Raw genomic sequence first — 227,536 nt, 5'->3', positions numbered from 1 at the left:
CTGCTGCCGTCGCGTTACGCCGACACGGAAGACTCGGTACTGTCGCCGCTGGCGGACACGGATCAGGAGCTGCACGACCTGTTCGAACTCGATAACGCCACCAATGCCCGCCTGCGCGCCCAGCATGGTGGTGCGGTCGGCATTACGACCGATGAACTGGTGTTTGGCGTGCCGCACTTCCGCATCATCAACGCCGCCTTTACTTACGCCCGCCCCGAAGGCAGCCGTTTCAATACGGGCGAACGGGGTGCATGGTATTGTGCGTTCGATGTGGCGACCGCCTTGGCCGAAGTGAGCTTCCATAAAGCCGTGGAATACGCCGAGATCAACCGCTATGACGACAGCGTGCAGTATCAGACCATGCTGGCCGATTTCACAGCCAGCTTCCACGATCTGCGCGGCCAATCGCGCTATCAGAACTGTTTGCAGCCGGATAGCTATATCGCTTCGCAGACGCTGGCCGAACGCCTGCTCGACAGCGGCGCGCTGGGCCTCATCTATCCCAGCGTACGCCATGCGGGTGGCACCAACCTCGCTTGCTTCCGGCCTGCGCTGGTGGGCAATGTTCGCAAAGGTGCCAGCTATCGGTTAACATGGCGGGGTAGTCCTGTCCCGAACATCGAAACACTGTGAGTCCAGCAAGCCATGCAAACCAAACCCGAAAAAGATATCGAACTGCGCAACAAGGTCAATCGCGAAACGGCACGTCTGCCATGGACCGAGCTGCTCAAGCATTTTGCACAGGGAAATGTGGTGTGGATCGCCGATACGCTCGATCTGGTCGATGTCGCCGTGCGCATCTCGCACGACGACAAAGCCAATATCAGCCGCTGGATGGAAGCAGGCCTGCTCGCCAAAGTCAATGATGAACAGGCCCAGCGCTGGCTGGAAACCAACGCCGAACTATGGGCCTGCGTGGTCAGCCCCTTCATACTGGTACAGCAGCAGAAAGCGGTACCGACCAGCGTCCACTAAGCGTTGCGGGCTGCCTGCGCCAGTTGCAGCGCCAGCCCGTTATGCCGCTCTATCAGCGCGGGCAGATCCAGTGTCGCCAGCTGCCCATCACGCACCACCACGCGGCCGTGGATGATGCTGTAGTCCACCGCCGGCGGCGTGCAGAACACCAGTGCCGCCACCGGATCGTGCAGCGCACCGGCCGTGGCGATGCCGTCCATACGGAATAGCACCAGATCGGCCGACATGCCCGGCTTGAGTGCACCGATATCATCCCGATTCAGCACCCGTGCGCCGCCCAGTGTGGCCAGTTCCAGCGCCTGCCGCGCCGTCATGGCGTCCGGACCGAAGCCCACGCGCTGCAGCAGCATGGCCTGGCGCACTTCGCCCAGCATATGGCCGGCATCATTGGAAGCACTGCCATCCACGCCCAGCCCCACGGCCACGCCACGGTCGAGCATCTTGCGGATCGGCGCTATGCCGGAAGCGAGCCGCATATTCGAACACGGACAGTGGGCGATGCCGGTGCCCGTGCGCGCAAACAGATAGATGCCGTCATCATCCAACTGGACACAGTGGGCATGCCACACGTCGTGCCCTACCCAGCCGCAATCTTCCGCATATTCGGCCGGCGTCATATTGAACTTCTCGCGGCTGTAGGCGATATCGTTGGCGTTTTCTGCCAGATGGGTGTGCAAGGACACGCCGTAGCTGCGCGCGAGCGCCGCCGCTTCCTTCATCAGATCACGCGAAACAGAAAACGGCGAACACGGCGCCACCACCACGCGCTGCATGGCATGGCGGCTGGCGTCGTGATACTGCTCGATCAGGCGCTGGCTATCCTTGAGGATGGCCGCTTCGTTCTCCACCACACGGTCGGGCGGCAGGCCACCTTGCGACTGGCCCACGCTCATGGCACCACGCGCGGCGTGAAAACGCATACCGATCTCGCTGGCCGCTTCGATACTGTCATCGAGCTTGCAGCCATTCGGATAGATGTACAGATGATCGCTGCTGGTGGTACAGCCGGACAGTATCAGCTCGGCCATCGCCGTCTGGGTCGACACGCTCACCATTTCCGGTGTCAGCCCTGCCCAGATGGGATACAGATTGGTCAGCCAGTTGAACAGTTCGCCGTTCTGCGCCGCCGGTATGGCGCGCGTCAGGCTCTGGTACATATGGTGGTGGGTGTTGATCAGGCCCGGTAGCACCACGTGAGCGCGGGCGTCGATCACTTCGTCCGCCGTCTGCGGCAGATCGGCGCTATAGCCCACCTGTTCGATCACGTGGTCGCGGATGAAGATGGCACCATCGGCCAGTTCGCGGCGCTGCTCGTCCATCGTGACCAGCACGCGCGCATTTTTTATCAGCAGGGTTTTACTCATGGTGTAGCGTAAAGGTAGTTGCAGCCCTGATCGGCCGGATCACGTCGCTGGATACGGTCGTACAGGCCCAGATTGCCGGCCATGGTGCGCTCCAGATCTTCCGGCAGCAACAGGCGTGCGCGGATCAGGTTTTCAGCAGCAGCGCGCACGGCGGCAGCAAAGTCTTGACGGGTCGGATAGCGTTCGGCCAGACTGGGACGCGGATCGCCAGCGACCAGTCGCTCAGCCTCGGTGCGCGCAAACGGCACAAAGCTGCCATCGAAACGCGACGTGGCCCAGCCAAAGCCGGTTTCAGGCGCACGCAGATTCCAGCCGGTGTGCGTACCCAGTGGCGCCTGTACCTCCACCAGTCGCACCCCGCCCTTGTCATTACCGTCGCCATCCGGCACTGGCACCAGCGTTTCATATGCGGCGTCCTGTATCGGCGGCACCGTATCGGCAATGCCGTTACGCTCATAGCGCCAGCCGAATGTCAGCCGTGGTTCGCGCAGATTCTGCTCGGGCGGTGTGATACCCAGCCCTTTCGGGAAAATGGCGCGGTAGTCGGCCACGCTGGTCAGCGTATGCTGGCTCAGGCTGGGATAGGCGTTGGCTGGCGGGGCCTTGTCCTGACTGGTCCATTCATCCAGCGCCAGCACCAGTGCGCGCATGGTGGTGTAATGGTCGCTGGTGGATACGCAGGCCGTGAACGGAGCACGCGTGCGCGAACGTCCCACATAGTGCTGCGCACCCATCAGGCCGAACAGGCGTACATTGTCTGGCGGCGCCACATCGAGCACGCCATCAGGCGTAGTGGCGATCAGCGAAGCCCCACGGTTCCAGAACTCGGTCGACGTATTGGCAATAAATAGCTTGGGCAAACGCCCCTGTCGGTCGCGCGCATTATCGAGCGTAGATGCCGTCTTGCCCGTCACGGGGTCACGCGTTGGTGCTGCCGTGAAGGGGAAAGCATCGGCTGGATAGTCATGCTCCTCCAGCATGGACGGGTGGCGGGTAGGCTGGACGAAACGGCTGTTAAAGCCGGCCGAACCACCGGCGCCGGGGACATGCAGATAAGCGCCATCGAACACCAGCTTGCCACCTTCGTCCACATTCAGGCCATCATGCAGCATGCGGCCTATCAGGCGGCCGGACTGGCTGATGCCGAACATCAGAATATTTTTTGGCACAGGCGCGCCTTCCAGCGGATGGTCGCGCAAATAGGACAGCAGATCGCGGATGCCGGCCATGCCGGCGCCCGCCACATACGGATCGCGTGCCATGTAGGTCAGCTCGTAAATCACGCCGGGCTGGAAGCCGCCGTCCAGCCGTATTCGCCCGGGGCCGCCCGCCTGCGCTGGTTCAACGAACTGCCAGCTACTGCGCGGCATGGGTCGGCGCAGCTCTTCCGGCCGGCGACGCTGGGTCAGCTGGGCATGGGGATCGTTAAGTGTGGCCGGTTCATAGGTCAGGCCACGCATGCCCGCATAGGTAGCGACATCGCTCACGGCATTGACAGTGAATTCATTATTCACCCTGCCCTGCACACCTTTCAGCACGGGCGGAACCAGCACCAGCGGGCGAGCTGCCGGTACGCCCGGTGCCACATCCCAGGTCCAGGCCGAAAACAGCAGGCTGAAACCGTGCCGCATCAGGAAACCATCGCCCGCATCTTCCGCCGTGGTGGGATCGTTATTGGCCGGGCTGCGGCCATTGATCTGCCCCAGCATGGCGATGCCGCCACGGTTATTGACGTCGTAAATCAACGTCGTCGGCTTGCCATGCACAGGACGCAACAGCACGAATTCGCTGGAAAAGCGCACGCGCCCGTCTTCGTCGCGCGACGCCCGTCCAAGATCAACGATACTGGCATTCGCGCGCTCGTGCGGGTTGAGCGCAAAATGGGCTACACCACGAATTTTTTCGTAAGCGCCAGCCTCGCCGTAACTGGTGCCGGCCGCAAACGGCACGCGTTCGCGGACTTCGATGCGCTCCACCGCAGCTTGCGCCAGTGCCGTGAAGCCGCCCAGCAAAGCCAGCGTCATGGCGCTGGCCACGCGGCTGAGCTTCAGCATACGTCCACCCACTGGCCCGCCGTCACGCTGGCGATCATGGCAGGCGTAATGCGCACAGCGCTATTGATGGAACCGGCCGCCGGCAGCACTTCATCATAATTATTGAGCGACTGGTCCAGATAGACGGGGATCTGCTGCGCCAGCCCGAACGGGCAGACGCCGCCGACGGGGTGGCCGGTAATATCGGCCACTTCGTCCGGCGCCAGCATCTTGCCCTTGCCGAAAGCGTCCTTGAATTTGCGGTTATCGATACGTGCCACGCCACTGGCCACCAGCAGTATGATCTTCCCTTCGCCTAGCCGGAACGCCAGTGTCTTGGCGATCCGGCCCGGTTCCACCCCGTGCGCTTCGGCAGCCAGTGCTACGGTGGCGGTACTCACATCGAGTTCGATGATGGGCATCTGCATGTCGCGAGCGACGAAAAAATCACGTACCGATTGCAAACTCATATAGCTAGTGTCCTCCTCCCAGGTAGGCCGCAATCACCTTGGGATCTGTTTTCAGGCTCTCCGCCGGGCCGTGGACGGAAATACTGCCATTCTCCAGCACATAGCCATAATCGGCAACGTTTAGTGCAGCAGCGGCAAACTGCTCCACCAGCAGCATGGTCACGCCTTCCGTCTTGAGCCGCTGAATGATGCGGAATACTTCTTCAACCAGTATCGGCGCCAGCCCCATCGACGGTTCATCGAGCAGAATGACTTCGGGATTGAGCATCACGGCACGCGCCATGGCCAGCATCTGCTGCTCGCCGCCGGACAACGTACCGGCTAGCTGGGTCTGACGCTCCTTCAGGCGCGGGAACAGGTCCAGCGCCTTGTCCAGATCGTGCTTGATATCGCCCTTGGGGCGGGCGCGAGTAAATCGCGGGAAAGCGCCGAGCAGCAGGTTGTCCAGCACCGTCATCGACGCGAACACACGCCGCCCTTCCGGCGAATGGGCCAGACCGGCACGGGCTATCCGGTGCGAATCCACGCCGGTAATGTCCTTGCCATCCAGCGTTACCTTGCCGCCCTTGGGCTTGAGCATGCCGGAAATGGCGCGCATGGTGGTGGTCTTGCCGGCCCCATTAGAACCGATCAACGTCACCAGCTTACCCTTGGGGACTTCCAGCGAAATACCGTGCAGAACCTCGACTTTGCCATAGGCGGCCTGCAGATTTGAAATCGAAAGCATGGGCTATCCTTATCTGTCTATTCAGTGCGCCGCCGGCGCTTTGGTACCGCCGTGTTCTTCACCGCTACCGCCAAGGTAGGCCTCGATCACCTTGGGATCGTTCTGCACAGCGTTAGGCACGCCTTCCGCGATCTTCTGGCCGAAGTCCAGCACCGTCACCGTATCGGACAGCGCCATCACCACGTCCATATGGTGTTCGATCAGGATGATGGTAATACCGTGGTCGCGGATCTTGCGGATGATGGCCATGAGCTCCTTGATATCAGGCGCCGTCAGACCGGCCGCCGGCTCATCGAGCAGCAGCAGACGCGGGCTCAGACCCAACGCACGGCCGATTTCGAGCAGGCGCTGCTTACCATATGGCAGATTGCGCGCTTCCTCGTTGGCCATGGCTGACAGGCCGACAAATTCGAGGATGCTGGCAGCGCGGTCACGCGCGGCTTTTTCCTCGGCCTTGTAACGGGGCGTCTGCAGCATCACATCCAGCACATTCGATTTGAAGGTGTTGTGCAGGCCGACCAGCACGTTCTCGGTAGCCGTCATTTCGCCGAATAGCTGCACGTTCTGGAAAGTCCGCGCCACGCCGCCCAGCGCAATCTCCGATGGCGTGCGGCCAGAAATCACGGCACCGGCAAAGCTCACCTTACCGTTGGTAGGCTTGTAGATCCCCGTCAGCACATTCATCATGGTGCTCTTGCCGGAACCGTTAGGTCCGATCAGGCCATGGACCGAGCCCTGGATCACGTTCAGGTTCACCTGATTCAGCGCTTTCAGACCGCCGAACTGCATCAGGATCTGGTCGACCTGCAGCAGCGTACTGCCGGCCGTGCCGCCCTGTGCACGGTCGAACGGCGCCACGCCGCTGGCCGCCACACCCTGCGCATGCTGCGCGCCGCGCCCCATCAGGTTCTGCAGGAAGCCAACGATACCGTCCTGCAGGTAGTACACCACGAACAGCGTCATCAGGCCGAAGATGGTCAGACGCCAGTCGACGATGTTCTCCAGCTTAAACGAGGTCGCTGCCATACCGATGGTGGCCACCAGCGGCACCAGCACGCCGCGCACCGTGCTGCGCTTTTTGGCCAGCATCAGTGCCGAACCGATCACGCCGAGTACCGCGGCAGCAACGGCAATCTGGCGGAACAGTTCAATGTCGGCCAGCAGGCTAGGCAGCATCACCACGATCAGCGCGCCGATCAACGAACCGGAACGGGTCTTGCGGCCGCCCATGATCACGGCCAGCAGGAACAATATGGTCAGCTCGAAGTTGTAGGTATTGGGCGAGATGTATTCTTCCGAATACGCATACAGACTGCCCGCCAGACCGGCGAAACCGGCACTGATGATGAAGGCATATACCTTGTAGCGATACACCGAAACGCCCATACAGTCGGACGCGATCGGGCTATCGCGCAGCGCTTCGAACGCGCGGCCCAGATTCGATTTGAGCACGCGGTGCACGATCACCAGCGCCAGTACCATCAGCACGGCCACCATGTAGTAGTAGCCCACTTCACTGAGCTTCTGACCAAGGATCACCGGCTTGGCGATCTTGATGCCCATCGGCCCTTCCGTCAGGAAGGTCATCTCGTTGATCAGAATCTGGATGATGGTGCCAAAGGCTAGCGTCACCATGGCCAGATACGGCCCTGTCACGCGCAGCGCCGGCAGCGCAAGGATGGCACCGAAGATGGCGGCACTGGCTATGCTGGCCGGGATCGCCACCCAGAACGGCGCACCCAGTTTGAACACCAGCACACCGGTGGCATACGAGCCGATGCCGAACAGGCCCGCATGGCCGAGCGACACCTGCCCCGTATAGCCGACCACGATATCGAGACCGAACAATAGTATCGCGTAGATCAGTATCGTTTCGAACAGATGGATATAGTAAGGATTAGGAATCAGCACCGGATACAGTGCCAGTACCACCAGTCCGAGTACGCTTGCTGCAAGTAGCTTCTTGTTCATGTAGACCTCAGACTTTCTTGATGGCGGCTTTGCCGAACAGGCCGGACGGTTTCACCGCCAGCACCAGCAACAGCAGCAGCAAGCCCGGCACTTCCTTGTAGCCGGTCGAGATGTAGTAACCCGTCATGGTCTCGGCGATGCCCAGTATCAGCCCGCCGCCGATGGCGCCAACGCCCGAAGTCAGGCCGCCGATAATCGCCACGGCAAACGCCTTCAGGCCCAGCGAAGCGCCCATGGTGGCCCCCGTCAGCGTCAGTGGCGCCACCAGCACGCCGGCAAACGCCGCCGTGGCCGAGGACAGCGCATACGAAAACGTAATCACCATGCCCGTGTTAATCCCCATCAGGCCGGCCGCATCGCGGTCGTTGGCCGTAGCCACGACAGCTTTGCCGTAGATGGACTTACGGTTGAACAGTTCGACGGCAGCCATGATGGCCAGCGCACCCACGATCACGGCGATCTGCATGGGCTGCACATTGGCGCCCAGGATTTCTATCGGCGCGGAACTGAGCGGCATGGGGAACGTCAGGTCATCCTTGCCCCAGATGTTCTCGGCTACGTTTTTGAAGATGATGGCCAGCGCAATGGTGGACATGATCCAGCCGAATTCCGATTTGATTTTGATGGCAGGCCGTACACCTATCCATTCGACGAACATGCCCTGCAGGCCGCCGAACACAATCACCAGCGGGATCATCAGCAGATAGCTCATGTAAGGGCCGCCGTGGATATTCCCCACCAGACTGAGGCCGACCAGAGCGCCCAGCATCAGCGATTCGCCCTGGCCGAAATTGAGAGTGCCGGAAGTGGCAAAGGTTAGCTGGTAGCCGAAAGCGATGACGGCATAAATCATGCCGAGCGCAATGCCACTGAACGCCAGTTGCAGCAGTATTTCCATAATGACCACCGATAGTCAGGATCGATAAGAAAATGGCCAGACTTGACGCATCAAGACTGGCCAGGAACCAGAATCGCAGGGCTTATTTACCGGCCGCTACGACTTTGCCATCCTTGACTTCACCGAACACGGTGATGTCAGCCGTGATGGCTTCGTGGTTATCTTTGCTATACGGCTTGTTGTAGGTGGTGACCACGCCGTCGATTTTTTCGTTCAGACTTTCCAGCGCGGCTTTGACTTTCGGGCCCTCGGTGGAACCGGCCTGCTTGATGGCAGCCGCCAGCAAATAGATCGAATCGTAGCCCTGCGCTGCCGACACAGGCGAAGGCATACGGTCGCCCGGCGGGTGATAGGCTTTTACGTAGGCATCGATGAAGGCTTTACGCTTGGGCGTATTCGGGTCCTGAATAAAGGTCTGCGGCATGCGGGTGCCGTTACCGTTCTTGCCGGCGTTGTCGATAAAGTTAGCCATCGACAGAGTCCAACTGCCGATCAGCGGCACTTTCCAGCCCAGCTTTTCCATGCCGTTGGCGATCTGCGCCAGTTCAGGGCCGATACCGTAGGTCAGCACCACTTCAGCGCCGGCCTGCTTGGCTTTCAGCAGTTGGGCCGTCATGTCGACGTCTTTCAGGTTGTACTTCTCGATCGCGACGGCTTTCATGCCTTTCTTGTCGAGCGCCTTTTCCAGATCTTCACGGCCTAGCTGGCCGTAGTTGGTGGAGTCGGCCAGTATCGCCACTTTTTTGAATTTGCGGTTGTCGACGGCTTCCTGCACGATCATGTGCGACTGGATGCTGTCATTGGCCGAGTTGCGGAAGATGTAGTTCTCCGGCTGGTCGGCAAACTGCTTGGTGATGATGGAGCCGGTGGCCACATTGTTCATCACTGGAATCTTGGCGTCCTGATAAAAACGCTGCGAAGCCAGCGCCACGCCGGTGTTAATGTAGCCGACGGTAGCGACGACACGTTCCTTGTTGATCAGCTCCTGCGCGATCTGCACGCCACGTTCGTTCTTGGCTTCGTCGTCGCGTTCGATCAACTGGATCTGGCGGCCCAGCACACCGCCCTTGGCATTGATTTCCGCCACAGCCAGCTTGACGCCGTCACGCATGGAGACACCCATGGGCGCAGAACCGCCCGTAAACGGACCTGCCACACCGATCTTGATGGGGTCGGCCGCCATGGCGCCAGCCGAGAAACCGAGTGCGATACCTGCTACGAGCATCTTCAACTTGAAAGTCATCTGCTATCTCCTGTTATACAACGTTTTTATAGTGTGAATTACGCTGAAACTACGCTGGAAATACGGCTGGACTACGCCCCATCGATGATGCATTGTAGGTGGCTTATCTTGTGTGAGCAACAGATACATGTGCGGCATCGCAGCAAGCTAAAACGCTTGCTGCGACTGGCCTCGTTGTAAGTTCGCTGTAAGGAAGTTTGCTTAGCAAACAGGGGCTTTACATGCCCGAAGTGCGGCGCTCGAACGCCCGCTGGGCAAAGCGCATCTGGGTTTCGTAGAGCGCTTCGTTACGCTCGAAACCCATGGAGCCATCGCGCAGGCCGATGGCCATGGCCATCACGGCATCCGGGTATTCCAGATCGGCCGCTTTCTCTATCCAGCGCCGCGCTACCAGTTCGTCGCGCTTGACGCCTTCGCCGCTCAGATACAGGTGCGCCAGCGCGAACATCGCGGCCGGCATCTGGTGATTCGCTGCGAAACTTAACCAGTGTGCGGCAGTCTTGGCATTCGCGGCTACGCCCATGCCGTTACGGTACATCATGCCCAGATAGTAGGCGGCCTGCGCATCGCCTGCCTTGGCGGCAGTGCTGAACAGCGCGTAGGCCTTGGGCAGATTCACCGGTACTTCAGCGCTGCCGCGCAGATACAGGCGCGCCTGATCGACCGGACCAGCGCTGGCGCCTGAGCCCATCAGCAAAGTCGATAACAGCGCCGCCAGCAGCGTGCGCACCGGTTTAGTGCAAAGCTTGATCATAGTGACAAATCTATCGCATACAAGGCCAGCCCTTTGCCGCCGCCATCGTCATTCTTTAACTGGGTGATGCCGCGCAGGCCAGCCTCCTCGGCCAGCTCCTGTAACTGCGGTGCCGAATGGAATACCACCGCAGCGCGCGTCTTCAGCGGTGCAAAGCGCCAACTACGCTGGGCACCGTCACGGCTACGGTTCAACTGACGCCGCTCGCGGATATAGCTGATCAGCACATCGCGGCTGGCATCCGGTGCAGCCAGTACGGTGCGGCTGCCATCCAGTGCGGGGAAAGCCCCGCCGCCACTGGCGCGGTAGTTATTGGTCGCCACCAGAAACGGCTGTTCTGCCAGCACGCCCGCGCCGCGATAACTGAGGCCAATGATGCGCTGCCCCACCGGCTTGCTGATATCAATCTGATAGCTGACATCGGCATCTGTGAGCATATCGAAGTTAAATCCGGGCACGGCGGGATTGACCAACTCCTGCACGGCAGTGCTGGCCGGGTCGATGCGGTTGAAACGCTCGGCCGATTTTTCCAGCCACGCCTTGAGTTCGGCGCCATTCACTCTAACCACATGCAACGCATTCGGGTACAGATACAGGTCGGCCACATTATTGAGCGCCAGACCACCTGCCAGCACATCGGTGTAATCGGCAGCGCCAGCCGCACCGACCTTGAACGGCGACGCCATGGATAGCACGGGCAAGCCGCCCCAGACCGGATGGCTGGCTTCCACATAGCGCTGTACATAAGCCGTCTGCGCCTGATTCACCACCTGTATGGCCGTGCTGTCGCCCACATCGGCGAAATAACTACTCATACGGAAGTCGCTATGCCCGACCGGCGACTGTACGTAGCGTATGGTCGCTTCATGCTCATGCCCCACCAACTGCGCCAGCGCGGCATCGGCCGGTACGTAACTGCGGTCCGGCTGGCGCGTCGAACGCACTTCCACCGTGGTGGCGTCGCGGTCCACCAGCCAGCGCTGGCCGTCGTAACGCAGCCACAGGCCGATCACGCCCAGATCTTTACCCCACAGATTAGCCATCACGGCAGGCACGCCATGCACGCGACCACGCACCTTGTCCACGCCCGGCAGATTGAAAGCAGGCAGCGTGCTGGCCGCCTGCGGGAAGCTCTGGTGCGCATGGCCCATCAGCAGCACATCCACCCCGGGCACCTGCGCCAGATAGTAGCCGGCATCTTCCATCCCTGCCGTGTAAGGCGCGCCATCGAGCCCACCATGGACCAGCGCGATCACCAGATCGGCGCCTTGCTCGCGCATCAGCGGGATGTATTGCAGTGCCGCTTCGCGCACGCCTTGCGCATACACTTTGCCTTCCAGCGCACGCTGGTCCCACTGCAGCACACCGGGCGGTGTAAAGCCGATGATGCCGATGCGTAGCGTACTGCGCACAGGCGCGCCATCGGGCCCCATGGCACTGATCTGGCGCTGCAAAATCCGGTAAGGCGGGAACAGCGGCGCATGCGTACGGCTGCTGTAGATATTCGCCAGCACCAGCGGGAAGGCCGGACCGGCGCAGCGGGCCGCGTCGCGGGCCACGCCATCCACCTCGAAATGGCTGGCCGTGACCTGATTCAGATAGGCCAGCCCATAGTTGAATTCGTGGTTGCCGATGCCGCCGCCGTCGTAGCCCAACTGGTTCATGGCCTTGTAGACGGCCAAGGTCTGGTTGCACGGCAGCGGCGCGACCAGCGCCTGATAATCAGCCAGCGCCGTGCCCTGGATCGCATCGCCATTATCGAGCAGCACATGGTTGGGGAATTCGCTGCGCGCCCGCGCAATCAGCGTCGCCGTGCGTTCCAGACCGATGGAAGGATCGGCCTTGAGCTTGTAGTAATCGTAACCCAGCAGATTGGCATGCAGGTCGGTCGTCTCGAGCACTGCCAGCGTAGCGCGGCTGCCGGCCGGTGGCGCAGCCTCACGCGGCAAGCTGACGCAAGCCGAGAGGCAAGTCGCCAGCAAAGCTGGCAACAGTGCAAGCCGGCCCCGCGCCCGCAATACAGGGCGGGCAGAGGCGGCACGAACGGAGGCAGGACGCATGGGTGAGCGGTTTCCAGAAATGTATTTATTTTTGACAACGACGCACTGCGCGAAATCATACGCAGTCAGCCTGCCGGCCACAAGTAACGCGCGGCCCAAAGGCGAGATATTACCTGTTTTGTGGCATAAATGGCAGCATTTCACGCTTAACCACCCCGTTTGGACTTGATCCTGCCACAAACACCGGCATCGTCAGGGCTAAAACTAGGCCAGATAGCTACAAGAGCATGGCCCGCCTAGGGTATAATCTAGGGTTTGATTTCAGCCTGAGAAAAGAAGAAAACATGGAAGCCGAACGCATCAACTCCCTCTCCGCCCTGCTCGCCGATCTGACCACGCGCGAAGCCGAACTTCGGAGGTATCTTTGACTTCGATAAGAAGTCGGAGAAACTCGAACAGGTAAACGAAGAGCTGGAAGATCCTACCGTCTGGAACGAGCCTAAGAAGGCTCAGGATCTGGGCAAGGAAAAGAAATCGCTGGAAGCAGTGGTATTCACCCTGACCAAAGCCCATACCGACCTGCAGGACATGGGCGATCTGTTCGCCATGGCCAAGGAAGAAGGCGACGACGACACGCTGGAAGCGCTGATCGTCGATGCGGAAGAAGTCCGCAAAGTCATCGAAGGCATGGAATTCCGCCGGATGTTCAACAATCCTATGGATCCGAACAACTGCTTCATCGACATCCAGGCCGGTGCCGGCGGCACCGAAGCACAGGACTGGGCGTCCATGCTGCTGCGCCAGTACCTGCGCTATGCAGAGCGCAAAGGCTTCAAAGTCGAAGTCATGGAACAGTCAGACGGCGAGGTTGCCGGCATCAAGACTGCCACCATCAAGGTGGAAGGTGATTACGCCTATGGCTTCCTGCGCACGGAAACCGGCGTGCACCGTCTGGTACGCAAGTCGCCATTCGATTCGTCCAACGGCCGCCACACTTCGTTCACGTCGCTGTTCGTGTATCCGGAAGTCGATGACTCGATCGATATCGAAGTCAATCCGGCCGATCTGCGTATCGATACCTACCGTGCGTCCGGCGCCGGTGGTCAGCACATTAACAAAACCGACTCCGCCGTACGTCTGACCCACGGTCCAACGGGCATCGTTGTACAGTGCCAGAATGACCGTTCGCAGCACCGCAACAAGGCCGAAGCGATGGAAATGCTGAAGGCGAAGCTGTACGAACTGGAACTGCGCAAACGCATGAGCGAGCAGCAGAAACTGGAAGACTCCAAGACCGATGTGGGCTGGGGCCACCAGATCCGTTCCTATGTGCTGGACCAGTCGCGCATCAAGGACCTGCGTACCAACTTCGAAACGGGTAACACCAAGGGCGTACTGGACGGCGATCTGGACGACTTCATTTCCGCTTCGCTGAAACAGGGCGTCTAATGCACAGCACTCCGGCCCGCGCCTTCATCTTCGATATGGATGGCACCCTAGTCGACAACATGGCTTACCACATGCAGTCGTGGCTGAGCTTCATGCAGCGTCAGGGCTTGAATCCCGAACCCGATGCGTTCTTCCGCGCGACGGCAGGACGCACCAGTCACGAGATTCTGGCCGCCTATCTGGGCGACCATCTGACGCGCGAGGACTATGCCCGCTTCGATGAGGAAAAGGAATCGCTGTACCGCGAACTGTATGCGCCCCATCTGGCACCGGCCGGCGGGCTGGAAGCCTTCATGGCCAGCGCCAGGCGTGCCGGTGTGCGCATGGCCGTGGCCACGGCTGCGCCGAAAGAAAACATCGACTTCACGCTGGACGGGCTGGATCTGCGCGCCGAATTCGCCGCCATTGCCGGTGCTGCCGATGTGGCACGCGGCAAACCGCATCCGGACGTATTCCTGCTGGCGGCCGAACGGGCCGGCACCCGCCCAGAACACAGCATCGTGTTCGAGGATGCACCGCTGGGCGTGGAAGCAGCGCGTCGCGCCGGCATGCGCGCCGTCGTACTGACCACCACACTGCCGGCCGAAGCGTTTGCCGGTTTCGATAACATCATCGCCATGGCGCGCGATTTCAGCGAACTCGATGTCGAATCGCTGTTTGCCAGCGCCGCCGTTTAACAATCACTACCTCAACAGAAGAAATGACCATGACTACGGATCATCACGAACACCCAGCGCATGACGAAAACAAGATCATCGCCGAGCGCCGCGCCAAGCTGGCCGCCATCCGCGAACAAGGCGTAGCCTTCCCTAACGACTTCAAGCCGGAACACAAGGCGGCCGATCTGCATGCGCAATTTGGCGAGAAGACCCGTGAAGAGCTGGAAGCCAACCCGATCAACGTGGTGCTGGCTGGCCGTATGATGCTCAAACGCGAAGCCGGCAAGAAAGCCGCTTTCGCCACGCTGCAGGATTCGTCGGGCGCACGCGCCGATGGCCGTATCCAGATCTATGTGACGCTGGACCTGACGGGCGAAGCCGCCATGGCCGCCCTGCACCACTACGATCTGGGCGACATTCTCGGTGTGACCGGTACCCTGTTCAAGACCAAGACCGATGAACTGACCATCAAGGTCAGCACCCTGCGTCTGATCACCAAGTCGCTGCGTCCGCTGCCGGACAAGTTCCACGGTCTGGCCGATCAGGAAACCAAATACCGTCAGCGCTATGTTGATCTGATCATGAACGAAGAGACGCGCCGTACGTTCAAAGCGCGTACCGCTGCCATCTCGTCGATGCGCCGTTTCATGGAAAAGAACGCCTTCATGGAAGTGGAAACGCCGATGCTGCACACCATCCCCGGTGGCGCTGCGGCCAAGCCTTTCATCACCCACCACAATGCGCTGGACATGCAGATGTTCCTGCGTATCGCGCCTGAGCTGTACCTGAAGCGCCTGGTGGTGGGCGGCTTCGACCGCGTGTTCGAGATCAACCGTAACTTCCGTAACGAAGGCGTGTCGATCCGTCACAATCCAGAATTCACCATGATGGAATTCTACGCGGCCTACACCGACTACAAGTGGATCATGGACTTCACGGAAGAGATCATCCGTCAGGCCGCCATCGATGCACACGGCACCGCCACCCTGACCTACGGCGGCCGCGAGTTGGATCTGGCCAAGCCTTTCCACCGCCTGACCATCGTCGAAGCCATCAACAAGTATGCGCCGGGCTACACCCCGGAACAGCTGACCGACATGGAATTCCTCACCAAGGAGCTGGCCAAGTTCGGCGTCAAGCCGTTCGCCACTTCCGGTCTGGGCGCGCTGCAACTGGCACTGTTCGAAGAAACCGCCGAAGCCCAGTTGTGGGAACCTACCTTCATCATCGACTATCCGGCCGAAGTATCGCCACTGGCCCGTGCTTCCGACACGCAGGCCGGCATCACCGAGCGCTTCGAGCTGTTCATGGTGGGCCGCGAAATCGCCAACGGCTTCTCCGAGCTGAACGACGCGGAAGACCAGTCGGCCCGCTTCCTGGCACAGGTAGCCGCCAAGGATGCCGGTGACGAAGAAGCCATGTTCTACGATGCCGACTACATCCGCGCGCTCGAATACGGCATGCCGCCAGCCGGTGGTTGCGGTATCGGTATCGACCGTCTGATGATGATCATTACCGATTCGCCTAACATCCGCGACGTGCTGCTGTTCCCGCACCTGCGCCGCGAAGAGTAAGCTAAACACTATGCATGCTGCGCATGCATAGCAAAAGGCCCGCTGATTCAGCGGGCCTTTTTTCATTGCGCTTGCCGTTACGGCTTACACCAGCATGCCACCCGAAGCTTCGATGCGCTGCGCATTGATCCAGCCGCTACGCTGATCCAGCAGGCTGGCCACGGCACCGCCGATATCATCGGCCTCGCCTACGCGGCCCAGCGCCGTCGCCGCTGCCACATGGGCGTTGATCTGCGGGTTGTCGCGCACTGCACCGCCGCCAAAGTCGGTCGCAATCGCGCCCGGCGCCAGCGTGTTGACGCGGATGCCACGCGGGCCCAGCTCCTTGGCCAGATAGCGCGTCAGCACTTCCACCCCGCCCTTCATGATGGCGTAGACGGCCTTGCCAGGGAAGGAGAAGCGCGCCAGACCACTGGACACATTCAGAATCTGGCCGCCATCGGCCAGCAGCGGCAGCAGGGTCTGGGTCAGGAAAAACACGCCTTTCAGGTGCACGTTGAGCATCTCGTCGAACTGCTGTTCGGTGGTGTCGGCAAACGCCACGTCGGCACCATTACCGGCGTTGTTGACCAGCGCATCGAACTGGCTGCGGCCAAACTGGGTCTGCAGCACGGCCGCGAAACGGCTGCGGAAGTCGGCAAAGCCGGCCACGACGCCACTGTCGAGCGCCAGAGCTGCGCCCTGGCGACCCAGTGCACGCACTTGCGCCAGCGTGGCCTCGGCCGCATCGGCCCGTTCCTTATAGGTGATCACCACGTCCCAGCCGGCACGCGCCAGATGGATGGCGGCCGAGCGGCCCAGCCCACGGCTGCCGCCCGTAATCAGGGCCAGACGGCCATTCGAGGCTGGGGTATTTGCTGCGGTGTTAGCGATGGTATTGCTCATGTCAGACTCCTATCTCGTTCATGCTCGCCACGTGGAGCAGATGAAATAGAGTGTAATTCCGTATAATGAATGGATAAATCAGCAGAATCTGACATCACTATTCGAAAAATGAAACCAATCCAGACGGAAGACTTGAGAATTTTTAGCTGGGTGGCCAGACTGGGTAGCTTAACCCGTACGGCCGACCGGCTCGACCTACCGCGCGCCACCATCTCGAATGCGATCCAGCGACTCGAAGAACAGCTAGGCGCGCGCCTGCTGCAAAGAACGACGCGGCGCGTACAGATCACCCGCGAAGGTGCCGATCTATTGGAACGTTGTGACCGTCTGCTGGAAGATCTGGATGACATCAGCGCCCTGTTCCGTCAGGGCGACCAGCTACGGGGTCGCATCCGGGCCGACATGCCGCTAGGTCTGGCGGCGCAGGTCAGCGCCCATCTGGCTAGCTTTCTGGCCGCGCATCCGCAACTGCAGGTAGACCTGTTCAGCACCGACCGCCGCGTCGACCTGCTGGGCGAAGGCTTCGATCTGGTGGTAAGGGTAGGCGCCGTGGTGGACCAGTCGCTGGTCGCGCGCCCATTGCCGCCACTGGAATTGATCAACGTGGCCAGTCCGGCCTATCTGGCACAGCATGGCACACCGGCCACGCTGGACGATCTGGCGCGGCACTGGCTGGTCAACTACCAGCCCAACCCGGCCAGCCAGCCGGCCGGATTCGAATACTACGACAGCGCCAGCGGCCAGACGCAATACCTCGCCATGGGCCACAAAGTCACCGTGAATAACAGCGTCGCGTATAGCGCGGCCTGCCGTGGCGGGCTAGGCATCGCCCAGCTGCCACAGTCGGCCGCGCAGGCCGACATACAGGCCGGCCTGCTGGCACAGGTGCTGTCCGACTATCTGCCTGCGCCCATGCCCAGCCACATCCTGTTCCCGCACCGGCGCAACATCCCCAAGCGGGTACGCGTGTTTGCGGACTGGCTGGGCGAACTGGTTCAGACCATGCGATAAAGCCGGCTTACTGGATCACGCGGTAGCAAGGCGTGTAATGTTTACCGGCCAGTTTCATGCGGTGCTGCACCACGAAGGAAGCCAGCAGCGCATCCATCGGTTCCATAATCTCCTTGTCGCCGTGGATTTCGAACACGCCGTGCTTTTCGACGGCACGTATGCCCTCTTCCTTCACATTACCGGCCACCACGCCGGAAAAGGCACGACGCAGATTGGCGGCCAGCAGGTGCACGGGCTGCTGCTTGTGCAAGCTCAGTTTGCGCATATTCTCGTGAGTCGGTGCGAACGGCCGCTGGAACTCGTGGTCGATCTTCAGGCCCCAGTTGAAATAATACGCATCGCTGCGCAGCTTGCGGTATTCGCGCACTTCCTTGATCCCGTTCTGCATTTCGCGCGCCACCAGTTCCGGATCATCGATGATGATCTTGTAGCGCTGCTGTGCCTCCGGCCCCAGCGTATCGTGGATGAACTGGTTAATCTGCACGAAGTATTCGCGCGAAGTTTCCGGTCCCGTGAAGATCAGCGGGAAAGGAATCTCGGCATTATCAGGGTGCAGCAGGATGCCGAGGATGTACAGGATTTCCTCGGCAGTGCCGGCACCGCCCGGGAATACCACGATGCCATGGCCCGTACGTACAAACGCTTCGAGGCGCTTCTCGATATCGGGCATGATCACCAGTTCGTTGACGATGGGGTTGGGCGATTCGGCCGCAATGATGCCCGGCTCGGTAATACCCAGATAGCGCCCGTTGGTAAAGCGCTGCTTGGCATGGCCTATGGTGGCGCCCTTCATCGGCCCCTTCATGGCGCCCGGGCCGCAGCCCGTACAGATATCCAGATCGCGCAAGCCCATCTGATAGCCCACTTCCTTGGAATAGGTATATTCGGCGCGGTTGATCGAGTGGCCGCCCCAGCACACCACCAGCTTCGGGTTGAGCAGAGGTTTCAGCACATCGGCATTGCGCAGGATATGGAACACCGCATCAGTAATGCCTTCCGTGCTCTCCACATCGAACTTGGGATTGTCGCTAATTTCGCTGCTGACGAAAACGATATCGCGCAGCACGGCAAACAGGTGCTCATGTATGCCCTTGATCATTTTGCCGTCGACGAAAGCGATGCCAGGCGCGCCCTTGATATCGAGCTTGATGCCGCGCTCGCGCTGCAGGATGCTGATATCGAACGATTCATAACGTTCCAGCAGTTCCTTGCCATCGTCGATGGTGCTGCCGCAATTGAGCACAGCGAGTGCGCAGCGGCGCAGAGTATTAAACAGGCCGCCCTGGCTGGTATCGAGCAGTTTGGCCACCTCCGCCTTGGACAGGACTTCCAGATGTCCTTCCGGCGAAATCAGGGTATCGACAACGTCATGTTCCATGATGCGTAAATCCTTATTCAATTTCGATGCACGGCACAGAGTGCCGCGCCCTCAATATACGACAAACCGCCGTCGTGCGGGGTCGAGATTGTGCATTCCTGTTATGGTTAATTTAATAGCACAAATGCCACAACTTTAGGAACTGTGCATCAAAATGCCCGTTGCCAGCGATTTGTAGATTAAAATGGCGCCCACTTGGCACCCCACGAGGGAGTCCGAGAGACTTTTTTCGATCATAAAAAATAGGAGAAGCCGCATGAGCGGTGCGACCATCACCAATACGGAAGCGAAGATTCCCGAGTTCAAACAGATCATGGGCCACCCTGCCCCGCTCTGGATGTTGTTCATGACCGAGTTCTGGGAGCGTTTTGCCTTCTACGGCATACGCTGGGCCCTGGTACTCTACGTCGTGGCCCAGTTCTACAGCGGCGACCCAACGGGCGAATCGGCTGCCAATCTGGTGTACGGCTCCTATCTGGCGCTGGTATATGCTGCAGCACTGTTCGGCGGCTACGTGGCAGACCGCGTGCTAGGCTACCAGCGCTCGATTCTGGTGGGCGCCTCGTTCATGGCGGCCGGCCTGTTCATGATAGCCTTGCCCGACCAGACCGTGTTCAAATTTGGTCTGGCCACCATCATCGTCGGTAACGGCATGTTCAAGCCGAATATCTCGACCATGGTAGGCAAGCTGTATAGCGCCGCCGACCCACGCCGCGATTCCGGCTTCACCATTTTCTACATGGGCATCAACTCGGGCGCGCTGGTCGCACCGGTGCTGACCGAGTGGCTGGCTTCGGCCGTCTTCGGCAACCACGGCATGCCTGCCTATAAAGTAGTGTTCCTGTCCGCAGGCGTCGGCATGCTGGTTAGTCTGGTATGGTTCTTCATCGGCCGCGCCCAGCTCAAAGGCATCGGTGCTCCGGACGAAAGCAACGCCGATCCCAAGCGCATGGTCTACGTGGTACTGGGCTCGCTGTGCGTGATTCCGCTGGTGTACCTGCTGCTGGCCGCTGGCGCCGCCAGTCTGCAGATCGTGCTGTCCGGCCTGTTCATCCTGCTGTCCGTGATGCTGCTGGTAGAAGGTATCCGCAACGGCAAAGTAGCGCGCGACAAAGTCATCGCCATGCTGCTGATCTTCTTCTTCAACATCATGTTCTGGATGTTCTTCGAACAGGCAGGTAGTTCGTTCACCTTCCTGGCCGACAAAATCGTTGACCGCGTGATGTTCAACTGGACCTTCCCGGTAGCCTGGTTCCAGACCGTGAACTCGCTGGCCATCATTACCTGCGCACCGATCATCGCTTTCATCTGGGTCGCCATGCGCAATGCCAATCCATCGATCCCGCGTAAATTTGGCCTTGGCCTGCTGTTCAACGGCGCCGCTTTCGGCCTGCTGATGTATGCGCTGTCGATGCTGGTAAACGTCGACAACAAGATCCCGTTCTGGACTCTGTTCATGGTCTACGTACTGCAATCGATCGGTGAGCTGTGCCTGTCGCCTATCGGCCTGTCGATGGTGACCAAGCTGGCACCTACCCGTCTGGTCGGCCTGGGCATGGGCGGCTGGTTCCTGTCCACCGGTATCGGCAACAACCTGTCGGGCATCTTCGCTTCCCACGTCAGTGGCGAAGCCGGCATGTCGGTCACCTCGGCGCTGAGCGGCTACACCTTCGGCTTCTACTCGCTGATGGCGGGCGGCGTGCTGCTGTTCCTGATCGCTCCGCTGATCCAGAAACTGATGCACGGCGTGAAGTAATCCAGCCAGCGCCGCGCACGCGGCGCCTAGCGCAACACGGCGCCTGATCCGCAAGGACAGGCGCCGTTTTCTATTTACACTGGACGGGATGGGCCAGCAGCCAGTCCTGCAGCCGCTGCGCCGCGTCAGCAGGCAGGTGCAGCCCCAGTTTGGAGCGGCGCCACAGGATGTCCTGCGCCGTGCGCGCCCATTCATAGCGGCGCAGATATTCCACTTCCGTCGCATACAGGCCGGGCAGAATTTCCTCGCCCATGTCGGCCAGCGTCGTCTTTTGTGCCAGCAGCGTATGCAGCCGTGTGCCGTAGGCGCGCGCGTAGCGCGCCACCAGCAGCGGCGCCAGCCAGGCATACTGGTTCTGCACCGTACGCACCCAGCTATCGAACTCCAGCACGGAACGGTTCTGCGGCTTGGCTCCAAACAGGTCGCCGCCGGGCAGGCAGGCGTCGTGGGTCCATGGGCCATGGCGGTTATCCAGCGCACGGGCCACCTGATCGACTGCATCTTCGGCCAGCTTGCGGTAGGTGGTGATCTTGCCGCCGAAAACACTCAGCAGCGGCGGGCCATCCTGATCCACTTCCAGCCGGTAGTCGCGCGTGACGGCCTTGGCATCGGCCCCATCTTCCACCAGCGGACGTACGCCGGAATAGCTGGACACCACATCGGCCGGTACGACGGGCCGGACAAAATACTCGCTGGCCAGTTGGCACAGATAGCGGATTTCTTCTTCACTGATGGCCACCTGATTGGCGTCACCATGGTAATCCAGGTCCGTCGTGCCTATCAGTGTGAATTCGTGCTCGTACGGAATGGCAAACACGATACGGCCATCACGGTGCTGGAATATATACGCATGTTCATGTTCGAAGATGCGCCGCACGATGATATGGCTGCCCTTAATCAGCCGCAGATGTCCGCCACCTTCTTTCGGCACGGCTGCATGCAGCACCTGAGCAGTCCATGGCCCGGCCGCATTCACCACATAGCGGGCGTTGACCCGCACATCGCCGCAACCCTGCTTGTGCAACTCGGCCTGCCAGCCGCCTGCCTGCCGCTGCAATCGGCTGCACAGGGTCTGGGTCAGAATGATGGCGCCCTTTTCTTCCGCATCCATGGCGTTCAGCACGACCAGCCGCGCATCATCCACCCAGCCATCGGAATAGATGTAACCGCAGCGGAATTCCGGCTTCAGTGGCTGGCCGGCCGGATGGCAGCGCAGATTGATGGCCGACGACGGCGGCAGCAGCTCGCGCTTGGCCAGCATGTCATACAGCTTGAGACCGGCCCGTATCATCCAGCTAGGCCGCAAACCGGCCGCATGGGGCATGACGAAGCGTAGCGGGCGCATGATGTGGGGCGCGGCGCGCAGCAGCACTTCGCGCTCGATCAGAGCTTTGCGCACCAGATTGAACTCGTAATACTCGAGATAGCGCAGGCCGCCGTGAATCAGCTTGGACGAGGCCGACGAAGTATGGGAAGCCAGATCGTCTTTTTCGCACAGCACCACCGACAGCCCGCGGCCGGCCGCATCGCGCGCGATGCCGACCCCATTGATGCCGCCACCGACTATCAGTAGATCGCAATCGAGAGTGTGCTGCGGTTCCGCCATGTCTTCCCCGGTGATACGTTTAAGCTCGAATAATGATACGTTACGACAATTCTTGGCGCCAGCATAGACTGCCTCCCTCTAATTTGCAAAAATCGCCAGTTTCCAATTCGGGAAACGCGCAACGCGATGGTCTATAATCGCGCCTACCGATGTCTCCAAGAGTGCCTGCCTTGACTACTTCCTCCATCGATTTTTCCAAGTGGCTGACCCGTCGCAATGCCATCCGTGGCTTCATCGCCATAGGCGTTGCCGGCCTGATCGCAGGCGGACTGCTAATCGCCTATCTGCTGCTGGTGGTGGCACCCAACCTGCCATCGCTCGATGCGGTGACCGACTACCGGCCCAAGATCCCGCTGCGCATCTACACGGCCGACAATGCCCTGATCGGTGAATTCGGCGAAGAACACCGCGATTTCATCCCCATCAAGGACATTCCCGAGATGATGAAAAAGTCCGTGCTCGCGATCGAAGACAAGCGCTTCTACGACCACAACGGCATCGACTGGGTGCGCGCGCTGGGCGCGGCCAAGGCTAATCTGGGTGGTGCCATGCGTCAGGGCGGCTCCACCATCACCATGCAGGTGGCGCGTAACTTCTTCCTCACGCGGGAAAAATTCTACGGCCGCAAACTCAATGAAGTGATGCTGTCCTTCAAAATTGAAGCGGCCCTGAGCAAGGACCAGATCCTCGAACTGTATATGAACCAGATCTATCTGGGTCAGCGCTCGTTCGGCTTCGGCAGCGCGGCCCAGACCTACTTCGGCAAATCGCTGAAAGACCTGAACATTGCCGAAATGGCCATGCTGGCCGGCCTGCCGCAGAATCCTGCGCGCCACAATCCTGCCGTCAACCCCAAGCGCGCCAAACAACGCCAGCAAGTCGTACTGCGCTCCATGCGCGACCTCAACTACATCACCGAAGAGCAATACCAAAAGGCACTGCATACCACGCTGCATGTGAGCCATCGTGGTCAGGAATTCGAAACCCACGCCGAATACGTGGCCGAACTCGCGCGTCAAGTAGTGTATGCCCAGTTCAAGGAAGACTCCTACACCAAGGGCATCAGCGTCTACACCACCATCCTCAAGGCGGACCAGATTGCCGCTTACGAATCAGTGCGCCGCAATGTGCTGAACTATGACCAGCGCCACGGCTACCGCGGACCGGAAGCCTTCATCAATCTGCCGGCCAATGCCGAGGAACGCGATGACGCCATCGAGGAAGCGCTGCAGCGCCGCCCGAGCAGCGACCGCCTGATTCCGGCCGTGGTGCTGGAAGCTAGTCCGAAGGCCGTCAAGGTGCAAAATCCGTCCGGCGACGAAATCACGGTTACCGGCGATGGCCTGCGTCTGGTGACCAATGCCCTCAGCGACAAAGCCAAGGACAGCGTACGCCTGCGTCCGGGCGCCGTGGTGCGCATCATGCAGGAAAAGAATAGCTGGAGCATCACCCAGGTGCCGCAAGTGGCGGCGGCGTTTGTGTCCATCGATTCGGTCACGGGCGGCTACCATGCCATGGTGGGCGGCTTCGATTACAACCTGCAGAAGTTCAACCACGTCACGCAGGCATGGCGCCAGCCCGGCTCCTCCATCAAGCCTTTCGTATATTCGGCGGCGCTGGAAAAAGGCTTTAACCCGTCCACCATCATCAACGATTCGCCGCTCGATCTGACAGGCGCCGAAACGGGCAACGAAGCCTGGAGCCCGAAAAACGACGACGGCAAGTTCGATGGCCCGATTACCATGCGTACTGCGCTGGCCGAATCCAAGAACGTGGCATCGGTGCGCATCCTGCGCTCGATCACCGTGCCATTCGCCCACCACTATCTGGGCAAATTCGGTTTCGATCTGGCCAAGCATCCCAAGAATCTGACGCTGGCACTGGGCACCGGCTCGGTTACGCCGGCCCAGCTGGTGGGCGCGTATTCCGTGTTCGCCAATGGCGGCTACACGGTCGAGCCGTATTTCATCGCCAAAATCGTCGATGGCAATGGCAAGGTCATCTCCGAAACCAAACCGCGCACCACGCTGCCCGACGAAGCCCGCGTGATCGATCCACGCAATGCCTATGTAGCCGATAGCCTGATGCGTCAGGTAACGCGCACCGGCACCGGTGCTGCCGTGGCCAAACTGGGTCGGCCTGATCTGGCCGGCAAAACCGGTACCTCGAGCGATGCCGTCGATGGCTGGTTCGCCGGTTATGGCGGCGGCATCGTGGCCGTGTCGTGGATGGGTTACGATGATTCCAAATCGCTGGGCGGCAAGGAGTTCGGCTCCAGCGTGGCACTGCCGATCTGGATAGACTACATGAAGGTGGCGCTGCAGAACCGTCCGCCGCAGGAACGTCCAACCCCGGCCGGCCTGACCCAGGTCAACGGCGAATGGCTGTATGATGAGTTCATGGGCGATGCGGCGCGCCACTCGCTCGATATGGAAGATTATGTGCCGCCCGGTGGCGAGAATGTAACGCCTACGCCACCGGCCACACCGCCCGCCAATCAGTAGTCGCCTGGCTAGGCTGCGCGCCTAGCCGCGCAGATAGCCGCGCATCATGCGCACGGCGCTGTCGGCAAACTGGTCGGGCGTGATGTCGGCCGCACGGTACTTCCAGCGCTTCACATACCAGTCCTGGAACATCGCCATGATGTGTGACGCCAGCAGCTCGGGGCTGCCCTGCGGCCGGTTTGGCAGTTCGCTGATGATGTGGGCGAACAGCGATTGCACATACAGTTCCGATTCCTTGGCCGTGGCACGCTGGGCTGTCTGCAGCACGCGCGAATCCATAAAGACGAAATAGAACCACGGCTGCAGTATCTCGGATACGAAGATCGAGGCCCGCACCAGCGCTTCGAGCCGGTCCAGCGGATCGCTCAGATCATCGAACATGCGCGGCACTTCATGGGTAGCATGGCGCACCACATCTTCTATCATTTCCGCCAGCTGGTCCTTGCTGCTGATGTAGCCATACAGCCCCCCCATGGACAGTCCAGTCTCACGACACAGGTCGCGCAGATTCATGGTGCGGAAGCCCACCTCATTGGCCAGCTTGAACGTGGCGCGGAAGATTTTCTCGATATTTTCCAGCGCCGGTTTGCGCCGCTTCACCGTAATCCGCTCGGCATGGTGGTCGAGCAGATAGGCCCAGATGTTGTCGCCGTCCAGCGGCGTCATGGCCTGAAATTGTTGCAGGTCGAAATGGGCTGGCAAGGTCGTCTCGCTGTCTCTCGCTGGATTGCTGTGGTTTTTTTGCGTTGATTATAGCGCAGCCTCACTGCTGTCATCAGCAGCTATGCAGATTGGCTCGCCAGGCCTAGATTGCGGTCTGCACGGTCATTGAGCTGGTGCTACATTTTCTTCACCGGCAGCGCCGCCGGACCATAAAAAAATCCACGGAGACCATCATGAGACAACGCATCTGCCAGCTCCTGGCATTCTGTCTGCTCGCCTGCAGCCTGATAAGCAGTCCCGCCCGCGCCGCCGGCTATACCCAGACCCGCTACCCCATCGTGCTGGTGCACGGCCTGTTCGGCTTCGACAATATCGGCCCGGTCGATTACTTCTACGGCATCGCCTCGGCGCTGCGCAGCGGCGGCGCGCAGGTCTACATCACCCAGGTTTCGGCCGCCAACAGCACCGAAGTACGGGGCGAACAGTTGCTCACGCAGGTACGCCAGATCCTCGCCGCCACGGGCGCCAGCAAAGTCAACCTGATTGGCCATAGCCATGGCGGCCCGACCTCGCGCTATGTGGCCTCGGTGCGGCCCGATCTGGTGGCCTCTGTCACCAGCATCGGCGGTGTCAACAAGGGTTCGCGCGTGGCCGATGTGCTGATCGGCGCCGTACCCGATGTGACCTATGGCGTCGCCAATGCCGTCTCCGGCTTCATCAGCTTCCTGTCCGGTAATCCCACCCTGCCGCAGAATGCGCGCGCTGCCGCCACCTCGCTGAGCACGGCCGGCACAATGGCATTCAACCAGCGCCACCCGCAAGGCGTGCCCGTCAGCGCCTGTGGCGAAGGCGATTATCAGGTCAACGGTGTGTACTACTTCTCGTGGAGTGGCACCCAGCCCTACACCAATCTGCTCGATGTGAGCGACCCCGTGCTGGCCCTGACGTCGCTGGCCTTTAACGGCGCCAAGAACGATGGTCTGGTCAGCAGCTGCTCCAGCCACCTGGGCCGGGTGATCCGCGATGACTATGCGCTCAACCATCTGGATGAAGTCAACCAGATGGTCGGCATCAGCAATCTGTTCGAGACCAATCCCGTCACCCTGTTCCGGCAGCAGGCCAACCGCCTGCAGGGCATGGGGCTGTAAGGATTGCCCATGAAATCCAAGGCAGGCAAGCTCGGGCTGCTATTGCTCGCGGCCCTGATCGGCACGGCCATCTACGCAGGCTGGCACCAGCCAGCCGCGCAGGCGTCACGCACGCCTGAAGCGACGCCCGACTACTTTGCCTTCGTGCCTTCCATGCTGGGGACACGGCCCGACGGCCAGCTTAGCCAGTCGGGGGAGGACCAGCTAGTGCTGACGCCCGAGCTGGTCTACCTGTTCGACTATTATCTGGCCGCGCTGGGCGAAAAGCCGCTGGACGCCATTCATAGCGAAATCCGCCACGAACTGGAGCGCCGCCTGCACGGCAAGGCCGTACAGCAAGCACAGCGCCTGCTCGATGTCTACATAGACTACAAAAGGGCGCTCGCCGGCGTGGAAGCGCAACTGGCCGCCAGCCAGACCAAGAGCGGCGATCCCATAAAAGCGGCACGCTTGCGGCTGCAGGCCTTACGCCAGACCCGTGCGGCCTATTTCAGTCCGGCCGAAAGCGCGGCCCTGTTCGGCGCCAGCGATGCCTATGACGAAGATGCCATCGCCCGCATGACTATCAGCAGCGACCGCAAACTGAGCGAGGCCGAAAAGCAGCAGCGCTGGCAGGTACTCGATGCGGCGCTCACGCCCGAGCAGCGCAATGAACGGGCCGCGCCCGCCCGTGTGCTGGCGCTGGAACAGGCCGTGGCGCAGGCACGCCAGCGCGGCGCTGACGACAACGAAATCTATCGTCTGCGGGCCAGCACATTTACGCCGGCCGCTGCCGACCGTCTGGCCGAACTGGATAAGGAGGAAGCCGACTGGCAGCGCCGCATCAGCAGCTATCAGGCACGCCGCCGTGCACTGCTCGATCGTACGGGCAGCACTGCTGACGCCTTGCAGCAGTTGCGCGATGCCAGTTTCAGCCCGGCAGAACAGCTCAGACTAAGCGCCTACGAACAATAGGCCAGCCGCGCTGCGGCATGGGCGGCGTCAGCTCAGGCCGAGCAGACCTGATTACGGCCGCTGCGCTTGGCTTCATACATGGCGCGGTCACCGGCTGCCATCAGCGCAGACAGTTCGTAACCGGCCGCCGCCGATGCCACCACGCCTATGCTGACCGTATAAGCCACGGCGGCCTCGTCGCATTGCACCGCCTCGTCCGCAATACGTGCGCGCAAGCGTTCGGCCAGCCGCAGCGCGGCAGCGGGATCGACGCCGTCCAGCACCAGCACGAATTCTTCGCCGCCGATGCGGGCCAGCACATCCATCGGCCGCAATTCCTGCCGTAGCAAACGGGTCAGGCAGCGCAGCACTTCATCGCCCGCAGCATGGCCGAAGCTGTCATTTATCTGCTTGAAATGGTCGACATCGATCATCAACACTGCCAGATCGCGGCGTGCCCGCTGCAAGCGCATGGCCAGCCGCCCACCCTGATCCTCCAGCCCGGCGCGATTCAGCGCGCCCGTCAGCGCATCGATGCTGGACAGGTGGCGCAGACGTTCCGCATAGCGCCACATCACCATCAGGATCAGGCCGAAGCTGGTACAGACCTGGCCCAGCGGCACGGTCAGCATGGTAATCCCCAGCACCGTCGAACTGGACAGGTCGATCGGCCCTTCCTGCATCAGCAAATGCATGCCGCGCACCACCAGCGCCGCGCCCAGCAGGCCGAAGCCCGTTACGGCGATCGGCACGCCGCGCTCGCTCGAATAGCGCCCCGCGGCATAGCCGCACATCCAGTTCAGCACCCCGAAATAAAAGCCGCTAAAAGCAATCCGGCCACGCACGCTCGGTTCGATCAGCGTGAAATAGCCGCTGACCAGCAGTGCAATCAGGGTAATCAGCACGATCTGGCCTGTGCTCAAAGTGTCGCCACAATGCACGCGCACGCCGCGCAGCACCAGCGCAATGCCCAGCGCGATCAGGCTGTAGCCCACCAGCGCGCACAGCAGCAGTGGCACGCCTTCCAGATTGGTCAGCGCCAGCCCGGCAGAAATTACCAGATTGCCGGTGGCCCACCAGCGCATTTCGGGCGGGCTGTCACGATAGCAGGCAGAGGCCACCAGCAGTGCTGTCGTCAGCACAGTGGTGCAAACCTGAACCAGTAACAGTGTCTCGAAGCTAAGCACGCCGGCTCCCGTCCTGATGATGATTCAATGTAACTCAGGGCATCCGCAGTGGCAACTGGAAGTGTTCTGGACAAACAAAAATAGCTGCCGAAGCAGCTATTTTTGTAACAGTTACTAGTAGGCTTGCTTTCAGCGGCCTTGCTGTTGGCGACGGCGGCGCGCAATGCCCCCCACCAGTGCCAGACCGGCCAGCATCATTGCATAGGTTTCTGGTTCAGGTACTGGCTGAGCCACATAGCCCTTGAACGGTTCCCAGCCCACTTCCACGGCCGAGCTGATCGACTTGGCAACAATGCTGCCTTCCAGGTGGCCCGTGCCCGTCAGATCTGCATTGTTGGCCAGTATCGAACCCCAGGTGAAGGTCGAAATCTGCACGCCGGTTGCGCCGTTCAGATTAAATAGCACATTGTTGCGCAGGGCTTCGAGCTGGCCATCCTGACCGCCGCCGAAAGTCACCGTCCCCGTGCCGGTGACGTTGATCAGCACGATAGCGTCTTTGGCCACGTTGCTCAGGGTCAGATTGGTCAGGTTATTGGTGTCCAGATTGAATACTTCCACGCCCGATTTGCCGTTACCCACCAGCGAAATACCGCCATTGGCGAATTTGACCGAGGTGCCGTTGCTGGCCTGTTTGCTCAGGGTGTTGGACAGCGCCGTCAGGCTGGTCTTGGTGGCGGCGAAGTCCGTCACCTTGCTGATGTCCTTCTGGGTCAGGTTGTGATATTTCGAGGAAGTATTGGTACCGCCATACACACCTTTGCCATTCAGGGCTTTGGTGTAGCTGGTGATAGGGCCATAGCCTACCGTGGTGTCCACCTTGGATTTAGGTGGCGCATAGATGTCGCCACCGCTCAGGCTCACGTTGCCGCCCACTACCAGGCTAGGGCCGGTGCTGCCGTAAGGAGCGCGGTAGCCGATGGAAGTGCCGGAGGCAGTGAAGTCGCCACCGACGGCCAGACGGCCTTCGATGTCCGTTACTTTGCTGACGTTGCCGTAAATATAAGCACTGTAGTTGCTGGCGGCGCCGAGGTCGAAACTCGGTACAGCGGCCTGGGCCGTACCGATTGCTGCGATGCTCAACACCAGTGGCAAAACACGTTTGATCAGATTTGAAGTGGTCATGGTATGTAATTGGTATACGTTGATTAAAAGGTAAGCAAAACGGGTAAAACCAGACTGCATGGGAAGAATTATATCCTTAAAACAATAGAAATAACCATCCTGACAATGAAAATTATTTTGTTTTAACTACCAGTTTCATACCAATTCACAAATCCAGCACGCTAGTTGGCGATGCGGTAAAGTAGCAAGCATTACAACCAGCCCCTCTGCCATGGCCTATCCCATCGAAAACAAGCTTGTCATTGGCATCGCTTCCAGCGCCCTGTTCGACCTCAGCGCGTCGCATAAAATATTTCTGGAAGAAGGTGAAGAAAGTTACCGAAAGTATCAGGAAGCCCAACACGACGTGGTACTGGACAAGGGCGTTGCCTTTCCTTTCATCCGTCGCTTCCTCAGTATTAACCAGCATTTCGCCGGCGAAGCACCGGTCGAAGTGGTGCTGCTGTCACGCAATTCACCGGAAACCGGGCTGCGCGTGATGAATTCCATCGCCCATTACGGGCTGGACATTTCGCGCGCCTGTTTTGTGACCGGCAATTCCCCCTACACCTATCTGCCCGCCTTCAATACCTCCTTATTCCTCACGGCGCACGAGGAAGATGTGCGCAATGCGCTGGCCGCCAATTTCCCGGCCGGACTGGTGCTGCCATCGCGCATTGAGGACGATGACAGCGACAACGAGTTACGCGTAGCCTTCGACTTTGACGGTGTGATTGCCGATGACGAATCCGAAACCGTATTCAAGCGCAATAACAATGTGGACGAGTTCCATGCCCACGAGCGCGAACGGGTCGCTGTGCCGCACCAGCCTGGCCCGCTGGCCGCTCTATTCCAGAAACTGTCGCACATGCAGCGTCTGGAAGAGCAAGCCCAACAGCGCGATCCGTCCTACCGCAAGATCCTGCGCATCGCCATCATCACGGCACGCAGCGCGCCCGCTCACGAACGCGTGGTGACGACACTGAAAAGCTGGGGTGTATCGGCCAATGAGACCTTTTTCCTGGGTGGGATGGAGAAAGCCCGCGTGCTGGGCATACTCAAGCCGCACATCTTCTTTGACGACCAGTTAAGCCATCTGAAGTCGGCAGGTGGCAACATCCCTATGGTGCATGTACCGTTTGGTGTGGCCAACCGGCCAACCCCGCCATAACGAGCTGGCGGGGCTTGGTCTATAATGCTGGCAGCGGCATCGCCACTCTGGCGATGCGCCTTAACAGTGAAGCTGCGTTGTGTCTCTGGTCTTAAAAAATTCCATCCCCAAACCCGGCAACCGTTACGCCCTGCCTGCACTGCATGGCTCGTCGGACGCCTACGCACTGGCGCAAACGGCGCTAGCACTCAAAGCCCAAGGCCAGATGCTGGCCGTGATCGTGGCCAGCGCCAGCGACGGCCAGCGACTACTCGCTGAAATTCCATGGTTCGGCGGCGATCAGTTGCGCTGCCATTTGCTGCCGGACTGGGAAACCCTGCCTTACGACGCGTTTTCGCCCCATCAGGATCTGGTGTCCGAACGTCTGGCGACGCTGCATGAAATCTCCAGCGGCCAGTGCGATGTGATGCTGGTGCCGGCCACCACGGCGCTGGTGCGCATGGCGCCGCCTTCCTTCCTCGCGGCCTACACCTTCTTCTTCAAGAAGGGCGAATCGCTGGACGAAGCGCGCCTGAAAACCCAGCTCACGCTGGCCGGCTACACCCACGTGACGCAGGTGATGTCGCCCGGCGAGTACTCGGTGCGCGGCGGCCTGATCGACCTGTTCCCCATGGGTTCGGCCCTGCCCTACCGGCTCGACCTGTTCGGCGACACCATAGAAACCATACGCACCTTCGATGCCGACACCCAGCGCTCGCTGTATCCGGTGCAGGAAGTGCGGCTGCTGCCGGGGCGCGAATTCCCCATGGACGAAGCGGCCCGCACCACCTTCCGCAGCCGCTGGCGCGAGCAGTTCGAAGGCGATCCTTCGCGCTCGGTGGTGTACAAGGACATCAGTTCCGGCATCGCTTCGGCCGGTATCGAATACTATCTGCCGCTATTCTTCGAGCAGACTGCCACCCTGTTCGACTATCTGCCGCAAGGCGCGACGCTGGCACTGGTGGGCGATATCAATGCCGCCATTCTGCGCTTCTGGACCGATACCAGCTCGCGCTACCGCTTCCTGAAGGCCGACCGCGAACGCCCCATCCTGCCACCCGAGTCGCTATTCCTGTCGGACGAACAGTTCTTCGTGCTGGCCAAGCCGTACGGCCGCCTCGTCATCAGCCGCGAGCCCGATGCGAGCGCCTCCGAACTGTCGGCCCCTGTGCCCAACATCGCCGTCAACCGCCACAGCGACGATCCGCTGACCAATCTGCGCGCTTACCTACTGCAGGCTGGCCGCCGCGTGATGATCTGCGCCGAGTCCAACGGCCGGCGCGAAACGCTGCAACAGTACTTCAACGAATACGATCTGGCACTGACGCCGGCCGAAGGCTACGAAGGCTTCATCACCTCCAGCGCCAAACTGATGCTGGGCGTCGCACCGCTGCACGCGGGCTTCGAGCTGTCCACGCCGGACGAGCACCTGATCTTCATCACCGAGACGGAACTGTATGCCGGCTCCGGTCGCCGCGTGGGCAAGAAAAAGCAGGAAGGCGTCACGCAGGTGGAATCCATGGTGCGCGATCTGTCCGAGCTGAAGATCGGCGATCCGGTAGTGCACATCAACCACGGCATCGGCCGCTACATGGGCCTGACCAGCATGGATCTGGGCGAAGGCGAAACCGAGTTCCTGCATCTGGAATATGCCAAGGACACCAAGCTGTATGTGCCGGTATCGCAGTTGCACGTGATCTCGCGCTATTCGGGCGCTTCGCCCGACGACGCGCCGCTGCACTCGCTCGGCTCCGGCCAGTGGGAGAAAGCCAAGCGCAAAGCGGCCGAACAGGTACGCGATACGGCGGCCGAGCTGCTTAATCTGTACGCGCGCCGCGCGCTGCGTCAGGGTCACGCTTTCGAATACTCGGCGCATGATTACGAGCGCTTTGCCGACAGCTTCGGCTTCGACGAAACGCCGGACCAGCAGGAAGCCATCAACAATGTGATGCGCGATATGACGTCCGGCAAACCGATGGACCGTCTGGTGTGCGGTGACGTCGGCTTTGGCAAGACGGAAGTGGCACTGCGCGCTGCCTTCATCGCTGTAATGGGCGGCAAGCAGGTGGCCATCCTCGCACCGACCACGCTGCTGGCCGAGCAGCATGCCCAGACCTTTGCCGACCGCTTTGCCGACTGGCCCGTGAAGATCGCGGAAATGTCGCGCTTCCGCACTGGCAAGGAAATCAGTCAGGCCATCAAGGGCATGGCTGACGGCACGCTCGATATCGTCATCGGCACCCACAAGCTGCTGTCGGACGATGTGAAATTTACCCGCCTTGGTCTGGTCATCATCGACGAGGAACACCGTTTCGGCGTACGCCAGAAGGAAGCCCTGAAGTCGCTACGCGCCGAAGTGGACGTGCTGACGCTGACGGCGACGCCGATACCGCGTACGCTGGGCATGGCGCTGGAAGGCCTGCGCGACTTTTCCGTGATCGCTACGGCACCACAGAAACGCCTCGCCATCAAGACCTTTGTACGCAGCGAAGGCGAATCGATTATCCGCGAAGCTTGCCTGCGCGAACTCAAGCGGGGCGGTCAGGTCTACTTCCTGCACAATGAAGTGGAGACCATCCAGAACCGTCTGGCCATGCTGACCGAACTGCTGCCTGAGGCGCGTATCGCCGTGGCGCACGGCCAGATGCACGAACGCGATCTGGAAAAAGTCATGCGCGACTTCGTGGCACAGCGCTACAACATCCTGCTGTGTACCACGATTATCGAAACCGGTATCGACGTCCCCACCGCCAACACCATCATCATGCACCGTGCCGACAAATTCGGTCTGGCGCAGCTGCACCAGTTGCGCGGCCGTGTGGGCCGTTCGCACCACCAGGCTTATGCCTATCTGCTGGTGAACGATGTGGGCGCGCTGAGCAAACAGTCGCAGCGCCGCCTAGACGCCATCCAGCAGATGGAAGAACTGGGCAGCGGCTTCTATCTGGCCATGCACGATCTGGAAATCCGTGGCGCGGGTGAAGTGCTGGGCGATAACCAGTCCGGCGAAATGACGGAAGTGGGCTTCCAGCTGTATTCGGACATGCTCAACGAAGCCGTGCGCGCGCTCAAGGCGGGCAAGGAGCCGGATCTGGCGGCGCCACTTTCCACCACCACCGAAATCAATCTGCACGTGCCTGCCCTGCTACCCGCAGACTTCTGCGGCGACGTGCACGAACGCCTGTCCATCTACAAGCGTATGGCCAACTGCAATGCCCAAGACAAAATCGACGACATGCAGGAAGAACTGATCGACCGCTTCGGCAAACTGCCCGATGCCGTCAAGGCCCTGATCGAAACCCACCGTCTGCGCATCGCTGCCAAGACTGTCGGCATTATCAAAATCGATGCCCACACCGAAGCAGCCAATCTGCAGTTCATGGCCAAGCCGCCCATCGACCCGATGCGCATCATTGAACTGATACAGAAGAACCGCCAGATCAAACTGAACGGACAGGACAAGCTGAAGATCACTGCGGCCATGCCGGATCTGACCACGCGTGTGGCCCAGATCAAGGGCGCCATCAAGCAGCTGACCAGCTAGTCCAAGGCACTCTCTCTTTTTATGAATACGGAAAACAATATGACGAATCTGGTGCTGCAGGGTCTGGGCGACTGCAAGGCGCAACTGCAACAGCTGGCAGCACTGGCTGACGTGACCGGCACGGCCAGCAGCCGCTGGCTCAGCGACACGGCGCTGCGCTGCGAAGGCGTGGCACTGGACGCTACGCAGCGCCAAAATCTGGCTGCGGCAGCACTGGCAGCCAAAGTCGATATCACTTACGACGCTGGCCAGCGCAAGATGAGCGACTTCAAACTGGTTGCGATGGACATGGATTCCACGCTGATCACCATCGAGTGCATCGACGAAATCGCCGACATGCAGGGCCTGAAGGCGGAAGTATCGGAGATCACCGAAGCGGCCATGCGCGGCGAACTGGATTTCTCGGCCAGCCTGAAACGCCGCGTGGCACTGCTCAAAGGTCTGGAAGCTTCGGCACTAGAACGCGTGTACGAAGAGCGTTTGCAATTGTCGCTGGGCGCGGAAGCCATGCTCAAGGCCGTGCAGCAGGCGGGCATGAAGACCCTGCTGGTATCGGGCGGCTTCACCTTCTTCACCGCGCGCCTGAAACAGCGTCTGGGACTGGACTACACCCACGCCAACGAACTGGAAATTATCGATGGCCGCCTGACCGGCAATGTCATTGGCGGCATCGTCGATGCGGAAGAGAAGAAACGTACGGTGGAACGTGTGTGCGCCGAACTGGGCATCAGCACCAGTCAGGCCATCGTCATGGGCGACGGCGCCAATGATCTGAAGATGATGAGCATTTCCGGCATGTCGGTAGCATTCCGCGCCAAGCCGGTGGTGCGCGAACAGGCCAGCGTAGCGCTCAACTTCGTCGGGCTGGACGGCATCCTGCCGTTGCTGGCCTGATCAGGCGCGGGCTGCGCTGCTAGCGCTGCGGGCGGCGCAACAATTCCAGCAAGCCGTCCGACGCATCTTCGATATAGTCGAGCACCAGATCGAAGCCACGCCCGCCGCCGTAGTAGGGATCGGGCACTTCCAGCGCGCCGCTACGGCTGGCGTGCTGCATGAACAGCCCCAGCTTGTGGCGGTGCTCGGGCGGACAAGCAGCTTCCAGCAAACTCAGATTGTGCTGATCCATCGCCAGCACATGATCGAACACTTCGAAATCGCTGGCCTTCACCTTGCGCGAACGCTGGCTCGATAGATCGTAGCCACGCTTGAGCGCAAATTCCATCGAACGGGGGTCCGGCTGTTCGCCCACATGGTAGCCATGGGTGCCAGCCGAATCGATCTCTATCCAGTCAGCCATGCCCGCTGCTTCTACGCGCTGGCGAAACACCCCTTCTGCCGTAGGCGAACGGCAGATATTCCCCATGCAGACAAACAGCACCGCTACTTTGCCAGTCATCGCCGCATCCTTCACAGCAAAACTTGCAGTGCCGCTACCAGTTGCGCGCATTCCTCGTCTGTGCCGATGGAGATGCGCAAGAACTGGTCGATACGGGCCTGCTTGAAGTGGCGTACGAGGATGGCGCGCTCGCGCAGCCCGGCTGCCAGCGTGGCCGCATCATGCGATGGATGGCGCGCAAAGATAAAGTTCGCCTTGGATGGCAGTACCTCGAAGCCCAGCGCCTGCATTTGCTGCGTCAGCCATGCACGGCTGGCGATGATGGCCGCCGAGGTCTGGCGCGTGTAAGCCACATCCTGTAGCGCCGCCAGGGCACCGGCCTGCGCCACTTGCCCCAGCGGATAGCAATTGAAGCTGTTCTTGACCCGTTCCAGTCCGGCGATCAGATCGGCATGGCCAAGCGCAAAGCCGACCCGCAGGCCGGCCAGCGAGCGCGATTTGGACAGCGTCTGGATCACCAGCAGGTTCTCGTAACGGTTCACCAGCGCAGCCGCGCTCTCGCCGCCAAAGTCCACATAGGCCTCGTCGATCACCACCACCTGATCGGGGTGGGCCTGCAGCAGCGCCTCGATCTGCGCCAGCGGCAGCGCAATACCAGTCGGTGCATTCGGGTTGGCGATGATGATGGCGCCGCACGGTTGCAGATGGTCGGCAATATCGATTTCGAATTGCGCGTTAAGCGGCACTTGCACATTGCGGATGCCGTACAGGCTGCAATACGTCGGATAGAAGCTGTAGCTGATATCGGGACTCAGCAGCGGCAGCTCGTGCTTGAGCAGCGCGTGGAAGGTATGGGCCAGCACTTCGTCCGAGCTATTCCCCACAAATACCTGCTCGCGGCGCAGGCCGAAGTGGGCGGCCAGCGTATCCTTGAGCGCAGCATTCGACGGGTCAGAATACTTGCGCAAGTGTTCGCCCGCTGCCGCCTGCATGGCAGCGATGGCCAGCGGCGAAGGGGGATACGGGTTTTCGTTGGTATTCAGCTTGATCAAGCCCGGCATCTGCACCTGTTCGCCCGGCGTATATGGCGTCAGCGCGTGTACGACATCGCTCCAGTAGCGGCTCATTGCAGCACCTCCAGCGCGTGTTCGATATCGGCAATCAGGTCGTGCACATCTTCCAGCCCCACATTGAAGCGCACCAGCTGGCCCTTGTTAGGCCAGTCCTTGCGCATGCTCTGTATGCGGTAAGGCATGACCAGACTGTTGGCACCGCCCCAGCTATAGCCGATCTTGAATAGTTGCAGCGCGTCGATGAAGCGATCAGTCTGGGCTTCCGTGTACTGTTCATCGAAGATCACGGAGAACAGGCCGCCGGCGCCCGTGAAGTCGCGCTTCCAGAATTCGTGGCCGGGGCAATCGGTAAAGGCCGGATGCAGCACTTTGGAGATTTCAGGACGCGCCTGCAGCCATGCAGCCAGCTTGCGTGCGGCCGCGTCATGCGCTTCGAAGCGCAGACGCATGGTAGGCAGACCGCGCGAAACGAGGAAGGCATCGTCCGCGCCTACGCCCATGCCGAGACGCATGTGGGCACCGGCGATCTTGTCGTGCAGCGCACGGTCGCGCGTGATGACAGCGCCCATCAGCACATCCGACCCGCCGGACTGGTATTTGGTCAGTGCCTGCATGATGATGTCCACACCCAGATCGAAGCCACGCAGCGCCAGCCCAGCCGACCACGTGTTATCCAGTGCCACCACCACACCGCGCTCATGCGCTGCCTTGCAGATCGCAGGCAGATCCGGCACTTCCATCGACACGGAGCCCGGTGCTTCGGTCCAGATCAGGCGAGTATTCGGTTGTATGAGTTCAGCGATACCGGCGCCGATCAGCGGATCGTAATAACGCGCCGTGATGCCGTAATCGGCCGACAGCCAGCGCCCCAGTTCGCGATTCGGGTTGTAGACGTTATCAGGCAGCAGCACATCGTCGCCACTGCGCAGCAACCCCAGATCGACCATCGCAATCGCCGCCAGACCGCTAGGCGCCAGCAGGCAGTAGTCGCCACCTTCGATTTCGGCCAGCCGTGCTTCCAGCGTGAAGGTGGTCGGCGTGCCATGCAGGCCGTAGGTATAGGCGTTCTTGTCCTTCCATTCGCCCGAGCGCATGGCTGCCACGTTCTTGAACAGCACGGTGGAAGCGTGATGGATCACGGCGGGAAAAGCGGCAAAGCCTTCCGGTGCACGGTAATCGGGATGCACGATGGCGGTCTGCTGGGATTTTTTAAGTGTCATGATGAGTAAGCTCGGACGAAAAAAAAGGCGGTCCATGTCTGGTCCGCCTTTATTATAGGTTTGATTCGCTTATTGCGCCTCGCCCCACAGGTCGTGCGCGTCGGACGTGGTGATCTTCACGTCGACAAACTGGCCCACTGCCAGCTTCTTGTGCGGCTCGTACGGTGGTTTGACGTACACCACGCCATCGATTTCCGGCGCGTCGGCGCTGGTACGGCCTACGCCACCGGTGCGGTTGATCTCGTCGATCAGCACGCGCACGGTCTTGCCGACTTTGGCTTTCAGGCGGTTACGCGAGATTTCTTCCTGCAGCAGCATGACGCGGCCACGGCGTTCTTCGCGCACTTCTTCCGGCACAGGGTTGGCCAGTTCGTTGGCCGTTGCGCCTTCCACTGGCGAGTAGGCGAAGCAGCCCAGGCGGTCGATCTGCGCTTCCTTGAGGAAGTCCAGCAGGTATTCGAATTCCGCTTCCGTCTCGCCGGGGAAGCCAGCGATGAAGGTCGAACGGATGGTCAGGTCCGGATTCATCTTGCGCCATGCCTGGATGCGGTCCAGATTCTTTTCGCCGCTGGCCGGACGCTTCATACGCTTCAGCACTTCCGGATGGGCGTGCTGCATAGGGATGTCGAGGTAAGGCAGAATGTGGCCGTCGCCCATCATCGGGATGATCTGGTCCACGTGCGGATACGGGTACACATAGTGCAGACGGATCCACGCGCCATACGATTTGGCCAGTTCGCCCAGCGCTTCGGTCAGCTGGGTCATGTGGGTCTTGATCGGACGGCCGTTCCAGAAGCCGGTGCGGAACTTCACATCCACGCCATAGGCCGAGGTATCCTGCGAAATCACCAGCAGTTCTTTCACGCCCGATTTGAACAGGTTTTCCGCTTCCAGCATCAGGTCCGCAATCGGACGCGAGACCAGATCGCCGCGCATGGACGGGATAATGCAGAAGCTGCAGCGGTGGTTGCAGCCTTCGGAAATTTTCAGGTAGGCGTAGTGCTTGGGCGTGAGCTTCACGCCCTGCGCCGGAATCAGATCAAGAAAAGGCTCGTGCGGCTTGGGCAGGTGGATGTGGACCGAGTCCATCACTTCCGCCAGCGCATGCGGGCCGGTCACGGCCAGCACTTTCGGGTGCACTTTCATGATGATGTCGTCGCCAGACGCATCCTTCTTCGCGCCCAGACAGCCCGTCACGATCACCTTGCCGTTTTCGGCCAGCGCTTCGCCGATCGCATCGAGCGATTCCTGCACGGCAGCGTCGATGAAACCGCAAGTGTTGACGATGACCAGATCGGCACCGTCGTAGGACTTGGCCGTTTCATAGCCTTCCGCGCGCAGCTGGGTCAGAATCTGTTCGGAGTCCACCAGCGCCTTGGGGCAGCCCAGCGAGACAAAACCGACTTTGGGCGCGGCGCCAGTGGTGCTGCCGGTATCGCTGGCAGGCTTGTTACGGGAGAGAGATTGCGATTGCATGGTAAGTATCGAAAGCAGGTGTCGAAAGCGGGCGTTGAAAACGCGTGAAAATGTCGAGCAATCGAGCATTATACCCCATTCTTCATAGTGCGCCGTGATAGGATGGCGCTCCGGCCGCCGCCTCAGAAACGCTGCGGCAACAAAGAATGGAGTGTAGATTTTGTGGCAACGCTAAAAGACGTCGCAGCCCTCGCGGGAGTGGGCATGTCCACCGCCTCGCGCGCCATCAGCGGCGCAGGCCCTGTCTCGGCTGAAGCCATGAAAAAAGTGCAGGCGGCCGTCGAGCAGCTGAACTTCCGCCCGTCTTCGATAGGACGCTCGCTGTCGAGCAAATCGCTGGGCATGATAGGCATTTACACGCCGTCCTTCTTCGGAGCCTACTACGGCACCATCCTGCAGCAGACCGATATCGAGCTGCGCGCCATCCGCCGCCATGTGGTGGTGGCTACCGGCTGCGGCGAAGGTGACCGGCGCGAAGAAACCATAGAAGCCGTCAATTTCCTGATAGACCGTGATTGCGACGGCATCGTGGTGCTGGCCCATGATCTGCGCGAAGAAGATATGCTGGCCCTGCAGAAGAAGCAGCCGCGCATCGCCTTCCTCAACCGGCGCAATCCCCATGCGCCAGAAACAGGCTTTTGCCCCGACCACTACCGCGGCGGCGAACTGGCGGCGCGGGCACTGGTCGAAGCGGGCCATCGCCAGCTCGCCGTCATCTCCGGCCCTGCCTCGGCGTTCGATAACGTCGAACGCATCAGCGGTTTCTATGCGGAGCTGGAACGGCACGGCATCACTCGCGCCTATGTGCAGCAGGTGGATGGGGACTTTTCGCGCGATAGCGGCTATGGCGCCGCTGCGCAGCTGCTGGATCAGGGGCAGAAATTCACTGGCCTGTTCTGCGCCAACGACGAGATGGCCGTGGGCGCCCTCGCCTGCCTGCACCAGCGCGGCATCAGCGTGCCGCAACAGGTCTCCGTCATCGGCTACGACGATGACTACACGGCCGAATATAGCGTGCCGCCACTGACCTCGGTGCACATCCCCATGCAGGAAGTCACCCGCAATGCCGTCCGCTGGCTGCTCAACCTGTGCTATGGCACGGGCCACGAAATCGTGCGCGAGTATCCCGTCACCGTCTCCATGCGCGCGACGTTGGCGCAACCAGCGTCATAGGTGTCCACTGCATAAAGGCAAGCAAAAATCATAGGCTCTTATCGCTTCGTCGAACCTTCTAGAAAATCCGTCAACAGATGCTCTGGCGGTCGCTGGTCTGCCAGCGCCTTGTCGTAGCGTAGTTCACTGGTCCACGCCATTCCTGTGATGAGCAATTCCGCCTTGCCGCGCTGAACCGCCAGTAAATCATAGGACTTGCCATCGACAGTAGCAATATAGTTCACGCTATTGCCGCCTGTTTGAACCACCTCTTTGGCACGCAGAACGCGACCATCAAGCTTGTGGTCGATTCCACTGATCTGTACCAGTGCCTCGTGGTTTTCCTTCGCTCCGAGGCGCGTGATCCATACCCGATAACCTTGCTCACCACTAAACGCCATCGTATAACGCGCCACTTCGGGACGTTTACCCTCCGCGTGCGCAACTGGAACCAGACCGCTAGCAAATAAGAAAAGTAATAGAAGCTTGCGCATAATTTCCTCTTCCGGCAGGTTGAACTATGGGATGACACACATGGCTATACGCCAGCTTTTTCAGACCGGCGACGTAAGCCTGTGGATGATTATCCGGCAAATATTTCCGTCTAGGAATGTGCGCGATCAAAGACGGATGCAGAACGTGAGCAAATTTATCTGCTCGCGTGAAATGTGGGCTGATGCTAAACGATTACAGGCGCTGTTCGCTGGCGGCATCGAACAGGGAAATGCGCTGGCTGCGGATGGAGAACGCCATGGCCTGCTCGCTTTCCACCGCCAGACCATCCTGCACGATGCCCGCCACCGGCGTGCCCTGCAGGTCCAGCCACACTACGCGGTGTGCGCCCATGGCTTCGATCAACGTGACCGTACCTGTGGCCGCACTGCTGGCACCATCGCGGTTGCCGATGTCGATATCTTCGGGGCGCACGCCGAGCACGCAAGCCTGCCCATCTACGGCTGCCTGCGCAAACGGATAGGCCGAGACGTCCAGCGTCAGGTGCTCATTGCGGAACACTACCTGGGTATCCTGCACCGACAGCTTGCCCTTGAACAGATTCATGCCGGGCGAGCCGAGGAAGGTGGCCACAAACAGATTGGCCGGACGGCTGTAGATATTGTCCGGCGTGTCGAACTGCTGCACCACGCCGCCCTTCATCACGGCCATGCGCTGCGCCAGCGTCATAGCCTCTACCTGATCGTGCGTCACATAGATCATGGTGGCGCCCAGCTGTTTGTGCAGCTGCTTGAGTTCACGCCGCAATTCCGTGCGCAGCTTGGCGTCCAGGTTCGACAGCGGTTCGTCAAACAGCATCACGTCGGCCTCGCGCACTATGGCGCGGCCTATCGCCACGCGCTGGCGCTGGCCACCGGACAGATTGGCCGGTTTGCGCTTCAGCAGCGGCCCCAGTTGCAGCATGTCGGAAGCGCGCGCCACGCGGCGCGCTATCTCCGCCTTGGGCGTGCCGCTGATGCGCAGGCCAAACGACATATTGGCTTCCACATCCATGGTCGGATACAGCGCGTAGGACTGGAACACCAGCGCAATGCCGCGGTCTTTGGGATCGGCCCAGGTCATATCCTTGCCGCCGATTTCGATCTGGCCGCCACTGGTATCGATCAGCCCTGCGATGCTGTGCAGCAGTGTCGATTTACCGCAGCCCGATGGCCCCAGCAGCACGACGAATTCACCAGCCTTCACATCCAGATTCAGGGATTCGATCACCGTGTTACCGCTCAGCGTAATTTTCAAATCCCGTATCGCTACATTCGACATGCTTTATCCTTTAACCGCGCCAGAGGCGATGCCGCGCACGAACCAGCGGCCAGAAATGAAATAGAGAGCCAGCGGCACCAGCGACGTCAGAATCGTGGCGGCCATGTTGACGTTGTACAGACGCTCGCCCGTGGTGGTGTTGATGATGTTATTCAGTTGTACCGTCATCGGCAGATGGTCGGTACCGGCAAACACCAGCCCTAACAGGAAGTCGTTCCAGATACCCGTAACCTGCATGATCACGGCCACCACAATCACCGGCGTGGACATCGGCAGCATCAGTTGCAGGAAGATGCGCCAGAAACCACCACCATCGATACGCGCTGCCTTGAACAGTTCCACCGGCAGCGCCGCATAGTAGTTACGGAACAGCAGCGTCATCACGGGCATGCCGAAGATGGTGTGTATCAGCACGATGCCGGGCAACGAGCTATACAGATTCAAGGTGGCCAGCATGCGCACCAGCGGGTACACCATCACCTGCACAGGTATAAATGCGCCCATCATCAGGATGGCAAACAGCAGCCCCGCACCACGCGGACGCCAGAACGACAGCGCATAGCCGTTCACGGCGCCGATGGCGATAGACAGTATGGTGCTCGGCACGACGATGGCGACAGAATTCCAGAAGCCGCCACGGATGCCGTCGCACTCCAGCCCCGTGCAGGCTGACTGCCACGCCTGCAGCCATGGCTCCAGCGTGGGATGCAGCGGCAGCGCGAACAGCGTCCCAAGACGGATTTCTTCCATCGGCTTGAGCGACGTTACCAGCATTACGTACAGCGGCAGCAGGAAGAACAGCGCCGCCACAATCAGGAAGCCATACACGCCCATGCGGGCTGGCGTCCAGCCCGGCGTGCGGCGCGGTGTCGAGACGGCGCTCATGCTGCACCGCCTTTGGCAGCACGGCGGCTACGCACAAAGTACAGCGGCGCGACGATGGCCAGCACGGTCGCCAGCAGCACGATAGAGGCGGCCGAAGCAAGGCCGATATTGGCCCGGCCAAACAGATAATCCATGATGAATTTGGCCGGCACTTCGCTGGCCGTCCCGGGGCCGCCCTGCGTCATGGCCACCACCGCATCGAACACTTTCACCACCATCACAAACAGCAGTACGAAAGCCGTCGACAGCGAGGCACCCAGCATGGGCAGCACGATACTCAGATACACGCGCCAGCGCGGTATGCCGTCGATACGGGAGGCCTTCCAGATTTCCTCGTCCACCCCGCGCAGGCCGGACAGCATCAGCGCCATCACCAGACCGGAGGCCTGCCATACGGTGGCGATCACGATGGTATAGATCGCCATGTCCTGATCCACAATCCAGTCGAAACGCGCTTCGGCAAAGCCCAGCTTGTGCAGCACTTCCTGTATGCCCAGCTCGGGATTGAGTATCCATTGCCAGATCAGGCCCGTGGCCACAAACGACATCGCATACGGATACAGGAAGACGGTACGCAACGCGCCTTCAGCCATCACCTTCTGGTCGATGAACACGGCCAGCAGAAAGCCAATGGCCAGACAGGCGATGATGAACAGCACGCCGTAGAGGGCGATATTCTGCAGCGACAGCAGCCAGCGCTCATTATTGAACAGGCGGATGTACTGGGCCGCGCCGACGAAATCACTATTGGGGAAGGTACGCGAACTGCTGACGGAAACGCGCGCCGTCCACAGCATGGTGCCCAGATACGCCAGCAGCACCGTAGCTGCCATCGGCAGCAGCGCAAGGTAAGCGGCCAGCGACACCCGCTGGCGTCTGCGCGCTACCCTGCCCGGCTGGTTAGCCTTGTTCATTCTGTCTCCTGAGGACGTGTTACGCCCATTTTATGCGGTTGGCCGAGCGGAACTCAATGCTTGCGCATTATTTGCTGCGCCGCGCTGCGAGGAACTGCTGCACTAACTGGGCACTGCGCTTGGGCGTGCGCTGCTGCGTGGTGTAGTCGACATGAACGATGCCGAAGCGGCGCTCGTAGCCGAAAGCCCATTCGAAGTTATCGAGCAGCGACCAGATGAAATAGCCGCGCACATCGACCCCGGCCTTGACTGCCTGATCGACGGCGGCCAGATGGCGGTTGAAGAAGCTGATGCGCTGGCTATCGTTGACCTCCCCGTCGACCACTTTATCGTCCGAAGCCATGCCGTTTTCCGTAATGTAGATGGGCGGCAGGTGCGGATAGTCGCGCTTGAAGCCAACCAGCAGATGGCGCAAGCCGTCGGGATAGACTTCCCAGCCCATCTGGGTGCGCTCCACATCGTCCAGCGGCACTTCCGTGTAGCCATGCTGGCCATCGCTGACCACATTGCTGCGGAAGTAGTAATTGATGCCGAGGTAATCGACTTTCGCGCCGATGATGGCCAGATCACCATCCTGCATGAGCGGCTGGGCGTCCGGCCACAGCTCCCACAGGGCTGCCGGATAGCGTTGCTTGAGCAGCGGGTCGAGTACCCACTGGTTGTTCTGCATTTCGAACAGCATGGCAGCGCGCTGGTCGGCTGCGCCATTGCCGGTGGTGGTGGCATGGCCCACATTGACCACGATGCCGGCCTGCGCTGCCGGATCGTTGGCACGCAGGTGCGCCATGGCCAGACCATGGCCCAGCAGCAGATGGTGCATGGCTTGCGTGGCCAGCTTCACGTCTTGCTTGCCCGGTGCATGGTGGCCATTGCCATAGCCCAGCCATGCCGAGCACCATGGTTCGTTCAGCGTCGCCCATGCATCGACCAGACCGGCCAGTTCGCGGCTGATCATGTCGGCATATTCGGCGAATCGGTAAGCGGTAGCGCGGTTGGTCCAGCCGCCCTGATCCTCCAGATGCTGGGGCAGATCCCAGTGGTACAGGGTGACGAAAGTTTTCATACCTTTGGCGCGCAGCGCCTGCAGCAGCTTGCGGTAGAAGGCGATGCCGGCCTGATTCGCCTGGCCGTCAGCCGTCATCACGCGCGGCCAGGCGATCGACAAACGGTAGGCATCCACCTTGAGCATGTCCAGCAGGGCCACATCCTCTTCCCAGCGGTGGTAATGGTCGCAGGCGACGGCCCCCGTATCACCGGCCAGCACTTTGCCGGGGGTGGCCGAGAATGTATCCCAGATCGAGGGCAGACGGCCGTCTGCGTGGATGGCCCCTTCGATCTGATAGGCTGCCGTGGCGGCACCCAGCAGGAAATTCTTCTGCCACAGCACCGAATCGGCGGGTGGCAACATACTCTGATCCAGCGCTACGGACACCACAGACACTCCCTATCAAATACTCAGACCACAATTTGGAATCGTTTCCACTTCAGGTAAGCGATAGTAATGCCTAAGAATTTCTTGTGTCAACGGAAATGTCGAGTTTTTGCAATACAGATACGAAAACGGCACGACCACACAGGTGGACATGCCGTTTTGTCGCGTGCACCGGCCCGAACGGACCGGCTATACGGTAGAAAACTTATTTCTTTTCGGTCGGAGCTGCACCGGGGGTGAACGGGAAAGTACCGAACAGGTTCTTGCTCTGGCTCTGCATCTGCTCCTGCATCTGCACGAACAGGCTCTTGCTCTGGTCGATGTAGTTGTTCATCATGCCCTGCATCATAGGGCCTTGCACGTTCATGAACTGGGTCCACATTTCCGGGCTGAAGGCTTTGCCATCGAGGCCGCCCACGGCACTACCCGTGAACTTGCGCTGGATGTCGGTGAAGGCTTGCACGTTCTTTTCCAGATACGAGCCCATCATGCCCTGCATGGCGTGGCCGTAGAAGCGGATGATCTGGGCCAGCACATCGGTCGAGAACATCGGCACGCCGCTGGCCTCTTCTTCCAGAATAATCTGCAGCAGGATGCTGCGGCTCAGGTCTTCATTGGTCTTGGCATCAACAACGGTAAATTGTTCATTGTCCAGCACCAGCTGTTTCACGTCCGTCAGCGTGATATAGGAACTGGTCTGCGTGTCATACAGACGGCGGTTCGGGTATTTTTTAATCAGACGGTCAGCATTTTTTTTCGTACTACTCATCACAAGTCCGTTTATTGCGCCGCAGCGCATACTCCATCAATTCGAAAAAAAGAAGCGAACCCTGGTCCGCTTTCCCAGTTACCTACACCTATTATAGAGGGGAAAAAGCATAAGTTGCACTAACCATCTTAACTATGGGTCTTATTGCAACGCAACGAAGTTGAGTTTTACTCATACTTCTGCCCCCGGCCTCGCACTTAATCAGCCTTGGCCTTGACGTAACGCCCCGGTGCCGCTTCGATGGGCTGATAGCGCGTATTGCCCACTTTTGCCTTGGCTTTGACGTCTTTACCGCCATGGGTAGCAAGGAAATCTGCCCACTGCGGCCACCAGCTACCCGGCACTTCGGTGGCGCCGGCCAGCCATTGCTCGGCATCCTGACGCTTGCTGCCGCGCGCCGGTGTGGCGTCATTGACCCAGTAGCTGCGCTTGTTTTTGGAGGCCGAATTGATCACACCAGCGATGTGGCCCGAAGCGCCAAGCACAAAGCGGTTGGCCCTGGCTTTGCCCGGATTAAGGATGTTGATCGACTCAAACGCCGAGGTCCACGGCACGATGTGGTCTTCGCGCGAGCCATAGATGAACACGGGTGCCTGTATGGCCGTCAGATCGACGGCCGCGCCGGCCACCTTGAGCTTGCCCGTCTTGAGTTTGTTTTCCAGATAGGTGTTACGCAGATACCAGCAGAACATCGGCCCCGGCAGATTGGTGCTGTCCGAGTTCCAGTACAGCAGATCGAACGCGGGCGGTTCATTACCCTTGAGGTAGTTGGACTGCACATAGTTCCACACCAGATCGTTCGGCCGCAGGCTGGAGAAGGTGCTGGCCAGATCGCGCCCCGGCATCAGGCCGCCGTCACGGAACTGCTGTTCGCGCAGCGCCACCTGGGTTTCATCGACGAACACGCTGAGCACACCCGTGTCGGCAAAGTCGAGGAAGGTGGTCAGCAGGGTCAGGCTGGCAGCCGGATGCTGGTCGCGCGCCGCCAGCACGGCCAGCGCCGTCGAGACCAGCGTACCGCCCACGCAGAAGCCCAACATGTTGAGCTGCTGCTGGCCGCTGATTTCCTGCGTGACTTTGATAGCTTCGATCACACCATCCTGCACATAGTCATCCCAGCTGGTGCCGGTCATGCTCTTGTCGGGATTGCGCCACGAAATCAGGAACACGGTATTGCCCTGCTCTACTGCGTAGCGCACCAGCGAATTTTCCGGCTGCAAGTCCAGAATGTAGAACTTGTTGATACACGGCGGCACCATCAGCAGCGGACGCTGGTGCACGGTAGGCGTCAGCGGCGCGTACTGGATCAGCTGGAACAGTTCGTTCTCGAACACCACGGCACCGGGCGTGGTGGCCAGATTGCGGCCCACTTCGAAGGCGTTCTCGTCGGACAGGGAAATATGGCCCTTGTTCATATCGGCCAGCATATTCGCCAGGCCTTTGGTCAGGCTCTCGCCCTTGGTTTCGATCAGCTTCTGCTGGGCTTCCGGATTGGTAGCGAGGAAGTTGGCAGGCGACATGGCGTCGATGATCTGCTGCACGGCGAAGCGGATTTTCTGCTTCTGCTGCGGCGTAGTCTCCACCGTATCCACCATGGCATTCAGGAATTTGGCATTGAGCAGGTATGATGCCGCATTAAAGGTCGACATGGGATTGCCCTGCCATGCGGGCGAAGTGAAGCGACGGTCCGATACGGATGGCGCCTTGCCGGCCAGCACATCCTGCCACAGCTGGCCGAAATCCTGCAGATACTGATTTTTCAGCGTTTCCATGGCTTCAGGCTTTACCGATGCACCGACCTCCTGCATCATGGCGGCCAGTGGATTGGCTTCCGTACTGGGGGCCAGATTAAACCAGGATTGCCATTGTCCGGGGTCGCTCATCTGCGACATCCATGCGTTGGCAATAGCTTGAGGGTCGGGCAAATTCATGGTTGATTCCCTAAAAATTAGTTAAAAATCTTTACCTGGATTGCGTATGCTGATTGTTGCTGTAGCCTGGATTTACGTGGTTGGCCTGATGGCATTGACCGAACCGACCGTGGTTGCGGGAATTGTAACGTTTTTGTTCTACTGCGTGTTGCCACTGAGCACCCTGATCTACATTTCGGGCACAGGCAAGCGCAAGGCCAGACGGCGCGCTGAAGAACAGGCAGCGCGCGAGGCGCGCCAGTCGGAAGTGACTACGGAAGCCGGAGCGCACAGCCCGGCGCAGGAACCCGCCCGAGACTAAGTCCGAACGGGCCTGTTTCATTTGATCCAAATCAACGAGCCTTGCCGGCCCGTGACGCCATCGCGGCGGTAGGAATAGAAGCGCGCGCCATCGCTGGCCGTGCACTCATTGCCGCCGTACACGGCTTGCACGCCGGCTGCACGCAGGCGCAGACGCGCCAGCGCATAGATATCGGCCAGATATTTATCGTCTTTGCCGGCCACGGGTAAGAATGCGGCCAGCGTGGCTTCCACATCGCCGCCGGCATGGGCCGCATGGCGCTGGAAGATTTCCCGCACTTCGCCTCCCACTTCGAAGCGGCTGGGCCCGATGGCCGGCCCCATCCACGCCGTGATGCCCAGCGCGCCTTGATCGCGCATGGCAGCCACCGTCTGTTCCAGCACGCCATCGGCCAGACCGCGCCAGCCCGCATGGGCCGCGCCCACCGTCTTGCCCAGCGCATCGCAGAACAGCACGGGCAGACAATCGGCCGTCATGATGATGCAGACTTTGCCGGGCGACGAGGAAATGCTGGCATCGGCCTGCGGCACCTGACCGGCAGCCACGGTAGCGATATCTACCACGGCCGTACCGTGCACCTGCTCGAGCCAGACCGGCTCGGATGGCAAGGCTGCACCGAGCAGCGCACGGTTGCGCGCCACCTGTGCAGCGTCGTCGCCCACATGGGTGCCCAGATTCAGCCCGCCCTGCCCTGCGCCATCGTCATACGGCGCTGAACTGACACCACCGAGACGGGTGGTAGACAGCACGCCTACCCGATTGGGCAGGCCCGGCCAGTCCGGCACCAGCCACTGCGTGCTACCCGTCATCAGACTTGTTCCGGCTCGGCGATGCCAGCCTTGGCGATCAGTTCGGCGAAGTCTTCTGCCAACGGCACCAGCCATTCGCACTGCTCGCCCGTGGCCGGATGCACCAGACCCAGCCGGCGTGCCTGCAGCGCCTGACGCGGGAACACGCTGGCCAGATGCTGCTTGCCGTACATGACGTCGCCCACCAGCGAGAAGCCGATCGACATCATGTGCACGCGGATCTGGTGGGTACGGCCCGTCTCCAGACGGCACTGCACCAGACTGACGGGACGGCGATCCAGCTCGCCCGAGGCCAGCACCTGATAATGGGTGATGGCCGGTTTGGCGGAGAAATTGGTGGAAATCGCCATCTTGATGCGGTCTTTCGGGTGACGGCCCATGGACGCGTCGATGGTGCCGTTCAGGCGCGGCGTACCCCACACCAGCGCAAAGTACTCGCGCTTGACGGTACGGGCGGCCAGCTGGCGCACCAGATCGGTCTGGGCCGGCAGGGTCTTGCCCACCACCATCAGACCGGAAGTGTCTTTGTCGAGACGGTGCACGATACCGGCACGGGGCACGCCCGCCAGCTGCGGGCAGTGATGCAGCAGGCCGTTGAGCAGCGTGCCGGACCAGTTGCCATTGCCCGGATGAACCACGAGACCGGCCGGTTTGTTAATCACGATCAGGTGTTCGTCTTCATAAACGATGTTCAGCGGAATCGGCTCCGGCTTAAAAGCCTCGTCTTCTGGCGCCGGTTGGGGCAGAATGACGATCTTCTCGTCGCCGTAGACGGTATCCTTGGTGCTTTTGGCCACTTTACCGTCGACCGTGACGTGGCCGTCGGTAATCCACATTTGCAGGCGGCCACGGGAGAATTGCGGCACCAGATGCGAAATGACCTTGTCCAGACGCTGACCACACACTTCCGAGCTGAGGTTCAGTTCTATCGGCGCCAGACCATCCTCGTCATCGCCGAATTCACTGTCGTGGTCGAGCAGCAGATCGGTGTCGGTTTCGGGGGTGGCGGAAGATTCGGCCAAATTCGGCTTTGGAGTTAATATCACGGTAATCCTATCGGCTATAATTAGCCTCGTAAAACTTTGGTTAAACAGCTTCTTGCAAAACTTATGCAAAAAAAATTATCAGTAGTTGCAGCAACGTTGGTTCTGCTTAGTTTGTCCGGTTGCGGTCTGTTCTCGGAGAAGGCTGACGAGACGAAAGGTTGGAGCGCTACGAAATTATACTCGGAGGCGAACGAAGAGCTGGAAGGTCAGCACTACGAACGTGCAATTCAGTTGTATGAGAAGCTGGAATCGAGCTATCCGTTCGGCACTTACGCCCAGCAGGCGCAAATGCAGATCGCTTATGCCTATTACAAATCGCAGGATCAGGCCCAGGCACTGGCAGCGGTCGAGCGCTTCATCAAGCTGCACCCGAATCACGCCAATGTCGATTATATGTACTATCTGCGCGGCCTGATCAACTTTAACGACCAGATCGGCTTCCTTAACTTCATTTACGAGCAGGATGCCACCGAACGCGATCCGAAAGCCACGCGCGAAGCGTTTGCCGCGTTCAAACAGCTGGTCGAAAAATTCCCGAACAGCAAGTATACGCCAGATGCGATCGACCGTATGCGTTATCTGGTCAATGCCATGGCTTCCTACGAAGTACACGTAGCGCGCTACTACTACCGCCGTGGCGCCTATCTGGCAGCAGCCAACCGCGCCATGGGCATCATGAACGATTACCGCGATTCGCCGGCTATCGAAGAAGCCCTGTTCATCATGATCCGCAGCTACGACAAGCTGGGCATGACGGAACTGCGCGACGATACTACCCGCGTTTTCAAGCTGAACTACCCCACCAGCAAGTTCCTGGATGAAGGCAAAAAAGCCGATCGCCAGTGGTGGCAGTTGTGGAATTGATCGGCTAAATAAGCCGGCAGCAGAGAAACCGGGATCACCATCCCGGTTTTTTTATGCGCTTGCGGGGCAGTTTGCGGCCGATTATGGGGCCGTTTTACATCTGCTTGCCGGCTTTACAAAGTTTTACTCGGCCACTTTGCGGCGGAAGATCCAGTTGGTCTCGGTCGAATCCTTGGCGTCAAACGCATAGCCGTCGAGGTCGAATTTCTTCAGCTTCAGCGGATCACGGATATTCTTGATGGCGGCATAGCGCGCCATCAGTCCTCGGGCCCGCTTGGCGTAGAAGGAAATGATTTTGTACTTGCCGCCCTTCCAGTCTTCGAACTGGGGCGTAATCACCGGCAGTGCCAGTTTTTTCGGCCGCACGGATTTGAAGTATTCGGTGGAAGCCAGATTGACCAGCGTGGTGGCGCCCTGCTCGGCCGCCGTGCGGTTGAGCGCTTCAGTAAGCGTATCACCCCAGAATGCGTACAAATCCTTGCCGCGCGGGTTGCTCAGGCTAGTACCCATTTCCAGCCGGTGGGCATGGATCAGGTCCAGCGGACGCAGCAGGCCATACAGGCCGGACAGGATGCGCACGTGGTTCTGCGTGTAGGCCAGTTGGGCCGGTTTCAGGCTGCGGGCGTCGAGGCCGGCATACACGTCACCATTGAAAGCCATCACCGCCTGACGGCCTTCGCTGGTATCGCGGCTCCAGCTCGCATAGCGTGCCACATTCAGGGCCGAGAGATTGTCGGACAGGTCCATCAGTTCACCAAGCTCCTGTGGTGCCAGTTCGCGCAGGCGCTCGATCAGCTCGGCGGAATGGTCGAGGAAGTCGGGCTCAGTATGCAGTTTGGTGGTCGGAGGCGTCTCCAGATCGAGACTTTTGGCAGGCGAAAGCACTATCAGCATAAAATTTCACATCAACATAAATACAAAACAGCAACATGATACCTGTTCCACAAAAAGCCATCCCGCGCATCGTCATCGACACCAATGTCTGCCTCGACCTGTTCGTGTTCCGCGACCCGCGCTGGGGTGCGCTGGTGGCCGCGCTCGAGAGTGGCGCCGTCGAAGCCGTGACGCGTTCCGACTGCCGCGACGAATACCACATCGTGCTGCGCTACCCTCACCTGCCGCTCGACGACAGCAACCGTCCCGCGGCGGCGGCCCGCTTCGACCAGCTCATCAAAGTGGTGGCGCCCGAGACGTCGCCGTTACTGCTGCCCGTCTGCAAAGACCGCGCCGACCAGAAGTTTCTCGAAATCGCGCGCGATGCCGGCGCCAGCGTGCTGATCACCAAAGACAAGGCACTGCTCAAGCTGGCCAAGCGCCTGAGCCGGGCCGGCATGTTCAAAGTGCTGGTGCCGGAAGCCTGGACACTGGAAGCCTGCGAGACGCTGAGCTAGAATCAAACACCGTCCATTATTCCCTAGCCCATGAGCCATCCTGCCGCCGCCCCGACCACGCCTGTTCTGAATAGCCGCCTGCCTGCCGTAGGCACCACCGTATTTAGCCGCATGTCGGCGCTGGCCGTGCAGGCCCAGGCCGTCAATCTGGGTCAGGGCTTCCCGGATTTTGCGTGCGAACGCAGCCTGATCCAGGCCGTCAACGACGCCATGCAGGCCGATTTCAACCAGTATCCGATGATGAGCGGCGCGCCCGTGCTGCGTCAGGCCATCGTGGCCAAGATCGCCAGCCTGTACGGCCATCAGTATGATGTGGAGCGCGAAATCACCGTGACAGCGGGCGCCACACAGGCACTGACCACGGCCATCCTGTGCTGCGTGCATCCGGGCGACGAAGTGATCGTCATCGAACCGACTTACGATAGCTATGTACCAGCCATTACCCTGTCCGGCGGCATACCCGTGCTGGTGCAGATGGAAACCGGCGCCGGCGGCTACAGCGTGCCATGGGACAAGGTGGCCGCCGCCGTCACGCCGCGCACGCGCCTGATCATCATCAACACCCCGCACAATCCGACCGGCAGCGTGCTGCGTGCCACTGACCTGCAGGCGCTGGCCGACATCGTGCGCGGCACCGACATCCTGCTGCTGTCGGACGAAGTGTACGAACACATGGTGTACGACGGTGCGCGCCACGAGTCCGTGTGCCGCTATCCGGAACTGGCCGCGCGTGCCTTCGTCGTTTCCAGCTTCGGCAAGACTTACCACGTGACGGGCTGGAAAGTGGGCTACGTGGCAGCACCGGCCAGCCTGATGACCGAATTCCGCAAAGTCCACCAGTACAATGTGTTCACTGTGAACACCCCCATGCAGCACGGCATAGCGGCCTATATGGCTGACCCCCAGCCCTATCTGGAGCTGCCAGCGTTCTACCAGCGCAAGCGCGATCTGTTCCGCGCCGGCCTGCAAGGCTCGCGCTTCGAGTTGCTGCCAGCCGACGGAACCTACTTCCAATGCGTGCGATACGATAGAATCTCCCAGCAAACCGAAGCGGAATTTGCCGAATGGCTGACCACGGAGATCAAGGTAGCGGCGATACCCGTCTCGGCGTTCTACCAGCAGGGCAAGGAATCCGGCATCGTGCGCTTCTGCTTTGCCAAAAAAGATGAAACACTGACTCTCGCCTTAGAGCGACTGCAAAAAATATAAATCGGGGACCAGGCATCATGAGCGAAACCATGGCGGCGGCCGCACCTTCAGTGCTGCGCCGGCTCAACCTATCCAATCAGCGGCTGGAAAAGCTGCTGCACAATCTGCGCAACGAACATCAGGCCGAGAGCGAGCTACGTGCGATCGCGCTGGAAGTGCTGCAGGCCGTCGACATCCAGCCCGATATCGCACTGGCCAGCATATTGCTGTGCCAGATCGCCGGCAGCTATGCCGTGCGCCACTGCATAGAAACCGCCATCGTCACCATCATCGCCGCCCGTGGCCTGCAGCTCGACGCCGGCCAGACCCAGACGCTGGCGGCGGCAGCCCTGACCATGAATGTGGGCATGCTGCGCCATAACGAGAGCTTCCAGCACAAGCAATCTTCGCTGAGCCATGAAGAAATGGCCGTAATCCGGCGCCATCCGGAAGAGAGCGTCAACCTGCTCAAGCATGCGGGCATCGATGACGACGAGTGGATTTCCTGCGTGCTGCTACACCATGAGAACGATGATGGCAGCGGCTATCCGGCCGGTGTCGCCAGCCCCGAGGTGACGCGCAATGCCAAGCTGCTCAGTCTGGCCGACCGCTATTGCGCCCAGGTGTCAGCCCGTAACTACCGCCGTTCCATCGTGCCCGATCAGGCGCTGCGCAATCTGCAACAGGACCGGCAAGCGCCCGTCGATCCGGAACTGCTGCAGTTGTTCCGGCTGGAGCTGGGCGACTATCCGCCCGGCACGCTGGTGCGTCTGCACAATGGTGAACTGGGTGTGGTCAGCGGTCGCCACGATGGCAGCGGCGGCCAGCCCATCTGCTGCCTGCGTGATGCCGACGGCAGTACCCTCACCCCGCCCGTACAGCGCAGCAGCAGCGCAGCGGACTATGCCATCAGTGCCGCACTGAGCGAGGATGAGGCCGGCCTGCGCTTCAGCATGAAGCAGATCTGGGGTGAACAGGCCAGCCTGTAAAGAACTAGCGCGACAAGGCGTCGAGTTTACGCTCAACAAAAGCTTGCAGCTCGGCTGACAGGCCGTTCGCTGCACGGGCGCGACGGTAAGCTTCGCGCGCTTCGGCCGGATGGTTGTCGGCTTGCAGCGATATGCCCAGCCCCATCCACCAGATGCCGTTTTGCGGCGTGAGCTGCAGCGCATTGCGGTAATGCTGGGCCGCTTCGGCGTGGCGCTGTTCGCGCTGCAGCACACCAGCCAGGAAAGCGTGGTATTCAGGATTGCTGCCGGCGTATGGCAATGTCGTCAGCAAGGTCTGCAGCGCCGGGCCGCCTTTTTCGAGTTGCAAGCGCGCCAATATCATGGCCAGCCCCGGCTGGCGCGGGTCTATGCCCAGTGCCAGCCGCAACTGGCGCACCGCCTCGTCATTACGCTTGTTCTCGAGCAGCAGGCTGATATAGGTCTGGCGTGCCGCTTCATTGCGCGGATCGATTTCCAGCGCCCGCTCGAAATCCGTCAGCGCGGCATTGATGCGGCCTTCCTGCAAAGCCACCAGCCCGCGCCGGTAAGTATTTTCGGCCATCAGCTTGGGGCTCAAATTGTGCGTGATGGTGCCCGCTTCGCCTGTTTCATCATTGCTGCGGGCCGTAGCGGCAAGCTTGCGTTCACTCTTGGCCGCCAAGGCTTTCGGTGCCGCCGTCACTTTGTCGGCTGGCACCACGGCCACGCTTGCCGCTTCCGCTGGCTTGGCCGGTGCTTCGGCGGCTTTCCTGTCCGCTTTAGCGGCAACAGCCGCCGGCGTGCTGGTGGCCGCCGCCCCCCCTACGGGCGTTAGTTCCAGCGGTGCAGCTGTGGCCACCGGCGCAGTCGCGCTCTGGCTGGCAGCTGGTGCTGAAACGATGGCTGCCGAGGTTGGGGCCGATGCGGGCGCCGGCGCTGCAGTCGCCACCACCCCGAGCGCATGGGCCGCACGCTGGCCCTGCCAGTAGTGCCAGCCATACCAGCCGCCTGCTGCCAGCACGACGACAGCCAGCGCTAGTGCGCCGAGCTGGTACTTGCCATGCCGGGCCGCCGGCACCTCGACGGCGTGCAACTGCTGCTGGCGCATGGCGCCATCAGCGCTGCCACCGCGCGCATCGAGGTCCTGTAACATCTTGTTTATCAAACTCATTTCATCAACGCCCAAGTCAGTCCGCCTGCGGCCGCAGCCACTACCAGCCCGGCCAGCCACCACACCCAGCGCTTATCGCGGGTCACAGTATCGCTGGCCGCCAGTCCTACATGGCGTTTCGTTACCTGCTGTTTACCTTCACCGTAACATACCATCAAAGCCTTGTTGGCCATAATGTTAATCAGCCGCGGTATGCCGCCGCTGGCCTTGAACAAGCTGCTGATGGCGCCTCGGCTGAACAAGCGGCTACCCGTATAGCCGGCCACACGCAGACGATGAGCCAGATAGTACTCCATGTCGTCGCGCGTCAAAGGCCCGAGATGATAGTGAAAAGTAATGCGCTGGGCCAGCTGGCGGATGGAATTGGCTTGCAGATGCTGGTTCAGCTCAGGCTGGCCGAACAGCACGATCTGCAGCAGCTTGCGCTTTTCCGTCTCCAGATTGGTCAGCAGGCGCAGCGCTTCCAGACTTTCCAGCGGTATGGCCTGGGCTTCATCGAGGCACAGCACCACCTGCTTGTCTTCGCGCGCCAGTTCCATCAGGCGCAAGGTCAGCGATTTCAGCAACTGGTGCTGGTCCACGTCGCGCTGCAGCGGCAATTCCAGTTCATCCGCCAGTGCCAGCATCAGCGTGCGCGGTTCCAGATACGGATTGGGAATATAGGCCGTGACAAAGCCCGCCCCCAGCGAGGCCATGAACTTGCGGCATAACAGCGTCTTGCCCGTGCCCACTTCCCCAGTAATCTTGATAAAGCCTTCACCACTGCGTGCCGCCACCAGCAGCGTGTTGAGCGCCTGCTGCGAATGGGGGCTGGTAAAGAAGAAGCTGGTGTCTGGCGTGATGCCAAATGGCATCTCGCTCAGACCGAAGTGAGCCTGATACATTTACTTGCGTCCCCCGTTGCGCGGCGCCAGTTGCTCAATACGGCGGCTGGCTTCGTCGAGGTCCTGCGCATAGCTGGCTGCGCCGTCAACGATGGTCGGCTTAATCAGCACCACCAGTTCGCGCTTGACCATGCTGCGTTCAGTATTGCGGAACAGGCCACCGACGAGCGGCACATCGCCGAGACCGGGCGCCTGGCTATTGTCAGACACGGCAGATTGGCGCATCAGCCCGCCGATGGCGACGATACGGCCATCCTGGCCACGCACCATGCTATCCATTTCCGAGGTGCTGGAAGCGGCCAGCGGCAGTTGCAGCGAACCCGCCGCCCCCAGATTGACGATCTTGTTGACGGTAGACACCTGGCTGACCGAAGGATGGACGTGCAGCATGATGTTGCCGTCTTCATCGATCTGCGGCGTCACATCGAGCACCACACCGGAAAAGAATGGCTGCAGCGTCACGTTAGGGCTGGTGGTATTGCCGCTCACATTAGAATTGGTGGTGGTGCTCACGCCCGTCACATAGAATTCGTCGGTACCGATTTTCAGCACGGCCTTCTGGTTATTCATGGTGGCGATACGCGGGCTGGACAGCACATGCACCGAACCTTGCGATTCAAGGAAGGAAATCATGGCGGCAAAATTACTGGTCTGGAACGCCATACCGAACAATGTACCGGCATTATTGGCCGCGTTCGACAGCGTGTAGCCGGCGCTGGCGCTGATCCCGGCCGTGCCGCCACTGGTCATCACTGGCGGCTGTCCACCGGCCGCTGGCAAAGGCGCCAGCGAGGTGCCCGGCGCAATCACGCCGCCCGAAACGCGATTGCTACCGCCGCCGCCAAAGGATGCAAAGCTGGCCCAGTTGACGCCGCTCTGGTAGCCACTATTGAGCTGCACTTCAAGAATTTTGGCTTCCAGTATCACCTGCCGCTCCACCGCCAGACGGGTGGCTTTCAGATACTGCTCGACTCCGCGCAGTTGCTCTGGCAACGCGCGTACCACCACCACGCCGGACTGCGGGCTGATGACGACGCTGCGTCCTTCGCCCGTGCCACCGACCAGGGCCACCAGTGCTTCCTTCAGATCAGTCCAGAAGTCCGTGGCGGAAGCAGTCTTGACGTTGCTGGCGTCTTCCAGCACGTATTGCTGGGTCTGGCCTGGCTGCTGCGGCTGGTTAGTCTGACCATTGCTGCCCAAGCCGGAATTCCCCCCCGCGCTACCCTGGCCTGCCGTCATCGAGCCCACCGTGTTGACCGAAGTCGAGGACACGCGCACATTGGAGGTACCTTTGCGCGTAGCGCTCAGGTAGTTGACCTGGAAAATACGCGTCTGCATGGTCAGCGGACGGATGTAGATACGCGTGCCTTCCACCTTGTAATCGTAGCCATACATTTCACGCACGGCGTCGAGCGCTTCGAACAGCGTGACGTCTTTCAGGTTGGCCGAAATCGTGCCCGTCACATCGGGATGCACCAGCATGTTGTAGCGCGTGCCTGCCACGATGGAATTGAAGAATTGCTGCACCGGCACCTGATTGAACGAGACATTAAACCGTTCTTCCATCACGGTACGGGCTTTCGGCAATTCTGCCGCCAGCGTGCTGGCCGCTGGCGGCAGCAGGGCCGCTTCCACTGCGGCCGGCGTGGCGGCCGGCGCATGTGCGGAAACTGCGGCAGCCTTGAGCTGCTGATCGATGCTGTTATACGCGTCGCGCGGCGCTTGCGTCTGGCAAGCCGCCAGCATTGCCGACGCGCCTAGCACGCCTGCCCAGTAGATCATTTTTTGCATGTAAAGCTCGTAGTTAGTCATCGTTTATTCCCGCTTGCCTGCAGGCCACCCGGAGTCTGGGGAAACAGGATCAGGGTTTCCCGCAGTTTGCCACGTCGCAGCACTACCGAATTATCATTGATACGTTCCACGAGCGCACCGGCAAATTTGCCACCCTGCGTCACCGTTACGCCATCGATCACCGCCAGCCGCCGGTTGTTGGGCGCTGCACCGATCAATATCGATTGCAGACGCGGCGCAGCTGGCGCGCCTTCCATTTCGCCCGCTTGCGCTGGGCCGGACACCAGCCCGGCAGGAGCGCGGGTCGGGTCCTGCAACTGCTGCGCACCTGCCAGCATAGGCAAGGCCAGTCCTACCACGCCTAGCAGGCGCTTCACAGTGCTATCCATTTCGAATCCAGACTCAAGGTGTACAGCGTCAGACTCAACCGCGCGGCGCCGTTGCCGCTCGCATCGAGCACGGCATCGCCCCAGAACAGTTGCTGCGGCATGGCTTCCAGCGCTTCCAGATAGGTGATCATATCCAGATAACTCCCCTGCAGCACCACCTGTACGCCATGGCGGTACAACAGTGGCGTGACGCTGCTGCGGGCATCACTGCCTTCGTTGGACAGGAACTGGCCATCGGCCGTGCCTTGCGGTGCCAGCGTCTTCAGCGACAGCAAACGCAGTTTGCCATGGCCATTGACCATCTGCTGCAGCAAGGGGCCCATGCGCTCAGGCGCGACCAGACCTTTTTGCGCGACACGCAATGTATCGCGCAGGGCCGCACTGTCAGCCTGCACGCTGGCCAGCTTGCGGCGCAACTCCTGATCTGGGTCACGCTTGGCGGCTGCAGCTAGCTGGGCCAGTTCCGCATCGATGGCACCGGTCTGCTGGCGTTGCTGCTCCAGCGTAGCGCGCAGCGTGGCATTCTGGCGGTACAGCGGTTCCAGTTCCAGCTGGTAGCCCAGATACACCAGCAGCAACACCACGCACAGCGTCCCCAGCAGCCGCTCGCGCAAGCTCAGCGCCATCAGCCAGGCATCGAATTTCTTCCAGTTGGCCATCATGGTTGCACCGCCTTGCTGCTGGCCACATCGGCCGTCGACTGCAGACTAAACTCGATAAACCGCGGCACTGCAGCACTGGCCGAGGCTTGCACAGCCCCCGCCGCCATGCTGGCAGCGGCGCTAGCGCTGGCACTACTGGCCGGCTCGTGCAGATCGAGCTGGGCGAATTTCTTACCGCGCAATACGGGCTCGCCCGACAGACCGGCCAGATACGGCGGCAGTAAGCCGGGCTTCAGCGCCCGCCCCTGCAGGCCTATGCTGTCGCCATTGGCGAGGATTTGCACTCCCGTCAGCCACAGGCCCTCGCTGGTACGGCGCGCCAGTGCGCGGAAATACGGCGAATAACCCTGCACGGCGCCGCTATGGCCCTGCTCGAGCAGGCCTGCCACTTTCTGCAGATTGGCCAGTGTGCTGCTGGCCTGATCGACTTCCTGCTGCAGCGTTTCACTCTTGCGCGGCGCCACAAAGGCGGCCGTTGCGGCCGTCTTGCTGGCCACGCGTGCATCCAGTTCGGCCTGCACCTTCTGCGCCAGCGCCATGGTTTCGCTGAGCTGGCTTTTTGCCAGCGCCGTGAACACGCCCAGCACCAGCAAGGTGGTCAGCACTACCCCCAGCACCACCGGCGTGGTGGCATAGTTCTTCTGCGGCTCGAAGGCAAGGTTGTATAGATTGATCTGCTGGCTCATGCCACCACCTCCGCCGTACGCAGTGCCGCACCGATGGCACGCAGATAGGCGGCCTGCTGGTCCAGCTGCTGCAGATCGGGCACATCGTCCAGATCGAGCACACTGGCCAGATCGAGCTGCTCCACGGGCAGGTACAGATTGGCGGCCAGATAGTTGCGCAGCTCGCCACTGCCGACCGGCGTGAGCACCAGCTTGGCGATGGTCACAAACGAGAATTGCCGCTCGAAGTGATCGAGCGAACGCTGCAGTTCCAGCGTGATACGGTCATGCAGATGCTGCAAACGGTCGACCTCCGTTTCAAGCAACTGGCCCAAGGTAATGTCCATGCGGCGTGCCAGATACAGCTCGCCATTGAAGCTCACCGTCAGCAAGCCGCCGTCGCTATCGAAGGACAGCATGGCTACGCCACGTCCTTCCGGTTCCAGCAGGGCCGAAATATTCCGCTGCGCCATTTCGTCGATATCGATGGCATCGAGTGCCACCTTGTTATCCCAGAAAATTTGCTGGTGTGGCGCCAGAATGCTGTTGCGCGCCACCACGGCATAGGCCTGCGAATTATGCATATTGCTGTTCTGCGGCGGCGGCAGCATGACCATATCGAGGGTCGCTTCTTCGAGCGGAAAATCGATCATATCCTTCACGCGCCAGCCCAGCGCGGCCTTCATTTCCGCCGCTGGTACATTCGGCGCTTCCACCAGCAGCAACTGGTAGGCGCCACTGCCAAGCAAGGTGGTGCAGTAGTAGTTGGCGGCATGCAGGTCGCGCGCCACACGAAACAGTATGGAGCCCGAGTAGCCGCTGGGCGCGGTATAGGTCTGGGCCAGCTGTACGCGCGGCTGGCTGCCGGTGCGCCGTTCGATGGCGACCGCCTGCACCCCGTCTGCCGTCAGCACCAGTGCCAGCCAGCCACTCTTGTTACCTGCTTTTCCGAATAAACGCATCCGAAGTTCTCAAATGATTAGGTGCTGCTTTCAATAATCGCCACACATCCTTGATTATATTCAAGTTTCATGGCCAGGTTGCCGCATTTTTAAGACTAGGTGCCAGTTTGATTACTTTCCATCACCAAGCGGAACAAAATGAGGCTGATTCAATACACTTCCCGCAAGAAAATCACCGGACTGCGGTAAACACCGAATGTCACGCGCCCTTGCGTCGTCGGCAGCCAGCTAGGCCCGTTGACTTTCAGATTCGCCCCGCTTTTGACGCTGTTGCTACCCGCTTTAAGGCTGGTGGTGGCGCTGCCGCTGCTTATGGTCAGCACGGCTGCGGCACCGCTGGCCAGCGTGGGACAGGACACCAGACCGCAACTGGAAAACTGCAAGGCACTGGCCAGTGTCAGACTGGTGCTGCTATCACTGGGATTGGCGCGCCACGAATAGCTGGCCACACCGCTGCGGCTGGTAACGCCGTAGTACTGGGCCGACAGTTGCAGCGGCACGGCTAACTGCGATGAGCCATAGGCGTTCGGCACCAGCAGCCGGCCCGCCACCACCGCCACGCCGCCCTCCTCGGCATTGCTGCGCAGCGAAGTCACGCCATCGCTGGTACTCCCGGTTTCGCTCGCGCGGATATACACCATGGTCGGCACCACCCAGTTCTTGGCATAGGGTGCGCTGGCCACAAACGGATTCGGTAGCGTGTAGACGGGATGGGGGCTGGCCGTGCCATCCGCAAAACTGGCCGCCGTGACGCTGTTGGCCGACAGTGCCGCACCGCTCGGACTCGCAGGCGGATTGGGCGTAGTGGTGGTGCCGGGTGCCGCGTAGGCGCTCAGCAGCACAGGCCGCGCCAGCGTACCGCGATAGTTCTTGGTCGTACCGTTCTGCACGTTCTGCGCCACCACTTGCAACTCAAATGGCTGGCCGGAATACGCCATGCCATCCACATTGGCCGGACAGCTCATGCCGTTCGGATCACACGCCATGGGCGCTTTCATCACTGTCTTGAAATGATCTGGAACAAATCGCCCGACATTGACTGCCTCGGCCTGTATATTGCCCGTGCCCAGATACCCCGCACTGAGCACCGGAGTCAGTTCCAGCACACCGACGTCGGCATAGGAGAACGCCGCGCCGCTGGCCACGCCGCCGCTAAACGCACCAAAACTGCCGCTGAATGTCAGCGCGTCCTCCGGATTAGCCCCGGGGTCGAGCATGTCGCTGAGGCGCGCGCCCGTATCATCCGTGGCAGCGCGCGCCAGCAGCGAAACCTGGATGGGGCTGGATTCCTTGCCAAAGTTCGGCGCCAGACCGCCGCGATACAACAGCGCCTGCACACTCATGGAAAAATTCGTCCCTGCGGCAATGAACTTGGGATCGGTGACGCTGGCCGGAGTGCGCGCCCCGTTGCTTGCGGGCGGCACCAGCAGCAGCCGCTCCGGGCGCTCTACAAAGGCGCCGCTCGTGCCGAGTCGCGCCGAAGCATCACTGACAAGAAATTCGACCCGGCCCACGTCGGCATACTGAAACAGGAAGTAATCCGTCGAGCTGGCCGTGCCGCCTTCGAACACCACATCATTGAGGCCGCTCCAGTAAGAGGAGTTGGCGGTCGGCAAAGCACCCGAACGCGAGCATAGCGGCAGCGTGACGGTACTGCCGCCATTGCGCGTAAAGGTCGCGCGCACGCCGGCGTCCTGCGCCGGGTCATAGCAGGCCAGCGCATATTTGAGCTTGATGGTGGTATCTTTGCTCGCCACCGCCGTCGGCACGTTCGAGATCAGATAGGTCAGATACAACGGTATCGTGTCATTGCCCAGATTCTGCTGGGCGTTAAAGTCTATCAGCTTGCAGCTCTGGTCGGGATCGCCGAACGGCAGACCGTTGAGGCAGGGACTATCGGTATAGCCATAGGTGGGCGCAATGGCTGCCGCCCCCACCGAAGTACTCACGGTGGAAGTATCGTTGCCATCGTAATAGTCGTACAGCGGCCCGCTGACGGTAGCACTATTCGTGATCAGGCCCGACGCCGCTGCGGCCGCCGTCACGCGCAGCGTAATTGGCGGCAGACTGGTACCAGCGGGCACGCTGGCAGCATACAGGCAAGTGACTGTCTGGCCCGCATTGCTGCAAGCCCAGCCGGTACCACTGGCACTCACAAAAATCAGCGAAGCGGGCAACACATCCACCACTTTAATGGGGCCACCCTCGGCCAGCGGCCCGTTGTTGACCACATTGATCAGGTAGTTGCTGGCCTGCGAGGGCTGCAGCGGTGTCTGCAACGTCATCGACACGCCATGGTCGGTGGCTGGCACATTCGGTGCCGCAATCACTTCAGCGTTCAGCAGCACCAGATCCTGCCCCGACTGATAGTCGCTGCGCGCCTGCGTCTGGCCTGCCTGTATCACGGGCGAGGCGACGCTATAGGCATCGAAGTCGATACCATAGGAAACCGCATCGTTATTGATGTTACTGGCCGAATTGAACTGGTTGCCGGAAGGGTTCAGGCTATCTTTGACTTCCACCCCGTTGTAACGCAGGATTTCGCCGCCGCCTGACAGCGTGGTATCGCCCTCCCACGTAATGTGGCCGATACGGCCCGTCAAGCTGCCGACCGGCGAAGGAATCTTGAAGTTTGCCAGCGTCAGCGTCTGGCTCGAATACTGCATGTACTGGAAGCCTTCGTAAATATTCAGCACCCGGAATGGCTCGCTGGAGTGCGAATAAATCACCAGCAACTGGAAGCCGCCGAGCACCGTCTGCACACTGCAATACGGGTTGCCCGTATTGATCGTCAAGCCGCCCACGGTGTAGGTGGCATTGCCCTTGGCCTTGACCTGGGCGGTCACATCCACTGCGCCGGCAAAGAAATCTAGCTGTATGGTGGGCGAAAAAAAACTGCGGTTGGCGGGGGCCGTGACGCTCGCACCATCGAAGCTCACCGTATAGTCGGGGGTGGAGCTGGAGCCGGCCCAGTACAACTGGGCATTGACTATGGTAGCGCCGGCCGGCACGCCGCTCAGCACCATATTCATGGTGCCATTGTTGACGCTGCAGGGGCCGCTGTTATTGTCCTTGGTACGCATGGTTTTCTGCGTCCCGGTGAAGCTCACATTGCCAGCAAAACTCTTGAACAGTTTGATCGGCGTATCAGCCAGCGCGCTACCCGCCAGTAACATGCCAAGCAGCAGTAGCGTGCGGTGCAGCCATTGGCCCAACATCGAAGTATGATTGGTGATCGGTTTCATGGCTCAGAACTGAACAGTGACCGTGCGCTGCACGTAATCTGGACTATTGCTAAACGCCACGCCGCTCGGACAGGCACCAGATTGCGGCATATTGCAGGCGGTGGCCGTGATCGTCACCAGATCCAGACTGGTGCCCATGCCCGGCGTGGAGACCACACTGCATAGCACCGTCACCGTCATGCCCGACAGCGAGCCACCCGGTACAAATGAGCGGCTGGCGACGCAACTGCCATTGATCTGCTTCTGGTACAGGCCGTACTCGATGCCAGCGCGCGCGGCCTCGTAGGCACGCGAGGACAGCAGGTCTATCGCCACCGTGGTCTGCTGCGAAGTGCTCAACACCATCGTCGCCACTGCCAGCGTGGTCAGCACCACCACCAGAAATAGCGCGGTCACGATGGAAAAGCCACGCTGGGCGCGGCGTATCAGGCTAGGCACTCTCATGGCGTATTATCCACGTGGACTTGGCGGCTCAGGCTGACATTCTCGCCATTCGGGGCCGTCAGGGTCAGCGTCATGCTCACCAGCGCCGCATTGGTATTGGCCAACACTGTGTAATCGAAAGCGCAGCCAGAGATTTTTCTAGCCAGCAGAGCCGGCGCGCCGTATGGTGGCGCGCCCAGACCGTTGGGGCCGAAAATCGCCGTACTGTAGTTGCGCGTCAGCGTGCCGCCGCCGCCCGCCGCCGGCGCGCAGACATAGGTCACCGTGCCTGTCACCACCTGGAAACGATTGGTCGGCGATGGCATGCTGGGCGTAGCCGTGGCGAACGGATTGCTGGCCAGCGTCACGCGCGTGCCGGACACGGATGCCACGCGCGCGATATTGCCCCCGGTGTAGGCATCGGCCGGCGCACTGCCGATATTGAACACCACGATGTAATCATTGGCCAGTATCTGCTGGCGTCCAGTCGGCGCGGCACCGGCAATATCGAAAGACAGGCTGGCCGTCGGACTGAAATCGAGCGGCAGCAGCGTCGCAGGTGGCGCATCGCTGATATCGATATAGCGGCCGCCCGTTTTCACGAGCAGAAATTGCAGCATCTTGCGGTCCGCCGAAACATAAACACTGTTCGGCAGCGCCAGACGCACGTCGCGCGCCAGCCGCCGCAAGGCGAGATCAGCGATATCGGAGAGTTCTGCCCGGGCCGCCGTATCCACATAGTTCTGTACCGGGCTGCGCAAGAATATCGCCACCATGCCGGCCAGTATCCCGGTAATCGCAATCACGATGATCAGCTCAACCAGCGTGAAACCGCGCATAGCGCTGCGCTTCATATCGACCTCGGCGCGTAGCGGGTGCGGTAGCCATCCAGCACCACCGTATCGCCGCCCGGATAACTGACCGCCACGGTAATGCGCAGCACATTCATATTGGCCGGTGTGGCATTGGCGCTAATCTGCGCGCCCGCCGGCCCCAGTGTGCTATCGGGATTGATCGTGACCGTGGCGCTATAACCATTCGGAAAACCATTCCCCGCCGCATCCGTCGAGTAGGCCTGCGGCGTACCGAAGGCCAGCACATAATCGTTGACATTGTCGTAGGGACGGCTGTTACCCGCTTCCGGCCCAACTCCCTCCGCCACGCTGCAATTGGCCGGGCTAATCGTGCTCGGGCTTTCAGCGGCCGGATCATTGCCGTCGCAATAGCTGAAGTGGGCCAGACGCACCTCTTCCATGAGCCCTTCGGCGATGGCCAGCGCCTGTTTGCGCAGCATCGGATCGGCACTATTGCGCGCACCGTTGCTCAGTGCCTGCAACACGCCGAGCACGGCGATACTGACGATGACGATGAACATCACCAGCTCGACCAGCCCGAAGCCGCGCACCGCCAACTGCCGTGTAGGATTAATAGACATAGCCGGTTTCCGCCGCTACCGTGACGTTATGGGTGCTGCCATCACCGGTCAGCGCGAGTACCAGGGTCGTGAAGGTCGATGTCAGTGTAGGCGGCGTGTTGGCCAGCAGGAAGGGTCTGCCGGTCGGGTCAAAATAGAAGCTGGTGCCGCCCGTCAGCGTGAGGCCGCCAGGCACACCGGCACAGGCCCGGTTCGCCGTATTGCCACACAGGCTTACCGTGCTCGCGCTGCCATCATTGGTACCGGCAGGCGCTATCGCGTAGACCAGATAGAACGGATCATAGGCCAGCACCACACCGCTGCCATTCACCCGCACATAGACATTGCGCCCTTGGGCGATGGCGATTTTCTGGCCGTAGCGCAGCATCGCCTTCAACCGTTCGTTGTAGGACGCGGCATCGAAACCTGTGCGCTCGAAGAAGCGCGGCACCGCCATACCACCCAGCACCGCCAGCACGATAATCACCATCACCAGCTCTACGAAGGTAAAGCCGCGCGCACGGGCAGCGGCGGGCAGCGCAGTCCACGGCTTCATCACGCCATCCCGCCCCGCAGGCCGATCAGCAGTCCGTGGTAGCGACCGCCATGGTGACAGTACCGTTGGATGGATCATAGGTCAGCTTGCAGTTCGCATGACCGGCATCAGGCGTGACTTCGCCTTTGTTCGCGTAACTGGTGGTGATGTAATCAGTGAGCGGTACGGCAACCACCATACCAGCCAGGTCAGGATAACCACTGGAGTTTACCGACACGCCATCGTAGCTGGCCGCGACGGAACCATTGGCCAGATAGCGGCCATGATACATATTGGCGGCACTCACGATAGCAGCCCGCGCGCCCTGCATTTTAGCGATACGGGCATCCGTACCCAGAGTCGCGAACTTGGGCACCGCCGTTGCTGCCAGAATGCCGAGAATGACGATGACCACGATCAGTTCAATCAGCGTGAAACCGCCTTGCTGCGCAGCGAAACTGCGACGTGCTGCTGGAATTTGCATGTGATTCTCCATACCTAACTATTAAAAACAACTTTTAGGACCGGGCCGGTGTTACGGCAGTGTCCGACAATTGGTTACTTCTATCAGCTCCACGCCAGTCGGTCTGACTGGCCTTTGCTTGGCATTGGCATTCTTTTCGGGCAAGCGCTGCAATTCTACTCTGAAACATATATTCCTAGCAGCACTATTTAAGCTAGTTTCTTGATTGTCTCTCACATACACGAGCTGCTGCTGCGTCGCATCGAAATACCAGCTACCGGGCGGCAAAGCCTGTGCCTGCGCGGCCTGCAGCACGCCGGCATAATGCGCCGGCGGATGTTCGAGCCATTCGACGGGGTTGGCACCGGCCAATGCGGCGATCTGATCTTCCGCACCGCGCGCCTGCAAAGCTAGCACTTTGCCACCAAGTGCCGTGCGTAAATTGATCTGTATCGCTTGTACCACAGCCTGTTCACCGGCCTGCTGATAGAAACCCATGCGCTGCAGGGCCACCGCCAGCACCAATGCGAACACAATCACGCTGATGGCGAACTCGAACAGACTGTAGCCGCGCTCGCGCATCAGTGCGGTATCGCCACTTTGCCCAGATCCCAGATCGGCACGAAGATACCCAGCGCGAGCACCAGTACCAGCACACCGAGGAAGGTAATCAGGATGGGTTCGATCTGCGCCGCCAGCGTCTTCAGCTCATAATCCACTTCGCGTTCATACATCTGGGCGATTTCCTCCATCAGCTCATCGAGCGAACCGGATTCCTCACCCACCGCTATCATCTGGATCACCACCGGGGTAAATACTTTGGCCGCCATGGCCGTGCGCAAGATGCTGTCGCCGCGTTCCACGCTATCACGCATGCGCTCCACGCGCTTGCTCAGATACGCGTTATCGACCGTCTGCGACACCACCGTCAACGCCTGTACGATAGGCACGCCGCTACGGCTGGACAGCGCGTAGCTGCGCGCAAAGCGGGCCAGCGTGGCTTTCAGGATGATCTTGCCCGCAATGGGAAATTTCAACTTCATACGATCCCATCGGTAGCGGCCAGCACGCGTGCGTATCCAGCCACGCACGCCGACCAGCCCCGCCACACTGAGGAATAACAGTTGCATCCAGTAGTCGACCGTAAACCGCGAACCGCCTATCAGCAGGCGCGTCATCAGCGGCAGCTCGGCATGGAAGCTCTCGAACACTTTGACGAACTGGGGGATCACGAAGATATTCACCACCACCACCGCCAGCAACATGGCGACGATCACGAAGATCGGGTAGCGCGTGGCGCTTTTCACACGCGCACGCATCTCGCGCTCGAATTCCATGTGGTCGAACAGGCGCAGGAACACTTCTTCCAGCCGGCCCGTCATTTCGCCCACGCGTACCATGGACAGATAGAATTCGCTAAACACCTTCGGATGGCGCCGCATCGCCACGGATAGCTCGCGGCCGGCGTCCAGCGATTCGCGCAAGTCCTTGATGACGGCGCCAAAACTGGGGTTGATGGCCGATTCCTGCAAGCCGGCCAGCCCGCGCATGATGGGCACGCCGGATTTGAGCAGCGTATAGATCTGGCGGCTGAACAGTTGCACATCCATCGAGGTCACAGAGCGCGCCCACAGCTTGCCCAGGCCGGCTATGCCCTCGCCCTTGGGCGTGGCCCCGCCACGCGTGAGCGTAATCTGCACGGGCGTGGCACCGGCGCTACTCAACTGGTTCGCCACGGCACCGCTGTCGACGCCTTCCATCACGCCTTGCAGCAACTCGCCGCGCGCATTCCGCGCCTTGTAGGAAAAATACGGCACCTCAATCCTCGCTCTGGTTGCTGACGCGCATGGCTTCCGCCACGGTGGTCTTCCCCTGGATCACCAGCGACACGGCATGCCGGCGCAACGTCTCGCCGCCCATCTGGGCCGCCGCCTTGGTCAGGAAATAGGCCGGATCAGGGTTGTTGGCCGCATCGGCCACTTCCCGAGTCATTTCCAGCAATTCATACACGCCGGTACGGCCACGGTAGCCCATGCCATTGCAGTGCGAGCAGCCCTTGCCATGGAAATAGCGCGCCATATCGACTTTATCGTTGAGTTCCATGCGCAGCCATTCACGCTCGGGCGCCGTCAGTTCATACGGCGTGGTGCAGCTTTCGCAGATCACCCGCACCAGCCGCTGGGCCAACACGGCCTGCAGCGAACTGCCCACCATATAGCGCGGCACGCCCATGTCCATCAGCCGCAGCGGCGTGCTGGCCGCATCGTTGGTGTGCAGCGTGGACAGCACTAAGTGACCCGTCATCGCCGCGCGCAGACCGATCTGGGCAGTTTCCTGATCGCGCATCTCACCTACCAGCACGATGTCGGGGTCCTGCCGCAGGGCTGAACGCAGCACGCGCGCAAAACTCAGTTCGATCTTGTCGTTGACCTGCACCTGATTAATCCCCGCCAGCCGGTATTCCACCGGATCTTCTACCGTGATCAGCTTTTTCTCGACCGAATTGAGCTCGGACAGCGCGCTATACAGCGTGGTGGTCTTGCCGCTACCGGTAGGCCCGGTCACCAGCACCAGCCCGTTGGGGCGCTGGACTATGGCGCGGAAGCGTTCCACCATGGCGCGCGGCATACCAATACTATCGAGACGCAAGTTAGTGCCACCTTGACTCAACAGACGCATCACCACCGATTCGCCGTACTGCGTGGGCATGGTGGAAATACGCACGTCGATACGCTGGTTTTTTACCCGCACAGCAAAGCGGCCATCCTGCGGCAAACGTTTTTCCGAAATATCCAGGTCGGACATCAGCTTCAGGCGCAGCGCCAGCGCCGGGGCAATACGGATATCGGCTTCCGTCTGCAGGTGCAACAGGCCGTCGATACGGAAGCGGATTTGCAGCCGGGCTTCCTGCGGCTCGATGTGGATGTCCGAGGCGCGCACCTGGGCCGCGTCGTCGAACACCGACTGCAGCAGCTTGACCACGGGCGCTTCTTCCAGATTGGCATTGGCGGCCGCCAGTGCGCCGAAGTCGACCGAGGCATCGCCGAGATCCTGCTCGAGCTCGCGTGCCAGATCGGAAATATCTTCCGTGCGGCGGTAGATGCGGTCGATCGCGGCCAGCACTTCCGTCTCGTTGACCACGGCCAGTTCCAGCGGCTGCTTGAGGATGCGGCTGATTTCGTCGTAGGCAAACAGGTCGGTCGGATCGGACATGCCGACCAGCAGCGAGCCGCGGCGGTCTTCCAGTACCAGCGTGCGGAAGCGGCGCGCCTGGGTTTCCGGCAGCAGCCGCACCACTTCGGGATTGACGTTGAAAAATTTCAGATTGAGGTAGGGAATGCTGAGCTGACGCGCCAGCGCACCGGCGATCTGTTCTTCGGTGACATAACCATTCTCGATGAACACGCGGCCCAGCTTGCGCCCGCTGCGCTGCTGTTCGGCCAGCGCTGCCGTCAGTTGCTCTTCCGTGAGCAGCTTTTGCTGCACCAGTATTTCACCCAGACGTACTTTCTCTGGTCTTGCCATTCCTGATCCTCACTCTCTGCACAGCTCATCAACGTGCGGCAATTCTAAGGCAGAAAGCGGGCCTTGAGCGGTTTTCAGTGCGCCCGAGTCACAAGATATCGCATTCCTGGCACGAATGCGCTACAGTGGCGGAGGTTTTCCCGTCCTAAGCACCCGGCCACCCACACATGACGCATCCCGCCCTGCGCTTCCAGCAAGTTGATATACGCTATGGCGCAACAGCCGTGCTGCAAGGCCTGAATCTGCAGGTCGAAGCGGGCGAATGTCTGGCGCTGGTGGGACTCAACGGGGCCGGCAAAACCAGCCTGATCAAATGCCTGCTGGACTTCATCCGGCCCGACGGTGGCCGCATCGAAATTTTCGGCCAGCCGCACGACCAGCCCGCCAGCCGCAGCGCGCTGGGCTTTCTACCGGAAAGCTTCATCCCGCCCTACTACCTCAAAGGTGCCGAATTCCTGCGCTATGTGCTCAGCCTGCAGGGTCTGGACTACCATGCGGAACAGGTGCACGCCATGCTGGCAGCGCTGGATCTGGCACCGGCCGCGCTGGAACAGACGGTGCGCCAGTATTCCAAAGGCATGACGCAGAAACTGGGACTGGCCGCCTGTTTGCTGGCGCCCAAGGCCCTGTATGTGCTGGACGAGCCCATGAGCGGCCTTGATCCGCGCGCCCATGCCCTGCTGCGCCAGCAACTGACGGCCTTGCGCGCGCGCGGCAGCTCGCTGTTCCTGACCTCGCACAACCTGGCCGATGTGGAAATGCTGTGCGACCGCCTGGCCATCCTGCACGCGGGCCAGATCCGCTTTATCGGCACGCCGGCCGAGTGCCGCGCCCAGTACGGCATGGCCACACTGGAACAGGCCTTCCTTGCCTGTATAGAATAGCGGCCACCATGTATCTCTCCCACTTCAGGCTGCGCGAAGCACCGTTCGGCATCACGCCGAATCCGGCCTTTTTCTATCCGGGCAATACCCGCGGCGATATCCTGCAAGCCTTGCTGTATGCCGTCTGCCATGGCGAAGGCATCATCAAGGTGACGGGCGAAGTGGGCGCCGGCAAGACCATGTTGTGCCGCATGCTCGAGAGCCAGCTACCCGCGCATATCGATGTGATCTATCTGGTCAATCCGAATCTTGATGCGGAACAGGTGCAATATGCGCTCGCCGCCGAGCTGGGGCTGGCCGGCCATGGCTTGCGGGTCGATGAAATTCAGCGCGCGCTGCATGCCGACCTGATCGAGCGCCATAGCCGCGGCCGTCAAGTCGTGCTGCTGGTGGAAGAGGCCCAGGCCATGCCGCTGGCCACGCTGGAAGCCATACGCCTGCTGACCAATCTGGAAACGGCGCACCGCAAGCTGCTGCAGATCGTGCTGTTCGGCCAGCCCGAGCTGGACCAGCATCTGGCCCTGAACAGCATGCGCCAACTGCGCGAACGCATCACCCACAGTTTCACCGTGCCGGCCCTGCCGGCCGAACTGCTCGATGAATTCCTCGCTTGCCGGCTGCAGGCGGCCGGACACGACGGCACGCCCCTGTTCAGCCCGCAGGCGCAGCGGCTCATCGCGCGCGCTTCAGAAGGCATCATCCGCCGCATCAATATTCTAGCCGACAAGGCCCTGCTGGCCGCCTATGCGGCCGATGCCAGCGTGGTGCAGGCACGCCACGCGCGCCAGGCCATACGCGAAGCGGGTTTCCAGCGCCATGCGCGCCAGCGCCCGTGGTGGCCCGCTGTTGCATGGGCAGGCGCCATCGTGCTGCTTATTTGGGCAATTTCAAGTGCTGTCCTTGCGGCCCGGGGCAATTTGTAAGATCATGCTGTCTATATTGCAAATATACAATATCCTGCACTCCTTCCGGGCCGGAAAGAAACAATGAAAAAACTCGCCACTCCCATCGTCCCCATGGTGTGCAGCGTGTTGCTGAGCGCATGCGCAAGCCATACCCTGGCGCCATCGCCCACCCACATCGCTGAAGCGCCCCGTGCTGCTGGTGCCATCCCCGAGCCGGTGCAGCAGAGCGCTGCCCTGCCGCCACCCGGTGCCACGGCCAAGGTCGAAACGTATAGCGTGACGGTGCACAAGGTGCCGGTGGAATCGCTGCTGTTCGCACTCGCGCGCGACGCTGGCCTGAATGTGGACATCCATCCCGGCATCGAAGGCGTAGTGACGCTGAATGCGCTGGACCAGACGCTGCCCCAACTGCTGAGCCGCATCCAGCGTCAGGTCGATATGCGCTACGAGATTCATGGCGACACCCTGACCGTGCTGCCCGACACACCCGAATGGCGCAACTACAAGGTGGACTACGTCAACATCGCGCGCAGCACCAGCAGCAGCGTGAATATCGCCACCCAGATTTCCACCACCGGCGGCGGCAGCGGCGCGTCCAATCCGGTCGCTGCCACCAGCGCGGCCAGCACCAGCAGCTCGAGTAGCGGCCAGAGCAGCACGCCCATCAGCAATAACAACAACGGTGCCAACGGCAACGGCAGCAATAACTCGACCACCGTCGTCAACAACCGTTCGGACAATAATTTCTGGTACAGCCTGGAAAAGAATATCCGCGACATGCTGCGCAGCTCGAATCTGGCGGACAGCAATCCCGACCCGCTGGCTGCGCTGAATCAGGCCGGCGCGAGCAATCCCGGCGCCCAGCCCGCAACGGCACCAGCCGCCAGCGGCTTTGATGCGGCCGCTTTTGGCGGCAACAAGGCCAGCAACAAGAACACCACTTCGGTCATCGTCAATGCCGAAGGTGGCCTGATCGCCGTGCGCGCAACGGCGCGCCAGCACGAGAAAATCCGCGAATTCCTTGACATCGTGCTCGGTGCCGCCAAGCGTCAGGTGCTGATCGAAGCCACCATCATCGAAGTGCGGCTGGGCGACCAGTACCAGCAGGGCATCAACTGGTCCTCGCTATCCAAGAGCGGCCTCAAGCTGACGCAGGGACAGGTGGGCACGGCTGCCCTGCCCAGCAATATCAACCCTGGCACCAGCCCCGGTGTGTTCGTGCTTAACTACACCAACCCGACTAGCCGGTTAGGGAATATCGCTTCCACCATCCAGCTACTGGAATCGTTCGGTAAAGTCAAAGTGCTGTCCAGCCCGAAAATTAGCGTGCTGAACAACCAGACTGCCTTGCTGAAAGTGGTGGACAACAACGTCTTCTTCTCCATCAAGGTCACACCGGCCGTGCTGGGCGTGAACGGCACGCCAACCTCGCCCGCCACCTACGAATCCAAGCTGGAAACCGTGCCCGTGGGCTTCGTCATGAGCGTGACGCCGCAGATTTCCGAGACCGATGAAGTCACGCTGAATGTGCGTCCTACCATCACACGCATCGTCGGCTATGTGCAAGACCCGAATCCGGCGCTGGGCACGGTCATCAGCAAAGTGCCTGTGATCCAGGCGCGCGAACTGGAATCGCTGATGAAAGTATCGAGCGGCCAGATCGCCGTGATGGGCGGCCTGATGCAGGATTCCGTCGACAATGCCAAGGACGGCATCCCCGGCTTGAGCAGCGTGCCCGTGCTGGGCAATCTGTTCTCCTACCGTAACGAGAACGCCAGCAAGACGGAGCTGGTCATCTTCATGCGCCCCGTGGTGGTGAAGGATGCCAGCGTCAATGGCGACTACAAGGATTACCGCTACATGCTGCCCGGTAGCGCGCCCGACACCGCAGCTTACGGCGAGGCCGCAGCACCCGCCGTGACCGCCAAGGGGAACTAGATCATGAGTCTATTGATGCAGGCGCTCAAGAAAGCCGAGCGCGCCCAGCAGAATTCCGCCGGCCATGAAGAACTGGACAAACCGTCGCAGGAATTCGACGAGATTCTGGCGCTCACACCGGAGCCCGCGCTGCCCGCCAGCATGAGCGCAGCCAGCACGCGGCAAGAACCGGAGCTGAGTCTGGAGCCGCTGGCCGGCCTCAGCCTGGAGCCGATGACGCCCGCGCCCCAAGCTGCCGCCACGGCTGCCAGCGAAGGCGCTGCAGCAGCAGGCGCCGCGCCGGCTGCTTTCGCCACCGCGCCAGCAGGCCCCGCCGGCACGCATAGTCTGGACTTTCCCGCTGGCGGCGCCAGCGCCGCTCCCACGCCGACGCCTGCGGCCGATGCAGGCCTGATGAGTACGGCAAGCGCCGCAGCAGCGGACTATGCCGGCTTAAACCTGGATAAGCCGGCGCCGACGGCAGCGCGCCCTCCGGCCGCCACGGCCGCCAAGCCCGCTGCAACGACCGCGTCGGATACGGCAGCAACAGCGCCAGCCGCCGCAGCGAAAACCGCAGCGGCAGGCAACGCTGCTGCCGCACGCGCCAGCCAACAGGCTGGCGCCAGCGCCCGTGAAGCCGCCGCCAGAACCGCACCGCGTGCGCCAGTCGACAGCCCGCGCAATGAAAAGGCCGACGCACCGCGCGGCGCAGCGCGTGCGCGCGCCCGTGCGGCTGCGGCCAGCAGCCCGGAACACAGCGGCATCGATCCTGAACGCCTGCGCCTGTTCGGACTGATCGGCCTGCTGGTGCTGATCATAGCCGGTTTCGGCTATTACTACTGGCAAGCTGTGATGGCGCCCGGTGCCGGTGCACGTCTGCCGCCCGTCCCCATGCCGCCGCCCGGCGCCACCGGTGCCACGCCAGCCCAGGTGGTCAGCGCACCCGCACGCAGCAGCGAAGCTGCGCCACCGGCAGAGGATGGCGCACTGCTGCCGTCCGCGCCGAAGAACAATGGCCAGCGCGACGAACTGGAACGCCGCCTGACCCAGGCCGAACAGCAACTGGCCGCCACCCAGCAAGCGCTGCAGGCCCAGCTCAATGCGCCGCAGCCTGCCAGCCTGCCGCCACTGGCCGCACCGGAAAGCAGCGATATCCGCGTCGCGCGCGGTCAGAAATCCGAACCGCTGGCCGCAGCACTGGGCGGCGCCTATCAGGCGCTGAACACGGGAGAGCTGGCCAGTGCGCGCCAGCAGTATGAAGCCGTGTTGCAGCAGGATGGCAACAACCGCGATGCCCTGCTGGCTCTGGCCAGCATCGCCAGCCGCGAGCAGCAGCCTGCGCAGGCGGCCAGCTACTATCTGCGTTTGCTGGAACTCGATCCGCGCGACGGTGCAGCGATTGCCGGCATGGTCGGCCTGCGGCAAGGTGATCCGGCCCAGAATGAAGTACGTCTGAAAGGCATCCTGGCCAGCAATCCGGAGGCCGCGCCCGTGCATTTCGCGCTGGGCAATCTGTACGCCCAGCAAAATCGCTGGCAGGAAGCCCAGCAAGCTTACTTCCGTGCCTACAGCGCTGCCCCCACCAATCCCGACTATGCCTACAATCTGGCAATCGGGCTGGACCGCTTAAATCAGGGCAAGCTGGCGCAGACTTACTACCAGCGCGCACTGGCCCTGGCGCAGAATACGGCGGCGGCCTTCGACCGCGCAGCGCTGGCCAAACGACTGCAGGAACTGGGCGCCAGCGCCCGCTAGAACGACACCATGGCTGAACAGGCAAAACTTCCACTAGGCAAACTGCTGATCCAGAAAGGGGTCATCAGCGAAGACCAGCTGCGCATTGCACTGATAGAACAGAAACGCAGCAACGAGCCGCTGGGCAAGCTGCTGATCACGCTCGGCTTCGTGACCGAAGCCACGGTGCGCATGGCGCTGTCGGAAAACCTCAATCAGCAGAGCGCCGACCTGACCAGTCTGGTGGTCGATGCGATCGCCCTCAAGCTGATCCCCAAGGAAGTGGCCAAGCGCTACCGCGTGTTCCCCATCGTCTACGAACGCGCGACCGACAATCTGATCCTGGCCATGTCCGACACCAGCAACATCGTCGCGCTGGACCAGATCAGCGCGATGCTGGTCAAGGGCATTACCATCAGCCCGCTGCTGGTGAATGAATCGGACATCAGCCGCGCCATCGACCAGTACTACGGTTTCGAACTGTCGATCGACGGCATCCTGCATGAAATCGAAACGGGCGAAGTCAATTACGCCAGTCTGGGCACTACTTCGGATGAGTACAGCCAGCCCATGGTACGCCTGATCGATGCGATTCTGGCCGACGCGGTGCAAAATGGCGCGTCCGACCTGCACTTCGAGCCCGAGCAATCCTTCCTGCGCATACGCTACCGTATCGACGGCATCCTGCGCCAGATCCGCAGCCTGCACAAATCCTACTGGCCGGCCATGGCCGTGCGCCTGAAAGTGATTTCGAATATGAACATCGCCGAGACGCGCGCGCCGCAAGATGGCCGCATCTCGATCAAATTCTCGGGCCGCCAGATCGACTTCCGCGCCTCGGCCCAACCCACCACGCACGGCGAAAACTTCGTACTGCGCGTGCTGGACCGGCAAAAAGGCATAGTCCCTCTCGATGGTCTGGGCCTCGGTGAAACGGAGCTGGACCTGCTGAAGCTGATGATCGCCCGTCCCGACGGCGTCATCCTCGTGACAGGCCCGACCGGCTCGGGCAAGACCACCACGCTGTACTCCATCCTCAACCATATCAATACGGAGAGCGTCAACATCATGACGCTGGAGGACCCGGTCGAGTATCCGATGAATATGATACGCCAGACCTCCGTCAACGAATCGGCCAAGATGGGCTTTGCCGAAGGCATACGTTCGATGATGCGGCAAGACCCCGACATCATTCTGGTGGGCGAGATCCGCGACAAGGAAACGGCGGAAATGGCGTTTGCCGCCGCCATGACGGGCCATCAGGTGTATTCCACCCTGCACACCAATTCCGCCGTGGGCTCGGTGTCGCGCCTGCTCGATATCGGCATCGTGCCCGACATCATGGCCGGCAACATCATCGGCATCGTCGCCCAGCGTCTGGTGCGCAAGCTGTGCACCGAATGCCGCGCACCGCACGAAGCGGACGAAGTGGAACGCCGCCTACTCGACCTGCCGGAAGGCGCCGGCCCGCAGACCCTGTACCACGCAGTGGGCTGCCCCCATTGCGCCCATCAGGGCTACAAGGGCCGTATCGCCATCATGGAACTGCTGAAAATGACGCCGGCCATCGACGAGCTGATCGCACGCCGCGCCTCCACGCGCGAACTGCGCAATGCGGCCAACGCGGCCGGCTTCCACAGCCTGATCGACGACGGCCTGCGCCGCGTACTGGACGGCATTACCACGCTGGAAGAAGTGGGCCGCGTGGTCGACCTGACCGAGCGCCTGAGCCGATGACCCAGTTCTACTACCGCGCCATGGATGCGTCCGGCCATATCCAGCCCGGCAATATGGACGCTGCCAACGAGCCTGATCTGGAACTGCGCCTGCACCGCATGGGGCTGGACCTGATTGATTGCCGCGCTTCGCGCACGCGGGTGGTGGCGCTCAAGCGCGTGATCACGCGCCACGACCTGATCAACTTCTGCTTCCACATGGAGCAACTGACGGGCGCCGGCGTACCCATACTGGAAGGCTTGAACGATCTGCGCGACAGCATAGACCATCCGCGCTTTCGCGAAATGATTACCGGACTGATCGAGAATATCGAAGGCGGCCAGCAACTGTCGGCCGCGCTGGCAGCCTATCCGGAAGTGTTTGACTTGACCTTCACCAGCCTGATCACGGCCGGCGAACAGAGCGGCAAGCTGGCGGAAGTGTTCAAAAACCTGTCGGAAAGCCTGAAGTGGCAGGACGAACTGGCTTCCCAGACCAAGAAGATCGTGATGTATCCGGCCGCCGTCGGCACTTTCGTGGTGGGTGTGACCTTTTTCCTGATGATCTATCTGGTGCCGCAGCTCACTTCCTTCGTCAAGAATATGGGCAACACCCTGCCGCTGCACACCAAGGCGCTGATCTGGCTGTCCAATGTGTTCATCAACTACTGGTATGTACTGATCGGCCTGCCGCTGGCAGCCTATTTCGGTGGCCGGGCCTGGCTGGCGCATAGCGAAGCGGCGCGCTTCCGCGCGGATGGTTTCAAGCTGCGCATCTGGCTGATCGGCCCCGTGCTGCACAAAATCATACTGGCCCGCTTCGCCACCTTTTTCGCCATGATGTATGCATCCGGGATTACCATACTCGAGTGCATCCACCTGTCCGAAGGCATAGTCGGCAACCGCGTAATCGCGGCCGGCCTGCGCCGCGCTGCGCAACTGATTTCGGAAGGCCATGGCATCACGGCCGCATTCCAGCAGACCGGCATCTTCCCGCCGCTGGTGATCCGCATGCTGAAGGTGGGCGAAGCCACGGGCGGGCTCGACGGCGCGCTGCGCAATGTCAGCTATTTCTACAACCGCGAGGTCAAGGAAATGATAGAAAAAGTACAGTCCATGATAGAACCGGCCATGACGGTGATACTGGGCGTACTGGTGGGCTGGATCATGCTGTCCGTGATGGGCCCGATTTACGACACGATCAGCAAGATCCGCACCTGAGGCTGACGTGCTATGAGCAAACATCTTTTCTACCTGAGCAGCGAACAACTGGCCGCCTACCAGTGGCAGGGCGGCCGTCTGAGCGGCGGCAGTGTGTTCAGCCACGATGCCGAAGGTGTGGAACGCTTCATGGACTACCTCGACAGCCAGCCGCTGATGCCGGCCCTGCTGCTGACCGATCTGGTCGAGGAAGACTTCCAGCGCATCAACGTACCGCATGTGGGCGGCATGGGCGGACGCAAGCTGCTGCAGCGCCGCCTGCAGCAGCAATACCGCGAAACGCCCTACCGCCACTACGAAATCCAGGGCCGCATGGCCGATGGCCGGCGCGACGATATGGTGCTGCTGGCCGCGCTGACCAATCCCGCCACCGTGCAACCATGGCTGGACGCGCTGGACCAGTTGCAGATGCCGCTGGCCGGGCTGTACTCGACCACCCTGCTCAGTACGGCACTAGTGCACAAACTGGGCCTGCGCGACGAACACCTGCTGCTGCTGACCCAGCAATCGGGCGGCTGGCGCCAGAGCTATTTCCAGAACGGCCAACTGAAGTTTTCGCGCCTGACAGCCGCCATCAATCGCGATGGCCAGCCCATCGATCTGGGCACGGAAACCGCCAAGACCCAGCAATTCCTCACCAGCGTGCGTCTGATGGGGCGCGGCAATGTGCTGCATGCAGTGGTGATCGCGCCCGTGGCCAGCACGCCGGTGCTGGAAGGCCAGTGCGAAGACGGGCCGGAGACCTCGTTCCGCTTTCTCTCGCTGCGCCACGTGGCCACCCGGCTGGGGCTGCGCAGCGACGAGTTGCAGGTCAATGAACTGGCAGCCCAGTTGGCCGACCCCATGCTGCTGACGCTGCTGGCCCGCCAGCACGGCATCCGCCAGTACCCGCTGGGCAGCGTGCGGCGCCACTTCAAGCTGTGGCGCATCCGCCGCGTGCTGTACTGGGGCAGCGCCGTACTCGGTACGGCCAGCCTGCTGTGGCTGGGCGCCAACCTGTGGCAGGCGCGTGACGCGCAGCAGCAGAGCGGCACGCTGATGGCCGAAGCGGCCAGCTACGACCAGCGCTACCGCAGCGTGATGGCGGCCATGCCGCCTAGCGTGACCAGCACGGCCAATATGCGCGCTGCCGTCAATGTGGAACGCATGCTGGGCACCCAGGCGCCCGCGCCGCTAGAGATGGCAGCCATGGTCAGTGCTGCACTGGAACAGACCCCGCAAATCCGTTTGCTGCAGCTGGACTGGAAAGCCATGCAGGGTGATGGCGCTGCGCCGAGTGCGCCCACCCAGGGCGATGGCCGCCAGGCCGCGCCGATTTCGTCGGCATTGCTGGGCATACCCACCAAGCCGGCCCAGAGCCTGCTGCTGGAAGCGGAAATTCTGGGCGACCAGGATGACTACCGCGCTGCTGTCGACAATATGAACCGCTTTGCCCAGCAACTGGCCAGCAACCCGCGCCTCACCGTGGCCATCGACAAGCCGCCGCTGGACACCCGTTCCTCCGTCAAGCTCAGCGCCAAAGCGGGGCCGGCCAGCGAAGATGCCCACGCGCGCTTCTCCCTGATACTGGTGTGGAAACCATGAGCAGCCTGCCCCACAGCACTAGCGGCCGCCGCGCCGCCGCCCGCCCCTTGCCCTTGCCTTACTGGCTGGCCGAGTTCGGCCGTATCCGCAGCGCCGTGCTGACGGCGCTGGCCTGTCTGGTGCTCAGCATGGGCGCCTTGCAGCTTAGCCACTGGCGCCTGAACAGCGCAGAAGACCGGCTGCAACTGGCCCAGCGCACGCGCGATGCGGCCTACACGCGCTATGCTCACGTGGACAATGAAAAACGTGATATCCGCAACTTCCAGCCACGCTATGTCGAGCTGCGCGCACGCGGCCTGATCGGGGCAGAAAAGCGGATCGAATGGGTGGACGCTATCCGCCTCGTACAGGAGCAGCGCCGCCTGCTGCCGCTCAGTTATGAAATCGAACCACAGCAGACGGTACAACTGGCCGGTGCGCTCGATCTGGGCGACTACCAGCTGCAAAGCAGCCGCATGCATCTGCACATGGATTTGCTGCACGAAATGGACTTATTCAACTTCCTCACCGACTTGCACCAGCGCGCCTTTTTTGCTGTGCAGAGCTGCAACATCAAGCGGCTGGCACGCGCGGTCGGCGCGCAAGGCGGCCCTACGCTGGGTGCCGATTGCACGCTGAACTGGGTCACACTGGGCACGCCAGCCAAGGTTGCTGCGGGCGCCGCCAGCGCGGCGTCCGTCCCGGCCAGCAAGGAGACGCCATGATGGTGCGCCTCACTGCGACGGGCTTGCACTTCTGCACGCCAATCTTGCGCCCATCCATGCGGTCGTCCATGCTGCTCGCTGCACTGATGGCCGCGCTCGTAGCCACAGCGCCCCCTGCAGACGCTCAAAATCTGGGCCGGCTGTTCGCCACGCCGGCCGAGCGCGATGCCATGGAAGCCCAGCGCGGTGCCGGCACGGCACCGGCTGCTGTCGCCATGCCGGCGCCCGGCGTCCAGCCCATGCCGGGCGACCCCAACCAGCCTATGGCGGGCAATCCCGCTACCGCGCCCGTCGCTGCTGCACCCACCACCCTGCTCATGGGCGGCAGCATGCGCAGCAGTACAGGCCGCAGCACCGTCTGGCTCAACAACGTGCCGCAGAATGATGGGCTCAACCGCTTCAGCAACACCGGCAAAGCCGATCTCAGCGTCACGCTGCCGTCGGGCCAGCGCATCGTCCTCAAGCCGGGCCAGCGCTACGATCTGTCGGCCGCCAGGGTGAAAGATGTCAATGAACCCTAAACCACAGCAGCGCCAGCGCGGCTTTACGCTGGTCGAGATCGCCATCGTGCTGCTCATCGTCGGCCTGCTGATAGGCGGCATGATCGCTCCCTTGAGTTCGCAGCTCGAACAGAAAAAAACTACCGACACCCGGCTGGCCATGGAAGAAGCGCGCGAAGCCCTGTTCGGTTTCGCGCTGCGCAATGGCTATCTGCCGTGTCCGGCCATTTCAACCACCAATGGTCTGGAAGACCGCACCGGCAGCGCCTGCAACAAACGCTACGGCCTGCTGCCCTGGGCCACGCTGGGCGTAGGCCGGCTGGATGGCTGGAACCGCATCCTCGGCTATAGCGTCACGCCGGCCTTCAGCGATAGCGTGGTGCTGTTCACGCTGAAAACCCCGCGCGATATCACCATCGCCACGCGCGATGCCAGCGGCCGTTTGCAGCCGCTGACGGAAAGCAATGACATACCGGCTGCGCTGATTTCCTTTGGCAAAAACGGCTATGGCGCGTTTAGCGACCAGAACACCCGCCTGAGCGATCTGGGTGCCGGCAATGATGATGAAAAGCTCAATCTGCAAAGCGGCATGGCGCTGATCAGCCGCGACCCTAGCGACGATCCGCGTGCCAGCGGCGGCACCTTCGACGACATCATCCTGTGGATTTCGCCGAATATCCTCTACAACCGTATGGTGGCGGCCCAGCGCCTGCCATGATGGCCATGCACGCCAGTTGCACCATCGCCCGCTATACGATACTGGAAGCCTTGCGCAACCGCTGGCTATGGCTGCTGCTGGGGTTGACGCTGGCCGCCATCGGTCTGAGCAGCCTGCTCGATGCCATGGCCCTTACGGAAAGCCGGCAGTTGCAGATCAGCCTGCTGTCCAGCCTGCTGCGTGTGGCCAGCGTGTTCCTGCTGACCACCTTTGTCATCAGCAGCATGGCCCGTGAAGCGGCCGATAAGGGCCAGCAATGGCTGCTCGCACACGCGTTTCCGCGCGCCACCTATCTGGCCGGCAAGCTACTCGGCTATGCCTTGCTGGCCTTGCTGCCCGTGCTGCTGTCCGGCCTGCTAGCAGCCTGTTATGCACCGGCATTGCAGGCGGGCGCCTGGGCGCTGGCCCTGCTGTGCGAATGCTGGATCATGCTGGCTTTCGCCGTGCTGTGCATGGTCGGCCTGCAGCAGGTACCGGCCGCGCTGGCTGCTTGCAGCGGTTTCTACCTGCTGGCGCGCAGCATAGGCACTCTGCAACTGCTGGCCCATGGCAGCCGCCCCGATGGCAGCCAGGGCAGCGCGGCCGGCCTGCTGTTCGATCTGCTGGGAACGCTGCTGCCCCATCTCGACCGCTATGCCCGCAGCGACTGGCTGGTCTATGGCGGCGCCAGCCTGCACGACCTCACTGCCATGCTGCTGCAGACTGCCTTGTTCCTCACCCTGCTGGTACTGGCCGCCCTGTACGACCTGTACCGCAAAGCCATCTAACTGCACTTCCGCCATGGCCACCCTGCCTGCCGCTACAGCCCGCCAACAACTCCGCACCGCTGCACCACGCTGGCTGACGCCGGCGCTGCTGCTGGCCTTGGCCCTTCAGATCCTGTGGCAAAGCCTGCAACCGGCGCCACGCGCGCAAGCGGCCGAACTGCCAGCCGTGCCGCCGCTCGCCTTGCTGCAACTGGCCAGCCTGGGCGAGCCGGTAGCGCTGGCCAAGGCCAGTATGCTGTACGTGCAGAGCCATGACGAACAGGCCGGCCTCAGCATTGCATTCCGTGCGCTCGACTATGTGCGCCTGCGCGACTGGCTCGCCACCATCCTCACACTCGACCCGCGCAGCCAGTATCCGCTGCTGGCCGCCAGCGAAGTGTATGCGGCCGTGAGCGACCCCGAACGGGCCAGACTGATGCTGGAGCTGGTCTACCAGCGCTACCGCGAAGACCCGCAGCGGCGCTGGCCCTGGCTGGCCCATGCCGCGCTGGTAGCGCGCCACCAGCTACATGATATGCCACTGGCACGGCGCTACGCTGCCGCCCTGCGCAGCCAGGCCGGTGCTGCCCAGCTGCCGGCCTGGGCGCGCGAGCTGGAAATCTTCATCGCCGAGGACATGCAGCAGAGCGACAGCGCACGCACGCTGATCGGCGCCCTGATCAGCAGCGGCCAGATCACCGATCCGCACGAACTGGCATTTCTGGCGCACCGGCTGGAACAGCTGGCGCCGGCGCAACACTAGCCGTTGGGCTTGCGGTAAGATAACGATATCTAGCAGAAAGGAATCCCATGCGCACCCTACCCCAACGTTCCCGCGGCTTTACGCTGGTTGAAATCGCCATCGTGCTGGTCATCATCGGCCTGCTGCTAGGCGGCGTACTGAAAGGCCAGAGCCTGATCGACAGCGCGCGCGTCAAGAACATCGTGCAGCAGGCCACTTCACTGACGGCGGCCGTGAACGCTTATCAGGACAAATTCCATGCGCTGCCCGGCGACGATGTACAGGGCACCACCCATGCGCCCGGCTCTACCGGCAATGGCAATGGCGATGGCCAGATCGATGAATACCAGCTCGCGCCCCAGCATCTGGCACTGGCCGGTTTCATCACGGGCTCCTTCAACGGCAGCACGGATTTCATGACCAGCGCCCAGGGCGGCGCCGTCTACATCTACAACGATGTGGTGGCTGGCCGTGGCGGCAATGGTGTGCGGCTCGACAACTTGCCGGACAGCTTTGCCGAGCAGGTCGACAGCAAACTCGATGACGGCAAGTACAACACCGGCTCGGTGCGCGCCAGCGGCCCCTACACCAACAATGGCAGCGTGATCCAGCGCACCGCCGTGTTCTTCTAGTTTCCATGTTCGCCCAGTTCGAAGGGACCCGCGCCATTCCGGCGCGGCACCAGTTCGATCTGACGGCACTCGATGCCTATCTGCGCCAGCACCTGCCCGGCTATCCGGCCGGCAGCCTGAGCGCCCTGCAGTTCAAGGGCGGTCTATCCAACCCCACTTACCAGCTCAGCATCGCCGGCCAGCATTTTGTGCTGCGCACCAAGCCGGCGCCGGCAGCCCAGCTGCTCCCCTCGGCCCATGCCATCGAACGCGAATTCCGCATCATGGATACACTGGGCCGGGCCGGCTTCCCCTGCCCGCGCCAGTTGCTGCTGTGTCTGGATGAGAGCGTGATCGGCCGCGCCTTCTACCTGATGGAATATATCCAGGGCCGTATCCTGTGGGACCCCAGCCTGCCCGGCATGACGCCGCCCGAGCGGGCCGCCATCTACGACGAAATGAACCGCGTGATCGCCCGGCTGCACAACCTCGACTACAGCGCGCTGGGGCTGGCCGATTACGGCAAACCGGGCAATTATTTTGCGCGCCAGATCGAACGCTGGAGCAAACAATATCTGGCCAGCCAGACCGGCACCATCGCCGCCATGCAGCAACTAATGGACTGGCTGCCGCGCCACATTCCGCCCGGTGAAGAGTGCGCCATCGTGCACGGCGACTACCGACTCGACAATCTGCTGTTCCACCCCAGCGAGCCGCGCATCGTGGCCGTGCTGGACTGGGAACTGTCCACGCTGGGCCACCCGCTGGCCGATTTTGCCTATCACTGCCTGAGCTGGCGGCTGGCGCCGGGCCAGTTCCGCGGCCTGGCCGGGCTCGATCTGGCCGCGCTGGGCATCCCGCAACTGCAGCACTGCATCACCCGCTATGCCGAACGCACGGGGCGCACGCTGCACGCGCACGATCTGGACTTCTATCTGGCCTTTAATCTGTTCCGGCTGGCCAGCATTCTGCAAGGCATCATGAAACGCCATGCCGACGGTACGGCCGCCAGCGCGCAAGCTCTGGCGGCGGGCAGCATGGCCGGCCCGATTGCCGAGCTGGGCTGGCGCTATGCCTGTGGTAGCGCCAGCTAGCCCTGCTACAAAATCCCTTTCTGAAACGCACGAGCTCGGCTACTATCCAAGGGCATTATGCTCAGATTGCCGTCCGGGGTTAGGCTTGCAAGAAACTCAATACCGTCACTCATACTCACTGCGTAGCCAGCTCACCGTGCTGGTGCTGCTCTGTCTGCTGCCGGCCGTACTGGCACTGGGGCTGCTGGCCATGCGCTACCAGCAGTACCAGCACAGCACGCTCAGCGAGCAGAGCCAGCAGAGTGCCCGCCTGCTGCAATCCACCATCGAAGGCGAAGTACAGCAAGCGCGCCAGTTGCTGACGGCACTGAGCATCCATCCTGCGCTACAGCAAGATGAGCTGGCGCCCATCCGTGCCCAGGCCGCCCGTTTGTTGTTGCCCGGCAGCCCCATCAGCCAGTTGCTGGTGCAGGACCGCTCGGGCCGGCCAGTACTGCGACTGGGTGCGCCGCTCGCGGCCGAGATCAGCCCGGAAGCTACGCTGCACCGCCTCGCGCCGCTGTTCGCCGGCGCTCCCCAGCGCGTGTCCGCCATCAACCTGCAGGGCCAGAATCTGCTGGCGGTCGATCTGGCCGTACCCGGCAGCGCAAGCCCGCGCTATGTGCTGAGCGCCATCTTCCATGCCGACTGGCTAGGCAAAACCCTGCGCGAACTGCAGCTCGCACCCGAACAGCATGTCAGCGTCTACGACGCCGACGGCAATCTGCTGGCCACTGGCGGCGCCGCGCGCCTGATCTGGAACCAGTCCAGCGAAGCCAGCCTGCGCAGCCTGCTGCACCAGCGCCAGACGGCCATCGCCACGGCAGAGACCAGCGCGCACAGCAGCTATCTGGTCGCCATCAACCATCCGCCGCAGGCGCTCACCAGCGTCGCGCTGGCCACGCCCCAGCACCTGCCAGCCCATGGGATGCTGGCCGATCTGGCCGCGCTGGGCACAGGCACGGCACTGGTGCTGCTGGCGGTGGCAGCACTGGCCGGCTGGTGCAGCATCCGGCTGTGGCGTAGCATGCTGGCCCTGCGCGACGCGGCGCAGGCACTGGCCGCCGGCCAGCCTTACACGCTGGACAGCATGGGTTTCCTCGAGGCGGGCCAGATCGCCCATGCCATCCAGTCGCTGCAGGGCAATCTGCGGCGCCATCAGGCCAGGCTGGAATCACAGGTGGCCGAACGCACGGCCCAGCTGGAGAAAAACCGTAGCCAGCTTGAAACCCTGTATGCCACCGCGCCTGTCGGCCTCAGCTATGTGGATGCAGAGCTGCGCTACGTGCGCCTGAACGAATTTCTGGCCGCGCTCAACCGCCAGCCCGTGGTGGCCCATCTGGGCCGCCATGTGGCCGACATGATCGCCGATGCCGACCTGCGGCGCGAAGTGCTGGCCGATTACCGCAGCGTGCTGGAAACCGGCCAGCCGGCCGTCAATCTGCCCCGCTCGGGCCATCCGGAAACGTCGCCCGACCAGCTGCGCCACTGGGTCATCAGCTACTACCCGCAATTCGGCAGCGATGGCCGCATCGTCGGCATCACCGGACTGATGCTGGACGTGACGGAACAGAAGCGCATCGAAGCGGAACTGCGCCAGTCGCGCCAGTTGCTGCGCTCGGTAGTCGACAATATGCCGGCCATGATCTTCCTTAAGCGCCTGCCTGACCTGCGCTATGAAATGTTCAACCGCTACGGTGCCCAGCTCTACGAACGGGCTGACAGCGACGAGCTGATAGGCTTGAGCGACGCTGATTTTGTCGGCGCGGCCGCGGCCGCGGAGTTTGCCGCCACCGACCGCCAGCTACTTGATGCGCCGGCCGACACCGTGGTGGAAATTGCCGAAGAACCCCTGCGCAATAGCGCCGGCCAGACGCGCTACCTGACCACCCGTAAAGTGGCGCTGCGCGACGAACGCGGCATTGCCACCCACGTGCTCGGCATTTCCATCGATATCACCGAACGCAAGCAGGCGCGCGAAGCGCTCACGGCCAGCCTGAACCAGTTGGCCGAACGCGAGCAGTTCATCCGTACCGTCACCGACAACCTGCCCGGCATGGTGGCCTACTGGGATACGGGCTTGCGCTGCCGCTTCGCCAACCATTACCTGCTCGACTGGCTGGGACGCAGCTCGTCCGAAGTGCTGGGTCGCTCCATGACCGACCTGCTCGGTGCCAGCCATGTAGCACGGCACAGCCGCTATCTGGATGCGGCCATGGCCGGCACGGCCCAGAGCTTCGGCGGCCAGGTCAGCAACATTGCGGGTGAAAAACAGCACATCTGGGTCAATTACTTCCCCGACCTGACCCCGACCGGACAGGTGCGCGGGCTGGTGGTGCTGGTGTCCGACGTGACGGCGCTGAAGGAATCCGAACTCGACCTGCAACGCCTCAACGAGGAACTGATCACGGCGCGCGACCGGGCCGAAGCGGCCAGCCATGCCAAGAGCGAATTCCTGGCCAATATGAGCCATGAAATTCGCACGCCCATGAATGCCATCATCGGCCTGGCCCGCCTGCTGGAAGAAGCCCAGCTGGCCCAGCGCGAACGCGGCTATCTGGACAAGATACAGCTGGCCACGCAATCGCTGCTGGGCCTGGTGAACGATGTGCTCGATTTTTCCCGCGTAGAAGCGGGCCAGCTCACGCTGGAGCAGACCCCGTTCCGGCTCGAACACCTGCTGGCCAGCATCAGCGTGCTGGTCAGCGGCAGTGCCTATGACAAGGGCATAGAACTGATCTACGACATCGACCCGCAACTGCCGCACACCGTGCTGGGCGACCCCATGCGTCTGCAGCAGATCCTGCTCAACCTGCTCAGCAATGCCATCAAATTTACCGAGCACGGCGAAGTGGTGCTGCAGATACGCCAGAGCCGCCAGCAGGAACAGCTGTGGCTGGAATTCCATGTGCGCGATACCGGCATAGGCATACCAACCGCCCAGCAAGCCCACATTTTCGACGCCTTCGTGCAGGCCGACAGCAGCACCAGCCGGCGCTTCGGCGGCACCGGGCTGGGGCTGGCCATCTGCCGCCAACTGGCCGGCCTGATGGGCGGCAGTATCAGCCTGCACAGCGAACCCGGCGTGGGCTCCGAATTCCAGTTCCGCTGCCCGCTGCAGGCACTCGAGGCGGCCATGCCGCCCGAGCCGGCGCAGCAAGCCTGGCGCGTGCTGCTGGTCGATCCGAATGCCACTGTGCGCGCCGTGTTGCAGCACTGCTGCCAGCAACTGGGCTGGCAGGCTGAGAGCGTGGCCAATCTGGACGCTGCGGCCGCCCGCATCGACGCTGGCAGCGGCACCGACGTGCTAATCCTCGGTGCTGCCCTGCTGGGCGAACTGCATGCCTGCCCAAAGTCCACGCTGCGCCACTGGCCGCCGCTGCTGCTGATGGCAGGTGAACAGTGTGCTGCCCAGCAGGCTGCACAGCAGGGCCGCCCGGCCATCGCCGGCCTGTTGCCGAAACCGGCTACACCGACCCAGCTACGCGAGCAGGTCGAACAAATCCTCGCACCGGCACCTGCCGCCCTGCCCAGCCTCGCGCTGGCCGCCCATGCCCCGCTACAAGGTCGGCTGCAAGGCATGCGCATCCTGCTGGTCGAAGACAACCAGATCAATCAGGAAGTGGCGCTCTACATCCTGCAGCATGCGGGCGCCCAGGTCGATACGGTGGACAATGGCCAGTTGGCACTGGACCTGCTGCGCGACGCGCCGCAGCGCTTCGATCTGGTGCTGATGGATATCCAGATGCCGGTGCTGAACGGCTACGATGCCACGCTGGCCATCCGCGCGCTGGGCGGACCGCTGGCCCAACTGCCTAAAGTGGCGATGACGGCCAACGTGATGGCAGACGACCGGCGCCGTGCCAGCGCTGCCGGCATGTCGGCCCATGTGGCCAAACCCATCGATGTGGAGCAGCTAATTGCCGTGCTGCTGCAACTGGCACCGAACGCCGTGCTCAGCCCGCCCGCCGGCGCCGCACGTGCAGCGCAGCCAGCGGACCAGCAGCCGGACTGGCTAGCCAGCATGCAGCAGGCCGGACTGGATGGCCGCGCCGCCCTGATCCGGCTGGACGGCGACAGCCAGCTGCTGTGGAACTTGCTGCAGCGCTTCAATGTCGAACATGCAGACAGCGCCAGCCAGCTCTTGCACCTGCTCCAACAGGAAGCAGGAGCTGCCGCTCTGGCCCAGCCGCTGCACCGCCTGCGCGGCGTGGCCGCCAATCTGGGTGCGGTCGACGTGGCGGCCTGCTGCGCAGCCGCCGAAGCTGCCGTGCAAGACAAGGCAGCGTGGCCGCGGCTGCCCGAATTACTGGCAGCGCTGGACGCGGCCTTGCAGCGCCTCGCCCACGCCAGCTCAGCGTTGTCCAGAACAAAGCCGGGGTTTTCTGCCTCCCAACCCTCGCTGGACATGGAACAGTTGAGACAAGCACTGGCGCAGTTGCAAACTTTACTTCAAAATAACAACATGAAAGCACTGGATGTGCTGGCACAACTACAGGAGCAGCTTGCTGCCGACACCCTGCCCGCAGGGCTGGCCGAAGCCATAGGCAAGCTCGACTTCAGTACCGCGTCGCGCCTACTTGACGAATTTTTGCAGCGAAAGGGCAGTGCATGAGCTGGACCAACCTGGCCTGGAACGGACGGATACTGGTAGTCGATGACGCCATGGAAAATATCCAGATCCTGCATCACGCCCTGCGTGACGAGCACGAAGTGCTGTTCGCCCTCGATGGTGCGCGCGCGCTGGAAATGGCCTATAGCCAGAAACCGGACCTGATCCTGCTCGATGCGGTGATGCCGGGCATGGATGGCTATCAGGTTTGTGCCGCCCTGCGCGCCAACCCTGCCCTGCAGGACATCCCGGTTATTTTCGTCACAGCGCTGACCCAGCCCGAAGATGAAACCCGCGCGCTGGAAGCAGGCGCGGTGGACTTCATCAGCAAGCCTTTCAACGTGGCCGTGGTGCGCGCGCGCGTACGCAGCCAGCTCACCATCAAGCGTCAGGCCGACGCGATGCGCGAACTGAGCCGCACCGACAGCCTGACCGGCGTAGCCAACCGGCGCAGCTTCAACCACACCATGGAAGCCGAATGGCGCCGCTGCGCACGCGCCGGCCTGCCACTGTCGGAGATCATGATCGATATCGACCACTTCAAGCTGTACAACGACCACTACGGCCATCAGGCCGGCGACCTGTGCCTGCAGCAAGTGGGCGCGGCCATGTCGGCCTGTGCCGCCCGGCCGCAGGACATGCTGGCGCGCTATGGCGGCGAGGAATTCGTGCTGCTATTGCCGCAGGAAGCGGCCGGTGGTGCCGCCGTGGTGGCCCAGCGCGTGCTCGACACCATACGCCGGCTCAAAATTCCCCATGCGGGCTCGCCCACCTCGCCGTATGTCACGGCCAGTCTGGGCGTGCACACCATGCTGCCGCCGTTCGAACACAGCGACAGCGATGCGCTGATCCGTCAGGCCGACCAGCAGATGTACCGCGCCAAGCAGAGCGGCCGCGACCGCGTCTGCGTGGCAACGCTAGCCTAGCTACCCCGTTCAGGCGTGTTCGGCAAACGCCGGCTGGGCGGCAAAGCGCTGCAGGTGGTGATCCACATCGCCCAGCGTCAGGTCTATCATGGTCAGGCGCTTGAACAGATGGGCTGCCGGCAACTCGTCCGTCACCCCCATGCCACCATGCAGTTGCACCGCCTGCTGACCGATGAACTTGGCCGCCTGGCCGATCCGTACCTTGGCAGCTGACACGGCGCGGCGCCGTTCGGCCGCATCGCTGCCATCCTGCCGTGCTGCGGCCAGCATGGCCATGGAACGGGCTTGCTCCAGATGGATGTACATATCGGCCATGCGGTGCTGCAAGGCCTGGAAGCTGCCGATGGCCGTGCCGAATTGCTTGCGGGTTTTCAGGTAGTCCAGCGTGGCCGCAAACAGTGCATCCATCGCGCCCACGGCCTCGGCGCACAGCAAAGTCACGCCGTAATCGGCCGCCTGCTCCAGCAGATCGGCAGCAACGCTGCCCTGTGCCAGCAATGCGGACGCCGGCAGGCGCACATCGCACAACTCTACCGTGGCAGCACGCTGGCCGTCGATGGTGCGATAGTCGCGCCGCTGCACGCCGGGCGCCGTGGCTGGCACCACGAACAGACAGATGCCGTCCGGTGCCGCAGCGTCGCGCGCCGATACGATCAGCGCACCGGCCTGGGCGCCGTGGATCACCACGCTCTTGGCGCCGTTCAGGCAATAGCCCTCGCCATCGCGCACGGCACTGGTACGAATATCGTACAGGTCGTGGCGGCTCTGCTGCTCGCCCAGCGCACAGGCCAGCTTGAGTTCGCCACTGGCCACCTGCTCGAGCAACGCGGCCTGATTGCCGGCCAGCTGCAGGAACTGCGCGCCCCAGACGGTGGCAAAATACGGCTCCACCACCAGCCCGCGGCCCAGTTCCTGCATCACCACCCACAGGTCGACGGCACCGCCGCTGAAGCCGCCCTGGGCTTCCGGTACGGGCAACGCCGTCATGCCGAGTTCCACCAGAGTTTGCCAGGCGCTGTCGCTGACACCGCTGGCACTATGGATGATCTGGCGCCGCGCCTCGTGGCTGTAATCCTTGGCTACCCAGCGGCGCAGGGCATCGGCAAATTGTTGCTGTTCTTCGCGCAATTGAAAGTCCATGGCTGCCCCTTACAGTCCCAGTATCATCTGGGTGATGATGTTTTTCTGAATTTCGTTAGACCCACCGTAAATCGAGGTCTTGCGGAAATTGAAGTAATAGCCGGCCAGCGGTGCGGCCGCGTCGTCGCCCGTCAGCGCATGCTCGCGCTTGCCTTCGAGGTAGTCGATATCGAAAGGCAGACCGGCAGGGCCCAGCGCTTCCAGCATCAGCTCGGTTAGCTGCTGCTGGATTTCCGAGCCGCGTATCTTGAGCAGCGAGGCTTCCGGTCCGGGCCGGTGGTCAGCCTTGGTAATCACGCGCAGCACCGTCATTTCCAGCGCCATCAGTTCGATTTCCAGACTAGCCACCTTGGCGCCAAACACGGGGTCCTGCAACAGCGGACGGCCACCCTTGCGCTGTTGCGTGGCGATCTTCTTCAGGAATAGCAGTTCGCGCTTGGAACGGCCCACGGCGGCAATGCCCGTGCGCTCGTGGCCCAGCAGGTATTTGGCATAGGTCCAGCCCTTGTTCTCCTGCCCGATCAGGTTCTCGACCGGCACTTTGACGTTGTCGAAGAACACTTCGTTCACTTCATGCTCTTCATCGAGCATGATGATGGGGCGCACCGTGATGCCGGGCGTCTTCATGTCGATGAGCAGGAAGGAAATGCCTTCCTGCTTGCGCACCGTGCCGTCCGTGCGCACCAGACAGAAGATCATGTCGGCATACTGGCCCAGCGTGGTCCAGGTCTTCTGGCCATTGACGATATAGTGATCGCCCACGCGCTCGGCCGTCGTTTTCAGCGATGCCAGATCGGAACCGGAGCCCGGTTCGGAATACCCCTGGCACCACCAGTCGTCGCAATTGAGGATGCGCGGCAGGTAATAGGCTTTCTGCGCGGCGTTACCGAAGGCCATGATGACGGGCGCCACCATGTTGACGCCGAACGGCAGGATGGGCGGCGTACCGGCACGCGCGCACTCTTCTTCCCAGATGTGGCGCTCGGTTGCGCTCCAGCCAGGACCGCCAAATTCCACCGGCCAGGCCGGTGCAGCCCAGCCCTGTTTGGCGCAGATGCGGTGCCAGCGCACATAGTCATCGCGCTCGAGGCGGCGGTGCATGCGCACTTTCTGCTGCAGGTCAGTAGGTAGATTGGCTTCGAGGAAGGCGCGTACCGTATCACGGAAGGCCAGATCCGTCTCCGTATAGTCGAGGTCCATGCTGTCTCCATTATTTTTGCCCGCGCCAAAAAGCACGGTCGTTCAGATTATTCTACCCGAAAATCTGGACGGCACCGTGGCATTTTCGTGGCGCCGCGTATGGCCGCGCGAGCCAATGGAGGATTACTCGACCTGTACGGCCAGATCGTGCACGCCGCTGGCCGGATTGCCCGCATAGTCGCGTGCACTGATGCGCAGGATGTAGGCACCCGGCGCCAGTGCGCCGATCTGCCACAGGCCGGGCTGGATCTGGCCCTGCACCAGCGTGTTGTGCAGCGCATAGGAGAAACGGGTTTCGGCCGCGCCATGCACGGTGATGCCGCTGCTGGGCGCATAGGCATACTGCACGGCTTCGCGGTTGCGCGGCAGGCGGTCGTAGGTCTGGGCGGCCGGCAGCGGCGCCATGCCTGCCAGCGGTTGGCCGCTGCTATCGAGTAGCTGGTAGCCCAGCTGATACAGCCCCAGCCGGCGCCGTGCCTGATTGCCATCCATCTGGTCGAACGCATCGACAATGATCTGCACCCCGCCCAGACTGCGCGGCAGCAACAGCCTGCCCTGCTGTTTCGCCGTCAGTGGCTGGCCCTGACTATCGGCCAGCGCGATGCGCTGGATCTGCGGCGCGATGGTGTCGCGCAAGCCCGAAAACGGCAGCGTCAGCGGATTGACGGCCTCGCCAGCCGGACGGTAATCAAGGTGAACATGGGCCATGCGATTGACGCTGCCCAGCACCTCTCCCACACCGAAACGGGTGCCGCGCCGCACGCGCAGCGCCACCGGCTTGCCCTGCTCGTCGCGCTGCAACTGGAAACGCGCATCACGCACCTTGTCCTTGGCATCGCGCCCTACGCGCATGTGGATGTAGTTGAATTCGCCCAGCGCCAGCCCCTCCGATAGATCGCCATAGGACCAGCTGGCGGCAGGGTTGCTGACTTTGGCCGCCATCACGGCCAGTACCGGCGTGCCGATCGCGGCCTGCACGTCCAGCCCGGAATGGAAATGGTGCCGGCTCTCGCCTTTGAAACTGCCGCGCACTTCGCCCATCAGGCCCACCACTTCATGCGGCTGATCCTGCGGTGCTACCGGCCACAGCGTACGCGCACCGGGCAGCGGCAGCGCCACGGGCGGCTCGGTACTGGTCGCCATGCTGGCTGCGGCAGCCACATGGTAGAGCCGGCGCGTGGCGCTATCACTCAGGTACAGGCTGCCATCGGCCGCCAGCGTCATGCCGCGCGGCGCATGCAGGCGCACGCCGCCATCCGCGCCATAACCGGGCTGGGCCGGATGATCGACGTCTTCCAGCGCCAGCACTTCGCCCTGAGGCGTGATCTGGGCGATACGGCCGTGGCTCTGGCTGGCCAGGTACAGAAAGCCGTCATGCGTGAGCGCCAGCGCCACCGGCGCACGCAGCAGCGAGACGCGCTCATCTTCGGGCGCGGCGGCAATGGTGCTGACCATGCCGTCCGGTCCCAGCCGGCGGATCGCATCATTGCCCGTATCGGCGATCAGCAGCGTGCCGTCCGGCGCCACTACCAGCCCCGTGGGCAGATCGAAGCGCGCTTCGCCAGCCGCGCCATCCACCATGCCATTGCGCTTGCCGCCAGCCAGCGTGCTGACCATGCCGTCCGGCGTAATCTTGCGGATGCGGTCGTTATACGTATCGCTCACATACACCACGCCGGCACGGTCCACCGCGATGCCCACGGGGCCGTTAAAGCGCGCTGCAGCGCCCTGCCCGTCCTGATCGCCAGCGATACCGTCGCCGGCCAGCGTAGTGACTACGCCTTGCGCATCGATTTTGCGGATCGCGTGATTGCCCGTATCGGCAACGTAGAGATTGCCAGCCGCATCGATGGCCAGCCCCGAAGGCGTATGCAGCGCAGCGGCCGCCCCGCTGCCATCGCTAAAGCCTTCCTTGCCGCCGGCCAGCAGCGTCACGGCGCCATCGCTGCCGATGCGTACCACGCGGTTGGCCTCGCCGCCTTCGGCCAGATACAGATTGCCGGCACTATCGCGTACCAGCCCGAAAGGATCGTCGAAGCTCTGGGCCGGTGCCAGTCCCGCATAAACGGCGACACGGGCGCGCCAGTGCGGTTCGGTTGCGCGGATTTTGCCGTGCACCGCGGCGGCATTGCCACCGGCAGGCGCGCTGGCCCGCTTCCACCCATACACACCAGCCCCGCCCAGCACCAGCACAACAGCGGCTACGGCGAGCCAGGTTAAACGCGAAATAGCCAACAGACACCGCCCAAAATTAACTTTAAAGCAGCATTCTAGTGCATCCATCGCCTCGAGTGGCGCGGCGAGTTGGGAAGCGTTCGAAACGACAGGGCAAAAAAAAACCCGCTACGGGAGCGGGCTGAATCTATTTCCTTGGAGGAGAATAGAGGAGACAGGTGAATGATGCTCTACGGCAGAATATATTTCCAATTTTTATTCATAATGCCTGAAATATATTTGGTGAATATCTGCTGATCTGCCGCCTACTTGCGTGGCAGATTTCTTTGCATCAAGTTACATTTTTGCCTATTTGACGCTGTCCACGGCGTAAGGCAGCACGCGCGACGCCATGCGCGTATCCGTCTTCAGCAGGCTGACTTCGTCCGCGAGGATGTGCACAGCTTCATTGAGCAGTACATCCTTGGCGGCCTTGGCGGCTTTTTCCGCGTCCAGCTCGGCCGCCAGTGTGCGCTCGTCGCCCTGCAGACCATCATCCGTACGCAAAGCGCCTTTGACGGCCGCCACTTTCGGTGCTGCTGCCGTCTTGCCGTTACCGGCTTTGGCGGCCGCTGCCTGCTTGGCCAGCTCCTTGGCGTCCGGTATCAGGATAGGATCGTCAGCGCCGGGCACGGGCGACAGCAGCCGCGCTTCGCGCAGCTTGGCGCGCGCATCCTGGGTTTCGCGCTCCTTGCGACGCGCCACTTCATTGAGCGAAATCAGGTTGTCCTTGCGCTGCTTTTTGACCAGCGCTATATCTTCCGACAGGTACTGGAAGTCCTTGTCCTTGGCCACGCGAGCCTCATGCTTCTTGTCCAGTATAGGCAGCATTTCCTTGAGGTCGCCCACAGGAATATAGACAGCCGGCTTGATGGCTACCCACGGCAGCGCATTGTCATAGCTCGATTCGCCGAAAGTATCAGAGTCGCCCATGGTCGGCAGCTTGATATCGGGCGTCACGCCGCGCAGCTGGGTGGTACCGCCATTGATACGGAAGAACTGGGCCACGGTCAGCTTGAGTTCACCATAATGCACTTTATCGTTGGGCGCAAAACGGTCGAGCGGGAAGATGGTCTGTACCGTGCCTTTGCCGAAGCTGGGCTCGCCGATGATCACGCCGCGGCCATAATCCTGAATTGCTGCCGCGAAAATCTCTGACGCCGAGGCCGAGCCGCGGTTGATCAGCACACCCATCGGACCATCCCAGGCCATGCCGGCATTGGTGTCGCTTTCCACTTCCACCTTGTTGTCGGCACTGCGCTGCTGCACCACCGGGCCTTTGTCGATGAACAGACCGGTCAGCTCGACGGCTTCGCTGAGCGAGCCGCCGCCGTTGTTGCGCAGGTCGATCAGCACATTGTCGACCTTCTCTTTCTTCAGCTCAACCAGCAGACGGGCCACATCGCGCGTGGCGCTCTTGTAGTCGGGGTCATTGCGGCGGCGCGCTTCGAAGTCCAGATAGAAGGTCGGCAGCGAAATCACGCCAACGCGGCGCTTGACGGCGCCGTCCTTCACCTCGTAGATGGATTTCTTGGCCGACTGTTCTTCCATGCTGATTTTCTTGCGTACCAGCGTCACCGTGGTGTGCTTGCCATCCACGCCAGCATCGGCCGGCAGGATGTCGAGCCGCACGGTCGAGTCTTTCGGGCCGCGGATCAGCGCTACCACGTCGTCGATGCGCCAGCCCAGCACTTCCGTCATGGGGCTCTTGTCATCCTTGGCCACGCCAAAGATGCGGTCGCCCACCTTGATCTTGCCGGACAGGCCGGCCGGGCTGCCGGGCACTACTTCGCGCACCACCGTGTACTCCTCGCGCGTCTGCAGCACGCAGCCTATGCCTTCCAGCGACAGCCGCATGGCGATATCGAAGTTCTCGGAAGCGCGCGGGCCCAGATAGTTGGTATGCGGCTCGATCGACATCGCATAGGCATTCATGAAGATCTGGAACACGTCCTCATTGGTCAGCTTGCGCGAACGGCTGATGTAATTCTCGTAGCGCTTGTCCAGCGTGTCACGGATGCTTTTGTCATCCTTGCCGGCCAGCTTCAGGCGCAGCCAGTCATTCTTGACACGCTTGCGCCACAGGTCCTTGAGCTCGGCATCGCTTTTTACCCAATCAGCCTTTTCGCGGTCGTACTGGTAGCTCTCATCGGTAGCGAAATCAAATTTAGTCTTCAGCAATTCGCGCGCGTAGCTGATGCGCTCGGTAAAACGTTGCTGATAAAGGTTGTAGATGGCAAATGGTACGCTGAGGTTTTCGCCCAGAATCGCATCATCGAGGCGGGTGCGCACGATGGTGTACTGGTCGATATCGGCCTGGCTGAAGAACAGCTTTTCCGAATCGAGCGACTTGAAGTAGCGGTCGAAGATTTTTTCCGACATGGCGTCGTCCAGCGGCATGGGCTTGTAGTGCAGCTTGCCCAGCACGCGCGAAGCCCACAGGGCAGCCTGGGTCTGGCCCGGCTGCGGCTTGATCACAGTATCGGCCGCGGCTTTCTCCGGCACGGCAGCGCCAACTTGCACGGACAGCGCCGCCAGCATGGCGACCAACAGCATTTGCTTCTTCATCGGCTTACTCCGGAACTAAATTTGCAATCTCATTAATCGGTTATGCGCAGTGCGGATAACTGCTATTCCATTCTACAGGATAGGGGGCAGCTCGGCTCTGCAAGATTGCAGTGTCCCCGTGCCAGCTTAAAGCTAGCTGAAAAGAAACACAGAACAGCCTATAATCGGCCCATGGGTGCATTTCTCAAGCGCAAGCAAGCAACTGGCCTGATCGTCTGTCTGGCGATCGTGCTGCAATTGCTCGTCCCGGCATGGGCCAGCGCGGCGCGCAACACCGCAGCCACGCCATGGGCCGCCGAAGTCTGCCGCAGCACGCCTGCCCCGGGCCAGACACCGGCCGCCACCCACAGCCTCAAACATTGCCTGTTCTGCAGCAGCAGCGCCGATACCTACGCCCCGCCAGTTGCGCTGGCCGGTCTGCCCGTCCTGCCCGCAGGCGCGGCCTTGTATGCCGGCGTAGCGCCCGCAGCACCAGCCTGCCACGCCCACTGGCATCTGGCCCAGCCACGTGCCCCGCCTGCCCTGTCCTGAAGTCCGTCAAGTGGCGGCTGCCTTGCGCAGCCCGCATTTCTTACGTTTTTACGGGATATTTATGCAACGCCGTACTGTTATCACTGCACTGGCCAGGGCCAGCGCAGCCGTTTTCACCACCACCATGCTGGCCGTGACGCCAGCCAGCGCCGCTGCGCCCAAGCTTAGCGGCATCGACATCACCGGCAGCAGCATAGGGCCGGACCTGCACCTGTCCTACACCAACGGCAAGCCTGCCTCGGTCAAGGACTTCCGCGGCAAGCTGGTGCTGCTGTTCTTCGGCTTCACCCAGTGCCCCGACGTCTGCCCTACTGCGCTGTCGCGCGCAGTCGAAATCAAACGTTTGCTGGGTGCCGATGGCCAGCGCCTGCAAGTGCTGTTTGCCACCGTCGATCCCGAGCGCGACACGGCGCCCCTGCTGGACGCGTATATGCGCGCCTTCGATCCCGGCTTTATCGCTGTACGCGGCGACAAGGCCCAGACGGCACGCACGGCCAGCGATTTCAAGATCTATTACAGCAAAGTCGCCAGCGGCAGTTCCTACACCATGGACCACACGGCCATCACCTATGTGTTCGATGAACACGGCGCCATCCGTCTGGCACTGCGACACGAACAGACAGCCGAACAGTGCGCAGCCGATCTGCGCACGCTGCTGCAACCGAAATCTCCCAGCAATTTTCTGAAAGGACTCTTCCAATGAAACGTCTGCTCAACCTGTTTTTACTCGCCGCCCTGCCCGCCATGGCCCAGGTCACTGTCAGCGAAGCGTGGGTGCGCGGCACCGTCGCCCAGCAAAAAGCCACGGGCGCATTCATGACGCTCAGCGCGGCCCAGGATAGCCGGCTGGTAGCAGCCAGTTCGCCCGTAGCCGGTACCGTGGAAGTGCATGAAATGAGCATGAGCAACGATGTGATGCGCATGCGCCAGCTCGACAGTCTGGCCCTGCCAGCCGGCAAGCCCGTCAAGCTGGTACCGGGCGGCTACCACCTGATGCTGATGCAACTGCAGCGCCCGCTGGCCGATGGTGACAAAGTGCCGCTCACGCTGGAAATCGAAGATGCCAAGCAGGTCCGCAGCAAGGTCACGGTGGAAGCCGTGGTGCGTCCGCTCGCAGGCGGCCACCAGCACTAGACCGGCTAGCGGAAACGCTCGGCATCCACCACGCTGGCGCGGCGCACGGATTCGCGGATCTGGGCGCCGTAGCGGGCTACGGTGGCACTGGTCAGCGCACCCAGCTCGGTGTTGACGATCAGCGCCGCCGCTTCCGGCGTGGACAGGATGGCATCGATGCGGCGTATGGTCGCCAGCCCCCATGGCGTGCGGGGGCAGGCAAAGCCCGTCACGACAAAATTCTCCGCGCCCTTCAGCGGCAGCACCTTCAGGCGTGCCAATGCGGCATCCTGGGTAATTGCATAGGCCAGCGTGATGTCGTATTCAATCAGATAATCGGCCCGTCCGAGCAAGATCATTTTCAAAGTGCCAGCGCCATAATTCGGGCTGGCCAGTTGCTCCACATTCAGGCGTCCGCCCGGCTGCCTGAGCACCTGATCGACGGCCGGACCATAGGCCCGCTGCTTGACGATGACGCCACGCAGATCAGGATTGTTCATCAGTTCGACGGGATCGACCTGCCCCTGCTCGTTCAGGCGCACCCGGTCCAGCGCTTCGGGCCGGAGGATCACCTGCGGTGGCGGGGAAAAGAACACATCGCGGAAATACGCCAGTTTTTCCCGCTCCGGCGTGCGCAGCGCGGCCGTATCGCACATGCTGGCCTGCTGCCCCAGCATATGCCAGATACGGGTGGGATTGGCGCGCACGAACTGGTGCTGGGCTTGCGTCCAGTGCGCCACCACATATTCGGTAATCCGGTCGGCAATACCGTCGCCGGGCTTGCCCTCGACCGGCACATTCACGGGCGCAAAGTACGAACTCAGCCAGATGACTGTGGGCTGGCCGGGCTCAGCAGCCTGCGCCTGCGCGCTGCCACAAGCCAGCCCGCCGGTCAGCACACTGGCCAGCAGCAAGACCATCCGGCAGAATTGGATAGGTATCTCCATGCAAGCAATGATAACTGATAAAGCCGCTTGTACTTCATCCGAAGTGGCGCGCCCGCTACGCTAGCAAATAGTCAAGCCGCTACAACAGGCCCGCATACACGGCCAGTTGCCACAGGCCCACACCCAGCAGCACATACAGCAGCGCGGACAGAGCGCCAACGCGCACATCGACTACCGACGGCAGGCCGCCAACCACGCAGCAGGCCACCACATAGCCGGCCATAGTCCAACTGCCGTAATGGCCGGCAGCATAGGCCGGCAGCAGCCAGTGGCGCGCCAGCAGCCAGCCCAGCGGAAACAGCGCCAGTGGTGCCAGTGCGACCGGCGCAGCGTTTGCCAGATGCAGGTTGCGGAAGCTGACCGCGCCCATGATCCAGCGCTGCCCCTGCCGGCGTGGCCACAGCGCCACCGCGATGGGACGCGCATGCAGCAGCAGGCCCACCAGCCAGTGGCAGGCTTCGTGCAGCACGGTGGCACAGAAACTCAGCAGCGCCAGCAGATACAGGCTGTGGCGCAGCCAGCGCAGCAGGGCCAGCCAGCCCAGCACCAGCAAGCCGGACGCCAAGACTGCAGGCGACAGCGTGCTCAGCTCAGGCATGGGCGCAGACGTTAGCCCAGTTCGGAATAGAAGCAGCGGCCACAGGCCTGACGGTAGCTTTCATTGCCGCCGATGCTGATCTGCTCGCCATCCTTGATGCGCTTGCCCTGCTCGTCCACGCGGATATTCATGGTGGCTTTCTTGCCGCAGGTGCAGATATTCTTGAGTTCTTCGATATCGTCGGCCAGTGCCAGCAGATAGGCCGAGCCGGGGAAAGGTTCACCACGAAAATCCGTGCGCAGGCCATAGGTGATCACGGGGATGCCGCGCACCTGCGCGAGCTGGTGCAACTGCTGCACTTGTGCCGTAGTCAGGAACTGGGCTTCGTCGATCAGCAGGCAGGCGATCTTCTGGTCTATGCGCTCGAGGAAATTGGTATCAGCGTCGAACACTTCCGTCTCACGCTGCGGGCCCAGGCGCGAAGTCACATAGCCCACGCCGTAGCGGTTATCGATGGCGGCCGTGAACAGACGCACGGTCTGGCCCTGTTCTTCGTAATTGTGTGCCACCTGTAGCATGGCGGTGGATTTACCTGCGTTCATCGCAGAGTAGCGGAAATAGAGTTTTGCCACTGCAGCCTTCTGTCGTTCGGGTTAGTGCGCCTATGCCGTGCGCTATCGGTCTGCACGGATTATAAACTGCGCCCCGCCGTCAAGCGCAAATATAGGGGTAGTTCAGCCGCTTATTCGCGCTACGCAGCAAGCTGTGCCAGTGTTAACATCTCGCTATCGGGAATTCCGTCCGGATCTCCCGACCCGGACAGACCCACTTTTTACTCGACTCTTACTCTGGCTCTCACACCATGGAACTGTTTATTATTCTGATCGGCGTATTGGCCATTGCAACGGTGTATTCGATAGGCGTGGCTGCGGCCAAGCCCGTGCAAGGCAGCGATTTCTATAAAGTCTCCAAAGATGGCCGCGTACTGGCCGCTGGCCGCCGCAAAATCCATGCAGTGCGCCCCAAAGTCACGCCGCATGGCTTGCAGGTCAAGCTACGCAATGGCAAGCGCACGGGCGAATTCCTGGTCCATCATCTGGTGGCCGAAGCCCATCTGCCCAACCCTGCCGGCCACAGCCATGTGCGCCACCGCGACGGCAATCCGCGTAACAACAAGGTCAGCAATCTGGTCTGGATCAAGGCCCCCGCGGTGGAAGCCGCGCCGCAAGAACTTACTCGCCCGGATGATAGCGCTTCTCGAGATGCGCTTCGACGTCCTTTCGAGATATCCATATCTCTTTAAATTCACCACGCGCATACATGCCGGCCTGATCGTTGAAATGCGGTGAGGCCGGATTACCGCTCTGGCCGCCGGCCAGCACGCTACGCGCGCGGATCTGCGGCCCGAACTCCACCACCGCCACAAAGCTGTTGCCGCGCTCGCCATAAATGCGCCGCGTCTTGCTCTTGCTGGTCATGCCGTAGGCGGCCAGCGAACCCCAGTTGGCCGAAGCAAACGGCACAGGCAAGCTGGGCTGGTTATCATCGAACTGCTGCACCAGATCGTCGGACAGGCGCTGGAAGCGGTTAATCTCGCCCCACGGCGTCTGCCACTGGCCGAAATCGGCCGTCAGCTTGGCGCTGGCCTGTTCCAGCGCTGCCAGCCGCTGGGCCGGCGTGAGCCGCTGTTCCACATAGTCAAGCAGCGGCATTTCCAGCGTGCGCGCACTGGCAGCATAGCTGTTGCTGAGTTCCTGCATCCAGAAGATGGCCAGCGAGGTCGGTACGGAATCGAGCGCATACCGCAGATTCCAGCTGCGCAGCGCGGCGATCTGCTGTGCCAGTGCCGCCTTCTGCGGCGCATCCTCGGCCAGCCCGTCGTAGGCCGCGAACAGCTGCGGCAGCAGCGGCTCGAAGGCCGGCAGCAGCGTATCGTAGGCGGCGGCAATCAGGCTATCGAGCGTGAAATCGCGCTGGTCCTGCAGCACGCGCAAGGCATGGATGCCGCGCGCATTTTCACCTTGCAGCGACATATAGGCCGGATAGTCGCTGGCCTTGGGACTGGCCGCACCGGCTGCCGTGTAAGGCCAGTTATTGGTGTTCTGGATCCAGCCCGTGCGCGGATTGAACAGCTGGATGGTCTCGCTGACCTTGTGCAAGCCCTGCCATTCCGTGGCCGGATTGCTGCCATCGACCGGATGCTTCCAGTCGAAACGCGGATCGCGGCGCGGTATGAAATTGCCGTGGAAATAGGCGATATTGCCATCCACGTCGGCGTACACGGTATTGTTGGAGGAATTGCTGCGCAACTCCATGGCGCGGTAGAACTCGCGGTAATTGCGCGCCTTGGTGCGGATATACGACTGGGTCAGGGCCTGGCGGGGCTGGTTCATCATGCGCACCGCCACCCATTTGCCATCGAGCGCGCGCACGATCGGGCCGTGATGGCTGTAATACACGCGCACCAGCTTGCTGGCCATGCCTTGCGGCGTTTTATATGGCAGGCGGATATCCACCGGCTTCAGGGCGCGCCACTGCTGGCCATAACGGTAGTAGAACTTGCCGTTCTGCGCGCGCACAGTTTCCAGATATTCGTCGATGGCATCGCCGCCGCCTGAAGTATGCATCCAGCCCAGCCTGTCGTTAAAACCCTGGTAGACAAAGAACTGGCCCCAGGTCACCGCACCATAGGCATGCAGGCCCTGCTCGCTGCTGACCTGCACTTCGGGGCGGAAATAGAACGAGGTGTGGGGATTGATCAGCAGCAGCGGATAGCCATTGCGCGTGAGCTGGGGCGCTATGGCAAAACCGTTGGAGCCGCCCGGCTCACGCTCGCCGGGCCGGTACAGCGCGGCCAGCGCCACCGGCTGCGATTTAGGCTCGGGCAGACGGGCGCCATCGCGGTACAGCGCTTCCAGCTGTTTCAGATCGACCGTTTCGATATCGCCGCCTATGCTGCCTTCGCTAAAGCTGAGCGCCATCCACGGTTCGAAATGGGTAATCAGGGCAGGCTTGACTTCCGGATGGGTGGCCAGATAGTAGTTCAGGCCATCGGCAAACGCCACCATCAGCTGCTTGAGCCAGGCGGGACTACGGCGGTATTCGGCCTTGAGCTGTTGCGGCGTGATGAACAGCTTCATGCGCAGATCACGGTACAGTTCTGCTTCGCCCTCCACTTCGGCCAGCCGTCCCATGGCATTGATGTAATTGCGTTCGACGCGCTTGAAATCGTCTTCGGCCTGTGCATACATCAGGCCGAACACGGCATCCGCATCCGTCTTGCCGTACACATGGGGAATGCCCCAGGTATCGCGCAAAATGGTCACGCGCTGCGCTGTTGCAGCCAGAGCAGCCGGCGCGCCAGCCAGCACATCGCCACATGCCGCAGCACACAGCAGAGAAACAAGCGTACGACCTAAGCCCATGCGGCCACTCCTGTAAAAACCGTTTAAACCATACCATGCCCAGCCGGCAGCGTAGCCGCTGGCCGGATCAGCTCGCGCCCATCAGCTCCGACAGCCGCTTCTGCAGCGCCGTAATTTCCTCGCGCAAGGCCGCATTCTTCTCGCGCAGCACGGCATTCTCGGCGCGCAGCTCGTCTACTTCCGTGGCCGGCCGGCCATAAGCGCCCTCGCCCGCTGCAGCAATGCCGTCGCGCCCTTCCTTGGGTTCTTTGGGCGGACGGGCCGCCGCACGCAGTTCGCGCACTTCCTTGGCGGCTTTCTGCAATTCCTTTTTGCCGCCAGCCACGGCCGCCAACTGCTCCGCTTCCGGCAGCGATGCCACCGTGGCTGCCGCATTGATGGAGATCGTGCCGGAGCGCACCGCCTCCACCAGTTCCGGCGTGGCCGTCTTCTGGATTTTTTCAATCTGACCTATGGTGGCGCTGCTCAGTCTGGCCGCACGGGCGATATCCTCGCGCGAGGTCAGCGGCATGGCCGCCACCCGCTTGCCCGCATCGCCTTCCGGCGGCGCGATGGCCGCATCTTCGGCCGCCGCCTGCGCCACCAGCTCGGCCGCACGGGCCGCCATGATCTCTTTTTTGCGCAGCGCCAGCACCCCGCGCTGGTAGTCGGAGATGCTGCGGCGCCCCAGATTGTTGTCGATCATCCACAGTTTGACATCTTCCAGATTGCGGAAACTGGTGTTTTCCGTGACCTTGAACGGGATGCCGTGCTGCTGGCAGATCTGGTAGCGGTTATGCCCGTCCACCAGCACGTCCTGCCACAGCACCAGCGCGTCGCGGCAGCCTTCCTGCAGGATGCTCTGCTCGAGTGCCGTAAATTCAGCCTGCGTGAGCGGTTCGATATAGCCGCGCAGGGTTTCGTTAATCTTGATTTGCATGTTCTGACTCCTGACTTCCTGACTCTGTGCGGCATGGAAGCGCCGCCGGACCGGGCGCCAACACGCGCCCGGACCGACCCGCATGCTACACCATCGTCCCGTCCCATGGGTTGCAATTGTAAAAACCTTGGCGCATCATGCTCGTTCCTCAATTAAGGTTCTACTATGGTTAATTACATCATTCACGTTTCGTATGCCCAGCCAGCCGCCGATACCCTCGAGCGCCTGACCGATGAACTGCGCAAATATCAAGTGGGCAGCGGCATCAAGGCCGAAGATGGCCGCGGCTATGTACTGCCAGCGGGTAACTACGTCTATCACGGCAAAGAAGCCATCAATGAAGTGCGTGACGCTATCTTCCGCATCGCCGATGAAATCCAGAGCGGCGGCGTCAAAATCCTCGTGACGGAAGTCGCCACGGCCTCGTGGACCGGCCTGGACGAACTGCCGGTGCTGCCTGAAGAAGCCAACCAGCAGCCTGCCTGAGACTTGAAATAAGCGAGCTTGCGCCCGGCCCGGTGCGGCCGGCGTGGCTTGCGCAACACACTGGAGCAGGAATGCAAAAAACTGCTCAGATGAAACTTTTGTTTACATTTGCGGCACTACTTGCAGGTAAAATAAGCCACAACGCCCTCGTTCCGGGGCTGCCTTATTGAGACCGCAACATGCCCAGAATCCGCATATTGTCGCTGTTTTGCCTGACGCTCTGCTGCGCAGCGCACAGCCTGGCCGCTCAACCTGCGGCAATACCCGCCCCGCCCCGTTACAGCCCGATACCCGTCGATGCCATCTATGCACCGGTGCAGCCCAACGGCACGGCCGACGATGCGCTGGCCAGCGGCAAAGTGGAACGTACCGTGTTTCCCATGGCGGCCAAGGCCAGCAAAGTCTGGCGCATCGCCTTCCTGTTCCCGCATGTCAAAGACCCCTACTGGGTGGCTTGCAGCTCGGCCCTGATCAGCGAAGCGCGCCGGCTCGGCGTTGCCATCGATATCCTGCCGGCCACCGGCTATGACGATCTGGCCGGCCAGCTGCAGTTGATGGATGAAGCGATCGCCGCCCATTACGATGCCATCGTCGTTTCGCCGATAGGCATGACGGCCAATAATGCCTCGATCGCCAAAGCGCGCGCCGCCGGCATTCCCGTATTCGAACTGGCCAATGATAGCCGCAGCGACGACCTGACTATCAAGATCACCACCTCGCTGCGTGAAATGGGGCGCCAGGCCACCCGCTGGGTGCTTGATGATGCGCGCAAGCGCGGCCTGAAGACGGTCAATCTGGCCCTGCTGCCCGGCCCGCTTGGCGCCGGCTGGGTCAAAGGCGAAGTCGATGGCACGCGCTATGCGGCCCAGGTGGCCGACCTCGAAGTCAACATCATCGATATCCGCTATGGCGATAGCGATGCCGGCGAGCAGGCCGAACTGGCCAGCCAGATGCTGGCCCGCTACGGCAACAAGATCGATTACCTGATAGGCTGCACCGGCTGCGCGCCGGCCGCCGTCGCCCCGCTGAAAGCGGCCGGACTGGCCGGCAAGATCAAACTGGTGGCGTTCGACCTGACCAACGAGATCGCTGAAGCCATACGTCTGGGCGATATTGCTGCCGCCGCCGATACGCGCGCCGTCAGCCAGGCCCGCGTAGCCATCAATGCCGCCGTGAATGTGCTGGAAAAACGCCAGACCCGTTTGCCCCATACGCTGCTGATCCAGCTCGGCATGGTCGACCAGCAGAACTTCAGTCGCTATCCGTTTGATAGCTCAATTGCGCCGGAAAACTACAAGCTGCAGCTCAAATACGATCCGAACAAGAGCTAGCTCGGCGGAAAATGCGAAATTTCGCGCAGAAAAACATTTAAAGTGTTTTTTTTGCGAAATTCGCATATACTTGCTCCATGGAATTAAATATTTCCTTTTGACTTATACCGGAGCAAGTCACAGCCATGACTACGCAGCTATCCCGCATCACCGCCGCCCAGCCTGCGGCCGCCACCTCTCTGGACCACAGCCTGTTTGATGCGCTGGCCGCCTGCCGCCCCGTCCTGCGGCTGGACCGCAAGGGCATGGTCGAGCTGATCAATGACGTCGCGCTGCAAGTGTTCGGCATCACCCAAGCGCAAGCGCTACAGCAGCATGTGGGCAGCCTGTTCGACCCCATCCATCACAGCGATTTCAACGCGCCCGAACTGTGGCAGCAACTGGCGCAAGGCCAGCGCTACGAAGACGAATTCCGTCACGCCTGCGCCGATGCGACAGAACACTGGCTGAAAGCCCTGTTCCTGCCCGTTGGCGAGCTGGGCACGGTAGTCATCATGACCGATATCACGGCCAGCCGCCGCAGCCAGCTCGACCTGAACGGCAAGAACACGGCGATCGAGCGAGCGCTGGCCGTGGTCGAATTCGACCTGCAGGGCAAGCTGCTACGCGCCAACGACAACTTCCTCAGCATCATGGGCTACACGGCCGACGAAGTACTGGGCCAGCACCATAGCCTGTTCTGCACGGCAGCCGATGCGGGCAGCAGCCAGTATCAGGAATTCTGGCGCCGCCTGACGGCCGGCGAATTCCTCGCCGGCGAATACCGCCGCGTCGACAAGCAGGGCAAGGATGTCTGGATACAGGCCAGCTACAACCCCATCCTCGATACGCTGGGCCAGCCCGTCAAAATCGTCAAATACGCCAGCGACATCAGTACCGCCAAGCGCCTGAGCAATGAGGCGGCAGGCCAGCTCACGGCCATCAACCGCTCGCAAGCCCAGATCGAATTCGATCTGTCCGGCAACATCCTCGATGCCAATGCCAATTTCCTGCGCTGCGTCGGCTACACGCTGGAACAGATCGTCGGCCGCCACCACAGCATGTTCTGCGATACCGCGCTGGTGCAGTCAGCCGAATACCGTCATTTCTGGGCCGATCTGGGCGAAGGCCAGTTCAAGAATGCGCGCTTCCGCCGCATCGGCAATCATGGCGCCACCATCTGGCTGCAGGCCAGCTACAACCCGATACTGGATTTGAACGGCAAGCCCTACAAGGTGGTCAAGTTCGCCACCGACATTACCCAGCAGGTGGCGCGCGAAGAAACCGTCAGCAACAAGGTCGAGCAGATCGGCAAGATCATGCACGCGCTAGCGGATGATATCGACCATATCGCCATGAGCGCCGAACAGTCGAGCGGCATCGCCCAGCACACCGAGCAGCAGGCGCGCGAAGGTCGCACACTGCTGGAAAAATCGCTTGCCTCCATCCATGAAATCCAGAAGTCCTCGCAGGAAGTGCACGATATGGTGGGCGCCATCAGCGATATCGCCAGCCAGACCAATCTGCTGGCTTTCAATGCGGCGGTAGAAGCGGCCCGTGCCGGCGAGCATGGCCTGGGCTTCTCCGTGGTGGCCGACGAAGTGCGCAAGCTGGCCGAAAAGTCGGCCCAGGTAGCGCATGGCATCTCGCGCCTGATCGATCAGAACGTGTTGCGCGTCAGCGAAGGCGGCCGCATCAGCGATCAGGTCAGCATGGCGCTGGACCAGATTCTGCAATCGGTACGCAACACCAGCGCGTCCATCAGCCAGATCGATAAAGCCACGGCCCATCAGGTCGATGCTGGTCGCCATGTCCAGACCCTGCTGGAAGAATTGCAGGCCTCCGCCACCCATCAGGCCTGATATGACCGCCCCTAGCGCAGCCCAGACCAGTACTCCGGCCAGCACCTATGCCATGCTGCAGCTGGGTAGCTGGCAGCTAGGCGTGGACGCTGCACTGGTGCAGCAGGCCCGCCCCTATGAAGTCCCGGGCGCGCTGGCGCAAGCCACGCCCGAGCTGGCCGGCAGCTTGACGCTGGAACAGCAACGCCTGCCCGCGCTCGATCTGGCCCACTGGCTGCCCGGCCTGCCGCACAGCAGCGCTGACGCCAGCACTGGCGGCTACCATCTGATACTGCAGCATCAGGGCATACGGCTGGCCTTGCGCGTCGACCAGCTGGGCGGCATGCGCGAGCTGCCGGCCGCGCTGCTGGCAGCCGCCCAGCCGCACAGCAGCACACCGCTACTGCGCAGCGTCACGCTGGACGATGGCGCCACCCTGCACCTGCTCGATGGCGCCAGTCTGGCCAGCCAGGCCCGCAGCGCCATTCAAGCGGCCCAGCTGGAACAGGATCACCAGCACCAGCCCGCCAGCGAAGAAGCACGTTTGCTGCCGCCCATGGGCGTGTTCGAACTGGCCGGCCAGCGCTATGCCCTGCCCGCCGAACTGATCCATGAAGTCACACCGTGCCCGCCCATGAGTACGGCCTTCCTGTGGGGCGGCCCCTTGCGCGGCGTGGTGGACTGGCGCGGCCAGCATGTGTATCTGCTGGCTCCAGCCCAGCTCGGTGCCAGCCAGAACGAGACGGCCATGCTGGCCGTGGTCGGCGACCAGCATGGTTATCTGGGCCTGCCCATAGACGCCGCCACCACGCTGCGCCGTTTCCGCCCGGACCAGCTCAGCGGCGCCGAAGATGGCGCGCTGTATGCAGGCCTGATTGTCGATGATCAAGCCAGCCCCATCCGCCTGCTCGATAGTACGGCCCTGCTGCAACTGATCCCGCGCACTGCCAAAACCAGCCAGCTACAGTGCACCGACAGCGTGCTGCAACGCTCGCGCGACGCCTATCTGGTGTGCAATACCGGCATCCGTCTGGCCGTCCCCATCCAGCTAGTGGAACAGGTGTGCGTGCTGCCGGCCGATTTTTCGCTGGCTGCTGACCAGGGCGAGAACGGCAGTGGTAGCATTACATGGCGGGGTCAGGCCTTGCCGCTGCATGCGCTGGGCCAGGCCCCGACCCGCATGCTGGTGATCCGCCATGAGGAAAAAGTTCTCGGCCTGCTGGTCGATGCAGTGGAAACCCTGCTGCCGGCCCTCACTGCCAGCCTGCCCCGTGCCATCCGCGTGGCCGGCAAGCCGTTCCGCGTGATCAGCACCCGCGACGCCAGCTATACCCTGTTTGAACCGGAGCAACTAGACTTCTTCAGCACCCATTAACCCACCGTGACAGTTCGCTCTCATGTTTAAAAAGATTACCGTCGATCAGGCCCAGATCGGAATGTATGTGCATAAAGTCTGCGGCACCTGGCTGGATAACCCGTTCTGGACTGCCTCGTTCGCGCTCAAGAGCGCCAGCGATCTCAAGAAGCTGCAAGGCAGTACGGCGCGCGAAGTCTGGATCGATACCACGCGCGGCCTCGATGTTGCGGCGGACGCCGCCGAAGCAGCGCCGCAAGCAGCGGCCAGCACGCCGACCGCCACTAGCCCGGCGCCCGGTGCACCCGTCGCCAGCGCCAGCGCTGCGATCAGCGTGCATGGCACGCCGCCCGAGTTCCGCTTCAAGGTGGAAGCGCCCACCAGCACCAGCGATGAACTGAAACGGGCCAAGCGCATCGTCAAGACTTCGCGCGAAGCGGTCGATGAAATGTTCAACGACGCGCGCATGGGCAAGCTGATCAGCACCGAAACGGCCGTCCAGCTAGCCGATGAAATCACTGCATCCGTGCTGCGCAATCCGGGCGCCCTGATCAGTCTGGTGCGGCTGAAGAAGATCGATGACTACACCTATATGCACTCGGTGGCCGTGTGCGCCATGATGGTGGCACTGGGGCGCCAGCTCAATCTGCCCGACCATGAAGTGCGCGACTGCGGTCTGGCCGGCCTGCTGCATGATGTGGGCAAGATGGCGATTCCCATCGAAATTCTCAACAAGCCGGGCCGCCTGACGGACAGCGAATACAGCACCATCCAGGGCCATCCGCGCGCCGGCTTCGAACTGCTGGCGCAAACCGGCAACGTGCCGGCGATTGCGCGCGATGTCTGCCTGCACCACCATGAGCGCATCGACGGCAAAGGCTATCCCGATGCCTTGCCCGGCGAGCAAATCAGCCTGCAGGCACGCATGGGCGCCATCTGCGATGTGTACGACGCGATTACTTCCAACCGCCCGTACAAGGAAGGCTGGTCGCCTGTGACTTCGCTGGCACGCATGACGGAATGGACCAAGGAAGGCCAGTTTGACGCCACCCTGTTCGCCGCTTTCGTGCGCTGCATAGGCATCTACCCGATAGGCACGCTGGTGCGGCTCAAGAGCGATAGACTGGCCGTGGTGCTGGACAACCGCAAATCGCTGCTCGCCCCCATCGTGCGGGTAATCTATTCGCTCAAGTCCATGGTTTACCTGCCGCCGGAAACGCTGGATCTGGCACTGCCGGGCATACCCGAAGCCATAGTCTCGAGCGAAGAAGAAGCGACCTGGGGCATCGTCGACTGCGGCCGCTTCATGGCCGATTAAATTCCGGCCGGCTGCATCAGACCGGCTGCGGATGGCGCTGCAGATACTGCTGGTGGATGGCTTCGAGCCGCTTCAGTTCGGCAATCGGAATTTCGAACACTTCATGCACGCGCAGCATCAGCTCGGCGCTGATGCCGGTGCGGCCATGGCGGATCTTGCTCAGGCTGGACGGCGCCAGCTGCAGCGCACGGCTCAGTTCGGCATCATTCTTTAGCTGTTGACGCAGCAGCACATGGTCCAGCAGCGTGTGTGGCCGGGCATCAGCCGCCAGGCCTAGATAACGTTGGGCATTCATACGGGGCTCCCGAGGTCGGCAAGTTCATGGGCCTGATAGGCGTGCTGGATGGCCAGCAAAGCATCCACGTCGGCCAGCAAAGCGGCCACGCAGAGTGGATCAAACTGGCTGCCGGAACCGTCGCGCATATACTCGATGGCGCGCTGCAGATCCCAGCCAGCTTTATAGGGGCGCACGGATGTGAGCGCGTCGAACACGTCGGCCACGGCCACGATGCGGCCATACAGCGGAATCGCATCGCCGGCCAGCCCGCGCGGATAGCCGCTGCCGTCATAGCGTTCGTGATGGCTGTGCGCGATGATGGCGCCCACCTGCAGCAGCGGCGACTCGCTACCGGCCAGTATGCTGGCACCGATTTCCGTATGGCGCCGCATGATCTCGATTTCCTCTTCGTTGAGCGGCCCCGGCTTGAGCAGGATGGCATCGGGGATGCCCACCTTACCGATATCGTGCATGGGTGCGGCATCGCGGATCAGATCGCACTTGGCTTCATTCAGGCCCAGATTTTCAGCCGTCAGACGCGCATAGGCCGCCATGCGCAGCAGATGGCCGCCCGTTTCCGGATCGCGGTATTCGGCCGCGCGCGACAGGCGGCAGATGGCTTCGTGTTCACGCGCCACCACATCGGCCGTGGCCTTGCGTACGGCGTGGGTCAGCCAGTCGGCCCGTTCGGCCAGCTGCAACTGGGCACGGCGCAAGGCCAGCAGATTGCCCACGCGGGCATTCAGTTCAGCATGGTTGACGGGCTTGGTCAGGAAATCATTGGCGCTCAGGCGCAAGGCTTCATGGCGTACGGCGATTTCCGTATCGGCCGTCACCATCACCACCGGCACTTCGTGCTTGCCGGGCAGCGCACGGAAGCGGCGCAGGAATTCCAGCCCGTCCAGCTCGGGCATCATGTAATCGACCAGCACCAGATCGGGCGTGTGCTGTTCGCACCACGCCAGCGCCGCCACCGGATCGGCCATGGGACGGGCCACCACGGTATCAAGCATGCTGAGCATGTGACAGAACAGTTCGAGATTGAGCTTGTTATCGTCGACGATCAAGATATTCATGGCAGTCCCCCTGTGCTGGCAGCGCTAAGGCAGTGGATGCTGCCCGGCTGTCCGACATTCCAAATAAACCGATAAAACCAATTATACCGAATTTCACACAAAAGTACATTTTATTGCTAGAATTGGTTTAAATTTGGCTAAGCGGGAATGTTACAAATGAAAAACACAAGTCGGGCCAGTGCGGTGTGCACCACCCAGCGCGCGGCCAGCATATTGGGGATTTCTGTCTCGTCCGTGCAGCGCCTGGTGGAAGCGGGTGCCATCGGTGCATGGAAGACGCGCGGCGGCCATCGTCGCCTGCCGCTGGCCGAAGTGCTGGCCTACAAAGCCCAGCCCGGCCACCAGTTGCTGGAGCCCGGACAGAGCGACCATTTGCGCATCCTGATGATAGAGGGCAACGCCGAGCGGCGCGAGCAGTTCCAGCGCCGCTACAGCCAGTGGCATTTGCCAGCCACGCTGGAATTCTCCAGCAATATCTATCAGGCCATGCTGGAACTGGCGCGCCAGCAGCCGGATCTGCTACTGGTCGATCTCGAAAGCAATGGCATCAATGGCTGCATCATGCTCAACACGCTGGTGGGCGATTCCAAGCTGTGGACCATGCACATCGTCATCCTGTCCGAATACGATGCGGCCACGCTGGCCGAGCGCGGCATACTGCCGCAAGGCACGGTGTTTTTCGGCCGCACCGTGAAGGCCGCAGAATTACGCGACTACCTGCAGGCGCGCTGCACCCAGCAGGTACGCAGCAGCGCACTGCAGGCGGCCGCCCCGCTGCCGCTGTCGGAAGCCGCAGCACCGTCCTGCAAACAGCAAGGGCATGCACCGCTTGCGCAGTCCATGCCCTTGTCTAACGGCGCAATGCCGGGTGTAGCCTGAGTTACTCGCGTTCCAGCGGGCAGGTGTTAAAGCCCAGAATCGTGTACAGCGGGCAGTAGCCCAGCGCGCCCGTCAGCAGTGGCACCACGCCGATATAACCCCACGCGCCGATATTGCCGCTCGCGGCCAGACCGATCAGCGCTACCCCAGCCACCACGCGCAAGGCGCGATCCAGCGAACCTTCATTCTTCTTCATTTTCAAGCTCCTGTAGTGATTATCGGTCTACCCATGTAGCCGAAGGTACAACACCCGGCAACTGCTGGCGCAACGCCCCCGGGCCCGGCCGCCGCACTTTGCTGGCATCTGCCCAGCAACGGCAGTTAAAAGTTGCAATATGCTAGCATCGTGTTGCTTGTCTTGGACATAATTTGCTAGTTTGCGCCACATACCGCGCTAGCTCTGCCCAGATCTGTCCGGTCAGCGTATATTCTTGCCTGAGCAAACAGAACAGGGTTAGAGGAATAGCTGGCATGGAAAGCATCACCGTGGTCTATCTGCAAGGTGAAAACCGTCGTTCATGTCCTGAACAAGGCGTCCTGTTAAGGGACTATACCTGCAGCGATGAAGCTTTACACGCTCCCGTACCGGAGGGCTACGCACTGGCATTCTTCCAGGATGGCAAGGACCGCTACCTGTTCAGCCGTCCGCACGGCTGGAAGAAAATCACCCGCAGCGAATCGCCCGAGCCGCGCATCCCCTGATACGGCCGCCAATCTGTTCCAGATCAAGCAGTGAATTCTTCGTATGCCTTGAGCGCGTGGGTGGCATACATCATCGACGGGCCGCCGCCCATGTAGACGGCCGTACCCAGCACCTCTTCCAGCTCGGCACGGGTGGTGCCCAGCTTGACCAGCGCCTGCACGTGGAAACCTATGCAGTCATCGCAACGGCAGGCAATGGCTATGCCCAGCGCCACCAGTTCGCGGGTTTTCTTGTCCAGCGCACCTTCCTTGGTACCGGCCGCAGCCAGCTGGCTGAAGGCCGTCATCAGGTCCGGCTGGGACTGGCGCAGGTCGCGCATCTTGCCCGATACTTGTTTGGTCAGATCTTTATATTCCGGCATGCCACTCATATATCCTCCGTTTTCAATTTACTGGAAGATATTATATCACAAAATATATTGAAGTGCGCAAATATCCTGTTTGCGGCCAGTCCCCTTGCTTCAGTCCGCGCTGGACAGACTGTTTTTGAGTTCAGCCATCTGCTGGCCCAGCGCGGCCAGATCCACCCCGCTCTTTTTCACTTCGGGAAACATCTGCCCTTCTTCTTCCTCCACGTGGTGGGCTATCTGTTCCGACAGCACCTTGATGCGGGCATCGTATAGTTCATCGCCGGGATCCAGTTCTTCGATCTGGGCAATCAGATCCTTGGCCGCGGCATGTTCCACCAGCGCTTCGTCCATCAGATCATCATCGTCTACCGGCCCACGTACGGCCGGATAAAAGATTTCCTCTTCCAGCCGAGTATGCAGGCGCAAAGCCGCACAAATTTGATCCGCCAGCCGTTTCTTGCTGACTTTGGAACGGTCGCTCAGCGCTTCGAAGTCGGCGAACAGCGTCGCCACCTGCTGGTGATCGGCCTTGAGCATGGCCAGTGCATCCTGAGTCTGGTTTTTCATAACACCTCCCAAAACGATTGATCGGAAGGCTGATATTAGTAGCGCCTGCAGCGCCTCACTGTGGGCGTCCCCACACAGCAGCGATGGCGCCGTCTATAATGCGCCCACCGTCCAATTCAAGTGACCTTACAAGCTCATGCAAACTTTTCCTCTGGCCGGCTGGATGCGGGTCGCCCTCGCGCTCGCCGCGCTCAGCACGCTGATCATCAAAAAAGTCTGGGACCTGTCCAGTCCTCTCAACGTTGCCATAGGCGTGATACTGGCGCTGATCTATGGGCTGGCCGCATGGCAGGGTGAAGTGCGCGGCTATAGCTGGGGCAACAAGGCCTTCGTCGGCAGCGCCTTCATCTGGATCGCCAGTCTGGTGATGATGCTGCTGCCTTGAGGGCAGCGCTTAGTTCACGCAGGCCCGCCAATGCTGGCACGGCCAGGCTGATATCACTGCGCCTGACCACGGCCGCCTCGTCGGGATTCATCCGTATCAGTGGCGCGCCCAGTTGTTCGCCCAAGCGCCGCACCGTCGGGATGGTCGTACCGGCACCCAGCTCCAGCACCACCGTGCGGCTGGTTCTGGCCAGCCAGCGTTCCAGCCGCGCCATCTGCTGTTCGACTGCCTCACCATCCCAACCGCCATCGCTGAACATCAGGATATTCGGCCGCGCCAGTCCCTGACACCCAGGACAGCACGGTAACGCTGAGCGCAGCTCGCAGCGAGCGTCGTCCACCACGGGATCGAAATGCTGCGCCGACCATGGCGCATGGCCACAGCCATCCAGACATTGCAGCGTGTGGATGGTGCCATGGCATTCGGCCACCTGGGCTGCGGCAAAACCGGCTTTCTGGAAATGGCCATCCACATTGCTGGTGAAGACAAAGCCGCCGCGCGGCATGTCTTGCGCAAGCGCACGCAGGATGGCAAAGCCTTCATGTGGCGTAGTACGGCGGTAAAGTTGCAGGCGATGGCCGTAGAAGCCCCACGCCAATTCTGGCCGTTCGCGAAACGCACGCGGGCTGGCGATCTCGTAGAAGCTAAGGCCATGTCGGCCCAGTGCCGGATAGGCGCGCCAGAAACCATGCTCGCCACGGAAATCGGGCAAGCCGGAATCGATGGACATTCCAGCACCTGCCGTAATGAGCAGGCTATCGGCCTGCAGCAGCAGTTCGGCCGCACCTGCGAAATCGCCAGCATCCGGCGCAGAAAATTTAGTCATCAGTATTCCGCTCTTTGTGCCTGAGAGTTGCTGCTATGGCAGTTATCCCCGCTTCATGGCATAATGCCGGGCTATGTTGCTCCGATGGTGAAATTGGTAGACACTGCAGACTTAAAATCTGCCGCCGCGAGGCGTGCCGGTTCGATTCCGGCTCGGAGCACCAAAGAACACACAAACTACGCCAAAGTTTGCCAACAAACCCCTAATAAATCAAGCTGTTAGGGGTTTTTTTACGCCTATACTGCCAAAGTTTGCCTATTGACAGCCACAACTTTTGCATCCATTCTTTTATCCATATCCTCATGGATGAAAAAAGGATGGATGCAAAATGCCCAAACTAGCCAAGCCCCTGACCGACATTCAAGTCAAGAACGCCAAGCCCAAGGAAAAGACCTACACCTTGGCCGATGGCGGCGGCATGTATCTTGAGGTGGCGCCTACCGGTTCACGCACATGGCGCATGGCGTATCGCCAGCCAAACGGGAAGAATACACGCCTCACATTCGGCGCCTACCCGCTGATGTCATTGGCGGAGGCTAGGTCTAAGCGTGACGAGGCGCGCAAGCTACGCAGCGAAGGAACCGACCCCGCGCAGGCCAAGCGCGAAGCCAAGCGGGCAATGAGCGATGCCGCCATTCACACCTTTGAACTAGTGGCGCGCCGCTGGCTGGAGAAGACGGCTACCGACCGCGCCGATAGCACCCAGCAGAAAAACGCATCTTGGCTGGAAAAGAACATCTTTCCTGAGATTGGGTCGCGGCCGATCTCGGAAATCACCCCACGTGATGTGCTGGCCGCACTGCAGAAGATCGAGGCGCGCGGCGCAATCGAGTCTGCACACAAGATCAAGCAGCTCTGCGGCCAAGTGTTCCGCTTTGCTATCGCCAGCGGTTTGGCCGAACGCGATGTGACTGCCGACCTGCGCGGCGCGCTGGCGTCGATACCTGCATCACACTATGCAGCGATAACGGAGCCGGCGGAGGTAGCTAAACTTCTTCGGTCGATCCACGCCTACTCTGGCGGCCCATATGCTGCAGCAGCTCTTAAGCTGTCGCCGCTAGTCTTCCAGCGCCCCGGCGAACTGCGCTCCATGGAGTGGTCCGAGTTAAACCTCGATGCCGCCGAGTGGCGCATCCCCGGCGCAAAGATGAAGATGAAGAACGACCATATTGTCCCGCTGTCCACTCAAGCGGTGGCTCTATTGCGCGAAATGGAGCAGTTGCGCGGACGCGGGCCCTACGTGTTCCCAAGTATTCGGACGGGCGAACGGTGCATGAGCGAGAACACCATCAATGCAGCTCTGCGCAGCATGGGCTATCCGAAAGAAGTGATGACAGCCCATGGCTTCCGAGCGATGGCGCGCACTATCCTAGACGAGGTTCTGGGTGAACGTGTGGACCTGATTGAACACCAGCTGGCGCACGCGGTGAAAGATCCCAACGGACGCGCCTACAACCGTACAGCCCACCTGCCAGCGCGGCGCCAGATGATGCAGCGATGGGCTGACTACTTGGAAAAGCTACGGACAGGCGCCGACGTAATCACCCTACACGGCAATGCCGCTTAAGTGCGATCAAGACATAACACAGGCTTAGATGCCCGGACATACACGCAACCAATTTCTGGAATCAACCGTGGAAAAAGACAAATTCTCATCCCTCTCGGAGCGCTGGGATAGGGCTATAAATGCCGAACTATCACCCGAGCGCATACGTGAGCTTGAGCTGGCACGTGGGCTCCTTGTACAAGACCTTGACACTGCCATCAGATCGCTCGCCTACGCTGACGCATATTGGAACGCCATGTTGAACATGGTGGGCTCGCTGCTAGAAGACCTGTCAGCAGAAAAGGACCATTCTTCTATAGCGCTCGGACTCCTGACTGAATTAAAACCAACCCTCGAGCGGGGAAAGCGTGTCCGTGACGGAGCGCTCAAAGGGAATAAGGCGAAATATGGCACAAAAGAGGATAAACAGAAAACGCGCGAGGAGTACCAAATTGAGGCAAACCGGATTGCGGATCAAAACCCTCGGATGTCATGGAACGCTATCTGTGAACGCGTAGGAGTCAAATTTAATGTCGGTGGAAAGACCATCTATAGAAAAACGACAAACCCTCGAAGAAAATAAAGTTGGACAGTCGCGGGGACTGTCCAACACAAAATGCCTAACCTTGGCATTGTCCCGCTGCTACATGGCGGAAGAATAGAAAGGTTAGGCAAACATGGAAAAGCACGTAGAAATACCATTGAGTAGGACTCTCCCGGCTGACGGTATGAGCCGCTGGAGTCAAATAGCGCCATTTGTGCCATTCTGCCGTGAGAGGTTTCGTCAACTTGTAAAAGCAGGAAGAGCGCCGCAGCCGGTTAAGCTATCCGAACGCTGCACCTGCTATAGCAACCGAGAGCTCCACAAGTTCTTTGCAGACCCATTAAATTACACGGCTCAAGCCAAGTAAGGGGTGCGCAAATGGCTAAACGGCAAAAGAAAAACGCCGGCAACAGGGCCGGCGCACATGTCGATCGTGCTGGCGGGCACGATGCGGTGAACAACAAAACTCAGCAGCAGTCTAGCACCGATGCTGCGGCCTTGCGCAACAAATCCACCTCGACCAATGCCCAGCTGGCAAAGCTCATGGCATTGCTTCGCCAAGGCCCTAAAACCACAATCGAACTGCGCCAGCACGTAATTATGATGCCGGCCGCCCGCGTCTTCGAACTGAAGAACAAACGCGCCCAGCTCATAACCACCGAATTGCTGCCCCTGTACGATGCGCAAGGCATCAAGCATTCCAATTGCGCCCGGTACCACCTTATCGAAACGCCGGCCGGCTCTGCACGTGGCAGCCTGACAGGAGGCCAAGTATGAGCCCCTGCCATGCCAGCGCCAGCAAGCCCAGCCGCATGCTCCGCCTCGCGCGAGAGAAATCGATAGGTAGCCGCGCCAAATACGAGCGTTACAGCGCGCAGAAAGCAATGTGGGAAGCAACGCACCCTGCCGCGACGAATAGCGAGTATGAGGCTGCTATGCGCGCCATTGCCAAGGCATGCGGGGTGTAGCATGGCACGAGCACGCAATATCAAACCCGGCCTCTACAAGAACGAGAATCTAGCCGAGTGCTCGGTTTGGGCCCGGTTCATTTTCCCCGGCTTGTGGATGCTGGCTGACCGAGAAGGCCGCCTTGAGGACCGCCCGAAGCGGATAAAGGGCGAGCTGCTTGCTTACGACAGCGTTGATGTAGATCCCCTTCTGGATGAATTGGCCAGTTTTGGCTTTATCGTTCGCTACGAAGTGGACGGCAATCGCTTTATTCAGATTCTGAAGTTCGCAGAGCATCAGGCGCCACACTCAACTGAAAAGGACAGCGTATTTCCAGATCAGGAAGGCTACGTCACAGTTCATGAGCGCAGCAAAAACGGTGGGATAACAGGGAAATCCAAGTGTGTTCGATATGGCGAGCCTGTGGATAACGTTAATCCACGGAACGAGCAAGTTAATCCACCAAACCATAACGCCCTGATTCCTGATTCACTGATTCCTGATTCACTGATTCCTGATTCACTGATTCCTGATTCACCTATAACTTCTATTACCCCTGACGGGGTAATTGTCGCCAGCGATGCTGACAACGAAAAGATGGCCGGCCCCAAAAAACCTGAATGCCCACACCAGCAGATTATCGCGCTCTATCACGAAATCTTGCCTCAGTGTCCAAGAGTCCGCGACTGGACACCTGCACGTGCGACTCAACTGCGCGCCCGATGGAACGAGAAGCCAGAGCGGCAAACACTCGCCTACTGGCGCAAGTTCTTCGAGTACGTGGCGACCTGTGATTTCCTTGTCGGCCGCGCTGGACAGCGCCCATTCTTTGCAGACTTGGAGTGGATGACGAAGGCTCAGAACTTCGCCAAGATCCGCGAGGAGCGGTACGAAGGAAGGGGTGCAGCATGAGCGTCAATGTAAAAACATGGCAAGAGCGAATGAGCGACTACTACGAACTAGCCGGCGCTAAACAAATTCGCAATACAGGCTATTTCAAGTCTGCAGAAATCTCTGCGCTGCGAACATATGCCGATCTAGCAGCAACGCGCATTGCTGAGCTAGAGGACGAGCTGCGGCAAAACGGCAAAAAAGATAGGGAGAGCGCAGCGTGAACAGCACAACCGTAACCCCTCAAGCCATCGAGGCCGAGCAAGCTGTGATCGGTGGCCTGCTGCGCGACAACGGCGCGGTGGACTGGATGGGCGATCTGCGCCCCGGCCACTTCTACCGGCACGACCACCGCACGATCTTCACCGAGATCCTGAAGCAGATTTCGTCCGGCATGGCATGTGATGTGATTTCCGTAGGCGTGGCACTGGAGAGCAGCGTTCCAGACGCACTACCCTACCTGAACGCCATGGCACAGAGCACTCCCTCTGCCGCCAACATCGGCCGCCATGCCGAGCTAGTCCGCGACCGGGCACTAATGCGGGCACTGCTGGGCGCCACGTCCGAATTGAGCGAACTCGCCTTGAGCCCCAATGGGCAGACTGGCGCCCAAGTTCTCGACGCGGCACAGGCCAAGCTGGCAGCGCTGGCCGAACGCCGCTCAATTCGCGAGCCAGTGCGAGCAAGCGTGGCGATGATCACCCACATCGAGGAAATTGATCGGCGGTACGAAAAGAAGACGTCCGGGATACCTACCGGCTTTAGCCAGATCGATGAATTGCTGTCCGGCGGCCCGAACCGCGGCGCACTCGTCATCCTTGGCGCCCGTCCATCGATGGGGAAAACCGCCCTCTCCCTGAACATTGCCTTGAATGTGGCTCGGGACTACTCCGTGCTATTTCTTTCGCAGGAAATGCAAAACGGCGAGCTCCTAGACCGGGCGATCTCGGCACTTGGGCGGGTCCCGCTGGGCAACGTCATCACCGGTCAACTGTCCGAACCGGAATGGCAGGGCTTTACGGCGGCCAATGCGAGGCTTCAGGAGCTGAATTTGCACTTGGATGATCAACCTGCCCTAACCCTGCTCGATGTGCGCTCCAAGGCCCGTCTAATCAAGCGCAAACACGGTTTAGATGTTGTGGCGCTCGACTATCTGCAGCTAATGGCCGGTGAAGGTCTAAACCGCAACCAGCAGCTGGAGGAAATCAGCCGTGGGCTAAAGGCACTGGCCAAGGAACTGAACATCGTCATTTTTGCCCTGTCGCAGCTGTCGCGAAACGCCGCCAACAAGAGCCGCCCGCAGCTATCCGATCTGCGCGACTGCGGCGCCATCGAGCAGGACGCCGACATCGTCATGTTCGTGCACCGCGACGAGGTGGACAATCCACAGACTCACCTCAAAGGCTTAGCTGACCTGTTTATCGCGAAGAACCGGCAAGGCCGAATCGATGACGTGCTGCTGAGCTACGAGGGCCAATACACCCAGTTCTCTGATGCCAAGGGCGCGCGGCCGGCACCTCAAGTGAAGCGCGAGCGCAGAGGCCTCGCGGCCGAGCTGTAGCCGTCCTTTTCCGGGTGCCCACATGCGCAGCGAGGCAATACATGACCTGCTCGGGAAGCTGGACGAGCTAGAAAGCAGCAGCTTGAACGAAGCACACAAGGAGGAATTTCGGCGCCTGATTTACCAAGTAGGCGCCGCGCATGGAATAGGAAAAATCGAACGGGAGGAACGTATCAGGACGGCGCGCGCCATGCTCGATGCCGGCGTGGACCGCGCCGCGATCCGTGATCGGATGATGGCTAGATTCCAGATCGGCGAGTCTCAAGCCTACCGAGACATATCCTCCGCCTTAGCAATAGTCCCAAAAGTGCCCGTACTTTGGGACTCCAAGACGATTAAATAGAGTCAAAGGAGCAAAGATGAAAAGCTATATCTACTTTGGACTGGAACACCATCAGAAGGCGCCGGAACTGTTCGGCGTGCTGACTACTTCGCCCGAATTGAACTGGGTCGGGCTCGATCACCTCGTAAGCGCTCTAGATGCTGGTGAATCGATCCAGATCCGCCCTGCCTCCAACGCCGAGCGTGTACGGGCAGACGCCACCATAGCGCTATACGAAGTTGGCGCCCTACTGGCCGGCAAGCTGGAAAGCCTGCTTGATGCGCCGGGCACTGAAAGCGAAAGCGCAGAGGGAGCCAAACAATGAGCCGACTGCTGGCCCGCCTCGAAGCCCTCGAACTCGCCATATCAGGGCAATTCCAGCCCTGCGTAGTAATCCGCTGGGTAGAACTAGATGGCCAGTGGCGCCAATGCGCTGATGTTGGCACCACCCAGCTGATGGCCGAGCCAGAAGAAAACCAAGAATCGTTCTCCGCGCGCGTGCTGGCCCAAATACCGCCCCCCCTACGCAAAGACACCTTAATTGTTTCCATTCGTCGCTTTAGCGACAACACCGATTAACCCCGCCAGAAGGTGATTTACATGACATTCGTACAGAAAGCGCCAGTCGCCGGCAATCCAATAGCATCACAGGACCCGAGCTACATTGAACAGATGCTTAAGGCCCAACGCGCGCAGCAACTTGCCAACGCCTTGATGGAACAGTCATCCCAACCCATCCAATACGACCAGCGCGGTCCGATCAGCTGGACGCAAGGTCTGGCCAAAATGCTGGAGGCCTACGGCAGCCGGAAGGCCGGCGAGAATGCGGACAAATTAACGGCGGGCGCAATGACCGCAGGGAACAAAGCGGTAGCCAGTAAGTTCTTCGGGTCAACGCCAGAAGCCGGGGATACGTCACTACCCCCAAGCACCCCAACCGTTCCTGACGCTGGCGCCGGCCGCGCGACTCCGGGCGGGCCGCAAATTTCAAGCGGCACGGACGCGGGCGCTCCAGTACCCAGCGCCCCGCCGAATCAACCATCACCGCAAGCTATCGGCGCAGTTCTTGCTAAATCTGTTGAGCCACAGCCTGTAGGGACGGAAAATAGACTCACGGCCGAAGGTCTGCTGCGCTTTGGCGGTAACAACGCTGGAGCATCGTCCGGCGGCAGCTTGGTCATGCCGGGCCTGACGCCACAGCAATCCTACGACGCCTACGTAACCGACCCTACGGCGTACATGACCGAATTTGTTAAACGCAGCGATAACCGAACTGATCTGGATAAATTGCTACTTCAAAATGGTGTTCAGCCGGGCTCCCAAGAGTGGACTTCGGCGCATCAAGAAGCTATTCGCAAGAATAACTATATTCCGCCCGTGGAAGTTAAGGCAGGTACGTTATCCCTTGATCCTACGACGCGCAAGCCTATCGCCTACAACCCCGGAAGCGAGGACGGCATTAATCTCGACTTTTCCAACCCACTGCGCCCCACGGCAGTGCCGGTTAATGGATACGCCGACCAACTGGGTAACATCGAAACGGCAAAGCGCCGTGCGATCAATTCGCAGACAATCGCCCCTACCGATAATCAGCCACGCACGGATGACGGACGAGTCACCAACGCGACGGTTGACGAGCTCATAAATCCCGGACGCCCCATCGGTGGGACGCGCCAGCCAGCAGTCTGGACCGGCGGCGCCCTATCGGATCAGCAACTGCAGCAGGCGCAACAGGCCGCAAGTGCCGGCAACCGCGACGCACAGGAAATGCTGGCAGCCTACTCGCGCTCACAGCGCGGGCAGCAGCCCCCTTCCCCGCCATCCACTCGCCCAGTTGGCGGATTGGCATTTGGCCAGCAACAGCTCGCCGAGGACAACGCGAAAACGTGGACTTCGCAAAAGCAGCGCGCCGCCCAAGTGCCAGGCACGCTATCGGTATTGAACACTATGGATCAGCTACTGGATGGCTTTACGCCCGGCGCAGGGGCCGACAACCTCGCCAAGTGGAAAAGCTTTGCATCGACCCATAGCATCCCGATTGACGTCAAGGCAACCGATGCTGCGCAGGAGTTCAACAAGTACGCAAATCAGCTCATTGCCCAGCAGCGGAGCGCCATGGGCGGCACGGCCACCGATGCGGCTCAGGCGGTCGCGCAGGCAGGCAGCGCAAACTGGGGGATAGGCAAAGACCCGAATCGGAACATTCTCCAATACCTCAAGGCCAACGAAATGGGGGTTGATAAGTTCACCAACGCCAAGGCTACTTACCTTTCCCAGCCCGGAAACGGCATGCATAACGCATCGGACTTTGACCGGCAGTGGAACAGCGTCTATGACCCGCGCATCATCATGTTCCAGAACATGGCGCCCGCCCAGAAGTCCCAATTCACGGCTGAGCTGGTGAAGAGCAACCAATACGACGAGTTCGAACGGAAATTGATTGCCTACAAAAATCTTCTGAAAAGGTACGGACAATGAGCGATTACCAAGACCCTGATGTACTGGCGCTGCAGCAAATCAAATCCCAGCTGCAGCCCGCGCCACCCGCTAACAAGCGTACGCCAGCCGCTACCCCCGCATCCAGCGGCGATACGGACCTCGACCAATTGCGGGCCATTCGTGCACAGGTCCGCTTGCCTGATGCCCAAAAGGCGCCCGCCCCGGGCCTCATGGCAACAACGGCCAGCCGCGGCTTTCTGGGCAACGCCGCCGACGCCGTTACAGCTGCAGCGCATCACGTGGGCAATGCCGCGCACGGCGCCGCCCAGTTCATCGAAAACGGTATTGGCGCCGGGGTACACTGGGCCGCACCCGGAACGGGCGTTGATCGATATCTGCAAAAAACGATCGCCAGCGATAATGCCTATCTGCGAAACCGTGAGGCCTCGTATCAAGCCAAGACGCCGGACAGCTTGGGGGCATATACGGGTGCCGCTATAGGCGAAGTCGCCCCTTGGATTGCCGGCGGTGCGGCACGCGCTGTAGGTGCCGTGGGCGACGTTGGCGCCGCAGCCGTCAGCAAGCTCGGCAAGCTGTGGGAGCCGCTTGGCGGTGGGCTGTCGCAGGCCGCTGGCCGTGGTGTAACTCAGGGCGCTGTAATCGGCGGGATATCGCCTGTGAGCGATGGCGGAGACTATTGGAAGCAGAAAGGTGCTCAAGCGGGTACCGGGGCCGCAATCGGCGGCGGCGCACCATTAGCTGGGAAGCTGGCTGTGGGCCTTATGAATCAAACCAAAGGCCTCGTGGCGCCGTGGACAAATCCGGAATCGTTGGTAGGCCCGCTGCTCGAAAAGGTGTCAGGCCTGCCCCCTGCACAGCTTGCTGACGCGCTCAACAACTACAAGACCATCGTTCCCGGATCGGTCCCCACGACTGCGCAGATTCTGAAGACGCCATCGGCTGTTCTGACCGAAAAGACGTTCGCCAATACTGGCGCGGGCAAGGTTGCCATGGCAGAACGGCAGGCCGCCAATAATGCCGCGCGCCTGAACTTGCTACAGCAACATGCTGGCGACCCAGCCGACCTGCAGGCCGCTATCGCTCACCGTTCGACGGAAGCAGCGCCTTTCCTCGATACCTTAAAGGCCGCGCCCCCTGTCGATGCAAGCCCGATTCTGAACCACCTCGACAGCATCACGAAGAGCAATCTGGGCACTGATCCGGTGATCCGAGGGGCCGTGGCAGACGCGCGCAACCTACTGAGCAATCACAGCACCGCCGGGCAAAATGGTGAAGCCTTAACCAGCCCTGATATACTCGATGGCATCCGCCAGAACATGCGTGGATACCTCGCCAAATACGCCAGCAATGGCGCCGTAAGTTCGCGACAGGAGGCCGCCCTTGGTCCGCTCAAAAATACGATTGTTGACACGATCGACACCGGAGTACCGGGCTATCGCGATTATCTGGCCTCGTATGCCGAAAATTCCGTTCCTATCAACACTATGGAGCAACTTCAAAAGTTCGCTACCGCTCTTGATAGTCGTGCTTCTGATTCGACTGGCAATTCACTACTTTCACTGACGCACGCGCGACAACTGGCCGCCCAGTTGGACCGCTCCAAGACCGGTATTTCACCAGAGGCATCTGCAGCAGTCGATAGCATCCTTGCTGATCTGCAGCGGGAATCTGTCAGCAACAGCGTGCGCGCCGGCAGCGGCAGCGATACCGCGCTCAATCTGCAGGCGCCAAGCTGGTTATCCGGACAAATTTACGGTAACTCTTTCGGTGGGACGCCCGGTCCGGTGGCGCGCGGCATTGGCGCCGGCATAGGATGGCTTGCGGGCCAGACCGTAGATCAAGGCTTGGCAGGCGCTGGCGCTGGTGCGATGGCAGCTTCGAAGATTTCTCAGTTTGGTTCTTCAAAGGTCAATGAAGCCCTTGCACGGGCTCTCATGGACCCCGAAGAAGCAGCAGCGATTGCTCAGCAGCGAATTGGTGGGCCAGCATCGCCCTATACGGCAAAGCTGGCAGAAGCCCTGCGCAAGGCGCCAATCCTCACGCCGTATGTGGACCAGCTCCAATTACCTGCTGGCCCTTAAACATGCAGCAATCGGGAGAATTGTTAATGCAGGAAGAAAACAATGACTGAAGCACGTAGAGGTGGTTGGAAGAAAGGCCAATCTGGCAATCCCAAAGGACGCCCTACAGGGGCGTCTGAGGTCGCACGTATGCGCGCATCGCTTGCCGACCATCTGCCCGAGATAATCAATCAGCTTGTCAGTAAAGCGAAGGGAGGCGACGTCCAAGCCGCTCGCATCTTGTTAGAGCGCGTTCTGCCGCCAGTGAAGGCTGTCGAAAGCACGGTACAGATCGACCTGCCACAGGGCGCCAGTTTGACGGCATCTGGAGAGGCCATCATGCAGGCGGTTGCAACTGGCGCCCTCGCGCCCAGCCAAGGCGCGGCGCTGCTCTCCGGACTAGGCAGTGTGGCTAAGCTCAAGGAGATCGACGAGCTGGAGGCCCGCATTGCGGCGCTGGAGCAGTCGAAGGATTAGGTTGTGCATCATTCGACTGCAGGGGCTAATTTTGCACGTTTCTTTAGCTCCTTCCAGTCCATATGCCGCACTATTTCGTTACTTGGCCCATCGAAAAATTCAAAGCATATTGCCGGCCCACCCTGATCCGATGAGAGTGATGTGAGTTCGCATGCCACTTCCATCCGCATCGTATTGGTCTCTGAGTCAACTACGTCAATTATGCCCTTCTCGCCTTTACTGATGTTCTCGATTACCCGCTTTGTTCGTGCGGTGAAACAGGGGATGTATGCAGCAAGATCAGGTGTAATAGGCATAGCAGTCCTTTGTGATTTTGGAGAACTTCATTCTAAAACGATTTACCTTCCCTCCCCCAAAAAAGCCGCTCGCGATACCGCATATTAAGCTGCTGGCTGGCGAGTATTTATTGACTCGTAGCGAGACGTAGTCTATTCTCAAAGCGTTCCCGAGAAAAAAGGAATACGGGTTTGGCGACTCGGAAAGCGTATGGCGGACAACCGCCCACCGGCGGTATTTTTTCGTCCGTTGCACTATTACGTCTCTATGAGCGGCAATGGTGGGGATACCTTCGGGTATGCCGGTTTCCGTATGCACCGGTTCGCCAACCCCAACATTTGCCGCTCACCCCGTTTGGCGACAGGATGCGCGGTTCTTCAACTGCATACTGGAGGCCACTATGGTCAAAGCCACTATCTCTCTCACCACGCCAGCTTTGGCATCATTCAGCACCGCATTACCGCCCAAGATTAACGCAGCTGCCCCGAGCGATCAGGTATCTATCAATTCGCGGACCGAGACAGCCAAGCCTCCCGTTTATACTCCTCTCGATTCGACCACTGGAGAGCCTCTGTGGGACGTTATCAACAGAAAGGGCCTACACCTCCTGCTCGGGGTGCCCCATTCATACGCGTGTCAGGTTATAGACGAACATCAAGCGAAAGAGAACGTGGACCCACAATGGCAAGGCGATATAAGCGTGCGCCGAGCAATTCGCGGTGCTGGCGTTCTGCACTGGAATATCACTACTCCACGCATCAATGGCCGGCTTTTAGTCTGGTGCGAGATTCACGGCCTGACACGAAGTGGCCTTACAGTAGCTGAACTATTTGGCACACTTCGTCCCGAATTGGCAGCCAAAATTGAAGACGCTGCATCGCGCTCCTTCGGCCAGCCGACTTCACTCCGCCCCGTCAAAGTTAGTATGGACGTTGGCTCAGTCGATCCTGATATTCTGCTTGAAGTATGCGCCCCCTCCGCATGCTTAGCGGATCTAGCAACGCAACTAGACTCACTTCAACGAATTGCCGAACGAATGATTAACGCTGAACGCGCGTCTGTAATCTGAGGCCCAGCATTCTAGGCTGCGTTGGCAGCCTCATTTGAACTCCCCATCCATCCCGTTAAGGAGAAGTGCATGGCAGCTAATACCTGCGCCACAAGTGAAGAAAGCATCGTCCGAGCGTTGATCGCCGCAATCGAGAAGGTTCAGCGCCTGCCGGTGGAAATCGACCTCTGGGACATAGGGATGATCGCCACGTACCTGAAACGCTCGCACGCTACGGTGCGCGATACCGTGGTCGTGCAGCCGAGTTTCCCTCGGCCGATCCGGCTGCCCGGGCGGATACGGGCGAATGCCTTGTACAAGGCCCGCGAAGTGATCGCGTGGGCTGAGAGCTATCAAACGAAGAGGTAACGCCCTGCCTTATTTCCACTTCGTTTTCGTCAAAGTGTCGAAAAGTGCAGTGAGAATTTGATAGATTTCCACCAATAAATAAAAGTTAAGATTCACCTTTCTACTAAAGAGGTGCGTTTTGACTCAACTTGTAATCACAAATGAAACTCAGGCGTTTGATGCACTTCAACTGGCTATCGAAAAACAATTTGATGGGCAGGTAATAGACTTAAAATTTGATGGCTGGCCGGTTCTTGAAATCAAACTGGAAGGTGAAGGCTATGACAGCACGATCACCTCGGACATGGCAAACGCTATCGTCGAAGTTCAACGTGCTGTAAATCGTACGTATGCAAGGGTAGTTAAACACTCTGCGCATGCCAGATCGCTAACGGATGGGGAGCGACAGGAACTTCAATTTAAGGCTAAAGTTAAGACAGGCAGCTCTATCATTGAAGTGAACTTAGGCGATTTCGCGGAAAAACTTGCTACTAGCATTTCAACATCTATGACTCCTGAAATGATGCTCACCACCGTACTTGGTACAGCCGCGTTGGGGGCTGGACTACTTGCCTACAAATCTTTCCTGAAACACCGATCTGATGATAAGCAGATCGAGCAGACAGAAAGATCAAAGTTAGCTATGAGACAAGAGGAAACAAGAAGGCTTCAAATCATGGCTGATGCCTTGTCACGAGTACCTCAACTTCAGCACGTCCAGGAGGACTTCGATATTGCGCGGAATGCGATTGTTGGTGCAACTGGGGACGCAGATAGTCTAACAGTCAATTCCCTACAGCTAGACGCTGCAACAACCCGCGTTATAGCAACAGCACGTAGAACCGAATCGCAAGAAGTTCAATTGAATGGCAGCTATTCCATAATTGCTACGGACCTCAGCAAACCTGACCTAATTAAATTACGAGTACAGGCCAGTTCCGACGGAAGAGAGTTCCAAGCTAGTTTCCAAGACAACAGTCTCGATCAGAGTCAAATCAAAATTCTGCAAGATGCTGAATGGACTAGAAGTCTTGTTTATTTGAGCATAAATGCTCGCATACTACGCGGTGAAGTCAGCGTAGCAACTGTAGTATCGGTGCAGGCTCAGCCCGTGAGCGCGGCGCGTGGAGAACCTACTTCTTAAGTCCTTGCGATTTTGATGGCCTACCTCGCAGGATGCCATGGAAACTGGCGTCCTCTCACTTTCAAGCGACCACAGATTTTAGGCATGCCGCATACGCATACTCATGCAAGAAAACTTTTTTGCATCCATGCTTGCATCCACTATTTTGAAAGCACCACAAAAATACTAGTATTTATGAGGCCTGCAAGCCACATTTCGATTCCGGCTCGGGCACCACCAACAACCACTAGGGCCGCTTTCACATTTCGCCCTACTGCGCAGGCCTCCCCTTGTTCCGCAATTCTAAGCCTGTTCCGCAAAAGCCAGTGTAGGGATGCGCGCAGCCTATGCCTACTTCATGACTGCGCCTCCTGCAGCAGCCAGTCGCGGAAGGTACGGATGCGCGGCAGGCCGGCACACTCGGCGCGATACACAACGTAGTATGCCAGCGGCGACGCGTAGCGGATCTTGCCGAACAGGCGCACCAGCCTTCCGGCCGCCAGATCGTCGCGTGCCATCACGCTGCGCGCCAGTGCAATGCCGTGCCCTTCCACGGCCGCCTGCAGCACGGCCGCCGAATTATTGATCTTCATGCCGCGCCGGCCATTAACCCCTTCAACGCCGGCCTTCTGCAGCCACGCCACCCAGCTGGGAAAACCGGCGTGGCCATCCATCGACAGATCATGAATCAGCGTCTCCTGCGCCAGATCGGCCGGCTTTTTCAGCCGTCCTGCAGAACGCAGCAATTCGGGTGAGCAGACAGGATACACCTCTTCTTCCATCAGCTTTTCCGCTATCAGTCCGGGCCAGCTTCCCAGCCCGTAGCGCACGCCGATGTCGATGCGCTGGGCGGCAAAATCCACCGCCTTGAGATTGGTATCGAGCCGCACGTCGGTATCCGGACAGGCCGTCTGGAAGCGGTCTATGCGTGGCAACAGCCACTTGGCGGCGAAGGCCGGACTGACAGTGACTGTCAGCACCCCGTTGAGCGACCCTTCCCTGAGCCGTTCCAGCCCCAGCGACAGGCGCTCGAAGCCGGCGCGAATTTCCGGCAAGGCGCGTTCCGCCGCCTCGCTGGGCACCAGCCTCGCCCGTCCGCCTGCAGCGCGATGGAACAGCGGCGCGCCCAGCCACTCTTCCAGCGTCCGCACCAGCTGGCCAACGGCTGCAGGGGTCACATTCAGCTCGGCCGCCGCCGCAGAAAAACTCTGATGGCGCGCACTGGCCTCGAACGCGCGCAAGGCATTGAGGTACACGGGAGTTTTCATGAATATAAAGTTTTTCTATCGATGAAAGACATTTTATCTGGTTTGTTATTTATCCGCAGCCAGCGCAAACTGCGTTCCATTAAAGGGTAGATGCACCACAGCGCGCAAGCTGGCTGCCGGTGCATGAAGTTTTTATTTATATGCCGCAAGGCTGGAACAGGGAGTCATGATGCGCAATCAATTCGAAGGCAAGAAGCTGCTGGTGGTAGGCGGGACCAGCGGCATGGGGTTTGAAACGGCACGCAATGTGCTGCAACAAGGAGGCAATGTGCTCATCGTTGGCCACCGCCCGGAAAAGACGGCCGAGGCGCGTGATACGCTGGCAGAATTCGGCCCCGTGCGAGCCTTGAGCGCCGATCTGACCAGCGAACTGGGACTGGCCCAACTTCTGCAGATCATGGATGACGAGCACACCGACATCGATCTGCTGGTCAACGCTGCTGGCGTATTCTCGCCCAAGCCTTTCCTGCAGCACGCCGAAGCCGATTACGACCGGTATATGAAGCTCAACAAGGCGACCTTCTTCATCACCCAGAAAGTGGCAAACAATCTGGTACTCAGCGCCAAACCGGGCGCCATCGTGAATATCGGTTCAATGTGGGCCAGACAGGCCATCGCCGCCACCCCGTCGTCCGCCTATTCGATGGCCAAGGCCGGCCTGCACTCGCTCACCCAGCATCTGGCCATGGAACTGGCGCCGCAACGGATCCGTGTGAATGCCGTTGCACCGGCCGTGGTGCAGACGCCTATCTATCAGGGCTTCATTCCCAAAGACGAAGTGGATAGCGCACTGCAGGGATTTAACAGCTTCCATCCGCTGGGCCGCATCGGCAAACCGCAGGATGTGGCAGAGGTCATCACCTTCCTGCTGTCGGACAAGGCGGACTGGGTCACGGGCGCCATCTGGGATGTCGATGGCGGCGTCATGGCCGGCCGTAACTGAACGGGCGGCAGGCAGGTGCCGATCAGGCTTCGGGCGGCCCCATACGGTGCTTATGCACGGCCACCGTCTGCGCACGGTAGATGCCGCTATGACCGGAGCACAGATAGGCCATCACGCAGGCCAGCGCCGCGTAGGGGCCTATCTGTGGCCCGAACAGTTCGATGGCCATGATGGTGCAGGCCAGCGGCGTATTCGCGGCGCCGGCAAACACCGCCACAAAGCCCAGTGCCGCCAGCATGCCGAACGGCAGTTGCAGCAGCGGCGCCAGCGCATTGCCCAGAGTGGCGCCGATGAAAAACAGCGGTGTCACTTCGCCGCCTTTGAAGCCGCTGCCCAGCGACGCGACGGTGAATGCCAGCTTGCCTGCACTGTCCCACCACGGCAGCGGATGCTGGAAGGCTTCCAGCATCACGGGTATGCCCAGGCCGATGTAGCGCTGCCCCAGTACGGCGACCGCCAGTGCCAGCAGCACGCCACCAGCCAGCGCGCGCACGGGAGCATAGGGCAGCAGACGTTTCAGCAGCGCCGTCAGCGCATGGGTGCTGCTGGCAAACAGCCAGGCCGTCAGGCCGAACGCCAGCCCTGCCAGCAACACGGCCAGCAAACTCCAGGCACTGATGGCCGGCAGTGCGCCCGCCGCGTAATGGCTATGCTGTATGCCCCAGGCCATGCATACCTGATCGGCCAGTATCGCCGCCAGCATGCAGGGAAAAATCGCGTCATAACGCAGCCGGCCTATAGCCAGCACTTCCAGCGCGAATATGGCGCCGGCCAGCGGCGTACCGAAGACGGAAGCAAAACCGGCGCTGATGCCCGCCATCAGCACGATACGGCGCTCCTCGTGCCTGAGCCGGAACAGATGGGTGAGCTGGTCCGCTAGCGAACCGCCCATCTGCACGGCCGTCCCTTCGCGGCCCACGGATGCGCCAAACAGATGGGAAATAACAGTCGCACCGAGCACCAGCGGCGCCATACGCAAGGGTACTACCTTGCGCGGATCATGGATCTCGTCGATCAGCAGATTATTGCCCGCTTCAACCTGCGTGCCCACTTTCAGATACACCCAGCTCACCAGCCAGCCGGCGATGGGCAACAGCCAGATCAGCCACGGATGGCTGTTGCGGGTGCTAGTGGCCTGCTCCAGCGCCCACAGGAACAGCGCCGATGCCGAGCCGCTGGCAACGGCAACCAGCGCGGCAATAAGCGTCCATTTCGCCAGATAAGGCAGAATGCGGAGGGCGGAGAGGGGCTGGTGCGAGGTCATGGACTTTGCATACTAGCAAAATCCCACCAGCAGGACAATTCCAACAGCCCTGCACGGGCCCGTGCTTCAGGCCAGCCGGGTGAGCGGGTCGGCGAGGATGTTGTCGACCTGACGCCGCGCCTCGTCGCACGCAGCATTGATGGCATCGAGCTCGCGTGGCCGGACGAACTGCAGGGTCACGCCTTCAAACACTTCCGGCCCGTCTGCCTCCACCCGCGCCAGATCGCAACTGGCCGTCCACTGCCCGTCCGTAGTGGGCAGTGCCGTCGGCAGGATATACCAGCCTTTGTAGAGTATTTTGTCCATGTCGCGCTCCATGCCAGTCAGGTCCAGCCTAGCATGAAGCGCTAGCGTGGCGCGCACGGCTGGTGCGCACGACAGCAGCGGCCCAGCTCAGTCTTCGCTATCGAACTTGCCCACGCGGCCGATAGGCTGTTCCATATTGGCGAGGAACCAGGTCAGCGAAGTCAGCACGGCGACATGGCGCTTGAGCTCCAGCGTATTCACCTTGTCCAGCGTATCGGCTGCCGTGTGGTGGTAGTTGAAGTAGAAGGACGAATCCACCAGCGGCTCGAACACCGGCACACCGGCACGTTCCAGCGGGCCCGTATCAGCCGCACCGGCGATATCGCGCCGCTCGAACACGCTGGCGCCGATAGGGCTCAACGCCTCGCGCAGTGGCGCGAAATACTTGACCATGGGCGCTGTAACGCTGCCGATCAGACCGAACGGACGGCCACCGCCGCTATCCGATTCGATCGCGGCGAAATGCTTGTCCAGCAGGTTCTTGTTGGCGTCGAAGTAAGCCTTGCCGCCACGGGTGCCATTTTCTTCATTGGCCCAGGCGATTACGCGTATGGTACGGCGCGGATGCAGATCAAGTTTGCGCAGCGTGTCGATCACGCCCATGGCGCCTGCCACGCCCGTGCCGTCGTCGTGCGCGCCGGTGCCCAGATCCCACGAATCGAGGTGGCCAGAAACGATCACCACTTCGTCCGCCTTGTCGCTGCCGGGCCAGTCGGCGATCACGTTGTAGCTATCGGCGTCCGGCAGGGTTTGCGGGGTCAGGGTCAGATGCATTTTTACGGAGCCGCGCTTGAGCAGGCGGTCCAGCAGCAGCACGTCTTCCGTGGTAATGGCCGCCGCCGGAATGCGCTTGCCTTCAGTCAGACCGGTGGCACCCGTGTGGGGAATACGGTACGTCGCACCGCCCACCGAACGCACCAGCGCTGCGGCAGCGCCCATCTCGGCCGCCATCTTCGGACCGGCATAGCGGAACCCGGCGCCTGGACCATAGGCCGCACCGGCATGGCCACGGTCGGCCAGTTCCTGATCGAACGGCACATCCAGCAGCACGATGGCGCCTTTCACTTGCGCGGCCTTGGCTTTCAGCTCGTCGAAACTGCGTACCACCAGCACAGGCGCCGTCAGGCCCTGTGCCGGCGTGGCACCGGAACCACCGAGCGCCGTCAGCACGATCTTCTGGGTGATGCCGGCCGGGCGGCCCGCATAGTCCACCAGTTCCGCCGTTTCGGCGCCACGCACCCAGTGCGGCACTTTGACCGGCTGCAGCGTCACTTTGGCGCCCAGCTTGCGCATGGCATCGGCCACCTGCTCCACGGCCGCCGCATAACCGGCCGAACCCGACAAACGCGGTCCCACCAGATCGGTCAGATCGGCCAAGCGCTCGTAAGCCCAGTCGCTCTCCATGGCGGTGGAACGGATGCGGCTCAACGTCGCCGCGTCATTCGGAGTGGCAGCGCTTACGGCACCAGCGGCGAACAGGCAGCTGGCAATGGCAGTCAGGGCAAACTTGGTAGCTTTCATGGTTTTCCAGATAGGGGCAGAGAAGGAAGCGTAGTGGAGCCAGAATTTGGCTTAAATGAAAAATGATCTAAACCATAACCGATCATGAGGTTCTTGTCATTAATGTTGATTTGTTATCGCCGCTGCACTACCATGATTCTTCAATCTGTTGAAGAAAGCGCCTATGCTCAAGGGGAAACTGTGCTCGGTACGTCATCTGCTCACGGCCGATCTGAACACCTTCATCGCACTGGTCAACGACCTGCCCTCGCGCGGCGACTATTTTTCCAGCCACTTCAAGTCCCCCGAAACCCTGCGCAAGGAGTTCGCCCAGAGCAGTTTCGTCACCGAGGACAGCGAACTATTCGTGATTGAAGACCAGCACCACCACATCATCGGTGTCATCACCCACTTCAAGAGCCGCACCCCGATCACGCGCGAAATCGGCTACCGCCTGTTCGACGCCACGCTGGCGGGCCAGGGCTATGTCAGCGAAGCCTGCCGCCTGCTGGTGGACTATCTGTTCAAGACGCAGACCTACCATCGGCTGGAACTGCTGATGGCACCCGAGAATCTGGCCTCGGTGCGCATAGCGCAGAAATGCGGCTTCCAGGCCGAAGGCATCATGCGCGAGAGCTTCTTCATCAACGGCCATTACCAGAGCGTGCAGCTATTTGCCCTGCTGCGGCCCGAATGGCAGGCCGCAAGGCGCTAATTGTTACAAGGCTTTACCAGCTCCCCGAGTTTGTAAGCAGGTGTATAAGACGTGGCGCTTTGGCAGCGCTGCTTTATAGTGAACTCACTGGCTCAGCGATCCTCCCGATCCGGCCTACGCAAGGGGAATACCATGTTGAACAAAAAATCGATGATGCTGGCTTTAGTCACCGCAGCGGCGGTCTCGTCGTCGGCCTATGCCGGCGAACGCGAGTTCAACACGCTGGCCGGCGCCGTGGTTGGTGCCGCGATCGGCAACAGCAGCGGCGGCCGCGATGGCGCCATCGTCGGTGGCCTGATCGGCGCTGCCGTGGGCAACAGCATCCGCAGCGACGACCGCTATTACGACCGTGGCCGCGGTGGCCGCTATGTCGAAACGCGCGTCTACACCCGCCCTGCCCCCGTCTACTACGAACCGGCGCCGGTCTACTATGCCCCGCCACCACGCGTGGTGTACGTGGAACCTGCCCGCCCTTACTACCGTGAAGTGCGCGAATACCGCGAATATCGCGACGAGCGCTGGGAACACCATCATCACCATGACCGCGGCCGCTGGTAACAGTAGATCGTAGTCCCCAAAACTAGCCCCGTGCCCGCCACACGGGGCTTTTTTCATTCCCCCCGCTAGCCAGCTTACACACACCAAGCGGGGAAATGGCATGACTATCATAACGCTGGAACTGGGCCACTACCGGCTGCAGGAACAGATAGGCAGGTCGGCATATGGCGTGATCTGGCGCGCCAGCGGGCCAGCCAACACACGCGATGTAGCACTCAAATTCATCAATCACGAGCAGATGGCGCAGGCCGAGCCCGCCCTGCGCGAGCGCTGGATTACCAGCGCCCAGAATGAAATCGGCTTTCTGCAGGCGCTAGAGCCGTGGGATGAGCGCCACATCGTCCGCCTGCTCGATAGTGGCTGGCATCAGGGCTTGCCGGTACTGGCGCTGGAACTGCTGGCCACGGATCTGGGCCGGCATATGCAAGCGCAGAAAACCTGTCAGCAGACCGTGCCGCTGCCCCGCTTGCTGAGCTGGGTCAGCCAGATCAATCAGGCGCTGGCCAAGGTGCACCAGTATGGCTGGCGCTATCTCGACCTGAAACCGGCCAATGTGCTGCTGGACTGGGGCCTGCAGACGGTCAAGCTGGCCGATTTCGGCACCAACCGCCATGGCCTGTACACCGAGCTGCATTCCTATGCCGGCACCGCCAACTGGCAGGCACCCGAGCAGTACTTCCCCCAGCCGGAAGGGAGCTACCAGAGCTCGGCCGCCAGCGACTATTTTTCGCTCGGCGCCATGCTGTATTTTCTGGTCACGGGCGGCACGCCGCTGCAATTCTGTGCAGCTTGCGGCAACGCCTATCGCAGCCACCAGAATGCCGGTGCCGGCCTGCTGCTGCGGGCCAGCGGCGGTATGCAGCCCGCCACCCTGCAGGAAGATGAAGCGGCGCGCTTCTGCGCCGCCCTGCCGGCCGGGGCGCGCGACAGTGCCCTGCTGTTGTTACGTAGCCTGCTGCATCCCGATCCTGCCCAGCGCCCGCGCCATGCTATCCAGATCAGCCGCATGCTGCATGCGATACAGGGCATGCAGCCCGAACGCAACTACCTCGATGTCACCGATCCCGTGCGCGGCATGCGCCGCCCCACTGCGGCCAACGGCTGGCAAACCATGCGGAGCGCATGATGCTGGCCCGCCTTGTCCGGTTTGCGCCACGCTACGGCGCACGCGCCTACCCACCGCAACGCAGCGCGCGCTCCGCCCCGCAGCGGTCTGCACTTCCCATGCGCACAGGGGCGACGATCTTTGCCGCGCTGCTGCTACCGGCGGCGCTGCTGGCGCTGCAGCTACTGGCAATACTGCGTGCCCCCGCCGCATGGCAGCCAGCCAGCATAGCGCTTCGTCTGGCCGCTGGCGACAGCATCGAGCTGGGCGCACGCGAACTGGCGGCCGCGCAGGCCGATCGACGCCATCTGCGTCTGTGGCGCGATGCGCAGCGCGGCTGGCTGGTGCAGAACCTGAGCAGCACCCACCGTCTGCTACTGCAGTCGGATGACACAGAACAGCACAGCGGCAGCAGCGTGCTAGCTGGTGGGCAGCGCTTCCAGCTAGGCACTGCGCTGTTCCGGGTCGATAGCCAGAACGGCGGCGCTCTGGAGTTCAGCGCGGCGGACCACCACTGGCGCTACGACGGTGCCGTGCTGTATCGCGATGGCCAGCGTCAGCCCGCTTGCCCGCAAAGCCACGGGCTGGCACGGCTGGCAGGCCACTGGAATGCCTACGTGCCGCACTGGCTGGCACTAGCCCGCCCGCTGACGCTGGGCGGCAACCTATATTGTGATAATCGCCTGGGCCTCGCTCAGGTCAGCACTGGCTCGGCACTGATCACGCGCGAGCATGGCCGCTACCAGCTTCACGCCGGCAACCCCGACGGCGCCCTCCTGCCCTTGCTGTTACTACCGCACCAGACCGACGGCCAAACGCCGGCGCAATCGCAGATGTACGCACAGGAGCAAGCGCAGGATATCCGCCGTCAGGAACTGCCCGTGCCCGACGCCGGCACGATGATCGTCGGTCGCACCCGCTTTGCCATCGCCATCCAGGACGACACGCTGACCTTGCGGCCTACCCAGCACGTGCAGCAGTATGCGACTCCTGGAATCGCCTTGCCGCAGGTCGTACAGTGGCAATGGCAGCAGCGCGAGCTAGGGCTGAGCAAGGCCACCGCGTCGGTGCGCACACTGGCCGTCGCACTCGGCATCTGTCTTGCCGGCGTAGTCTGTCTGTACGCGCTGCATGCCTACTGCACACCGCCATATGTACCGGGCCGTGCACCAACGGGCGCAATAAAAGCGCCACAAAAAAACAGTCCGCTGAAAAACGCGCTGACCAATGCTCTGACGCCGCTGCTGACAGTGGTTACCACCCTACTGCTAATGGCTTGCGCACTGGCGGCCATGCTAATGCAGCGCAGCGTGCAGGCACCGCCGGCAGCGCTGTCGCTGCTGCTGGCCAGCTGCGCGCTGCTGCTATGGCTCAGCCATCCGGCACGCCGCACCCTGCTCGGCATCTGCGCCTGCAGTCTGCTGGCACTGGGCTTGCTGTCCCAGCTCGAACTGGGGCTGGGCGCCAGCGAATCCGCTTGGCTACGCTATTACCAGAAAAGCAGTGCCCTGGTGGCGCTGGGCGCCGGTGCTACCGCCCTGTGCCAGTTATGGCTACAGCGCAGGCAGGCGCAGGGCCGCTATCTACCGCAGCGCCAGCTCGAATGGCTGCTGGCCGGCTTCGCTGCCGTGGCACTGGCGGGGCTGCTGCTGCAGGTAGTCTTCGGCGATGAAACCGGCGTATTCGATCTGCAACCAGTCGAACTGGCCAAGCTGGCTCTGACCGCGCTAACGGCGCATTGCCTTGCGCTGCGTTTCAGCTGGCACGAATCGGGCACCAGCCTGTCCGCGCGTAGCGGGCGCTGGCTGCACCTGATCGCGCCGGCCCTGCTGTTCCTGATGCTGCTAGGACTGGCACTGGTGCAGGTCGATGACTTTTCACCGCTGATACTGCTGCTGGTCTGGTGCAGTGCCATGGCTCTGGCCTATGCGCTGGCTGCACGGCGGCGCGGCCTGCTCGCCGGCGTCATTGCGCTAGGTCTGATGGCCGTGGCAGCCATCACCGCACTACGCCTGCTCGGCAGCGACGAACTGATACGCTGGGGCTTCTATGCCGACCGCTTCCTCGTCTGGCTGCACCCTGCCCTGCATCCCCATACCGGCCAACAGTTGCTGGCCGGCGCTCAGGCCATAGCCGACGGCGGCTGGTGGGGCAGCGATCAGCGTCTGGGTTTGCTGACGCTGGGCCAGCACGCCAGCGAGGTGCTGCGCGTGCCGGCCATACAGGATGATTTTGCCGCCTCCTTCTTCCTCAACCGGCACGGCCTGCTGGCAGGGCTGCTGCTGTGGTGCCTGCAGGCCGGCCTGCTCTACGCGCTGGTGCGCACGGCATGGCAGAACTACCAGATGGCCCAGAGCGCACGCCACTTCCGCCAGGCGTGGCTGGGGCGCTTCCGCTATTTCGCCCTGTGCGGTGCAGCCGCACTGGTACTGGGCCACTTCCTGCTTTCATGGGGCACCAATCTGGCCATCTTCCCCATCATGGGCCAGCCCATGAGTTTTCTCTCCGCCGGTGGCAGCCACCTGCTGTTTTTCCTCTGCCCCCTGCTAGCCTTCAGTGCCTTCAGTGCGCCATCCATGCAAGGAGTATGAATCATGCCAGTCTATGTACAACACGAGATATTGCGCCGCATCCCCGACGTCTTTAACGCCGAGGCTTTATGGCAGGCGCCCGGTTTATCGCTGTTTTCGCGCCGCCCACTGCTGCGCGATCTGCTCGAACGCAGCCCGCGCGAGCATCGCGGCCGCGCCGCTACGCGCTGCTTCAGCCACATCACGCTGGCGCTGCCGCAGGAAGAAGTCGATGACGATTACCACCTGAGCCGCGGTGCCCGCGCACGCGATCTGGCACAATCGCTGACCAGCTTGCACCAGAAAGATTTTGCCGATTTGCTGGGCGGCGAGCAGGTACGCTACGACGTGATCGGCACGGATACGCTGGGCGCGGGCGAAGTGGAAGTGCGCTTCGGCCATGCCGTGTATCTGCCTGCGCCGGACGAGAAGGTGCTGTACAACGTCAGCCTGTCGCGCGATAGCGCCGTGTGGCACCCGGTCTGCCCCATCTACCCAGCCCAGCGGCTGGTGCTACTGGGAGCAGTGGGCAGCGATGCCAGCCATCCTACAGCCCACTGGCCGTTCGGCCCCGACGCCACACTGCTGATCCTCAACGATGGCGCCGATACGCCGCCCGTGGTGCAGATGCGCCCCAAGGAAGGCTATAGCTGTAGCTACGACGCGCGCAGCGGCTATTACGTCATCCGCACGCTGCCCGAAGTAGCAGGCGGCACGCGTTTGCTGCTCAAGATCAGCCGCAGCGCCAGTGCGCCCGCGCGTAGCCACGCGGTTGGCGCAGCCTTGCCTTCAGCCTCGGCGCCAGCATCGGCCAGCGCAGCACAGCCCCGGCCCGCCGTCTGGCAGGACAGGCAGAACGGCCTGTCCATGCGCGATGGCGCTGCCGGCAGCGCCAAGGCCCAGCACCGCCATGTCAACGCGGATGTAACCGCCATCCCCGTCCAGCACAAGCCGGAACTGGCCAGCAGCGAAGGCGATGCCACCTACGCCCCCACCAGCGCACAGCGCGTCAGTCTGGTGGCGCTGGCCCTGCCCCGCCTGAGCCGCTACCGCGAGACCGGCACACAGGCACTGGCACTGCCATTCAACCGCCAGATGGCACTGGCGCCCAGCGCCGATGCCGTGATCAGTTTCATTGTCAACAGCAACGACGAACTGTATGCCGCCAGCGCCGAAGGCAGAGAGCGCATCAGCGCACCGGCGACCTTCACGCCCGTCGATGGCACCAGCATAGCGCTGCTGCCTGCTCCGGCGGCCATGGCCGAACGCTATTGCGCCTTACTGGGATTGGCGCGCCCGCTGAGTGCCGCAGCGCCGGCCGGCGCCCGCTTCAATTTCGGCCGCAATTCGGCCGTACTGGCCGGGCTGCGCATACTGGGCGAAGCCCGTTTCCTCCAGCGTGCAGGCGGCGCATGCGCCGGGGTGGAGCGTATCGGTCTGTCGCGCGACGCCTTCAGCTTCGAGGCCACGCCACGCGGCTTTCTGATCGGACGCCTGAGCGCCACGCAGGCGCTCTACCACCTCGACGACAAGCTGGCATGGGTCGCCAACATCGAAAGCGCCAGCACGGACGCGCCCTACCTGCTGCCGCGCGGCCACCATCTGGTAGCCGGTCCCTACGTGCTGCGCTTTGATGCCTGACGCGCGGAGCCGCCATGAACTTACCTCTGCCGCTAGCCGCAGCCATCTATCCTGCAGCGCTGCTCGTCACGCTGGTGCTGGCCGCTTACTGCACGCCGCGCCGCTGGTGGCGCCAGCTGAACCTGCGCGCCATCGCCGTTACGCTGGGCGGCACGCTGCTGTTTGCCCAGCTATTCAGCCACTGGCTGCTGCCTGCCCATGCTGCCAGCGGCGTAGCGGACAGCAGCGGCCATAGTGCTACCGCATCCGCCCGCGACGACAGTGCCGCCGCTCTCCAATCCGGCGCGGCTGCGGGCAGCGCGGCTAGGGCGCAGCCATTCATCGTGCATCACGACCTGAACCTGCGCTACGCGGCCGGGGTACAAGCCACCCGCATGCGCACCATTCCGGCCGGGGCACTGGTCACACCGACCGGCCAGCGTCAAGGTGACTGGTGGCAGATCAGCGCCTGTAACCGCGGCCAGTGCAGCACGGGCTGGGTCAGCAGCCTGTGGCTGCGCCGCAGCGAAGAAGCGGCAGGCCAGACGCATGAACACTAAATCGCCAGCCCGTTGTGCCGCGCCGGCGCGGTTTTCGGCTAAGCTGTGGCCTTTCCCACCGCGCCGTACATCTGCCCTAGCCATGACCAGCCTGACCGACCAACTGGATTTCGGCGCCAGCCTGAGCGTGGCGGCCCGCTGCGAAGCCAGCATCAGCAAGCTGCAGGTGCCGGAAAATCAGGACAATCTGCTGCTGATCGATGCGCGCGGACAGGCCGTCCTCATGCTCGAGCAGCAGCCGCTCAGCCTGACCGTGGCGGACTGGCCAGCCGGCCATGTGCGCCTCGCCGTGCTCGATGGCATGGGCGGCCATGGTCATGGCCGCGAAGCTGCCGAAGCCGTAGCGCAGGCACTGCTGCAGGTGCCGGCCTGCCACACGCTGCAGCAACTTGGCGAACAGCTCGATGCCCTGCACCACCGCCTGCAGCAGCAGTTCCGCCAGTTGCACGATGCCGACAGCTTCCGCCGCCCCGGCACCACGCTCACCTTGCTGGAAATCCCGGCCGACAGCGCCCCCTTGCTGTACCACGTGGGCGACTCGCGTCTGTACGAAATCAGCGCTGAAACCGTGCGCCCGCTCACGGTCGACCATGTGCCGGCCACGGCCTACGCCATGCACGGCCTGCTCGACGAACAGCAATGGTGGCAGCAGGTGCACGGCGAACACCGGCCCCAGATCGCGCAGGCCTACATCCTCGGCAATGCATTCGACAACCCGCAGGTGCTGGCCGACGGCCTGCATGCGCTAGATCAGGCCAGTCTGCCCGCCTTCCTGCAGCATCTGCCGGACCGGCGCGCGCTCACCCTGCGCAGCGACGCGCTCTACCTGCTGGCCACGGACGGCTTCTGGTCCTGCGCCCGCCCCGACCTGTGGGTGGCACGCTGGCCGGCACTGCTGGGCGGGCCCGGGCAGCCCGTTGCAGCGGCGCTCGAGGCGCTCTACCACGACTACCGCCAGCACCCGCCACCGGCCCTGCACATCGATAATCTGAGTGCCATCCTGTTGCGTCCGCTCGTTGCGCACCATGGCAATATTGACGAAACAGCACTACCACAGGCAGCAAAGCCCCACGATTAATGCGGACGTGGCAAAACTGCCATGAGCCGCGCGAAAATTCGCCACGACGATCAGTGATCGGATTGCCAAACAGGGCAAAAAGCGCCTACACTGAGGGGTATCCCAGTGCCGGTTCATCATGAAAAAATGCAGTAATGCCCAGCATCCGCATTGCACCTACTGGGTCATGCCTGGAGCGACTACGTGCGAGGGTGGCCACACCCAGCCCGCACCGTCCAGCTTTGACCTGCTGAGTGCCATGCGCACCGCCCGTGCCAGCTCCGCCGGCACGGCGCTTGATGCTGCGCCGGCAGAACCCGCCCCCAATTACGCCCGCCCGGTCCAGCGCGCCCAGTCGGACCGCCCCCAGTTGCACATCAGCGGATTCGATCCGCGCGCCGCCGGTGGTCGTCAGGCCCTGAAAATGACCTTGCGCGGCATGCCCGAAGGCTGCGCTCCCGAGCTGGTGCTGCAACTGCAATCGGACCTGATACCCAACGGCGCATCGCAGCAGTCCTTCGTGCGCGCCAGCGGCGGCGAATGGCGCCCCGTATTCGCCGAGTTTTCCTCGCGCGGCAAGGAACACGGGCAGTACCAGATCAGCATAGAGCTGACCAGCCGCCACACCGGCCTAGCCACGCGCAAATGGGTCTGCACCTTCGTGATCCTGGTGCCACGGCCCGATGCCACGCTGACGGAAATCCACCGCATCTTCCTCAGCACCCACAAGAACGTGCGCGTGATGGCCGACGATGCCGCCATTGCCCGCGTCAGCGCGCCCGATGGCCACAGCGTCGATATCGACGTCACCGCACGCAATGCCGGCATCGCCCAGCTCGATCTGGGCGCCAGCGCCGGCAAGGTCGATCTGAGTTTCCCCACCATCGCGTGGGATGAAGACCTGATAGAAATCGATATGCCGCAAGGTCCGGCCGTGCACCCTCACCCCAGCCGCGCGGCCAGTCTGGTGAATGCCGCGCCAGAAGCGGGCACCCAGCGTCAGGTGCGCCTGTTTGCGCTGGACGAATGTGTGCTGGGGCGTTTCGAGCTGGTCGATCCGGAAGCCAATCTGCTGCTGACCCATTACACGCCCGATGGCCAGGACAGCAATGGCCTGACGCGCCGCCTGTCCGGCCGCCACGCGGTGATCCGCCGCGCCGGTGCCGGTTTCGAAATTGAAGACGTGTCACGCTACGGCATCCTGCTCGATGGCGTCTGGCCCGGCAAACACAAGCCCACCACGCTCAGGCTGGGCATGCGCATCGAACTCACGGCCAGCATCAAGGGCATCGTGGTGCTGACGGTTTCCGCCATCATGCCGCATGGCGTGATTCTGCACCGGCTGGATCACGGCGCCAGCGCCGAATGCTACTACCTGCTGATGCCGGAGACCCATCCCGGCTATCCGCTCAAAGCCTATCCGGCCACGCCGCAGGCTGCCGCACTGCCCATACTGCTGCACCGCGATGGCGGCTTCTGGCATCTGGATCAGGTGACCGGCAAGGAAACCGCGCTGGCACCCACCACGCCGCTCGATAAGCTGAGCCGCATCGCCCGCCCCAGCCGCTTCGCCAGCGATCCGTATCCGGAACACTGGATCATCCGCACCCATGCCACCGATCTGTATGAAACGGTGGCAGCCGGCGCACTCTCCACGGCCTGACGCAGCGCTGACGCTTAGCGCGGCAGCCGCGCCGGTAGCGGTATGAATTCCGTTTCGCCCGGTACGGCATCGAAGCGCTGGGCTTCCCAGTCTGCACTGGCCTGCACGATGCGCTCCTTGCGCGACGAAACAAAATTCCACGACATATAGCGATGGCCATCCAGTGCTGCGCCACCGATCAGCACAAAGCGCGCCTCGCTATGCACGCTGACCTTCAGCGCTGCCGCCGTATCGAGCAAGGCCATGGCATGCAGCGCTAGCGCCTGCCCGTCCACGCTGATCTCGCCGCTGATGGGATAGATAGCCGCTTCCGCCGGTAACTGTTCCAGCGCCAGTTCTGCGCCTTCCTGCAGCATCACATCCAGATACAGCGTGGGGCTATAGGTCTGCACGGGTGAAGTCAGGCCGAAGGCGGAACCCACCAGCACGCGCACGCAGACGCCAGCGGCCGTGTATTCGGGAATCGCGTCCGCAGGCGTGTGGCAGAAGCCGGGCGCGCTTTCTTCATGCGCCACCGGCAGCGCCGCCCACAACTGCAAGCCGTGCGTGCGGTGCGGCACGCCCACCAGATCGGCCGGTGTACGTTCCGAGTGGACGATGCCGCGTCCCGCCGTCATCCAGTTGATGGCGCCCGGTTCGATGCGCTGCACGCTGCCCACGCTGTCGCGGTGATCCATCGCGCCCTCGAACAGATAGGTTACCGTCGCCAGTCCGATATGCGGGTGCGGCCGCACGTCGTGGTTGGCATCGGCCGGCACATCGACGGGACCGAAATGGTCGAAGAAAATGAAGGGGCCGACCGCCTGCTTGACGGCAGCAGGCAGATAGCGGCGCACCACGAAGCCGCCGCCGAGGTCTTTCTCGTGGCCTTTGATCAGGGTCGTGACGGTCATGGCCTTAACCCAGCAGGGTGCTGATTTCCGTGGTCACGGAAGCCATCAGCTTATGGACCGGACATTTCTGCGCCGCGGCCAGCAGTTCGGCGCGCTGGTCGTCCGTCAGATCGCCGCCCAGATACAGCGTAACGGCCAGACGGTAGACGCCCTGGCGCTCTTCGCTGGCGTCACGCGCGATGCTGACTTCGACGTTTTCCAGCGGGATGTTCTTGCGCTTGGCGTACCACACCACGGTCAGCGCCTTGCAGGAGCTCAGGGCCGCATCATACAGATCGTGCGGCGAAGGGCCGGCATCGCTGCCGCCTTCGGCTTCCGAACCGTCGGTCGAGAAAATGTGATCGCGCACATGAACGATGTGGCGCATAGGCAGCGACTGGTCGCGCAATACTCGGATAGTCATACGGCGGTCCTTTATGGAGGAGACAAAGAACCGCTAATTTACACCGTTTGGCGTGAGCTCGCAGAGCGCGGCTCACGCAGCCGCATTACACGACTTTTTTGACGAATTCGGTTTTCAGACCCATCTGGCCGAAACCATCGATTTTGCAGTCGATATCGTGGTCGCTATCGACCAGACGGATGTTCTTGACCTTGGTGCCGACTTTGACGGTGCCGCCACCGCCTTTGAGTTTCAGGTCCTTGATCACGGTCACGGTGTCGCCATCCTGCAGGATGTTACCGACTGCATCGCGGTACACACGCGCGGTTTCTTCAGCGGCTTCGGTCGCCGTGGCGCTCCATTCGTGGGCGCACTCCGGGCACACCAGCATGGCGCCATCTTCGTAGGTGTATTCGGAATGGCATTTAGGGCATGGTGGCAGTGCGCTCATGGTAGTAGTCCAGAAGTTTAAAGAGGCCGACAGTATACACCCCGCCGCCCGCTAGACCAATTTTCGCGCCACCCGGAAGCCCACGATATCGTTGGCCAGCACGGCAGAAAAGCCGTTACGCACGGCCGAACGCAGATAGCGCGGGTTGTACAGCCACGAGCCGCCGCGCAGCACGCGGCGCGCCTTGTCGCCGCCCTGCTCCCACGCGCTGCCATCGGCCGGTGCGCCTTCGTAGTTCTCGTGCACCACGTCCTGGGTCCATTCCCACACATTGCCATGCATGTCGAACAGGCCCCAGGGGTTGGGCTGGAAGGTGCCCAGCTTGTTGGTGCCCTGCAGGAAAGCGCCGCGCGGCCCGTTGTTATAGGTGTAATTGCCGTCGTAATTGGCCTGCTCGGTGCTGATGGTGTCGCCCATCGAAAAAGCCGTGCGGGTGCCGGCGCGGCAGGCATATTCCCATTCCGCCTCGCTGGGCAGACGGTAGGTCTGGCCCGTCTGCTCGGACAGCCATGCCACATATTTCTGCGCATCGACCCAGCTCACGCATACCACGGGATGTTCGTCGTTCTGGGCAAAGCCGGGCGCGCGCCAGTCCGTATCGGACAGCGATTCCCAGCCCGTGGCCCGTGCAAACTGGCGCCACTGGCCTACCGTGACAGGGAAACGTCCCAGCGCAAACGAATACTCTATGCCTACCCAGTGCTGCGGCAACTCGCGATCGAGCCAGGCTTTCTGTGCGCCGGACTTGATGGCTGCTGCCCGTTCCACTTCATTGGAGCCCATCTGGAAGCGCCCCGTCGGGATCAGCACCAGATCCGGCCCCACGCCCGTGCCATCGAGGAAGCGGTCGCGCAGCACGCCGCTGGCATCGGCCACGGGGCTGCCGGCCGTGGGGCGCAAGGCAGCCAGTTCGGCTGCATGGCGTTCGGCCTGCTGCTTGCGGTGGCGTTCCTGCTCGGCGCGATAGGCCGCTTCCGCTTTCAGCTGGGCGGCTTTACGCTGCTGTTCGGCGCGTTCCGCGCGGGCTTGCTGCGCATCGGCTTCGCGCCGCGCCAGCAATTGCTCGCGCAAAGCCTGTTTGCGTGCCTGTGCCGCCGCTTCCGCTTCGGCACGCTGACGCGCTTCCATCACTTTGCGCTGCTGTTCCAGCCGGGCTTTTTCGGCAGCCGCTGCGCGTGCTTCAGCTTCGCGCTGCTGCGCCAGCTGGGCCGCCTGCGCGCGGCGCTGCTCGGCTTCGGCGCGCTGCTGTTCCTGTTTGGCCGCCTGCGCCGCCTGTGCCGCTGCCAGTTCGGCCTGACGCTGCTGTTCGCGTTGTTCTGCCTCGCGCGCCTGTGCGGCCAGTTCTTCCTCGCTGGGACCAGCGGCCGCACGCAGCGCCTGCAGCAGCGCCGCAACCGATGCTGGCCGCTGCTCGGCCAGATAGGCAAAGCCCTGCTGCAGCACCTGCCACTGGGCCGGCTGCAGCGCCTGCGGCGGCGAAGGATGGAAGTCCGCCGTGCGCATGGCATCGAAAGGCATGCGCCCTTCCAGCAGCTGGTAGATCATCACCGCCACGGCATATACGTCCAGCGTGCGGGAAGGCTGACGCTGATGGGTGCCGGCTTCCGGCGCGCGGTAGCCGGCCGTACCCGCATTCGGCGTCTGTAGACCGAGGCTGCTGCCGGCATTGCGCACGCGCGAAGCGATGCCGAAATCGAGCAGCTTCACGTCGCCATGGCTGGTCAGGTAGACATTGCCCGGCTTGATATCGCGGTGTACCAGCTTGTGCTTATCCCACGCATAGTCCAGCGCCTCGGCCACCGGTAGCAGCAGGCGGTAGATGGCATCCAGCGCCAGCTTGCCCTGTGCGGCCAGATAGGCATCCAGATCCTGCCCCTCCAGATACTCCATGATGATGAAATAGCTGGAGGTGGCCGGGTCCTGCGCCCATTCGTACACCCGCACGATGTTTTCATGCGCCAGCCGGCGCGCCTGGGTGGCTTCCTCGATGAGCAGCTTGGCATGGGTAGCGCTCTGGGTCAGCTGGGGTGGCAAGATTTTCAGCGCCACCATTTCGCTATGACCGAGTTCGGCGTGCGTGGCCAGATCCGTGGCCTGCCACACCTGCCCCATGCCGCCCATGGCGATCAGGCGTTCCAGCCGGTAGCGGCGGTTCTGCGGACCGATTTCCTGCCCCGTCATGAAGCCCAGTTCCGTGCCCTGCTTTACTGGCAGCGGCTGCGACTGTGCCGCCGCTGCGCCGGGCGGCGCATATTCGGCGTCGAGGATGGCGTTCTTGCGACGGTCGAACTCCTGCAGGCTGAGTAGCCCGTCGTCATGTAAGGCCCGCAGTTCGCGGATCCGGTCTCTTGCTGTCTGCATCATGTTTCGAAATATCGGCTTTTTAGTCAGCCGCCAAGCTTGCTGGTTTCCTGCAAAGCCACGCCACAGGTGGCACAAAATTTATCGTCCTCATGGCCGGCGCGCAGCACATGGCCGTTGCTGCAGCGGGCCGGCGCTGCGGCAGCGGCCACCGGTGCCGGCGGCTGGCCCGCGCCTACCACCTGCGCATGGGCGTGGATCTGCGCGGCGTCCATGCCAGCCTGTATTTGCAGGCCCATCACCTGCGCCAGCGCCTGCACATTGGGTCCGGCAGCCGTGGCCAGTTTGGCCGTGTCGCTAATCCGGTGCATGGCATCCATGCGCGCCAGCTCGTGGCTCTGCTGCGCCAGCAGCACTTCGTAATCGCCCTTCCAGCGCGCATAGCGCTCTTCCCTGGCCTGATCCAGCTTGCGCAATTCCTGCTGCCACTGCAGCTCCTGCTCGCGCTGGCGCAGCAACTGGCGCTGTTCCTCGATGGCCAGCTGGTCCTGCATGGCCTGTCTGGCACTGGCCTGCTGCTGACGCGTATGCAGCTGGTCTGCTTCCAGCGTCCGCAGCAGCTTCTCGTGCTGGGCCAGCGCATCGGCCGCCGCGCCTTCGCGCTGCAAAGCTTCGAGCCGCTGCCTTACCTGTGCCACTTCCACCGCATTGCCCGCATCCTTGACGGCATCGGTACGCATTAGCTCGCGCTGGCGCGCCAGTGCCTGCTGGTCTTCCCATTCCTGCACCCGCTCGGCCTGGCGCCGCTGGGCCAGAGTGGCCAGCGTCAGGCTTTGCAGCTGCTGCTGATGGGCTTCCGCCTCAATCGCCAGCTCGCGCTGCTTTTCGGCTTTTTCCTGTTCGCGCAGGGCCAGCAGCTCCTGACGGCGCTGCGCTTCGTCTTCGATGCGCAGCGCATTCCCGATCTGGTTTTCGATGGCCTGCTGGCGCAGCTGGTGCGACAGGCGCTGCTGCGCCAGTTGCCGCTGCTCGGCTGCCGTCTGCTGCAGCACTTCCAGCTCCGTCTGCATACGGATGCGGGCCAGCTGGCGCACATGTTCCCAGTCTGCCGCTTCGCCATCGCGCTGTGCCTTGTTTTTGGCCAGTTCATGCTCCAGATCGGCCAGCACCGTGCCCGCGCCCTTGTCCAGCGCGACCTTGCGCGTCTTGGCGTCCATGATGCGGCTGTACAGATCCACTTCGCGTGCGCGCAGCGCCTGCAGGCGTTCCGATTCCTTCAAGGTCAGCTCGGCCCGGTCGACGGCAGCATCCTGTTTCAGCTCGGCGCGGCGCAATTCCGTATGCTGCTTGCGCTCCTCGCGGGCGATGGCCTGCCATTCTTCGGCATCGTACAGCTGGTCGAGCTGGCGCGTGTGTTCAAGCTGGCCCTGACGTTCATCGGCCACCAGCCACAGGCTGCCCACCCGTTCGCGGTTATGGTCGTATTTATCGTGCCGCAGCGCTACCGTCTCCACCCGTTCCACTGCCAGCCCGTAGCTGGCCAGCCGCAGCTTCAGGCCCGACTGCAGGCGCTCATCGAGCTGCTGGCGCAGATGGCCGTTGTCGGCCATATCGCGGATGGAACGGCTGGCGATGAATTCCGTCGCCAGCTGGCGCACGGACGGCTCCAGCAAATCCTGCAAATGGCGCGTGGTGACGGTACCGGGCGCCGTCATGAAGTGGCGCGCAAACGCGGGCACCTGCTCGATCGCCAGATTGATAGTAAAACTGGCCGCCACCTTGAGCTGCTCGGCCGTACGCAACTGCTCGAACTCGAAACTGACGGGCAGCGCCACGCTGCGCGTGATCAGGATTTCGGCATGCTGGTTGCGCAGCAGGTGGTTGAGGCGCGTGAAAAAGCCTTCAATCTCGTACTCGCCCTGCGGCACTTCGGTGGCCTTGTCGGCCTGCAGGATATAGGCGCGCGCCATGGCAGGCACGCGCAGTGTCTTGGTGAAGATGCCGGACAGGCTGGCGACGCCGAAATACACGGCCAGCTCGTCATCCGCCGGTATCCAGCGGTTATCGCGCAGCACAGGCTCATTGCGCGGCGCACCCAGCGTCAGGCCGCAGTGCTGGCAGTAGCCCGACTGGCCGTCGTTCTTCTGTTCGCAGCGCGGACACTTGACGCCACCAAAACCTAACTTGCGGAACATGTCAGACTCCCTCAACCATTCATCTCGCGGATTGCTCTGCCATCAGCCGATTCTAGCAGGGCAGCTCCATTCTTGCGCGCGTTTGCGCACGTTTTAAATCATGCCGATACGGCCGATACATGCCAGGCTGGCGCCACGCTGGCGCAGCTGGGCCTGATAGCCGGCCGGCAGCGTTGCTGCCCAGTCCGCCGGTAGCAGCACACGGTCGCCCGCGCCGGCTTGCCGGATTATCAATTCCAGCTTGGCCTGCTGGCCTTCCACCGCTTCCACCAGCCCCGCATGCCAGGCACTGGACTGGCCGCTGGCGATCAGACGGCCACGCGGCAGGAATTCGCGCCCGCGCGCCATACGGTCGGCCATCACCAGCGCCAGCTCATACGATGCGCCCTGAAACTCGGGCTGACCGAAGCGCACCAGCGTACGCCAGCGCCCCAGCCCGTGGCCATCGAAATGGCGTGCCGCCGCCAGCGTCTGGCGCAAGCCCAGCAGGCGCGCCGGTTCCAGCTGGGGCGCGGCGATGCTGTCCTCTTCGCTGGCGCCGCCATCGGCCGCATCGAGCGGATACACGCTCACTTCCACCCATGCCAGACTGTCATGCAGGCCGCCACTGTAGAGCGGGAACCAGCTGCGTACGCTGGCCACACAATCCGCCTGATCGGCATGTCCGTGCAAAGCGCCCAGATGGCTGATGGCGAAGCAGCGCCCGTCCGGCGCGCGCGGCAGCGTGGTGGCCGCTTCGGAATACACTAGCATGCCGTCGTCGGGCAACCGGGCCAGCGCAATAGCGTAGCGGTCGTTCTCGCCGGCAGCCCCAGCACCGGCCGCAACCGCACCTGCGCTGCTGCGCTGTACCGGCACAGGCAGGGGCAATTCCGCCAGCCGCAGCCGCCCCAGATGCCAGCCATCGGAAGCGCCGAAAGCAAATACGCCGGCCGGATTGGCCGGCTGATAGACGCCACGCACCATGCGGTCGGCCAGCACGGCGGCCAGTTCCCAGTCGCGCTCGAGCGCGCCGGGCGTATGGTCCATGCTCAGCACGACCTGATCGCGCGTATCGAGTACGGGCTCGGTCAGGCGCGCCATGCGCACCACCTGCTGCATGTGCTGGGCCAGCGCCGGCGCTGCTGCCACGCTGCATTTGACATCGGCACGGTTGGCGCGCGGACGGCGGCTGGCCGTGATGGTCAGTATCCGTCCGTCGGCCAGCACAGTGCGGCACAGCGCCGTAGCGGGCAGCGCGGAATGCAGCATGCTGCTCATGCGGCTTCCTCCACCGGCGGGTAGGGCTGGCGCCGTCCGGCCAGACCGGTTTCCAGATTGGCGCAGATACGCGCAGTTTCATCCAGCAGGGCTAGCCATTCGCTGCTGCGCGCCAGCTGCATACGGGCCAGCACCGCCCAGGCCTGATCCAGCGCCTGCACGGCCAGCAGAGTGTGGGCGATACGGCGCTGCTGCTGCAGCACAGGCAGCGGCTGGTCGGGCGTGGCCCAGCCCAGCGAAGGCATGCTCGATGCATTCAGGGTGGCCATGCCTAGCCTTAGCAGGACAGCCTGATGCGCCTCGAAGCTGCTGACACCGGCCGGCAGTTCCAGCAGGCGCAAGGCGCTGCACAGCGCCGGCAGTTCGATGAACAAACGGCGCAGGCCGGCCGCATCATCCTGCGCCACATAGGCCACGGCTCCGGCCTGCGGTTGCGGCACTGGCGGCGCGATGATCAGCGGCACCGGCGCGGCCACAGGCGCCAGTGCACGGTTGCGCAGCATGGCCGCATAATCAGCCTGCGGCGCCAGATCGACCGGCACGCAGTCATCCACCGTCAGGCCGTAGCGCGTGTACATCAGCTGGTTCAGACCGGCGCGGAAGGCATGCCATTCTTCCACCGTGGTGCAAGGCGGCAGTTCCAGCGTACCGAGTGCAAGAGCGCTCTGCACCGCGCCTTGCAGGGCGCTGCACAAAGCTGCGCCGCTCAGCGGTTGCGCCACTTCGCTCTGCAGGAATAGATCGAAACGCTGTTGCGAGACACGCGGATCGGCAGCATCCACCAGCACACGCAAGCGCAAGCCCCATTCCGGTGCCGCCGCAAACGGCTGCAGATCGAGCGTGTAGGGGCCGGCATGGAAGCACCACGCGCGTTCGCCCTGCCCCAGCACCACCTTGGCCGCTGCCACCCGCCGGGTCTGGCCGTCGGCGCTGCCTAGCACCAGCGTACAGCCGGCCGGCACCACGCTGCCCGCCTCGCACGGTAGCGCAATCATGCTGCTGCCCAGTCCCGACAGCTCGGTACCGGTAGCTTTGCGGCGCGAGAACAGGCCCATTAGCGCTGCCCTGCTGGTGTCACCACGAAGCTGGCGCCATGCTGCTGCAGGTAGGATGCTGGTGCCGCCGCATGGGGCCAGGCGGCTTCGCATTCGCCATCGTCATCGAGCGCGCCTTGCAGCATCAGCTGGCCGGCGCCATCGTGCACCTGCACACGCCAGCCCTGCTGCACGGCCAGCGCAGCAAACGGCGCATCGGCGCACAGCGCCAGTATCACGCGCCAGCCCTGTTCCGATGGCACAAAGTCCAGCGTCCAGTAGCCATCCTGCGTGCGCAGGGTTTCCAGTGCCGTTGCCGTGGCGGCGGCGCGCAGCAGACCCTGACTGCCGTTCCAGCCTGTGGCATGGCCAGGCTGGGCCGCGTGATGGCGCTGCAAAGCCAGCTGGCGGAAGCGTTTCAGGGTCAGCGGCGAAGCCTGCAGGGCCGTGCGCTCTGCCGGCGTCAGGGGACGGCTGCCGTCCAGTGCCTGGAGCAGGGTGGCATCGGCCAGCATCAGCCGGTCGCCGGGCACGGCGCGCGCCAGCAGCAACTGTTCCTGCAATCGGGCTTCCAGCCCGGTGATGGTGGGTTTCACGGCATTCTCCTTCAGGCTGCACCGCTCGGGCGGGCAGCATACAGCTTATCGATGGCTTCATTGCGGCGCTTGCGCAGGGTGGGCATGGAGATTCCGTCCAGTGCGGCCAGCTGCTGCAAAGTGGGCAATTCGCCCGTGGCCGGGTCCAGCCAGACATCCGGATAACTGTCATCGGCCACACCCAGCAGTTTGTGATACACGGCCAGCCGTATCGGCAAGCTTTCCTGCGCCAGTATGCCCAGCATACGGCTACCGGCGTGCTGTGCCAACCGCGCCAGTGACAAATAGCCGGGGGGCAGAGAAACAGCACTGGCGCGCTGCTGCTCCAGCATGCGCGTAGTTTCGTCCGGCTCGGCCCATGCCGCGTGCAGGCCTACCCTATCCGCCTCGGCGCCCGCTTCAGCCACTTGCTCGCTGTCAGGCACTGCCTCGCCGTCAACCTCACTATCGTACTCGCCCGCTTCGGCCATCAGCAGCTGATCAGGGCCGCTATCGCCGCCATCCTGCTCGTACTGCTCGGATGCGTGCAGCACGCGCCAGTAGTCTTCCAGCCATATCCCTGCTTCCCCGGCATCGCTGCGGAAGGTCTCGGCGCTATCCTGATTGGCCGATAACTGTTCGTACTCGCCGATTTCGGCCAGCATGGCGGCTATCTTGTCAGGACTGTTTTTCAGGCTGGCAAAACGCTTGGAGCGCGTGTGCAGCGGCCCGGCGGCGCCGCTAAACTGCTCCAGCGTAGCACTCCAGGCAATCACCCAGTCTGCCTTGCAGCCAGCTATAGACTTCATCTGCCGCACTTCGATAGGTATGCCCTGCAGTTCGCGCCCCAGAATCGCTCCCACTTGCGCGCTATGGGCCTGCCAGTCGGCGAACAGGGCGGCGATTTCACCGTAAGCCGTATCGAGCATGCGGTAGGTGTAGATGCGGTTGGGCGTGCAGCTGCGCCCCGTCGCCACCATATAGCCATCGGCGTCGATCCGGTCGCGCAGGCCCGCGTACAGGTCGTTGACCTTTTTGCGCAGCATGCCTTCGCCGGCCGGCTGCTGCCAGAATACGCCACTGCGCGCCAGTTCCGTCTCCAGCGTGGCGAGGAAGGCCTGCCAGAACGCCGGTTGCACTGGCAGTTCGTACAGCAGACTGAGAGCCAGCTCGCCCACGCTATCGCCATAGCTATTGCCAGCGGCAGCGGCGCGGGCCGTGTGGCGGCAGGCGTGCAGCAGTGCGCCCGTCTCATCGACGTAGCGATCGAGCAGGGCCGGGTCCTGCAGTTCATCGGGAGCAAGCGTGCGCAGCATCTGCACACTGGCTTGCCCCAGCAATTTCCGCACTTGTTCCCAGCCGGGCTCCTGATACCGCGTTCCTGGCAGGCGCATACTATCCTGTTGTGTAATTGATCAAAGTCCGCCTCAGGGCGAACGCCTCAAGATCATCCCACAGCAGTGCCGGTTCCAATTGCGCAGTCACAGGGCTAATTCCGCTTCTGTTCGCTGTTCTGGTGCACCCGTCCGGCCAGTGCCGCGAGTACCGTGGCCAGCACCGGCGCCGCATGTTCGCCACCCGTGGCCTCGGAATGGCTGACAAAAGCCGCCAGCGCCAGCCGGTGACGCTGGCCCGGCAGGCTGCCCGCTTCCAGCCAGCCCGTGAACCAGACGGTGGCGCTATCGGGGCCGCTAGGCGCCGTGCCCGTCTTGCCGTACAAGCCGGGGCGCAGCGCTGCCAGCGCACTGCTACGGAAGGCGCCTGCCCCCGTGCCCGTATCCACCACGCCTTTCATGCCGGCCCGCACGCGATCCAGCCGTATGCCCAGCGGCGGCTGGGACGGCGCTACACTGTTGCTGCCGTCCAGCGCCAGCAACAGGCGCGGCGTCACCACCGACCCCTGCGCAATGGCGGCCGAGGCCAGTGCCATCTGCAGTGGTGTGACCTGCATGCGCAGGCCTATGCTCATCTGGCGCAGTTCGTGGCGGGTGTGGATAGGATCGATGTGGGCCGGCGTGGCCTGCAGCGCATCCCAGCTACGCCAGTCGTAATCGGCCGGCAGCAGGCCGCCATCGAGGCGCAGGCGCTGCTCGAAACCCAGCTTGTGCGCCGCTGCCACGATGGGCCGTATGCTATCGAGCGCACCGGCATCGAGTGCCTGCAGGTCCGGCGCACCGCCTTCGGCCAGGCCAAACAGCGAACGGTCACTGAGTTCACCCGTCCACGCAAACCACGTGTTCAGGCTGTAGGTGAGCGCCTGTGCCAGCCCCAGTTTGCCATCCTGTGCGCGCCGTTCCAGACTCTGCTCGCGGTAGTTGGTCACGTGGGCCAGACGCGGGTTGAGCGGGTAGCTGGCGGCATCGGTCTGGAAGCCGAAGCCACGCTGCTGCGCCAGCCGATTGAGTGCGGGCAGCGGCAAGCCTGACAGCAGCGCATCGAGCTGGTGATCCTGCTGCGCTGCCAGTTCCAGCCCCAGCGCCGTCACCACTTTGAAGGTGGAACCGGGGCTCTGGTGGGCACCGCCATCATGCTGCCATGCGGGCAGGCGCAAGGGACTGCGGGCCGGACTGGTGCGATCGAAATCGCGCACTTCGGCCCAATTGGCTGCCGACACATGCCCCATACCCGCACCGGCGGCAGCAAGAATGTCACCATTTTCCGCATCGAGGATCACCAGTCCTGCATGGCGGCCTTCCGGCACCGGCCCGCCAGCATGGCACTGCGCGCCATCCCAACGGCCATGGCGCAGGCCTACGCATTCGAGCACCTGCTGGCTCAGCGCCTGCAACGGCAGGTCTAGCGTCAAACGGGCTTGCTGTGGCACGCCGGGCAAACGAGCCAGCATGCCAGCCACGCTGCTGCCATGGTCGCGCGCCAGCCCCAGCAAAGGGGCCAGACCGGCTTGCGCTGCTTCGGCCGTGCTGGCGCCATCGTGCCACAAGGCGGTACCGTGGCGGTCCACCAGTTGTAGCGCTGGCGGCGATCCAGCCTGCGTGCCGCCTACTGTCGTGCGATGCGACGCGGCGGGCAAGGCTTGCCAGCGCAGCTGGCCGTGGTCTACCCACAGGTGGCGGTATTTCTCGTCTTCGGCCGGATGGAAGGGCAGCGGCGTTATCAGCAGTTGCACGCTGCGCGCGCCCGGCTGTACGCTCAGCAGCAGTTGCTGCACATCGCTGGCGCTACGGCACGCGCGCCCCGTGCAGGCCGGCAAGCTATGTACGGTCGCGCCATCCACCTGTGCCACCTGCCCGATCAGCATCAGGCGCAGCTGCTCACCGCCCTGTGCTGGCGCCGGCAGCGCCAGTTGCAGCCGCACGGTGCGCGTCCCGGCCTGCAGGGCGGGCGGCCAGTTGGCCAGCCGGTTCCAGCTCTGCCAGCCCTGCGGCAAAGCGGCAAACAAACGGGTCGCGGCCACCGGCATCTGGGCCGTGCTGGCCAGCGGCACGGCCATGCCCTCCTTCGCGCCGGGCGGCGCCATACTGGCCTGCCACTGCGGCGACGCTACCTGGTCCCGCATCTCGGACGGTGCCCCAGTGCCAGCCGACGCCCCCTTGTTGCTGATTGCCCCTGCCGTCGCCGCGGCGCTTGGCGCTAGTTCCGGCGCGCGCCATGCCAGCAGCCAGCGTTCGCTATTAAACAGTTCCACCTGCTGGCGGACATACGCACCATCAGCCTGATAGTACAAACGCTTGAGCAGCTTGCGGTTGCCCGCGTCGGGCGCCACCGCCTGCCAGTCCTGGGCACCTTCCACCCGCTGGTCTGGCGCCAGTGCCTGCCACTGCAACAGGTCCGGCGGTGCCAGTTCTATGCTGCCCTGCGCATTCAGGCGCAGCAGCCCTTGCGCCTGCAGGGCAGCGAACAGGCTGGCATCTTCCAGCGCGGCGGCCGGAGTGGCCGGCACCTGATACACGCCCGCTTGCAGGACACTGCTCACCGGGCGGCCACGGGCCGGAAATGCCTGCACCAGCGCCGTTTGCGCTGCGCCAGCTTCCGCTGCGCGCGCACCCGTGCTGGCAGTGCGGTACAGCTGCACGGTCAATTCGCCGGCCTGGGGACAGGTGACGTTGCTGCGCCGTTCGATGTGCAGCGCGGCCTCATTGCCCCACATTAGCCAGCCCTGCTGGCGCAAGCTCACGCTGGCAGTACGGCCCTGTTCGATCTGGCCGAAACCGGCGTCGCTAAGCCAGCGCACGTCCGTGCGCTGAGCCTGCCAGTTCAGCTGCAGGGTTGCGCCGGCAGGGTCATTGAAATCGGCCCCTGCGTTGCCACTGATCTGCACCAGCGGCATGCCCGCCGCCACGCCTTGCTCCGACACGAGTAGCACATTGCGCAGTGCCTGCGGCAAGGCAGCGGACTGGTTCTGTCCTACCAGCCGCTGCACATCGTCGAAACGGTAGCCTAGTCGCAGCGGCAGCAGGCGCGGGTCATCCGGCGCGCGCAACTGGCTGCATAAATCGATACGCACGGCTGGTGCAGCCTGCATGCCGGTCAGCACCAGCAAGGCCGCCTCCGGATGCAGGCTCAGCGAAATACCCGCCTGCTGCGGCACTTCGAAGCGCACCCCGGGCAGCACGGCCTGAAATTCCTGCACGGCCCGTACCGTGCGACTGGCCTGCGGCGTGAGCGCACTGATTTGCACCAGATAACGCGCATGGCTGGCGATCAGCAAGCCGCCCACCAGCAGCAAGGCGACCAGCCACAGCCAGTGCCACTGCGCCAGCCACTGCGGGCGCCGCCCTGCCTCTGAGCGTATCGGCGCCGCATGCCCCGGCAGCGCAGCTGCGCCCGGCCTGCCCGCACGCAGATTGGCGGCGCGGCGGCGCGCCCGCAAGCGTGCCTGCAGGGCTAGCAGTAGTTGGGAATACAGACGCGGCATGGCTTCCTCGCAGGGATGGTCGGGCAACGCAGCCAGCTAGCGGAGGGAGCAAGAAAGCCCGCCCTGCAACGACGTTTTATCGCGTCTATCTGCATTTCGCGCTACGCCGGCGGCGCTTCGTCGCAATCCGCTGGAGCGCTTAGGACTGCTGCCATAAAGTGAGCACATCGAACACCACTTAACGCCAACGAAAGGAAGCAAAATGAACATCCTGAGAAACTTCGAAGCCGTGTTTGTCGTTGCACTGGGTCTGGCTTGCGCTGCCAGCTACACCCTGGACAGCACGATGGACAATACCAACTACGCCACGCCAGCCATAGCCGCTGCCAGCAATATGCAAGTGGTGGTGGTCAGTGCCAAACGTCTGAGCCCAGAACAGAAACAGGCCATGCAGGAAGGCGCCCGTCCTGCCGCGCTGGCCACTCGCAACAGTACTGCGAGCAAGATTTGATCACCCTGTTCGCCACGCCTGCCGCGAGGTTTTCCTCCCGCCGCAGGCGTGCCGCCCAGCTGCGCTCCGTGCGCTAGACCACATTACTCTGCATCAATTCTGCATCACTTGTAAGCGTTTGCATCAGGTCGCGCCAGCATCAGCCGGCCGCGCTATATTGGGCTCCATGCCCCGCACTTCACATGGAGACCAACATGACTATGCGCCTAAGCCACCTGTGCAGCGCCACCCTGCTGGCACTGAGCACCCTGACACTGCTTCCTGCCCAAGCCCAGACCGAACTGAGCATCGTGGTCAGCAACGCCCCGCCACCGTTACGCTATGAAAGCCTGCCGCCGCCGCGCCACGGCCATGTATGGGCGCCCGGCTACTGGCGCTGGAATGGCCATCGCTATCTCTGGCGCGCCGGCCACTGGGAAGTGCTGCGTCAGGGCTACCACTACCAGACGCCTGTCTGGCTGGAAGACCGTGGCGGCTGGCGCTTCGAACCGGGCGGCTGGGTGACTGTGCCGCGCGCACCCGCACCGTCGCGCTGGGATCGCGACGACCGGCGCGAATACCACCATGGCCGAGGCCGTGGCGACCGCGATCATGACGGCGTGCCGAACCGTTATGACCGCGACAGGGATGGCGATGGCGTGCCGAACCGGTATGATCACCATCCTGACAACCCGCGACGTGATTAAAACGGATGAGTGATACGGCCGACCAGCAACTCCAGCAACTAGCCTACAAGACGGAACGTGCCGCAGCAGCGAGGCTGGCCGCACGCCAGCAACTGGCGCCCGCACAGGCACTGAAACAAGTGCTGACGCTGGCGGCCGGTCAGGCCGGCCTCGCCCATCTGGTGGCTGAGCGTCAGGCCCAGCAGCAACGCAGCGCGTTGCGCGCACAGGCACGCAGTGCTGCCATGGCTCAGCGCAAGGCGCAGCGGCAGGTTGAACCCGCCGCCATTGCAACACCGGATACGCAGACGGGCGCAGCGCCGCCGCAACCATGGCAAGGCTGGTTTGACGGTTCGGCCGTGCCAAATCCGGGCCGCATGGGCATAGGCGCGCTGCTGTGCGGGCCACAAGGGCAAACCATCGAGATCAGCCAGCCGGCCGGTTACGGCAACAGCAGCGAAGCGGAATATTCGGCGCTGACAGCGCTGCTGCAGGCCGCCGTGCAAGCGGGCGTGACCAAGCTGGCCATACGTGGCGACAGTCAGGTCGTGGTCAATGATGTGAATCTGACGCCGCAAGCCATCGCAGCCGGACAAGGCGCTGCCGTGCTGGCGGCGCATAGGCAGGAAGTTTGCGCGCTGATGGCGCAAATCGGCCAAGTAGAACTGCGCTGGCTGCCGCGGCATCGCAATGCCGCCGCCGACCAGCTGGCGCAACAGGCGTTGAAGCTTAAGCCGCCAGCGCCGTAGAATCCAGCAGGCCCATGTCGGCGCTGGTCATCATCTTGTCGATATCGACCAGAATCAGCATGCGCTCATCCACCGTGCCGAGTCCGATGATGTGGTCGGTCTTCATGTTCACGCCGATATCCGGTGCCGGTTTGATCTGCTCCGGCAGCAGCGTGGTCACGTCGGAGACGCGGTCCACCACCATGCCCACCACGCGGTGGCCGATATTCAGGATGATTACGACCGTGAACTGATCGTAGGTAGGCGTGCCCAGATTGAGCTTGATGCGCATATCGACGATAGGCACGATGAGGCCGCGCAGATTGACCACGCCTTTGACGAAGTCCTGCGCATTGGCGATGCGGGTCGGCGCTTCGTAGCTGCGGATCTCGCTGACTTTCTGGATATCGATGCCATATTCTTCCTGCCCCAGCGTGAACGCCAGATATTCGGCGGCGGGAGTAGCGGCGTGCAGTTCGGTGACGTTGGACATTTGCTTTACCTCAGGAAAGAATTGACTGTGCGTAATATTACCGCAAGCCAATAAATAAATCAGCAGGTAAAGCAAAAAAATATGCCCAACAGCAATAAAAACCGCAATTTGACGAATTTCCGACGCAAATTCCTCAGTTTTACAGAGGCTTGGCGGGCAGCTTCACGGGTGCGCCATGACCTTCCGCTGGCAACACGCGGGTCAGGGGCAGAGGTTGCGGACGGGGCCGCACAGTAGCGGGCACCGCATCGTTTTCGGCCGCCACGCGGGCCGCTGCGGTGGCTGCGGCCGCTGTTGCCGGCGCAGCGCTGGGCACGGGTGGCGCAGTACGGTTGACAGCCCGGCCATCATCCGGACGCGGCATATAACGTGGTGCCAGCGTCGGCGTATCATCGAGCGCCCATGCCATGGACGTGCCCAGGGTGTACAGCACCACAGCCAGCGTTACATTGATGTGCATAAGATTCGCCAATAATTGTCAGTTATGAAAGCATTTTGCACAATCGTGTGCAGCTTTGCAAGAGGGATGTAACATTCTTGCAAAAATTGGGGTCTGCACAAGCGCAGCATCAGCCTGTATGATCGCCAACATCTGACCGCCCTGCAACCGGAGACCCATGAATAGTTTGCTCAACAGCTGGCATCCGCGTCTGGTGCAGCTGGCTTGCGCCGGCGCCGGCAGTGACGGCGCCCACGACAGCAACCACCTGCACCGCGTCTGGCGCAATGCCTGCCAGCTGCTGGAAGACTATCCCGCAGCCGATGCGCTGGTGGTGATGGCGGCCTGCTATCTGCACGATCTGGTCAACCTGCCCAAGAACCATCCCGAGCGCCATCTGGCTTCGCGCAAGGCTGCCCTGCTGGCCTGCCGCGAGCTGGCCGCACTGGACTTCCCGCCCGAACGTCTGAGCGCCGTGGCCCATGCCATCGAAAGCCATAGTTATTCCGCCGCCATCGCTGCCGAAACCATCGAAGCGAAAATCGTCCAGGATGCCGACCGCCTCGACGCACTGGGCGCCGTGGGTCTGGCGCGGCTGTTCTACACGGCAGGCCGCATGGGCACGGGGCTGGCCCATGCCGACGACCCCATGGCCTTGCACCGCGAACTCGATGAAAAAGCTTATGCCATCGACCACATCGACACCAAGCTGGCAACCATACCGGCCAAGATGCAGACGCAGGCAGGCCGGCAGTTGGCCAACACCCGCCTGCTGGCACTGACCAGCTTCCGTGACGACTTTATTGCCGAATGGGCCAGCAGCCCGGCCACTCCCTGACACCCTCAGCTCACCATGTCCAGCACTCCGACCTCACCGCTCCCCCGCCCGCGCCGCATCGGCGCCACCGCACCGGCCAGCCTGAACTTTATCCTGATCAGCGTGTTCATCGACATGCTGGGCATAGGCCTGATCGTGCCCGTACTGCCCATGCTGGTGGGCGAATTCACCGGCAACCGGGAAAATCAGGCGCACTGGTTCGCCATCCTCAGCGCCGTGTTCGGCCTGATGCAATTCCTCTGCATGCCCATGCTGGGCGCCATCAGCGACCGCGTGGGCCGCCGCCCCGTGCTGCTGTATTCGATGGCCGGCATGTGCGTAAACTTCCTCACCACGGCGTGGGCGCCGAATCTGGCCTGTCTGTTCATCGGCCGGGTGGTGGGCGGCATGTCCTCGGCCAGCATGTCGGTCGCCTCGGCCTATGCGTCCGACATTTCGACGCCGGAGAATCGCGCCAAGAGCTTCGGCAAAGTGGGCGCTGCGTTCGGGCTGGGCTTCATCTGCGGCCCCATGCTGGGCGGCCTGCTGGGCAGCGTCGATCTGCATCTGCCGTTCTACGTGGCCGGCGCGCTGTCGGCGCTGAACTTCGTGTATGGCTATTTCGTCGTACCGGAATCGCTGCCGGCCGAACGCCGCGCACCGTTCAGTCTGGCCCGTATCAATCCGCTCGCGGCGCTGCTGCGGCTGGCCCAGCGCAAGGATATCCGCGGTCTGGTAATTACCTTCACCCTCACCACCTGCGCCCAGATGATGCTGCAGACCACCTGGGTGCTGTACACCCACTTCCGCTTCGACTGGACTCCGGGCCAGAATGGCGCTGCGCTGTTCTGCGTGGGTCTGACGGCCGCCGTGGTGCAGGCCGGCCTGCTCGGTGTATTGATCCGGCGTTTCGGTGAAGTGCGGCTGGCATTGTTGGGCATGAGCTCGGGCGCGATCACCTTCCTGCTGTATGGTCTGGCCACGCAGGGCTGGATGATGTACGTGCTCATACTGTGCAACATCCTTTCCTTCGCCGTGGGCCCGGCCCTGCAGGCCATCACCTCCAAGGCGACACCACCGGCCGAACAGGGCGAGCTGATGGGCTCCATGCAGTCGATCAGCAGCCTAGGCATCATCTTCATGCCGCTGATCGGCGCCGAGATACTGGGCCGCGTCAGCCATCTGGACTCCAGCGACTGGCGCATGGGCGCCAGCTTCTACTTCTGCGCCCTGCTGCAGTTGCTAGCCATACTGGTAGCGCGCTACTACTTCAAGACACACCGCCACGACTAGGCCAGCGCTTATTCGACCACGGGCAGTTCGATGGCGCTGGCACTGGCGCCGCCGTGATAGACGCGCATGCTGGCTTTCTGGTAGTCGGCCGGCTTGGCGTAGAAGATGTTGGGCACATAGGTCTGCGGATTACGCTCGTACAGCGGGAACCAGCTAGACTGGATCTGCACCATGATGCGGTGGCCGGGCAGGAATACGTGGTTGGCATTCGGCAGCGCGAAGCGGTACTGTTCGATGGCGTTGGCCACGATGGGCGCCGGCTGCTCCAGGCTGTGGCGGTAGCGGCCACGGAAAATGTCCATGGCCACACCGAGCTGGTAGCCGCCCAGTTCCGGCTGCGACGGCACTTCGTCCGGATACACATCAATCAGCTTGACCACCCAGTCGGCATCCGTGCCCGTGGTGGCCGCATGTAGCTGCACTTGCGCGGCACCGGCAATGCGTAGCGGCGCTGTCAGCGGCGCCGTCACATAGGTCAGTACATCGGGCCGGTCGGAATAGCCGCGCTGGTCCGATACCAGCCACGGACGCCACACGGCCGCATCGTTCATGCGCACGGGACGGGGCACGAACGGTACAGGTTTGGCCGGATCGCTTACATATTCGTCATAAGCCGCTTCGCCCACCGGTGCGCTGAAGCCCAGCTTATAGCCGTCCTGCAAATACAGCGCACGCAGCGGTGCAGCGCAGCCCTGCTCGCAGGCCAGCGGCCAGCGCTGCAAGCGCTGCCAGCGATTGGCGCCACTCTGGAAGAACAGCACGGGCGGCGTATCGGCCACGGGCGCGCCATCCTTCAGGTACTGGTCGAGGAAGGGCTGCATCACGTCACGGCGGAATTCCAGTGCCGTGTCGCCGGGGAATTTGAACACGCCCAGACTGGAGCCGTCGTAGTTCACGCCACTGTGGCGCCACGGCCCCACTACCAGGAAGTTGTGGCGGTTGTCCGTGTCCTTGGCTTCCAGCGCTGCATATACGGCGTAAGCGCCATAGATATCTTCCTGATCCCAGTAGCCCACCACCGTCATGGTCGGCACTTTCAGTGGGCGCTGGGCCAGCAGCTTATCGACAGCCTGCTGCTGCCAGTAGCTGTCGTAGGCTGGATGCTCGAATAGCTTGCGGGTGAAATTGAGTTTATCGAGGCCGAACTGGCGCGCATAATCAGCCGTCGAACCGGCCCGCAGCACGCCTTCGTAGTCGTCATAGACACCGGTGGGCAAAGGCAGGCCGCTGCCATGGGCCGTGGTCTGGTGGGCGATGTAGGCGATATTCGTCATGCGGAACACGCCATTGTGGAACCAGTCGTCGCCACGCCAGCCATCCACCATGGGGCTCATCGGTACGGCCACCTTGAGCGCAGGATGCGGGTCGATCAGCGCCATCAGCACCGTATAGCCTTCGTAGGAGGAACCTATCATGCCCACTTTGCCGTTACTTTCGGGGACATTCTTCACCAGCCAGTCTATGGTGTCCCACGCATCGGTGGCGTGGTCGCTGCGGCTGTTGTTGAGCGGGCCGCGCAGCGGGCGCGTCATCACGTAATCGCCTTCCGAACCGTATTTGCCGCGCACATCCTGATACACGCGGATGTAGCCGGCACCGAGTAGCACTTCATCACCTTGCCCGCCCGTGGCCAGCAGACTCGGGCTATCGTTGCGGCGCGAACGGCCGTTGGCGCTGTAGGGCGTGCGGCTGAGCACCATGGGCGCGTGCTGCGCAGCTTTCGGTATCAGCAGCACCGTATGCAGACGCACGCCATCGCGCATGGGGATCATCACTTCGCGCCGCACATAGTCCGCGGCCGGCATGCGCATCTCAAAGCTGGCAGGAACATCGGGCGCCATTGGTGCTGTCTGGGCACGGGCGGCAGACGCCAGCACAGTGCTGGCAGTAATCACGGCGACATTCAGGGCGAGATTCAGGGCGGCAGATACGGCGACAGCAGGTAAAGACATTCCGGCTCCGGTAGTTAATTGATTAGAAACTGCGCGAAAAAAGCCATACTACCCGATGCAGCACCTTCCTGCAGCGCTGCGCGGCTTGACAGACCGCCCCCGAACTGCAACCATACGGCCATGAATTTTCTGTCCACACTTAGTCCCTGCCTGAATTGGCGCCGCTGCTGACCAGCGGCCCTGAATCACCCCTAGTGATGTGATATTTTTATCAATGCCGCCCTCGTCTGGTGGCGTTTTCACGACTGTGCGCCGCCGTCAGGGCTAGTGTAAGCAACCTGAAGGAAGTCTGATGAGCCAGTCCCCTACCGCCGAAGTTATTGCCACCCCGGGCGCCAGCAAAGGCCCCAGCATCATCCTGACCGGCGACCGTCCAACCGGCCCGCTGCATCTGGGCCACTACGTGGGCAGCTTGCGCAACCGCGTGGCTTACCAGCACGAGTACCAGCAGTTCATCATGCTGGCCGATGCGCAGGCGCTGACCGACAATATGGACGACACCAACAAGGTGCACCGCAATGTGGTGGAAGTGGCGCTCGACTATCTGGCTGTGGGCATCGATCCGGCCAAATCGACCATCCTGATCCAGTCACAGATACCCGAGCTGGCCGAGCTGACCTTCTACTACCTCAACATGGTCACGGTGGCCCGGCTGGAACGCAACCCGACGGTGAAGACGGAAATCGCGCTGCGCGGTTTCGAACGCGATATTCCGGCCGGCTTCCTCACCTACCCTGCCTCGCAGGCGGCCGACATCTCGGCCTTCAAGGCTTCCATCGTGCCGGTGGGCGAAGACCAGATCCCCATGATCGAACAGACCAACGAGATCGTGCGCCGCTTCAACCGCATTGCCAACCGCGACATACTGGTCGAGTGCAAAGCACTGGTGCCGGAAATCGGCCGCCTGCCGGGCACCGACGGCAAGGCCAAGATGAGCAAATCGCTGGGCAACACCATCAATCTCGGCGCCAGCGCTGCCGAAATCACGGCCGCCGTGAAAAAGGTCTACACCGATCCGCTGCATCTGCGGGTGGAAGACCCCGGCCATCTGGAAGGCAATGTGGCCTTTATCTACCTCGATGCCTTCGACCCGGAAAAAGACAAGCTGGAAGAAATGAAGGCCCACTACGTGCGCGGCGGTCTGGGCGACTCCATCGTCAAGAAGCGTCTGGAAGTGGTCCTGCAGGAGATGCTGGCACCTATCCGCGCGCGCCGTGAAGAGCTGGCGCAGGATCGCGGCTACATCATGCAGATGCTCAAGGAAGGCACGATGCGCGCACGTGAGGTGGCCGCCAAGACGGCCGACGAAGTCAAGGCCGCACTGGGCCTGAGCTACTTCTGATGACGCAACTGGCGCCTACCCTGCTGGGCCTTGCGGCACTGTACGGGTGCGCCAGCATCGTCAGCTATGTGCTGTACGCGCTGGATAAATCGGCCGCCATCGGCCAGCGCCGCCGCATCGCCGAACGCACGCTGCTGCTATGGGGCTTGTGCGGCGGCTGGCCCGGCGCATGGCTGGCGCAGCAGACGCTGCGCCATAAAACCCGCAAGCTGCCTTTCGTGCTGGCGTTCTGGTTCAGCGTGCTGCTGAATCTGGCCGCGCTGACAGGCTTGATGCGCTTCTATTTCAATCAGCAGGGATAGTCTTATGTGGCAGGGAGTGTTGTGCGGTTTGCTGGCGGGAGCCATGTGGGGACTGGTGTTTGTGGCCCCTGCCTACCTCACCGCGTTCACGCCGCTGGAACTGGCCTGCGGCCGCTACATCGCCTACGGCCTGATTTCGGCCGGCCTGCTGTTCAACCGTCTGCCTGCACTGCTGCGCCGGCTCGACCGCACCGATATGGTGGCGCTGCTCAAGCATGCGCTGGCCGGCAACATCGTCTACTACATGCTGCTGGCCATGGGCGTCAAACTGGCCGGCGTGGCGGCGACCTCGCTGATTATCGGCGTGCTGCCGATCAGCGTCACGCTGCTGGGCAAAAATGATCACGGCTCCGTACCGCTGCGCCAGCTAGCCTTGCCGCTGCTGCTGGTGGCGGCCGGCATCGGCTGCATCAATCTCGAAGTGTTTTCTCAGCCGACGGCAGCTACCGGTCCGCTGGCCCACAAAATCATCGGCGTGCTGTGCGCAACAGGTGCGCTACTGTGCTGGACCTGGTATTCAGTCGACAATGCGCGCTATCTGAAACGTAACCCGCACTACAGCAGCGGTGAATGGTCGGCCCTGTACGGTGTGTCCAGCGGCCTGATTGCGCTGCTGATCGCAGCGGTGGCGCTGGCCATCTTCCATGCCGACGTGACGGGCGCCGGTGCGCAGGCCAGTGGCCGCGACTGGGGCCTGTTCTGGATCGTCAACGGCCTGCTGGCACTGGGCGCTTCCGTGATCGGCAACCATCTGTGGAATATCGCCAGCCGCAAAGTGCCGCTAACCCTGTCCGGCCAGCTAATCCTGTTCGAGACCTTGTTCGCGCTGCTATACGGCTTTATCTACAAACAGCAGCTACCGCAGCCGCTGGAGATCGCCGCCATGGTGCTGCTGACGCTAGGGGTAATGTGGTCGCTGCGCGTACACGCGCTGGACGAAGATAGCGAAGCCCACGCCGGCTAGCCTGAATTCAGCTAGCCTGCCGGCAGCGCTAGCGCGCCGCGCCGCTGGTGTCCAACAGCCCGTTGGCACCCAGCACATCCTGTATCAGTTCCAGCCGCACCAGCGGATTTTCCTGTACCAGTAAACGCTGTTTTTCCGTCATATCGAGGCGCAGCAGTTCGCACCAGCGGTTCGCCACCCAGCCGGCATCATCGAGCCGGTACGGCGGCGCCAGTTGCATGCGCTCGCTCGGTATCTGCTTCTTCTGCAGCGAACGGATCAGGGTAGCCAGCGCATTTGCCACGTCCTGCTGCTCGCTAGGCACGGGCACATCGAGATCGTCATTGAGAGCCACTACTTCGCCCAGCCACAGGCCATTCTTCTGCTGCTCGCACGACAGTATGCGGAAGCGCGTGGTGCCTATGCAGTGAATTTTCAGCAGGCCGGCGGCCGGTGCATCCCAGCTGATGATGCGCGCCATGGTGCCGGCACCACTGAGTTTCTCGTGCTGGCCCGGCACGCGCACTTCGCTGCCTTCGAGCAGCGGCACGACGCCGAAAGCCTCGCCATTTTCGATGCAGCGCTTGACCAGATCGAGATAGCGCACCTCGAAGATCTGCAAAGGCAGATGGCCACCGGGGAATAAAACCGTGTTTAACGGAAATAAAGGGAGCGTTACCATAGCGCTATCATCGCACGAACCGGCCCAGTTGGGATTAGTGAATCCCTTACAAGTTTTAGCTTTTCCTAAGGGCGGCGTACCAGCTGTCCGTTTTTCACCACCAGCACCACATCGCGCAGCGCCGTGATATCGCGCGTCGGGTCACCCTTGACAGCCACCAGATCGGCCAGATAGCCGGTGCGGATCTGCCCCAGTGTCGTGGCGCGGTCCAGCACGGCCGCATTCACCACCGTGGCGGCGCGCAGCGCTTCCGTCGGCGTCATGCCCAGCTTTACCATCCATTCCAGCTCACGCGCATTGCTACCATGGGCAAACACGCCCACGTCGCTGCCATTGCCGATCACCACGCCCGCCTGCCGCGCCAGCCGGAACGCCTGCGCCGCCGCCTGCATGGAAGGTGTAGGCGCGCCACCGCGCTGATACTTCTGGAAGTATTCGCTGGTAGCTTCCGGTGCCGTCAACGTGGGGAAATACGCCACTTTACGCTCGGCCATCAGGCGGAAGGTGGCGGCACTGCCGCCGTAACCATGCTCTATGCTGTCCACCCCAGCCAGCGTGGCGCGCCGCATGCCTTCATCGGTGCTGGCATGGGCGCTCACCTTGCGACCCGAAGCATGGGCCGTGCTGACCAGCGCATCGAGCTCGGCCTGCGTGAAGGTGGCATGGGCACTGCCATCCGGCCCATTGCGGTAGTCGGCATACACCTTGATCCAGTCAGCGCCACGGGCGCTCTGCTCGCGCACAGCACGCACCACTTCGTCCACGCCGCTGGCTTCCTGTGCGCCCTTGGGCAGATCGACATCAGCTCGGTAACTGCGCGGCGAAGGGCCATAACTGCCCGTCGCCACGATGGCGCGCGTGGCGATCCATAAACGGGGCCCCGCTATCACACCATCGTCGATGGCTTTTTTGATGGCCACATCGGCATATAAAGCGCCTTCGCTGCCCAGATCACGCAAGGTAGTAAACCCAGCCTGCAAGGTCGCCGCCGCATGCCGCGCCGCCAGCAAAGTACGGTATTCCACCTGCTCTTTTAATACCTGATCATCCCACGAGGTTTCGTTATACGGATGCAGTAATACATGGGCATGCAGATCCATTAAACCTGGTATCAGCGTGGCATCGGGTAAATCAATCCGCTGGGCGTCCGCACTGGCACTTAATTGCACGGTAGGACCGACGGCAGCAATACTGTTCTGGACAATTAATACCGACCAATCAGTATGTACCGCTCCTTCACCCGTCCATACACGGGCTGGCGTAATTAAAAGCGGTTTATTCGCGGGCGCCACAGGTTCGGCCGCCAATAGCGCCGGCGGAATAAGCAGCAGGGCTGCGCCGGATAATAGCCGGCCCGCTAACGGCAAACCCGTCAGTTTCCCCAGAACATGAAATACGGACTTCACTGCAGACTTAATGGCGGACTTCATCACGGACATCCCATGGCTAAAACGACAACAGCGGGTTTATAGCAACTATAAACCCGCTGTTTAAGTAGCGTAGTAACTTTTATTTAATCAGATACTGCTCTTTGTTTTTACCTTCCAGCCATTTCGGCGCACGGCCACGGCCCGTCCAGGTCTGGCCGGTAGCGCTGTCGCGGTATTTGGCTGGCACCGGTGCACGCTTCTTGCCGGTTTTGGTTTTGCTGCCCGAGCCCAGATCGGCAACCGTCAGGCCATACTCGCGCATGATGGAGTGTATCTGTTCTATCGCAGCGGTTTTCTCATTCTTGCGCGCGGTTTCAGCCAGAGTTTCCAGTTCAGCGATCTTGGCTTTGTATTCCTGATAGGTTGTCATCTTATTTCCTTCTTATCGGCAGAGTCGGTTATAAATTACGGCAGATTTTCCAGAAAAAAATCCCATGGGCGAAATTTACCATAAGCTCAATTACTGAGTCACATCAATAATCGATAAATATCAATATAATCAGCAAATTCTGCCATTTCCAGTACGAAGATAATATTTCTGCAATACGCCAGCGCAATGTCGGACTATTACTGAATCACCCGCATAAATCACCGGAGCACGGGTGGAAAGAGTTGCGATGCTGCGGTGCAGCGATTAATTTATTTATGCAATAAAATCCCTAACAGTGCTACATTGCCGGTCCCGCATGCCATTCCGGCATACGGCCATACTCTTGCCGCTATGGATACGCCCACCGCCAGTCTCGCTCTCGCCATTACCCAGCTATGTATTTCCATCATCATGGTCGGGGTTTATTTTGCGGCGCCGACCGAGCGCTATACCCGTTTATGGGCGCAATTCGGCATTTGCAGTGCGGCTGGTTTGACGCTGATTATTTTCAGCGCGGGCGGCCCGCCCGGGATGCTGCTGATCATCGGCAATGTGCTGCTATTTTCTGCCTGCGTACTGGTCTGGGCCGGCATGCGGGCCTTTTACGGCCGCCGTACCGGCCACAGTGGCTACGCCCTGTGCCTGGCCTTCACCATAGGCTACACGCTGCTGATCGGTTTCGAAGCGACGTTTGCCCATCGCCTGCTGTTTAGCAGCGCCAGCCTGATACTGGTATTCCTGCTCTGCCTGCAAACCCTGCTGGTACGGGCCAATGATGGCAGCAGCCAGCGCCACGCTTATGCGCGCCGCATGGCCATCGCCGGCCTGTGCCTGCTGCTGACGGGCCACGGCGCCCGCCTCGTCATGCTGACTGCGCAGATGGCAGTCACCACGCCGGACGACTTTTCGCAACTCAATGTCGTGCTGGTCTACCTGTTACCGCTGGCCGGCACCGTGCTGTTCTTCCCTGCCCTACTGCTACTGTATTTCGAGCGCATCAAGGACCAGTTGCTGCTGTCGCTCGATGCGCGCCAGGATGCGCTGGAAACCCAGACCCGTTTCGTCGAAATGTTCTCGCACGAATACCGCACGCCGCTGGCGATCATCCGCACCAACCTCGATATTCTGCATAACAAGCTGCGCGGCGCCAGCACCACCACGCAACCGAACCTGGAGAAAATGCAGCGTGCCGTCGGCCGGCTGGTGGAAGTGGCCGAAACGGCTGTCTGCAGCGATCCCCGCGAAGACGGCAAGATCGGTCCGATACGGGAGCTGTTCAATATCTCCGAACTGCTGCGCAACATCGCCGGCGAAGCAGCTGAATTCTGGAGCGAGAAAAACCCGCAGATCGTGCTCGATAGCGCCCACGAATACAGCGTGAGCGGCGACCGCGCGCTGCTCAAGACAGCCTTGCTCAACCTGCTGGACAATGCCATCAAATACGGCCCTGCAGGTGGCCAGGTGCGCATACAGATGGGCAGCCAGGGCGACAGCCTGCGCATACAGATCAGCGATCAAGGCCCCGGCATACCGGAACACGAACTCGATCTGGTGTACGGCAAATACTATCGCGGCAGCCGCACGCGGCTAGTGTCCGGCAGCGGCATGGGGCTGTATCTGGTGCTACGCATCGTCAGCCAGCATGCAGGCGGCGTGGGACTGGCCAACCGGCCCGAAGGCGGCACGGCCGTCACCATCACCCTACCTTTACCCGCGCAGGAGAATGCCGCTTGAGCGCAGCCATTAACGTGATACTGGTCGAAGACGACCCTGATTTGCGCGAGAGCGTGGTGGAATGGATGGAGCTGCACGGCATCCCCGTCTGCGCGGTACGCAATGCCGCCGAGTTCTATCAGGCTTTGCCCAACCGGCAGTTCCGGGTGGCCGTGATCGATGTCGGCCTGCCGGATCAGGAAGGCTATGTGCTGGCCGAATATGCGCGCGCGAACACCGCCATGGGCATCATCATCCTAACGGCGCGCAGCACCATCGACGACAAGCTGCGCGGCTATCAGGCCGGGGCCGATATATTCATGGTCAAGCCGGTCGACTGCCGCGAGCTGGCCGCCGTGATCCACAGCCTGGGCGCGCGCCTGCAGGCGGCAGCAGCCCCCGCAGCGCCAGCCACGCTGGCAGGTGGCCACTGGCATATATCACCTACCCTGTGGGAGCTGCGGCTCGACGATGCGCCGGCCGTGACCCTGAGCCAGAAGGAATTGCAGCTACTCGAACTGCTGGCCGCCCAACCGGGCAGCGCTGTGCCGAAGCGCAGCATTCTGGCTCGGCTGTACCAGCGCGACGATTATTCCAGCAGCCGCTCGCTCGATACACTGGTGCGCCGCCTGCGCGCCAAGATCCTGCGCCAGCTAGGCCAGGAACTGCCGCTGAGAACCGTGCATGCCGTCGGCTATTGTTTTGCCGCCGAAATCAGCGTCGAAGAGGCCGAACCGGTGTAGTCCGGCAAGCGCAATGTCACATCTGGTCACATCCGGTCAGGATTGGTGGTTTGCCCTTTGATTAGGGCAACACTTATTATTGAAATGCCACTTTAGTTTGTCCAACTCAAGACATTTCACCCCCTGTATCGCGCTCGCCATGAAACGTATTCTGATTGCTCTCGCCACCACCCGCCTGTCTGCATGACGGTAGGCCCGCGCCGCCAGGCCCGGGCTGTCCGCGCTGACTTCGCATTGCGCACAACTATGTCGATTACCTTCGCTCTTGCGCTGGCCAGTGCCAGCGTCGCCCCCGCTACCGAACCCTGTTCCTGGGACCACCCGGGACGCAATCCCTATCGTGGCAGCATCGCCGCCGCCATCGACCGCTATACCGACATCCCGCCCGCCGTGGCCAGCACGCTCAAACGCCGCATGGCCGAGAACCAGGCGGACGACAAAGTCATCATCACGCGTGACGCCATTACGGGGCGCGAACAGTACGCCCCCGAGATCCGCGCCATGCATTTCGGTGCCGCCTCGGTCTGCGCCAGCGTCACCCGCAGCGGCTGGAGCGCCAGCCGGCAAGAGCCAGCGCAAGTGTATTGCGTAGGCACGGTCTGCATACTGGTGCCTAGAATCTGCGGCAATATCAGCCGCATCACCCGGCTGGCAGCAGCGCCGCGCACGCGCAGCGGCGGCTATGGCGGCGGGGCTGCCGGTACGCCGCAGAACAGTGCCCCGGTCAGCCCGCCACGCACGCGCATAGCAAGCTTGCAGGGGATGCAGCCGCAGGCCGCACCATTGCGCGCAGGCCTGCCGGCAAGTACGGCCGAACTGCCCGCTGCGCCACAGCCCCTGCAGGAATTCGACCTGACGCCCGCAGCACTGCCAGCGAGCGTGGAACTGGCCGTAGCGGATGACGCGCAGCGCAACCGCCAGCCTGGCCATGCACCTAGCGTCTGGGATAGCCCGGATGGTGGCTGGCACAACCCCGGACGCGACGGTGGCGGAGGTGGTGGCGGCGGCGGTGGCGGCACAGGTAACGACAGCCTGCCCCTGCCGGTACCGGAGCCGGCCAGCGCCAGCATGCTGGTGCTGGGTCTGGCCGTGCTCGCGCTGGCACGGCGCCTGCGCAGCAAGCGCCAAAACTGAAGCTGCCCTCGAAGCGGCACAATGGCGGCCAGATGTAGCGCTATAATGCGCCATCTTCATTTGTAGGAATCCGCCATCGTGTCCGACCGTCTTGCCGTGCTGCCGCAGTATCTGCTCCCCAAAGGAGCGCTGACCAATTTCGCTGGCCGTGTGGCCAATGCCCGCGGCGGCAGCCGCACCACGGCGCTGATCCGCTGGTTCGTCGGTCGCTACAACGTCAATATGGACGAAGCGCTCGACCCCGACATCCGCAACTACCCCAGCTTCAACGAATTCTTCACCCGCGCCCTGCGTCCCGACGCCCGGCCGCTGGCCAACGCTGATTTCATCTGCCCGGTCGATGGCCGCATCAGCCAGTTCGGCGCCATCGATGATGACCAGATCTTTCAGGCCAAGGGCCATAACTTCAGCACCACCGCACTGGTAGGCGGCGATGCCGAACTGGCCGCGCAATTCCGCAACGGCAGCTTCGCCAATCTGTATCTGAGCCCGCGCGACTACCACCGCATCCACATGCCTTGCGATGGCCGCCTGACCCGCATGATCTATGTGCCGGGCGACCTGTTCTCCGTCAATCCCACCACGGCACGCGGCATCCCCGGCCTGTTTGCCCGTAACGAGCGCGTGGTCTGCGTGTTCGAGACCGCCCATGGCCCGTTCGTCATGACGCTGGTAGGCGCCACCATCGTCGGCAGCATGGCTACCGTCTGGCACGGTGTGGTCAACCCGCCCCGCTCCAGCCACGTGCGCGAATGGCAGTACGACGACCAGCAGATCGTGCTGAAAAAAGGCGATGAGCTAGGCCGCTTCCTGCTCGGTTCCACCGTCGTCATGCTGTTCCCTAAAGATGTACTGGGCTTCAATCCGGCGTGGCAGCCGGCAGCAGCCGTGCAGCTGGGCGAAACCATGGCCAACTGCCGCTAAGCGCTAGACAGTGCGCCCGGCCTGCGCGTCGAACACGCTTTGCAGCAGGTCGAGGAATACCCGGGTCTTGGCCGGCATCAGCCGGCGCCCGGGGAACACCGCCCACGCCGTCACCGGCGGGAAGGCCCACTCGGGCAAGACCCGCACCAGTTTTCCCGTCCTCAGTAATTCTCCCGCTATCAGTTGCGTCGAGGTAGCAATGCCTATGCCAGTAGCGGCCATGCGCACCAGCAGTTCCGGCGAGTTGGCCTGCAAGCGCACGGGCAGATCGCGCTCCCAGCGGGTTTTGCCACGCACCAGCGTCCAGTGCACCATGCTGCCCTGACGTGGCGGCAGGCTCAGTAAATCGTGCTGGAACAGTTCATCGGGATGCTCGGGCAGGCCGCGCAAACTCGCATATTCGGGCGCGGCATACAGTGCAATCGAACTGGTGGTAATCGCGCGCGCAGCGAGCGAAGCATCATCAGGCAGATTACCCATGCGGATGGCCAGATCGAAATTCTCGGCCAGCAAATCAACCCGGCGCGGCGACAGGTCCAGCTCCAGCGAAATGGCCGGATAGTCGCGCAGCAGGCGCGCCATCAGCAGGCCCATGGTCTGGCTGGCGAAATCGGCCGGCATCGAGACGCGCAGCAGGCCACTCGGTTCGCCTTGCCGGTGCTGGGCCAGCGCCCCCGCCTGTGCAGTTTCTTCCGCTACGCGGCGCGCGTGTTCGAGCAGGCTGGCACCGAATTCCGTCAGCGTCAGCTTGCGCGTGGTGCGCAACAGCAGACGCTCGCCCAGCTGGGCTTCCAGCAGCGCGATACGGCGCGACACGGTGGATTTGGGCAACTGCACGCGCTGCGCAGCCAGACTGAAGCTGCCGCACTCGACTATACGGGCAAACAACAGCAGATCGGCCGGATCGATGTCCATGATTGTTCCATAGATGGATTAATGTTATCCATTTTAACGGCTTCTGGCATGAATATGGAACTGCTAAAGTACCTCCATCGCAGCACCGAACCCAACATCATCAACGACGACACTACACCGGAGGCTTTATGAACATCCTGCAAATTAATTCCAGCGCCCGCAGCAGCGGTTCCGAATCCACCCGTCTGGCTGACGCTCTGGTTGCCAAAATCCGCGCCGCCAACCCGCCAGCGAGCGTACAGCGCCGCGATCTGGCCAGCCAACCTCACCCTGTGCTGGACGAAGCTGCACTGGGCGCCCTGTTCACCCCGGCCGACCAGCGCAGCGCCGCACAGGCAGCCCGCGTGGCGCTCGATGATGCACTGATCGCCCAGGTGCAGGCCGCAGACGTGATCGTGATCGGCGCCCCGACCTACAACTTCGGCATCACCACCCAGCTCAAAAGCTGGTTCGATGCGATCGCCCGCGCCGGCGTCACCTTCAAATACACGGCCACGGGTCCGGTCGGTCTGCTGACCGGCAAAAAAGTCTACGTCGCACTGTCGCGTGGCGGCCTGCATCGCGATGCACCGACCGACACCCAGCTGGCACACATCAAGATGTTCCTGAACTTTGTGGGCCTGAGCGATGTACAGTACGTCTTCGCCGAAGGCATGGGCATGGGTCCTGAAGCTGTCGCCAAAGCGCAGGCGCAGGCCGAAGCTGAAATCAACGCCATTCTGGTATAAACCAACAAGGAGCAGAATATGACGCAAGCAGTCACTCAGACACGCAGTGTCGAACGTATCATCACCGGCCAGGCCGTCATGGATGGCGCGGGCGTCAAGATCAACCGCATCCTGACCCAGACGCTGCAACGCCGGCTCGATCCTTTTCTGATGCTCGATAACTTCGGCAGCGACCAGGCCAACGATTACATCGCCGGCTTCCCCAGCCACCCGCACCGTGGCTTCGAAACGGTGACGTATATGCTGGAAGGCCGCATGCGCCACAAGGACAGCGCCGGCAACGAAGGCTTGCTGACCAATGGCGGCGTGCAGTGGATGACGGCCGGCCGTGGCGTGATTCACTCGGAGATGCCGGAGCAGGAAGCAGGCCTGATGTCGGGCTTCCAGCTATGGCTCAATCTGGCCGCCAAGGACAAGATGTGCCAGCCATGGTACCGCGACTTCAATGGCGATCAGGTGCCGGCCTACACCACGCCCGATGGCGTGGCAGTAAAAGTCATCGCCGGCAGCAGCCATGGCGTCGATGGTGCCGTACAGCGCCCCGTGACGCAGCCGCTGTATCTGGATATCCACCTGCCCGCAGGCGCCAGCTTCGAGCAGGCCATCCCGCCCGGCCACAACGCTTTTGTCTTCACCTATCAGGGTGCAGCACAGGTCGGCGACAAGGAAGTGGCAACCGGACGCATGGCGATACTGGCCAATAGTCCGCAAGCCGATGGTCTGCGCGTGCATGCCAGTGAGGCCACGCGGCTGATACTGGTGGCCGGCGCACCGCTGAACGAGCCGATTGCGCAATATGGCCCGTTCGTGATGAATACGCAGGCCGAACTGCATACGGCAGTGGAAGACTTCCGCGCCGGCCGTCTGGGCGAACAGGCAGCGCAGTAATTTGCAAAACCAGCCACCGCAGCAGGGGCGGGCATCTCAGGCTACAATGCCGCCATGATGCCCACCCTACTCCGCTGGCTGCGCCGGCTCAGTCACCTGCTCGGCTTTGAAACGGCCGAGTCCTTCCCCGCCGGCCATCTGTACGAGCGCACGCGCTGGCAGGGCGCGTATTTCGACATCGCTTCCGACGTCAAGCCGGAACAGATCGAACAGCGTCTGTGCGACGCCATCAGCAATACGCCGCTGGTGTTCGGCTACATCACCAATCCTACGCCGCGCATGCAGCGTACCCTGCTTTCAATACTGGAAGAACGCATGCGCAACAACCGTGGCCGCGCCAGCGAACTGGCTGCGCTGCTGGTGCAGGCCTACGATAGCCCGCACATCATGGAAGTGCTGCCCGGCCTGCGTGCCGCCGTTGCGGCCACCCGCCACGCCGACATGACGGAACGGGCGCTGAATCTGATGGCCTTCCTCAGTGATATGCAGTCGCCTTTCGACGTGATCGATCTGAACTAGGCTTCAGGCCGCGGCGAGCTGCACGCGAGCTACCTCATGGCTGGGCACATAGCGGTCGCGCAGCGCCATGAAGGGCCGCTCCACCAGCTGGTACAGCAGGAAACCCGCCAACACGCTGGCCGCCGCCATCAGCAATACCGTGACCCAGTGATCGGGCTCCCAGCCCTGCGCCTGCAAGGGCGCGCGCAGCAGCATGCACAGCGTCTTATGCACCAGATAGATCGCATACGACCACAGCGCAATCGCGCCCGCGCCGGGTATGCGCAATTTCTGCAGCAAGGCGCCCGGACTGAGCGCGGCCAGCAGCAGTAGCGCGTAACTAAACGCCAGCAAAGGATAGCCATACACTGTCATGGCATAGCCATAATGGTCTTCAAGGAAGTGCGACCACACCAGCGCCCGCGCAACACCGCCGGCCAGCAACAGCCAGTTGCCGTACGCCGTCAGGCGCAGCCACAGTGCGGCGTGGTAGTTTTTCAGCAGGGCCAGTGCCACCCCCACCACCAGTTCGTCAAAGCGGCACAGCGAAGAATAGTAGATCAGCGTATAGAACACGCGGCTGCCTTCCGGCGCAGCGGCCACATAGCTGGTCCACAGATGGCTGCGGATCAGCATACCGGCAATCAGCACACCAGCCACGGCCAGCCATGCCAACAGCAGCGACTTGCGGCGCGCAGCGATCAGCAAGGCCAGCGCCGGCAGCAGGAAATAGAACTGCTCTTCCACGCACAGCGACCACGCATGGGAAAACGCGGTGCCCGGCTGCAGGCCGATATTCTGGGTAAAGGTGAGGAACTGCCACAACGGCGGCAGCACCAGATCCATGCGGAAGTACGGCCAGCAGGCGAACAGCGCAAGCACCACGTAGAAATTGGGCAGTGTGCGTAACAGCCGCCGTGCATAGAAGCGGCCGAGAGAGAACCGGCTGCTGCCCTGCTGGCCGCGTCGGATCGCGCCCAGTATCTGGTTGCCGATCAGGTAGCCGCTGAGCGCAAAGAACAGATCGACGCCGCTCCAGCCTATCTCGCCAAACCAGCCCAGCGTGGGCGCGCCGCTGACAAACAGCATATAGTGGTTGGCAAACACCAGCGCAATGGCCAGTGCACGCAGGGTATCGAGTCCGGCATTGCGCGCGGTAGCGGTCGTAGTCATGCGCGGATCATAGCAAAGCATGGCACGGCGGCATAGGCTTCGGTGCCGCTGGCATAGCGCTGCGGCGCCATGGTATAAAGCCGCTATCCTCATACTATTCCAGCGCGCATGAACTCCAGCGACCACCTGCAATATATCTCCCACCAGTACAGCGGCCAGTTGCCGGGGCCACGCCTGATCGTGACAGGCGCTGTACATGGCAACGAAACCTGCGGCACCAAGGCGATCCGCCGCGTGCTGGCCATGCTCGACGAAGGCAGCCTGCTGATCCGGCGCGGCAGCCTGACGCTGGTGCCGGTCACCAATCCGCTTGCCTATGCCAAAGGCGAACGGGCCGGCGAGCGCAATCTGAATCGCAACCTGTTCCCGCAAGAGGTGCCGCAGGATTTCGAGGACCGCATCGCCAACTGGCTATGCCCGCTGCTGGCACGCCATGATGTGCTGCTCGATCTGCACTCCTTCAATGCGCACAGCGAACCGTTTGTGATGGTCGGCCCGCGCAACAACGACGGCCCGCTGGAACCGTTCCGCCACGAACAGCAGGAGCGCGCGCTGGCACGCCGCCTCGGTGTGCGGCGCTTCGTCGATGGCTGGTTGCGTACCTACGGCGCCGGGGTGCAGCGCCGCCTGCGCCAGCAAAGCGAACTGCAGACAGTGCTGCGCTATGGCATGGGCACGACGGAATACATGCGCAGCACGGGCGGCTATGCCCTCACACTCGAATGCGGCCAGCACGACGATCCGCAGGCGCCCGAAGTGGGCTACCGCGCCATTCTGAATACGCTGGCCTTCCTCGGTCTGATCGATGGCCCCGTACCCGAACCGATAGCGGCAGAACAGATGGAAGCGCTGAGCATGGCGGCCGTGGTGGACAAACAGCAGGCCGACGATGTCTTCAGCCGGCCATGGGCCAGCTTCGATCCTGTGCGAGCCGGTCAGCAGATAGGCGTACGCGCTGATGGTTCGGTGGAACTGGCCGCTTTCGACGGGCGCATCCTGTTTCCCGATGCAGCCGCCGGCGCCAACTGCGAATGGTATTACCTGTGCCGCAGCAACCCGGATTTCTGAATCGCCCGTACTGACGGCACGGGCGCAGGCCGAGCTGAGTGAGCCTAGGCTGTAGTCAGTTTCAGGCCGACGATACCGCCGATGATCATGGCGATGCAGCCGAGGCGTAAGGCGCTGGCCGGTTCGTTCAACGCGACGATGCCGAAGATGACCGTGCCTACCGTGCCTATGCCGGTCCAGATGGCATATGCCGTCCCTAGCGGCAGCCCGCGCAAGGCCAGCCCGAGCAAGCCCACACTGCCCGCCATGGCGGCCAGCGTACCGGCTGTAGCCAGTGGGCGGGTGAAGCCTTCGGTATATTTCAGACCAACTGCCCACACCACTTCGAGCAGGCCGGCCAATATCAGTGCTATCCACGTCATAAAGTTCTCCAATGTTGCGCGCACTATAGCACTGCCGGAAAAACAACGCTGGGAGCTTCCCCATTGCGCCGCGAGCAGACATAATCATTCTTCAATATTGCTAACGGAGACAACATGCAACTGCTGGCCCACATCGTCACGGCGCTGGTCGCCCTGATTCACGTCTACATCGTGCTGCTGGAGACGGTGCTGTTCCCCACGCGCGGGCGGCGCGTGTTCGGACTGTCGCAGGAAAAGGCGGAGCTGATGCGGCCTGCCATGTCGAATCAGGGCTGCTACAACGGCTTTCTGGTGGCCGCGCTATGTGTAGGCTGGCTGCATCCCGATGCCGCCACGGGCGCCGCGTTCACCGTATTCGGTCTGTGCTGCGTGGCGGTGGCCGGTATCTGGGGCGCGATCACCGTCAAGCGCTCCATCCTGTTCATCCAGACCGTGCCGGCCGTCCTAGCGCTGGCCCTGCGCGCCCTGGCCTGACACACTGCTGGCCGGACGGGCACCCGTGCCGCGCAAGGCCAGCAGCCAGCCCACACCGTCGAACCAGAACGGCGCACCGAGCGAGGCGGCAAACGCCGTCAGCAGCCAGCCCAGTGCGGTCAGCAGCACGGCGCCCGCCGCCGCGCCAGTACTCTGCTGCGCCAGATGGCCCAGCCGCGCGGACGGCCAGCCTATCGGCAGGCTATTGAGCTGGGCACTGGCCGCGCCCAGCATGGCCGGCGACGGCGCTGCCGGCTCGGACGGTGGCTGCGGTTGGCCCATCTGCGCTGCGGCCTGCGCCGCTGCTTGTTCCGCCATCTGGGCTGTCAGTTGGGCCGACATCTGGGCTGCCAGCTCGGCGCTCTGCTGCGCCGTATTCTCATCGCTCCACAGGCGCTGGCTCAGTGCCAGCGTATCGATATTCAGGGCTACCGCAAATACCAGCGCGATGCCGAACAGCACACTCTGTGAGCGCCGCTTGTACCAGCCCGTGGTACGTGCCATGACCGTGTCATACCAATTGCACAGCGCCTGTTCCAGCGCTGTCAGATCGTCAGCCTCGCCCAGCAGCGCCAGCAAGGTGCGCTGCAAGGCCGGATTGTTCAACTGCGCCAGCAAGCTGCGCGCGCTGGTCTGGCGGCCATAACGCTGCTGCAGCGTATCCATCACTGCGCGGGCAAACATGGTGGAAGGAATATACGAAGGCATGCGCCCGGCCTGCGCCTGCCCTGTGATCAGCGGATGGCTCATGACGGCGGCCGCCAGCGAATCGCTGCCCAGCCCGCGCAGGTCGAAACCGCCCTCGCGCCGCAACAGCCGCCGCAGTGATGGTAGGATGCCACGCAACAGCGCGAGGCCGGCCGGTTCATACAGCAGGGTCAGCACGCCATCGAGCAGCATTTTGGCGCGACTCTGGAACAGCGAAGCGATGGCTTCGCGGCTGGCACTGCACAGCAGACTCAGCGCCAGATAAGTGGCGGATAGCCCTAGCGCCACATCGAGATAATGGTTACTCATGGCGTGATTAATTTTTGAATAAGATAGCCATAAAATAAACCATTTCAGCGCACTGAGCAGAAATTTTTTACATATCGTAGAATTCCGATATTGAAATCGGAAAAATGCGATGCATATAGGACCTAGCATAGCCCGAGGTAAGAAGATGGACATAGACGCTATCCATAAAGCCCTCGCCAACCCGATGCGGCGCCAGATACTGGCGTGGCTGAAGGAGCCCGAGGTGTATTTCGCAGCACAGCAGCATCCACTGAGTCTGGGCGTGTGTGCCGGTCTGATCGACCAGCAGACCGGTTTATCGCAGTCCACCGTGTCGGCGCATCTGGCCATCCTGCTCAAGGCGGGCCTGATCACCAACCAGAAGGTGGGTCAGTGGAATTACTTTAAACGCAATGAAGAGACCATCGCGGCCTTCATCGCTCAAATGACACTATAGGAACCTCTCATGGCCACTCTGTTCGACCCCATCACCATCGGCGATCTGACGCTGAAAAACCGTATCGTTATGGCACCCCTGACGCGCGCCCGCGCCATCGGCGGCGGCCGTGTGCCGAACGCCCTGATGGCCGAGTACTACGCCCAGCGCGCCAACGCCGGCCTGATCCTGAGCGAAGCCACGGCCGTCACGCCACAAGGCGTGGGCTATGAAAACACTCCGGGCCTGTGGTCGGACGAACAGGTAGCAGGCTGGAAGCTGGTGACGGCGGCCGTGCACGCTGCCGGTGGCCGCATCTTCGCCCAGTTGTGGCACGTGGGCCGGATTTCCGATCCCAGCTTCTTCGACGGCGCCGCGCCGGTAGCACCGAGCGCCATTGCCGCGCAAGGCCATGTCAGCCTGCTGCGTCCGGAACGCCCCTACCCTGTGCCGCGTGCACTGGAAACGGCAGAACTGGCCGGCATCGTTGCGGCCTACAAGCTCGGTGCTGAGAACGCCAAGAAAGCCGGCTTCGATGGCGTGGAAATCCACGGCGCCAACGGCTATCTGCTCGACCAGTTCCTGCAGGATAAAACCAACCAGCGTACTGACAACTACGGTGGCACTATCGAAAACCGTGCCCGCCTGATGCTGGAAGTGACCGATGCCTGCATCGAAGTCTGGGGTGCCAACCGCGTCGGCATGCATCTGGCACCACGCCGCGATGCGCATGACATGGGCGACAGCAATCCGGCCGCCACCTTTGGCTACGTCGCGCAGGAACTGGGCAAGCGCAAGATCGCCTTCATCTGCGCGCGTGAAGCCGTGGGCGAAGACAGCCTGGGCCCGCTGCTGAAGCAGGCCTTCGGCGGCGTCTACATCGCCAACGAAAAACTCGACAAGGCCGGCGCACAAGCCCTGCTCGACTCGGGCAAAGCTGATGCCGTGGCTTTCGGCAAGGACTACATTTCCAATCCGGATCTGGTGCAGCGCCTGCAGCAGGATGCTGCACTCAACCCTTGGCAGCCGGCCACCTTCTACGGCGCCACGGCGCAAGGCTATACCGACTATCCGGCACTGGCCTAAGCAAAAAGGGCTCAGTTTGCACTGAGCCCTTTTTTACGACGGTACGCTAATTAGCGCGGCTGCGTGTAATTCACCGGAATGAACTCATAAGCCTTGCCTGCCTTGCGCACATGGCCGAGTGCCGGGAATGGCAGGTGGGGCGCGCCTATCAGGTAACCATCTTTGGCGGCAGCGGCGAAGGCTTCCTTGCGTTCGACAATCGCGATCTTGCTATCCGTGTCGAACTGTATGCCGACACCGGGATTGGCAAACTGCACGGCTTCCACGTGCAGCAGGTCGCCCAGCAGCACCAGCTTCTGGCCTTTGCTTTCCACCACGTAGGTAATGTGGCCCGGCGTGTGGCCGCCATTGAAGTAGGAACGCACGCCCGGTACCAGCTCGGTATTGGCCACGATAGGCTGGAACTTGCCCGCCTTCACATAGGGATTGACCGACACCATGGCGCCGAGGAAGCCATCCTTGGCTTCCGGTCCGGCCTTGTCCAGATTCGTTTGACTCAGATAGTAGTCGGCATCGAGCTTACCGGCGCGCACGACGGCGTTCGGGAACACGCGCTGTTCATTCGACGACAGGCCACCCACGTGGTCGCTATGCATATGGCTGATGTAGATCTCGTCCACCTGTTCAGGCTGGTAACCGGATGCCTTCAGATTGCTCAGCAGACGGCCCAGCGTCGGGCCGAACAGGCTGGCGGCGCCCGTATCGATCAGCACCAGCTTGCTGCCCGTGTTGATCAGGAAGCCGTTGACGGAGGTTTCCAGCGGGCTGTGCTCATACACTTTGGCCAGCGCTGCATCGGTCTTTTGCGCTGGCTGCTTGAGCAGCTTGTTAACGGGCAGATCCACGGTGCCATCGTTCAGCACCGTCACTTCGAAATCACCGAGCGTGGTGCGATAGAAGCCGGGCGCCTGGAATTTGGCCATGGGCGCGGCGGCCTGCGCCAGCGAAGTCACGGCCGCCATGGCAGCCAGCACAGCAGCAGAACGGCTAAATTTAAACGGGATCATGGCGCTCCTTATTATTTTTGGGAAAAGAAACGCTACGATACCGCAAATTTCATTGCTGTGTTTGCCGGTTGCTAAAACGAAATCGGCATGCGTACGGATAGCTGGACATCGGGCGTATCGCGCGTCAGCCCTGCACCTATGGCCACGTTGATGCTACGTTTGGCGCTGAGCCGGTACGACAGCCCCATCAGCAAAGTGCCGAGCTGGGTGCGTACGGAGCCGGGCACCGGCAAGCCATTCTGGCGCGTGCGCGCAATCGAGCTGTGGTCGTAGCCGAAGCTGATCAGGGCCTTGTCGTTGAGCGCCAGCCCCAGGCCGAAATTGAAGCCGAACACACCACCGGGCGCAACCGTACCCAGTGGCTCCATTTCACCGGCCAGCACGCGCCGGTTCACATTGTGACGTTTGAAGTTGTACAGATAGCTGACGCCGCCAAACAGGATGGCGGGGTCACTGGCATATAGCCATGTCAGGCTGGGCTGGATGGCATAGAAACCCGAACCCGTCGGCAAATCCAGCGGCAGACCCGTGCCGGTGGCATCGGTACCGACACAGCGCCGCGTACAATCCGTCACGACACTGAACGGGTCCCTGCCCGTGCGCGATTTGAAACGCAAGCCCGCCACATAATACGGGCTGTCATTGCCGCCCTGATTGAGCTGGTAGCGCGCGGCCAGCTCGGCATCGCCCACGCCTTTGCCGCTGGTTTCGAACACTCTGTCAACACCTGTGCCGGTGAACAGCTCGCGGCTCACCGTGGAATCGGAACGGTAAACATAAGGCAGTTTCAATTCGACTTCGGCGCGGCGCCCCAGCCCATAGCGCAGCGTCAGCGCGCCGGTAACGGTATTGCGCTTTACTTCGCGCACGTCCACCAGCCCGATCAGCAAGGCCGGAATGATGGTGTAGCCCACCAGCACCACGCGGTTGCTCGACGAGTAGCCGAACTGGGCCGAAGGCTCGACGATGATCTGGCCGCGCGGCGTCAGTACACCCGGCTGTTCGAACAAAGGCGCAACGGCCGGCGCCGTACTGTCTTCAGCGTGCGCGAGTGCGCCCGCCGCCCATGTCAATGCTGCTACCCACAGATGTAACTTCGGCATGCCTGCTCTCCGCGCTGGTGTTCATTTGGGTCCCACTGCCGCGCTCAGAGCTGCTCTCAGCACTCCTTCAAAGTTCAGACTTTTGAGCATGGCCAGATTGCTGACAGTGGTGCTGATGGTGGTCTGGCTGCGGATAGCCTGATCATTCAGGCTGTTCTGGATCAGCAGGGCGCCGGGGTTATCCGGCAGCGCTAAAACGCCGCCATCCTGCACCCGTATGCCGGCCAGCGCCATGCTGGCTGTGCTGATCTCCGCAGCGCTCAACTTTGTCACATCTGCATAGCCAAACCGACTACTGGCTACAACACCGCCATTGATCGAAACCAAACGTTCTACACCTAAGCTCACTTGCAGCCCGTTGCCCAGCTCGAAGCCGCCACGTGCTTCATCGAGTTGCGCGGCACTCACAGGCTGCCAGTCGTCCGGCAAGGAGGCTGCCGGTGCCGGCCAGCACGCGGGCAAGGCCAGAGCCAGCCAGTACCACGGAAAGATCTTGCGCCGACCATGCATGGCAGCTCCTTCAGAAATTGCCGCTGCCCGTCTTGGGCAGCACGGACATGGCCGGTATCACATCGCTCATCGCCCCAGCCAGACGCACTTGCGGCACCACCCGCCAGTCCGTCGCCAGATTGAAGCGCGGCTGACCGGGCCACTCGTGGATCACAAACAGCAGCCCATCCTGCCAGATCCGCTCGAACGCGACGCGGCTCATGGCGCGCGTACCGCTGGCCGGATCGCCCAGCAGTATCCGCCCGCCCTGTATGCCCTTGATCACGACAAAATGGGCATAGCCTTGCTCGACGATGCGCACGATGGCCGGCAACCCTGCCTGCTCCAGCTTGTCCAGCGGCTGCTGGTAGCCATCAGCAATCAGCCCCTGACTGGCCAGCAGGCGCTGCATGTCCAGCAATGAAAAACCTTGCTGGCGTATGCGCTGCTGATCGCCCTGAGCGTACATGGCGTCGAACACTTGTTGCTCCGTGGTGGGCCGGCCATAGTGAAAGGTCAGCAGCGTTGCCAGCGCCGCCGAGCCGCAACTGAAGTCGGTCTGCTGATGCACCGTGGTGAGAAAGCGCGCCGCCTTCATATCCGTCACGGCTACGCTAACGCTGCCACCGCCGGGCAAGGCCAGATCGGCCGCCACTGCAGGCCGCGTGCCCGCGCAAAGCAGCAACGCCCCCACTCCAAAGGAAATCAGCGCAGAGGTTTTCATCGCATCTGCACATTGATGATGGTGGCATTCTGAATCAGCACATTCGCCCCCGAGTTCTGTATCGCCACAGGCAAACCGGCAGCATTGGCGAACGAAGCCGCCGAAATGGCATTCGCCCCCGTCACCACATTGATGGCGGCATTGCCGCTGACGGAGCCTGCCACATCCATGTTATTGCTGACCGTATCGCTGCCTGCCCGCTTATCGGCCAGCGCCGCTTGTGCCAGCGGCCGCCAGCCCGACAGCGTGGATGTCCCTGAACCCTGTGCCATCGGCAGCCCAGGCACTGCAACCACGCCTTCCTGCGCAGCGTCCGCCACGCTGCGCGCCTGTGCCTTGACCGCTACTTCCTGCTGCTGCGCAGCGGCTGCGCCCGATAGCACCAGCCACAGCAGCCCTGCATGCACTCCCAAGTATGTTTGCATCGCAACTCCCTATCGCGGAGCGGGCCACGCCCTCCGCTACGCGGCCCGCCTGAGGTTTATTTACCGACTGCCAGATTGGCCTGCACGTTCACACTTTGCTGGACCAGCGAAGCAATGCCGCTATTCTGTGCCACCACCATCACACCGGCAGCCGACTGGCCCACATTGCTCATGGCATTGGACATATTGAAGGTGCCGGCATTTACCGAGATATTGCCGCCCGCACCGCCAGTTCCGCCGCTAGCTGCACCACCCGTTGCCGCACCTGCCGTATTGCCACCGCCGCTACCGCCTGCGCCGGCCAGATTACCGCCACCACCCGCACCGCCTGCGCCGGCTGCACCACCGGTGGAACTGCCATTGGTCGGATTCCCATTGCTGGCCGTGCCACCGGCGGCTGTACCACCAGCTGCGCCATTGCCGGCGGTATTGCTGGCGTTGCCACTGGCTGCACCATTGCCGCCTGCTGCACCAGCACCACCTGCGGCACCCGTGCTGCTGGCCGCGCCGCCCGTACCACCGGCACCGCTATTGCCCGTGCTGGCAGTGGCACCTGCGCCGCCCGTCTGGCTGGCCGCTGCACCAGCACCGCCAGCACCACTGCTAGCTGCGCCCCCGGCCGCACCATTGCCGGCCGTAGCACTGCCCGCCGTAGCTGCCGCACCGGCGCCGCCAGCCCCGCCGGCCGCACCACTGCCGCCCGCGCCGCCCGTGGCAGTGCCCGTGCTGCTGGTGGCATTACCGGCAGCGCCATTGCCGCCCGCAGCGTTACCACTGCCCGCACTGGCGGTCTGGCTAGGCGGAGTTGCGCCGGTACTGCTAGCCGGTACGCCGTTAGCGTTGGCCGCACTGCCCGCGCCACTGCTGGCACCCCCCCCCATGCCACTGCTGCTGGCACTGCCGGAACCACTGCCAGCACCACCGCCACCTGCGCCGGCACCCCCAACACCCGCTACACCACCGGCGCCACCGGCAGCACTGCCGGCATTGCCCGTGTTACCACCGTTGCCGCCATTACTACCTGTGGCAGCGCCCGTCATTCCGCCGGCGCCACCGGCCGCTGCGCCATTGGCGCCCCCGGCACCGCCGGTGGCCATGCCGCCGGCACCACCATTACCGCCAGTCCCGCCTAGAGCTGCGGCCCCGCGACCGCCAGCCCCTCCGGTGCCGCCCATGCCGCCAGCGCCGCCGGCCCCGCTGCTCGCCGAGCCGGCAAAGCCGCCCGCACCGCCGGCACCGCCCACACCACCGGCGGCCGTGGCAGCACCGTTGCTGGCACTGCCATTGGCGGCGTTACCACCACTACCGCCCGCCGCGCCGGCGCCACCATAGCTATCGCCACCGTAGCCACCCGTGCCACTGGCCGAACCGCCACTGGCATTACCTGCCACGCCGCCATAGCCGGCACCGCCGCCGCTGCCGGCACTGTTAGCTGCGCTATTGCCTATATCGTGCACGGTATTGCCAGACACGTTGCCGCTCAGCGTGCTGTTGGCATTGGCGGCGGAGGTATTGTACGAACCACTCACGGCCGAAGTGGCTGTGGCGCCGTTATTCGCCGCAGCAGCCCCTACCTGGCTGGCTGTCGCCCCGCCACTACTGTTGTTGTTATTGTTGCTGCTATCCTGCACTGCGGACGAGGCATCGTTCGCGTGGGCACCGGCGCCGGACTGAGTATTGGTGGGCGGCGTCGTGGTCTGGGCCATACTGGCGCTAAAAGCCAGTGCCAGCGCAGTGGCTATCATGGTTTTTTTCATACTAACTCCTACTTGAACAAGTTATGGGGAAACAACAGAGGTGTACCGGGCCTGCTTGCTCCCGATACGCGCCACAAGGCAAAGCCGGTGCCAGCTGCTTGCCGGTCTATCTAAGTCCTTGAGTTGCAGAGTTATTTCAACAGTGTTGAAGCCGCTTGCGGCAATTTGGAACAGCGCATCTGACGCAGCATGTAACGCGGCTGTGACAGCGACAGTACAAGCTGTCACGCCGCGGCGCGGCCGCAAGAGCGCGCGCTCCAGCTATGCTGCGAAGGTCGAGCAAGGATAGGGAAGAGTTAGTCCGGGGCCATGCGCCCCATGTCACGCTGACGTGACCGGACTGGAATGCCATGCTTGGCCAGCAAACGATACAGCGTCATGCGCGACACGCCGAGACGGCGCGCTGCCTGCGCCACGTTACTGCCGGCCTCCAGCAGGCTGGCTGCAATCGCCGCACGTTCGGCCAGCACGCGCGCATCATCGAGCGCGAGCGCGGCACGCTCGGGAGTCACAGCGGCCAGCCCCAGATCGGCCGGCATGATCAGCCGTCCTGCGGCCATCACCATGGCGCGCCTGACCCGATTGAGCAGTTCGCGCACATTGCCGGGCCAATCATGCGCAGTGATGGCCAGCTCGGCCGCTTTGCTGAAGCCGCGCAACTGGCTCGCGCGTTCGCTGGCATACCGTTCGAAGAAATGCTCGGCCAGCGGCAGCAGATCATCACGGCGCTCGCGCAAGGGCGGCACCTCCAGCGCCAGCACATTCAGACGGTAGTACAGATCTTCGCGGAAGCTGCCACGCGCAACCGCCTGCGCCAGATCAACATGCGTGGCTGCCAGCACCCGCACATCAACCTGACGGCTGGCCGTCGAGCCCAGCCGGAAGATGGTCTTTTCCTGCAAAAACCGCAGCAGATTCGCTTGCAGTTCGAGCGGCAGATCGCCGATTTCATCGAGTAGCAGCGTGCCGCCCTGCGCTGCTTCGATCAGGCCGCGCCGTTCGCGGCTGGCACCCGTGTAGGCGCCCCGCTCATGGCCGAACAGTTCGGCGTGGATCAGCGTGGCCGGCATGGCGCCACAATTGACGGCAATAAACGGTGCGCTGCGCCGCGCCGATAGCCCATGCACGGCTTGCGCCACCAGCTCCTTGCCGGTGCCGCTCTCGCCCGTAATCAGCACCGGCGCCAGCACCGCGGCCACGCGCTGCAACTGGCCACGCAACTGCGTCAGCGCAGGGCTGCGCCCCACCATCTGCGCTAGCAACGCGGGCTTGTCCTGACGCACCAGCGGCGCCAGTGCCGCCAGCCCTTGGGCGTGGCCCAGCGTCTGGTTCAAGCGTGCCGCATTGGCTGGCATGGTATGGAAATCATGGCAGTGGGTGTGCAGCAGGCTGCGCCAATATGGCCGGGCCAGCAGGCTGGGCGGCAACACGGCGATCCAGCGCACTTGCCAGCAACGCAGCAGAAAGGCTTCCAGCGCAGCCTGCGGCTCAGACAGGCCGGCATCCAGCAACAGCACGCCCACCCGTACCGACAGCAGTAACTGCAGGCGCTCGGCTTCCTTCAGGCTATCGACATGGTGCACAACATGGCCGCGCAAGGCTGGTGCCAGCGCGGCGGTAGGCAGGCCCTTGCCTAGCGCCAGGCACAGTATGGCGGAGTGGGGAGTCATGCCGGTTCGACTGGCTTAAATGGCAATAGTTCGTTCTTATCATTTAATCCAGAACAAGTTGCTTGCTGCGTTCTGAGCATCAATATAGAATGCCTGCGCAGTTTTTTTTGACTAGGGATGTGCCGACCTGTCAATAGTGAAAATAAATTAAAACAACGACGGGATCAAACAAATGAGTGATTTTCAATTAAAACCGGCCGATCTGCCGACCTGGGGCCAGCGCACTGCCTTGCGCGTGCTGCATCTGTTCGGCTGGAAGCTGCTGTTCCGCCCCCTGCCCGGCCCGCGCGGCATCTGCGTGATCTATCCGCATACCTCCAACTGGGACTTCATGGTAGGCCTGTTCGGCAAATGGGCGCTGGACCTGCCGTTCCGCTGGCTGGCCAAGGATTCCCTGTTCAAGACCCCGCTGGGCAACTGGTTCCGCTCGCTGGGCGGCGAGCCCGTCGAGCGCGGCACGCCTAGTGGCACCATCAAGACGCAGGCGGCCCGCATGAATGCAGCCGACTGGTACTGGGTAGGCATTACGCCGGAAGGCACGCGCGGCTATCGCCCTTACTGGAAGAGCGGTTTCTACCACCTCGCGCTGGAAGCCAAGGTGCCGCTGGTACTGGTCTACATCGATTACGCTACCAAGTCGCTGGGTCTGGTCGAACACGTTGAACTGACGGGCGATATGGAAACCGATCTGGCCACAATCCGCGCCGGTTTCGCCGGCCGTCAGGGTCTGTATCCGGAAAAGGCTGCGCCCATCGTGTTCCAGGAGCGCCGTCCCGACGAGGACAACGCTGCCAAATCGAAGCAGGCCTGAAGTACCGCCACACCGGCAGCGCTGGCCTCAGGCTAGCGCCAGCAGCATGGTGCCGGTAGCGGCAATCGCCGCGCCGGTCCATTTCACAGCCAGCATGGGCAGCTTATGGCCCAGCACACGGCCAGCATAAATCAACCCCGCGCTCGACAGCATCAAGCCCAGCGTACTGGCTACTTCCGGCAGTTCATGGCCATGCGCATTGCCGTGCAATATGGCGAACACACCTAGCATGGCAGCGGCCAGCACTGGCGGCAAACGCAATGCCGCGGCCAGCAGCACACCCAGCAAAGCCACCGTCAGCGCGATGCCCGTTTCCAGTCCCGGTATCGACAGTCCGGCCACGCCCGTCAGCACACCGAGCAGCATGGCCGCGATAAAGCCCAGCGGCAGGCGCAGCGTAGCGCTCTGGCGCACGCTCCAGATCCCCACCGCCAGCATGGCCAGCAGATGATCCAGCCCGGTCAGCGGATGCAGCAAGCCAGCGCGAAAGCCGTGGCTATGCCACACGCCGCCCTGCACATGGGCTTGCGCATAGCTGCTGGCGATAGTCAGTGCGGCCAGCGCGATAAAACGTAGCAGATGCATGGTAGTACTCCTCAAGTTTCAGATTCAGGCAGCGTCGCGGGCTTCCATCAGCCCCTGCACGCGAATAAAGTCGATCACGGCCCGCACGCCTTCGCCGCTGCGCAGATTGGTGAACAAGAAAGGACGGGCGCCGCGCTGCTGCTTGGCGTCGCGCGCCATCACCGCAAGGTCAGCCCCCACATGGGGCGCCAGATCGGTCTTATTGATGATCAGCAGATCGGAACGGGTGATGCCGGGACCGCCCTTGCGCGGTATCTTTTCGCCGCCGGCCACGTCGATCACATAAATGGTCAGGTCAGACAACTCGGGGCTGAAGGTGGCCGCCAGATTGTCGCCACCGGATTCCACCAATATCAGATCGAGCGCGGGGAAATCAGCCTGCATGCGTGCGATGGCTTCCAGATTGATGGAGGCGTCTTCGCGGATGGCCGTGTGCGGGCAGCCGCCCGTTTCCACACCCATCAGCCGCTCTGCCGGCAGCGCGTCGGCGCGCAGCAGTATCTCCATATCTTCCTTGGTGTAGATATCGTTGGTAATCACGGCCATGTCATAGCGCTCGCGCATACCCTTGCACAGCATTTCGCACAGCGCTGTCTTGCCGGAACCGACCGGACCGCCGATGCCGACGCGCAGGGGGTTGGATGGAATACTCATAAACACTCTCTCGTTAGGAACGGTATAAACGGCTGTACTGCACTTCGTGCTGGGCCGACAGTAGCGACAGGCCCGGTGCCCAGTTACTCATTTCTTCATCCGGCACGCTCTGGGCGTGGCGCGCTGCCGTTTCCAGCTCGGCGCGCAGCGACAGCAGCAGACGCTGGCCCGCCACCTGCCCCAGCGGCACCGACTTCACGCACACCAGCACCTGATTCTCGGCCCACGCAAACAGCATGGCCAGCAAGGCGGCATCGTGCGGTATGCCCAGCGCGGCCACAGCGCAGGCATAAGCTGTGGGCAGCGCCACTTCGCTGTGTGCCGGCAAGTGGGCCAGCATTTCATCGTCGACGAAGCCCAGTTCCGCCACCAGCCGGCTCAGGGAAAAACCCATCTGGATAGTCTCGGCGCGGAATTCGGCACTATCGCGCGAGGCGATAAAGCGCTCGCTCCACATGGCCACATCTACCCAGTCGCGCCGCGTGTAGGCCTGCATCAGGCGCCAGCACACGGGCGCTTCCCAGCCCGCCACCACTTCATGCAGATGCCGCACTATCCACTCACGCGCCGTGACCGCATCGTGTACCAGCCCGCGCTCGAGCGCCGCTTCCAGCCCTTGCGAATAGCTGTAGGCGCCTATCGGCAATGCCGGGCTGGCAAACTGCAGCAGGTGCAGCAGAGCGGCGGCTTGCATCAGCGCGTATCACCGGGACGGTGAATCTTCTGGCGCAGTGGCACCGGTGCCAGCAGATGGCTATGCTGGCCAGCTTCGTGGTGATGGCCGTGCCCCCCGCCGTAGGCGCCCGCCTCCGGCTCGAACGGCGCCTGCTGCTCCGTCACCGTGGCGCCCAGCCCCAGCAGCATTTCCTTCAGCACGGCGTCGGCACGGATGCGCAGGAAGCCATCGCCCACCTGCGCCTGCGTGTGACGATTCCCCAGATGGAAAGCACAGCGCAGCAAGGCTTGCGCATCGGCGCAGGTGACGGTGTAGGTGGGTTCGGACGCGGCTACCACGCGGATCACACGGCGGTCTTCGCCCGTCAGCAGATCGCCATCGCGCAGCACCGTGCCGCGCACGGTGAACACCGCCACTTCTTCGCCGTTGTCGAGCGTGGCGCGCAAGCGGCATTTCTCGCGCAGTTCGTAAGGCAGTACCAGTTGCGCTGCAATCTGTCCGGCAGCACTCAGGTCGCTCAGTTTGGTATGTAAGGTCAGCATAATCGGCCCACAGAATCAGAACAGGAAGTAGCGCTGCGCCATGGGCAGCACGCTGGCCGGCTGGCACACCAGCAGTTCGCCATCGGCACGCACTTCATAGGTTTCGGGATCGACATGCATCTGCGGCGTGGCGCCGTTATGAATCATGTCGGACTTGCGCAGCGTGCGCATATTGCGCGCCACGATAAGCGTCTTGTTCAGTTGCAGTTGCTGGCCTATGCCGGCGTCGTAGGCTGCCTGCGAGACAAAGGTGAAGGACTTTTTCAGGCCGCCGCCAAAGGCGCCGAACATCATGCGGTAGTGCACCGGCTGCGGCGTGGGGATGGACGCATTCGGGTCGCCCATCTGCGCTGCGGCTATCATGCCGCCCTTGAGGATCATCGACGGTTTGACGCCGAAGAAGGCCGGCTTCCACAGCACCAGATCGGCGATCTTGCCCACTTCCAGCGAACCCACGGCATGGGCAATACCATGCGTGATGGCCGGATTGATGGTGTATTTGGCGATGTAGCGCTTGACGCGGAAGTTGTCGTTACGCGCCGTATCGGGTGCCAGTGCGCCCCGTTGCACTTTCATCTTGTGCGCCGTCTGCCAGGTACGCATGATGACTTCGCCCACCCGGCCCATGGCCTGCGAATCGGACGACATCATGGAGATGGCGCCGATATCGTGCAGGATATCTTCTGCCGCGATGGTTTCGCGCCGGATGCGCGATTCGGCAAACGCCACATCCTCGGCTATCGCCGCATCCAGATGATGGCACACCATCAGCATATCCAGATGCTCGTCCAGCGTGTTCACCGTGTAGGGACGGGTAGGATTGGTCGAGGAAGGCAGCACATTGCTCTCGCCCACGGCCGCGATAATGTCCGGTGCATGGCCGCCGCCCGCCCCTTCGGTATGGAAGGTGTGGATGGTGCGATCTCTAAACGCGGCCAGCGTATCGGCCAGATAACCGCCCTCGTTGAGGGTGTCGCTATGGATGGCCACCTGTACGTCGAGTTGATCGGCCACGCTCAAACAGTTGTCGATAGCGGCTGGTGTGCTGCCCCAGTCCTCGTGCAGCTTGAGGCCTATGGCGCCGGCCAGCACCTGTTCTTCCAGCGGCTGCGGCAGGCTCACATTGCCCTTGCCGAGAAAACCCAGATTCATCGGGAAGGCATCGGCCGCCGACAGCATGGCATGCAGATGCCACGGCCCCGGCGTGCAGGTGGTGGCCGAAGTGCCGGCCGACGGCCCAGTGCCGCCGCCTATCATGGTGGTGACGCCACTCATCAGCGCTTCTTCGATTTGCTGCGGGCAGATAAAATGGATGTGGGTATCCACCCCGCCTGCCGTGACGATCATACCTTCGGCTGCAATGATTTCTGTCGCCGCACCGATGGCCATGGTTACATCGGGCTGGATGTCGGGATTACCGGCCTTGCCTATGCCCGCGATCAGGCCGTTCTTCAAACCGATATCGGCCTTGACGATGCCCCAGTGGTCAATGATGACGGCATTCGTCAGCACCGTGTCCATCACTTCGGCCGCCAGCCGCTGCGACTGGCCCATGCCGTCGCGGATCACTTTGCCGCCGCCGAATTTCACTTCCTCGCCATAGGTGGCGTAGTCATGCTCGATTTCGATAAACAGTTCGGTATCGGCCAGGCGGATACGGTCCCCTTTGCTGGGACCGAACATCTCCGCATATGCACGCCGCGTCATCGTTGCCATGTGCTTGCCTGCTTTCTCGTGTCGGGATTACTTGCGGGGCGGCTGGTCGGCCAGCTTGCCCATCACTTTGCCGTTAAAGCCGTACACCTTCTGCTCGCCGCCCAGCTTCACCAGTTCTACTGTGCGTTGCTGGCCCGGCTCGAAGCGCACGGCTGTGCCGGCAGCGATGTTGAGGCGCATGCCGTAAGCCTTCCAGCGCTCGAACTTGAGCTCCGTATTGACTTCGAAAAAATGGAAATGCGATCCCACCTGTACGGGACGGTCGCCCTGATTGCTGACCACCACGGTAGCCGTGGCACGGCCCTGATTGAGTCCGATCTCGCCCTCTTCGAGCAGGTATTCACCGGGTATCATCGTGAGCTCCTTGTCAAACACTGGATGCGGTTAGGGGTCATGCTGCTTCTCTGTTGTTTAAGGTATGGGCTGGTGCACGGTGACCAGCTTGCTGCCATCGGGGAAAGTCGCTTCCACCTGTATGTCGGGGATCATCTCCGGCACGCCTTCCATCACATCGGTCCGCGTGAGCACACGGGTACCGTCGGACATCAGTTGCGCCACGCTCTTGCCGTCGCGCGCACCTTCCATGATGGCGCAGGTGATCAGGGCGACGGCTTCCGGATAGTTGAGCTTCAGGCCGCGCGCAAGGCGGCGCTCGGCCACGATGCCTGCGGTGAAAATCAGTAGCTTGTCTTTTTCTCTCGGGGTCAGATCCATGTCGGTGTATCTCTATCGTTATCTTGTTCAGGTCTGCCAGATGCGCGGGGTCACGGCTGCGCGCTCCAGCAGATAGGGGCGCAGGCGGCGCCACACGGCCAGCATCAGGCGGCGCGCCGTTTCGCTGTCGTTGCCCAGATGGCGCGCCACTAGTACGTTACGGGTCTGGCTAATGCCGAATAGGTGTTCGCCATCGGCCGCAATATCGGCGCGGATTTCGGCCAGCAAAGACGCAGGCACCTGCCGCCCCGCTGCAAGAAAAGTGGCGCATACGCTATGGCCCTGCAGCGATAGCGGGCTATCGAGCTGGCCGCCCAGCAGCTTGCCCTGCTCCCACCAGATCAATTTGCCATCGAGGTAGATGCTGCTACGCTGGCTTACGCAGCCGCTGGCATACACCTCGCCGGAACTGCGCCGCCCCATGCACAGAATCTCGCAGCCGAGATAGTGCGCACCGGCGCCCAGCCGGACTTCCTGTTCCAGCTGGACGTGGGCCGTATCGAAGAAAATGGTTTCCTGCGGCAGCCATTCGAGCGCCGCACCCGCACCTACCTGCAGCGTCACCTGCTGGCGCGAGACTTTGCCATTGGCCTTGTACCACTTGGCTGCGCCGGGTGTGGCCAGCAGCGCATGGGCCTGTGCGCCCACGTTGACGGCTATGCTGAGCCGGTCGCCGCCCACCACGCCGCCGGGCGGATGGACGATGATGGCGTGGCACACTGCGCCGCCTTCCGGATACAGCGCCTTCTGCACGCGCAGCGGGCCGGCATGCAGATTGTCGTAAAGACGGGTAGTGTCGCCATCGCGGCCAAAGCCGAGCGTGAGGCTGGCCTGCCAGTGCTGGCTGGCGGCGTTGTATTCACGGATGGCAGTGGTATCAGGCATGCCGTGATCTATGCAATCACCATGCCAGCCCATAGGAGAGCGCGCTGCGCGTTTGCCCGCTACCAAGCGAAAACGGCGCACCAAAGCGGTGCGCCGTTAATAAAGAACTTACGCGAGGCGCCGCAATGGTGCGGCGCCGCCTAGACTGATGCTAGTCGAGATGAGGATAAGGGCTCTTGCCACCGTCCGCGATGAAGGTATCAATACGCGCTTCCAGCACAGGCAACGGCACGGAACCCAGCTGCAGCACGGTGTCGTGGAAGGCGCGGATATCGAACTTGTCACCCAGCGCTGCTTCCGCCTTGCGGCGTGCCGCGATAATGCTCATCTCGCCCAGATAATAGGACAGCGCCTGACCGGGCCACGAAATATAGCGATCCACCTCGGTCTCGATTTCATGCTCGGACAATGCCGTGTTCTCGTGCAGATAATCCTGCGCCTGTTTGCGTGTCCAGCCCTTGCTGTGGATGCCCGTATCGACCACCAGACGCGAAGCACGCCAGGCCTGGTAACTGAGCATCCCGAAGATTTCGTAAGGCGTTTCGTACATGCCCATTTCCACCCCGAGGCGTTCCGAATACAGCGCCCAGCCTTCGCCGAAAGCCGAGATATACGCATTGCGGAAGGCCGGACGGCCTTTCTGCTCCATCGCCACCGGCATCTGGAAAGCATGGCCAGGCGCCGATTCGTGCAGCGTCAGCGCCGGCACCGAATACAGCGCGCGTGATGGCAGGTTATAGGTATTCACCAGATACACACCGGGGCCGCCACGGCCAGAAGTGTAGAACGGCGCCTGATCGTCCGGCACAGGAATCACGGCAAAGCGGCGCCGTGGCAGATAGCCGAAATATTGGCTTACCTTGCCGTCAAACTTCTTCGCCACCCACGCCGAGCGCATCAGCAGTTCTTCCGGCGTCTTGGCATAGAAGCGCGGATCGGTACGCAGGAATTGCAGGAAGGCCGGCAGATCGCCTTCGAAGGCTACCTGCTTGATCACGTCGTGCATCTCGGCGCGGATCTTGGCCATCTCGGACAGGCCGATCTGGTGGATCTGGTCGGCGCTCATGGAGGTGGTAGTGAACTCCACGATCTTCGACTGGTAATAGGCTTTACCATCGGGCAGGCTTTCGGCCGCCAGTGCTACACGCGCCTGCGGCACATATTCCTCGCGCATGAACTGCAGCAGCTTACGGTAGGACGGCAGCACCGAAGTCTCGATGGCTTTCACGGCTTCGGCACGCAGCGCTTCCTGCTGGGCAGCGGGCATGCTGGCCGGCATGGTCTTGAATGGGAAGTAGTACACCGTATCCTGCGCCGACTTGGCCTCGGTGACGGAGGTGATGGAACTGTCACGGCCCACCAGCGTTACTTTGGGTGGCGTGAAGCCGCGTGCCAGACCGGCGCGCATATTCACGATTTCGTCGTTGAAGTAGCGCGGCATATCGGCCAGCTGTTTCAGATAGTCGCGCAACTGTTTCTCGGTCGTGAGCGGACGGCGCGCACCGCTGGCGAGGTTGGACCAGAAGGCCGAATCGGCATTCAGCGGCTTTTCGAATTCGCGGAACTGCTGGGCCGCGATCAGCGCAGCGATCTGCGCCTTGTAGACCTGATAGTTGACCTTCTCGCCGGCCGATAGCTGCTTCTCGCTGATGCCATCCAGCTTCTTCATCACGGCCAGCCAGTAATCGAGGCGCTGCTTCTGGGTGGCGGCATCGATACGCGGCAAGCTGGTATCCACGCCGCTATCGTCGTCATCCTCGCCCTCTTCCAGCTTCTGGCTCTGGCGCCATTTCCATTCCTGCGTGTAGATGGCCTTGAAGCGGGCATCGGCCGGACCGGGGCGCTCGGCCTTGGCCGCAGCAGCCGGCTTATCGGCAGCAGTGGCCTGCAGCGGCAGGGAAACTGCTGCACCTAGCGCCAGCAGCATGCTTGCGCCAGTCAGCGCGGCGTTGAACTTCTTATCCATAACACTCCTGTGAGTCGGTTTAAGACAGGTCCTGCAAACAGCGCCGCTCGCGCAGCAATCCGGCAAACGCCGCCGCATCGACGGGACGGCTGAAATAATAACCCTGCATTTCGTCACAGCCATGCTGGCGCAGGAATTCCATCTGCTCGCGCGTCTCCACCCCTTCGGCGATCACGCGCATATTCAGGTTGTGCGCCAGCGTGACCACCGACAGCGCAATCGCGGCATCGGCCGGATTGGTGGTGATGTCGTCGACGAAGGATTTATCGATCTTCAGCACATCGATGGGGAAGCGCTTCAGGTAACTCAGGCTGGAGTAGCCTGTGCCGAAATCGTCCAGCGAGATGCTGACGCCGATGGCCTTCAGCCGGCGCAGGGCCGCAACCGCCTTGTCCGGATCGCCCATCACCGTGCTCTCGGTGATTTCCAGCCCCAGATATTGCGGCGCCACTTTGAAATCGCGCAGCGTGTTTTCCACATACGGCACGGTGGCATCGTTGACGAACTGGCTGGCCGCCAGATTGACAGCCACCTTGATCGCGCCCAGTCCCTGATCGTGCCACACCTTGATCTGCGCGCACACGCTGGCCAGCACCCATTCGCCGATGGAGTTCACCAGCCCGTATTCTTCGGCCAGCGGTATGAAGCGATTGGGCGGCACGCGCCCCAGTATGGGATTATCCCAGCGCAGCAACGCTTCGGCGCCGACGATGGCGCCCGTCTGCAAACACATTTGCGGCTGATAATAGACTTCGAATTCGTCGCGCGCAATGGCACCGCGCAGCTGGCTCTGGATGGCCAGCTTGTCGCGCACTTCCGCATCCATGCGTTCGGTGAAGAAGGCATAGTTATCGCGCCCCACTTCCTTGGCGCGGAACAGCGCCGTATCGGCATTGCGCACCAGTTCATCGAAGCTATCGCCGTCGCTCAGGCTGACGGCGATGCCTATGCTCGAGGTTACGGTAATCGTGTGCTGGTCGATGAGCAGTTCCTGCCGCAGGCCGGCCAGTATGCGCTGGGCCAGCGCCATGGTCTGGGCCAGCTGGCGGTCGTCCGCCACGATGATCTGGAATTCGTCGCCGCCCTGACGGGTGACGATGTTATCCGCCCCCACGCATTCGCCCAGGAAGGTCGCCACCACCTGTAGCGCCTTGTCGCCCACATCGTGGCCGTAGGAGTCGTTGATGCTCTTGAAGTGATCGAGATCGAGACACATCACGGCCACGCAGCGGTGTTCGCGCTTGGCAGCCACCAGCTTCTGCTCGAACTGCTGGCGCGCCAGCAGGCGGTTAGGCAGGCCCGTCAGCGCATCATGGTGCGACAGGAAATCGATCAGATGCTGCTCGGCCTTGCGTTCGCTGATATCCATGAACACGGCCACATGGTTGCTCACCTCCCCTTGCGCATCGCGCACCACGGAGAGGCTCAGCAGGCCGGGGAAGGTATCGCCGTTTTTGCGGCGTGCCATGATCTCACCCGACCAGTGGCCCGTCTTGACGATGGCCTGCACCATGATCTGGAACGTCTTCATATCCGCTTCGCCCGCATGCAGCAGCGCAGCCCCCTGCCCTGTTACTTCGTCGGAGGCATAGCCGGAAATCCGCGTGAAAGCAGGATTGCAGGCGACGATGCGGCCATAGCGGTCGGTCACCACGATGGCATCCTGGGTGGCCTCGAACACCTGGCTGGACAGGCGCATGAATTCTTCATTGGCGCGGCGCTGCTCGACTTCCTTTTCCAGCGAAGCGGCCAGCGCAGCCAGTTCGGCCGTGCGTTCGCTCACGCGCTGCTCCAGCATGGCGCGTTCGGCCGCCAGCGCCTTCTGCGTACGGGCCAGCCGCACATGGGCATCGGTACGGGCCAGTATCTCCTCGGCCTGGAACGGTTTGGCGATGAAATCCACTGCGCCCAAGGCAAAGCCGCGCACCTTGTCGTCCGTGTCGTGCTGGGCGGAGAGGAAAATCACGGGGATCTGGCTCAGTGCCGGCGCTGCCTTCAGGCGCTTGCAGACTTCGAAACCGTCGATGCCGGGCATGCGGATATCCAGCAGGATCAGTTCGGGCGGGCGCGATTGCACGGTCCATAGCGCCAGTTCGCCGTTCGGCGCCTGACGCACGTAGTACCCTGCTTCTGTCAGCAGATCGCTGAGCAGCTTGAGCGAGGCTGGCGTGTCTTCCACGATCAGCACTTCTCCCTTGCTCGACTGCTCCGTTATTTCCCGAACCATGTAAAAACTCTTTCGTACTAGATACCGCCCCGTCGGGCATAGTGAATGATATACCGATCAACGCTGGGCCGTTGTGCCGTTTTCCGCATCGTCCAGCAAACGGCACAGTTGCGGATACTGGTGCTGGCGCAGCATATATTCGATGCCCGCCACCACTGCGGCCAGCTCGGTCGGCAACGGTGCCAGCAACTGCCCCACCCGCGTCAGATTCAATTCCAGCAAGGCCTTCTTCATGTCCGCCCGCAGTGTGGCATCTAGCCCCAGCAGATCGTCCAGCGTCAGCGCATGCGGCACCGGCTGGCGCACTTCGCTGGCCTGCGGCACGCCGGCCGGCACTTCATCACCACACGCTGCCACTGCTGCATCGGCTAGCGGCAAGGCTAGGCGGAAGCGGAAGGTGGCGCCCGCACCCGGTTTCGATTCCACGGTCAGCTCGCCGCCCATGAGCTGGACGAATTCGCGCGAAATCGTCAGGCCCAGCCCTGTACCTTCATGCCCGCCCGGCGTATCGGCCTGGATGAAAGGCTCGAAGATACGGCTCTGGTCTTCCGGTGCAGTGCCGGCACCATTGTCGCTGACGGCAAAGTCCAGTTCATAGTGATTGCCGCCTGCCGCCTGCAGCAACTGGCCATGCACCGCCAGCGTGACGCGCCCACGCGGCGCAAACTTGACGGCATTCGACATCAGATTGAGCAGCACCTGACGCAGCTTGGTGCCGTCGACGCAGGCGCCGGGCGGCAGGCCGTCCGCTTCCAGCACCAGTTCCACATCGTTCTGGCTGGCCTTCATGCTGACCATGTCCATCACTTCCTGCAGCATGTCGGCCAGCGCCACCACATCGGTCTGCAGCACGGCGCGCCCCGCTTCGATCTTGGACAGTTCCAGAATATCGTTGATCAGCGTGAGCAGGTGCTGGCCCGAGCGGTGAATGATGGCCAGATTGCGCTTCTCTTCCGGCAGCATGTTCTTGGAGTCCGCCAGCAGGCGGGAAAAGCCGATCACGGAATTGAGCGGGGTGCGCAGCTCGTGGCTCATATTAGCCAGGAAAGTACTCTTGGCCTTGTTGGCCGCCTGCGCCTGCAGCACCGCCACCGACAGCGCATTGGTACGCTCGGTTACCAGATCTTCCAGATGGATACGGTGGCGCCGCAGTTCCTGCGCTGCCACGCGGCTTTCCGTCACATCGTAGTTGACCCCCACCATACGGGCCGGTTTGCCATCGCTATCGCGGAAGATCATGGCGTCGCCCTTGATATGGTGTACCGAACCGTCTTCCCACACTACGCGGAATTCCGCATCGAATTCGGCCTGGCCATCGAGTGCCTGCTGCAGCAAGGCTTCAGTCGGTATGCGGTCATCCGGATGCATCATGCTGCGCCACTGGTCCATCGGGCGCGGCAAGATGCGCCCTTCGATGCCGTACAGACGGTACATCTGTTCATCCCACTCTACGACATCGTTTGGAATATTCCAGTCCCAGATGCCAATGGCCGCTGCGCTACTGGCGATCTGCAGCCGTTCTTCGCTGGCGTGCATGGCCACGTAGCGGCTATCCATCAGGCGCACCATGTCGCGGATCGAACCGTTCAGCGTTTTCAGTTCACCCAGGTACAGGTCGCGCGGCGGCTCGGCGCCCAGATTCTGCCCTGCTTTCACATTGGCCGCATAGCGCTCGATGGTGGTCAGCGGTTTCAGCACCAGATGCCACAGCAGCAGGTACAAGCTCAGTACCAGTGTCACCACCATCACGAAGATCATGCCGACAATGGTGTACAGGCGCTGGCGCAGCTGTTCGATCAGCTGGGCCGGCGAGGCGTAAACGGTGATGGTGCCGATGTGCTGGCCCGACACCAGGATCGGGCGCTGCACGGAAATCAGGTCGTCGCGCTGGGGCAGCAGGGTCGATTCCACCAGTTGGCCCGTTTCGCTGCGGGTCAGGATAAAGGGCGGGCTGCTCGAGACGGGTGTGACGGCGCTGGCATACAGATCGCGGTTACTCAGGCCGCTCTTCATGATGGTGACGATCTGGGTCTCGTCGAAATTCCACGCCGGCAGCGCCACGGCCACGGCCAGTTCTTCCGCACTGTCGGCCAGCGTCTTGTGCAGCTGCTCCCAGCGCTGGGCGCGTTCGACCTGATAGAAATACAGGGCAAAAGTGGTCAACACCAGCGTTACAACGGCCGTCAGTGTCACACTGACATAGACGGCAATCGATACATTGGCGGCACGGCGGGCAAGGCGGTCTAACATCGGCTAACCATTTTTCGGGGTTAATCAGCTGGCAACGCCTGAAATCATAGGTTCAAAGCCCCGTGAAGTCCATGAATATTGTTTCTAATGCGCATCAAAAACAGCAGAAAACGCGGCTCAGATTCCTGAGCCGCCCGCTTCACCCGCGTGCTGGCGGTTGTAGGGCGGGGTTTGCAGCGCATCGCAAGCCATCACCGTGCTCAAATAGAGTTGGCCATGCAGCTCGCGCAGCAAGGCACTCTGACGCAAGCGGTCCAGCACCGGCCCTTTTACTTCGGCCAGATGCAGGCCCAGACCGCGCCGCCCCATACGCTGGTTCAGCTCCGACAGCGCATACAGTGCACTGGTGTCGATCGAGCTGACGGCACTCATGACCAGCACCAGATGGCGCGCCGATGCATGGCTGGCCAGTTCGCTTTCGATACGCTCGGTAATCGCTTCCATATTGCCGAAGAAGAGATTGGCGTCGATGCGCAACACCAGCAGTTCGGGCCGGGTTTCGGCCGGATAGCGCTCGATATTGCGGAAATGCTCGGTGCCGGCGATCCGCCCGAGCACAGCGATATGGGGCCGGCTGGCGCGCCAGATCAGGGTGCCCATGGACAGCGCCACGCCTACCAGCACACCCGCTTCTACGCCCATGGCCACGACGCCGAGACAGGTGGCGCCCCATGCCAGCACGTCGCCACGGTCGTACTCCCATGCCGTGCGCAAGATGCCCAGATCGAGCAGGCCCAGTACCGCCACGATGATGGTGGCCGCCAGCACGGGCAGTGGCAGCAGCGCCAGCCAGCCGGTAGGTGCCAGCAGCGCGCAGGCCAGCAGAGTCGCCGTGATCAGGCTGGCCAGCGGCGTATGGGCTCCCGCGGCAAAGTTGACGGCAGAACGCGACAGACTGCCCGTAACGGGAAAGCCGCCCGTCAGTGCGCTGGCGATGTTGGCCGCCCCCAGCCCGATCAGCTCGTGGTTGCTGACCAGCTTTTCGTTGCGCTTGAGCGCCAGCGACTGGGCCGCCGACATCGACATCAGAAACACGATAAAGCCTATCAGCAGCCCCGGTTGCAGCAGGCTGCGCCAGTGCGGCGCGGAGGTTGCCAGATTCAGTCCGGGCAGACCGGCCGGAATCGCGCCCGTGGTGCGCACGCCCTGTTCGGCCAGCGTGCTCAGTGCCATCAGCGCTATGCCGCCCAGCACCACCAGCATGGGCGCCAGTTTGGCCGCGATATCGGCCAGTCCGTCGGACAGGCCGCAGCGCACCAGCAGCCGCGCCAGATACATGCGCGCCAGCACCAGCAGCAGCAAGGCGCTGATGCCCAGTATGGCACTCGGCAGATGCACCTGCCCTACCGGCGCGCCCAGTAGCGTATGTAGCTGGTCGTAGGCGATCAGCAGTGCCGAACCGACGGTAAAGCCGTTCATCACGGGGCGGGAAAAGAAGTTGGCCAGAAAACCCAGCCGCAAAAAGCCGCACAACAGCAGCACGGCACCAGATACCAGCGCCAGTTGCGCCGCCAGTACGGTAGCCAGCGCAGAACCGGGGGCGGCCAGCGGCGCGATCACGCTGGCCGTCATCAGCGAGATGATGGCCATGGGGCCCACCGACTGTGTCATGCTGCTGCCGAACAGCGCATACACCATGGGCGGCAGGATGCTGGCGTAGATGCCGACGACCGGCGGCAGGCCGGCCACCAGCGCGTAGGCGGTGCCCTGCGGGATCATCATCATTGCCACGACGACGCCGGCAGAAAGGTCGCCGGCCAGATAGGCGCGCCGGTAATGTCTCAGCCAATACAGCATAATTTGTCCACGGTACTGAAAAAATACCGCAAAACTACGCCATCAGCCGCCGCAGGTCTAGCGCAGCCTGTAGGCTGCGCGCCTAGTCGGCCGGTTCGATGCAGCAGCGGCCCACGCGTTTGGCGCGCTGCAGCGCCACATCGAGCCGCTCCAGTACTGCCGATACGCCGTCATCGGAACGGGTCTGACTGACACTGAGGCTGATCACTACCGTCGCTTCGCTAGGCAGATCGGCTTCCATGATGGCCTTGCGCAGCTTCTCGGCCAGGCGCATGGCATCGGCCGCATTGGTGTGGGTGGCAATCACGATGAACTGCTCGCCTTGCATGCGGGCCAGCAGGTCCGAAGTACGCAGACGCTCCTTGACGATGGTGGCAACGGTGCGCAGCACGGCATCGCCTACGCTGGAACCATATATATCGTTTTCGGACTGGAAGCCCACCACATCGAAGGACAGCACGGCCAGCGGGATCGCGTAGCGGCGCGCGCGACGCAGTTCGTGGTCGAGCATTTCTTCGCCGGCGCGGCGGTTGGCGGCGCCAGTCAGGCTGTCCACCGTACTCATTTGCGACAACTGGCCGCTCAGTTCTTCGTTCTGGTGCTGCAGCGCGCTCATGCCGAGCGCGAAGCTGATGATCTGGGCCAGCCCCGTGAAGCAGGCAAACTGCTCGCGCGAGAACATGATGTGGCGGTCGAACATCAGGCTGATGGCGCCGATTTCCGGGCCGCCCGGTGCAGCGCGCAGCGGCAGCGACAGCACCATGCGCACGCCGCGGTCATGCAGCGCCATGGCGAATTCGGGATTGCCGGCTTTTTCCGGCGCGTCCAGCAGCATCAGCTCACCGCGCGCTACCGACAGCAGCGGCGGGAAGATATCGCGCAGCGGCGATTGCAGCAGACGGTCGCGCCGTTGCAGCAAACGGGCCAGATCCAGATGGTTGCGCGATTCCTGCGCCACCAGTTGCAGGTCACCGCGCTCTTTCATATGCAGCAGTGCCGTATGGCGCACGCCGGGGAAGTTGCACAGGGCCAGACAGATATGCGCGGCCATGGTTTCCACCGGCTCGATCGACGCCAGTGCACGCTGCAGGCTGCGCTGCACGCCGAGCACATCGCGCAGTTCCTTTTCCTTGTCCAGCAGTTGCTGCTGTAGCGCGGCAGCCGCATCGACTGGCTGCACCAGCGCCTGCACAACGGCCTGGCGCAGTTCATCGTCGATCAGCGGGCAGATACGGTAGTCGAAGTGGCCGAAAGTCATCAGCTCCGGCAGCCACGAAGTATGGTCGAACGGGCACAGTACCAGTACCGGCGCGCCCGCACGGCTACGGATCAAGGTGCCGATGCCGGCCAGTTCATTCAGGTAGTTGTAGCCATTCAGATCCAGCACCAGCAGGTCCGGCTGGCGCTGGCCCAGCTGGTCGACCACCTGATCGACATTTTCAGCCAGATGCAACTGGGCAAACATCTCCCCGCATAGCGCCTGAAAAGCCATACGCTGGACGCTATCCGTACTGAAAAACACGCCCGCACTTACGCTCCGACCCGCCATCTTGCACTCCTGCATCTAGCAAAAAAAATTAGAAAATTACAAACCCGTATAAGTTTGACACATCATTCACGAAAAGCAATAAATTTTGTCATTTAGATCAAAATATTTCCTACTGAACTTATTACAGGGGTTTTCTGTTGCTTTTTTGAGAACAATATCAAGCCGGAAGTCAGAATTCCGGCTTGTAATGGGCTAGCAGTATGAGATGAAACAGGAAAGATGGAGGCGGGCGCTGGCAAGGCTTAGCGTGCCTGACGGCGGCGAGCCGTCCAACCCAGCAGACCTAGACCGGCCAGCAACATGGCGTAAGTTTCTGGTTCAGGCACTGGAGCGGTGGGATTATTGCCCGAAGGCAGTTGAGTCACCGTCAGCGAGGTCAGGTTGCCATTGGCACCCATCATGGCATGCGTCGTGACCGAGGAATAGGTGTAGTAGAAGGTCGAGCTATTGAACGCTGAGAAGTCCAGCGTGGTCGGGATGGCATTGGCATTGAACGCGTGGCCGCTAACGTCGAACAGGCTCAGCGCCATCAGCTGGGACGATTGCGCATTTGCGCTCACATGGGCTATCCCGAAGGAATCGGCGCCGCCGAAAGCAGCAACATTATTGCCAACTTGCACAGTAGTAGCACTGCTCAGGGCACTATCCAACACCAGCTTGTTACTGCCGATGGCTGCCGTCAGGGCGTTCTGCGCCTGCGCGGAAGAAAACATCGCCATACCGCCCACATTGCTGATCTGCGCCGTCGAGGTATCGTAGGTGAAGTGGCCGGTGATGACATCCCCCACCGCCACCGTCGAGCCGCTCAAATTACTGCTGTTCACCGAACCGCCCGTGAAAGTCATCGGCGAGAACTGCACCATTTCCTGAATTTTCGCCGTGAAGTCAAATTGCAATACAGCCGCATTTGCCGAACCAGCTATCGCCAGACCAGCCAACAACAGAGGTAATTTTTTCATGTCAAAAACTCCAGAAATCGTGTAGATGTGACATTAAAACATTCGCAACAACTGTTGTCAAGCGATAATTATAGTTATCTTAAAGAAATTGAGTTTTATCAATTGAAAATTCCATAATGCAATTTTTTAACTTGCCTTGTCCTGACATCGTACAGACCAAAAAAAACGGGGCAGACAGGCTGCAGCGCGTTTCTCGCTGCCCCCTGTCTGCCCCGCCCTGCCGCTCGCTTGTGTGTTGAACGACCTAATTAATGGCTAATTGCTGCTTGGCTGCCGCCGCATTCCAGTCGCCGCCCAGCGCACGGATCAGCGCGACCGTGGTAATCGCGCGGCTACCGCGCAATTGCACGGCGCTGCGCTCGACTGCCGCCAGATTGCGCTGCGCATCGAGCAGATCCAGATAGCTCGAGCGCCCTGCTGCATACAGCTTCTGCGCCAGATCAGCCGAACGACGTGCCGACACCAGCGCCTCGTCGAGCTGCACGGCCTGCGCCTGCAGGATGCGCAGGCCGGCCAGGTTGTCCTCCACTTCGGCAAACGCCTGCAGCACGCTCTGGCGGTAGCTGCCCACGGATTCTTCCAGCGCCGCTTCGGCACGGCGGATATTGGCCGAATTACGTCCGCCATCGATGAGCGGCATGGACATCATGGCGCCCAGTACCCACGAACGGCTGCTCCACTTGAACACTTCCGCCACCGTGCTGCCAGACGCACCGGCCGCCGCCGCATTCAGGCTCAGGGCCGGGAACATGGCCGAGCGGGCCACGCCGATGCGGGCATTGGCCGCTTCCATGCTGCGCTGGGCCGCCGCGATGTCGGGACGGCGCTCCAGCAACGTCGATGGCAGCCCCACCGGGACTTCCGGCAGCAGCGCACTATCAAGCAGCGGGCTGTTACCAGCCGTATAGCTGGCCGCCGGTTTGCCCAGCAGGACAGCCAGCGCATGCTCGGTGGTGGCACGTTGACGCTGCAGGCCTATGGCTTCGGCACGGGCACTGGCCAGTTCCGTCTTGGCGCGCGACAGATCGAACTCGCCGATATCGCCGAGATCGAAACGGCGCTGGTTGACCTTGACGTTTTCCTCACGCGTCTGCACCGTGCGGTTCAGGGTTTCCAGTTCCGCATCCGTGGCACGCAAACGGAAATAGGTCTGCGCCACATCGGCCTGCACGGCCAGCAGCACCGACTGATAGGTCGCTTCGATCGACGCGGCATCGCTGCGTGCGGCACTCACATTGCTGGACACGCGGCCGAACAGATCGACTTCGTAGCTGGCCGTCAGGCTGGCATTGAAAGCCTTGGTGGGCGCTACCGGCGTACCGGCCGGCAGACCCAGCGACAGGTCGGACGCACGCTGACGCTGGCCGGAAGCACTCACCCCCACCTGCGGAATGCGGTCGGCTTCGGCCACACCGGCAATGGCACGCGCCTGTTTGACGCGCGCTGCTGCCACGGCCAGATTGGCATTGGCGCGGGTAGCGTCGTTGATCAACTGATTTAGCGCCGGATCATTGAAGGCCAGCCACCATTCGCCGCGCGGCTGGGCTTCTGCTGCCTGCGCTGGCTGCCAGGTGCTGCCATCGGCAGCCGTGCGTACGCCCTGGGTTTCCTTGTAGGCGGCCGGCACTTCCATGGCCGGCTGCTTAAAGGCTGGCGCCGCGCAAGCCGTCATCAGCAGCGCTGCCATGACCGGCGCTACGCCTCGGGCGATCATCTGCAAAGTATTCATCTTAATGGCTCCCTTCCAGTTTTTCTGCTGCTGCCGGCAAGGCAGCAGGCTTTTTCTCCAGACGTACGGCCAGCGTACGCAGCAGCACGTAAAACACCGGCGTCAGGAACAGGCCGAAGAAGGTCACGCCCAGCATGCCGCCGAAGACGGCCACACCCATCGCATGGCGCATTTCCGAACCGGCGCCGTGCGAGAACACCAGTGGCAGCACCCCCATGATGAAGGCGATCGACGTCATCAGAATCGGACGCAGACGCAGACGGCAAGCTTCCAGCGCGGCCTGCACAATGCTGCGGCCATGATGTTCCAGTTCGCGCGCAAACTCCACGATCAGAATCGCATTCTTCGAGGCCAGCCCCACCAGTACGAACAAGGCGATCTGGGTGAACACATTGTTGTCACCGTGCGTCAGTTTTACGCCCAGCAGTGCGCACAGGATGGACATCGGCACGATCAGGATCACGGCCAGCGGCAGCGTCCAGCTTTCGTACTGGGCAGCCAGCACCAGGAACACCAGCAGCACGCACAGCGGGAACACATAGATCATGGTGTTACCGGACAGGATGTCCTGATATACCAGCTCGGTCCATTCGTAGCTGATCCCTTTCGGCAGCACTTCGTTGAGGATCTTGGTCATTTCGGCCTGTGCTTCGCCCGACGATACGCCCGGTGCGGCGCCGCCATTGATCTCGGCCGCCACGTAGGCGTTGTAGCGCTGTACCCGATCCGGACCATAGCTATCCTTGACGCGTACCAGCGACGACAGCGGAATCATTTCGCCCTTGTCGTTGCGGACTTTAAGCTGGGCGATATCTTCCGCGTGCGAACGGAACTGCTGGTCCGCCTGCACGCGCACCTGATAGGTACGGCCAAACTGGTTAAAGTCGTTCACATACAGCGAGCCCAGATTGATCTGCAGGGTCTGATAAATGGTCTGCAGCGGCACGCCCAGTTGTTTGGCCTTGGCCCGGTCCACGTCGGCAAACAGTTGCGGCACGTTGATCTGGTAGCTGGAGAACACGCCAGCCAGTTTCGGGTTCTGCCAGGCTTTCATCTGCACCGCCTGTATGGCCTTGTACAGCGCATCGTAGCCAAGGTTGTCGCGGTCTTCTATCATCACCTTGAAGCCGCCCGTGGTGCCGAGGCCATTCACCGGCGGCGGCGACAGCACCATCACGAACGCGCCTTCGATCACGCCCATGCGCTTGTTGATTTCAGCGGCGATCGCTTCCGCCGACTCGCTAGGCTTGGTACGCTCCTCGAACGGTTTCAGTGGCGTAAATACAATGCCCGCGTTAGGTGCATTGGTAAAGCCGTTAATCGACAGGCCGGGGAAAGCCACCGAATCAGCGACACCGGGAATATCCTTGGCGATGTCCGACATCTTGCGGATCACGGCCGTGGTGCGGTCCAGCGAAGCAGCATCCGGCAACTGGGCAAAGCCGATCAGGTACTGCTTGTCCTGTGCCGGCACAAAGCCCGGTGGCACCAGCTTGAACATGAAGCCTGCCGCCACAGCCAGCACGGCATACACCACCAGCGAACCGCCTTTGCGCTTGAGCACACCCGTCACGCCCGTTTCATAGCCATGCGAAGCACGGTTGAAGAAGCGGTTGAACCAGCCGAAGAAGCGGCCGAAGATACGGTCCATGATGCGGGTCAGACGGTCTTTCGGTGCATCGTGCGGCTGCAACAGCACGGCCGACAGCGCCGGTGCCAGGGTCAGCGAGCTGAATGCCGAGATCACGGTGGAAATCGCAATGGTCAGCGCGAACTGCTTGTAGAACTGGCCCGACAGGCCGGACACGAAAGCAATCGGCACGAACACGGCGCACAGTACCAGTGCAATCGCGATAATCGGACCGCTCACCTCTTTCATCGCCTGTATCGTCGCATCATGCGGCGACAGCCCATTGGCGATGTTACGCTCGACGTTCTCCACTACCACGATGGCGTCATCGACCACGATACCGATGGCCAGCACGAGGCCGAACAGCGACAGCGTGTTGATCGAGAAGCCGAAGCCCAGCATCACCGCGAAAGTACCCACCACCGAGACAGGGACGGCCAGCAACGGAATCACCGAAGCGCGCCAGGTCTGCAGGAACACGATCACCACCAGCGCCACGAGGATGATGGCTTCCACCAGCGTATGGATCACGGAACGGATCGATTCACGCACGAATTGGGTCGGGTCGTACACAATGCTGTATTCGACGCCTTCCGGGAAATCTTTCGACAGACGGGCCATGGTGGCGCGTACGTCCGCCGACAGTTGCAGCGCATTGGCATTCGGCGCTTCAAAGATAGGTATCGCCACTGCCGAATTATTGTTCAGCAGCGAACGCAGGGCATAGGAATTCGAGCCCATCTCCAGACGTGCCACATCCTTCAGCAGCGTGACCGCGCCGTCGTTATTGGTCTTCAGGATGATGTTGCCGAATTCTTCTTCCGACTGCAGACGGCCTTGCGTATTCACGGTCAGCTGGAAGTCCGCATCCTTGCTCGGGCCCTGACCGATCACACCGGCCGCGACCTGCACGTTCTGCTCGCGGATCGCATTCACCACATCGCCCGCCGTCAGGCCACGCTGGGCCACTTTTTGCGGATCGAGCCAGACGCGCATGGCGTAATCGCCCGAGCCGAACATCTGCACCTCGCCCATGCCGGGCAGGCGGGCCAGTTGATCCTTGATGTTCAGCACCGCGTAGTTACGCAGATACAGGTCGTCGTAACGGCCATTGGGCGAATTCAGGTGCACCACCATGGTCAGGTTGGGCGAAGACTTCACGGTCGTCACACCGATCTGGCGCACCTCTTCCGGCAGACGCGGCAAAGCACGCTGCACGCGGTTCTGCACCTGCGTCTCGGCCTGCTCGACGTTGGTGCCGATCTTGAAGGTGACGGTCAGCGCCAGCGCGCCGTCCGAAGTGTTTTGCGAGGACATGTAGAGCATGTTCTCGACGCCGTTGATCTGCTCTTCCAGCGGCGCAGCCACCGTTTCGGCAATGATCTTCGGATTCGCCCCCGGATACTGGGCGCGCACCACCACTGAAGGTGGCACCACGTCCGGATATTCCGAGATCGGCAGCTTGAAGATCGAGATCAGGCCGGCCACAAAAATGACGATCGATAGCACGGCCGCGAAGATCGGCTTATCGACAAAAAATCGGGATATGTTCATGAGTTCTTATTCCTTGCGAGTGCCAGTCTTGGCGATGGCAACTTTTTCATCCTTGGCAGCGTGCTTGTCGGCCTTGGCAGCGGCGTCCTTGCCGGCTTCCTTGCCAGCGTCTTTGGCCACTTCCTTGCCGGCTGGCGGCTGGGCGTTGGCGGCCAGCGGATCGACATCCATCGCGACTACGTTAGGCGTGATCGGTGCGCCGGGGCGTACGCGCTGCAGGCCGTTGACGACGATTTTCTCGCCCGGCTTCAGGCCATCGCGCACCACGCGCAGACCATCGACGGTCTGGCCCAGTTGTACGGGACGGTATTCGGCCTTGTTGTCCTTATCCACCACGAACACGAACTTGCGGTTCTGGTCGGTGCTGACGGCGCGCTCGTTGATCAGCAGCGCCGGCTTGGCGTTGTCGGAACCAACCAGCTGCACGCGCGCGAACAGACCGGGCACCAGCGCACCGTCGGCATTGTTCAGCGTCGCACGCATGCGCACGGAACCGCTGCGCACATCGAGCTGGTTGTCGACGAATTCCAGCTTGCCTTCGTGCGGATAGCCTTCCTCGTTGGCCAGACCGATGCGCACCGTGGCCGGCTTGCCCTGATGGGCCGCGGCGCCGACGCGCAGATAGGTTTCTTCGTCGCCGTCAAACGAGGCGTAGATGCGCTCCAGCGACACCACGGAAGTCAGCACGGCCGAAGCATCGACCAGATTGCCCAGCGTGATTTCGGCTTTCGATACACGGCCATTGATGGGCGACTGCACCTGGGTATAACTGAGATTCAGACGGGCCGCTTCGAACTGGGCTTGCGCCGCACGGGCATCCGCATCGAGCTGCTTCAGGCTGGAAGCGCGTTCATCGTATTCGCGCTGGGCGATGGCTTTGTCGGCCAGCAGTTTTTCCGCACGGTTCAGTTCCAGACGGGCCAGATCCGCTTTGGCGCGGGCCGAACCGGCTGCTGCTTCGGCGCGATTGGCTTCCGCCTGGAACGGACGCGGATCGATCACGAATAGCACATCGCCCTTCTTCACCTGACTGCCGGGTTTGAAGTTGATGGCGGTGATGAAACCGCCCACGCGTGGACGGATCTGCACCTGTTCGATGGCTTCCAGACGTCCCGAGAACTGCTGGGTCTCGGTGACAGTTTTCTCCACGACCACGGCAGCCGACACCGGCGGGCCACCGGCGGCCGGCGCTTCGGCCGTTTTGCCGGTAGCAGTATCGCAGCCGGTCAGGACCAATCCGGTGGCTGCGGCCAGTCCCGCCAGCGCCACGGCAGCGGCCAGTGGCCGGACCTTGGCGGTTAAATGTTTAACGTTTTTCATTGTTATTCCTTTTTGCATGAAAAAATTTAATAGAAATGGCGGCACCGGCCGGCTCGGCAGAATCGCGAGAAAACACGGTACTAGCGCCCCGCCGGCAAGCCAGTGGGGACGTTTCGGTTACAACAGCAAGAGATACAGGGAGTACTAGTCGGTCGCTGGTGTGTCAGCCCGTTCCAGACCAGCGATGAAGCTGGCGATTTCTCCCAGTGCGTAGCGTTTGCACGCACATTCGTTGCGCGCCCCTGTCTCGTGCAGGGGTGCTGGCGGCATGCGGGTGACAGTGGTCTTCACCCCGCAGCTCATTAACTTGGCGCCGTACTGCTCTGCCTCGTCACGCAGCGGATCGTCCTCGGTGGACAGGATCAGCGCCGGCGGCAGATTCTTCAGACGGCTCGATTGCAGCGGCGATGCATACGGATGGATGCGATCGGCCGCATTCGGCAGATAGCCACGGTAGGCGGCAGCGCAGGCATCGGCCACTTCCAGCAATTCCTGCCCGTGCTGCATATCGCGCATCGAGCAGGTGGACAGGCCGGGGTCCAGCATCGGCATGATCAGAATCTGGCCCGCCAGTGCCGGGCCACCCCGGTCACGCGACATCAGCGTGCACACCGCTGCCAGATTGGCGCCTGCTTCGATGCCGGCCACCACCAGACGTTTGCCACTCCAGCCTAATTTGGCCTTATTCTTCTTCACCCACAGCAGCGCGGCGTGGGCATCTTCCACTGCGGCCGGAAACGGTTTCACGGCAGCCAGCGTGTAAGTACTGGCCAGCACCACGGTGCTGGTGTTCTCGTCGGCCAGATGGCGCAGGAACAGATCGCCGTCATCCAGACCGCCGCTGGTAAAGCCGCCACCGTGGAAGAACACGACCAGCGTGTCGCGCTTGCTGGCATCGGGCGTCACCGCGTACAGCCGTGCCGCCAGATTGCCTTCGGCGCCACCCACCTGCAGATTGCGGATCTTCAGGTGCGGAGAAAACTCCGGCATATCTTCCACGCTGACGCCGGTACCCATCACTGCACCTGTACGGGAGCAACGGCCAGCAGCGCCGGTTCGACAGAAGCCAGCGTAGTACCGGCCGCCACTTCAGTCAGAGCACGCACACCCGTCGCTTCGGCCTTGGCCGCCTGCGAATAGGCATCGGTATAGACTACGCCGGCCAGTGCCAGCGACGTCAGCGCCAGTGCGAACGTGCTAATAATTCCATCCCGATATTTCATGTGCATCTCCTTTCCTGAAGCTGGTTTTCCTTGGACAGTACGCACATGTTAAACATGATTTACAATCCAATAAATACGGATAAGTTGAATTGATTGTTCAGAATCCCGAACAATGAGGTGGATCGATGAATAAATTGCAAGCCATGGAAGTGTTTGTACAGGTAGTCGATGCGGGCGGCTTCACGCGCGCGGCCGAACACCTGCAACTGCCCAAGGCCACGGTTTCCACCCTGATCCAGTCTCTGGAGACGGCTTTGTCCGTCAAATTATTGCATCGGACCACCAGACAAGTCAGTGTGACGGCGGACGGTGCGGCCTATTACGAGCGCTGCCTGCGCATCCTGTCCGACGTGCGCGAGGCGGAAGAATCGCTGTCACGCACGCGCCTGAGTCCCAGCGGCCGGCTGCGCGTGGATGCGCCCACAGGGTTGGCCAGCCTGGTACTGATCCCCGCCCTGCCCGAATTCTTCCAGCGCTATCCCGACATCCAGCTCGAGCTGGGCTGCAGCGACCGCACCGTGGACCTGATCGAAGAAGGCGTAGATTGCGCCGTGCGCGGCGGTGCGCTGGCCGATTCCAGCCTGATTGCGCGCCGCGTCGGCATCCTCGAATTCATCACCTGTGCTGCGCCGTCCTATCTCGACAGCTTTGGCCGCCCAGGCCATCCGGAAGAACTCAAGCGCCACCGCTGCGTGAACTACTTTTCTTCGCGCACGGGCAAAATCTTCGACTGGGATTTCGCACGCGGCAACGAACGCGTGCAACTGCCGCTGCCAGGCCTGATCGCGCTCAACGACAGCAATGCCTACACGGCAGCCGGCATCGCCGGTCTGGGCATCGTGCAGATGCCGCAGTTTATGCTGGAACCCATGCTCAAGGCGGGCAGTCTGGAACAGATACTGGCCGACTGGCAGTCCGACCCGCTGCCCATCCATGTGGTGTATCCTCAGAACCGCCACCTGTCCGCCAAAGTGCGGGTATTCGTCGAATGGGTGGCCGAACTGTTTTCCAACCATCCGGGTATGCGCCTGCCAAAAATTGCACCGGCCGCACGTCCGCTGACTGCCGAACTAGCCCTGTAAATTACCCAATAAGTCACCCTATGAGCGCACCACACAGCATCGTCTTTCTCGACCGCGATAGCGTCATCGCGACGATCCGCCGCCCGGCTTTCGAGCACCGCTGGGCCGAGTATCCGGCCACCCGTGCCGGCGAGGCCGTGGCGCGTCTGCGCGAGGCCGGCGCCAGCATCGCCATCACCAACAAGGTGCCGCTGCGCGCCGCGGATCTGAACCAGTTGCCCGATCTGAAAATGATCGCCGTCGCCGCGACCGGCACCGACATCATCGATCTGGCAGCCTGCCGCGAACGCGGCATCGTGGTCTCGAATATCCGTAACTACGCCGTGCACACGCTGCCCGAACACACGTTTGCGCTGATCCTCGCGCTGCGCCGCCAGATCGTAGCCTACCGTGCCGACATCGAAGCGGGCCTGTGGCAGAAGTCCGAGCGCTTCTGCCTGTTCGGCCATCCCATCAGCGATCTGGCCGGTAGCCGACTGGGCTTGCTCGGCTATGGCGCGCTGGGTAAATCCGTGGCACAGATCGCGCGTGCCTTCGGCATGGAAGTCATCGTCCATACCCGCTCGCCACTGGCCGATGCAGCGGCCGACGGCGTACGCGAAACCAGCTTCGACGAGGTGCTGGAGAGCTCCGACATTATCAGCCTGCACCTGCCGCTCACGCCGCAGACCCGTGAACTGATAGGCGCCAGCCAGTTGATACGCATGAAGCGCAACGCGCTGCTGATTAACACGGCGCGCGGTGGACTGGTCGATGAAACGGCGCTGGCCGATGCGCTGCGTACGGGTGTGATTGCCGGTGCCGGTTTCGATGTGCTGGTACAGGAGCCGCCACCGGCCGACAACGTGCTGCTCAATCTGCGCCTGCCCAATTTCATCCTCACGCCCCACTCGGCATGGGCCAGCACGCAGGCCATGCAGGTGCTGGTGGACCAGCTAATCGACAACGTCGAAGCGTGGGTGGCAGGCACACCGCGCAACGTGGTGGCCTGAGCTAACCCCGGCGTTTAATAGGAACCGGGCAGCAGGATATTTTTATCCACCTGCGCGACATCGCGCAGGCCGCAGAAGGCCATGCTCAGATCGAGCTCGTTGCGGATAATCTCCAGACACTTGCTCACGCCCTCGCGGCCCATGGCGCCCAGGCCATACAGGAAGGGCCGGCCGATATACACGCCCTTGGCGCCCAGCGCCAGCGCGCGCAGCACGTCCTGCCCCGAACGGATGCCGCCATCCATATGCACTTCGATCTCGCTGCCTACTGCATCGACAATGGCGGGTAGCGCCGCGATCGAGGATGGCGCGCCGTCGAGCTGGCGGCCGCCATGGTTGGAAACGATGATGGCATCCGCGCCTGAAGCTACCGCCAGGCGCGCATCTTCGGCATCCATGATGCCCTTGATAATCAGCTTGCCGCCCCAGCGCTGCTTAATCCACGCCACATCCTGCCACGACAGGCTCAGATCGAACTGCTGGCTGGTCCACGACGACAACGACGACATATCCGACACCGACGTCGCATGGCCGACGATATTGCCGAAGCTGCGGCGTGGCGTCTGCAGCATGCCCAGCACCCAGCGCGGCTTGGTGGCCAGATTCAGCATGTTCGCCAGCGTCAGGCGCGGCGGCGCCGACAGACCGTTGCGCAAGTCCTTGTGGCGCTGCCCCAGTACCTGCAAGTCCAGCGTCAGCACCAGTGCCGAACAGCGCGCCGCTTTGGCGCGGTCGATCAGGCGGTTGATGAAATCCCGGTCCTTCATCACGTAGAGCTGGAACCAGAACGGCTGGCTGGTATGGGCCGCCACATCTTCGATCGAGCAGATGCTCATGGTGGACAGCGTGAATGGCACGCCGAACTTCTCGGCCGCCTGCGCCGCCAGTATCTCGCCGTCCGCATGCTGCATGCCCGTCAGGCCAGTCGGCGCCAGTGCTACCGGCATGGCCACGCTCTGCCCTACCATGCTGGAACGCAGGCTGCGGTTTTCCAGATTCACGGCCACGCGCTGGCGGAATTTGATGCTCTGAAAATCCGTCTCGTTGGCGCGGTAGGTGGATTCAGTCCACGAACCGGCATCGGCATAATCGTAAAACATGCGCGGTACGCGCCGCTGCGCCAGTTGACGCAAATCCTCGATATTGGTGATGACGGCCATGGAAAGTCCTCCGCAACGGTGATCACACGATCATCAGGGATTTCGCTACAAATGCCAATAAGAAAAATGAACGCCCGCGTATCGCCTGCTGCACCAGGCGCGAAAACAAAAAGGGCCCGAAGATTGCTCTTCAGGCCCTTCCCGTACGAATTTTGGTGCGGCTGGCAGGAATCGAACCCACGACCCCTTGGTTCGTAGCCAAGTACTCTATCCAGCTGAGCTACAGCCGCGAAAGCAGGATTATAACAGCTTTTCCTATCTTTACGAAGTATTCTGTGAAGTAATTTCGAAGTCTCTTCTCTATCAAAACACAGGTCTTACACTTATAGTAAAAGGGCCCGAAGATCACTCTTCAGGCCCTTTTACTTACGAATTTTGGTGCGGCTGGCAGGAATCGAACCCACGACCCCTTGGTTCGTAGCCAAGTACTCTATCCAGCTGAGCTACAGCCGCGAAAAACAAGATTATAACAGCGTTTTCTCGTTTAGCGAAGCATTCCGTCAAGAAATTTTATTATCCGAATCGGAGGCTTACACTTAAAGCAAAAGGGCCCGTAACTTGCGTCACAGGCCCTTCTACATACGAATTGGTGCGGCTGGCAGGAATCGAACCCACGACCCCTTGGTTCGTAGCCAAGTACTCTATCCAGCTGAGCTACAGCCGCGTTGTAGTGCATTATAAAGCATTAATTTCGTTTTGCAAAGTTTGATATTTCTATCATTTTATTCGTTCGATGCACGAAACACCGAATGAACCATTTGCAAACCCACTCACTGCCTTATTTACTACTTACTTTGCATGGCATGCCGTGCGAAAGAAGCAGCATTATAGGGAGCGCCCCGGCTCTTGTCCAGTGCCACGTAGCGGGTCAGCAGAATCAGACGCCAAATTCCGCCGCAGCCTTGGACGACCACAGCGCTTCGTTATAGGACGCAAAAGGCTCGCCATAGCAATCGACCTGCCCACCTTCGCCGACAAATTTTATCCACCAGCCTTCCTGATCGTTGAAGATGGCGATGTCGCCAGCCTTGCAATGCTCGGCCAGTTGCTCCTCATCTTCGAGCACCACGATATTCACTTTTCTGTGCCGCACTACGGTCACCATATCCCATCCTCCTCGCCAGTTTAGCCGCGCCTAGCCGCTGCGCCATAGTGTACTAAAAGGCTACATTCATGCTAGTGATTTCTCTTATCACAACATAGAATTGGCCAATGTTTGCGCAATGCAGCATCATTCACCTGTCTCCTCTATTCTCCTCCAAGGAAATAGATTTAGCCCGCTCCCGTAGCGGGCTTTTTTTTGCCTCAATATTCCACTGCCGTATCGTGCGCGGCTGCGGCGTCCGCCCGGACTAGAATGGCAGCACTGACGAACATCACGCGTGCCTCGCCACGCCCGTAGCACTTCCGATGACATCCGCCACCTGCACTGCCGACGAGCCCGACCAGCAAGCGCTGCGTGCTTTGCTAGACTCCATGCCGCAGCCTGCATGGATAACCGAGCACGATGGCACCACTATCTGGCACAACCAGCCCTGGTACCGCTACACGGGCACCAGTCCGGCGCTTAGCCATGCCGATAGCTGGCAACAGGTGTGCGCACCGGAAGCGCTGGCTGCGCTGACGGCGCGCTGGGATCAGGCCCGCCTGAACAGCCAGCCCTATGAAATGGAAGTCCCCATCCGCAGTGCCAGCGGCGAGTTCCGCTGGTTTCTGGCCCGTGCTCAGCCCGTCGTGCTCGGCAACGGCCGCGTCTTGCGCTGGCTGGGCACTTGCACCGACGTGGACCAGCTACGCCGTGTACGCGTCGAAGCGGCTGGCTATGCGCGTATCAAGGACCAGTTGCTCTCTACCTTGTCGCACGAGTTGCGCACGCCGCTCACGGCCATTCTGGGCTGGGCCCAGGTGCTGCGGCGCGGCGGACGTGATGCGGCTGATCTGCAGCGCGGCTTGCAAACTATAGAACGCAACGCCCGGCTGCAGGTGCAACTCATCGAAGATTTGCTCGACATGAGCAGCCTGTCCGGCGGCCGGCTGCAGTTGCAGTTGCGCAGCACGGCCGTGCAACCGCTACTTGCGGCTGCCGTGGCACAGCAGCAGACGCTGGCCAGCGCCGCCGCCATAGAGCTGGAACTGGCCGCCTGCGAGGCCCAGCTAATGGTGCTCGGTGATAGCGAGCGGCTGCAGCAATTGCTGGGCAAGCTGCTGCACAATGCCATCAAATTCAGCACACCCGGCTCGCGCGTGCGCGTGCACGCATGGCGCGAAGGCAGCACGATCTGCATCTGCATCGACGACCATGGCATAGGCATAGTCCCCGGCGACCTGCCGCACATCTTCGAGCCCTTCCATCAGGCCAATCCCGGCCTGTCGCGCAACTACGGCGGACTAGGACTGGGTCTGGCCATTGCACGCCAGCTGGCCGAACTGCATCACGGCATGCTCAGCGCGGAAAGCGCCGGACTGGGCCAGGGCGCCCGCTTCACGCTGCGCCTGCCAGCGCAAGCGCCAGCACCCGAGTGAACAAAAAAGCAAGCTTAGACAAATCAGATTAATTTCTTTGGATAAACTACCAAATCCAGAAAGAAACATGTACAATTAATTTCCACATGGAAATATATTGCATGTGTGCGACGCGCAAAATCATCGTGCGCTAACATGAATCCATTAGAAATGGCCTAAGCGCCAGCAGAACTTATCGACCGGGATCCCTATGCCAAGCCGAGAAGATATCCTCAACGCCCGAATACTGGTAGTGGATGACAACGCTGACAATCTAGAACTGATGTGCGAAATCCTGCACGATGGCGGCTATCGCGACGTCAGCGCGACCTCGCAGCCCGAACAAGTCTGCGCCATGCACCGCCAGCATGGCTATGATCTGATACTGCTGGACTTGCAGATGCCCGGCTTTAACGGCTTTCAGGTCATGCAGGGTCTGAAGGAAATCGAACAGGGCGGCTATCTGCCCGTACTCGCCCTCACCGCCCAGCCCAGCTTCAAGATAGCAGCACTGGAAGCTGGCGCGCGCGACTTCATCAGCAAGCCTTTCGACCTGATGGAAGTCTACAAACGCATCCACAATATGCTCGAAGTGCGCCTGCTGTACCGCGAGCTGGCCCAGTACAGCCGCCAGCAGCAAGCGCTGGCCCTGCATGATGCGCTCACCGGCCTGCCTAACCGGCGGCTGCTGGAAGACCGCATCGGCCATGTGCTGCAACATGCGGCGCGGCAGCAGAACAAGGCCGCCGTCATGTATCTGGACCTCGATGGCTTCAAGGCCATCAACGATACTCATGGCCATGCGGCCGGCGATGCCGTGCTAAAACAGGTGGCGCAGCGCCTGACCGGCTGCTCGCGCAAGGAAGATACCGTGGCACGCGTGGGCGGCGATGAATTCGTCATCGTCATGGGCAGCCTGAACCAGCTCGATGACACCTGCGAACCTGCCGCCAAGCTGATCGAAGCGGTGGCCCGCCCCTATCTGGTCGAAGGACTGGAACTCACGCTATCTACCAGCATAGGCGTGGCGCTGTTCCCGGACGATGCCAGCGAGGTCAATCCGCTGATCGCTGCTGCCGATGGCGCTCTGTATGCGGCCAAGCGCAGCGGCAAAAATTGCTGCTGCACTGCGCAAGCAGTGCGCGCGATCGAAGGCCAGCAGGAAGTCCTCACGCAGGTCTAGTGCCGCCGTGTGGGCGGCTGGGGCGGCGTGGCAGCGGCCACTTGCATGCCCGTTTCCGTACTTTGCGCAACCGTTTCCGCATGCTGGTGGTCATCATGCGCATCCACCATGTCCGGCGCCACTTCGATGCGGGTCGCACCGGCATCGACGGAAAGCGGATCGCTGGCGGGGAAAGTCATTTCTAGTCCATCATCGAGCAAATGCTCCTGCGCCAGCGCGACCGGTTCCGGCAACTCCTGATCGGCCAGCGTAACGATGGCCGTGGCCCATTTCACCAGCGCCAGCTCGGCCAGATCACGCACACTGTGCACATTGAAAGCCTGGGCCAGCGCACGGGCGTCGCGCGGGCTCAGGCCGCGCAGTGCACTGACCGGTGCGGCCGCCAGTGCGCGGAAGCTCATACCCGCGTACTCCTTGTCTACGATAGTGTCGATATTCATGCTCTATCCTCCTGCGCCGGGCGCGAGATGCCATTCTGGCCGCGCCACCGTTTTTACTCTGTGCGCCAGCCCACGCTGCCAGCGGGGTGATGCGCGCACGCGACAAAGCGCCATCGTGCGCCACATTTTTCCGCGCTCGGGTATGATCGCGCAACCTGATCCTGTCTGCGAGTCCGCCATGTCCGCCCACCCTGCACCAGCGTCGCCCACCCCACCGGCCCAGCACCCTGCGGCCTTGCGCAACGCCGAGCTGAGCGACCTGCTGGGCCATCTGCATAACTGCTGGGACAACGAGCGCCGCTCGCTCTCGCGCCAGCTACACGACAGCCTGGGTTCCAGCCTGACCGCGCTGACCATGCATCTGGGTTTGCTCACGCAGAAATTACCGCCCGATCCGGCCCTGCAGGACCGCGCGGCCCAGATGAAGCAGTTGCTGCAGCAAGTGGTGGAAACCAACCGGCAGATGCAGATGCGGCTATGGAACGACAGGCTGGAATTTCTCGGTGTGCGCGTCGCCCTGTGCGAAGCGGCCGAGCAGTTTGGCGAACAACATCACATCACCGTGCGCTGCTGCCAGCCCGAGCAGGAGCTGCAATGCCCGCGCAGCCATGGCGTGGTGCTTTTGCATGCGCTGGAAGAAGGCTTGCGCAACGTCGCCCTGCATGCCCATGCCAGTGCCATCGACGTGCTGGTGGATGAAACGGCGCACAGCATTTCGCTGCGGATCAAGGATAACGGCGTGGGTCTGCTCGCTGGCAATGACTGGAGCAAGGGCAAATTCGGCTTGCGCACCGTGCGCGAACGGGCCGCCTATCTCGGTGGCACGCTCAGCCTGAGCAACCATCCCGATGGCGGGGCACTGCTGACGGTGGTGCTGCCCAAGCCCGCCAGCAGCTAGGCATCACCACAGGCGCGCCAGCGGCAGCACGGCACCGCTGAACACGGACCAGCTCGGCGTGGCCGCCGTCAGCCCATGGGTCAGGCCGAAGTCCAGCATCAGCAGCTTGCTGGGACTGAAGCTGAGTGCCAGCAATAGCTGGGCGTTACGCGCGCTGGCGCGGCGCTGGCTGCCCGACCACTCGCCCGTCACACCCCAGCGCTCATCCAGTGCCATCGAGAATGCGGCCGATATGCCCGCCTGGGTACGCCCGCTGCCCGGATCTATCGCGCCCAGACGGGTCAGGTTCAGATTGGCATCCATATGCAGCGCGCCCATGTCCTGGCTGACGATGCCGTTCACGCTGTAATCGGCCTTGCCGCTACCGATGCTGCTGCGCGCCGTGGGCAGCTTGGCACCCAGCTCCAGGCCCAGCGCCGACTCGTCGCTGAACACGTAAGCCCGTTTAAGTACGAGCTGGGTGTCACCGATGCCGCGCTGGCGTCCGTCTGCTGCCGGCGTCGCGACTAGTCCTTCGCCGCCCAGCACCAGCCCCCATGCGCTATCGAAGGCCAGCTTCAGCGTGTAAGGCAGGCTGGCGCGCCGGCCGTCATCGTTCTTGCTGACCAGCCCGCCCAGCTCCAGCTCCAGCTGGCCGGCAGCCGGCAGTTGCGCAGGACTGGATACGGATGGCCGGTAAGGCGTGACGGGCGCATATTCATCGCCGTGTGCCTGCAGCATCAGCAAACTGCCAGTCAACAGGATCAGAGCTTTCATGGTTTTCTTCCGAAAAAAGGCCGCCCAGTTGTGCGCGGATGGAGAGCAAGCAGCCTAGCAGTTTCATGCGGCTGCGCCTAGTCTGGCGTGTGCTGCAGCCCACACCGCGGCCGGCTAGCGTGCGCCCGTCTGCGCGCTACTGAGCTCGGTAGGCAGGCTCAAGGTTTCCTTGATCTCTTCCATCACTACATAGCTCTTGGACTGCGCCGCGCCCGGCAGACTGAGCAGCATATCGCCCAGCAGCTTGCGGTATTCCGCCATTTCATGGATGCGCGCCTTGATCAGATAATCGAAGTCGCCCGACACCAGATGGCATTCCAGCACTTCCGGTATGCGCAGCACTTCGCGGCGGAACTGCTCGAACGCGGGACCGGATTTCTGGTTCAGCGTAATTTCCACAAACACCAGCAGCTTGGCGCCCAGCGCGGGCGGGTGGATGCGCGCGTGGTAGCCGGTAATCACGCCGTCGCGCTCCATGCGCTTGACCCGCTCTATGGCCGGCGTGATCGACAGCCCCACCTGCTCGCTCAGATCCTTCATGGAAATCCGGCCATCGTCCTGCAGGATGCGCAGTATTTTCCTGTCAAGCTTGTCAAGAGTACGTACCGATTCTTTTTG

General features: G+C 61.8%; 211 protein-coding genes and 4 tRNA genes (2 of these 215 only partly in view). 97 read left to right on the top strand and 118 right to left on the bottom strand.

All coding sequences use genetic code 11. From position 1 onward, the window contains the following. Positions 1-633, top strand: partial view of an RES family NAD+ phosphorylase gene (locus GM655_RS08030; protein WP_371866734.1) — the 3' portion only. The gene continues 42 nt to the left of window position 1, outside the view; only the last 633 of its 675 coding nucleotides appear in the window; its start codon lies off the left edge, out of view; it ends in the stop codon at positions 631-633. A 12-nt stretch (positions 634-645) separates the two neighbouring features. After that, positions 646-975 (top strand): DUF2288 domain-containing protein, encoded by a 330-nt coding sequence (locus GM655_RS08025; RefSeq protein WP_155433999.1) that lies wholly within the window; start codon positions 646-648, stop codon positions 973-975. Here the strand turns inward: GM655_RS08025 and GM655_RS08020 are convergent. The 9 genes from GM655_RS08020 to GM655_RS07980 all read right to left on the bottom strand — a co-directional run bounded on the left by GM655_RS08020 (position 972) and on the right by GM655_RS07980 (position 12,495). Continuing rightward, the gene (locus GM655_RS08020) at positions 972-2,339 is read right to left on the bottom strand and encodes an 8-oxoguanine deaminase (RefSeq protein WP_155433998.1); all 1,368 of its coding nucleotides are present in this window, start codon (positions 2,337-2,339) and stop codon (positions 972-974) included. The two genes, GM655_RS08025 and GM655_RS08020, sit on opposite strands and share 4 nt — an antisense overlap. After that, a complete protein-coding gene (locus GM655_RS08015; protein WP_155433997.1) occupies positions 2,336-4,393 on the bottom strand; it encodes an alpha/beta hydrolase domain-containing protein in 2,058 nt (685 codons plus the stop codon). Before GM655_RS08015 ends, GM655_RS08020 begins: the two co-directional genes overlap by 4 nt. Next, positions 4,387-4,842 (bottom strand): YbaK/EbsC family protein, encoded by a 456-nt coding sequence (locus GM655_RS08010; protein WP_155433996.1) that lies wholly within the window; start codon positions 4,840-4,842, stop codon positions 4,387-4,389. Before GM655_RS08010 ends, GM655_RS08015 begins: the two co-directional genes overlap by 7 nt. A gap of 4 nt (positions 4,843-4,846) precedes the next feature. Further along, positions 4,847-5,569, bottom strand: coding sequence for an ABC transporter ATP-binding protein (locus GM655_RS08005; RefSeq protein ID WP_155433995.1), 723 nt, complete (start codon positions 5,567-5,569; stop codon positions 4,847-4,849). A gap of 21 nt (positions 5,570-5,590) precedes the next feature. After that, the gene (locus GM655_RS08000; RefSeq protein WP_155433994.1) at positions 5,591-7,540 is read right to left on the bottom strand and encodes a branched-chain amino acid ABC transporter ATP-binding protein/permease; all 1,950 of its coding nucleotides are present in this window, start codon (positions 7,538-7,540) and stop codon (positions 5,591-5,593) included. 7 nt (positions 7,541-7,547) lie between these two features. Beyond that, on the bottom strand, positions 7,548-8,438 hold the full coding sequence (locus GM655_RS07995) for a branched-chain amino acid ABC transporter permease (RefSeq protein WP_155433993.1): 891 nt from the start codon (positions 8,436-8,438) through the stop codon (positions 7,548-7,550). 82 nt (positions 8,439-8,520) lie between these two features. Further along, positions 8,521-9,681 (bottom strand): ABC transporter substrate-binding protein, encoded by a 1,161-nt coding sequence (locus GM655_RS07990; protein ID WP_155433992.1) that lies wholly within the window; start codon positions 9,679-9,681, stop codon positions 8,521-8,523. Between the two features lie 217 nt (positions 9,682-9,898). Beyond that, positions 9,899-10,435: a tetratricopeptide repeat protein gene (locus GM655_RS07985; protein ID WP_155433991.1), complete on the bottom strand. Its 537-nt coding sequence runs from the start codon at positions 10,433-10,435 to the stop codon at positions 9,899-9,901. After that, on the bottom strand, positions 10,432-12,495 hold the full coding sequence (locus tag GM655_RS07980; RefSeq protein WP_155433990.1) for a bifunctional 2',3'-cyclic-nucleotide 2'-phosphodiesterase/3'-nucleotidase: 2,064 nt from the start codon (positions 12,493-12,495) through the stop codon (positions 10,432-10,434). Before GM655_RS07980 ends, GM655_RS07985 begins: the two co-directional genes overlap by 4 nt. Before the next feature lie 284 nt (positions 12,496-12,779). On the opposite strand from GM655_RS07980, the gene prfB reads away from it, so the two are divergent. The 3 genes from prfB to lysS all read left to right on the top strand — a co-directional run bounded on the left by prfB (position 12,780) and on the right by lysS (position 16,117). Further along, positions 12,780-13,884 (top strand): peptide chain release factor 2 gene (gene prfB / locus GM655_RS07975; protein WP_155433989.1). Its coding sequence is split into 2 segments (ribosomal slippage): positions 12,780-12,860 and positions 12,862-13,884, totalling 1,104 coding nucleotides; the frame shifts between segments, so codons are not numbered across the junction. Then, complete coding sequence (locus tag GM655_RS07970) at positions 13,884-14,561, top strand: HAD family hydrolase (protein WP_155433988.1); 678 nt, start codon at positions 13,884-13,886, stop codon at positions 14,559-14,561. The genes prfB and GM655_RS07970 overlap by 1 nt, the downstream gene beginning before the upstream one ends. A 29-nt stretch (positions 14,562-14,590) precedes the next feature. Further along, a complete protein-coding gene (gene lysS, locus GM655_RS07965) occupies positions 14,591-16,117 on the top strand; it encodes a lysine--tRNA ligase (RefSeq protein WP_155433987.1) in 1,527 nt (508 codons plus the stop codon). Between the two features lie 84 nt (positions 16,118-16,201). On the opposite strand, the gene GM655_RS07960 is transcribed toward lysS, so the two are convergent. Then, positions 16,202-17,002, bottom strand: coding sequence for an SDR family NAD(P)-dependent oxidoreductase (locus tag GM655_RS07960; protein WP_155433986.1), 801 nt, complete (start codon positions 17,000-17,002; stop codon positions 16,202-16,204). Between the two features lie 108 nt (positions 17,003-17,110). Here GM655_RS07960 and GM655_RS07955 point away from each other — a divergent pair, with 108 nt between their 5' ends. Then, on the top strand, positions 17,111-18,013 hold the full coding sequence (locus GM655_RS07955; RefSeq protein ID WP_155433985.1) for a LysR family transcriptional regulator: 903 nt from the start codon (positions 17,111-17,113) through the stop codon (positions 18,011-18,013). Between the two features lie 7 nt (positions 18,014-18,020). Here GM655_RS07955 and ppnN read toward each other — a convergent pair whose 3' ends face one another. Next, complete coding sequence (gene ppnN / locus GM655_RS07950) at positions 18,021-19,391, bottom strand: nucleotide 5'-monophosphate nucleosidase PpnN (protein WP_155433984.1); 1,371 nt, start codon at positions 19,389-19,391, stop codon at positions 18,021-18,023. A gap of 256 nt (positions 19,392-19,647) precedes the next feature. Between ppnN and GM655_RS07945 the strand changes: the two genes are divergently transcribed. After that, positions 19,648-21,147, top strand: a complete 1,500-nt coding sequence (locus GM655_RS07945) for a peptide MFS transporter (RefSeq protein ID WP_155433983.1) — start codon at positions 19,648-19,650, stop codon at positions 21,145-21,147. 70 nt (positions 21,148-21,217) lie between these two features. On the opposite strand, the gene glpD is transcribed toward GM655_RS07945, so the two are convergent. Then, a complete protein-coding gene (gene glpD / locus GM655_RS07940; protein WP_155433982.1) occupies positions 21,218-22,753 on the bottom strand; it encodes a glycerol-3-phosphate dehydrogenase in 1,536 nt (511 codons plus the stop codon). 149 nt (positions 22,754-22,902) lie between these two features. On the opposite strand from glpD, the gene GM655_RS07935 reads away from it, so the two are divergent. Beyond that, entirely contained in the window at positions 22,903-25,257 is a 2,355-nt protein-coding gene (locus GM655_RS07935) for a penicillin-binding protein 1A (protein ID WP_155433981.1), read from the top strand. Positions 25,258-25,278: 21 nt separating this feature from the next. Here the strand turns inward: GM655_RS07935 and GM655_RS07930 are convergent, their stop codons facing one another. Beyond that, positions 25,279-25,959 (bottom strand): TetR/AcrR family transcriptional regulator, encoded by a 681-nt coding sequence (locus tag GM655_RS07930; RefSeq protein WP_229632416.1) that lies wholly within the window; start codon positions 25,957-25,959, stop codon positions 25,279-25,281. Between the two features lie 194 nt (positions 25,960-26,153). On the opposite strand from GM655_RS07930, the gene GM655_RS07925 reads away from it, so the two are divergent. Next, on the top strand, positions 26,154-27,068 hold the full coding sequence (locus GM655_RS07925) for a lipase family alpha/beta hydrolase (RefSeq protein ID WP_155433980.1): 915 nt from the start codon (positions 26,154-26,156) through the stop codon (positions 27,066-27,068). Positions 27,069-27,077: 9 nt separating this feature from the next. Then, positions 27,078-28,022 carry a lipase secretion chaperone gene (locus GM655_RS07920; RefSeq protein ID WP_155433979.1) on the top strand — a complete coding sequence of 315 codons (945 nt, stop codon included), beginning with the start codon at positions 27,078-27,080 and terminating at the stop codon, positions 28,020-28,022. A 32-nt stretch (positions 28,023-28,054) separates the two neighbouring features. On the opposite strand, the gene GM655_RS07915 is transcribed toward GM655_RS07920, so the two are convergent. Together GM655_RS07915 and GM655_RS07910 are read right to left on the bottom strand one after the other, a co-directional pair. After that, positions 28,055-29,188, bottom strand: a complete 1,134-nt coding sequence (locus GM655_RS07915; protein ID WP_371866733.1) for a GGDEF domain-containing protein — start codon at positions 29,186-29,188, stop codon at positions 28,055-28,057. A gap of 129 nt (positions 29,189-29,317) precedes the next feature. Beyond that, positions 29,318-30,310 carry a choice-of-anchor A family protein gene (locus GM655_RS07910; protein ID WP_155433978.1) on the bottom strand — a complete coding sequence of 331 codons (993 nt, stop codon included), beginning with the start codon at positions 30,308-30,310 and terminating at the stop codon, positions 29,318-29,320. Between the two features lie 211 nt (positions 30,311-30,521). Here GM655_RS07910 and GM655_RS07905 point away from each other — a divergent pair, with 211 nt between their 5' ends. The 3 genes from GM655_RS07905 (at position 30,522) to serB (ending at position 35,877) form a co-directional block, all read left to right on the top strand. Then, positions 30,522-31,460: a 5'-nucleotidase gene (locus tag GM655_RS07905; protein ID WP_155433977.1), complete on the top strand. Its 939-nt coding sequence runs from the start codon at positions 30,522-30,524 to the stop codon at positions 31,458-31,460. Between the two features lie 79 nt (positions 31,461-31,539). Further along, positions 31,540-34,983 carry a transcription-repair coupling factor gene (gene mfd, locus GM655_RS07900; protein WP_371866732.1) on the top strand — a complete coding sequence of 1,148 codons (3,444 nt, stop codon included), beginning with the start codon at positions 31,540-31,542 and terminating at the stop codon, positions 34,981-34,983. Between the two features lie 21 nt (positions 34,984-35,004). Next, positions 35,005-35,877, top strand: coding sequence for a phosphoserine phosphatase SerB (gene serB / locus GM655_RS07895; protein WP_155433976.1), 873 nt, complete (start codon positions 35,005-35,007; stop codon positions 35,875-35,877). Positions 35,878-35,896: 19 nt separating this feature from the next. On the opposite strand, the gene GM655_RS07890 is transcribed toward serB, so the two are convergent. From GM655_RS07890 to rimO, 4 genes are all read right to left on the bottom strand, one after another. Next, complete coding sequence (locus GM655_RS07890) at positions 35,897-36,379, bottom strand: low molecular weight protein-tyrosine-phosphatase (protein ID WP_155433975.1); 483 nt, start codon at positions 36,377-36,379, stop codon at positions 35,897-35,899. A gap of 11 nt (positions 36,380-36,390) precedes the next feature. Then, positions 36,391-37,446, bottom strand: a complete 1,056-nt coding sequence (gene hisC / locus GM655_RS07885) for a histidinol-phosphate transaminase (RefSeq protein WP_155433974.1) — start codon at positions 37,444-37,446, stop codon at positions 36,391-36,393. Then, positions 37,443-38,612: a cystathionine beta-lyase gene (locus GM655_RS07880; protein WP_155433973.1), complete on the bottom strand. Its 1,170-nt coding sequence runs from the start codon at positions 38,610-38,612 to the stop codon at positions 37,443-37,445. The genes hisC and GM655_RS07880 overlap by 4 nt, the downstream gene beginning before the upstream one ends. A 69-nt stretch (positions 38,613-38,681) precedes the next feature. Further along, positions 38,682-40,088: a 30S ribosomal protein S12 methylthiotransferase RimO gene (gene rimO / locus GM655_RS07875; RefSeq protein ID WP_155433972.1), complete on the bottom strand. Its 1,407-nt coding sequence runs from the start codon at positions 40,086-40,088 to the stop codon at positions 38,682-38,684. A 162-nt stretch (positions 40,089-40,250) separates the two neighbouring features. On the opposite strand from rimO, the gene GM655_RS07870 reads away from it, so the two are divergent. Continuing rightward, on the top strand, positions 40,251-41,261 hold the full coding sequence (locus GM655_RS07870; protein WP_371866731.1) for a LacI family DNA-binding transcriptional regulator: 1,011 nt from the start codon (positions 40,251-40,253) through the stop codon (positions 41,259-41,261). A gap of 38 nt (positions 41,262-41,299) precedes the next feature. Here the strand turns inward: GM655_RS07870 and GM655_RS07865 are convergent, their stop codons facing one another. The 7 genes from GM655_RS07865 to phaC all read right to left on the bottom strand — a co-directional run bounded on the left by GM655_RS07865 (position 41,300) and on the right by phaC (position 48,944). Continuing rightward, on the bottom strand, positions 41,300-41,734 hold the full coding sequence (locus GM655_RS07865; RefSeq protein WP_155433970.1) for a hypothetical protein: 435 nt from the start codon (positions 41,732-41,734) through the stop codon (positions 41,300-41,302). A gap of 193 nt (positions 41,735-41,927) precedes the next feature. Then, on the bottom strand, positions 41,928-43,013 hold the full coding sequence (locus tag GM655_RS07860; protein ID WP_155433969.1) for an ABC transporter ATP-binding protein: 1,086 nt from the start codon (positions 43,011-43,013) through the stop codon (positions 41,928-41,930). Between the two features lie 3 nt (positions 43,014-43,016). Further along, entirely contained in the window at positions 43,017-43,898 is an 882-nt protein-coding gene (locus tag GM655_RS07855; RefSeq protein ID WP_155433968.1) for a carbohydrate ABC transporter permease, read from the bottom strand. Next, positions 43,895-44,812, bottom strand: a complete 918-nt coding sequence (locus GM655_RS07850; RefSeq protein ID WP_155433967.1) for a carbohydrate ABC transporter permease — start codon at positions 44,810-44,812, stop codon at positions 43,895-43,897. The genes GM655_RS07855 and GM655_RS07850 overlap by 4 nt, the downstream gene beginning before the upstream one ends. Positions 44,813-44,879: 67 nt before the next feature. Next, positions 44,880-46,220, bottom strand: a complete 1,341-nt coding sequence (locus GM655_RS07845) for a GH1 family beta-glucosidase (protein ID WP_155433966.1) — start codon at positions 46,218-46,220, stop codon at positions 44,880-44,882. Between the two features lie 229 nt (positions 46,221-46,449). Beyond that, the gene (gene phaR, locus GM655_RS07840; RefSeq protein WP_155433965.1) at positions 46,450-47,013 is read right to left on the bottom strand and encodes a polyhydroxyalkanoate synthesis repressor PhaR; all 564 of its coding nucleotides are present in this window, start codon (positions 47,011-47,013) and stop codon (positions 46,450-46,452) included. Between the two features lie 197 nt (positions 47,014-47,210). Continuing rightward, on the bottom strand, positions 47,211-48,944 hold the full coding sequence (gene phaC, locus GM655_RS07835) for a class I poly(R)-hydroxyalkanoic acid synthase (RefSeq protein ID WP_155433964.1): 1,734 nt from the start codon (positions 48,942-48,944) through the stop codon (positions 47,211-47,213). A gap of 46 nt (positions 48,945-48,990) precedes the next feature. Between phaC and GM655_RS07830 the strand changes: the two genes are divergently transcribed. After that, entirely contained in the window at positions 48,991-49,245 is a 255-nt protein-coding gene (locus GM655_RS07830; protein ID WP_155433963.1) for a hypothetical protein, read from the top strand. Positions 49,246-49,262: 17 nt separating this feature from the next. Here GM655_RS07830 and pgeF read toward each other — a convergent pair whose 3' ends face one another. After that, entirely contained in the window at positions 49,263-50,054 is a 792-nt protein-coding gene (gene pgeF, locus GM655_RS07825; protein ID WP_155433962.1) for a peptidoglycan editing factor PgeF, read from the bottom strand. Continuing rightward, positions 50,054-51,100, bottom strand: coding sequence for an RluA family pseudouridine synthase (locus GM655_RS07820; RefSeq protein ID WP_371866730.1), 1,047 nt, complete (start codon positions 51,098-51,100; stop codon positions 50,054-50,056). The genes pgeF and GM655_RS07820 overlap by 1 nt, the downstream gene beginning before the upstream one ends. A gap of 63 nt (positions 51,101-51,163) precedes the next feature. Here GM655_RS07820 and GM655_RS07815 point away from each other — a divergent pair, with 63 nt between their 5' ends. Further along, a complete protein-coding gene (locus tag GM655_RS07815) occupies positions 51,164-51,964 on the top strand; it encodes an outer membrane protein assembly factor BamD (protein ID WP_155433961.1) in 801 nt (266 codons plus the stop codon). 123 nt (positions 51,965-52,087) lie between these two features. On the opposite strand, the gene yaaA is transcribed toward GM655_RS07815, so the two are convergent. After that, the gene (gene yaaA / locus GM655_RS07810; protein WP_155433960.1) at positions 52,088-52,858 is read right to left on the bottom strand and encodes a peroxide stress protein YaaA; all 771 of its coding nucleotides are present in this window, start codon (positions 52,856-52,858) and stop codon (positions 52,088-52,090) included. 35 nt (positions 52,859-52,893) lie between these two features. Between yaaA and GM655_RS07805 the strand changes: the two genes are divergently transcribed. Genes GM655_RS07805 through GM655_RS07795 form a run of 3 tightly spaced genes read left to right on the top strand, consistent with a single transcriptional unit; the run spans position 52,894 to position 55,532 of the window. After that, positions 52,894-53,355: a putative toxin-antitoxin system toxin component, PIN family gene (locus tag GM655_RS07805; RefSeq protein WP_155433959.1), complete on the top strand. Its 462-nt coding sequence runs from the start codon at positions 52,894-52,896 to the stop codon at positions 53,353-53,355. Between the two features lie 30 nt (positions 53,356-53,385). Next, positions 53,386-54,564, top strand: coding sequence for a pyridoxal phosphate-dependent aminotransferase (locus GM655_RS07800; RefSeq protein ID WP_155433958.1), 1,179 nt, complete (start codon positions 53,386-53,388; stop codon positions 54,562-54,564). Positions 54,565-54,581: 17 nt separating this feature from the next. Then, entirely contained in the window at positions 54,582-55,532 is a 951-nt protein-coding gene (locus GM655_RS07795; protein ID WP_155433957.1) for an HD-GYP domain-containing protein, read from the top strand. A 4-nt stretch (positions 55,533-55,536) separates the two neighbouring features. Here GM655_RS07795 and GM655_RS07790 read toward each other — a convergent pair whose 3' ends face one another. The 16 genes from GM655_RS07790 to GM655_RS07715 form a co-directional block, all read right to left on the bottom strand. Continuing rightward, positions 55,537-56,682, bottom strand: a complete 1,146-nt coding sequence (locus tag GM655_RS07790) for a tetratricopeptide repeat protein (RefSeq protein ID WP_155433956.1) — start codon at positions 56,680-56,682, stop codon at positions 55,537-55,539. Beyond that, positions 56,679-57,566, bottom strand: a complete 888-nt coding sequence (locus tag GM655_RS07785; protein WP_155433955.1) for an ExeA family protein — start codon at positions 57,564-57,566, stop codon at positions 56,679-56,681. Before GM655_RS07785 ends, GM655_RS07790 begins: the two co-directional genes overlap by 4 nt. Next, positions 57,567-59,357, bottom strand: a complete 1,791-nt coding sequence (gene mshL / locus GM655_RS07780) for a pilus (MSHA type) biogenesis protein MshL (protein WP_229632414.1) — start codon at positions 59,355-59,357, stop codon at positions 57,567-57,569. It abuts the gene before it with no gap. A gap of 17 nt (positions 59,358-59,374) precedes the next feature. Further along, entirely contained in the window at positions 59,375-59,746 is a 372-nt protein-coding gene (locus tag GM655_RS07775) for an MSHA biogenesis protein MshK (protein ID WP_155433953.1), read from the bottom strand. Further along, the gene (locus tag GM655_RS07770; protein WP_155433952.1) at positions 59,731-60,408 is read right to left on the bottom strand and encodes a type II secretion system protein GspM; all 678 of its coding nucleotides are present in this window, start codon (positions 60,406-60,408) and stop codon (positions 59,731-59,733) included. Before GM655_RS07770 ends, GM655_RS07775 begins: the two co-directional genes overlap by 16 nt. After that, on the bottom strand, positions 60,405-61,094 hold the full coding sequence (locus GM655_RS07765; protein WP_155433951.1) for a PilN family protein: 690 nt from the start codon (positions 61,092-61,094) through the stop codon (positions 60,405-60,407). Before GM655_RS07765 ends, GM655_RS07770 begins: the two co-directional genes overlap by 4 nt. Then, positions 61,091-62,035 carry a type IV pilus biogenesis protein PilM gene (locus tag GM655_RS07760; protein WP_155433950.1) on the bottom strand — a complete coding sequence of 315 codons (945 nt, stop codon included), beginning with the start codon at positions 62,033-62,035 and terminating at the stop codon, positions 61,091-61,093. The genes GM655_RS07765 and GM655_RS07760 overlap by 4 nt, the downstream gene beginning before the upstream one ends. 149 nt (positions 62,036-62,184) lie before the next feature. Continuing rightward, positions 62,185-65,280: a DUF6701 domain-containing protein gene (locus GM655_RS07755; RefSeq protein WP_155433949.1), complete on the bottom strand. Its 3,096-nt coding sequence runs from the start codon at positions 65,278-65,280 to the stop codon at positions 62,185-62,187. Between the two features lie 3 nt (positions 65,281-65,283). Continuing rightward, on the bottom strand, positions 65,284-65,724 hold the full coding sequence (locus tag GM655_RS07750) for a pilus assembly PilX family protein (RefSeq protein WP_155433948.1): 441 nt from the start codon (positions 65,722-65,724) through the stop codon (positions 65,284-65,286). Continuing rightward, entirely contained in the window at positions 65,721-66,557 is an 837-nt protein-coding gene (locus GM655_RS07745) for a prepilin-type N-terminal cleavage/methylation domain-containing protein (RefSeq protein ID WP_155433947.1), read from the bottom strand. The genes GM655_RS07750 and GM655_RS07745 overlap by 4 nt, the downstream gene beginning before the upstream one ends. After that, a complete protein-coding gene (locus GM655_RS07740; protein ID WP_155433946.1) occupies positions 66,554-67,138 on the bottom strand; it encodes a PilV family protein in 585 nt (194 codons plus the stop codon). Before GM655_RS07740 ends, GM655_RS07745 begins: the two co-directional genes overlap by 4 nt. Next, positions 67,128-67,673, bottom strand: coding sequence for a pilus assembly FimT family protein (locus GM655_RS07735; RefSeq protein ID WP_155433945.1), 546 nt, complete (start codon positions 67,671-67,673; stop codon positions 67,128-67,130). The genes GM655_RS07740 and GM655_RS07735 overlap by 11 nt, the downstream gene beginning before the upstream one ends. 25 nt (positions 67,674-67,698) lie before the next feature. Beyond that, positions 67,699-68,136, bottom strand: coding sequence for a type II secretion system protein (locus GM655_RS23180; protein WP_155433944.1), 438 nt, complete (start codon positions 68,134-68,136; stop codon positions 67,699-67,701). 51 nt (positions 68,137-68,187) lie between these two features. Next, a complete protein-coding gene (locus GM655_RS07725) occupies positions 68,188-68,697 on the bottom strand; it encodes a type II secretion system protein (protein ID WP_155433943.1) in 510 nt (169 codons plus the stop codon). Beyond that, the gene (locus tag GM655_RS07720) at positions 68,697-69,932 is read right to left on the bottom strand and encodes a type II secretion system F family protein (RefSeq protein WP_371866729.1); all 1,236 of its coding nucleotides are present in this window, start codon (positions 69,930-69,932) and stop codon (positions 68,697-68,699) included. The genes GM655_RS07725 and GM655_RS07720 overlap by 1 nt, the downstream gene beginning before the upstream one ends. Position 69,933: 1 nt before the next feature. Then, positions 69,934-71,640 (bottom strand): GspE/PulE family protein, encoded by a 1,707-nt coding sequence (locus tag GM655_RS07715; protein ID WP_155433942.1) that lies wholly within the window; start codon positions 71,638-71,640, stop codon positions 69,934-69,936. A gap of 167 nt (positions 71,641-71,807) precedes the next feature. Here GM655_RS07715 and GM655_RS07710 point away from each other — a divergent pair, with 167 nt between their 5' ends. The 16 genes from GM655_RS07710 (at position 71,808) to GM655_RS07635 (ending at position 92,232) form a co-directional block, all read left to right on the top strand. Further along, positions 71,808-72,524 carry an ABC transporter ATP-binding protein gene (locus GM655_RS07710; RefSeq protein WP_155433941.1) on the top strand — a complete coding sequence of 239 codons (717 nt, stop codon included), beginning with the start codon at positions 71,808-71,810 and terminating at the stop codon, positions 72,522-72,524. Between the two features lie 8 nt (positions 72,525-72,532). Next, positions 72,533-73,447, top strand: a complete 915-nt coding sequence (locus GM655_RS07705; RefSeq protein WP_155433940.1) for an ExeA family protein — start codon at positions 72,533-72,535, stop codon at positions 73,445-73,447. A gap of 63 nt (positions 73,448-73,510) precedes the next feature. Next, positions 73,511-75,367 (top strand): pilus (MSHA type) biogenesis protein MshL, encoded by a 1,857-nt coding sequence (mshL, locus tag GM655_RS07700; RefSeq protein WP_155433939.1) that lies wholly within the window; start codon positions 73,511-73,513, stop codon positions 75,365-75,367. A 3-nt stretch (positions 75,368-75,370) separates the two neighbouring features. Next, on the top strand, positions 75,371-77,101 hold the full coding sequence (locus GM655_RS07695) for a tetratricopeptide repeat protein (RefSeq protein ID WP_155433938.1): 1,731 nt from the start codon (positions 75,371-75,373) through the stop codon (positions 77,099-77,101). A 9-nt stretch (positions 77,102-77,110) separates the two neighbouring features. Next, positions 77,111-78,817: a GspE/PulE family protein gene (locus GM655_RS07690; protein ID WP_155433937.1), complete on the top strand. Its 1,707-nt coding sequence runs from the start codon at positions 77,111-77,113 to the stop codon at positions 78,815-78,817. Beyond that, a complete protein-coding gene (locus GM655_RS07685) occupies positions 78,814-80,016 on the top strand; it encodes a type II secretion system F family protein (RefSeq protein ID WP_155433936.1) in 1,203 nt (400 codons plus the stop codon). Before GM655_RS07690 ends, GM655_RS07685 begins: the two co-directional genes overlap by 4 nt. Before the next feature lie 12 nt (positions 80,017-80,028). After that, on the top strand, positions 80,029-81,600 hold the full coding sequence (locus tag GM655_RS07680) for a hypothetical protein (RefSeq protein WP_155433935.1): 1,572 nt from the start codon (positions 80,029-80,031) through the stop codon (positions 81,598-81,600). Continuing rightward, entirely contained in the window at positions 81,597-82,304 is a 708-nt protein-coding gene (locus GM655_RS07675; protein ID WP_155433934.1) for a hypothetical protein, read from the top strand. Before GM655_RS07680 ends, GM655_RS07675 begins: the two co-directional genes overlap by 4 nt. Next, positions 82,301-82,825, top strand: a complete 525-nt coding sequence (locus GM655_RS07670; RefSeq protein WP_155433933.1) for a hypothetical protein — start codon at positions 82,301-82,303, stop codon at positions 82,823-82,825. Before GM655_RS07675 ends, GM655_RS07670 begins: the two co-directional genes overlap by 4 nt. Then, complete coding sequence (locus tag GM655_RS07665; protein WP_155433932.1) at positions 82,815-83,522, top strand: type II secretion system protein; 708 nt, start codon at positions 82,815-82,817, stop codon at positions 83,520-83,522. Before GM655_RS07670 ends, GM655_RS07665 begins: the two co-directional genes overlap by 11 nt. Continuing rightward, positions 83,519-84,289: an ABC transporter permease gene (locus tag GM655_RS07660; protein ID WP_229632413.1), complete on the top strand. Its 771-nt coding sequence runs from the start codon at positions 83,519-83,521 to the stop codon at positions 84,287-84,289. Before GM655_RS07665 ends, GM655_RS07660 begins: the two co-directional genes overlap by 4 nt. Positions 84,290-84,302: 13 nt before the next feature. Further along, positions 84,303-85,031 (top strand): hypothetical protein, encoded by a 729-nt coding sequence (locus GM655_RS07655; RefSeq protein ID WP_229632412.1) that lies wholly within the window; start codon positions 84,303-84,305, stop codon positions 85,029-85,031. A gap of 47 nt (positions 85,032-85,078) precedes the next feature. After that, positions 85,079-85,642, top strand: coding sequence for a prepilin-type N-terminal cleavage/methylation domain-containing protein (locus GM655_RS07650; protein ID WP_155433931.1), 564 nt, complete (start codon positions 85,079-85,081; stop codon positions 85,640-85,642). A 5-nt stretch (positions 85,643-85,647) separates the two neighbouring features. Continuing rightward, positions 85,648-86,715 (top strand): phosphotransferase family protein, encoded by a 1,068-nt coding sequence (locus GM655_RS07645; protein WP_155433930.1) that lies wholly within the window; start codon positions 85,648-85,650, stop codon positions 86,713-86,715. A gap of 85 nt (positions 86,716-86,800) precedes the next feature. Further along, a complete protein-coding gene (locus tag GM655_RS07640; protein WP_229632411.1) occupies positions 86,801-91,309 on the top strand; it encodes a PAS domain-containing protein in 4,509 nt (1,502 codons plus the stop codon). Beyond that, positions 91,306-92,232 carry a diguanylate cyclase gene (locus GM655_RS07635; RefSeq protein WP_155433928.1) on the top strand — a complete coding sequence of 309 codons (927 nt, stop codon included), beginning with the start codon at positions 91,306-91,308 and terminating at the stop codon, positions 92,230-92,232. The genes GM655_RS07640 and GM655_RS07635 overlap by 4 nt, the downstream gene beginning before the upstream one ends. Positions 92,233-92,241: 9 nt before the next feature. On the opposite strand, the gene GM655_RS07630 is transcribed toward GM655_RS07635, so the two are convergent. From GM655_RS07630 to GM655_RS07615, 4 genes are all read right to left on the bottom strand, one after another. Continuing rightward, a complete protein-coding gene (locus GM655_RS07630; RefSeq protein WP_155433927.1) occupies positions 92,242-93,372 on the bottom strand; it encodes an acyl-CoA dehydrogenase family protein in 1,131 nt (376 codons plus the stop codon). Between the two features lie 9 nt (positions 93,373-93,381). Next, positions 93,382-94,572 carry an acyl-CoA dehydrogenase family protein gene (locus GM655_RS07625; RefSeq protein ID WP_155433926.1) on the bottom strand — a complete coding sequence of 397 codons (1,191 nt, stop codon included), beginning with the start codon at positions 94,570-94,572 and terminating at the stop codon, positions 93,382-93,384. A gap of 123 nt (positions 94,573-94,695) precedes the next feature. Continuing rightward, positions 94,696-96,807, bottom strand: coding sequence for an NHL domain-containing protein (locus GM655_RS07620; protein WP_229632410.1), 2,112 nt, complete (start codon positions 96,805-96,807; stop codon positions 94,696-94,698). 288 nt (positions 96,808-97,095) lie between these two features. Next, on the bottom strand, positions 97,096-99,354 hold the full coding sequence (locus GM655_RS07615) for a carboxy terminal-processing peptidase (protein ID WP_155433924.1): 2,259 nt from the start codon (positions 99,352-99,354) through the stop codon (positions 97,096-97,098). A gap of 171 nt (positions 99,355-99,525) precedes the next feature. On the opposite strand from GM655_RS07615, the gene GM655_RS07610 reads away from it, so the two are divergent. The 3 genes from GM655_RS07610 to GM655_RS07600 all read left to right on the top strand — a co-directional run bounded on the left by GM655_RS07610 (position 99,526) and on the right by GM655_RS07600 (position 101,019). Beyond that, on the top strand, positions 99,526-99,885 hold the full coding sequence (locus GM655_RS07610) for a DUF2946 family protein (RefSeq protein WP_155433923.1): 360 nt from the start codon (positions 99,526-99,528) through the stop codon (positions 99,883-99,885). Positions 99,886-99,946: 61 nt separating this feature from the next. Then, a complete protein-coding gene (locus GM655_RS07605) occupies positions 99,947-100,588 on the top strand; it encodes an SCO family protein (protein WP_155433922.1) in 642 nt (213 codons plus the stop codon). Then, positions 100,585-101,019, top strand: a complete 435-nt coding sequence (locus tag GM655_RS07600; protein ID WP_155433921.1) for a copper chaperone PCu(A)C — start codon at positions 100,585-100,587, stop codon at positions 101,017-101,019. The genes GM655_RS07605 and GM655_RS07600 overlap by 4 nt, the downstream gene beginning before the upstream one ends. 5 nt (positions 101,020-101,024) lie before the next feature. On the opposite strand, the gene GM655_RS07595 is transcribed toward GM655_RS07600, so the two are convergent. The 3 genes from GM655_RS07595 to GM655_RS07585 all read right to left on the bottom strand — a co-directional run bounded on the left by GM655_RS07595 (position 101,025) and on the right by GM655_RS07585 (position 103,115). Next, entirely contained in the window at positions 101,025-101,945 is a 921-nt protein-coding gene (locus GM655_RS07595) for a TIGR02285 family protein (protein ID WP_155433920.1), read from the bottom strand. Between the two features lie 79 nt (positions 101,946-102,024). Further along, on the bottom strand, positions 102,025-102,543 hold the full coding sequence (locus GM655_RS07590) for a hypothetical protein (RefSeq protein WP_155433919.1): 519 nt from the start codon (positions 102,541-102,543) through the stop codon (positions 102,025-102,027). 11 nt (positions 102,544-102,554) lie between these two features. After that, the gene (locus GM655_RS07585) at positions 102,555-103,115 is read right to left on the bottom strand and encodes a thymidine kinase (RefSeq protein WP_371866728.1); all 561 of its coding nucleotides are present in this window, start codon (positions 103,113-103,115) and stop codon (positions 102,555-102,557) included. A 230-nt stretch (positions 103,116-103,345) separates the two neighbouring features. Here GM655_RS07585 and GM655_RS07580 point away from each other — a divergent pair, with 230 nt between their 5' ends. Beyond that, positions 103,346-103,786 (top strand): HNH endonuclease, encoded by a 441-nt coding sequence (locus GM655_RS07580; protein WP_155433918.1) that lies wholly within the window; start codon positions 103,346-103,348, stop codon positions 103,784-103,786. Here the strand turns inward: GM655_RS07580 and GM655_RS07575 are convergent. Both GM655_RS07575 and GM655_RS07570 read right to left on the bottom strand, forming a co-directional pair. After that, positions 103,716-105,908 (bottom strand): penicillin acylase family protein, encoded by a 2,193-nt coding sequence (locus GM655_RS07575; protein WP_155433917.1) that lies wholly within the window; start codon positions 105,906-105,908, stop codon positions 103,716-103,718. The two genes, GM655_RS07580 and GM655_RS07575, sit on opposite strands and share 71 nt — an antisense overlap. Positions 105,909-105,975: 67 nt before the next feature. After that, positions 105,976-106,827 (bottom strand): hypothetical protein, encoded by an 852-nt coding sequence (locus tag GM655_RS07570; protein WP_155433916.1) that lies wholly within the window; start codon positions 106,825-106,827, stop codon positions 105,976-105,978. Between the two features lie 165 nt (positions 106,828-106,992). Between GM655_RS07570 and GM655_RS07565 the strand changes: the two genes are divergently transcribed. The 5 genes from GM655_RS07565 to GM655_RS07545 all read left to right on the top strand — a co-directional run bounded on the left by GM655_RS07565 (position 106,993) and on the right by GM655_RS07545 (position 113,136). Beyond that, complete coding sequence (locus GM655_RS07565) at positions 106,993-107,313, top strand: hypothetical protein (protein ID WP_155433915.1); 321 nt, start codon at positions 106,993-106,995, stop codon at positions 107,311-107,313. Positions 107,314-107,492: 179 nt separating this feature from the next. Further along, a complete protein-coding gene (gene torT / locus GM655_RS07560; protein ID WP_155433914.1) occupies positions 107,493-108,644 on the top strand; it encodes a TMAO reductase system periplasmic protein TorT in 1,152 nt (383 codons plus the stop codon). A 125-nt stretch (positions 108,645-108,769) separates the two neighbouring features. After that, a complete protein-coding gene (locus tag GM655_RS07555; protein ID WP_155433913.1) occupies positions 108,770-110,485 on the top strand; it encodes a methyl-accepting chemotaxis protein in 1,716 nt (571 codons plus the stop codon). 1 nt (position 110,486) lies between these two features. Continuing rightward, positions 110,487-111,839 carry a chemotaxis protein CheW gene (locus GM655_RS07550; RefSeq protein WP_196308720.1) on the top strand — a complete coding sequence of 451 codons (1,353 nt, stop codon included), beginning with the start codon at positions 110,487-110,489 and terminating at the stop codon, positions 111,837-111,839. A 22-nt stretch (positions 111,840-111,861) separates the two neighbouring features. Then, positions 111,862-113,136 (top strand): HD-GYP domain-containing protein, encoded by a 1,275-nt coding sequence (locus tag GM655_RS07545; RefSeq protein ID WP_155433911.1) that lies wholly within the window; start codon positions 111,862-111,864, stop codon positions 113,134-113,136. A gap of 16 nt (positions 113,137-113,152) precedes the next feature. Here GM655_RS07545 and GM655_RS07540 read toward each other — a convergent pair whose 3' ends face one another. Together GM655_RS07540 and GM655_RS07535 are read right to left on the bottom strand one after the other, a co-directional pair. Then, a complete protein-coding gene (locus tag GM655_RS07540; protein WP_155433910.1) occupies positions 113,153-113,431 on the bottom strand; it encodes a helix-turn-helix domain-containing protein in 279 nt (92 codons plus the stop codon). Next, positions 113,428-114,489 carry an HD domain-containing phosphohydrolase gene (locus GM655_RS07535; RefSeq protein WP_155433909.1) on the bottom strand — a complete coding sequence of 354 codons (1,062 nt, stop codon included), beginning with the start codon at positions 114,487-114,489 and terminating at the stop codon, positions 113,428-113,430. Before GM655_RS07535 ends, GM655_RS07540 begins: the two co-directional genes overlap by 4 nt. Positions 114,490-114,645: 156 nt before the next feature. Between GM655_RS07535 and GM655_RS07530 the strand changes: the two genes are divergently transcribed. Then, a complete protein-coding gene (locus tag GM655_RS07530) occupies positions 114,646-115,368 on the top strand; it encodes a helix-turn-helix domain-containing protein (RefSeq protein WP_155433908.1) in 723 nt (240 codons plus the stop codon). Position 115,369: 1 nt separating this feature from the next. On the opposite strand, the gene GM655_RS07525 is transcribed toward GM655_RS07530, so the two are convergent. Beyond that, the gene (locus GM655_RS07525) at positions 115,370-115,564 is read right to left on the bottom strand and encodes a YgaP family membrane protein (RefSeq protein WP_155433907.1); all 195 of its coding nucleotides are present in this window, start codon (positions 115,562-115,564) and stop codon (positions 115,370-115,372) included. A 275-nt stretch (positions 115,565-115,839) separates the two neighbouring features. Here GM655_RS07525 and GM655_RS07520 point away from each other — a divergent pair, with 275 nt between their 5' ends. After that, positions 115,840-116,070, top strand: coding sequence for a hypothetical protein (locus tag GM655_RS07520; protein WP_155433906.1), 231 nt, complete (start codon positions 115,840-115,842; stop codon positions 116,068-116,070). Between the two features lie 23 nt (positions 116,071-116,093). On the opposite strand, the gene GM655_RS07515 is transcribed toward GM655_RS07520, so the two are convergent. Continuing rightward, a complete protein-coding gene (locus GM655_RS07515) occupies positions 116,094-116,441 on the bottom strand; it encodes a carboxymuconolactone decarboxylase family protein (protein ID WP_155433905.1) in 348 nt (115 codons plus the stop codon). A gap of 90 nt (positions 116,442-116,531) precedes the next feature. After that, positions 116,532-116,987: a hemerythrin domain-containing protein gene (locus GM655_RS07510; RefSeq protein ID WP_155433904.1), complete on the bottom strand. Its 456-nt coding sequence runs from the start codon at positions 116,985-116,987 to the stop codon at positions 116,532-116,534. A 136-nt stretch (positions 116,988-117,123) separates the two neighbouring features. Here GM655_RS07510 and GM655_RS07505 point away from each other — a divergent pair, with 136 nt between their 5' ends. Next, entirely contained in the window at positions 117,124-117,372 is a 249-nt protein-coding gene (locus GM655_RS07505; protein ID WP_155433903.1) for a hypothetical protein, read from the top strand. On the opposite strand, the gene GM655_RS07500 is transcribed toward GM655_RS07505, so the two are convergent. After that, the gene (locus GM655_RS07500) at positions 117,332-118,198 is read right to left on the bottom strand and encodes an SIR2 family NAD-dependent protein deacylase (RefSeq protein ID WP_155433902.1); all 867 of its coding nucleotides are present in this window, start codon (positions 118,196-118,198) and stop codon (positions 117,332-117,334) included. The two genes, GM655_RS07505 and GM655_RS07500, sit on opposite strands and share 41 nt — an antisense overlap. 78 nt (positions 118,199-118,276) lie before the next feature. Between GM655_RS07500 and GM655_RS07495 the strand changes: the two genes are divergently transcribed. From GM655_RS07495 to GM655_RS07420, 16 genes are all read left to right on the top strand, one after another. Further along, positions 118,277-118,361: transfer RNA gene (locus GM655_RS07495), tRNA-Leu, on the top strand. 165 nt (positions 118,362-118,526) lie between these two features. Continuing rightward, on the top strand, positions 118,527-119,765 hold the full coding sequence (locus GM655_RS07490) for a tyrosine-type recombinase/integrase (protein WP_155433901.1): 1,239 nt from the start codon (positions 118,527-118,529) through the stop codon (positions 119,763-119,765). A 67-nt stretch (positions 119,766-119,832) separates the two neighbouring features. Continuing rightward, positions 119,833-120,327, top strand: a complete 495-nt coding sequence (locus GM655_RS07485; protein WP_155433900.1) for a hypothetical protein — start codon at positions 119,833-119,835, stop codon at positions 120,325-120,327. 339 nt (positions 120,328-120,666) lie between these two features. Continuing rightward, entirely contained in the window at positions 120,667-121,065 is a 399-nt protein-coding gene (locus GM655_RS07480; protein WP_155433899.1) for a helix-turn-helix domain-containing protein, read from the top strand. Positions 121,066-121,257: 192 nt separating this feature from the next. After that, positions 121,258-122,148: a hypothetical protein gene (locus GM655_RS07475; RefSeq protein ID WP_155433898.1), complete on the top strand. Its 891-nt coding sequence runs from the start codon at positions 121,258-121,260 to the stop codon at positions 122,146-122,148. Next, positions 122,145-122,351 carry a hypothetical protein gene (locus tag GM655_RS07470; RefSeq protein WP_155433897.1) on the top strand — a complete coding sequence of 69 codons (207 nt, stop codon included), beginning with the start codon at positions 122,145-122,147 and terminating at the stop codon, positions 122,349-122,351. Before GM655_RS07475 ends, GM655_RS07470 begins: the two co-directional genes overlap by 4 nt. Further along, complete coding sequence (gene dnaB, locus GM655_RS07465; protein WP_155433896.1) at positions 122,348-123,688, top strand: replicative DNA helicase; 1,341 nt, start codon at positions 122,348-122,350, stop codon at positions 123,686-123,688. Before GM655_RS07470 ends, dnaB begins: the two co-directional genes overlap by 4 nt. Before the next feature lie 22 nt (positions 123,689-123,710). After that, positions 123,711-124,031, top strand: coding sequence for a hypothetical protein (locus GM655_RS07460; RefSeq protein WP_155433895.1), 321 nt, complete (start codon positions 123,711-123,713; stop codon positions 124,029-124,031). A gap of 16 nt (positions 124,032-124,047) precedes the next feature. Continuing rightward, positions 124,048-124,335: a hypothetical protein gene (locus tag GM655_RS07455; protein WP_155433894.1), complete on the top strand. Its 288-nt coding sequence runs from the start codon at positions 124,048-124,050 to the stop codon at positions 124,333-124,335. Next, positions 124,332-124,589 carry a hypothetical protein gene (locus GM655_RS07450; protein ID WP_155433893.1) on the top strand — a complete coding sequence of 86 codons (258 nt, stop codon included), beginning with the start codon at positions 124,332-124,334 and terminating at the stop codon, positions 124,587-124,589. The genes GM655_RS07455 and GM655_RS07450 overlap by 4 nt, the downstream gene beginning before the upstream one ends. Positions 124,590-124,610: 21 nt before the next feature. After that, complete coding sequence (locus tag GM655_RS07445) at positions 124,611-126,488, top strand: hypothetical protein (RefSeq protein ID WP_155433892.1); 1,878 nt, start codon at positions 124,611-124,613, stop codon at positions 126,486-126,488. Then, positions 126,485-128,551, top strand: coding sequence for a hypothetical protein (locus GM655_RS07440; protein ID WP_155433891.1), 2,067 nt, complete (start codon positions 126,485-126,487; stop codon positions 128,549-128,551). The genes GM655_RS07445 and GM655_RS07440 overlap by 4 nt, the downstream gene beginning before the upstream one ends. Positions 128,552-128,593: 42 nt before the next feature. Continuing rightward, on the top strand, positions 128,594-129,007 hold the full coding sequence (locus tag GM655_RS07435; protein WP_229632409.1) for a DUF5681 domain-containing protein: 414 nt from the start codon (positions 128,594-128,596) through the stop codon (positions 129,005-129,007). A gap of 486 nt (positions 129,008-129,493) precedes the next feature. Next, on the top strand, positions 129,494-129,757 hold the full coding sequence (locus tag GM655_RS07430) for a hypothetical protein (RefSeq protein WP_155433889.1): 264 nt from the start codon (positions 129,494-129,496) through the stop codon (positions 129,755-129,757). A gap of 664 nt (positions 129,758-130,421) precedes the next feature. Further along, positions 130,422-130,700, top strand: coding sequence for a hypothetical protein (locus GM655_RS07425; RefSeq protein WP_229632408.1), 279 nt, complete (start codon positions 130,422-130,424; stop codon positions 130,698-130,700). 118 nt (positions 130,701-130,818) lie between these two features. After that, the gene (locus GM655_RS07420) at positions 130,819-131,823 is read left to right on the top strand and encodes a hypothetical protein (protein WP_155433888.1); all 1,005 of its coding nucleotides are present in this window, start codon (positions 130,819-130,821) and stop codon (positions 131,821-131,823) included. 335 nt (positions 131,824-132,158) lie between these two features. Here GM655_RS07420 and gcvA read toward each other — a convergent pair whose 3' ends face one another. Then, positions 132,159-133,070: a transcriptional regulator GcvA gene (gcvA, locus tag GM655_RS07415; protein WP_155433887.1), complete on the bottom strand. Its 912-nt coding sequence runs from the start codon at positions 133,068-133,070 to the stop codon at positions 132,159-132,161. Between the two features lie 169 nt (positions 133,071-133,239). Between gcvA and GM655_RS07410 the strand changes: the two genes are divergently transcribed. After that, positions 133,240-134,013: an SDR family NAD(P)-dependent oxidoreductase gene (locus GM655_RS07410; RefSeq protein ID WP_155434192.1), complete on the top strand. Its 774-nt coding sequence runs from the start codon at positions 133,240-133,242 to the stop codon at positions 134,011-134,013. 22 nt (positions 134,014-134,035) lie between these two features. On the opposite strand, the gene GM655_RS07405 is transcribed toward GM655_RS07410, so the two are convergent. The 3 genes from GM655_RS07405 to GM655_RS07395 all read right to left on the bottom strand — a co-directional run bounded on the left by GM655_RS07405 (position 134,036) and on the right by GM655_RS07395 (position 137,104). Next, positions 134,036-135,277 (bottom strand): voltage-gated chloride channel family protein, encoded by a 1,242-nt coding sequence (locus GM655_RS07405; RefSeq protein ID WP_155433886.1) that lies wholly within the window; start codon positions 135,275-135,277, stop codon positions 134,036-134,038. 66 nt (positions 135,278-135,343) lie between these two features. Continuing rightward, complete coding sequence (locus GM655_RS07400; protein ID WP_155433885.1) at positions 135,344-135,583, bottom strand: hypothetical protein; 240 nt, start codon at positions 135,581-135,583, stop codon at positions 135,344-135,346. 87 nt (positions 135,584-135,670) lie between these two features. Further along, the gene (locus GM655_RS07395) at positions 135,671-137,104 is read right to left on the bottom strand and encodes a M20/M25/M40 family metallo-hydrolase (RefSeq protein ID WP_155433884.1); all 1,434 of its coding nucleotides are present in this window, start codon (positions 137,102-137,104) and stop codon (positions 135,671-135,673) included. Between the two features lie 163 nt (positions 137,105-137,267). Here GM655_RS07395 and GM655_RS07390 point away from each other — a divergent pair, with 163 nt between their 5' ends. From GM655_RS07390 to GM655_RS07355, 8 genes are all read left to right on the top strand, one after another. Then, positions 137,268-137,798 (top strand): GNAT family N-acetyltransferase, encoded by a 531-nt coding sequence (locus GM655_RS07390; RefSeq protein ID WP_155433883.1) that lies wholly within the window; start codon positions 137,268-137,270, stop codon positions 137,796-137,798. A 132-nt stretch (positions 137,799-137,930) separates the two neighbouring features. Further along, positions 137,931-138,356 (top strand): YMGG-like glycine zipper-containing protein, encoded by a 426-nt coding sequence (locus GM655_RS07385; RefSeq protein ID WP_155433882.1) that lies wholly within the window; start codon positions 137,931-137,933, stop codon positions 138,354-138,356. A 100-nt stretch (positions 138,357-138,456) separates the two neighbouring features. After that, on the top strand, positions 138,457-139,482 hold the full coding sequence (locus GM655_RS07380) for a serine/threonine-protein kinase (protein WP_155433881.1): 1,026 nt from the start codon (positions 138,457-138,459) through the stop codon (positions 139,480-139,482). Between the two features lie 98 nt (positions 139,483-139,580). After that, complete coding sequence (locus tag GM655_RS07375) at positions 139,581-142,052, top strand: FtsW/RodA/SpoVE family cell cycle protein (RefSeq protein ID WP_155433880.1); 2,472 nt, start codon at positions 139,581-139,583, stop codon at positions 142,050-142,052. Between the two features lie 3 nt (positions 142,053-142,055). Further along, positions 142,056-143,672: a hypothetical protein gene (locus GM655_RS07370; protein ID WP_155433879.1), complete on the top strand. Its 1,617-nt coding sequence runs from the start codon at positions 142,056-142,058 to the stop codon at positions 143,670-143,672. A gap of 14 nt (positions 143,673-143,686) precedes the next feature. Beyond that, positions 143,687-144,211 carry an SH3 domain-containing protein gene (locus GM655_RS07365; protein ID WP_155433878.1) on the top strand — a complete coding sequence of 175 codons (525 nt, stop codon included), beginning with the start codon at positions 143,687-143,689 and terminating at the stop codon, positions 144,209-144,211. An 82-nt stretch (positions 144,212-144,293) separates the two neighbouring features. Next, positions 144,294-145,289, top strand: a complete 996-nt coding sequence (locus GM655_RS07360; protein WP_155433877.1) for a PP2C family protein-serine/threonine phosphatase — start codon at positions 144,294-144,296, stop codon at positions 145,287-145,289. Between the two features lie 118 nt (positions 145,290-145,407). Then, positions 145,408-146,931, top strand: coding sequence for an FHA domain-containing protein (locus GM655_RS07355; RefSeq protein ID WP_155433876.1), 1,524 nt, complete (start codon positions 145,408-145,410; stop codon positions 146,929-146,931). Between the two features lie 14 nt (positions 146,932-146,945). On the opposite strand, the gene GM655_RS07350 is transcribed toward GM655_RS07355, so the two are convergent. The 10 genes from GM655_RS07350 to GM655_RS07305 all read right to left on the bottom strand — a co-directional run bounded on the left by GM655_RS07350 (position 146,946) and on the right by GM655_RS07305 (position 160,898). Continuing rightward, positions 146,946-147,824 (bottom strand): pirin family protein, encoded by an 879-nt coding sequence (locus GM655_RS07350; protein WP_155433875.1) that lies wholly within the window; start codon positions 147,822-147,824, stop codon positions 146,946-146,948. A gap of 4 nt (positions 147,825-147,828) precedes the next feature. Further along, a complete protein-coding gene (locus GM655_RS07345) occupies positions 147,829-148,227 on the bottom strand; it encodes an OsmC family protein (protein WP_155433874.1) in 399 nt (132 codons plus the stop codon). Positions 148,228-148,312: 85 nt separating this feature from the next. Continuing rightward, on the bottom strand, positions 148,313-148,657 hold the full coding sequence (locus GM655_RS07340; protein WP_155433873.1) for a zinc ribbon domain-containing protein YjdM: 345 nt from the start codon (positions 148,655-148,657) through the stop codon (positions 148,313-148,315). 51 nt (positions 148,658-148,708) lie between these two features. Further along, positions 148,709-151,021: an SUMF1/EgtB/PvdO family nonheme iron enzyme gene (locus GM655_RS07335; RefSeq protein ID WP_155433872.1), complete on the bottom strand. Its 2,313-nt coding sequence runs from the start codon at positions 151,019-151,021 to the stop codon at positions 148,709-148,711. A 23-nt stretch (positions 151,022-151,044) separates the two neighbouring features. After that, positions 151,045-153,153 (bottom strand): coiled-coil domain-containing protein, encoded by a 2,109-nt coding sequence (locus tag GM655_RS07330; RefSeq protein WP_155433871.1) that lies wholly within the window; start codon positions 153,151-153,153, stop codon positions 151,045-151,047. A gap of 93 nt (positions 153,154-153,246) precedes the next feature. Then, positions 153,247-154,413: a hypothetical protein gene (locus GM655_RS07325; protein ID WP_155433870.1), complete on the bottom strand. Its 1,167-nt coding sequence runs from the start codon at positions 154,411-154,413 to the stop codon at positions 153,247-153,249. Continuing rightward, complete coding sequence (locus GM655_RS07320) at positions 154,410-155,468, bottom strand: hypothetical protein (RefSeq protein ID WP_155433869.1); 1,059 nt, start codon at positions 155,466-155,468, stop codon at positions 154,410-154,412. Before GM655_RS07320 ends, GM655_RS07325 begins: the two co-directional genes overlap by 4 nt. Beyond that, on the bottom strand, positions 155,468-156,043 hold the full coding sequence (locus tag GM655_RS07315; RefSeq protein ID WP_371866727.1) for a hypothetical protein: 576 nt from the start codon (positions 156,041-156,043) through the stop codon (positions 155,468-155,470). The genes GM655_RS07320 and GM655_RS07315 overlap by 1 nt, the downstream gene beginning before the upstream one ends. An 11-nt stretch (positions 156,044-156,054) precedes the next feature. Continuing rightward, on the bottom strand, positions 156,055-157,416 hold the full coding sequence (locus GM655_RS07310; RefSeq protein ID WP_155433867.1) for a hypothetical protein: 1,362 nt from the start codon (positions 157,414-157,416) through the stop codon (positions 156,055-156,057). A gap of 95 nt (positions 157,417-157,511) precedes the next feature. Beyond that, a complete protein-coding gene (locus GM655_RS07305; RefSeq protein ID WP_155433866.1) occupies positions 157,512-160,898 on the bottom strand; it encodes a penicillin-binding transpeptidase domain-containing protein in 3,387 nt (1,128 codons plus the stop codon). A 202-nt stretch (positions 160,899-161,100) separates the two neighbouring features. On the opposite strand from GM655_RS07305, the gene GM655_RS07300 reads away from it, so the two are divergent. The 3 genes from GM655_RS07300 (at position 161,101) to GM655_RS07290 (ending at position 162,763) form a co-directional block, all read left to right on the top strand. Next, positions 161,101-161,349: a hypothetical protein gene (locus GM655_RS07300; protein WP_155433865.1), complete on the top strand. Its 249-nt coding sequence runs from the start codon at positions 161,101-161,103 to the stop codon at positions 161,347-161,349. Between the two features lie 194 nt (positions 161,350-161,543). Further along, entirely contained in the window at positions 161,544-162,035 is a 492-nt protein-coding gene (locus GM655_RS07295; protein WP_155433864.1) for a YXWGXW repeat-containing protein, read from the top strand. Between the two features lie 5 nt (positions 162,036-162,040). Then, positions 162,041-162,763, top strand: coding sequence for a ribonuclease HI family protein (locus GM655_RS07290; RefSeq protein WP_155433863.1), 723 nt, complete (start codon positions 162,041-162,043; stop codon positions 162,761-162,763). Here the strand turns inward: GM655_RS07290 and GM655_RS07285 are convergent. After that, positions 162,744-163,235: a chemotaxis protein CheW gene (locus GM655_RS07285; RefSeq protein ID WP_155433862.1), complete on the bottom strand. Its 492-nt coding sequence runs from the start codon at positions 163,233-163,235 to the stop codon at positions 162,744-162,746. The genes GM655_RS07290 and GM655_RS07285 overlap by 20 nt on opposite strands. 139 nt (positions 163,236-163,374) lie before the next feature. Beyond that, entirely contained in the window at positions 163,375-163,695 is a 321-nt protein-coding gene (locus tag GM655_RS07280) for a hypothetical protein (protein ID WP_155433861.1), read from the bottom strand. A gap of 157 nt (positions 163,696-163,852) precedes the next feature. Between GM655_RS07280 and GM655_RS07275 the strand changes: the two genes are divergently transcribed. Together GM655_RS07275 and GM655_RS07270 are read left to right on the top strand one after the other, a co-directional pair. Then, positions 163,853-164,512, top strand: a complete 660-nt coding sequence (locus GM655_RS07275; RefSeq protein ID WP_155433860.1) for an HD domain-containing protein — start codon at positions 163,853-163,855, stop codon at positions 164,510-164,512. A 15-nt stretch (positions 164,513-164,527) separates the two neighbouring features. Then, on the top strand, positions 164,528-165,784 hold the full coding sequence (locus tag GM655_RS07270) for a TCR/Tet family MFS transporter (protein ID WP_155433859.1): 1,257 nt from the start codon (positions 164,528-164,530) through the stop codon (positions 165,782-165,784). Between the two features lie 8 nt (positions 165,785-165,792). Here GM655_RS07270 and GM655_RS07265 read toward each other — a convergent pair whose 3' ends face one another. Continuing rightward, on the bottom strand, positions 165,793-167,736 hold the full coding sequence (locus GM655_RS07265) for a CocE/NonD family hydrolase (RefSeq protein WP_155433858.1): 1,944 nt from the start codon (positions 167,734-167,736) through the stop codon (positions 165,793-165,795). A gap of 292 nt (positions 167,737-168,028) precedes the next feature. Between GM655_RS07265 and trpS the strand changes: the two genes are divergently transcribed. From trpS to GM655_RS07250, 3 genes are read left to right on the top strand one after another with little or no spacing between them, the layout of a single operon-like run. Beyond that, positions 168,029-169,078 (top strand): tryptophan--tRNA ligase, encoded by a 1,050-nt coding sequence (trpS, locus tag GM655_RS07260; protein WP_155433857.1) that lies wholly within the window; start codon positions 168,029-168,031, stop codon positions 169,076-169,078. Then, a complete protein-coding gene (locus tag GM655_RS07255) occupies positions 169,078-169,380 on the top strand; it encodes a DUF1294 domain-containing protein (protein WP_155433856.1) in 303 nt (100 codons plus the stop codon). Before trpS ends, GM655_RS07255 begins: the two co-directional genes overlap by 1 nt. A gap of 4 nt (positions 169,381-169,384) precedes the next feature. After that, positions 169,385-170,344 (top strand): DMT family transporter, encoded by a 960-nt coding sequence (locus GM655_RS07250; protein ID WP_155433855.1) that lies wholly within the window; start codon positions 169,385-169,387, stop codon positions 170,342-170,344. Between the two features lie 28 nt (positions 170,345-170,372). Here the strand turns inward: GM655_RS07250 and GM655_RS07245 are convergent, their stop codons facing one another. The 3 genes from GM655_RS07245 to GM655_RS07235 form a co-directional block, all read right to left on the bottom strand. After that, positions 170,373-171,005, bottom strand: coding sequence for an LON peptidase substrate-binding domain-containing protein (locus GM655_RS07245; protein ID WP_155433854.1), 633 nt, complete (start codon positions 171,003-171,005; stop codon positions 170,373-170,375). A 65-nt stretch (positions 171,006-171,070) separates the two neighbouring features. After that, positions 171,071-172,297 carry a metal-dependent hydrolase family protein gene (locus GM655_RS07240; RefSeq protein ID WP_371866748.1) on the bottom strand — a complete coding sequence of 409 codons (1,227 nt, stop codon included), beginning with the start codon at positions 172,295-172,297 and terminating at the stop codon, positions 171,071-171,073. 217 nt (positions 172,298-172,514) lie between these two features. Then, entirely contained in the window at positions 172,515-172,805 is a 291-nt protein-coding gene (locus tag GM655_RS07235) for an H-NS histone family protein (protein ID WP_155433852.1), read from the bottom strand. Positions 172,806-173,156: 351 nt separating this feature from the next. Between GM655_RS07235 and GM655_RS07230 the strand changes: the two genes are divergently transcribed. The 4 genes from GM655_RS07230 to asd all read left to right on the top strand — a co-directional run bounded on the left by GM655_RS07230 (position 173,157) and on the right by asd (position 177,319). Beyond that, entirely contained in the window at positions 173,157-174,539 is a 1,383-nt protein-coding gene (locus GM655_RS07230) for a sensor histidine kinase (RefSeq protein ID WP_155433851.1), read from the top strand. Continuing rightward, a complete protein-coding gene (locus GM655_RS07225) occupies positions 174,536-175,261 on the top strand; it encodes a response regulator transcription factor (RefSeq protein WP_155433850.1) in 726 nt (241 codons plus the stop codon). The genes GM655_RS07230 and GM655_RS07225 overlap by 4 nt, the downstream gene beginning before the upstream one ends. Positions 175,262-175,507: 246 nt before the next feature. Further along, positions 175,508-176,395, top strand: a complete 888-nt coding sequence (locus GM655_RS07220; protein WP_155433849.1) for an MHFG family PEP-CTERM protein — start codon at positions 175,508-175,510, stop codon at positions 176,393-176,395. A gap of 78 nt (positions 176,396-176,473) precedes the next feature. Beyond that, positions 176,474-177,319, top strand: a complete 846-nt coding sequence (gene asd, locus GM655_RS07215; RefSeq protein ID WP_371866726.1) for an archaetidylserine decarboxylase — start codon at positions 176,474-176,476, stop codon at positions 177,317-177,319. 3 nt (positions 177,320-177,322) lie between these two features. Here the strand turns inward: asd and GM655_RS07210 are convergent, their stop codons facing one another. Continuing rightward, positions 177,323-178,234, bottom strand: a complete 912-nt coding sequence (locus GM655_RS07210) for a LysR family transcriptional regulator (RefSeq protein ID WP_155433848.1) — start codon at positions 178,232-178,234, stop codon at positions 177,323-177,325. 128 nt (positions 178,235-178,362) lie between these two features. Between GM655_RS07210 and GM655_RS07205 the strand changes: the two genes are divergently transcribed. Genes GM655_RS07205 through GM655_RS07195 form a run of 3 tightly spaced genes read left to right on the top strand, consistent with a single transcriptional unit; the run spans position 178,363 to position 180,369 of the window. Beyond that, positions 178,363-178,962, top strand: coding sequence for an FMN-dependent NADH-azoreductase (locus GM655_RS07205; protein ID WP_155433847.1), 600 nt, complete (start codon positions 178,363-178,365; stop codon positions 178,960-178,962). Between the two features lie 18 nt (positions 178,963-178,980). Continuing rightward, entirely contained in the window at positions 178,981-179,850 is an 870-nt protein-coding gene (locus GM655_RS07200; protein WP_155433846.1) for a pirin family protein, read from the top strand. A gap of 54 nt (positions 179,851-179,904) precedes the next feature. Beyond that, entirely contained in the window at positions 179,905-180,369 is a 465-nt protein-coding gene (locus tag GM655_RS07195) for a hypothetical protein (RefSeq protein WP_155433845.1), read from the top strand. A 3-nt stretch (positions 180,370-180,372) separates the two neighbouring features. Here the strand turns inward: GM655_RS07195 and GM655_RS07190 are convergent, their stop codons facing one another. Beyond that, positions 180,373-181,521 carry an acyltransferase family protein gene (locus GM655_RS07190; protein WP_155433844.1) on the bottom strand — a complete coding sequence of 383 codons (1,149 nt, stop codon included), beginning with the start codon at positions 181,519-181,521 and terminating at the stop codon, positions 180,373-180,375. Between the two features lie 108 nt (positions 181,522-181,629). Between GM655_RS07190 and GM655_RS07185 the strand changes: the two genes are divergently transcribed. Continuing rightward, positions 181,630-182,589: a M14 family metallopeptidase gene (locus GM655_RS07185; protein ID WP_155433843.1), complete on the top strand. Its 960-nt coding sequence runs from the start codon at positions 181,630-181,632 to the stop codon at positions 182,587-182,589. Between the two features lie 44 nt (positions 182,590-182,633). On the opposite strand, the gene GM655_RS07180 is transcribed toward GM655_RS07185, so the two are convergent. Next, complete coding sequence (locus GM655_RS07180) at positions 182,634-182,951, bottom strand: DMT family transporter (protein WP_155433842.1); 318 nt, start codon at positions 182,949-182,951, stop codon at positions 182,634-182,636. Between the two features lie 114 nt (positions 182,952-183,065). On the opposite strand from GM655_RS07180, the gene GM655_RS07175 reads away from it, so the two are divergent. Continuing rightward, positions 183,066-183,425 carry a DUF1304 domain-containing protein gene (locus GM655_RS07175; protein WP_155433841.1) on the top strand — a complete coding sequence of 120 codons (360 nt, stop codon included), beginning with the start codon at positions 183,066-183,068 and terminating at the stop codon, positions 183,423-183,425. Here GM655_RS07175 and GM655_RS07170 read toward each other — a convergent pair. After that, a complete protein-coding gene (locus tag GM655_RS07170; RefSeq protein ID WP_155433840.1) occupies positions 183,396-184,442 on the bottom strand; it encodes a hypothetical protein in 1,047 nt (348 codons plus the stop codon). The two genes, GM655_RS07175 and GM655_RS07170, sit on opposite strands and share 30 nt — an antisense overlap. 145 nt (positions 184,443-184,587) lie before the next feature. On the opposite strand from GM655_RS07170, the gene GM655_RS07165 reads away from it, so the two are divergent. Both GM655_RS07165 and GM655_RS07160 read left to right on the top strand, forming a co-directional pair. Next, entirely contained in the window at positions 184,588-184,878 is a 291-nt protein-coding gene (locus GM655_RS07165) for an ArsR/SmtB family transcription factor (protein WP_155433839.1), read from the top strand. A gap of 9 nt (positions 184,879-184,887) precedes the next feature. Beyond that, on the top strand, positions 184,888-185,943 hold the full coding sequence (locus tag GM655_RS07160; protein ID WP_155433838.1) for an alkene reductase: 1,056 nt from the start codon (positions 184,888-184,890) through the stop codon (positions 185,941-185,943). 50 nt (positions 185,944-185,993) lie between these two features. Here GM655_RS07160 and GM655_RS07155 read toward each other — a convergent pair whose 3' ends face one another. The 7 genes from GM655_RS07155 to GM655_RS07125 all read right to left on the bottom strand — a co-directional run bounded on the left by GM655_RS07155 (position 185,994) and on the right by GM655_RS07125 (position 193,118). Then, complete coding sequence (locus GM655_RS07155) at positions 185,994-186,950, bottom strand: MBL fold metallo-hydrolase (RefSeq protein WP_155433837.1); 957 nt, start codon at positions 186,948-186,950, stop codon at positions 185,994-185,996. Between the two features lie 71 nt (positions 186,951-187,021). Further along, positions 187,022-188,053 carry an acetate kinase gene (locus GM655_RS07150; protein ID WP_308807396.1) on the bottom strand — a complete coding sequence of 344 codons (1,032 nt, stop codon included), beginning with the start codon at positions 188,051-188,053 and terminating at the stop codon, positions 187,022-187,024. Positions 188,054-188,074: 21 nt separating this feature from the next. Then, positions 188,075-188,563 carry a hypothetical protein gene (locus tag GM655_RS07145; RefSeq protein ID WP_229632406.1) on the bottom strand — a complete coding sequence of 163 codons (489 nt, stop codon included), beginning with the start codon at positions 188,561-188,563 and terminating at the stop codon, positions 188,075-188,077. A 10-nt stretch (positions 188,564-188,573) separates the two neighbouring features. Then, on the bottom strand, positions 188,574-189,266 hold the full coding sequence (locus GM655_RS07140; RefSeq protein ID WP_155433836.1) for a C39 family peptidase: 693 nt from the start codon (positions 189,264-189,266) through the stop codon (positions 188,574-188,576). After that, a complete protein-coding gene (locus GM655_RS22930) occupies positions 189,263-189,691 on the bottom strand; it encodes a hypothetical protein (protein ID WP_229632405.1) in 429 nt (142 codons plus the stop codon). Before GM655_RS22930 ends, GM655_RS07140 begins: the two co-directional genes overlap by 4 nt. Positions 189,692-189,747: 56 nt before the next feature. Further along, positions 189,748-191,448 (bottom strand): hypothetical protein, encoded by a 1,701-nt coding sequence (locus tag GM655_RS07130; RefSeq protein WP_155433835.1) that lies wholly within the window; start codon positions 191,446-191,448, stop codon positions 189,748-189,750. 296 nt (positions 191,449-191,744) lie between these two features. Next, positions 191,745-193,118, bottom strand: a complete 1,374-nt coding sequence (locus GM655_RS07125) for a sigma-54 dependent transcriptional regulator (protein WP_155433834.1) — start codon at positions 193,116-193,118, stop codon at positions 191,745-191,747. A gap of 172 nt (positions 193,119-193,290) precedes the next feature. Here GM655_RS07125 and GM655_RS07120 point away from each other — a divergent pair, with 172 nt between their 5' ends. After that, positions 193,291-193,929: a 1-acyl-sn-glycerol-3-phosphate acyltransferase gene (locus GM655_RS07120; protein WP_155433833.1), complete on the top strand. Its 639-nt coding sequence runs from the start codon at positions 193,291-193,293 to the stop codon at positions 193,927-193,929. A gap of 27 nt (positions 193,930-193,956) precedes the next feature. On the opposite strand, the gene GM655_RS07115 is transcribed toward GM655_RS07120, so the two are convergent. The 19 genes from GM655_RS07115 to GM655_RS07025 form a co-directional block, all read right to left on the bottom strand. After that, a complete protein-coding gene (locus GM655_RS07115; RefSeq protein WP_155433832.1) occupies positions 193,957-194,514 on the bottom strand; it encodes a HupE/UreJ family protein in 558 nt (185 codons plus the stop codon). 24 nt (positions 194,515-194,538) lie between these two features. After that, on the bottom strand, positions 194,539-195,168 hold the full coding sequence (ureG, locus tag GM655_RS07110) for an urease accessory protein UreG (protein WP_155433831.1): 630 nt from the start codon (positions 195,166-195,168) through the stop codon (positions 194,539-194,541). 13 nt (positions 195,169-195,181) lie between these two features. After that, complete coding sequence (locus GM655_RS07105; protein WP_155433830.1) at positions 195,182-195,862, bottom strand: urease accessory protein UreF; 681 nt, start codon at positions 195,860-195,862, stop codon at positions 195,182-195,184. After that, complete coding sequence (ureE, locus tag GM655_RS07100; protein WP_155433829.1) at positions 195,862-196,386, bottom strand: urease accessory protein UreE; 525 nt, start codon at positions 196,384-196,386, stop codon at positions 195,862-195,864. The genes GM655_RS07105 and ureE overlap by 1 nt, the downstream gene beginning before the upstream one ends. A 15-nt stretch (positions 196,387-196,401) precedes the next feature. Further along, positions 196,402-198,102 carry an urease subunit alpha gene (gene ureC, locus GM655_RS07095; RefSeq protein ID WP_155433828.1) on the bottom strand — a complete coding sequence of 567 codons (1,701 nt, stop codon included), beginning with the start codon at positions 198,100-198,102 and terminating at the stop codon, positions 196,402-196,404. A 27-nt stretch (positions 198,103-198,129) separates the two neighbouring features. Continuing rightward, the gene (locus GM655_RS07090; RefSeq protein ID WP_155433827.1) at positions 198,130-198,456 is read right to left on the bottom strand and encodes an urease subunit beta; all 327 of its coding nucleotides are present in this window, start codon (positions 198,454-198,456) and stop codon (positions 198,130-198,132) included. Positions 198,457-198,513: 57 nt separating this feature from the next. Beyond that, positions 198,514-198,816 carry an urease subunit gamma gene (locus GM655_RS07085; RefSeq protein WP_155433826.1) on the bottom strand — a complete coding sequence of 101 codons (303 nt, stop codon included), beginning with the start codon at positions 198,814-198,816 and terminating at the stop codon, positions 198,514-198,516. Positions 198,817-198,843: 27 nt separating this feature from the next. Beyond that, positions 198,844-199,701 (bottom strand): urease accessory protein UreD, encoded by an 858-nt coding sequence (locus GM655_RS07080; RefSeq protein WP_155433825.1) that lies wholly within the window; start codon positions 199,699-199,701, stop codon positions 198,844-198,846. A gap of 151 nt (positions 199,702-199,852) precedes the next feature. Continuing rightward, positions 199,853-201,667 (bottom strand): DUF885 domain-containing protein, encoded by a 1,815-nt coding sequence (locus GM655_RS07075; protein WP_155433824.1) that lies wholly within the window; start codon positions 201,665-201,667, stop codon positions 199,853-199,855. Positions 201,668-201,686: 19 nt separating this feature from the next. Then, on the bottom strand, positions 201,687-203,894 hold the full coding sequence (locus tag GM655_RS07070) for a two-component system response regulator (RefSeq protein ID WP_155433823.1): 2,208 nt from the start codon (positions 203,892-203,894) through the stop codon (positions 201,687-201,689). Positions 203,895-203,951: 57 nt separating this feature from the next. Then, the gene (locus GM655_RS07065; protein ID WP_155433822.1) at positions 203,952-206,144 is read right to left on the bottom strand and encodes a PAS domain-containing sensor histidine kinase; all 2,193 of its coding nucleotides are present in this window, start codon (positions 206,142-206,144) and stop codon (positions 203,952-203,954) included. 117 nt (positions 206,145-206,261) lie between these two features. Beyond that, positions 206,262-207,941, bottom strand: coding sequence for a SulP family inorganic anion transporter (locus tag GM655_RS07060; protein WP_155433821.1), 1,680 nt, complete (start codon positions 207,939-207,941; stop codon positions 206,262-206,264). A gap of 82 nt (positions 207,942-208,023) precedes the next feature. Next, positions 208,024-209,490, bottom strand: coding sequence for a GGDEF domain-containing protein (locus GM655_RS07055; protein ID WP_155433820.1), 1,467 nt, complete (start codon positions 209,488-209,490; stop codon positions 208,024-208,026). Positions 209,491-209,732: 242 nt separating this feature from the next. Beyond that, positions 209,733-210,449 (bottom strand): PEP-CTERM sorting domain-containing protein, encoded by a 717-nt coding sequence (locus tag GM655_RS07050; RefSeq protein ID WP_155433819.1) that lies wholly within the window; start codon positions 210,447-210,449, stop codon positions 209,733-209,735. A gap of 244 nt (positions 210,450-210,693) precedes the next feature. Beyond that, positions 210,694-212,178 (bottom strand): efflux transporter outer membrane subunit, encoded by a 1,485-nt coding sequence (locus GM655_RS07045; RefSeq protein WP_155433818.1) that lies wholly within the window; start codon positions 212,176-212,178, stop codon positions 210,694-210,696. Position 212,179: 1 nt separating this feature from the next. Beyond that, positions 212,180-215,362, bottom strand: coding sequence for an efflux RND transporter permease subunit (locus tag GM655_RS07040; RefSeq protein ID WP_155433817.1), 3,183 nt, complete (start codon positions 215,360-215,362; stop codon positions 212,180-212,182). Between the two features lie 6 nt (positions 215,363-215,368). Then, positions 215,369-216,682, bottom strand: coding sequence for an efflux RND transporter periplasmic adaptor subunit (locus GM655_RS07035; protein WP_155433816.1), 1,314 nt, complete (start codon positions 216,680-216,682; stop codon positions 215,369-215,371). A gap of 144 nt (positions 216,683-216,826) precedes the next feature. Then, positions 216,827-217,699: an alpha/beta hydrolase gene (locus GM655_RS07030; protein ID WP_155433815.1), complete on the bottom strand. Its 873-nt coding sequence runs from the start codon at positions 217,697-217,699 to the stop codon at positions 216,827-216,829. Then, the gene (locus tag GM655_RS07025; RefSeq protein ID WP_155433814.1) at positions 217,699-217,905 is read right to left on the bottom strand and encodes a hypothetical protein; all 207 of its coding nucleotides are present in this window, start codon (positions 217,903-217,905) and stop codon (positions 217,699-217,701) included. Before GM655_RS07025 ends, GM655_RS07030 begins: the two co-directional genes overlap by 1 nt. A gap of 125 nt (positions 217,906-218,030) precedes the next feature. Between GM655_RS07025 and GM655_RS07020 the strand changes: the two genes are divergently transcribed. Both GM655_RS07020 and GM655_RS07015 read left to right on the top strand, forming a co-directional pair. Next, entirely contained in the window at positions 218,031-218,987 is a 957-nt protein-coding gene (locus tag GM655_RS07020) for a LysR family transcriptional regulator (RefSeq protein WP_155433813.1), read from the top strand. A 20-nt stretch (positions 218,988-219,007) separates the two neighbouring features. After that, positions 219,008-219,979, top strand: coding sequence for a D-2-hydroxyacid dehydrogenase (locus tag GM655_RS07015; protein ID WP_155433812.1), 972 nt, complete (start codon positions 219,008-219,010; stop codon positions 219,977-219,979). Between the two features lie 14 nt (positions 219,980-219,993). Here GM655_RS07015 and GM655_RS07010 read toward each other — a convergent pair whose 3' ends face one another. The 5 genes from GM655_RS07010 to GM655_RS06990 all read right to left on the bottom strand — a co-directional run bounded on the left by GM655_RS07010 (position 219,994) and on the right by GM655_RS06990 (position 222,244). Further along, the gene (locus GM655_RS07010) at positions 219,994-221,139 is read right to left on the bottom strand and encodes an alpha-hydroxy acid oxidase (protein WP_155433811.1); all 1,146 of its coding nucleotides are present in this window, start codon (positions 221,137-221,139) and stop codon (positions 219,994-219,996) included. A 153-nt stretch (positions 221,140-221,292) separates the two neighbouring features. Next, positions 221,293-221,369 (bottom strand) — tRNA-Arg (locus GM655_RS07005). Positions 221,370-221,515: 146 nt separating this feature from the next. Further along, positions 221,516-221,592 (bottom strand) — tRNA-Arg (locus tag GM655_RS07000). Positions 221,593-221,726: 134 nt separating this feature from the next. Next, positions 221,727-221,803 (bottom strand) — tRNA-Arg (locus GM655_RS06995). 213 nt (positions 221,804-222,016) lie between these two features. Beyond that, positions 222,017-222,244, bottom strand: a complete 228-nt coding sequence (locus GM655_RS06990; RefSeq protein WP_155433810.1) for a hypothetical protein — start codon at positions 222,242-222,244, stop codon at positions 222,017-222,019. A 305-nt stretch (positions 222,245-222,549) separates the two neighbouring features. Here GM655_RS06990 and GM655_RS06985 point away from each other — a divergent pair, with 305 nt between their 5' ends. Together GM655_RS06985 and GM655_RS06980 are read left to right on the top strand one after the other, a co-directional pair. Further along, on the top strand, positions 222,550-223,662 hold the full coding sequence (locus GM655_RS06985) for a PAS domain-containing sensor histidine kinase (RefSeq protein ID WP_155433809.1): 1,113 nt from the start codon (positions 222,550-222,552) through the stop codon (positions 223,660-223,662). 190 nt (positions 223,663-223,852) lie between these two features. Continuing rightward, entirely contained in the window at positions 223,853-224,824 is a 972-nt protein-coding gene (locus GM655_RS06980) for a diguanylate cyclase (protein WP_155433808.1), read from the top strand. On the opposite strand, the gene GM655_RS06975 is transcribed toward GM655_RS06980, so the two are convergent. Next, positions 224,821-225,264 carry a hypothetical protein gene (locus tag GM655_RS06975; protein WP_155433807.1) on the bottom strand — a complete coding sequence of 148 codons (444 nt, stop codon included), beginning with the start codon at positions 225,262-225,264 and terminating at the stop codon, positions 224,821-224,823. The two genes, GM655_RS06980 and GM655_RS06975, sit on opposite strands and share 4 nt — an antisense overlap. Before the next feature lie 178 nt (positions 225,265-225,442). Between GM655_RS06975 and GM655_RS06970 the strand changes: the two genes are divergently transcribed. After that, positions 225,443-226,162: a sensor histidine kinase gene (locus GM655_RS06970; protein ID WP_155433806.1), complete on the top strand. Its 720-nt coding sequence runs from the start codon at positions 225,443-225,445 to the stop codon at positions 226,160-226,162. A gap of 3 nt (positions 226,163-226,165) precedes the next feature. Here GM655_RS06970 and GM655_RS06965 read toward each other — a convergent pair whose 3' ends face one another. Together GM655_RS06965 and GM655_RS06960 are read right to left on the bottom strand one after the other, a co-directional pair. Beyond that, positions 226,166-226,918, bottom strand: coding sequence for a transporter (locus GM655_RS06965; RefSeq protein ID WP_229632404.1), 753 nt, complete (start codon positions 226,916-226,918; stop codon positions 226,166-226,168). Between the two features lie 114 nt (positions 226,919-227,032). Beyond that, positions 227,033-227,536 carry the 3' portion of an Lrp/AsnC ligand binding domain-containing protein gene (locus tag GM655_RS06960; RefSeq protein WP_155433805.1) on the bottom strand. It continues 9 nt past the right edge of the window, so only the last 504 of its 513 coding nucleotides appear in the window; its start codon lies beyond the right edge, outside the window; the stop codon is at positions 227,033-227,035.

Origin of the sequence: Pseudoduganella danionis (assembly GCF_009720775.1) — a bacterium.
In the GTDB taxonomy this organism is placed as follows: Bacteria; Pseudomonadota; Gammaproteobacteria; order Burkholderiales; family Burkholderiaceae_D; genus Rugamonas; species Rugamonas danionis.
Note: the sequence above shows the minus strand (reverse complement) of the source record. Positions and strands in the feature narration are given on the sequence as shown.

What these genes read in the sequence shown, in the direction of transcription:
- GM655_RS07665 (WP_155433932.1), top strand. Translation starts at nt 82,815, where the DNA reads ATGAACCCTAAACCACAGCAGCGCCAGCGCGGCTTTACGCTGGTCGAG.
- GM655_RS07145 (WP_229632406.1), bottom strand. Translation starts at nt 188,563, where the DNA reads ATGCATGGTCGGCGCAAGATCTTTCCGTGGTACTGGCTGGCTCTGGCC.
- mshL (WP_155433939.1), top strand. Translation starts at nt 73,511, where the DNA reads ATGAAAAAACTCGCCACTCCCATCGTCCCCATGGTGTGCAGCGTGTTG.
- GM655_RS07910 (WP_155433978.1), bottom strand. Translation starts at nt 30,310, where the DNA reads ATGACCACTTCAAATCTGATCAAACGTGTTTTGCCACTGGTGTTGAGC.
- GM655_RS08015 (WP_155433997.1), bottom strand. Translation starts at nt 4,393, where the DNA reads ATGCTGAAGCTCAGCCGCGTGGCCAGCGCCATGACGCTGGCTTTGCTG.
- trpS (WP_155433857.1), top strand. Translation starts at nt 168,029, where the DNA reads ATGAGCCAGTCCCCTACCGCCGAAGTTATTGCCACCCCGGGCGCCAGC.
- GM655_RS07075 (WP_155433824.1), bottom strand. Translation starts at nt 201,667, where the DNA reads ATGGATAAGAAGTTCAACGCCGCGCTGACTGGCGCAAGCATGCTGCTG.
- GM655_RS07305 (WP_155433866.1), bottom strand. Translation starts at nt 160,898, where the DNA reads ATGCCGCGTCTGTATTCCCAACTACTGCTAGCCCTGCAGGCACGCTTG.
- GM655_RS07140 (WP_155433836.1), bottom strand. Translation starts at nt 189,266, where the DNA reads ATGAAAACCTCTGCGCTGATTTCCTTTGGAGTGGGGGCGTTGCTGCTT.
- glpD (WP_155433982.1), bottom strand. Translation starts at nt 22,753, where the DNA reads ATGGCGGAACCGCAGCACACTCTCGATTGCGATCTACTGATAGTCGGT.
- GM655_RS07510 (WP_155433904.1), bottom strand. Translation starts at nt 116,987, where the DNA reads ATGAAAAACCAGACTCAGGATGCACTGGCCATGCTCAAGGCCGATCAC.
- GM655_RS07555 (WP_155433913.1), top strand. Translation starts at nt 108,770, where the DNA reads ATGACTACGCAGCTATCCCGCATCACCGCCGCCCAGCCTGCGGCCGCC.
- GM655_RS07025 (WP_155433814.1), bottom strand. Translation starts at nt 217,905, where the DNA reads ATGAAATATCGGGATGGAATTATTAGCACGTTCGCACTGGCGCTGACG.
- GM655_RS07600 (WP_155433921.1), top strand. Translation starts at nt 100,585, where the DNA reads ATGAAACGTCTGCTCAACCTGTTTTTACTCGCCGCCCTGCCCGCCATG.
- GM655_RS07755 (WP_155433949.1), bottom strand. Translation starts at nt 65,280, where the DNA reads ATGAAACCGATCACCAATCATACTTCGATGTTGGGCCAATGGCTGCAC.
- lysS (WP_155433987.1), top strand. Translation starts at nt 14,591, where the DNA reads ATGACTACGGATCATCACGAACACCCAGCGCATGACGAAAACAAGATC.
- GM655_RS06965 (WP_229632404.1), bottom strand. Translation starts at nt 226,918, where the DNA reads ATGAAAGCTCTGATCCTGTTGACTGGCAGTTTGCTGATGCTGCAGGCA.
- GM655_RS07115 (WP_155433832.1), bottom strand. Translation starts at nt 194,514, where the DNA reads ATGCATCTGCTACGTTTTATCGCGCTGGCCGCACTGACTATCGCCAGC.
- GM655_RS07990 (WP_155433992.1), bottom strand. Translation starts at nt 9,681, where the DNA reads ATGACTTTCAAGTTGAAGATGCTCGTAGCAGGTATCGCACTCGGTTTC.
- GM655_RS07545 (WP_155433911.1), top strand. Translation starts at nt 111,862, where the DNA reads ATGTTTAAAAAGATTACCGTCGATCAGGCCCAGATCGGAATGTATGTG.
- GM655_RS07595 (WP_155433920.1), bottom strand. Translation starts at nt 101,945, where the DNA reads ATGGAGATACCTATCCAATTCTGCCGGATGGTCTTGCTGCTGGCCAGT.
- GM655_RS07505 (WP_155433903.1), top strand. Translation starts at nt 117,124, where the DNA reads ATGCAAACTTTTCCTCTGGCCGGCTGGATGCGGGTCGCCCTCGCGCTC.
- GM655_RS07725 (WP_155433943.1), bottom strand. Translation starts at nt 68,697, where the DNA reads ATGCGCGAGCGCGGCTACAGTCTGTTCGAGTTCGCCATCAGCGTGATT.
- serB (WP_155433976.1), top strand. Translation starts at nt 35,005, where the DNA reads ATGAATACGGAAAACAATATGACGAATCTGGTGCTGCAGGGTCTGGGC.
- GM655_RS07955 (WP_155433985.1), top strand. Translation starts at nt 17,111, where the DNA reads ATGAAACCAATCCAGACGGAAGACTTGAGAATTTTTAGCTGGGTGGCC.
- GM655_RS07735 (WP_155433945.1), bottom strand. Translation starts at nt 67,673, where the DNA reads ATGAAGCCGTGGACTGCGCTGCCCGCCGCTGCCCGTGCGCGCGGCTTT.
- GM655_RS07790 (WP_155433956.1), bottom strand. Translation starts at nt 56,682, where the DNA reads ATGAGTTTGATAAACAAGATGTTACAGGACCTCGATGCGCGCGGTGGC.
- gcvA (WP_155433887.1), bottom strand. Translation starts at nt 133,070, where the DNA reads ATGAAAACTCCCGTGTACCTCAATGCCTTGCGCGCGTTCGAGGCCAGT.
- GM655_RS07605 (WP_155433922.1), top strand. Translation starts at nt 99,947, where the DNA reads ATGCAACGCCGTACTGTTATCACTGCACTGGCCAGGGCCAGCGCAGCC.
- GM655_RS07455 (WP_155433894.1), top strand. Translation starts at nt 124,048, where the DNA reads ATGAAAAGCTATATCTACTTTGGACTGGAACACCATCAGAAGGCGCCG.
- GM655_RS07610 (WP_155433923.1), top strand. Translation starts at nt 99,526, where the DNA reads ATGGGTGCATTTCTCAAGCGCAAGCAAGCAACTGGCCTGATCGTCTGT.
- GM655_RS08010 (WP_155433996.1), bottom strand. Translation starts at nt 4,842, where the DNA reads ATGAGTTTGCAATCGGTACGTGATTTTTTCGTCGCTCGCGACATGCAG.
- GM655_RS07800 (WP_155433958.1), top strand. Translation starts at nt 53,386, where the DNA reads ATGAGCCATCCTGCCGCCGCCCCGACCACGCCTGTTCTGAATAGCCGC.
- GM655_RS07630 (WP_155433927.1), bottom strand. Translation starts at nt 93,372, where the DNA reads ATGGACTTTCAATTGCGCGAAGAACAGCAACAATTTGCCGATGCCCTG.
- GM655_RS07960 (WP_155433986.1), bottom strand. Translation starts at nt 17,002, where the DNA reads ATGAGCAATACCATCGCTAACACCGCAGCAAATACCCCAGCCTCGAAT.
- GM655_RS07090 (WP_155433827.1), bottom strand. Translation starts at nt 198,456, where the DNA reads ATGATACCCGGTGAATACCTGCTCGAAGAGGGCGAGATCGGACTCAAT.
- GM655_RS07995 (WP_155433993.1), bottom strand. Translation starts at nt 8,438, where the DNA reads ATGGAAATACTGCTGCAACTGGCGTTCAGTGGCATTGCGCTCGGCATG.
- GM655_RS07245 (WP_155433854.1), bottom strand. Translation starts at nt 171,005, where the DNA reads ATGGTAACGCTCCCTTTATTTCCGTTAAACACGGTTTTATTCCCCGGT.
- GM655_RS07740 (WP_155433946.1), bottom strand. Translation starts at nt 67,138, where the DNA reads ATGTCTATTAATCCTACACGGCAGTTGGCGGTGCGCGGCTTCGGGCTG.
- GM655_RS07355 (WP_155433876.1), top strand. Translation starts at nt 145,408, where the DNA reads ATGAAAAAATGCAGTAATGCCCAGCATCCGCATTGCACCTACTGGGTC.
- GM655_RS08000 (WP_155433994.1), bottom strand. Translation starts at nt 7,540, where the DNA reads ATGAACAAGAAGCTACTTGCAGCAAGCGTACTCGGACTGGTGGTACTG.
- GM655_RS07830 (WP_155433963.1), top strand. Translation starts at nt 48,991, where the DNA reads ATGCTGATTGTTGCTGTAGCCTGGATTTACGTGGTTGGCCTGATGGCA.
- ureG (WP_155433831.1), bottom strand. Translation starts at nt 195,168, where the DNA reads ATGAGTATTCCATCCAACCCCCTGCGCGTCGGCATCGGCGGTCCGGTC.
- GM655_RS07460 (WP_155433895.1), top strand. Translation starts at nt 123,711, where the DNA reads ATGCGCAGCGAGGCAATACATGACCTGCTCGGGAAGCTGGACGAGCTA.
- GM655_RS07295 (WP_155433864.1), top strand. Translation starts at nt 161,544, where the DNA reads ATGACTATGCGCCTAAGCCACCTGTGCAGCGCCACCCTGCTGGCACTG.
- GM655_RS07320 (WP_155433869.1), bottom strand. Translation starts at nt 155,468, where the DNA reads ATGGGCCTGTTCTCGCGCCGCAAAGCTACCGGTACCGAGCTGTCGGGA.
- GM655_RS07690 (WP_155433937.1), top strand. Translation starts at nt 77,111, where the DNA reads ATGGCTGAACAGGCAAAACTTCCACTAGGCAAACTGCTGATCCAGAAA.
- GM655_RS07970 (WP_155433988.1), top strand. Translation starts at nt 13,884, where the DNA reads ATGCACAGCACTCCGGCCCGCGCCTTCATCTTCGATATGGATGGCACC.
- GM655_RS07705 (WP_155433940.1), top strand. Translation starts at nt 72,533, where the DNA reads ATGTATCTCTCCCACTTCAGGCTGCGCGAAGCACCGTTCGGCATCACG.
- GM655_RS07660 (WP_229632413.1), top strand. Translation starts at nt 83,519, where the DNA reads ATGATGGCCATGCACGCCAGTTGCACCATCGCCCGCTATACGATACTG.
- GM655_RS06975 (WP_155433807.1), bottom strand. Translation starts at nt 225,264, where the DNA reads ATGAATATCGACACTATCGTAGACAAGGAGTACGCGGGTATGAGCTTC.
- GM655_RS07685 (WP_155433936.1), top strand. Translation starts at nt 78,814, where the DNA reads ATGACCCAGTTCTACTACCGCGCCATGGATGCGTCCGGCCATATCCAG.
- GM655_RS07150 (WP_308807396.1), bottom strand. Translation starts at nt 188,053, where the DNA reads ATGCCGAAGTTACATCTGTGGGTAGCAGCATTGACATGGGCGGCGGGC.
- GM655_RS07310 (WP_155433867.1), bottom strand. Translation starts at nt 157,416, where the DNA reads ATGCGCCTGCCAGGAACGCGGTATCAGGAGCCCGGCTGGGAACAAGTG.
- GM655_RS07185 (WP_155433843.1), top strand. Translation starts at nt 181,630, where the DNA reads ATGAACTCCAGCGACCACCTGCAATATATCTCCCACCAGTACAGCGGC.
- GM655_RS07410 (WP_155434192.1), top strand. Translation starts at nt 133,240, where the DNA reads ATGCGCAATCAATTCGAAGGCAAGAAGCTGCTGGTGGTAGGCGGGACC.
- GM655_RS07395 (WP_155433884.1), bottom strand. Translation starts at nt 137,104, where the DNA reads ATGAAAGCTACCAAGTTTGCCCTGACTGCCATTGCCAGCTGCCTGTTC.
- GM655_RS07770 (WP_155433952.1), bottom strand. Translation starts at nt 60,408, where the DNA reads ATGATGGCCAACTGGAAGAAATTCGATGCCTGGCTGATGGCGCTGAGC.
- GM655_RS07425 (WP_229632408.1), top strand. Translation starts at nt 130,422, where the DNA reads ATGGCAGCTAATACCTGCGCCACAAGTGAAGAAAGCATCGTCCGAGCG.
- GM655_RS07105 (WP_155433830.1), bottom strand. Translation starts at nt 195,862, where the DNA reads ATGCAAGCCGCCGCTCTGCTGCACCTGCTGCAGTTTGCCAGCCCGGCA.
- GM655_RS07645 (WP_155433930.1), top strand. Translation starts at nt 85,648, where the DNA reads ATGTTCGCCCAGTTCGAAGGGACCCGCGCCATTCCGGCGCGGCACCAG.
- pgeF (WP_155433962.1), bottom strand. Translation starts at nt 50,054, where the DNA reads ATGACGGGTAGCACGCAGTGGCTGGTGCCGGACTGGCCGGGCCTGCCC.
- GM655_RS07210 (WP_155433848.1), bottom strand. Translation starts at nt 178,234, where the DNA reads ATGGACATCGATCCGGCCGATCTGCTGTTGTTTGCCCGTATAGTCGAG.
- GM655_RS07065 (WP_155433822.1), bottom strand. Translation starts at nt 206,144, where the DNA reads ATGTTAGACCGCCTTGCCCGCCGTGCCGCCAATGTATCGATTGCCGTC.
- GM655_RS08020 (WP_155433998.1), bottom strand. Translation starts at nt 2,339, where the DNA reads ATGAGTAAAACCCTGCTGATAAAAAATGCGCGCGTGCTGGTCACGATG.
- GM655_RS07675 (WP_155433934.1), top strand. Translation starts at nt 81,597, where the DNA reads ATGAGCAGCCTGCCCCACAGCACTAGCGGCCGCCGCGCCGCCGCCCGC.
- GM655_RS07390 (WP_155433883.1), top strand. Translation starts at nt 137,268, where the DNA reads ATGCTCAAGGGGAAACTGTGCTCGGTACGTCATCTGCTCACGGCCGAT.
- GM655_RS07745 (WP_155433947.1), bottom strand. Translation starts at nt 66,557, where the DNA reads ATGAAGCGCAGCGCTATGCGCGGTTTCACGCTGGTTGAGCTGATCATC.
- rimO (WP_155433972.1), bottom strand. Translation starts at nt 40,088, where the DNA reads ATGCAATCGCAATCTCTCTCCCGTAACAAGCCTGCCAGCGATACCGGC.
- GM655_RS22930 (WP_229632405.1), bottom strand. Translation starts at nt 189,691, where the DNA reads ATGCAAACATACTTGGGAGTGCATGCAGGGCTGCTGTGGCTGGTGCTA.
- GM655_RS07325 (WP_155433870.1), bottom strand. Translation starts at nt 154,413, where the DNA reads ATGAGCAGCATGCTGCATTCCGCGCTGCCCGCTACGGCGCTGTGCCGC.
- hisC (WP_155433974.1), bottom strand. Translation starts at nt 37,446, where the DNA reads ATGAGCCGCTACTGGAGCGATGTCGTACACGCGCTGACGCCATATACG.
- GM655_RS07680 (WP_155433935.1), top strand. Translation starts at nt 80,029, where the DNA reads ATGAGCAAACATCTTTTCTACCTGAGCAGCGAACAACTGGCCGCCTAC.
- GM655_RS07255 (WP_155433856.1), top strand. Translation starts at nt 169,078, where the DNA reads ATGACGCAACTGGCGCCTACCCTGCTGGGCCTTGCGGCACTGTACGGG.
- GM655_RS07070 (WP_155433823.1), bottom strand. Translation starts at nt 203,894, where the DNA reads ATGGTTCGGGAAATAACGGAGCAGTCGAGCAAGGGAGAAGTGCTGATC.
- mshL (WP_229632414.1), bottom strand. Translation starts at nt 59,357, where the DNA reads ATGCAAAAAATGATCTACTGGGCAGGCGTGCTAGGCGCGTCGGCAATG.
- GM655_RS07375 (WP_155433880.1), top strand. Translation starts at nt 139,581, where the DNA reads ATGCGCACAGGGGCGACGATCTTTGCCGCGCTGCTGCTACCGGCGGCG.
- GM655_RS07985 (WP_155433991.1), bottom strand. Translation starts at nt 10,435, where the DNA reads ATGATCAAGCTTTGCACTAAACCGGTGCGCACGCTGCTGGCGGCGCTG.
- GM655_RS07300 (WP_155433865.1), top strand. Translation starts at nt 161,101, where the DNA reads ATGAACATCCTGAGAAACTTCGAAGCCGTGTTTGTCGTTGCACTGGGT.
- GM655_RS06990 (WP_155433810.1), bottom strand. Translation starts at nt 222,244, where the DNA reads ATGGTGACCGTAGTGCGGCACAGAAAAGTGAATATCGTGGTGCTCGAA.
- GM655_RS07470 (WP_155433897.1), top strand. Translation starts at nt 122,145, where the DNA reads ATGAGCGTCAATGTAAAAACATGGCAAGAGCGAATGAGCGACTACTAC.
- GM655_RS07635 (WP_155433928.1), top strand. Translation starts at nt 91,306, where the DNA reads ATGAGCTGGACCAACCTGGCCTGGAACGGACGGATACTGGTAGTCGAT.
- GM655_RS07250 (WP_155433855.1), top strand. Translation starts at nt 169,385, where the DNA reads ATGTGGCAGGGAGTGTTGTGCGGTTTGCTGGCGGGAGCCATGTGGGGA.
- GM655_RS07050 (WP_155433819.1), bottom strand. Translation starts at nt 210,449, where the DNA reads ATGAAAAAATTACCTCTGTTGTTGGCTGGTCTGGCGATAGCTGGTTCG.
- GM655_RS07120 (WP_155433833.1), top strand. Translation starts at nt 193,291, where the DNA reads ATGAGTGATTTTCAATTAAAACCGGCCGATCTGCCGACCTGGGGCCAG.
- phaC (WP_155433964.1), bottom strand. Translation starts at nt 48,944, where the DNA reads ATGAATTTGCCCGACCCTCAAGCTATTGCCAACGCATGGATGTCGCAG.
- GM655_RS07650 (WP_155433931.1), top strand. Translation starts at nt 85,079, where the DNA reads ATGCGCACCCTACCCCAACGTTCCCGCGGCTTTACGCTGGTTGAAATC.
- GM655_RS07345 (WP_155433874.1), bottom strand. Translation starts at nt 148,227, where the DNA reads ATGACTATCCGAGTATTGCGCGACCAGTCGCTGCCTATGCGCCACATC.
- GM655_RS07590 (WP_155433919.1), bottom strand. Translation starts at nt 102,543, where the DNA reads ATGCCTGAGCTGAGCACGCTGTCGCCTGCAGTCTTGGCGTCCGGCTTG.
- GM655_RS07980 (WP_155433990.1), bottom strand. Translation starts at nt 12,495, where the DNA reads ATGCGTCCTGCCTCCGTTCGTGCCGCCTCTGCCCGCCCTGTATTGCGG.
- GM655_RS07905 (WP_155433977.1), top strand. Translation starts at nt 30,522, where the DNA reads ATGGCCTATCCCATCGAAAACAAGCTTGTCATTGGCATCGCTTCCAGC.
- GM655_RS07440 (WP_155433891.1), top strand. Translation starts at nt 126,485, where the DNA reads ATGAGCGATTACCAAGACCCTGATGTACTGGCGCTGCAGCAAATCAAA.
- GM655_RS07515 (WP_155433905.1), bottom strand. Translation starts at nt 116,441, where the DNA reads ATGAGTGGCATGCCGGAATATAAAGATCTGACCAAACAAGTATCGGGC.
- GM655_RS07275 (WP_155433860.1), top strand. Translation starts at nt 163,853, where the DNA reads ATGAATAGTTTGCTCAACAGCTGGCATCCGCGTCTGGTGCAGCTGGCT.
- GM655_RS07855 (WP_155433968.1), bottom strand. Translation starts at nt 43,898, where the DNA reads ATGAGCGCCGTCTCGACACCGCGCCGCACGCCGGGCTGGACGCCAGCC.
- GM655_RS07890 (WP_155433975.1), bottom strand. Translation starts at nt 36,379, where the DNA reads ATGACTGGCAAAGTAGCGGTGCTGTTTGTCTGCATGGGGAATATCTGC.
- ppnN (WP_155433984.1), bottom strand. Translation starts at nt 19,391, where the DNA reads ATGGAACATGACGTTGTCGATACCCTGATTTCGCCGGAAGGACATCTG.
- GM655_RS07080 (WP_155433825.1), bottom strand. Translation starts at nt 199,701, where the DNA reads ATGCCTGATACCACTGCCATCCGTGAATACAACGCCGCCAGCCAGCAC.
- GM655_RS07290 (WP_155433863.1), top strand. Translation starts at nt 162,041, where the DNA reads ATGAGTGATACGGCCGACCAGCAACTCCAGCAACTAGCCTACAAGACG.
- GM655_RS07200 (WP_155433846.1), top strand. Translation starts at nt 178,981, where the DNA reads ATGACGCAAGCAGTCACTCAGACACGCAGTGTCGAACGTATCATCACC.
- GM655_RS07615 (WP_155433924.1), bottom strand. Translation starts at nt 99,354, where the DNA reads ATGAAGAAGCAAATGCTGTTGGTCGCCATGCTGGCGGCGCTGTCCGTG.
- GM655_RS07205 (WP_155433847.1), top strand. Translation starts at nt 178,363, where the DNA reads ATGAACATCCTGCAAATTAATTCCAGCGCCCGCAGCAGCGGTTCCGAA.
- GM655_RS07400 (WP_155433885.1), bottom strand. Translation starts at nt 135,583, where the DNA reads ATGGACAAAATACTCTACAAAGGCTGGTATATCCTGCCGACGGCACTG.
- GM655_RS07445 (WP_155433892.1), top strand. Translation starts at nt 124,611, where the DNA reads ATGACATTCGTACAGAAAGCGCCAGTCGCCGGCAATCCAATAGCATCA.
- GM655_RS07045 (WP_155433818.1), bottom strand. Translation starts at nt 212,178, where the DNA reads ATGAATACTTTGCAGATGATCGCCCGAGGCGTAGCGCCGGTCATGGCA.
- GM655_RS07475 (WP_155433898.1), top strand. Translation starts at nt 121,258, where the DNA reads ATGGCACGAGCACGCAATATCAAACCCGGCCTCTACAAGAACGAGAAT.
- GM655_RS07125 (WP_155433834.1), bottom strand. Translation starts at nt 193,118, where the DNA reads ATGACTCCCCACTCCGCCATACTGTGCCTGGCGCTAGGCAAGGGCCTG.
- GM655_RS07195 (WP_155433845.1), top strand. Translation starts at nt 179,905, where the DNA reads ATGATGCCCACCCTACTCCGCTGGCTGCGCCGGCTCAGTCACCTGCTC.
- GM655_RS06970 (WP_155433806.1), top strand. Translation starts at nt 225,443, where the DNA reads ATGTCCGCCCACCCTGCACCAGCGTCGCCCACCCCACCGGCCCAGCAC.
- GM655_RS07270 (WP_155433859.1), top strand. Translation starts at nt 164,528, where the DNA reads ATGTCCAGCACTCCGACCTCACCGCTCCCCCGCCCGCGCCGCATCGGC.
- GM655_RS07480 (WP_155433899.1), top strand. Translation starts at nt 120,667, where the DNA reads ATGGCTAAACGGCAAAAGAAAAACGCCGGCAACAGGGCCGGCGCACAT.
- GM655_RS07365 (WP_155433878.1), top strand. Translation starts at nt 143,687, where the DNA reads ATGAACTTACCTCTGCCGCTAGCCGCAGCCATCTATCCTGCAGCGCTG.
- GM655_RS07535 (WP_155433909.1), bottom strand. Translation starts at nt 114,489, where the DNA reads ATGAATATCTTGATCGTCGACGATAACAAGCTCAATCTCGAACTGTTC.
- GM655_RS07170 (WP_155433840.1), bottom strand. Translation starts at nt 184,442, where the DNA reads ATGAGTAACCATTATCTCGATGTGGCGCTAGGGCTATCCGCCACTTAT.
- GM655_RS23180 (WP_155433944.1), bottom strand. Translation starts at nt 68,136, where the DNA reads ATGCAAATTCCAGCAGCACGTCGCAGTTTCGCTGCGCAGCAAGGCGGT.
- GM655_RS07055 (WP_155433820.1), bottom strand. Translation starts at nt 209,490, where the DNA reads ATGGCGGGTCGGAGCGTAAGTGCGGGCGTGTTTTTCAGTACGGATAGC.
- GM655_RS08005 (WP_155433995.1), bottom strand. Translation starts at nt 5,569, where the DNA reads ATGCTTTCGATTTCAAATCTGCAGGCCGCCTATGGCAAAGTCGAGGTT.
- GM655_RS07525 (WP_155433907.1), bottom strand. Translation starts at nt 115,564, where the DNA reads ATGAAGAAGAATGAAGGTTCGCTGGATCGCGCCTTGCGCGTGGTGGCT.
- GM655_RS07155 (WP_155433837.1), bottom strand. Translation starts at nt 186,950, where the DNA reads ATGATCCCGTTTAAATTTAGCCGTTCTGCTGCTGTGCTGGCTGCCATG.
- GM655_RS07935 (WP_155433981.1), top strand. Translation starts at nt 22,903, where the DNA reads ATGTCTCCAAGAGTGCCTGCCTTGACTACTTCCTCCATCGATTTTTCC.
- torT (WP_155433914.1), top strand. Translation starts at nt 107,493, where the DNA reads ATGCCCAGAATCCGCATATTGTCGCTGTTTTGCCTGACGCTCTGCTGC.
- GM655_RS06985 (WP_155433809.1), top strand. Translation starts at nt 222,550, where the DNA reads ATGACATCCGCCACCTGCACTGCCGACGAGCCCGACCAGCAAGCGCTG.
- GM655_RS07795 (WP_155433957.1), top strand. Translation starts at nt 54,582, where the DNA reads ATGAGCGAAACCATGGCGGCGGCCGCACCTTCAGTGCTGCGCCGGCTC.
- ureC (WP_155433828.1), bottom strand. Translation starts at nt 198,102, where the DNA reads ATGGCAACGATGACGCGGCGTGCATATGCGGAGATGTTCGGTCCCAGC.
- GM655_RS08025 (WP_155433999.1), top strand. Translation starts at nt 646, where the DNA reads ATGCAAACCAAACCCGAAAAAGATATCGAACTGCGCAACAAGGTCAAT.
- GM655_RS07190 (WP_155433844.1), bottom strand. Translation starts at nt 181,521, where the DNA reads ATGACTACGACCGCTACCGCGCGCAATGCCGGACTCGATACCCTGCGT.
- GM655_RS07370 (WP_155433879.1), top strand. Translation starts at nt 142,056, where the DNA reads ATGCCAGTCTATGTACAACACGAGATATTGCGCCGCATCCCCGACGTC.
- GM655_RS07565 (WP_155433915.1), top strand. Translation starts at nt 106,993, where the DNA reads ATGGTTAATTACATCATTCACGTTTCGTATGCCCAGCCAGCCGCCGAT.
- GM655_RS07380 (WP_155433881.1), top strand. Translation starts at nt 138,457, where the DNA reads ATGACTATCATAACGCTGGAACTGGGCCACTACCGGCTGCAGGAACAG.
- GM655_RS07520 (WP_155433906.1), top strand. Translation starts at nt 115,840, where the DNA reads ATGGAAAGCATCACCGTGGTCTATCTGCAAGGTGAAAACCGTCGTTCA.
- GM655_RS07010 (WP_155433811.1), bottom strand. Translation starts at nt 221,139, where the DNA reads ATGGCCGTCATCACCAATATCGAGGATTTGCGTCAACTGGCGCAGCGG.
- GM655_RS07265 (WP_155433858.1), bottom strand. Translation starts at nt 167,736, where the DNA reads ATGTCTTTACCTGCTGTCGCCGTATCTGCCGCCCTGAATCTCGCCCTG.
- GM655_RS07085 (WP_155433826.1), bottom strand. Translation starts at nt 198,816, where the DNA reads ATGGATCTGACCCCGAGAGAAAAAGACAAGCTACTGATTTTCACCGCA.
- GM655_RS07785 (WP_155433955.1), bottom strand. Translation starts at nt 57,566, where the DNA reads ATGTATCAGGCTCACTTCGGTCTGAGCGAGATGCCATTTGGCATCACG.
- GM655_RS07750 (WP_155433948.1), bottom strand. Translation starts at nt 65,724, where the DNA reads ATGAGAGTGCCTAGCCTGATACGCCGCGCCCAGCGTGGCTTTTCCATC.
- GM655_RS07435 (WP_229632409.1), top strand. Translation starts at nt 128,594, where the DNA reads ATGACTGAAGCACGTAGAGGTGGTTGGAAGAAAGGCCAATCTGGCAAT.
- GM655_RS07030 (WP_155433815.1), bottom strand. Translation starts at nt 217,699, where the DNA reads ATGGGTACCGGCGTCAGCGTGGAAGATATGCCGGAGTTTTCTCCGCAC.
- GM655_RS07775 (WP_155433953.1), bottom strand. Translation starts at nt 59,746, where the DNA reads ATGGATAGCACTGTGAAGCGCCTGCTAGGCGTGGTAGGACTGGCCTTG.
- ureE (WP_155433829.1), bottom strand. Translation starts at nt 196,386, where the DNA reads ATGCTGACCTTACATACCAAACTGAGCGACCTGAGTGCTGCCGGACAG.
- GM655_RS07405 (WP_155433886.1), bottom strand. Translation starts at nt 135,277, where the DNA reads ATGACCTCGCACCAGCCCCTCTCCGCCCTCCGCATTCTGCCTTATCTG.
- GM655_RS07130 (WP_155433835.1), bottom strand. Translation starts at nt 191,448, where the DNA reads ATGAAAAAAACCATGATAGCCACTGCGCTGGCACTGGCTTTTAGCGCC.
- GM655_RS07945 (WP_155433983.1), top strand. Translation starts at nt 19,648, where the DNA reads ATGAGCGGTGCGACCATCACCAATACGGAAGCGAAGATTCCCGAGTTC.
- GM655_RS07625 (WP_155433926.1), bottom strand. Translation starts at nt 94,572, where the DNA reads ATGGACCTCGACTATACGGAGACGGATCTGGCCTTCCGTGATACGGTA.
- GM655_RS07450 (WP_155433893.1), top strand. Translation starts at nt 124,332, where the DNA reads ATGAGCCGACTGCTGGCCCGCCTCGAAGCCCTCGAACTCGCCATATCA.
- phaR (WP_155433965.1), bottom strand. Translation starts at nt 47,013, where the DNA reads ATGAGTAGTACGAAAAAAAATGCTGACCGTCTGATTAAAAAATACCCG.
- GM655_RS07695 (WP_155433938.1), top strand. Translation starts at nt 75,371, where the DNA reads ATGAGTCTATTGATGCAGGCGCTCAAGAAAGCCGAGCGCGCCCAGCAG.
- GM655_RS07765 (WP_155433951.1), bottom strand. Translation starts at nt 61,094, where the DNA reads ATGAGCCAGCAGATCAATCTATACAACCTTGCCTTCGAGCCGCAGAAG.
- GM655_RS07500 (WP_155433902.1), bottom strand. Translation starts at nt 118,198, where the DNA reads ATGACTAAATTTTCTGCGCCGGATGCTGGCGATTTCGCAGGTGCGGCC.
- GM655_RS07805 (WP_155433959.1), top strand. Translation starts at nt 52,894, where the DNA reads ATGATACCTGTTCCACAAAAAGCCATCCCGCGCATCGTCATCGACACC.
- GM655_RS07850 (WP_155433967.1), bottom strand. Translation starts at nt 44,812, where the DNA reads ATGAACAAGGCTAACCAGCCGGGCAGGGTAGCGCGCAGACGCCAGCGG.
- GM655_RS07385 (WP_155433882.1), top strand. Translation starts at nt 137,931, where the DNA reads ATGTTGAACAAAAAATCGATGATGCTGGCTTTAGTCACCGCAGCGGCG.
- GM655_RS07015 (WP_155433812.1), top strand. Translation starts at nt 219,008, where the DNA reads ATGAGCGCACCACACAGCATCGTCTTTCTCGACCGCGATAGCGTCATC.
- yaaA (WP_155433960.1), bottom strand. Translation starts at nt 52,858, where the DNA reads ATGCTGATAGTGCTTTCGCCTGCCAAAAGTCTCGATCTGGAGACGCCT.
- GM655_RS07175 (WP_155433841.1), top strand. Translation starts at nt 183,066, where the DNA reads ATGCAACTGCTGGCCCACATCGTCACGGCGCTGGTCGCCCTGATTCAC.
- GM655_RS07575 (WP_155433917.1), bottom strand. Translation starts at nt 105,908, where the DNA reads ATGGGCTTAGGTCGTACGCTTGTTTCTCTGCTGTGTGCTGCGGCATGT.
- GM655_RS07530 (WP_155433908.1), top strand. Translation starts at nt 114,646, where the DNA reads ATGAAAAACACAAGTCGGGCCAGTGCGGTGTGCACCACCCAGCGCGCG.
- GM655_RS07220 (WP_155433849.1), top strand. Translation starts at nt 175,508, where the DNA reads ATGTCGATTACCTTCGCTCTTGCGCTGGCCAGTGCCAGCGTCGCCCCC.
- GM655_RS07570 (WP_155433916.1), bottom strand. Translation starts at nt 106,827, where the DNA reads ATGCAAATCAAGATTAACGAAACCCTGCGCGGCTATATCGAACCGCTC.
- GM655_RS07285 (WP_155433862.1), bottom strand. Translation starts at nt 163,235, where the DNA reads ATGTCCAACGTCACCGAACTGCACGCCGCTACTCCCGCCGCCGAATAT.
- GM655_RS07540 (WP_155433910.1), bottom strand. Translation starts at nt 113,431, where the DNA reads ATGAATGCCCAACGTTATCTAGGCCTGGCGGCTGATGCCCGGCCACAC.
- GM655_RS07340 (WP_155433873.1), bottom strand. Translation starts at nt 148,657, where the DNA reads ATGAGCGCACTGCCACCATGCCCTAAATGCCATTCCGAATACACCTAC.
- GM655_RS07360 (WP_155433877.1), top strand. Translation starts at nt 144,294, where the DNA reads ATGACCAGCCTGACCGACCAACTGGATTTCGGCGCCAGCCTGAGCGTG.
- GM655_RS07865 (WP_155433970.1), bottom strand. Translation starts at nt 41,734, where the DNA reads ATGCGCAAGCTTCTATTACTTTTCTTATTTGCTAGCGGTCTGGTTCCA.
- GM655_RS07035 (WP_155433816.1), bottom strand. Translation starts at nt 216,682, where the DNA reads ATGAAAAACGTTAAACATTTAACCGCCAAGGTCCGGCCACTGGCCGCT.
- GM655_RS07845 (WP_155433966.1), bottom strand. Translation starts at nt 46,220, where the DNA reads ATGTTGCCACCCGCCGATTCGGTGCTGTGGCAGAAGAATTTCCTGCTG.
- GM655_RS07550 (WP_196308720.1), top strand. Translation starts at nt 110,487, where the DNA reads ATGACCGCCCCTAGCGCAGCCCAGACCAGTACTCCGGCCAGCACCTAT.
- GM655_RS07350 (WP_155433875.1), bottom strand. Translation starts at nt 147,824, where the DNA reads ATGACCGTCACGACCCTGATCAAAGGCCACGAGAAAGACCTCGGCGGC.
- GM655_RS07715 (WP_155433942.1), bottom strand. Translation starts at nt 71,640, where the DNA reads ATGGCAAGACCAGAGAAAGTACGTCTGGGTGAAATACTGGTGCAGCAA.
- GM655_RS07710 (WP_155433941.1), top strand. Translation starts at nt 71,808, where the DNA reads ATGACGCATCCCGCCCTGCGCTTCCAGCAAGTTGATATACGCTATGGC.
- GM655_RS07655 (WP_229632412.1), top strand. Translation starts at nt 84,303, where the DNA reads ATGGCCACCCTGCCTGCCGCTACAGCCCGCCAACAACTCCGCACCGCT.
- GM655_RS07165 (WP_155433839.1), top strand. Translation starts at nt 184,588, where the DNA reads ATGGACATAGACGCTATCCATAAAGCCCTCGCCAACCCGATGCGGCGC.
- GM655_RS07335 (WP_155433872.1), bottom strand. Translation starts at nt 151,021, where the DNA reads ATGATGCAGACAGCAAGAGACCGGATCCGCGAACTGCGGGCCTTACAT.
- GM655_RS07280 (WP_155433861.1), bottom strand. Translation starts at nt 163,695, where the DNA reads ATGCACATCAATGTAACGCTGGCTGTGGTGCTGTACACCCTGGGCACG.
- GM655_RS07880 (WP_155433973.1), bottom strand. Translation starts at nt 38,612, where the DNA reads ATGACACTTAAAAAATCCCAGCAGACCGCCATCGTGCATCCCGATTAC.
- GM655_RS07815 (WP_155433961.1), top strand. Translation starts at nt 51,164, where the DNA reads ATGCAAAAAAAATTATCAGTAGTTGCAGCAACGTTGGTTCTGCTTAGT.
- GM655_RS07235 (WP_155433852.1), bottom strand. Translation starts at nt 172,805, where the DNA reads ATGACAACCTATCAGGAATACAAAGCCAAGATCGCTGAACTGGAAACT.
- GM655_RS07060 (WP_155433821.1), bottom strand. Translation starts at nt 207,941, where the DNA reads ATGCTGTATTGGCTGAGACATTACCGGCGCGCCTATCTGGCCGGCGAC.
- GM655_RS07160 (WP_155433838.1), top strand. Translation starts at nt 184,888, where the DNA reads ATGGCCACTCTGTTCGACCCCATCACCATCGGCGATCTGACGCTGAAA.
- GM655_RS07490 (WP_155433901.1), top strand. Translation starts at nt 118,527, where the DNA reads ATGCCCAAACTAGCCAAGCCCCTGACCGACATTCAAGTCAAGAACGCC.
- GM655_RS07230 (WP_155433851.1), top strand. Translation starts at nt 173,157, where the DNA reads ATGGATACGCCCACCGCCAGTCTCGCTCTCGCCATTACCCAGCTATGT.
- GM655_RS07020 (WP_155433813.1), top strand. Translation starts at nt 218,031, where the DNA reads ATGAATAAATTGCAAGCCATGGAAGTGTTTGTACAGGTAGTCGATGCG.
- GM655_RS07670 (WP_155433933.1), top strand. Translation starts at nt 82,301, where the DNA reads ATGATGGTGCGCCTCACTGCGACGGGCTTGCACTTCTGCACGCCAATC.
- GM655_RS07860 (WP_155433969.1), bottom strand. Translation starts at nt 43,013, where the DNA reads ATGTCGAATGTAGCGATACGGGATTTGAAAATTACGCTGAGCGGTAAC.
- GM655_RS07040 (WP_155433817.1), bottom strand. Translation starts at nt 215,362, where the DNA reads ATGAACATATCCCGATTTTTTGTCGATAAGCCGATCTTCGCGGCCGTG.
- GM655_RS07580 (WP_155433918.1), top strand. Translation starts at nt 103,346, where the DNA reads ATGGAACTGTTTATTATTCTGATCGGCGTATTGGCCATTGCAACGGTG.
- GM655_RS07180 (WP_155433842.1), bottom strand. Translation starts at nt 182,951, where the DNA reads ATGACGTGGATAGCACTGATATTGGCCGGCCTGCTCGAAGTGGTGTGG.
- GM655_RS07330 (WP_155433871.1), bottom strand. Translation starts at nt 153,153, where the DNA reads ATGTTCCGCAAGTTAGGTTTTGGTGGCGTCAAGTGTCCGCGCTGCGAA.
- GM655_RS07925 (WP_155433980.1), top strand. Translation starts at nt 26,154, where the DNA reads ATGAGACAACGCATCTGCCAGCTCCTGGCATTCTGTCTGCTCGCCTGC.
- GM655_RS07760 (WP_155433950.1), bottom strand. Translation starts at nt 62,035, where the DNA reads ATGCGTTTATTCGGAAAAGCAGGTAACAAGAGTGGCTGGCTGGCACTG.
- GM655_RS06980 (WP_155433808.1), top strand. Translation starts at nt 223,853, where the DNA reads ATGCCAAGCCGAGAAGATATCCTCAACGCCCGAATACTGGTAGTGGAT.
- GM655_RS07430 (WP_155433889.1), top strand. Translation starts at nt 129,494, where the DNA reads ATGGCGGACAACCGCCCACCGGCGGTATTTTTTCGTCCGTTGCACTAT.
- GM655_RS07920 (WP_155433979.1), top strand. Translation starts at nt 27,078, where the DNA reads ATGAAATCCAAGGCAGGCAAGCTCGGGCTGCTATTGCTCGCGGCCCTG.